Annotated in this window: 193 protein-coding genes and 3 pseudogenes (2 of these 196 cut by a window edge); 109 read left to right on the top strand and 87 right to left on the bottom strand. The window is 70.7% G+C overall.

Going from position 1 to position 230686, the window contains the following annotated elements; translation table 11 throughout:
- On the bottom strand, positions 1 to 9 hold the beginning of the coding sequence (gene sepH, locus OHU34_RS11235; protein ID WP_142266551.1) for a septation protein SepH. It extends 1029 nt beyond the left edge of the window; the window shows 9 of its 1038 coding nt (coding positions 1-9); the start codon lies at positions 7 to 9; its stop codon lies beyond the left edge, outside the window.
- A 471-nt stretch (positions 10 to 480) separates the two neighbouring features.
- Here sepH and OHU34_RS11230 point away from each other — a divergent pair, with 471 nt between their 5' ends.
- Entirely contained in the window at positions 481 to 1311 is an 831-nt protein-coding gene (locus OHU34_RS11230) for a hypothetical protein (protein WP_142266552.1), read from the top strand.
- Here OHU34_RS11230 and OHU34_RS11225 read toward each other — a convergent pair.
- The gene (locus OHU34_RS11225; protein ID WP_142266553.1) at positions 1235 to 2563 is read right to left on the bottom strand and encodes a D-arabinono-1,4-lactone oxidase; all 1329 of its coding nucleotides are present in this window, start codon (positions 2561 to 2563) and stop codon (positions 1235 to 1237) included. The two genes, OHU34_RS11230 and OHU34_RS11225, sit on opposite strands and share 77 nt — an antisense overlap.
- Positions 2523 to 3761, bottom strand: coding sequence for an MFS transporter (locus OHU34_RS11220; protein WP_142266554.1), 1239 nt, complete (start codon positions 3759 to 3761; stop codon positions 2523 to 2525). The genes OHU34_RS11225 and OHU34_RS11220 overlap by 41 nt, the downstream gene beginning before the upstream one ends.
- A gap of 233 nt (positions 3762 to 3994) precedes the next feature.
- On the opposite strand from OHU34_RS11220, the gene OHU34_RS11215 reads away from it, so the two are divergent.
- A complete protein-coding gene (locus OHU34_RS11215) occupies positions 3995 to 5122 on the top strand; it encodes a ferrochelatase (RefSeq protein WP_142266555.1) in 1128 nt (375 codons plus the stop codon).
- Positions 5123 to 5130: 8 nt separating this feature from the next.
- Positions 5131 to 5946, top strand: a complete 816-nt coding sequence (locus tag OHU34_RS11210) for an inositol monophosphatase family protein (RefSeq protein WP_142266556.1) — start codon at positions 5131 to 5133, stop codon at positions 5944 to 5946.
- A gap of 75 nt (positions 5947 to 6021) precedes the next feature.
- Here the strand turns inward: OHU34_RS11210 and OHU34_RS11205 are convergent, their stop codons facing one another.
- Entirely contained in the window at positions 6022 to 6195 is a 174-nt protein-coding gene (locus OHU34_RS11205) for a hypothetical protein (protein WP_020125131.1), read from the bottom strand.
- Between the two features lie 416 nt (positions 6196 to 6611).
- Between OHU34_RS11205 and OHU34_RS11200 the strand changes: the two genes are divergently transcribed.
- The 4 genes from OHU34_RS11200 to OHU34_RS11185 all read left to right on the top strand — a co-directional run bounded on the left by OHU34_RS11200 (position 6612) and on the right by OHU34_RS11185 (position 10215).
- Positions 6612 to 7265, top strand: coding sequence for a response regulator transcription factor (locus tag OHU34_RS11200; RefSeq protein ID WP_020125132.1), 654 nt, complete (start codon positions 6612 to 6614; stop codon positions 7263 to 7265).
- A 6-nt stretch (positions 7266 to 7271) separates the two neighbouring features.
- Positions 7272 to 8516, top strand: a complete 1245-nt coding sequence (locus tag OHU34_RS11195; RefSeq protein ID WP_142266557.1) for a HAMP domain-containing sensor histidine kinase — start codon at positions 7272 to 7274, stop codon at positions 8514 to 8516.
- 396 nt (positions 8517 to 8912) lie between these two features.
- A complete protein-coding gene (locus OHU34_RS11190; protein WP_003993510.1) occupies positions 8913 to 9209 on the top strand; it encodes a DUF4193 domain-containing protein in 297 nt (98 codons plus the stop codon).
- A gap of 13 nt (positions 9210 to 9222) precedes the next feature.
- Entirely contained in the window at positions 9223 to 10215 is a 993-nt protein-coding gene (locus tag OHU34_RS11185) for a hypothetical protein (RefSeq protein WP_142266558.1), read from the top strand.
- 9 nt (positions 10216 to 10224) lie between these two features.
- Here OHU34_RS11185 and OHU34_RS11180 read toward each other — a convergent pair whose 3' ends face one another.
- The gene (locus tag OHU34_RS11180) at positions 10225 to 10689 is read right to left on the bottom strand and encodes a DUF3093 domain-containing protein (protein WP_142266559.1); all 465 of its coding nucleotides are present in this window, start codon (positions 10687 to 10689) and stop codon (positions 10225 to 10227) included.
- Between the two features lie 58 nt (positions 10690 to 10747).
- Between OHU34_RS11180 and OHU34_RS11175 the strand changes: the two genes are divergently transcribed.
- The 8 genes from OHU34_RS11175 (at position 10748) to OHU34_RS11140 (ending at position 18702) form a co-directional block, all read left to right on the top strand.
- Positions 10748 to 11332 (top strand): PaaI family thioesterase, encoded by a 585-nt coding sequence (locus OHU34_RS11175; protein WP_142266560.1) that lies wholly within the window; start codon positions 10748 to 10750, stop codon positions 11330 to 11332.
- Positions 11329 to 11880 (top strand): dUTP diphosphatase, encoded by a 552-nt coding sequence (gene dut / locus OHU34_RS11170; RefSeq protein ID WP_054243626.1) that lies wholly within the window; start codon positions 11329 to 11331, stop codon positions 11878 to 11880. Before OHU34_RS11175 ends, dut begins: the two co-directional genes overlap by 4 nt.
- A gap of 1 nt (position 11881) precedes the next feature.
- Positions 11882 to 12646 carry a DUF3710 domain-containing protein gene (locus OHU34_RS11165; RefSeq protein WP_054243625.1) on the top strand — a complete coding sequence of 255 codons (765 nt, stop codon included), beginning with the start codon at positions 11882 to 11884 and terminating at the stop codon, positions 12644 to 12646.
- A 208-nt stretch (positions 12647 to 12854) separates the two neighbouring features.
- Entirely contained in the window at positions 12855 to 14033 is a 1179-nt protein-coding gene (locus OHU34_RS11160; protein WP_372481693.1) for an alginate lyase family protein, read from the top strand.
- Positions 14034 to 14218: 185 nt separating this feature from the next.
- Positions 14219 to 16777, top strand: a complete 2559-nt coding sequence (locus OHU34_RS11155; RefSeq protein WP_142266561.1) for an ATP-binding protein — start codon at positions 14219 to 14221, stop codon at positions 16775 to 16777.
- Positions 16771 to 17487 carry a response regulator gene (locus tag OHU34_RS11150; protein ID WP_057605715.1) on the top strand — a complete coding sequence of 239 codons (717 nt, stop codon included), beginning with the start codon at positions 16771 to 16773 and terminating at the stop codon, positions 17485 to 17487. The genes OHU34_RS11155 and OHU34_RS11150 overlap by 7 nt, the downstream gene beginning before the upstream one ends.
- Positions 17488 to 17544: 57 nt before the next feature.
- Positions 17545 to 17943, top strand: coding sequence for an OB-fold nucleic acid binding domain-containing protein (locus tag OHU34_RS11145; RefSeq protein ID WP_078615454.1), 399 nt, complete (start codon positions 17545 to 17547; stop codon positions 17941 to 17943).
- Positions 17944 to 17946: 3 nt separating this feature from the next.
- A complete protein-coding gene (locus tag OHU34_RS11140; protein ID WP_142266562.1) occupies positions 17947 to 18702 on the top strand; it encodes a DUF3159 domain-containing protein in 756 nt (251 codons plus the stop codon).
- A 204-nt stretch (positions 18703 to 18906) separates the two neighbouring features.
- Here the strand turns inward: OHU34_RS11140 and OHU34_RS11135 are convergent, their stop codons facing one another.
- A complete protein-coding gene (locus OHU34_RS11135; RefSeq protein WP_020125145.1) occupies positions 18907 to 19584 on the bottom strand; it encodes a TrkA family potassium uptake protein in 678 nt (225 codons plus the stop codon).
- A complete protein-coding gene (locus OHU34_RS11130) occupies positions 19584 to 20252 on the bottom strand; it encodes a potassium channel family protein (protein ID WP_405766125.1) in 669 nt (222 codons plus the stop codon). Before OHU34_RS11130 ends, OHU34_RS11135 begins: the two co-directional genes overlap by 1 nt.
- A gap of 413 nt (positions 20253 to 20665) precedes the next feature.
- On the opposite strand from OHU34_RS11130, the gene OHU34_RS11125 reads away from it, so the two are divergent.
- Positions 20666 to 22759 carry an APC family permease gene (locus tag OHU34_RS11125; RefSeq protein ID WP_142266563.1) on the top strand — a complete coding sequence of 698 codons (2094 nt, stop codon included), beginning with the start codon at positions 20666 to 20668 and terminating at the stop codon, positions 22757 to 22759.
- Positions 22760 to 22897: 138 nt separating this feature from the next.
- Positions 22898 to 24238: a class I SAM-dependent RNA methyltransferase gene (locus OHU34_RS11120; RefSeq protein WP_230194426.1), complete on the top strand. Its 1341-nt coding sequence runs from the start codon at positions 22898 to 22900 to the stop codon at positions 24236 to 24238.
- A gap of 470 nt (positions 24239 to 24708) precedes the next feature.
- On the opposite strand, the gene OHU34_RS11115 is transcribed toward OHU34_RS11120, so the two are convergent.
- Positions 24709 to 25722, bottom strand: a complete 1014-nt coding sequence (locus OHU34_RS11115; RefSeq protein ID WP_405766121.1) for an MGMT family protein — start codon at positions 25720 to 25722, stop codon at positions 24709 to 24711.
- 63 nt (positions 25723 to 25785) lie between these two features.
- Here OHU34_RS11115 and OHU34_RS11110 point away from each other — a divergent pair, with 63 nt between their 5' ends.
- The 5 genes from OHU34_RS11110 to OHU34_RS11090 all read left to right on the top strand — a co-directional run bounded on the left by OHU34_RS11110 (position 25786) and on the right by OHU34_RS11090 (position 37605).
- Positions 25786 to 30405 carry a TIGR02680 family protein gene (locus OHU34_RS11110; RefSeq protein WP_405766118.1) on the top strand — a complete coding sequence of 1540 codons (4620 nt, stop codon included), beginning with the start codon at positions 25786 to 25788 and terminating at the stop codon, positions 30403 to 30405.
- Positions 30402 to 31694, top strand: a complete 1293-nt coding sequence (locus OHU34_RS11105) for a TIGR02679 family protein (RefSeq protein ID WP_405766115.1) — start codon at positions 30402 to 30404, stop codon at positions 31692 to 31694. Before OHU34_RS11110 ends, OHU34_RS11105 begins: the two co-directional genes overlap by 4 nt.
- A 98-nt stretch (positions 31695 to 31792) precedes the next feature.
- A complete protein-coding gene (locus OHU34_RS11100) occupies positions 31793 to 32200 on the top strand; it encodes a hypothetical protein (RefSeq protein WP_200839834.1) in 408 nt (135 codons plus the stop codon).
- Positions 32201 to 32449: 249 nt separating this feature from the next.
- Positions 32450 to 35341 (top strand): glycosyl hydrolase, encoded by a 2892-nt coding sequence (locus OHU34_RS11095; RefSeq protein WP_405766112.1) that lies wholly within the window; start codon positions 32450 to 32452, stop codon positions 35339 to 35341.
- A 746-nt stretch (positions 35342 to 36087) separates the two neighbouring features.
- Positions 36088 to 37605, top strand: coding sequence for an FGGY-family carbohydrate kinase (locus tag OHU34_RS11090; protein WP_405766109.1), 1518 nt, complete (start codon positions 36088 to 36090; stop codon positions 37603 to 37605).
- 58 nt (positions 37606 to 37663) lie between these two features.
- On the opposite strand, the gene OHU34_RS11085 is transcribed toward OHU34_RS11090, so the two are convergent.
- A complete protein-coding gene (locus tag OHU34_RS11085; RefSeq protein ID WP_142266568.1) occupies positions 37664 to 38650 on the bottom strand; it encodes a carbohydrate kinase in 987 nt (328 codons plus the stop codon).
- 273 nt (positions 38651 to 38923) lie between these two features.
- On the opposite strand from OHU34_RS11085, the gene OHU34_RS11080 reads away from it, so the two are divergent.
- The 8 genes and pseudogenes from OHU34_RS11080 to OHU34_RS11045 form a co-directional block, all read left to right on the top strand.
- Positions 38924 to 40276 carry a sugar ABC transporter substrate-binding protein gene (locus OHU34_RS11080; RefSeq protein WP_142266569.1) on the top strand — a complete coding sequence of 451 codons (1353 nt, stop codon included), beginning with the start codon at positions 38924 to 38926 and terminating at the stop codon, positions 40274 to 40276.
- Between the two features lie 80 nt (positions 40277 to 40356).
- Positions 40357 to 41319: a carbohydrate ABC transporter permease gene (locus OHU34_RS11075; protein WP_142266570.1), complete on the top strand. Its 963-nt coding sequence runs from the start codon at positions 40357 to 40359 to the stop codon at positions 41317 to 41319.
- A complete protein-coding gene (locus tag OHU34_RS11070; RefSeq protein WP_142266571.1) occupies positions 41316 to 42200 on the top strand; it encodes a carbohydrate ABC transporter permease in 885 nt (294 codons plus the stop codon). The genes OHU34_RS11075 and OHU34_RS11070 overlap by 4 nt, the downstream gene beginning before the upstream one ends.
- Positions 42197 to 43204, top strand: coding sequence for a zinc-dependent alcohol dehydrogenase family protein (locus OHU34_RS11065; protein WP_405766106.1), 1008 nt, complete (start codon positions 42197 to 42199; stop codon positions 43202 to 43204). The genes OHU34_RS11070 and OHU34_RS11065 overlap by 4 nt, the downstream gene beginning before the upstream one ends.
- A 26-nt stretch (positions 43205 to 43230) precedes the next feature.
- Positions 43231 to 44265, top strand: a complete 1035-nt coding sequence (locus OHU34_RS11060) for a zinc-binding dehydrogenase (protein WP_405766104.1) — start codon at positions 43231 to 43233, stop codon at positions 44263 to 44265.
- Positions 44266 to 44421: 156 nt separating this feature from the next.
- Entirely contained in the window at positions 44422 to 45231 is an 810-nt protein-coding gene (locus OHU34_RS11055; protein WP_230194419.1) for a DeoR/GlpR family DNA-binding transcription regulator, read from the top strand.
- Entirely contained in the window at positions 45228 to 45965 is a 738-nt protein-coding gene (locus tag OHU34_RS11050; protein WP_142266575.1) for an HAD family hydrolase, read from the top strand. Before OHU34_RS11055 ends, OHU34_RS11050 begins: the two co-directional genes overlap by 4 nt.
- A gap of 220 nt (positions 45966 to 46185) precedes the next feature.
- A pseudogene (locus OHU34_RS11045) lies at positions 46186 to 46269 on the top strand (IS5/IS1182 family transposase); the annotation flags it as partial.
- Between the two features lie 60 nt (positions 46270 to 46329).
- On the opposite strand, the gene OHU34_RS11040 reads toward OHU34_RS11045, so the two are convergent.
- From OHU34_RS11040 to OHU34_RS11020, 5 genes are all read right to left on the bottom strand, one after another.
- Positions 46330 to 46767, bottom strand: coding sequence for a hypothetical protein (locus OHU34_RS11040; RefSeq protein ID WP_142266576.1), 438 nt, complete (start codon positions 46765 to 46767; stop codon positions 46330 to 46332).
- A gap of 32 nt (positions 46768 to 46799) precedes the next feature.
- Positions 46800 to 51575 (bottom strand): putative T7SS-secreted protein, encoded by a 4776-nt coding sequence (locus tag OHU34_RS11035; RefSeq protein WP_405766100.1) that lies wholly within the window; start codon positions 51573 to 51575, stop codon positions 46800 to 46802.
- 2 nt (positions 51576 to 51577) lie between these two features.
- Positions 51578 to 52234, bottom strand: coding sequence for a hypothetical protein (locus OHU34_RS11030; protein ID WP_142266578.1), 657 nt, complete (start codon positions 52232 to 52234; stop codon positions 51578 to 51580).
- Positions 52231 to 52647, bottom strand: coding sequence for a hypothetical protein (locus OHU34_RS11025; RefSeq protein ID WP_230194416.1), 417 nt, complete (start codon positions 52645 to 52647; stop codon positions 52231 to 52233). The genes OHU34_RS11030 and OHU34_RS11025 overlap by 4 nt, the downstream gene beginning before the upstream one ends.
- Positions 52648 to 52824: 177 nt before the next feature.
- The gene (locus OHU34_RS11020; RefSeq protein ID WP_235034574.1) at positions 52825 to 53250 is read right to left on the bottom strand and encodes a MarR family winged helix-turn-helix transcriptional regulator; all 426 of its coding nucleotides are present in this window, start codon (positions 53248 to 53250) and stop codon (positions 52825 to 52827) included.
- Between the two features lie 7 nt (positions 53251 to 53257).
- Here OHU34_RS11020 and OHU34_RS11015 point away from each other — a divergent pair, with 7 nt between their 5' ends.
- On the top strand, positions 53258 to 54214 hold the full coding sequence (locus tag OHU34_RS11015; RefSeq protein ID WP_405766095.1) for an MFS transporter: 957 nt from the start codon (positions 53258 to 53260) through the stop codon (positions 54212 to 54214).
- Positions 54215 to 54395: 181 nt separating this feature from the next.
- Positions 54396 to 55052 (top strand): TetR/AcrR family transcriptional regulator, encoded by a 657-nt coding sequence (locus tag OHU34_RS11010; protein WP_142266580.1) that lies wholly within the window; start codon positions 54396 to 54398, stop codon positions 55050 to 55052.
- A gap of 111 nt (positions 55053 to 55163) precedes the next feature.
- On the opposite strand, the gene OHU34_RS11005 is transcribed toward OHU34_RS11010, so the two are convergent.
- Positions 55164 to 55418 carry a hypothetical protein gene (locus OHU34_RS11005; protein WP_405766092.1) on the bottom strand — a complete coding sequence of 85 codons (255 nt, stop codon included), beginning with the start codon at positions 55416 to 55418 and terminating at the stop codon, positions 55164 to 55166.
- A gap of 421 nt (positions 55419 to 55839) precedes the next feature.
- Here OHU34_RS11005 and OHU34_RS11000 point away from each other — a divergent pair, with 421 nt between their 5' ends.
- Positions 55840 to 57468 (top strand): MFS transporter, encoded by a 1629-nt coding sequence (locus OHU34_RS11000; protein WP_230194413.1) that lies wholly within the window; start codon positions 55840 to 55842, stop codon positions 57466 to 57468.
- Positions 57469 to 57574: 106 nt separating this feature from the next.
- Here the strand turns inward: OHU34_RS11000 and OHU34_RS10995 are convergent, their stop codons facing one another.
- Entirely contained in the window at positions 57575 to 58144 is a 570-nt protein-coding gene (locus OHU34_RS10995) for a MarR family winged helix-turn-helix transcriptional regulator (protein ID WP_230194412.1), read from the bottom strand.
- Positions 58145 to 58260: 116 nt separating this feature from the next.
- Here OHU34_RS10995 and OHU34_RS10990 point away from each other — a divergent pair, with 116 nt between their 5' ends.
- The 5 genes from OHU34_RS10990 (at position 58261) to OHU34_RS10970 (ending at position 62536) form a co-directional block, all read left to right on the top strand.
- Positions 58261 to 58776: a YceI family protein gene (locus OHU34_RS10990; protein ID WP_142266585.1), complete on the top strand. Its 516-nt coding sequence runs from the start codon at positions 58261 to 58263 to the stop codon at positions 58774 to 58776.
- A 695-nt stretch (positions 58777 to 59471) separates the two neighbouring features.
- A complete protein-coding gene (locus tag OHU34_RS10985; protein WP_028806047.1) occupies positions 59472 to 59861 on the top strand; it encodes a cell division protein SepF in 390 nt (129 codons plus the stop codon).
- 289 nt (positions 59862 to 60150) lie between these two features.
- Positions 60151 to 61467, top strand: coding sequence for an ATP-binding protein (locus OHU34_RS10980; protein WP_235034576.1), 1317 nt, complete (start codon positions 60151 to 60153; stop codon positions 61465 to 61467).
- Positions 61464 to 61793 carry a nucleotide pyrophosphohydrolase gene (locus OHU34_RS10975; protein WP_405766089.1) on the top strand — a complete coding sequence of 110 codons (330 nt, stop codon included), beginning with the start codon at positions 61464 to 61466 and terminating at the stop codon, positions 61791 to 61793. Before OHU34_RS10980 ends, OHU34_RS10975 begins: the two co-directional genes overlap by 4 nt.
- A gap of 263 nt (positions 61794 to 62056) precedes the next feature.
- Positions 62057 to 62536 (top strand): DUF6099 family protein, encoded by a 480-nt coding sequence (locus OHU34_RS10970; RefSeq protein WP_142266586.1) that lies wholly within the window; start codon positions 62057 to 62059, stop codon positions 62534 to 62536.
- A 135-nt stretch (positions 62537 to 62671) separates the two neighbouring features.
- On the opposite strand, the gene OHU34_RS10965 is transcribed toward OHU34_RS10970, so the two are convergent.
- Positions 62672 to 62857, bottom strand: coding sequence for a hypothetical protein (locus OHU34_RS10965; protein ID WP_142266587.1), 186 nt, complete (start codon positions 62855 to 62857; stop codon positions 62672 to 62674).
- A 242-nt stretch (positions 62858 to 63099) separates the two neighbouring features.
- On the opposite strand from OHU34_RS10965, the gene OHU34_RS10960 reads away from it, so the two are divergent.
- The 4 genes from OHU34_RS10960 to OHU34_RS10945 all read left to right on the top strand — a co-directional run bounded on the left by OHU34_RS10960 (position 63100) and on the right by OHU34_RS10945 (position 69459).
- Positions 63100 to 64029: an LLM class F420-dependent oxidoreductase gene (locus OHU34_RS10960; RefSeq protein ID WP_142266588.1), complete on the top strand. Its 930-nt coding sequence runs from the start codon at positions 63100 to 63102 to the stop codon at positions 64027 to 64029.
- Positions 64030 to 64219: 190 nt separating this feature from the next.
- On the top strand, positions 64220 to 65161 hold the full coding sequence (locus OHU34_RS10955; RefSeq protein ID WP_405766085.1) for a DUF4232 domain-containing protein: 942 nt from the start codon (positions 64220 to 64222) through the stop codon (positions 65159 to 65161).
- Positions 65162 to 65410: 249 nt separating this feature from the next.
- Positions 65411 to 66880 (top strand): 3' terminal RNA ribose 2'-O-methyltransferase Hen1, encoded by a 1470-nt coding sequence (locus OHU34_RS10950; protein WP_230194407.1) that lies wholly within the window; start codon positions 65411 to 65413, stop codon positions 66878 to 66880.
- A complete protein-coding gene (locus OHU34_RS10945; protein WP_142266591.1) occupies positions 66877 to 69459 on the top strand; it encodes a polynucleotide kinase-phosphatase in 2583 nt (860 codons plus the stop codon). The genes OHU34_RS10950 and OHU34_RS10945 overlap by 4 nt, the downstream gene beginning before the upstream one ends.
- A gap of 329 nt (positions 69460 to 69788) precedes the next feature.
- Here OHU34_RS10945 and OHU34_RS10940 read toward each other — a convergent pair whose 3' ends face one another.
- The gene (locus OHU34_RS10940; protein WP_020125170.1) at positions 69789 to 70700 is read right to left on the bottom strand and encodes an NAD(+)/NADH kinase; all 912 of its coding nucleotides are present in this window, start codon (positions 70698 to 70700) and stop codon (positions 69789 to 69791) included.
- Positions 70697 to 71866 (bottom strand): SPFH domain-containing protein, encoded by a 1170-nt coding sequence (locus OHU34_RS10935; protein ID WP_142266593.1) that lies wholly within the window; start codon positions 71864 to 71866, stop codon positions 70697 to 70699. Before OHU34_RS10935 ends, OHU34_RS10940 begins: the two co-directional genes overlap by 4 nt.
- A gap of 186 nt (positions 71867 to 72052) precedes the next feature.
- On the opposite strand from OHU34_RS10935, the gene OHU34_RS10930 reads away from it, so the two are divergent.
- Positions 72053 to 73276, top strand: coding sequence for an arginine deiminase (locus OHU34_RS10930; protein ID WP_142266594.1), 1224 nt, complete (start codon positions 72053 to 72055; stop codon positions 73274 to 73276).
- A gap of 247 nt (positions 73277 to 73523) precedes the next feature.
- On the top strand, positions 73524 to 74537 hold the full coding sequence (gene argF / locus OHU34_RS10925; RefSeq protein ID WP_142266595.1) for an ornithine carbamoyltransferase: 1014 nt from the start codon (positions 73524 to 73526) through the stop codon (positions 74535 to 74537).
- Between the two features lie 138 nt (positions 74538 to 74675).
- On the opposite strand, the gene OHU34_RS10920 is transcribed toward argF, so the two are convergent.
- Positions 74676 to 75137, bottom strand: coding sequence for an ATP-binding protein (locus tag OHU34_RS10920; protein WP_142268103.1), 462 nt, complete (start codon positions 75135 to 75137; stop codon positions 74676 to 74678).
- A 313-nt stretch (positions 75138 to 75450) separates the two neighbouring features.
- Between OHU34_RS10920 and OHU34_RS10915 the strand changes: the two genes are divergently transcribed.
- Both OHU34_RS10915 and OHU34_RS10910 read left to right on the top strand, forming a co-directional pair.
- Positions 75451 to 76278, top strand: a complete 828-nt coding sequence (locus OHU34_RS10915) for an enoyl-CoA hydratase family protein (protein ID WP_405766081.1) — start codon at positions 75451 to 75453, stop codon at positions 76276 to 76278.
- Positions 76279 to 76280: 2 nt separating this feature from the next.
- On the top strand, positions 76281 to 78668 hold the full coding sequence (locus OHU34_RS10910) for a bifunctional salicylyl-CoA 5-hydroxylase/oxidoreductase (RefSeq protein WP_405766079.1): 2388 nt from the start codon (positions 76281 to 76283) through the stop codon (positions 78666 to 78668).
- 100 nt (positions 78669 to 78768) lie between these two features.
- Here the strand turns inward: OHU34_RS10910 and cysC are convergent, their stop codons facing one another.
- The 3 genes from cysC to OHU34_RS10895 form a co-directional block, all read right to left on the bottom strand.
- Positions 78769 to 79320 (bottom strand): adenylyl-sulfate kinase, encoded by a 552-nt coding sequence (gene cysC / locus OHU34_RS10905; RefSeq protein ID WP_142266598.1) that lies wholly within the window; start codon positions 79318 to 79320, stop codon positions 78769 to 78771.
- Positions 79321 to 79417: 97 nt separating this feature from the next.
- Positions 79418 to 80245 carry a PaaX family transcriptional regulator C-terminal domain-containing protein gene (locus OHU34_RS10900; protein WP_405766077.1) on the bottom strand — a complete coding sequence of 276 codons (828 nt, stop codon included), beginning with the start codon at positions 80243 to 80245 and terminating at the stop codon, positions 79418 to 79420.
- A 15-nt stretch (positions 80246 to 80260) separates the two neighbouring features.
- Positions 80261 to 81952 (bottom strand): AMP-binding protein, encoded by a 1692-nt coding sequence (locus OHU34_RS10895; RefSeq protein ID WP_405766075.1) that lies wholly within the window; start codon positions 81950 to 81952, stop codon positions 80261 to 80263.
- A gap of 320 nt (positions 81953 to 82272) precedes the next feature.
- On the opposite strand from OHU34_RS10895, the gene OHU34_RS10890 reads away from it, so the two are divergent.
- Together OHU34_RS10890 and OHU34_RS10885 are read left to right on the top strand one after the other, a co-directional pair.
- Positions 82273 to 83409, top strand: a complete 1137-nt coding sequence (locus OHU34_RS10890) for an acyl-CoA dehydrogenase family protein (RefSeq protein WP_405766073.1) — start codon at positions 82273 to 82275, stop codon at positions 83407 to 83409.
- Positions 83406 to 83804: a RidA family protein gene (locus OHU34_RS10885; protein WP_142266602.1), complete on the top strand. Its 399-nt coding sequence runs from the start codon at positions 83406 to 83408 to the stop codon at positions 83802 to 83804. Before OHU34_RS10890 ends, OHU34_RS10885 begins: the two co-directional genes overlap by 4 nt.
- Positions 83805 to 84006: 202 nt before the next feature.
- On the opposite strand, the gene OHU34_RS10880 is transcribed toward OHU34_RS10885, so the two are convergent.
- Positions 84007 to 84210, bottom strand: a complete 204-nt coding sequence (locus OHU34_RS10880) for a DUF5999 family protein (protein ID WP_230194401.1) — start codon at positions 84208 to 84210, stop codon at positions 84007 to 84009.
- A gap of 230 nt (positions 84211 to 84440) precedes the next feature.
- Between OHU34_RS10880 and OHU34_RS10875 the strand changes: the two genes are divergently transcribed.
- On the top strand, positions 84441 to 84869 hold the full coding sequence (locus tag OHU34_RS10875) for a DUF6299 family protein (protein ID WP_142266604.1): 429 nt from the start codon (positions 84441 to 84443) through the stop codon (positions 84867 to 84869).
- Positions 84870 to 85270: 401 nt separating this feature from the next.
- Here OHU34_RS10875 and OHU34_RS10870 read toward each other — a convergent pair whose 3' ends face one another.
- Genes OHU34_RS10870 through OHU34_RS10855 form a run of 4 tightly spaced genes read right to left on the bottom strand, consistent with a single transcriptional unit; the run spans position 85271 to position 88558 of the window.
- Positions 85271 to 86431, bottom strand: coding sequence for an ABC transporter ATP-binding protein (locus OHU34_RS10870; RefSeq protein WP_230194400.1), 1161 nt, complete (start codon positions 86429 to 86431; stop codon positions 85271 to 85273).
- A complete protein-coding gene (gene modB / locus OHU34_RS10865; RefSeq protein ID WP_142266606.1) occupies positions 86428 to 87288 on the bottom strand; it encodes a molybdate ABC transporter permease subunit in 861 nt (286 codons plus the stop codon). Before modB ends, OHU34_RS10870 begins: the two co-directional genes overlap by 4 nt.
- Positions 87285 to 88112 carry a molybdate ABC transporter substrate-binding protein gene (gene modA, locus OHU34_RS10860; RefSeq protein ID WP_142266607.1) on the bottom strand — a complete coding sequence of 276 codons (828 nt, stop codon included), beginning with the start codon at positions 88110 to 88112 and terminating at the stop codon, positions 87285 to 87287. Before modA ends, modB begins: the two co-directional genes overlap by 4 nt.
- 59 nt (positions 88113 to 88171) lie before the next feature.
- Positions 88172 to 88558: a molybdopterin-binding protein gene (locus OHU34_RS10855; protein ID WP_405772229.1), complete on the bottom strand. Its 387-nt coding sequence runs from the start codon at positions 88556 to 88558 to the stop codon at positions 88172 to 88174.
- A gap of 279 nt (positions 88559 to 88837) precedes the next feature.
- Here OHU34_RS10855 and OHU34_RS10850 point away from each other — a divergent pair.
- Positions 88838 to 89080: pseudogene (locus tag OHU34_RS10850) on the top strand (hypothetical protein); the annotation flags it as partial.
- Between the two features lie 101 nt (positions 89081 to 89181).
- On the opposite strand, the gene OHU34_RS10845 reads toward OHU34_RS10850, so the two are convergent.
- From OHU34_RS10845 to OHU34_RS10830, 4 genes are all read right to left on the bottom strand, one after another.
- Positions 89182 to 89577 carry a molybdopterin-binding protein gene (locus OHU34_RS10845; RefSeq protein ID WP_054243411.1) on the bottom strand — a complete coding sequence of 132 codons (396 nt, stop codon included), beginning with the start codon at positions 89575 to 89577 and terminating at the stop codon, positions 89182 to 89184.
- A gap of 233 nt (positions 89578 to 89810) precedes the next feature.
- Positions 89811 to 91340, bottom strand: coding sequence for a UDP-N-acetylglucosamine 1-carboxyvinyltransferase (locus tag OHU34_RS10840; protein WP_142266608.1), 1530 nt, complete (start codon positions 91338 to 91340; stop codon positions 89811 to 89813).
- Between the two features lie 64 nt (positions 91341 to 91404).
- Positions 91405 to 91605, bottom strand: a complete 201-nt coding sequence (locus tag OHU34_RS10835; RefSeq protein WP_078615456.1) for a DUF4236 domain-containing protein — start codon at positions 91603 to 91605, stop codon at positions 91405 to 91407.
- A 100-nt stretch (positions 91606 to 91705) separates the two neighbouring features.
- Complete coding sequence (locus OHU34_RS10830; RefSeq protein ID WP_405766068.1) at positions 91706 to 92482, bottom strand: class I SAM-dependent methyltransferase; 777 nt, start codon at positions 92480 to 92482, stop codon at positions 91706 to 91708.
- 232 nt (positions 92483 to 92714) lie between these two features.
- Between OHU34_RS10830 and OHU34_RS10825 the strand changes: the two genes are divergently transcribed.
- From OHU34_RS10825 to OHU34_RS10795, 7 genes are all read left to right on the top strand, one after another.
- Positions 92715 to 93314, top strand: coding sequence for a TetR/AcrR family transcriptional regulator (locus OHU34_RS10825; RefSeq protein WP_405766066.1), 600 nt, complete (start codon positions 92715 to 92717; stop codon positions 93312 to 93314).
- A 6-nt stretch (positions 93315 to 93320) separates the two neighbouring features.
- A complete protein-coding gene (locus tag OHU34_RS10820; RefSeq protein WP_405766064.1) occupies positions 93321 to 93674 on the top strand; it encodes a hypothetical protein in 354 nt (117 codons plus the stop codon).
- Between the two features lie 219 nt (positions 93675 to 93893).
- Positions 93894 to 96611, top strand: a complete 2718-nt coding sequence (acnA, locus tag OHU34_RS10815; RefSeq protein WP_272493537.1) for an aconitate hydratase AcnA — start codon at positions 93894 to 93896, stop codon at positions 96609 to 96611.
- 376 nt (positions 96612 to 96987) lie between these two features.
- Positions 96988 to 97713 carry a response regulator transcription factor gene (locus OHU34_RS10810; RefSeq protein WP_142266613.1) on the top strand — a complete coding sequence of 242 codons (726 nt, stop codon included), beginning with the start codon at positions 96988 to 96990 and terminating at the stop codon, positions 97711 to 97713.
- A gap of 245 nt (positions 97714 to 97958) precedes the next feature.
- Positions 97959 to 99386: an ATP-binding protein gene (locus tag OHU34_RS10805; protein ID WP_405766061.1), complete on the top strand. Its 1428-nt coding sequence runs from the start codon at positions 97959 to 97961 to the stop codon at positions 99384 to 99386.
- A 405-nt stretch (positions 99387 to 99791) separates the two neighbouring features.
- Complete coding sequence (locus OHU34_RS10800; RefSeq protein WP_405766058.1) at positions 99792 to 100265, top strand: DUF3500 domain-containing protein; 474 nt, start codon at positions 99792 to 99794, stop codon at positions 100263 to 100265.
- Between the two features lie 162 nt (positions 100266 to 100427).
- Positions 100428 to 101492, top strand: coding sequence for a lytic polysaccharide monooxygenase (locus OHU34_RS10795; protein WP_230194392.1), 1065 nt, complete (start codon positions 100428 to 100430; stop codon positions 101490 to 101492).
- A 411-nt stretch (positions 101493 to 101903) separates the two neighbouring features.
- Here the strand turns inward: OHU34_RS10795 and OHU34_RS10790 are convergent, their stop codons facing one another.
- Positions 101904 to 102908, bottom strand: a complete 1005-nt coding sequence (locus tag OHU34_RS10790; protein ID WP_405766055.1) for an acetylxylan esterase — start codon at positions 102906 to 102908, stop codon at positions 101904 to 101906.
- Positions 102909 to 103180: 272 nt separating this feature from the next.
- Between OHU34_RS10790 and OHU34_RS10785 the strand changes: the two genes are divergently transcribed.
- The 6 genes from OHU34_RS10785 to OHU34_RS10760 all read left to right on the top strand — a co-directional run bounded on the left by OHU34_RS10785 (position 103181) and on the right by OHU34_RS10760 (position 111236).
- Positions 103181 to 104173 carry a sugar ABC transporter permease gene (locus OHU34_RS10785; RefSeq protein WP_230194391.1) on the top strand — a complete coding sequence of 331 codons (993 nt, stop codon included), beginning with the start codon at positions 103181 to 103183 and terminating at the stop codon, positions 104171 to 104173.
- Positions 104170 to 105084: a carbohydrate ABC transporter permease gene (locus OHU34_RS10780; RefSeq protein WP_372481692.1), complete on the top strand. Its 915-nt coding sequence runs from the start codon at positions 104170 to 104172 to the stop codon at positions 105082 to 105084. Before OHU34_RS10785 ends, OHU34_RS10780 begins: the two co-directional genes overlap by 4 nt.
- A 33-nt stretch (positions 105085 to 105117) precedes the next feature.
- Positions 105118 to 106773 (top strand): extracellular solute-binding protein, encoded by a 1656-nt coding sequence (locus OHU34_RS10775; protein WP_405766052.1) that lies wholly within the window; start codon positions 105118 to 105120, stop codon positions 106771 to 106773.
- Positions 106770 to 108278, top strand: a complete 1509-nt coding sequence (locus OHU34_RS10770) for a GH39 family glycosyl hydrolase (RefSeq protein ID WP_405766049.1) — start codon at positions 106770 to 106772, stop codon at positions 108276 to 108278. Before OHU34_RS10775 ends, OHU34_RS10770 begins: the two co-directional genes overlap by 4 nt.
- Before the next feature lie 205 nt (positions 108279 to 108483).
- On the top strand, positions 108484 to 109170 hold the full coding sequence (locus OHU34_RS10765) for a hypothetical protein (RefSeq protein ID WP_405766047.1): 687 nt from the start codon (positions 108484 to 108486) through the stop codon (positions 109168 to 109170).
- Entirely contained in the window at positions 109167 to 111236 is a 2070-nt protein-coding gene (locus OHU34_RS10760) for a beta-galactosidase (RefSeq protein ID WP_405766045.1), read from the top strand. The genes OHU34_RS10765 and OHU34_RS10760 overlap by 4 nt, the downstream gene beginning before the upstream one ends.
- Here OHU34_RS10760 and OHU34_RS10755 read toward each other — a convergent pair.
- The 3 genes from OHU34_RS10755 to OHU34_RS10745 form a co-directional block, all read right to left on the bottom strand.
- Positions 111230 to 113299 (bottom strand): alpha-glucuronidase, encoded by a 2070-nt coding sequence (locus OHU34_RS10755; protein ID WP_405766042.1) that lies wholly within the window; start codon positions 113297 to 113299, stop codon positions 111230 to 111232. The genes OHU34_RS10760 and OHU34_RS10755 overlap by 7 nt on opposite strands.
- Positions 113300 to 113325: 26 nt before the next feature.
- Positions 113326 to 113850 (bottom strand): hypothetical protein, encoded by a 525-nt coding sequence (locus OHU34_RS10750; RefSeq protein ID WP_020125207.1) that lies wholly within the window; start codon positions 113848 to 113850, stop codon positions 113326 to 113328.
- Positions 113851 to 113959: 109 nt separating this feature from the next.
- Positions 113960 to 117841: a GH92 family glycosyl hydrolase gene (locus OHU34_RS10745; RefSeq protein WP_405766040.1), complete on the bottom strand. Its 3882-nt coding sequence runs from the start codon at positions 117839 to 117841 to the stop codon at positions 113960 to 113962.
- A gap of 382 nt (positions 117842 to 118223) precedes the next feature.
- On the opposite strand from OHU34_RS10745, the gene ngcE reads away from it, so the two are divergent.
- From ngcE to OHU34_RS10700, 9 genes are all read left to right on the top strand, one after another.
- A complete protein-coding gene (ngcE, locus tag OHU34_RS10740) occupies positions 118224 to 119687 on the top strand; it encodes an N-acetylglucosamine/diacetylchitobiose ABC transporter substrate-binding protein (RefSeq protein ID WP_405766037.1) in 1464 nt (487 codons plus the stop codon).
- Between the two features lie 45 nt (positions 119688 to 119732).
- On the top strand, positions 119733 to 120659 hold the full coding sequence (locus OHU34_RS10735; protein ID WP_054243397.1) for a carbohydrate ABC transporter permease: 927 nt from the start codon (positions 119733 to 119735) through the stop codon (positions 120657 to 120659).
- A 2-nt stretch (positions 120660 to 120661) separates the two neighbouring features.
- The gene (locus tag OHU34_RS10730; RefSeq protein ID WP_405766035.1) at positions 120662 to 121594 is read left to right on the top strand and encodes a carbohydrate ABC transporter permease; all 933 of its coding nucleotides are present in this window, start codon (positions 120662 to 120664) and stop codon (positions 121592 to 121594) included.
- Between the two features lie 874 nt (positions 121595 to 122468).
- On the top strand, positions 122469 to 123668 hold the full coding sequence (locus tag OHU34_RS10725; RefSeq protein WP_020125212.1) for an ROK family transcriptional regulator: 1200 nt from the start codon (positions 122469 to 122471) through the stop codon (positions 123666 to 123668).
- Between the two features lie 134 nt (positions 123669 to 123802).
- Positions 123803 to 124891 carry a sugar ABC transporter substrate-binding protein gene (locus OHU34_RS10720; protein WP_028806056.1) on the top strand — a complete coding sequence of 363 codons (1089 nt, stop codon included), beginning with the start codon at positions 123803 to 123805 and terminating at the stop codon, positions 124889 to 124891.
- A gap of 299 nt (positions 124892 to 125190) precedes the next feature.
- Positions 125191 to 125982 carry an ATP-binding cassette domain-containing protein gene (locus OHU34_RS10715; protein ID WP_078615460.1) on the top strand — a complete coding sequence of 264 codons (792 nt, stop codon included), beginning with the start codon at positions 125191 to 125193 and terminating at the stop codon, positions 125980 to 125982.
- Positions 125979 to 127334, top strand: coding sequence for a sugar ABC transporter permease (locus OHU34_RS10710; RefSeq protein WP_372481691.1), 1356 nt, complete (start codon positions 125979 to 125981; stop codon positions 127332 to 127334). Before OHU34_RS10715 ends, OHU34_RS10710 begins: the two co-directional genes overlap by 4 nt.
- A 193-nt stretch (positions 127335 to 127527) precedes the next feature.
- Complete coding sequence (gene dxs, locus OHU34_RS10705; RefSeq protein WP_142268109.1) at positions 127528 to 129453, top strand: 1-deoxy-D-xylulose-5-phosphate synthase; 1926 nt, start codon at positions 127528 to 127530, stop codon at positions 129451 to 129453.
- A 167-nt stretch (positions 129454 to 129620) separates the two neighbouring features.
- A complete protein-coding gene (locus tag OHU34_RS10700; RefSeq protein WP_142266624.1) occupies positions 129621 to 131144 on the top strand; it encodes an amino acid permease in 1524 nt (507 codons plus the stop codon).
- A gap of 58 nt (positions 131145 to 131202) precedes the next feature.
- Here the strand turns inward: OHU34_RS10700 and OHU34_RS10695 are convergent, their stop codons facing one another.
- Entirely contained in the window at positions 131203 to 131574 is a 372-nt protein-coding gene (locus tag OHU34_RS10695; RefSeq protein WP_142266625.1) for an NYN domain-containing protein, read from the bottom strand.
- A gap of 79 nt (positions 131575 to 131653) precedes the next feature.
- Here OHU34_RS10695 and OHU34_RS10690 point away from each other — a divergent pair, with 79 nt between their 5' ends.
- Complete coding sequence (locus tag OHU34_RS10690; RefSeq protein ID WP_142266626.1) at positions 131654 to 132670, top strand: hypothetical protein; 1017 nt, start codon at positions 131654 to 131656, stop codon at positions 132668 to 132670.
- A 186-nt stretch (positions 132671 to 132856) separates the two neighbouring features.
- On the opposite strand, the gene OHU34_RS10685 is transcribed toward OHU34_RS10690, so the two are convergent.
- The 4 genes from OHU34_RS10685 to OHU34_RS10670 all read right to left on the bottom strand — a co-directional run bounded on the left by OHU34_RS10685 (position 132857) and on the right by OHU34_RS10670 (position 139807).
- Positions 132857 to 134983 carry a 3-hydroxyacyl-CoA dehydrogenase NAD-binding domain-containing protein gene (locus OHU34_RS10685; protein ID WP_142266627.1) on the bottom strand — a complete coding sequence of 709 codons (2127 nt, stop codon included), beginning with the start codon at positions 134981 to 134983 and terminating at the stop codon, positions 132857 to 132859.
- Positions 134980 to 136206, bottom strand: coding sequence for an acetyl-CoA C-acyltransferase (locus tag OHU34_RS10680; RefSeq protein ID WP_054243388.1), 1227 nt, complete (start codon positions 136204 to 136206; stop codon positions 134980 to 134982). Before OHU34_RS10680 ends, OHU34_RS10685 begins: the two co-directional genes overlap by 4 nt.
- A 158-nt stretch (positions 136207 to 136364) precedes the next feature.
- The gene (locus OHU34_RS10675) at positions 136365 to 137402 is read right to left on the bottom strand and encodes a LacI family DNA-binding transcriptional regulator (RefSeq protein WP_142266628.1); all 1038 of its coding nucleotides are present in this window, start codon (positions 137400 to 137402) and stop codon (positions 136365 to 136367) included.
- Complete coding sequence (locus OHU34_RS10670; protein WP_405766030.1) at positions 137399 to 139807, bottom strand: glycoside hydrolase family 2 protein; 2409 nt, start codon at positions 139805 to 139807, stop codon at positions 137399 to 137401. Before OHU34_RS10670 ends, OHU34_RS10675 begins: the two co-directional genes overlap by 4 nt.
- Before the next feature lie 201 nt (positions 139808 to 140008).
- Between OHU34_RS10670 and OHU34_RS10665 the strand changes: the two genes are divergently transcribed.
- The 3 genes from OHU34_RS10665 to OHU34_RS10655 are packed head-to-tail and all read left to right on the top strand — an operon-like array spanning position 140009 to position 143129.
- Positions 140009 to 141328, top strand: a complete 1320-nt coding sequence (locus tag OHU34_RS10665; protein WP_142266630.1) for an ABC transporter substrate-binding protein — start codon at positions 140009 to 140011, stop codon at positions 141326 to 141328.
- Entirely contained in the window at positions 141328 to 142302 is a 975-nt protein-coding gene (locus OHU34_RS10660; RefSeq protein WP_142266631.1) for a carbohydrate ABC transporter permease, read from the top strand. The genes OHU34_RS10665 and OHU34_RS10660 overlap by 1 nt, the downstream gene beginning before the upstream one ends.
- Positions 142299 to 143129, top strand: a complete 831-nt coding sequence (locus tag OHU34_RS10655; RefSeq protein ID WP_020125226.1) for a carbohydrate ABC transporter permease — start codon at positions 142299 to 142301, stop codon at positions 143127 to 143129. Before OHU34_RS10660 ends, OHU34_RS10655 begins: the two co-directional genes overlap by 4 nt.
- A gap of 87 nt (positions 143130 to 143216) precedes the next feature.
- On the opposite strand, the gene OHU34_RS10650 is transcribed toward OHU34_RS10655, so the two are convergent.
- The 3 genes from OHU34_RS10650 to OHU34_RS10640 all read right to left on the bottom strand — a co-directional run bounded on the left by OHU34_RS10650 (position 143217) and on the right by OHU34_RS10640 (position 146223).
- Entirely contained in the window at positions 143217 to 144503 is a 1287-nt protein-coding gene (locus OHU34_RS10650) for a ribonuclease D (RefSeq protein ID WP_142266632.1), read from the bottom strand.
- 191 nt (positions 144504 to 144694) lie between these two features.
- The gene (locus OHU34_RS10645; protein ID WP_020125228.1) at positions 144695 to 145354 is read right to left on the bottom strand and encodes a response regulator transcription factor; all 660 of its coding nucleotides are present in this window, start codon (positions 145352 to 145354) and stop codon (positions 144695 to 144697) included.
- A 242-nt stretch (positions 145355 to 145596) separates the two neighbouring features.
- Entirely contained in the window at positions 145597 to 146223 is a 627-nt protein-coding gene (locus OHU34_RS10640; RefSeq protein ID WP_020125229.1) for a DUF3000 domain-containing protein, read from the bottom strand.
- A gap of 239 nt (positions 146224 to 146462) precedes the next feature.
- On the opposite strand from OHU34_RS10640, the gene hemE reads away from it, so the two are divergent.
- Positions 146463 to 147530: a uroporphyrinogen decarboxylase gene (hemE, locus tag OHU34_RS10635; RefSeq protein ID WP_142266633.1), complete on the top strand. Its 1068-nt coding sequence runs from the start codon at positions 146463 to 146465 to the stop codon at positions 147528 to 147530.
- 6 nt (positions 147531 to 147536) lie between these two features.
- On the opposite strand, the gene OHU34_RS10630 is transcribed toward hemE, so the two are convergent.
- Entirely contained in the window at positions 147537 to 148349 is an 813-nt protein-coding gene (locus tag OHU34_RS10630; protein WP_142266634.1) for a rhomboid family intramembrane serine protease, read from the bottom strand.
- A 125-nt stretch (positions 148350 to 148474) separates the two neighbouring features.
- On the opposite strand from OHU34_RS10630, the gene OHU34_RS10625 reads away from it, so the two are divergent.
- Positions 148475 to 148744 (top strand): hypothetical protein, encoded by a 270-nt coding sequence (locus OHU34_RS10625; RefSeq protein WP_028806059.1) that lies wholly within the window; start codon positions 148475 to 148477, stop codon positions 148742 to 148744.
- A 123-nt stretch (positions 148745 to 148867) separates the two neighbouring features.
- On the opposite strand, the gene OHU34_RS10620 is transcribed toward OHU34_RS10625, so the two are convergent.
- Together OHU34_RS10620 and OHU34_RS10615 are read right to left on the bottom strand one after the other, a co-directional pair.
- Complete coding sequence (locus OHU34_RS10620; RefSeq protein ID WP_230194379.1) at positions 148868 to 150250, bottom strand: FAD-dependent oxidoreductase; 1383 nt, start codon at positions 150248 to 150250, stop codon at positions 148868 to 148870.
- A gap of 27 nt (positions 150251 to 150277) precedes the next feature.
- Positions 150278 to 151324 carry a DUF4349 domain-containing protein gene (locus OHU34_RS10615; RefSeq protein ID WP_405766024.1) on the bottom strand — a complete coding sequence of 349 codons (1047 nt, stop codon included), beginning with the start codon at positions 151322 to 151324 and terminating at the stop codon, positions 150278 to 150280.
- Between the two features lie 160 nt (positions 151325 to 151484).
- Here OHU34_RS10615 and hemG point away from each other — a divergent pair, with 160 nt between their 5' ends.
- Both hemG and hemQ read left to right on the top strand, forming a co-directional pair.
- Positions 151485 to 152948: a protoporphyrinogen oxidase gene (gene hemG, locus OHU34_RS10610; RefSeq protein WP_405766021.1), complete on the top strand. Its 1464-nt coding sequence runs from the start codon at positions 151485 to 151487 to the stop codon at positions 152946 to 152948.
- 5 nt (positions 152949 to 152953) lie between these two features.
- Entirely contained in the window at positions 152954 to 153685 is a 732-nt protein-coding gene (hemQ, locus tag OHU34_RS10605; protein ID WP_405766019.1) for a hydrogen peroxide-dependent heme synthase, read from the top strand.
- On the opposite strand, the gene OHU34_RS10600 is transcribed toward hemQ, so the two are convergent.
- From OHU34_RS10600 to OHU34_RS10580, 5 genes are all read right to left on the bottom strand, one after another.
- On the bottom strand, positions 153686 to 155296 hold the full coding sequence (locus OHU34_RS10600; protein WP_142266639.1) for an alpha/beta hydrolase: 1611 nt from the start codon (positions 155294 to 155296) through the stop codon (positions 153686 to 153688).
- Positions 155297 to 155427: 131 nt separating this feature from the next.
- The gene (locus tag OHU34_RS10595; protein ID WP_142266640.1) at positions 155428 to 156204 is read right to left on the bottom strand and encodes a TIGR04222 domain-containing membrane protein; all 777 of its coding nucleotides are present in this window, start codon (positions 156202 to 156204) and stop codon (positions 155428 to 155430) included.
- A gap of 126 nt (positions 156205 to 156330) precedes the next feature.
- The gene (locus OHU34_RS10590; protein ID WP_142266641.1) at positions 156331 to 157107 is read right to left on the bottom strand and encodes a DUF4142 domain-containing protein; all 777 of its coding nucleotides are present in this window, start codon (positions 157105 to 157107) and stop codon (positions 156331 to 156333) included.
- A 271-nt stretch (positions 157108 to 157378) separates the two neighbouring features.
- Positions 157379 to 158788, bottom strand: coding sequence for a DUF692 domain-containing protein (locus tag OHU34_RS10585; RefSeq protein WP_405766015.1), 1410 nt, complete (start codon positions 158786 to 158788; stop codon positions 157379 to 157381).
- Between the two features lie 248 nt (positions 158789 to 159036).
- Positions 159037 to 159789, bottom strand: a complete 753-nt coding sequence (locus tag OHU34_RS10580) for a peptidyl-tRNA hydrolase (protein WP_142266643.1) — start codon at positions 159787 to 159789, stop codon at positions 159037 to 159039.
- A gap of 27 nt (positions 159790 to 159816) precedes the next feature.
- Here OHU34_RS10580 and OHU34_RS10575 point away from each other — a divergent pair, with 27 nt between their 5' ends.
- Positions 159817 to 160677: an ATP-binding cassette domain-containing protein gene (locus OHU34_RS10575; RefSeq protein ID WP_405766013.1), complete on the top strand. Its 861-nt coding sequence runs from the start codon at positions 159817 to 159819 to the stop codon at positions 160675 to 160677.
- A complete protein-coding gene (locus tag OHU34_RS10570) occupies positions 160674 to 161345 on the top strand; it encodes an ABC transporter (protein ID WP_230194374.1) in 672 nt (223 codons plus the stop codon). Before OHU34_RS10575 ends, OHU34_RS10570 begins: the two co-directional genes overlap by 4 nt.
- 320 nt (positions 161346 to 161665) lie before the next feature.
- On the opposite strand, the gene OHU34_RS10565 is transcribed toward OHU34_RS10570, so the two are convergent.
- From OHU34_RS10565 to zapE, 8 genes are all read right to left on the bottom strand, one after another.
- A complete protein-coding gene (locus tag OHU34_RS10565; RefSeq protein ID WP_020125244.1) occupies positions 161666 to 161854 on the bottom strand; it encodes a hypothetical protein in 189 nt (62 codons plus the stop codon).
- 110 nt (positions 161855 to 161964) lie between these two features.
- Positions 161965 to 162819, bottom strand: a complete 855-nt coding sequence (locus OHU34_RS10560) for a polysaccharide deacetylase family protein (protein ID WP_142266645.1) — start codon at positions 162817 to 162819, stop codon at positions 161965 to 161967.
- 290 nt (positions 162820 to 163109) lie between these two features.
- Complete coding sequence (locus OHU34_RS10555) at positions 163110 to 164483, bottom strand: PhoX family protein (RefSeq protein ID WP_054243369.1); 1374 nt, start codon at positions 164481 to 164483, stop codon at positions 163110 to 163112.
- A gap of 90 nt (positions 164484 to 164573) precedes the next feature.
- Entirely contained in the window at positions 164574 to 165455 is an 882-nt protein-coding gene (locus OHU34_RS10550; protein ID WP_405766010.1) for a slipin family protein, read from the bottom strand.
- Between the two features lie 127 nt (positions 165456 to 165582).
- Entirely contained in the window at positions 165583 to 167085 is a 1503-nt protein-coding gene (locus OHU34_RS10545; protein ID WP_405766008.1) for a SulP family inorganic anion transporter, read from the bottom strand.
- Complete coding sequence (locus OHU34_RS10540) at positions 167082 to 167663, bottom strand: carbonic anhydrase (RefSeq protein WP_020125249.1); 582 nt, start codon at positions 167661 to 167663, stop codon at positions 167082 to 167084. The genes OHU34_RS10545 and OHU34_RS10540 overlap by 4 nt, the downstream gene beginning before the upstream one ends.
- Before the next feature lie 90 nt (positions 167664 to 167753).
- On the bottom strand, positions 167754 to 168167 hold the full coding sequence (locus OHU34_RS10535) for a hypothetical protein (RefSeq protein ID WP_230194371.1): 414 nt from the start codon (positions 168165 to 168167) through the stop codon (positions 167754 to 167756).
- A gap of 183 nt (positions 168168 to 168350) precedes the next feature.
- Positions 168351 to 169457: a cell division protein ZapE gene (zapE, locus tag OHU34_RS10530; RefSeq protein ID WP_405766005.1), complete on the bottom strand. Its 1107-nt coding sequence runs from the start codon at positions 169455 to 169457 to the stop codon at positions 168351 to 168353.
- Positions 169458 to 169494: 37 nt separating this feature from the next.
- Here zapE and OHU34_RS10525 point away from each other — a divergent pair, with 37 nt between their 5' ends.
- The 4 genes from OHU34_RS10525 (at position 169495) to msrB (ending at position 173024) form a co-directional block, all read left to right on the top strand.
- Positions 169495 to 170334, top strand: a complete 840-nt coding sequence (locus OHU34_RS10525) for a pyrimidine reductase family protein (RefSeq protein ID WP_200839838.1) — start codon at positions 169495 to 169497, stop codon at positions 170332 to 170334.
- A 190-nt stretch (positions 170335 to 170524) separates the two neighbouring features.
- Positions 170525 to 170998: an indole-3-glycerol phosphate synthase gene (locus OHU34_RS10520; RefSeq protein WP_230194370.1), complete on the top strand. Its 474-nt coding sequence runs from the start codon at positions 170525 to 170527 to the stop codon at positions 170996 to 170998.
- A gap of 216 nt (positions 170999 to 171214) precedes the next feature.
- On the top strand, positions 171215 to 172600 hold the full coding sequence (murC, locus tag OHU34_RS10515) for a UDP-N-acetylmuramate--L-alanine ligase (RefSeq protein ID WP_142266650.1): 1386 nt from the start codon (positions 171215 to 171217) through the stop codon (positions 172598 to 172600).
- 13 nt (positions 172601 to 172613) lie between these two features.
- A complete protein-coding gene (gene msrB / locus OHU34_RS10510; protein WP_142266651.1) occupies positions 172614 to 173024 on the top strand; it encodes a peptide-methionine (R)-S-oxide reductase MsrB in 411 nt (136 codons plus the stop codon).
- A 77-nt stretch (positions 173025 to 173101) separates the two neighbouring features.
- Here msrB and OHU34_RS10505 read toward each other — a convergent pair whose 3' ends face one another.
- The 3 genes from OHU34_RS10505 to OHU34_RS10495 all read right to left on the bottom strand — a co-directional run bounded on the left by OHU34_RS10505 (position 173102) and on the right by OHU34_RS10495 (position 176920).
- Positions 173102 to 174115 carry a lysylphosphatidylglycerol synthase domain-containing protein gene (locus OHU34_RS10505; protein ID WP_142266652.1) on the bottom strand — a complete coding sequence of 338 codons (1014 nt, stop codon included), beginning with the start codon at positions 174113 to 174115 and terminating at the stop codon, positions 173102 to 173104.
- 655 nt (positions 174116 to 174770) lie between these two features.
- Positions 174771 to 176231 carry a cell wall metabolism sensor histidine kinase WalK gene (locus tag OHU34_RS10500; protein WP_142266653.1) on the bottom strand — a complete coding sequence of 487 codons (1461 nt, stop codon included), beginning with the start codon at positions 176229 to 176231 and terminating at the stop codon, positions 174771 to 174773.
- Entirely contained in the window at positions 176228 to 176920 is a 693-nt protein-coding gene (locus OHU34_RS10495; protein WP_142266654.1) for a response regulator transcription factor, read from the bottom strand. Before OHU34_RS10495 ends, OHU34_RS10500 begins: the two co-directional genes overlap by 4 nt.
- 152 nt (positions 176921 to 177072) lie before the next feature.
- Between OHU34_RS10495 and OHU34_RS10490 the strand changes: the two genes are divergently transcribed.
- The 3 genes from OHU34_RS10490 (at position 177073) to OHU34_RS10480 (ending at position 179565) form a co-directional block, all read left to right on the top strand.
- Complete coding sequence (locus OHU34_RS10490) at positions 177073 to 178410, top strand: ferric reductase-like transmembrane domain-containing protein (protein WP_405766000.1); 1338 nt, start codon at positions 177073 to 177075, stop codon at positions 178408 to 178410.
- A gap of 182 nt (positions 178411 to 178592) precedes the next feature.
- On the top strand, positions 178593 to 178829 hold the full coding sequence (locus OHU34_RS10485; RefSeq protein ID WP_235034581.1) for an FMN-binding protein: 237 nt from the start codon (positions 178593 to 178595) through the stop codon (positions 178827 to 178829).
- Between the two features lie 22 nt (positions 178830 to 178851).
- Positions 178852 to 179565, top strand: a complete 714-nt coding sequence (locus OHU34_RS10480; RefSeq protein ID WP_405772226.1) for an FAD:protein FMN transferase — start codon at positions 178852 to 178854, stop codon at positions 179563 to 179565.
- 259 nt (positions 179566 to 179824) lie between these two features.
- Here the strand turns inward: OHU34_RS10480 and OHU34_RS10475 are convergent, their stop codons facing one another.
- Together OHU34_RS10475 and OHU34_RS10470 are read right to left on the bottom strand one after the other, a co-directional pair.
- On the bottom strand, positions 179825 to 182011 hold the full coding sequence (locus tag OHU34_RS10475; RefSeq protein WP_405765997.1) for a glycosyltransferase family 39 protein: 2187 nt from the start codon (positions 182009 to 182011) through the stop codon (positions 179825 to 179827).
- Positions 182008 to 182868, bottom strand: coding sequence for a dolichyl-phosphate beta-glucosyltransferase (locus OHU34_RS10470; protein WP_142266658.1), 861 nt, complete (start codon positions 182866 to 182868; stop codon positions 182008 to 182010). The genes OHU34_RS10475 and OHU34_RS10470 overlap by 4 nt, the downstream gene beginning before the upstream one ends.
- 136 nt (positions 182869 to 183004) lie before the next feature.
- Here OHU34_RS10470 and OHU34_RS10465 point away from each other — a divergent pair, with 136 nt between their 5' ends.
- The 4 genes from OHU34_RS10465 (at position 183005) to OHU34_RS10450 (ending at position 186018) form a co-directional block, all read left to right on the top strand.
- Positions 183005 to 183403, top strand: a complete 399-nt coding sequence (locus OHU34_RS10465) for a hypothetical protein (protein ID WP_142266659.1) — start codon at positions 183005 to 183007, stop codon at positions 183401 to 183403.
- A gap of 82 nt (positions 183404 to 183485) precedes the next feature.
- Positions 183486 to 184640: an ABC transporter ATP-binding protein gene (locus OHU34_RS10460; RefSeq protein ID WP_142266660.1), complete on the top strand. Its 1155-nt coding sequence runs from the start codon at positions 183486 to 183488 to the stop codon at positions 184638 to 184640.
- On the top strand, positions 184637 to 185353 hold the full coding sequence (locus OHU34_RS10455) for an ABC transporter permease (protein WP_142266661.1): 717 nt from the start codon (positions 184637 to 184639) through the stop codon (positions 185351 to 185353). The genes OHU34_RS10460 and OHU34_RS10455 overlap by 4 nt, the downstream gene beginning before the upstream one ends.
- The gene (locus tag OHU34_RS10450) at positions 185350 to 186018 is read left to right on the top strand and encodes an ABC transporter permease (RefSeq protein WP_142266662.1); all 669 of its coding nucleotides are present in this window, start codon (positions 185350 to 185352) and stop codon (positions 186016 to 186018) included. Before OHU34_RS10455 ends, OHU34_RS10450 begins: the two co-directional genes overlap by 4 nt.
- Here the strand turns inward: OHU34_RS10450 and OHU34_RS10445 are convergent.
- The 5 genes from OHU34_RS10445 to OHU34_RS10425 all read right to left on the bottom strand — a co-directional run bounded on the left by OHU34_RS10445 (position 186015) and on the right by OHU34_RS10425 (position 191523).
- Positions 186015 to 186470, bottom strand: coding sequence for a RidA family protein (locus tag OHU34_RS10445; RefSeq protein WP_405765995.1), 456 nt, complete (start codon positions 186468 to 186470; stop codon positions 186015 to 186017). The genes OHU34_RS10450 and OHU34_RS10445 overlap by 4 nt on opposite strands.
- A 213-nt stretch (positions 186471 to 186683) precedes the next feature.
- Positions 186684 to 187283: an ATP/GTP-binding protein gene (locus tag OHU34_RS10440; RefSeq protein WP_020125271.1), complete on the bottom strand. Its 600-nt coding sequence runs from the start codon at positions 187281 to 187283 to the stop codon at positions 186684 to 186686.
- The gene (locus OHU34_RS10435) at positions 187270 to 187713 is read right to left on the bottom strand and encodes a DUF742 domain-containing protein (RefSeq protein ID WP_142266664.1); all 444 of its coding nucleotides are present in this window, start codon (positions 187711 to 187713) and stop codon (positions 187270 to 187272) included. The genes OHU34_RS10440 and OHU34_RS10435 overlap by 14 nt, the downstream gene beginning before the upstream one ends.
- A 31-nt stretch (positions 187714 to 187744) precedes the next feature.
- A complete protein-coding gene (locus OHU34_RS10430) occupies positions 187745 to 188221 on the bottom strand; it encodes a roadblock/LC7 domain-containing protein (protein WP_020125273.1) in 477 nt (158 codons plus the stop codon).
- Complete coding sequence (locus OHU34_RS10425; protein ID WP_405765993.1) at positions 188218 to 191523, bottom strand: ATP-binding protein; 3306 nt, start codon at positions 191521 to 191523, stop codon at positions 188218 to 188220. The genes OHU34_RS10430 and OHU34_RS10425 overlap by 4 nt, the downstream gene beginning before the upstream one ends.
- A gap of 402 nt (positions 191524 to 191925) precedes the next feature.
- On the opposite strand from OHU34_RS10425, the gene OHU34_RS10420 reads away from it, so the two are divergent.
- Positions 191926 to 192882 carry an ABC transporter substrate-binding protein gene (locus tag OHU34_RS10420; protein ID WP_020125275.1) on the top strand — a complete coding sequence of 319 codons (957 nt, stop codon included), beginning with the start codon at positions 191926 to 191928 and terminating at the stop codon, positions 192880 to 192882.
- Between the two features lie 24 nt (positions 192883 to 192906).
- Positions 192907 to 195090: an aromatic amino acid lyase gene (locus OHU34_RS10415; RefSeq protein ID WP_405765989.1), complete on the top strand. Its 2184-nt coding sequence runs from the start codon at positions 192907 to 192909 to the stop codon at positions 195088 to 195090.
- Positions 195091 to 195133: 43 nt separating this feature from the next.
- Here OHU34_RS10415 and OHU34_RS10410 read toward each other — a convergent pair whose 3' ends face one another.
- Positions 195134 to 196504, bottom strand: coding sequence for a glycoside hydrolase family 43 protein (locus OHU34_RS10410; RefSeq protein WP_142266666.1), 1371 nt, complete (start codon positions 196502 to 196504; stop codon positions 195134 to 195136).
- A 205-nt stretch (positions 196505 to 196709) separates the two neighbouring features.
- Between OHU34_RS10410 and OHU34_RS10405 the strand changes: the two genes are divergently transcribed.
- Entirely contained in the window at positions 196710 to 197126 is a 417-nt protein-coding gene (locus tag OHU34_RS10405) for an ankyrin repeat domain-containing protein (RefSeq protein ID WP_142266667.1), read from the top strand.
- Between the two features lie 114 nt (positions 197127 to 197240).
- Here OHU34_RS10405 and OHU34_RS10400 read toward each other — a convergent pair whose 3' ends face one another.
- From OHU34_RS10400 to OHU34_RS10375, 6 genes and pseudogenes are all read right to left on the bottom strand, one after another.
- Positions 197241 to 197858, bottom strand: coding sequence for an ATP/GTP-binding protein (locus OHU34_RS10400; RefSeq protein ID WP_142266668.1), 618 nt, complete (start codon positions 197856 to 197858; stop codon positions 197241 to 197243).
- A complete protein-coding gene (locus tag OHU34_RS10395) occupies positions 197845 to 198201 on the bottom strand; it encodes a DUF742 domain-containing protein (RefSeq protein ID WP_142266669.1) in 357 nt (118 codons plus the stop codon). Before OHU34_RS10395 ends, OHU34_RS10400 begins: the two co-directional genes overlap by 14 nt.
- A gap of 1 nt (position 198202) precedes the next feature.
- Complete coding sequence (locus tag OHU34_RS10390; protein WP_142266670.1) at positions 198203 to 198637, bottom strand: roadblock/LC7 domain-containing protein; 435 nt, start codon at positions 198635 to 198637, stop codon at positions 198203 to 198205.
- A gap of 11 nt (positions 198638 to 198648) precedes the next feature.
- Positions 198649 to 201378 carry a nitrate- and nitrite sensing domain-containing protein gene (locus tag OHU34_RS10385; RefSeq protein ID WP_405765985.1) on the bottom strand — a complete coding sequence of 910 codons (2730 nt, stop codon included), beginning with the start codon at positions 201376 to 201378 and terminating at the stop codon, positions 198649 to 198651.
- Positions 201379 to 201443: 65 nt separating this feature from the next.
- Positions 201444 to 202460: a substrate-binding domain-containing protein gene (locus OHU34_RS10380; protein ID WP_405765982.1), complete on the bottom strand. Its 1017-nt coding sequence runs from the start codon at positions 202458 to 202460 to the stop codon at positions 201444 to 201446.
- Between the two features lie 228 nt (positions 202461 to 202688).
- A pseudogene (locus tag OHU34_RS10375) lies at positions 202689 to 202976 on the bottom strand (SAM-dependent methyltransferase); the annotation flags it as partial.
- A gap of 22 nt (positions 202977 to 202998) precedes the next feature.
- Here OHU34_RS10375 and OHU34_RS10370 point away from each other — a divergent pair.
- On the top strand, positions 202999 to 203172 hold the full coding sequence (locus tag OHU34_RS10370) for a twin-arginine translocase TatA/TatE family subunit (RefSeq protein ID WP_405765979.1): 174 nt from the start codon (positions 202999 to 203001) through the stop codon (positions 203170 to 203172).
- Between the two features lie 351 nt (positions 203173 to 203523).
- Here the strand turns inward: OHU34_RS10370 and OHU34_RS10365 are convergent, their stop codons facing one another.
- From OHU34_RS10365 to OHU34_RS10355, 3 genes are all read right to left on the bottom strand, one after another.
- The gene (locus OHU34_RS10365; protein WP_142266674.1) at positions 203524 to 204513 is read right to left on the bottom strand and encodes a sporulation protein; all 990 of its coding nucleotides are present in this window, start codon (positions 204511 to 204513) and stop codon (positions 203524 to 203526) included.
- Positions 204514 to 204756: 243 nt separating this feature from the next.
- Positions 204757 to 205218 carry a DUF6114 domain-containing protein gene (locus tag OHU34_RS10360; protein ID WP_142266675.1) on the bottom strand — a complete coding sequence of 154 codons (462 nt, stop codon included), beginning with the start codon at positions 205216 to 205218 and terminating at the stop codon, positions 204757 to 204759.
- Complete coding sequence (locus OHU34_RS10355; protein WP_020125291.1) at positions 205218 to 205883, bottom strand: DUF6230 family protein; 666 nt, start codon at positions 205881 to 205883, stop codon at positions 205218 to 205220. The genes OHU34_RS10360 and OHU34_RS10355 overlap by 1 nt, the downstream gene beginning before the upstream one ends.
- Positions 205884 to 206566: 683 nt before the next feature.
- Here OHU34_RS10355 and OHU34_RS10350 point away from each other — a divergent pair.
- A complete protein-coding gene (locus OHU34_RS10350) occupies positions 206567 to 207202 on the top strand; it encodes a Tat pathway signal sequence domain protein (protein ID WP_142268114.1) in 636 nt (211 codons plus the stop codon).
- Between the two features lie 76 nt (positions 207203 to 207278).
- On the opposite strand, the gene OHU34_RS10345 is transcribed toward OHU34_RS10350, so the two are convergent.
- Positions 207279 to 208214 carry a lytic polysaccharide monooxygenase gene (locus tag OHU34_RS10345; RefSeq protein WP_405765976.1) on the bottom strand — a complete coding sequence of 312 codons (936 nt, stop codon included), beginning with the start codon at positions 208212 to 208214 and terminating at the stop codon, positions 207279 to 207281.
- Between the two features lie 367 nt (positions 208215 to 208581).
- On the opposite strand from OHU34_RS10345, the gene OHU34_RS10340 reads away from it, so the two are divergent.
- The 4 genes from OHU34_RS10340 to cyc2 all read left to right on the top strand — a co-directional run bounded on the left by OHU34_RS10340 (position 208582) and on the right by cyc2 (position 215489).
- Entirely contained in the window at positions 208582 to 210390 is a 1809-nt protein-coding gene (locus OHU34_RS10340) for a S8 family peptidase (RefSeq protein WP_405765973.1), read from the top strand.
- 573 nt (positions 210391 to 210963) lie between these two features.
- The gene (locus OHU34_RS10335; protein WP_020125295.1) at positions 210964 to 211614 is read left to right on the top strand and encodes a ScbR family autoregulator-binding transcription factor; all 651 of its coding nucleotides are present in this window, start codon (positions 210964 to 210966) and stop codon (positions 211612 to 211614) included.
- Between the two features lie 75 nt (positions 211615 to 211689).
- The gene (locus OHU34_RS10330) at positions 211690 to 213018 is read left to right on the top strand and encodes a damage-control phosphatase ARMT1 family protein (RefSeq protein ID WP_142266678.1); all 1329 of its coding nucleotides are present in this window, start codon (positions 211690 to 211692) and stop codon (positions 213016 to 213018) included.
- A 284-nt stretch (positions 213019 to 213302) separates the two neighbouring features.
- Positions 213303 to 215489 carry a germacradienol/geosmin synthase Cyc2 gene (gene cyc2 / locus OHU34_RS10325; protein ID WP_142266679.1) on the top strand — a complete coding sequence of 729 codons (2187 nt, stop codon included), beginning with the start codon at positions 213303 to 213305 and terminating at the stop codon, positions 215487 to 215489.
- Here cyc2 and OHU34_RS10320 read toward each other — a convergent pair.
- Positions 215480 to 216229 carry a glutamine amidotransferase-related protein gene (locus OHU34_RS10320; RefSeq protein WP_405765968.1) on the bottom strand — a complete coding sequence of 250 codons (750 nt, stop codon included), beginning with the start codon at positions 216227 to 216229 and terminating at the stop codon, positions 215480 to 215482. The genes cyc2 and OHU34_RS10320 overlap by 10 nt on opposite strands.
- Positions 216230 to 216323: 94 nt before the next feature.
- Here OHU34_RS10320 and OHU34_RS10315 point away from each other — a divergent pair, with 94 nt between their 5' ends.
- From OHU34_RS10315 to OHU34_RS10300, 4 genes are all read left to right on the top strand, one after another.
- Entirely contained in the window at positions 216324 to 217190 is an 867-nt protein-coding gene (locus OHU34_RS10315; protein WP_405765966.1) for a LysR family transcriptional regulator, read from the top strand.
- 107 nt (positions 217191 to 217297) lie between these two features.
- Entirely contained in the window at positions 217298 to 217909 is a 612-nt protein-coding gene (locus OHU34_RS10310; protein WP_200839839.1) for a PDZ domain-containing protein, read from the top strand.
- Between the two features lie 366 nt (positions 217910 to 218275).
- The gene (locus OHU34_RS10305; RefSeq protein WP_142266682.1) at positions 218276 to 219403 is read left to right on the top strand and encodes an aminopeptidase P family protein; all 1128 of its coding nucleotides are present in this window, start codon (positions 218276 to 218278) and stop codon (positions 219401 to 219403) included.
- Between the two features lie 49 nt (positions 219404 to 219452).
- Positions 219453 to 220424 (top strand): aminoglycoside phosphotransferase family protein, encoded by a 972-nt coding sequence (locus OHU34_RS10300; protein ID WP_142266683.1) that lies wholly within the window; start codon positions 219453 to 219455, stop codon positions 220422 to 220424.
- A gap of 95 nt (positions 220425 to 220519) precedes the next feature.
- Here the strand turns inward: OHU34_RS10300 and treZ are convergent, their stop codons facing one another.
- The gene (gene treZ / locus OHU34_RS10295) at positions 220520 to 222265 is read right to left on the bottom strand and encodes a malto-oligosyltrehalose trehalohydrolase (protein ID WP_142266684.1); all 1746 of its coding nucleotides are present in this window, start codon (positions 222263 to 222265) and stop codon (positions 220520 to 220522) included.
- A 165-nt stretch (positions 222266 to 222430) separates the two neighbouring features.
- On the opposite strand from treZ, the gene OHU34_RS10290 reads away from it, so the two are divergent.
- From OHU34_RS10290 to OHU34_RS10280, 3 genes are all read left to right on the top strand, one after another.
- The gene (locus OHU34_RS10290; RefSeq protein WP_020125305.1) at positions 222431 to 222982 is read left to right on the top strand and encodes a DUF1707 and FHA domain-containing protein; all 552 of its coding nucleotides are present in this window, start codon (positions 222431 to 222433) and stop codon (positions 222980 to 222982) included.
- Positions 222983 to 223512: 530 nt separating this feature from the next.
- A complete protein-coding gene (locus OHU34_RS10285) occupies positions 223513 to 224841 on the top strand; it encodes a M14 family zinc carboxypeptidase (protein ID WP_230194351.1) in 1329 nt (442 codons plus the stop codon).
- A complete protein-coding gene (locus OHU34_RS10280; RefSeq protein WP_142266686.1) occupies positions 224838 to 225293 on the top strand; it encodes a subtilase-type protease inhibitor in 456 nt (151 codons plus the stop codon). The genes OHU34_RS10285 and OHU34_RS10280 overlap by 4 nt, the downstream gene beginning before the upstream one ends.
- Before the next feature lie 67 nt (positions 225294 to 225360).
- Here OHU34_RS10280 and OHU34_RS10275 read toward each other — a convergent pair whose 3' ends face one another.
- The 4 genes from OHU34_RS10275 to glgX form a co-directional block, all read right to left on the bottom strand.
- The gene (locus OHU34_RS10275) at positions 225361 to 226611 is read right to left on the bottom strand and encodes a M14 family zinc carboxypeptidase (protein WP_142266687.1); all 1251 of its coding nucleotides are present in this window, start codon (positions 226609 to 226611) and stop codon (positions 225361 to 225363) included.
- A gap of 131 nt (positions 226612 to 226742) precedes the next feature.
- Complete coding sequence (locus OHU34_RS10270) at positions 226743 to 227693, bottom strand: nitroreductase/quinone reductase family protein (protein ID WP_405765960.1); 951 nt, start codon at positions 227691 to 227693, stop codon at positions 226743 to 226745.
- Between the two features lie 374 nt (positions 227694 to 228067).
- Positions 228068 to 230419, bottom strand: a complete 2352-nt coding sequence (treY, locus tag OHU34_RS10265) for a malto-oligosyltrehalose synthase (RefSeq protein WP_405765958.1) — start codon at positions 230417 to 230419, stop codon at positions 228068 to 228070.
- A gap of 80 nt (positions 230420 to 230499) precedes the next feature.
- Positions 230500 to 230686: the final stretch of a glycogen debranching protein GlgX gene (gene glgX, locus OHU34_RS10260; protein ID WP_142266690.1), read on the bottom strand. Its footprint extends 1922 nt past the window's final position; only the last 187 of its 2109 coding nucleotides appear in the window; its start codon lies beyond the right edge, outside the window; the stop codon is at positions 230500 to 230502.

Below are 230686 nucleotides of genomic sequence, written 5' to 3'. Positions count from 1 at the left end.
TTCGGGCATGGGGACCTCCCGGGTGGTGCCTGCCGACGTCACGTGCGTCGCTGCTTCCGCTAGTCGAGTGTGGCCTGCCCGGGTGCAGCCTGCCACAACCTTGCCGAGTTGCCCGGCGTGTCGGGCACAGGCCCTGCGCCGCCGTTATGGCACGGTTACCTATTCGCCACGCTAAGTGACCAACACCGTCACCCTGTGCAACTAGCCCCCCTCAAGCGGTCCAGCGAGGCCCCGGACATCCTGGAGGGAGACCGGGCCCAGGGCTCGCAACAGTACTCCATTTGGGCCACGTGCGTGGATTGGCGCGCCATCCAACTTCGGTGGAGAGGCGGGACTTGACCGTCCGTCGCGGGCGTTTATCGATCTTGGACGTGGCGTAGTTCACGCAATCTCCCGAAAAGGAACTATCGGTTTCGTCCGTACGTCCCCTTCTCGTGCAGTTGATTGATCAAGTGCGGGAAAGGAAGGCAAGCTCCCGGTATGCGTGAAAGGCCCGAAGTCGTTGGTGAGCCGACCGCCGGGGAGGAGGTGAAAGGGAAACGGATCGACCTGAACGTGCCTCAGGTCGCCGGCAGCGCCGTGGCCGCGGTGGTGGCCGCGAAACTCGCCTCGTACTTCGGGGTCTACGGCACGATCCTCGGCGCGGGTCTGGTCAGTGTCGTCGCCACCTGTGGCGGATCGCTCTTCCAGCACTTCTTCAGGCGTACCGGCGAGCAGTTCCGCGACACGCAGGTTCGCGACCCGCAGGTGGCTGCGAAACCGAGGGTTCGCACACCGCCCGCGCCGGGTGAGTTCACCGAGGGCACCGTCCACCGCTCCCGGAACGGACGCCGCAGGCGGCCGGTGGTGGCGGCCGCGCTCGTCTTCGGGGTCGCGATGGCCGGGATCACGACGTACGAGCTGGTGTCGGGCGACAGCTTCAGCGGCGACCGGGGCACGACCGTCACCGAGGCGGTCTCGGGCGGCGGTTCCTCGTCCGGTTCCTCGTCCGGTTCCTCCGACGAGGACTCGGGCACCACCTCGCCGTCGCCTTCCGCGTCCTCCTCGCCCTCCTCCCCCTCGACCGGGGAGTCGCCTTCCTCGGACGGGACCTCCGCCCCGGACAGCGACAGCGGGGAGGACTCGGGCGACGACGCCGGAGGCGGTACGACGGCCGGGACGGCGCCGACTCCCACGACCCCGGAGGACGGCACGGGGGCCGACGACTCGGCGACCCCCGCACCCACGGAGCCCGCTACGGCCCCAGAACCCTCCGCAAGTAGTCGTTCTGGAACAGGCGATCAGGATCCAGCCGATCCCGCAGCGCCGTGAACTCGCCGAAGCGCGGATAGACACCGGCGAAGTACTCCGCGTCCCGCGTGTGCACCTTGCCCCAGTGCGGCCGTCCCTCGTGGGCGGTGAAGATACGTTCGGCGGCGGTGAAGTACCCCTGGTAGGGCGTGCCCTTGACCATGTGGACGGCGATGTAGGCGCTGTCGCGGCCGGAGGCGGTGGACAGGGCGATGTCGTCGGCCGGTGCGGTGCGCACCTCGACGGGGAAGCTGACCCGCAGGCCCGAGCGGTCGAGCATCGCCTTCAGCTCGCGCAGTGTCTCGGTCACCGCCTCGCGCGGGACGGCGTACTCCATCTCCAGGAAGCGCACCCGGCGCGGAGACGTGAAGACTTTGTAGGGGATGTCCGTGTAGGTGCGTGCGGACAGGGCCTTGCTGGACACCTGCGCGATCGTCGGGATCGTGGCGGGCACCGCCTGGCCCACCCACTGGGCCACCTGGAACACGCCGTTGGAGAGGAACTCGTCCTCGATCCAGCTCGAGACCTGGCTCACCGGCTTGCGGGGGCCCGCGCTGCGGTTGTTGCGCTTGGTGTTGGTGCTGCCGGTGTGCGGGAACCAGTAGAACTCGAAGTGCTCGTTCTCGGCCCACAGTTCGTCGAAGTCGGCGAGGACCTTGTCGAAGGGCATCGGTTCCTCCCGCGCGGTGAGCAGGAAGATCGGTTCCACGGCGAAGGTGATCGCGGTGACGATGCCGAGGGCGCCCAGGCCGATCCGGGCGGCGGCGAAGAGCGCGCGCTCCTCCTCGGTCCCCTTCTCCGAGCAGGTGAGGACCGAGCCGTCCGCCGTGACGAGTTCCAGGCCCTTGATCTGGGCGGCGATCGAGGCGGACTCACGGCCGGTGCCGTGTGTGCCGGTGCTCGTGGCCCCGGACACCGTCTGTTCCATGATGTCGCCCATGTTGGTGAGCGACAGGCCTTCGCGCGCGAGCGCCAGGTTGAGTCTCTTGAGCGGGGTGCCGGCCTCGACCGTGACGGTCATGTTGTCGCGATCAATGTTGCGGATGCCGGTCAAGAGTTGCGGGCGGATCAACACACCGTCGGTCGCCGCGATGGACGTGAAGGAGTGGCCGGTGCCGACCGCCTTCACCGTCAGCCCGTCCTCGGCGGCCCGGCGCACGGCCACGGCCAGTTCGTCGACGGAGGCGGGCGTGACCTCCCGCACGGGGCGTGCGGCGACATTGCCGCCCCAGTTACGCCACGTGCCGTTCTTCCCGCTCGCTGTCCTGCTCAACGGTGCCTCCCCGACCCGGCGCCGGCCTGCTCAGCCGGCGGTACCCCAGGAAACCGACCGCGACCGCGACGGCTCCGGACACGGCCGGAACCCCGTACCCGGCCCGTGCGCCCGCCGCGTCGATGACCCAGCCGGCGATGGAGGAGCCGAGCGCGACGCCGACCGCGAGCCCGGTGCTGATCCAGGTCATGCCCTCGGTCAGTTGTGCGCGTGGTACGTGCTCTTCGATGAGGGACATCGTGGTGATCATCGTGGGAGCGATGGCCAGACCCGCAAAGAACAGCGCCACGGCCAGAAACGGCAAGTTTCCGACCAGTAGGAGGGGGATCATACTCACGCCCATCATGAACACGCCCAGCAGCCAGCGTCGTTCCGGTGCCCCCTTGAGGTGCAACAGGCCGAAGACGAGCCCGGCCACGCAGGAACCGGCCGCGTAGAGCGCCAGGACGACACTCGCGGCGCCCTTGTGGCCCTGCTCGTCGGCGAAGGCGACGGTGACCACGTCGACCGCCCCGAAGATCGTTCCGGTCGCCACGAAGGTGGCCACCAGAACCTGGAGTCCGGGCGAGCGCAGGGCCGAACCGCCACCGCGCTGCTCGCGCGGATGCGGCGCGGGTTCGGTGGCCCGCTGGGCGGTCAGCCAGAAGACGCCGACGGCGAGGAAGCAGGCCGCCAGCAGAGGCCCCGCCTCCGGGAACCAGGCCGTGGACAGACCGATGGAGATGATCGGCCCGAAGATGAAGCAGACCTCGTCCACCACGGACTCGAAGGAGTACGCGGTGTGCAGTTGCGGCGTACCCCGGTACAGGGCCGCCCAGCGGGCCCGGATCATCGCGCCGAGGCTGGGCACGGAACCGATCCCTGCGGCGCACACGAACAGCACCCAGTCCGGCCATTCGAAGTGCGCGGCCAGCAGCAGCCCGGTCGCGGCGGCGAGCGCGACCAGCGTCGCGGGGCGCAGCACCCGGCGCTGACCGTGCACATCCACCAGCCGCGAGATCTGCGGCCCGAAGGCGGCGGCCGCCAGCGCGATGGTCGCCGACAGCGCGCCCGCCAGCCCGTAGCGCCCCGTGAGCTGGGAGACCATCGTGACCACGCCGATGCCCATCATCGACAGCGGCATCCTGCCGACGAACCCCGCGGCGGAGAAACGCTTGGAGCCGGGGGCGGCGAACAGAGCGCGGTAGGGGCTGGGCACGGGGTCTCCGGTGGGTCCGGGCACGCGCGCGTGAGGGCTCGGCGCGGCGTGAGGGAAGGCGGTTCGGCGGGGACTCGGTAAGGCATGCGGTGAGCCCGGCGAAACCGGTAAGGCGTGAATGCAGCTCATACAGCTTACGAAGTTAGGCAACCCTAACGCATCAGGGTACGGGCGACGCCCGGCCGGCACCCCGCCGTTTTCCGCCTGTCGGAGGGGGGTGGCAGGATCGACTCATGCGAGACGCGCTCGATGCCACCCCCTACGACGCCCTGCTCCTGCTCTCCTTCGGCGGCCCGGAAGGCCCGGACGACGTGGTTCCGTTCCTGGAGAACGTGACGCGCGGGCGCGGCATCCCCAAGGAACGCCTCAAGGAAGTGGGCCGGCACTACTTCCTGTTCGGCGGGGTCAGCCCCATCAACGACCAGAACCGCGCCCTGCTGGACGCCCTGCGCAAGGACTTCGCCGACCACGGCCTGGACCTGCCGATCTACTGGGGCAACCGCAACTGGGCGCCGTACCTCACGGACACCCTGCGCGAGATGGTCACCGACGGCCGTCGCCGCATCCTCGTCCTCGCCACCAGCGCCTACGCCTCGTACTCCGGCTGCCGCCAGTACCGCGAGAACCTCGCCGACGCGCTGGCCGCGCTGGAGGCCGAGGGGCTCGAGCTGCCGAAGGTCGACAAACTGCGGCACTACTTCAACCACCCCGGCTTCCTGGAGCCGATGATCGAGGGTGTGCTGCGGTCGCTGGCCGATCTCCCCGAGGACGTCAGGGACGGCGCGCACCTCGCCTTCTCGACCCACTCCATCCCGAACGCCTCCGCGGACACCTCAGGCCCGGTAGAGGACCACGGTGACGGCGGCGCGTACGTGAAGCAGCACCTGGACACCGCGCGGCTCATCGCCGACGCCGTCCGCGAGCGCACCGGCGTGGACCACCCCTGGCAGCTCGTCTACCAGTCCCGCTCCGGCGCGCCGCACATCCCCTGGCTGGAGCCCGACATCTGCGACCACCTGGAGGAGCGGCACGCGGCCGCCGTCCCGGCCGTCGTGATGGCCCCCATCGGCTTCGTCTCCGACCACATGGAGGTCCTCTACGACCTCGACACGGAGGCCACGGCCAAGGCCGCGGAGCTGGGCCTGCCGGTGCGCCGCTCGGCCACCGTCGGCGCCGACCCGCGCTTCGCCGCCGCGATCCGAGAGCTCGTCCTGGAGCGCGCCGCGGCGGAGAGCGGCATCGAGGTCACCCCGTGCGCCCTGGGGGCGCTCGGCGCGAGCCACAACCTGTGCCCGGTCGGCTGCTGCCCCGCCCGCGCCCCCAAGCCCGCCGCCGCGGGCGTCGACAGCCCCTACGCGTGAGGAGCGGCGTGACCGACCCCTTGCACACCGAACTGCTCGAGCTCGCCGAGGAGGCCGCCCGCCGGGCCGGCGAGCTGCTGCGGGACGGCCGCCCGGCCGACCTCGCGGTCGCCGCCACCAAGTCGAGCCCGATCGACGTGGTCACCGAGATGGACATCGCGGCCGAGAAACTGATCACGGGCCTCATCTCCGAACACCGGCCCGACGACGGCTTCCTCGGTGAGGAGGGCGCCTCCAGCGAGGGCAGCAGCGGCATCCGCTGGGTGATCGACCCCCTCGACGGCACGGTCAACTACCTCTACGGACTGCCCACCTGGGCCGTCTCCATCGCCGCCGAGCAGGACGGCGAGACCGTCGTCGGGGTCGTCGAGATCCCGATGCGCGGCGAGACGTACCACGCGGTGCGCGGCGGCGGGGCGTGGGGGAGCGGCGCCCGGGAGGGCGAGCGCGCCCTGTCCTGCCGTGCCGCGGCGCCCCTCGAGCAGGCCCTGGTCTCCACCGGCTTCAACTACGTCACCGAGGTCCGCGCCCACCAGGCCGACGTGGCGCAGCGGCTGATCCCGCTGCTGCGGGACATCCGGCGCAGTGGCTCGGCCGCGGTCGACCTGTGCGACGTGGCCGCGGGCCGCCTCGACGGCTACTACGAACGCGGGCTGCACCCCTGGGACCTCGCCGCGGGCGACCTGATCGCCCGGGAAGCGGGCGCGCTGACCGGTGGGCGGCCCGGAGAGCGCCCCGCACGCGACCTGACGGTCGCTGCCACCCCCGGCGTCTTCGAGCCCCTCCAGCGACTCCTGGAGGAGTTCGGCGCCTGGCACGACTGAGCCGCTCCCGCGCGCACGCGCGAAGGGGCCCCGGCGCTGGATTCGCCGGGGCCCCTCCGTGTACCTGCGAACTGCTCAGACGCTCGTCGCGCCGACCTCGACACCGTGCTCGGCGGCGAGGCGGCGCAGGTCGTCGAGCTCGGCCTGTTCCACCTCGGCGAGGAAGTCGTCGCCCTCGTCGCGAGCCCGCGTCAGGTCGGACTCGGTCGTCCTTATGCGGTGCAGAAGTCCTGCGGTGAATGCGTCCATGCTGCGCCCCCTCGTCCTGGGTCGTGGGTCGGTGGCACGGGGGTGTGCCGGTTGGGAAGGGGCGATCACGTCTGCCATAGGTGCCCAGCGCTGCCCTGCCGGGCGGCGACGGTGCCGGACACCCACGCCCGCTCTGCGGCAAACGGACCGCGGAGTACCGCATGGTGCTGCGGCACATGCAGAGCGTGATCGCGGGGTGTAAAGCCGTCCTCCCCCCGCCCTCTTCCGTGGAAACCTCAACCTCACGAGAAAATCTCGCATTCCCGGGCTTCACACCCGGCCTTCATCTTCCGCGCACCCGCCTTACCGCCGACTTATGGCCGAAAAGGGCAGGATGGAAGCCCACACTCACCGAATCCCCTGCCCGCGTGCGCTCACTGGGCGCTACGCGGGTGGACACAGGAAGGACAAGCGACGTGCGCGTACTCGTCGTCGAGGACGAGCAACTGCTCGCCGATGCGGTGGCCACCGGACTGCGCCGGGAGGCCATGGCCGTCGACGTCGTGTACGACGGTGCGGCCGCCCTGGAGCGCATCGGCGTCAACGACTACGACGTGGTCGTTCTCGACCGGGACCTTCCCCTCGTCCACGGCGACGACGTCTGCCGCAAGATCGTCGAACTCGGCATGCCCACGCGCGTGCTGATGCTCACGGCCTCCGGTGACGTCAGCGACCGCGTCGAGGGTCTGGAGATCGGCGCCGACGACTATCTCCCCAAGCCCTTCGCCTTCAGCGAGCTGATCGCACGCGTGCGTGCCCTCGGCCGGCGCACCAGCCTGCCGCTGCCGCCCGTCCTGGAGCGGGCCGGCATCAAGCTCGACCCCAACCGCCGGGAGGTCTTCCGCGACGGCAAGGAGGTCCAGCTCGCGCCCAAGGAGTTCGCCGTCCTGGAGGTGCTGATGCGCAGCGAGGGCGCGGTGGTCTCCGCGGAGCAGCTCCTCGAGAAGGCCTGGGACGAGAACACCGACCCGTTCACCAACGTCGTACGCGTGACCGTCATGACGCTCCGCCGCAAGCTGGGCGAACCTCCGGTGATCGTCACCGTCCCCGGTTCCGGCTACCGGATCTGATCCGCCGTGGCATCGACACCCGCGCCTCCCCAGGCGCCCCCGAAGCCCACCTGGGCCCCCAGGAGTCCGCAGTCCCCCTTCCCTTGGCTGCGCCCGACCATCCGCATACGGCTCACGCTGCTCTACGGCGGCATGTTCCTGATCGCCGGCATCCTGTTGCTGTCGATCATCTATCTGCTGGCCGCGCAGGCCCTGCACACCGGCAACCAGCCGTTGTTCAAGATCATCGACGTCGGGGACCTGAAAGTCTCCAGCACCGACTGTCCCGGGCTCGCGAGCGGTCAGACACTGAGCGAGTTCAACGACGCGATCAGCCAGTGCATGAACCACCAGCGCCAGGCGGCTCTGGACAACCTTCTCAGCCGCTCCCTGCTGGCCCTCCTCGGCCTCGCGGTGATCGCCTTCGCCTTCGGTTACGCCATGGCCGGCCGGGTGCTGTCCCCGCTCGGCCGGATCACCCGCACCGCACGCGCGGTGGCGGGCTCGGACCTGTCCCGCCGTATCGAGCTGGACGGGCCGGACGACGAGCTGAAGGAGCTGGCCGACACCTTCGACGACATGCTGGAGCGCCTCCAGCGGGCCTTCACGGCCCAGCAGCGCTTCGTGGGCAACGCCTCGCACGAGCTGAGGACTCCGCTGGCGATCAACCGCACGCTGCTCGAAGTGCACCTCTCCGATCCGGACGCGCCGGTGGAGCTGCAGCAGCTCGGCAAGACGCTGCTGGCCACCAACGAGCGCAGCGAGCAACTCGTCGAGGGCCTGCTGCTGCTCGCCCGCAGCGACAACCAGATCGTCGAGCGCAAGCCGGTGGACCTCGCGGAGGTCGCCGGGCAGGCCATCGATCAGGTGCACGGGGAGGCGGCGGCCAAGGGTGTGGTGATCCGCGGGGAGCAGAAACCCGCCGTCGTCCAGGGCAACGGTGTCCTGTTGGAGCGGATCGCGCTGAATCTCGTGCAGAACGCCGTACGGTACAACGTGTCCGAGGGCGGCTGGGTCGAGGTGACCACCGAGGTCCAGCACGGGCAGGCGGTCCTCGTCGTGTCGAACACCGGGCCGGTCGTGCCCGCATATGAGATCGACAATCTGTTCGAGCCCTTCCGTCGCCTGCGCACGGAGCGGACCGGCAGTGACAAGGGGGTCGGGTTGGGCCTGTCCATCGTGCGGTCCGTCGCCCGGGCGCACGGCGGCCATATCGCGGCCCAGCCGCGCGAGGGGGGTGGGCTCGTGATGCGGGTCACCTTCCCCGTCTGAGATCATGTCGCCGACACACGCGGGGATGTTCGCTTTGCGCGGAATTTTCTGGATCCCGACCTGGCTATCCCGTGTGTGATCGATCACAAGGGCGAATTTCTGGCCATCTACTCTCCGTGATCATGAATGCCGTCGTAAAGCCCGGAAAATCCGGGTTTTCGGGGGTCCTGATCACGGGAAGTACACGGTGAGACGCCTTTGAAGTGCGGCATTCGGACCGTGTACGGTCCCGATCGCCATCCAAGCCGATCACTCGTGAGGAGTTCGGTTGGGTGTCGATTGAGTAACAGACCTTGATGTGAGGCAAAATCTCCGCCTCGAGGCGGGCACAAGTCCGGCCTCTCACGCGTTACGTGCGCTGGAGACACCGCAGACACCCAGAGGGGGAGAGGCGAAATGGCTACCGATTACGACACCCCACGCAAGACCGATGACGACGTCGACTCAGACAGTCTCGAAGAGCTGAAGGCCAGGCGGAACGACAAGTCCGCTTCGGCGGTCGACGTCGACGAATTCGAGGCCGCGGAGGGGCTCGAGCTGCCCGGCGCGGACCTCTCGAACGAGGAACTGGCCGTCCGGGTGCTGCCGAAGCAGCAGGACGAGTTCACTTGCATGAGCTGCTTCCTGGTGCACCACCGCAGCCAGCTGGCCCGGGAGAAGAACGGCCAGCCGATCTGCCGCGACTGCGACTGAGGCGGGGTCGGCCGTGACTGGCTCGACCCCACCTCGGAAGCGCCGCTTCCCCCTGCGGGGAACGGACAAGGGGCCTTCCCAAGGCCCTCACGGCGTGCGTGACGACGAGCGAGGCTCATCCGGTACGGGAGCGGTCCCGGCGGGATCGGCCTCGCTCGAACCCGCGGCCGACCGGACTGACCTCCCGGTGCCGACGCGGAACGCCGCCCCCGTCGCCAAGCGACGGGCGGCGGTCATCCGGGACAAGGCGAAGGACCTGGCCCTGGAAGGCGTCCGCAAGGGCGGCAACCGCGCCAGGGCGGGGCTGGGGCACCTCGCCGACCGGATCATCGACCTTGCCCCTAGGGTCCCCGTACGGGACCTCCAGACGCTGCGCAGGCAGTTCCCCGGCCTCGGGCCCGAGCAGCTCGCGGACAAGCTCGTGTCGGGCGCGGCGAACGCCACGTCCACCGTCGGCGCGGGCATCGGGGCGGCGGCGATGCTTCCCGTGCCGCCCGCCATGCCGACAGAAATCGCCGCGGAGATCACCGGGGTCGCGGCCATCGAGCTGAAACTGATCGCCGAACTCCACGAGGTCTACGGAGTGCGGCCGGCGGGCAATCTCAAGGACCGCAGTACCGCGTACCTGAGCTCGTGGTCGGGCGAACGCGGCGTCGATGTCATGAAGCCGTCCTCGATCAACTCGGCGCTCGGCGGTCAGATGAAGCGCGAGCTGCGCCAGCAGATCATGAAGCGCATGGTCCGTGACCTGCCGAACCTGATGCCCTTCATGGTGGGCGCCGCCGTCGGCGCGGTCATGAACCGGCGGGACACCAGGAGGGTGGCCGCGAAGGTCCGGGCCGACCTGCGGAAGATGCAGGTGCCGTGGGACGCGCTGCCGGAACTGCCGCCGCTGGAGAGGCCGGCGGATCCCCTGGTCATGGGTGAGATCTCTCAGCACCCCTTGAACCCCCTGGGTCCCGACGACCCCCACGACGCCGGGAACCCCAGAGAAAACGGGCGCTGAGGACTCCGGTTACGCCGTCGCCTCCCGCGCCGCCTTCAGTGCCTCTGCCAGGCGCTCCGGCTCTCGCGTCGACAGGTAGAGGTAGGGCGTCGGGTCGTCCGGGTCGGTGACCTCAACCCGCAGGGCCGTGGGGATGTAGGAGCGCAGCAGCAGGAAGGCCCGGGTGTCGGCCTTGTACGTGCGCCAGGCGCGCGCCCCGTCCGCGTCCAGGATCTCCGCCTCGCCCAGGGCCGCGACCGGGATCTTCGCCTCGCCCGCGATCAGCGAGTCGCCCACGACGCGGATGCGGAGGGAACCGTAGGAGCTGGCCACGACCGCGGCGGCCGCGGTGCCGCCGACCAGACCGCCGAGCAACGGCAGGGTGCCGAAGGGCAGCAGGATCAGGGCCATGGAGACACCCACGAGGAACGAGACGAACCACCACGATCGTGGGGCGGTGAGGCGTTCTTCGTACGGGGTGGTCGAGAGCTGCATGGAGCCAAGCTTGGCACGGTGTCCTGATATGGCGGACGCGCGGGTAAGGTCTGCGGCTGTGAGTGGTACTTCCGCAGCTCTTGAGCCTCCGGCCGATGCCGTGAAACCCGTTCGGCACCCCGACGCTCCCGTGCCCGGTGAGCTTCTCGGTGCCCACTACGAACACTGTTTCGGATGTGGCGGCGAGCAGACCCACGGGCTGCATCTGGAGGCGCGGGCCGGCGAGGGCGTGACCGTCACCGCCGAGTTCACCGTGCAGCCCGCGCACCAGGGTGCGCCCGGCCTCGCGCACGGCGGAATCCTGGCCACCGCCCTCGACGAGACGCTCGGCTCGCTGAACTGGCTGCTGCGGACGATCGCCGTGACCGGACGGCTGGAGACCGACTTCGTGCGCCCCGTGCCCGTCGGTACCACGCTGTACCTGGAGGCCGAGGTCACGGCGGTGGCCCGGCGCAAGATCTACTCGAGCGCCACCGGGCGGATCGGCGGCCCCGACGGGCCGCTCGCCGTCCGCGCCGACGCGCTCTTCATCGAGGTCGCGGTCGAGCACTTCGTGAGCCACGGCCGTCAGGCGGAGATCCAGGCCGCCATGAGCGACCCGGACCAGATCCGGCGCACCCGCGCCTTCGAGGTGAACCCGTGAGCCGCGACCCCCTGAACGTCCTGATCCGGCGCGTCGACCCTGACGTACCGCTTCCGACGTACGAGCACCCGGGTGACGCCGGGGCCGATCTGCGCACCACGCGCAGCCACGAACTCGCGCCGGGGGAGCGGGCCGTACTGCCCACGGGGGTGTCCATCGCCCTGCCCGAGGGGTACGCGGCCTTCGTGCACCCGCGCTCGGGGCTGGCCGCCCGGTGCGGAGTAGCCCTCGTGAATGCCCCGGGGACGGTTGATGCCGGGTACCGTGGGGAGATCAAGGTGATCGTGGTGAATCTCGACCCGCGCGAGTCCGTGCGGTTCGAGCGCTTCGACCGGATTGCCCAACTGGTCGTCCAGCAGGTCGAGAGGGTCCGCTTCCAGGAGGTGGCGGAGCTTCCCGAATCGGCGCGGGCCGCAGGGGGCTTCGGGTCCACCGGCGGGCATGCCGCCGTGGGCGGTGAAAGCGGTACAAGCGCCTCGGCCGCCGAGGGCGGCGCGACGGGTGGGAATCGATACGCTTCGGTCGTATCCGACCGGGAAGGACAGTGACGTGTTCGGACGTCGCAAGAAGAAGGGTGCCGCCGAGGACGCGGCCGGCGAGGCCGAGCAGGTCGTCGACAATGTCGACGCTGAGGCGGACGACGTAGAAGGCGAGCGCGAGCGTGTGCGGCTCGAGCCCGAGCCGCGGCCCGACGGGCCCTGGGACGACTCGGAGGTGCGCGACCCGGCCGAGGGCCGTGTGGACCTCGGCGGGATCTTCGTGCCCGGGGTCGACGGCATGGAGTTGCGGGTCGAGGTCGCCGGTGACGCGATCGTCGCGGCGACCGTCGTGCTGCGCGACAGCGCCATCCAGCTCCAGGCCTTCGCCGCTCCCAAGCGCGAGGGCATCTGGGGCGAGGTGCGCGAGGAGATCGGCTCCGGCATCACTCAGCAGGGTGGCATCGTCGACGAGGTCGAAGGCCCGCTGGGCTGGGAGCTGCGGGCCCAGGTGCCGGTGCAGCTGCCGGACGGCACGGGTGGCTTCCACGTCGTGCGGTTCGTCGGTGTGGACGGTCCCCGCTGGTTCCTGCGCGGGGTGATCTCGGGCCAGGGCGCGGTGCAGCCGCAGGCGGCCGGTCTGCTCGAGCAGATCTTCCGGGACACCGTCGTGGTCCGCGGTGAGGGCCCGATGGCGCCCCGCGACCCGATCGTCCTCAAGCTGCCGAACGACGCGCAGATGGTCCCCGAGGGCGTTCAGCAGCAGGACGAGGGCTCCCGCTTCTCCGGCGGCATGGGTCAGCTCCAGCGCGGACCGGAGATCACCGAGGTCCGCTAGTCCGCGCCGGCGGACCGTAACGGCTGAAAGGGCCGCACCCCGCACGGGGTGCGGCCCTTTGCCGTGTTCGCGTCTCTTGCTCGCGTCTCGCGTTCCTCCCGTGTGTGAACCCTTGACGGTGCATTGGTCTGGACCTACGGTCTCCGCTCAACGCCTGAGTTCATAAGGGCGCTCTGTGTTCACATACACGAACAAGAACGGAGCTGCTGTGCGTCGAACCGCATTCCTTGTGACCGTCACCGCCCTGGTCCTGGGCGCTCTCGCGTCACCGAACGTCCCCCCGGCTCAAGCCGCCCCCACCACCTTCGCCCACCCCGGGGTCACCGTCTCCCGGGCGCAACTGGACTTCGTCCGGGGCAAGGTCGACTCCGCGGCCCAGCCCTGGAAGGGCGCCTTCGATCAGCTATTGGCCAGTAAGTACGCCAGTCTGAGCCGCACCCCCAAGCCCCGCGCCGTGGTCGAGTGCGGGTCCTACTCCAACCCGAACTACGGCTGCACGGACGAGCGGGAGGACGCCCTCGCGGCGTACACCGACGCCCTCGCCTGGTACGTCACGCGGGACGAGCGGTACGCGAAGAAGGCCATCGAGCTGATGGACGCCTGGTCGGCCGTCGTCAAGGACCACACGAACAGCAACGCGCCCCTCCAGACCGGCTGGGCCGGCTCGTCCTGGCCGAGGGCCGCCGAGATCATCAAGTACACGTACACCGGCAGCTGGGCCGACTCCGGCCGCTTCGCGACCATGCTGCGGGACGTCTACCTGCCCGAGGTCATCAACGGCTCCAACTCCAACGGGAACTGGGAGCTGTCCATGACGGAGGCCGCGATCGGCATCTCCGTCTTCCTCGAGGACAGAACCTCGTACGACAAGGCCATGGCGAAATTCCGCACCCGCACGGCGGCCTACGTCTACCTGGCCTCCGACGGAGAGCTGCCGAAGACCGTGCCGAGCCAGAACCTGAACACCCGGGACAAGATCGTCGCCTACTGGCAGGGACAGGGCACCTTCGTCACCGGCCTGACCCAGGAGACCTGCCGCGACCTCACCCACACCGGGTACGGCATCTCCGCGATCTCACACGTCGCCGAGACCGGCCGGATCCAGGGGCAGGACCTGTACGGCACCGACGTCGGCGAGCGGCTGCGGCAGGCCCTCGGCTTCCAGGCCAAGTACGAGCTCGGCGCGGCCGTCCCGAGCTGGCTGTGCGGCGGCTCGCTGAACCAGGCGCTCGGCCCGGTCACCGAGGTCGGTTACAACGCGCTGCACAACCGTCTGGGCATCGCGATGACCAACACCGGGACGCTCACCCTGCGGAACCGCCCGGCCGGCAGCAACAACCTCTTCGTCGCCTGGGAGACGCTCACCCACGGGGACAATCCCGCGTGACCCGGTGTGCGTGAACCGATTCGGGGGGCTCGTCCGATGAAGGGGTGAGGGGCGCCGGTGGTCGTCCGGCCGCGTCAGGGTTGCGTCAAAGGCGCCCCTCACCCTTCAGCTCGTCCCTTATGTCGGAACTGTTGGCCGTAAGGTCGACGCTGCGTACGCAGGAGTCACAGGAAGACAATGAGGCCATGGCACGCGGAAAGCTTCGGATCTACCTCGGTGCGGCACCGGGCGTGGGCAAGACGTACGCGATGCTCTCCGAGGCGCACCGCCGGGTGGAGCGCGGCACGGACTGCGTGGTGGCGTTCGTCGAGCACCACGGGCGCCAGCGCACCGAGGTGATGCTGCACGGCCTCGAGCAGGTGCCGCGCCGGGAACTGGAGTACCGGGGCGGCGTCTTCACCGAGATGGACGTGGACGAGGTCCTCGCCCGCGCCCCGCGGGTCGCCCTGGTGGACGAACTCGCGCACACCAACGTCCCGGGCTCGCGCAACGCCAAGCGCTGGCAGGACGTGCAGGAACTGCTCGCCGCCGGCGTCGACGTGGTCTCGACCGTGAACATCCAGCACCTGGAGTCCCTCGGCGACGTCGTGGAGTCGATCACGGGGGTGCGGCAGCAGGAGACGGTGCCCGACGAGTTCGTCCGGCGCGCCGACCAGATCGAGCTGGTGGACATGTCACCGCAGGCCCTGCGGCGGCGGATGGCGCACGGGAACATCTACAAGCCGGACAAGGTCGACGCCGCCCTGTCCAACTACTTCCGGCCCGGAAACCTCACCGCCCTGCGGGAGCTGGCCCTGCTGTGGGTGGCCGACCGGGTCGACGAGTACCTGAAGCAGTACCGCAGCGAGCACCGGGTGTCGGCGATCTGGGGTTCGCGCGAGCGGATCGTGGTCGGGCTGACCGGCGGTCCGGAGGGACGCACCCTGATCCGGCGGGCGGCGCGGCTGGCGGAGAAGGGCGCCGGCGGCGAGGTGCTGGCCGTGTACATCGCGCGCAGCGACGGGCTGACCTCCGCCTCGCCCAAGGAGCTGGCGGTCCAGCGCACCCTCGTGGAGGACCTGGGCGGCACCTTCCACCACGTGGTCGGCGACGACATCCCGGCCGCGCTGCTCGACTTCGCCCGCGGGGTCAACGCCACGCAGATCGTGCTCGGCTCCTCGCGGCGCAAGGCCTGGCAGTACGTCTTCGGGCCCGGGGTCGGGGCGACGGTCGCCCGGGAGTCGGGGTCCGACCTCGACGTGCACATCGTCACCCACGACGAGGTCGCCAAGGGGCGTGGACTGCCGGTGGCCCGGGGAGCCCGGCTAGGGCGGGCCCGGATCATCTGGGGCTGGCTGGTCGGTGTGGTGGGCCCGGCGCTGCTGGCGCTGCTGCTGAACACCGTCCACCTCGGCCTCGCCAACGACATGCTGCTGTTCCTGGCCGTGACGGTGGCGGCGGCGCTGCTCGGCGGGCTGCTGCCGGCGCTGGCCTCGGCGGCGGTGGGCTCGCTGCTGCTGAACTACTTCTACACACCGCCCCTGCACCGATGGACGGTCGCCGACCCGAAGAACATCGTCGCCATCGTGATCTTCGTCGGAGTGGGGGTGTCGGTGGCCTCGGTGGTGGACCTGGCGGCCCGGCGTACGCACCAGGCGGCCCGGCTGCGGGCCGAGTCGGAGATCCTGTCCTACCTGGCGGGCAACGTACTGCGGGGCGAGACCAGCCTGGAGGCACTGCTGGAGCGGGTGCGCGAGACCTTCGGGATGGAGTCGGCGGCCCTGCTGGAGCGGGCGGACGACAGGGCGCCGTGGACCCGCGCGGGCCACGTCGGGTTCGGACGACCGGTCGAGCGGCCCGAGGACGCGGACGTGGAGGTCCCGGTCGGCGACCACCTGGCGTTGGCGCTCACCGGCCGGCTGCTGCCCGCGGAGGACCGGCGGGTGCTGGCCGCGTTCGCCGCGCAGGCGGTCGTCGTACTGGACCGGCGGCGCCTCCAGGAGGAGGCCGACCAGGCCCGCGCGCTGGCCGAGGGCAACCGCATCCGCACGGCCCTGCTGGCCGCCGTGAGCCACGACCTGCGGACCCCGCTGGCCGGGATCAAGGCGGCCGTGTCGAGCCTCAGATCCGACGACGTGGCCTGGTCCGAGGAGGACCGGGCGGAGCTGCTGGAGGGCATCGAGGAGGGTGCGGACCGCCTCGACCACCTGGTGGGCAACCTGCTGGACATGTCCCGCCTCCAGACCGGTACGGTCACGCCGATCATCCGGGAGATCGACCTGGACGAGGTGGTGCCGATGGCGCTCGGCGGGGTGCCCGATCCGGCGGCGAGCGTGGAACTGGACATCCCGGAGTCGCTGCCCATGGTCGCCGTGGACGCCGGGCTGCTGGAGCGGTCGGTCGCCAACCTCGTGGAGAACGCGGTCAAGTACAGTCCGGGCGGCGAGCCCGTGCTGGTCTCGGCGAGCGCGATGTCCGACCGCGTCGAGGTACGGGTCGTGGACCGCGGGCCGGGCGTTCCCGACGAGGCCAAGGAGCGGATATTCGCCCCCTTCCAGCGCTACGGTGACGCTCCGCGCGGGGCCGGGGTGGGGCTGGGTCTCGCGGTCGCGCGTGGCTTCGCCGAGGCCATGGGCGGCACCCTCAACGCCGAGGACACCCCCGGCGGCGGCCTCACCATGGTCCTCACCGTCCGCGCGGCGGGGCCGCGCCTCGAGCCGCAGGCCGCGCAACCCGCACAACCCGAAAGGCGTGCCTCATGCTGAGCCCGGCCGAGGGGACGCCCCAGGCCCCCACGAGAGTGCTCGTGATCGACGACGAGCCGCAGATCGTCCGCGCCCTCGTGATCAACCTCAAGGCCCGCAGGTACGAGGTCGACGCGGCCCACGACGGCGCCACCGCCCTGCGGCTCGCCGCCGCCCGCCACCCGGACGTGATCGTCCTCGACCTGGGGCTGCCGGACATGGACGGCGTCGAGGTGATCAAGGGACTGCGCGGCTGGACCAGGGTGCCGATCCTGGTCCTGTCCGCCCGGCACTCCTCGGACGAGAAGGTCGAGGCGCTGGACGCGGGCGCCGACGACTACGTCACCAAGCCGTTCGGCATGGACGAGCTGCTGGCCCGGCTGCGAGCCGCGGTCCGCCGGGCGGAACCCGCCGGAGGCGGCGAGGACGAGGTCCTGGTGGAGACCGACGGGTTCACCGTCGACCTGGCCGCGAAGAAGGTCAACCGGGCCGGGAAGGACGTACGGCTGACCCCCACGGAGTGGCATCTGCTGGAGGTGCTGGTGCGCAACACCGGCCGGCTGGTCAGCCAGAAGCAGCTGCTCCAGGAGGTGTGGGGGCCGTCGTACGGAACGGAGACCAACTACCTGCGGGTGTACATGGCGCAGCTGAGACGCAAGCTCGAGGCGGATCCCTCGCATCCCCGGCACTTCGTCACCGAACCCGGGATGGGATACCGGTTCGAGCGCTAGTGCGACGGGTGGGGCGGCGGCTACGGCTCGGTGGGTGTGCCCCGGTACCCTTCAGACATGAGTGCTGTCCCTCGTTCCGAAAAGCCGGTGGGCCGGTTCCGGCGCATGCTCGACCGGCTCTCCTCGTCGCAGGAGGACCTGGAGTCCGAGGAGCTGCGAGAGGACGCCGAGACGGCCGGATGCACGCGGATCGGAGACTGTCAGGACCGCCAGATCGTCACGGTTACTGGTACCTTGCGCACGGTCACTCTGCGGCCACGCGCCGGAGTCCCGGCCCTGGAGGCCGAGCTGTTCGACGGCACCGCGGCGCTGGACGTGGTGTGGCTGGGCAGGCGCTCCATAGTGGGCATAGAGCCGGGACGCAGACTCATCGCATCGGGGCGGGTCTCCATGAGCCGGGGCCGCCGGGTGCTGTTCAACCCCAAGTACGAACTGAGACCCCTGGGTAGGGAGTAGCCGGTGACGTCGCTCGACAAGCCGACCGAAGACACGACCGCGGACGACACGACCGCGGCCGAGGCCCGGGCGGTGACCGAGGCCGCGCTGTTCGAGGCGTTCGGCGGGGTGCGGGGCATGGTCGAGACGGTCGTGCCCGGCCTGCTCTTCGTCACGATCTTCACGATCAACAAGGATCTGCACATGTCCGCGATCGCCGCGCTCGCGGTGTCGCTGATCCTGGTCGTGGTCCGCCTGGCGATGAAGGACACGGTCAAGCACGCCTTCAGCGGGGTCTTCGGCGTCGCCTTCGGCGTCGTCTTCGCGATGATGACCGGCAACGCCAAGGACTTCTATCTGCCGGGCATGCTCTACACGCTCGGCCTCGCCCTCGCCTACATCGTCACCACGCTGTGCGGGGTGCCGCTGATCGGCCTGATCCTGGGCCCGGTCTTCAAGGAGAACCTCTCCTGGCGGACCCGTAACCCGGGCCGCAAGAAGGCGTACGCGAAGGCCAGCTGGGCGTGGGGGCTGATCCTGCTCGCCAAGTGCGCGATCCTGTTCCCGCTGTACTGGTGGGCCAACACCGCGCAGCTGGGCTGGGTGCTGATCGCACTGAAGATCCCGCCGTTCCTGCTCGCCGTCTGGCTGACGTGGGTCTTCCTCGCGAAGGCGCCCGCGCCGATCGATGTGTTCGCGGAGATGGAGGCGGAGGAGAAGGCCGCGGCCGCTGCCGCGGAGGCGTCGGAGGCTGGTGGGCGGCACCGTCGGGAGGGTTAGCTCCCGGTGTCGGGGTGACCGTCCCCGGGGGCTGTGCCCCCAGACCGCCCTTCGGCCCTGAACGGGCCTCGTCCTCAACCGCCGGACGGGCTGACAGGGACTCGTAGGGGCCCGCCCTCAAACGCCGGACGGGCCGAAAGACACACGCGCGATGGGGGCGCCCGGAGATCTCCGGGCGCCCCCATCGCGCGTGTGCCTTTCGGCTCAGCTGCCGGTGTCCTCCTTGCGGACCGACAGGAGGTCCTCCAGCTGTTCCTCCCTCGCCTGGGCGGCCACGAAGAGCAGCTCGTCGCCCGGTTCGAGGGAGTCCTCGCGGGTCGGGGTCAGGACCCGGGTGCCGCGGATGATGGTGACCAGCGAGGTGTCCTCCGGCCACTCCACGTCGCCGACCTGGGTGCCGGCCAGGGCCGACTCCTCGGGGAGGGTCAGTTCGACGAGGTTGGCGTCGCCGTGGCTGAAGCGGAGCAGTCGCACCAGGTCGCCGACGCTCACCGCCTCCTCGACCAGGGCCGACATCAGACGCGGGGTGGAGACGGCCACGTCCACGCCCCAGGACTCGTTGAACAGCCACTCGTTCTTCGGGTTGTTCACCCGGGCGACGACGCGCGGGACGCCGTACTCCGTCTTGGCCAGCAACGACACGACCAGGTTGACCTTGTCGTCGCCGGTCGCGGCGATCACGACGTTGCAACGCTGGAGGGCCGCCTCGTCGAGGGAGGTGATCTCGCAGGCGTCGGCCAGCAGCCACTCCGCCTGCGGGACGCGCTCGACCGAGATGGCGGTCGGCGCCTTGTCCACGAGCAGGACCTCGTGGCCGTTCTCCAGCAGCTCGCCCGCGATCGAGCGGCCGACGGCGCCGGCTCCGGCAATGGCGACCCTCATCAGTGACCGTCCTCCTTGGGACCCTCGGCGAACGAGGCCTCGACCTTCTCGACCTCGTCGCTCCGCAGCATCACGTGCACCAGGTCGCCCTCCTGGAGCACCGTCTGGGAGGTGGGCAGGATCGCCTCGCCGAGGCGGGTGAGGAACGCGACGCGGACGCCCGTCTCCTCCTGAAGCTTGCTGATCTTGTGGCCGACCCAGGACGGGGCGGCGTGCACCTCGGCGAGCTCGATGCCCCCGGTGGGGTCGCGCCACAGCGGCTCGGCACCCGAGGGGAGCAGCCTGCGCAGCATCTGGTCGGCCGTCCAGCGGACGGTGGCGACGGTCGGGATGCCGAGGCGCTGGTAGACCTCGGCGCGGCGGGGGTCGTAGATGCGCGCGGCGACGTTCTCGATGCCGAACATCTCCCGGGCCACCCGGGCGGCGATGATGTTGGAGTTGTCGCCGCTGGACACGGCGGCGAAGGCGCCGGCCTCCTCGATGCCCGCCTCGCGCAGGGTGTCCTGGTCGAAGCCGACTCCGGTGACCCGCCGGCCACCGAAACCGGAGCCCAGTCGTCGGAAGGCGGTGGGGTCCTGGTCGATCACGGCGACCGTGTGCCCCTGTTGCTCCAGGGTCTGCGCGAGGGCGGAACCCACCCTGCCGCAGCCCATGATGACGATGTGCACGACCGTCCTTCCGAGGTCAAGAAGTCAAGAAGTCAATAAAAATTCTGGCTTGGCTTTGAACAGGGTCTCAGACCGTCGCCCAAGCTACACACGTGCGGTCGGCGCAGGGCACCCCCGTGCACGCTTTACGCGATCAGCGGCGGCTGATGCTCCAGAGACTGAGGAAGGTAAGGATTCCGAGGCCGACGAGGGTGCCGACGGCGCCGATGATCTCCGCGGTCGTGTGCATGGACCCTCCAAGGGGGCGGCAGCGGGCGGGGATTGTCATATAGACATGGGGATCGGCGCGGTCGCGGAATCCGCAGCACGGGCATGGCCGAATTCACCCGGGAGGCAGACGCGGCACGCCATCACCCGGCCGACGCCGGGGGAGGGTGGGCGGTCCCGTGTTCGAAGGCCTACGATCCTCTGTTGTGTCCAAACTGACCGACGTGCCCAAACGGATTCTGATCGGGCGCGCACTGCGCAGTGATCGGCTCGGAGAAACGCTCCTGCCGAAGCGCATCGCCCTGCCCGTCTTCGCTTCCGACCCGCTGTCCTCCGTGGCCTACGCGCCCGGGGAGGTATTGCTGGTCCTGTCCATCGCGGGCGTGTCGGCCTACCACTTCAGCCCCTGGATCGCGCTCGCGGTCGTCGTGCTGATGTTCACGGTGGTCGCCTCCTACCGGCAGAACGTCCACGCCTACCCCAGTGGTGGCGGCGACTACGAGGTGGCCACCACCAACCTCGGCCCCAAGGCCGGCCTGACCGTCGCGAGCGCGCTGCTCGTCGACTACGTCCTGACCGTCGCGGTCTCCATCGCCTCCGGCATCGAGAACCTCGGCTCCGCGATCCCGTTCGTGGTCGAGCACAAGGTGGCCTGCGCGGTCGCCGTGATCGTGCTGCTGACGCTGATGAACCTGCGGGGCGTCAAGGAGTCCGGCAAGCTCTTCGCGATCCCGACCTACGTCTTCGTCGCGGGCGTCTTCATCATGATCGCCTGGGGTGCCTTCCGCGGGCTGGTGCTCGACGACACCATGCGGGCCCCGACGGCCGAGTACACGATCAAGGCCGAGCACCAGGGCCTGGCCGGGTTCGCCCTGGTCTTCCTGCTGCTGCGCGCCTTCTCCTCCGGCTGTGCCGCGCTCACCGGCGTGGAGGCGATCTCCAACGGCGTCCCCGCCTTCCGCAAGCCCAAGTCGAAGAACGCGGCGAGCACGCTCGCGGCGATGGGCCTGCTGGCCGTCACCATGTTCTGCGGCATCATCGTGCTGGCCCTGTTCACCAAGGTCCGGATGGCCGAGAACCCGGCCGTCGACCTGCTGCACGACGGGGTCGCGGTCGGCGCCGACTACGTCCAGAACCCGGTGATCACCCAGGTCGCCGAGGCCGTCTTCGGCAAGGGCAGCTTCCTGTTCATCGTCCTCGCCGCGGCCACCGCCCTGGTGCTGTTCCTCGCGGCGAACACCGCCTACAACGGCTTCCCGGTGCTCGGCTCGATCCTGGCCCAGGACCGCTATCTGCCCCGCCAGCTGCACACCCGCGGCGACCGCCTCGCCTTCTCCAACGGCATCGTGCTGCTCGCCGGCGCGGCCATGCTGCTGGTCATCATCTACGGCGCCGACTCCACGCGGCTGATCCAGCTGTACATCGTCGGCGTGTTCGTGTCGTTCACCCTCAGCCAGATCGGCATGGTCCGGCACTGGAACCGCCTCCTGGCGACCGAGACCGACCAGGCCAAGCGCCGTCACATGGTCCGCTCCCGCGCGATCAACACCTTCGGCGCCTTCTTCACCGGCCTGGTCCTGATCGTCGTCCTGGTCACCAAGTTCACGCACGGCGCCTGGGTCGCCCTGCTCGGCATGGTGATCTTCTACGGGACGATGAGCGCGATCCGCCGCCACTACGACGGTGTCTCCGAGGAGATCGCCGCTCCCGAGGGCCCCAGCGACGACACCGTCCGACCCTCGCGCGTCCACTCGGTGCTGCTGATCTCCAAGATCCACCGCCCGACGCTGCGCGCCCTCGCCTACGCCAAGCTGATGCGCTCCGACACCCTCGAGGCGCTCACCGTCAACGTCGACCCGGCCGAGACGAAGACGCTGCGCGACGAGTGGGAACGGCGCGGGATCGACGTACCGCTGAAGGTCCTGGACTCGCCCTACCGCGAGGTCACCCGGCCGGTCATCGAGTACGTCAAGAGCCTGCGCCAGGAGTCGCCGCGCGACGCGGTGTCGGTGATCATCCCGGAGTACGTGGTCGGTCACTGGTACGAGCATCTGCTGCACAACCAGAGCGCACTCCGGCTCAAGGGCCGGCTGCTGTTCACACCGGGCGTCATGGTCACGTCCGTCCCGTACCAGCTCCAGTCGTCCGAGGCGGCGAAGAAGCGGGCCCGCAGGCGCTCGGAGTGGAACGCTCCGGGCTCGGTACGACGGGGTCCCGCGCAGCAGGGTCACCCGAAGGAGCCGTCGGGCACCGGTTCCGGCAGCGCCCCGGGCTCCCCGGGGCCGAACCCGAAGAAGTGACCCTCGCGCCGGGCGGGCCCACGACCCTCGCCCCTTGACCCTGGTCCCGGCGCATGGTGAACGGCCGGACGACAGCCACGTAGACTGGTGGGCTGTTGTCCGGCCGTTCCTCGTTCGACGTTGTGGAGTCACCCCGCCATGCAGGCAGAACCGAAGAAGTCGCAGGCGGTGTCGCTCGTGGGGCAGGAATACGAGGTCGAGATCGGCCCCGTCGCCCACGGCGGCCACTGCATCGCCCGGACGGAAGCCGGCCAGGTGCTGTTCGTCCGGCACACGCTGCCCGGCGAGCGGGTCGTGGCCCGGGTGACCGAGGGCGAGGAGGGGGCCCGGTACCTGCGCGCGGACGCCGTACAGGTGCTGGAGGCGTCCAAGGACCGCGTCGAGGCCCCCTGCCCGTACGCCGGCCCCGGCCGCTGCGGCGGCTGCGACTGGCAGCACGCCAAGCCGGGCGCCCAGCGGCGCCTCAAGGGCGAGGTGATCGCCGAGCAGCTGCTGCGGCTCGCGGGCCTCACGCCCGAGGAGGCCGGCTGGGACGGCACCGTGATGCCGGCCGAGGGCGACAAACTGCCGGCCGGCGAGGTGCCCGCATGGCGCACCCGCGTCCAGTACGCGGTCGACGCCGACGGCAACGCCGGGCTGCGGCGCCACCGCTCGCACGAGGTCGAGCCGATCGAGCACTGCATGATCGCGGCGCCGGGCGTCAGCGAGCTGGGCATCGAGGACCGCGACTGGTCCGGGATGGCGTCCGTCGACGCGATCGCCGCGACGGGCTCCCAGGACCGCATGGTGATCCTCGAACCCCGCCCCGGCGCCCGTCTGCCCCTCGTCGAGCTGGACCGGCCCGTCTCCGTCATGCGGGTCGAGGAGCACGACGGCGGCATCCACCGCGTCCACGGCCGGGCCTTCGTCCGCGAGCGTGCCGACGGCCGGACGTACCGTGTCGGCAGCGGCGGCTTCTGGCAGGTCCATCCGCAGGCCGCCGACACCCTCGTCAAGGCGGTCATGCAGGGCCTGCTGCCGCGCAAGGGCGACATGGCGCTCGACCTCTACTGCGGCGTCGGCCTCTTCGCGGGCGCCCTCGCCGACCGCCTCGGCGACAAGGGCGCGGTGCTGGGCATCGAGTCCGGCAAGCGCGCCGTGGAGGACGCCCGGCACAACCTCGCCGGGTTCGAGCGGGTGCGGATCGAGCAGGGCAAGGTCGAGGCGGTGCTGCCGCGCACCGGGATCACCGAGGTCGACCTGATCGTCCTCGACCCGCCGCGCGCGGGCGCGGGCAAGAAGACGGTCGAGCACCTGGCTTCGCTGGGGGCGCGGAAGATCGCGTACGTGGCGTGCGACCCGGCGGCACTGGCACGCGACCTGGCGTACTTCCGGGACGGGGGCTACAAGGTGCGGATGCTGCGGGCTTTCGATCTGTTTCCGATGACGCATCACGTGGAGTGCGTGGCGATTCTTGAGCCGGTCACGAAGGGCGCCTGACCTGCGGATTGCGGTCTGGATGGTTCGCTCGACCTGTTTTGCTGCCTGCACCGGGTCGAGCCAACGATGTCTTCGTGCTAGGCATTCTGACCTGCGGTTATGCGACAGCGCACGGGCCTGACGACATGAGTTGCTTTGTGGTGCCGAGGATTCTTGACGCTCGAATGACGCCCACTCCGAATGCGCCGCCGCATCGCCTGCGCGTAGTGGCCGAAGCGCAGCGGCGGAGCCCGATCGCTCGGTAGCCAGGCGCCACCGGACTCGACTGCCGGTATGCCCCCGTAGCCTGACTCCGGAACCGGGGAGCTTGGATTCACCCGTCGAGTGTGCGATCGCGCCGGTCCGGATGTCAGGGAGGGTGGCGGACCACGAGGGACCGCCGACGTTGAGGAGCGACGGTCCCGTCATCGCGACCACGTACCGAGTGGGCTGTCAGGCCCCCTGTTCATCGAAGCCCGCGCGGCACCGCCTCAGGCCGCATCCCGGGCGTCCCAGCAGCCACGGAACCACGCGAGTGTCTCGGCCAGCAGTTCGCGGTTGTGGTTCGCTTCCAGAAGGGAGAGACGGAAGCTGGGACGCAGTTCCAGCTTTCCCTCGGGGATGTCGACACCCTTCAGCTCGTTGAGCCGCCGCAGCAGTTCGACGCGCAGCCTGCGGTCGGTGAATGGCTCACGCGCGGCGAGGTGCTGGAACACCACCTCCGCGGTGCCACCGCGTCCGCCGCCCGGGTAGAACGTCAGCGGCCAGATACCGCGGCCCGGTGCCCCGGCCTCTCCGAGCATGAGGAACGCGCTGGTGATGGCCTGCCCGGCTCCGTGTCCGACCCATCCGCCGAGTTCCTCCCAACGGGTGAGAAGGGCACGGACCGCGTCGACCGTTGCAGGGGAGTCGTCTGCCGCGAGCTGACGGAAGAACCGGTCGGCGCGCGTCTCCTCGCTCTGGCCTTGCACCGTGCGCTGTGCCGTGTCGCCGTCCGCCTGGGTGTCGTCGACGCCGGTGAGCAGGAGGGCGAGATCGTCGGCAGTGATGCGTTGGGCCGGATCGGCGGCGCCGTTGACCGTGAAGCGGAGGCCGTCCGCGGTCAACCGGGCGCGGACGTCGCCGCCCTCGCCCGGGGACGTCCAGCGGAACCCGTCGGAGACCTTGCCGTCGGAGGTGAGCACGCGATGGGCGTTGGCCACGCCCGGGGTGGAGGCCAAATGGTTCCCCACGGCCTGCGCGCCCGAACCGAGGAATGCGGCGAGGTCACCGTAGGACGTCCAGGTGCCGTGAGGCAGCGCCGCGAGTACCTGATGGGCCAGCTGCCAGTCGCGGCTGCGCTCTGCCCGGCCGATTCCGCGCAGTGGGGCCGGCCACAGTGAGATCGCCCGCTCCGCGAGATCGTCGGCGCGGGCCAGAATCTCCTGCGCGCCCCACCGGTCGGTGGCGGCGATGCGTCGGTTCATCTCCAGGTGGCTGCCCTTGAGCAGGTCCTGCTTGCTCATCACAGCGGCCGGCGGAGCGAGCGCCCTCCCACGGCCGGGCGTCGCGCGGCGGGAGGCAGCCGGATGAGCACCCTCGCCAACCAACTCGCCGCCGCGGAACGGGAGCAGGTCGCCCGTGCCATCCGTCTCCTGCTGGCCCGGCCCCTGCTGACCGAGGCCACCGACCCGGCCGGCTTCGAACTCGTACGCCGCCGTCGCGAGCCGCTGGCCCAGTGGTTCGACTACACCTGCGGCTGGAGCCTGGTGGTGGAACCGCGCCGCGGCTACGCCCGCCTCACCAAGGTCCGCGCCGACCCGGACGGCTCCCGGCCGGCCCGCAGGGCGCGCTCCAGCCGGGCCCCGTTCGACCGCCGGCGTTACGTGCTGCTGTGCATGACCGCCGCCGAGCTGCTGTCCATGCCGATGACGACCATCGGCATGCTCGCCGACCGTGTCGTGCAGGCCACGTCGGCCGACCGGGCGCTGGCCCCGTTCGACCCGGTGCACAAACCGGAGCGCATGGCGTTCGTCGACGTCCTGAAGCTGCTGGAGTCGTACGACGTGCTGCGCGCGGTCGACGGGACCACCGAGGCGTACGTCGAGTCCGCCGAGGCGAAGGTCCTCTACCGGGTGGACACCACGCTGCTGATGCGGCTGCCCGCCGCGCCCGTCGGCGCCTCCCGGCTCGCCGTACCCCCGGACGAAGTGCCCGCGCGGTTCGCGGAACTCCTCACCGGTCTGGTGCGGGAGCGCCGCTACGGCGGCGCGGTCGCCGACGGCACGACGGACGAGGCGCACGGCGAGAGAGCCGCCACGGACGCGCAACGCAACCTGAGGCTGCGCCACTCGGTGCTGCGCCGTCTCTTCGACGACCCCGTGCTGTACCGGACGGACCTGACCGACGACGAGCTGGCGTACGTCACCTCCCTGACCGGACGCCAGATCCTGCGCCGCTCGGTCGAGCAGGCCGGTCTCCTGCTGGAGGAACGAGCCGAGGGCTTCCTGCTCGTGGACCCGGACGGGCTGGCCACCGACGTCCGCTTCCCCGACGACACGTCCACCGCCCGGGTCGCCGCGCTGCTCCTCCTGGAGCCGCTGTGCGCCGCGCCCGCCGGACTGCTGCCCGAGCAGCTCGCCGAGGCCGGAGCGGATCTGCTGCGGCGCTTCCCGCGGTGGGCCAGGGCGTACCAGTCCGAGGACGGCGCGGCCCGGCTGTCCGACGACGCCGTACGCGTCCTGCGTGACGTCGGCCTGGCCCGTCGGGCCGGGGACCGTGTCGTCGCCCTGTTGTCCCGTGCCCTGCCCCCGCTGGGCGAGGGGGAGATCGCCGAACTCGCCGAGGGCTTCGCGCGGCTCGACCGGCAGCGCGAACACCTCAAGCGGCTCGACGACGAGGTGACGGCCGCCGAGACCGTCGCGTCCCGGCAGCGTGCCTACGCGCGGCGGGTCCTGCGTGCGAGTTCCGCCGCGCTCATCTCGGCCACGACCGAGATGGACAACCTCACCCGCGTCGCCCGCCAGAGCGCCGAGGAGCTCGAACAGGCCTTGGCGGAGCGGGAGTCGGCTCAGGGTCGGCGCGAGGAGCAGGAGCTGCGCGCGTACGCGCTGGAGGAGACCGTCGAGGGCCTGCGCGAGAGTGACGCGTACCAGCAGGGCGAGGAACTCGACCGGCTCCGCCGCCGCACCGAAGACGTGGCAGCCGCCGCCGAAAGGCAGCGAGCCGCCGCCCAGACCGCTCAGGCCCGGTCGGAGGAGGACCAGCGGCACGCCGACGAGGCGGCGGACCAGGCCCGCACACTCGGCGAGCACGCGCGCGAAGCCGCCGGGGAAGCACACCGGGCGGCTCGGGCGGCAGGGCTGGAGTCCATCCACCACGAGGTGAGGGCCGTCCTCGACGCGGAACGCGCGCCGGCCCTCCCCCACATGACGGGACGCGACCAGGGCGGCGGCCCGCGCACGACGGGCGAGAACGGCGCGCGACAAGCCCGTCGACTGCTGCGCGGCGCGGACACCGCCCGACGGCAGCAGGTCACCCTCGTCACCGAGGCGATCGACGAGCATGATCGCGCCGTACGCGACCGAGGCGCCGCCGAGGAACTGCTGGACGAGGCCCGCACCCGACTCGCGGAGGCGATCGCCCGGCGGGACGAGACGTCCGCCGGCTGGGACGACGCCCTTGCCGCACAGGTGGAACGCCTGCTCGCCTGGGCCGAGGACTGCACGGAACTGCGCATTACCGACCTCGACGAACTCGCTGCCGCAGCAGCGGCGGAGGCCGAGGTGACGGCCCTGGCCGAAGCCGCCGCGCGCCCGCTGGAACAGGAGATCGCCACGGCGGAGGCCACCACCCGAGCCGCACGTCAGGGACTGCGGGACGAGCGAAGCCTCCTGGAGGAGAAGCTACGACGGCTGAGCGGTGAGACCGACCTGCCGCCTGTGCCCCCGCCCACCCGCACCGCCGTCCGTACGGCGACGGCGGGAGCACCCCTGTGGCGAGTGGTCGCCTTCCGTGAAGGCGTCCCGCTCCCCGTTCAGTCCGCGGTGGAGGCCGCACTGGAGGCGTCGGGTCTCCTGGACGCCTGGGTCAGTCCCTACGACGGACTCACGCTGCCGGGTCACGACACCCGAGCCGAGGCCGCCCTCGCCGCGACCGCCCCGGGGCCCAGCCTGCTGGAGGTGCTGAGGCCCGAGGAGGACATCCCCGTCCCGGCCGACACCGTGACCCGCATCCTCGCAGGCATCGCTTACGGCCCCACCCTGCCCGGCGGGCACCCCGCGGCCGTCTCCGCCGACGGCGCCTGGCGTCTCGCGCTCGCCACCGGGACCTGGAGCAAGCCGGAACCGGCCCACATCGGTGCCCTGGCACGTCAACGTGCCCGGCAGCGCATGATCGGCGAACTGACCGACCGCATCGGCGAGACGAACGCCTCCCTCGCCGCACTCGACGACCGACTGCGCGGCCTGGCCGCTCGCCGCGCCCGGCTGGACGCCGACCGCGCCGCCCGCCCCGACCACCGGGAACCCGACGCCCGGCGGCGTGACCGGGACCGCGCGGAGGACACCGTGGCGGCTCGGGACGACGCCGTGCGTGACGTCGCCGGACGTCTGGCGCGGTGCGAGAGGGAGGTGGCGGGCGCTCTGCGCACGCTCGACCGCAGGGCCGCCGAACACGGACTGCCCACCGACCGCGCCCGGTTGCGTACGCTCTCCGACGCCATCGACAGGTTCCGGGACACCGCCGACAGCTGGGTGGACGCCCGGCTCGCGGCGACCGCCGCCGCCGACCGGGCCCGCCAGCGGGCCGCCCAGGCAGACCGATCGCGCCGGACCGCCGAGGAACGCGCCGAGGACGCGGCCGCCGCCGAAGCGGAGGCAACGGGGCTGAAAGCGCGCCTGGAGGCAGTGGAAGCCACCGTCGGCGCGGACTACCGGCAGATCGTCGCACGCGTCGCCGAGGCGCGCACCGAGCTGCGTCGCTGCCGTGAGGAGGCCGGCCGGGCCGCCGAACTCCTGCTGCGGCTGGAAGGACAGGTCGGAGAACTGCGGGCCACCAGCGGCCAGGACGCCGAACGACGGGAACAGGCCGTCACGGCCCGGGACGCAGCGGCGCACCGGTTCCGGCACCTGTGCCTGGCCGGGCTGGCCGAGGACGCCGGCATCACAACGGCACTCGACGCCGGAGACGGCACCAAGGCCACCCTGGAGGCCGCCCGCGCCACGGCGGCGAAGTGGCCGGACATCCCGCACGCCCCCCGCAACCTGGGCGACGCCGCGACCCGCCTCTCCGAAGCGGTCCACGAGGCCCGCCGGCATCTCGGCACCCGCGCCGACCTGGACCTGGAACCGGACGACGACATCCAGCTCTTCACCGCCACCCTGGACGGCGTACGCGTGGGAGCGACGGGCCTGCTCACCACGCTCACCCAGGAACGCGACCGTAGCCGGGACGACATCACGGCGGCCGAGCGGCGCCTGTTCGACCAGATCCTCACCGGCGACATCCGCCGCCACCTCGCGGCCCGCATCCGCCAGGCCGGCGAACTCGTAGACCGTATGAACGGGCACCTGGAGCGGGTCCGCACCGCCTCCAACGTCGCCGTCCAACTCGTCTGGGACGTCCGCCCGGACCTTCCGGACAGCACCCGCACCGCCCGTCAGCTGCTGCTCAAGGACCCCGGCCGGGTCACCGAGAGCGACCGGGAGGCCCTGCACGTCTTCTTCCGCGCCCGCATCGAGGAGGCCAAGGGCAGCGAGACGGCCGCGAGCTGGGAGGAACAGCTCGGTGAGGTGCTCGACTACACCGCCTGGCACCGCTTCACCGTCCGCCTCGACCGGGCGAACGGGCTTGGCTGGCAGCCGCTGACGAAGAAGCTGCACGGCGCGCTCTCCGGCGGGGAGAAGGCCATCGCACTGCACCTGCCCCTCTTCGCCGCCGTCGCCGCCCACTACGAGGCCGTGCCCCTGGCGCCCCGGCCGATCCTGCTGGACGAGGTCTTCGTCGGTGTCGACACGGTCAACCGCGGACAGGTCTTCGCGCTGCTCACCGCACTCGACCTGGACCTCATGGTCACCTCCGACCACGAGTGGTGCACCTACGGCGAACTGCCCGGCATCGCCGTCCACCAACTCCTCGCCGACGGGGACGACGACGCGGTCACCAGTGCCCGCTTCGTCTGGAACGGCGTCGACCTGGAGGCGGGATGACCGGCACCGAAGCGACGATCCCCACGGAACCGGCCCCGGGCGAGGCCACCCTGCGCCGCCCCGAACTCCGCCCCCTCTGGGACACGCTCCACAGCCGCCTCTCCTCCGGCCGCCCCGCCACACGGGTGCGCCTCGGGCCGCTCGACGACACCCAGCGCGAGGCGCTCGCCGACCTCCTCGGCCTCGACCGTCTGCCGGACGCGCGTCCCTCCGTCCCGCTGACCCGCCTGGAAGCCGCCGTCACCGAAGTCTCCGGCCGCACCGTACGAGAAGTCGTCACCGAGCTGGTCGGCCCTCTCGGCGACAGAGCCGGCGAGCGGCGCCGCCAGAAGGACGAGCGGGCCGAGCTGTGGACCTGGCTGACCGAGCACGAGACGGTGAGGGCCCAGCCGGTGCTCTCCGACTGGGCCGCCACCTGCCGGGCAGCCGGCGTGGTCGCCGGCTCGGCGGAGCACACCCGCACGCTGCTCACGGACGCGCTCAAGGTGCTCGCCGAACTGCCCGGCCAGGCCGAACCCCTGCCGGTCTTCGCCGCCCGGGTCCTGAGCGGCCGAGCGCACGCACTCGACGACGGCACACCCCTGTCCGCACTCGTCCTGCGTGCCCTGGCGACCCTGTACGACACCGTGCCTCCGCAGTCCGCCGCGGAACGGCGTGCCCTGTGGACCCGCGCGGGTGTCGCCGACGACGAGCTGTCCGCCACCGTCCTCGTCGGCGGACTGCGCCCGGTCGGCGACGGCCTGCTCGCCCGGGTGGCCACAGCGTGCACAGAGGCCGGTCAGGCCGCCAGTCTGACCCTCGCCCACGTCCGGTACCCGGGCGAGTTCATCCTTTCCGAGGCCCCTGTACCCGTCGTCCACGTCGTGGAGAACCCCAGCATCCTGGCACTGGCCCTACGCCGCCTCGGCCCCTGCTGCCCACCGCTCGTCTGTACGTCCGGCTGGCCCAACAGCGCCGCGATCCAGCTCCTGCGCATGCTCGTGGACCACGGCGCGGCTCTTCGTTACCACGGCGACTTCGACGGCGAAGGCATCCGCATCGCCGCGTACGTCCTGGACAAGACGTCGGCGCGCCCCTGGCGCATGACGGCCGCGGACTATCGTGCCGCGGTCGCCCGCAACCCGCGCGGTCCTCAGCCGGGGCGCATCACCGAGGCACCCTGGGACCTTGAGCTGGCCGAGGTCATGGCACAGCACGATACGGCCGTGGTCGAGGAACTGGTGGCTGAAGTGTTGTTGAAAGACCTCGCTGATGTGGCTCAGCAGAGGCGTCTGCCTGGCTGGCCGTGACGCTCCTTTGACGCTGCGGGCGGCCGGGGTCGTCGGTGAGCGGTGCGCCGGTGAAGGTGAGCGCGTCGGGGCGCTCTTCCAGCTTGCGGAGCACCGGCGTGCGCCGGTACTACTCGAGCAGAGAAGAGCTGTTGCTCGAGCTCGCAGAGCGTGGCTGGAGCCAGTGGCGGGCTGCGATCGCCGAGGCGGTGGCCCAGCGAACCGGCCTCGGCCCGGAGGACGTCGCCGGCGTCGTCACGGACACGATCACCACGCTGCCGGTGTTCTGTGACCTCCTCACCCACGTCACGTTGACGCTGGAGGGCGACGTCGACATGGAGCGCGCACGCCGGTACAAGGTGTCGCCGCACCGCAAGTGTGCGCGCGAGCAGGGCTTGACGGTCGGCCGCCGGACACGCCAGGGCCCATGGGGACCGGGCGGGCGGCCCGTCTTGCGGCTGAGCGTGCCATCCACGAGGAGATCGTTCAGTGACGGTCGGTTGAATGATCATTGCAGATTGTATTGACGGTCTCGCGAAGCATCCCTAGCGTCCCAGGATTGAGAGCGCTCTCAAGTAACAAAATCTGAGCTCTCTACCCCTGCAGCCTGGGATGTGAAAGTAAGGCTGCCCCATCCGTTCATGCGACCCGCCGAACCATGGGTGCGGGCCGTTCGTACTTCGCCTCTGCTGAAGGGTGTCCTCATGCCAAGAGACAGTGCTCGGCAATCAAGGGCGGTGCCGTGGTCCGCGCCCCGGCGTCGAGCGGCGGTCTTCGTGGCCGTCGCCGCCCTCATCTGCGCCGTCCTCACGGTGCTCGACTCCGCGGCGGCCGGGGCCGACACGGTGGGCGCGGGAAGTTACACCACCTCCGCTCCCGGTCCGCTGCCGTCGGGTTGCGCAGACCTGTCCACCAATCCACGCCACTGGGTGACGGCCAACGCCCCGTCGGGTGCTGTTCCCACCAACGACTGGTGGTCGTCGGTCCTGTGGAAGCGCACCAACTGTGCCTACGGGGAACCTCTGTTCGCGCAGCCGCTCGGTTTCCGGGCCCAGGCGGGCGGACTGGGCGTCTCCTACAGCAACAAGCCGACGATCTCCGGCAGCGCCAAGGGTGTGGGCGAGTATCACTTCGAGTACAGGGAGGATTTCGTCGCGGGTGTCTCCGGTCTGGTAGCCCCCGAGGTGAAGGTCGACGACTGGAGCGACTGGACGGTCAGTCCTTACCTCAGCGACGGAGCGCACACCCTGCGGGCGACCATCGGCTCCGGTCTGCCGTTCGCCTACTTCCGCGCCACGGGCGGTGACGCGCAGATCAGAGCCGCGTCCGACGCGACGGTGGACGTCTGGTCCCACTCCGGCCCGATGATCGGCTACACGGTCAGGGGACACGACTACGTCGCCTTCGCCCCCACGGGTGCCACCTGGTCGGTCAGCGGGTCCACCTTCACCTCCTCGCTCACGGGCAAGGACTACTTCTCGGTCGCCGTGCTGCCGACCACGCCGTCCACCCCGGCCGCCGACCGGGCCGCGCTCGCGACGGAGTACGCCTCCTACGCCTACGACCACGTCACGGGCACGGCCGTGTCCTACCGGTACGACGAGGCGGACAGCACCGTGACCGCCGCCTACCGCTTCACCACCACCGCCCTCGAGGGGACCGCGACCGGCACGGTCGCGGCCCTCCTGCCTCACCAGTGGCGCCACCTGGCCGAGGGCAGCCCGCTGCCGCAGACGTACGTCTCCTCACGCGGCCCGCTGAAGGTGCTCACCGGCATCACGTCCTTCACGACGTCGATGGTCTTCCACGGAGTACTGCCCGAGATACCGGCGGTCGCCGACAGCTCCGGCGCCGACGCCGCGACACTGCAGGGCTACCTCAACGCCGAGAAGGCCGACCCGGCCCGCCAGCAGAGCGACGACACCTACTGGACCGGCAAGGGCCTCGGGCGCGCCGCGCGTCTGGCGGAGATCGCCGATCAGACGGGCAACACCGATGTGCGCGATGCCGCCCTGTCCGTGATCAGGTCCAAGCTCACGGACTGGTTCACCGCGTCGCCGGGCAAGACGGGCCACCTGTTCTACTACGACGGCAAGTGGGGCACCCTGATCGGTTATCCGGCCTCCTACGGGTCCGATCAGGAGCTGAACGACCATCACTTCCACTACGGGTACTACGTCGCCGCCGCCGCGACCCTCGCCAGATTCGACCCGGCCTGGGCCGCCGCCGATCACTACGGCGGGATGGTCGACCTGCTCATCCGGGACGCCAACAACTACGACCGCACCGACAGGCGCTTCCCCTACCTGCGGGACTTCGACGTCTACGCCGGCCACGACTGGGCCTCCGGTCACGGCTCGTTCGCCGCGGGCAACAACCAGGAGTCCTCCTCCGAGGGGATGAACTTCGACAACGCGCTCATCCAGTGGGGCACCGCCACCGGGAACAAGGCCGTCCGGGATGCCGGAATTTTCATGTACACGACGCAGGCCGCCGCCGTCGAGGACTACTGGCTCGACATCCACCAGCAGGTCTACCCCAGCGACTTCCCGCACAAGGAGGTCGGGATGGTGTGGAGCAACGGCGGCGCGTACTCGACCTGGTTCTCCAGCGCCCCCGAGCAGATCCAGGGCATCAACCTGCTGCCGGTGACCGGCGGACACCTCTATCTCGGTGACGACCCGGCCTATGTCAGAGCCAACTATCAGGAGATGCTCGACCAGGCCGCCAAGAACCAGCCCGGCATATGGCCCGACATCTGGTACGAGTACCTGGCCCTGGGCGACGGCGACGCGGCACTGGCCGAATTCCGCGCCAACAGCTCCTTCACCTCCGAGGAGGGCGAGAGCAAGGCCCACACCTTCCACTGGATCCGCGACCTCGCCGCACTCGGCACCGTGGACACCACCGTCACCGCCGACAACCCGCTGACCGCGGTCTTCGTCAAGAACGGCGAACGCACCTACGCCGCCGCCAACACCACCGGCACCGACACCACCGTGCACTTCTCCGACGGAACCACCGTGCAGGTACCCGCCGGGAAGACGGTCACGGCGGGCGCCCACACCTGGAGCGGCGGCAGCGCGCCCGGCGGTGCCGGGCCCACCCCGACGCCGACCCCGACGCCGACGCCGACCTCGACCCCGACGCCGACGCCGACCTCGACCCCCACCCCGACCCCGACCGGTGGCACGGGTTCGTCGCCCACGTTGCATCCGAGCGATGACGGGACGCTGGGTGGCACGGCCGGGAGTGCGGGCAGTGTGACGGTGGCGTCGGCCGATGGCGTCAACCACGACGGCAGTCCGTACAAGCCGCTGACGTTCACCGCTTCCGGGCTGGACCTCACGTACGCGGGCGGCACCACTCGGTTCGATCTGGCCGTGGACGCGAAGGAGGCCGTGGGCAACGGAGTTCAGATGCAGGTGTCGTACGACTGCAGCGGCAGCGGAAGGTGGGACCGCGTGGAGATCTACCGGTACTTCGCCACCGACCCGCTCCCCGGCTGGGAGCACTACACCGACGAAGCCGGACCGGCCTCGGTCAGCGGCGCCCCTTGCGACCTGAGGAACGGAACCGTTCAGCTCAAGGTCTGGGACGCCCTGGGCAGCGCCCCCAGCATCCTGGGCACCGGAGACCGGTCGACCCTCCGACTGCCCTACACCTGATCCGACGACGTCAGCGACGAGCAAGCGGCCCACCGGTGTCCCAGGGCCACAGGCGGGCTTAAGGAGCCCCAGGGGAGGCCGGTGCTCGCGTCGGCCTCCCCGAGGGGGCCGGTGCTCGCGCCGGTCGTGACGCTCGTTCGACGCTCTGACATCCCCCTGTTCCCGATGGCGCATCACGTGGAGTGCGTGGCGATTCTGGAACCTGCGGCGAAGGGCGTCTGACCTGGCGTTTCCTGACTCCGGCGTCGGTTCGACCTGTTTTCCTTCACGCAGCGGGTCGAGCGGACGGTTCGCGCATCATGCGTGCGCTGGTCCGAGGTCTTGTGGCCGGGCGCGGTCTGAGTCGCCCGAGCGCCGTGGCATCGAATCAAGACTCTTGACGCTCAGACGACGCCCATTCAAGGCGCATCGAAGGAAGAAGAGCGACGCCGTCGGACAGATGACGGTCGGGGCGCGCCGACCGGCTACGTGGGACGATCGGCCCGGTGGATGGTGGCTTCGGCACGCGAGGAGACCGGGGTGTGCGTTCTGGGCATCGGTGATCGATGGATCTCTGCCGGGTACATCGACGCTCTGGCAGAGGTGTGCGGCCCGTTTCCGACCGGGGCGCGGCGTTGACCGAGCGGCAGCCAAAGGGCTCCGGCGCGACCACGACGCCGCGTTCGGCGCGGCTCGTCGCCGGACTCGCGGGGACCGGCCGGTGCGCCGCGACGGACACTGCCTGTGGTCCGGGGCGGGTGTGAGCTGTGACGCGTGATCTGGTGCTCGGTGTCGACGCGGGCCATACCGTGACCAAGGCCGTGCTGTTCGACGCCACCGGCCGAGCGGTGGCGCGGGGCAGCGGCACAGTGCCCCTGGAAACCCCCCGACCCCATTGGGTCGAGCGCGACATGGACGAGGTGTGGCAGACGGCGTTTCAGGCCATCGCCGCCTGTCTCGCCGAGGTGGGACCGGACGCGGGGCGAGCCGTCGCCGCGGTGGGACTGGCCGGGCACGGCGACGGCCTGTACGCCGTCGACGAGCTCGGCCGGCCGGTGCGCGCCGGGATCGTGGCGATGGACACGCGCGCCGAACCGGTGCTGGAGGAGTGGCGGGGCACCCCCGTCTGGTCGCGCACCCTGGAGTTGTCGGGCACTGTGCCGTTCGCTGGTTCCCCGGCCGCCCTGCTGGCCTGGCTCGCCCGCCACGAGCCGGGAGCGCTTGCGCAGGCCCGTTGGCTGTTGTCCTGCAAGGACTGGCTGCGCCTGAGACTGACGGGTGCGGTGGACACCGATCCGACGGACGCCAGTGCCTCGTTCACCGACATGCGGCGGGGAGGCTACTCGCCGGAGCTGCTCGACCTGTACGGCCTCGGCACGCTCGCCCGCCTGCTGCCGCCCGTGCTGGCCTGCGACGCGGTGAGCGGAACCGTCACCCACGAGGCCGCGGCGCTCACCGGGCTCATCGCCGGCACGCCCGTGGTCACGGGCGCCCATGACGTCGATGCCGCCGCGCTCGGGATCGGCGGCACGACGCCGGGAGAGCTGTGCCTGATCGCCGGGTCGTTCAGCATCAACCAGGTGGTCAGCGAGCGTCCGGTAGTCGATCCGCGGTGGCAGGTCCGGCACTTCGTCCGGCCGGGGCAGTGGATGACCATGTCCACCTCACCCGCGTCGGTGGCGAACCTGGAGTGGTTCCTGCGGGTCACGGGCGCACCGGCCGACCAGCGGTACGGCGTCCACGAGGCGATCGGCCGAGAGGTCGAGGCATGCCTGGACGGTCCGTCGGAGGTGTTGTTCCACCCGTTCGTCTACGGCTCCCCGCACCCGCATCCCGCGTCCGGGACGTTCCTCGGACTGCGCGGCTGGCACGGCCGCGGCCACCTGCTGCGGGCCCTGATGGAAGGCGTGGTCCTCAACCACCGCTGGCACGTCGACGCGCTCTGCTCGAAACTGCCGGTCACCGGGGCGGCGGCCCGGCTGACCGGCGGCGCCGCACACAGCGCGGTATGGAGCCAGATGTTCGCCGACGCCCTACGGCGGCCGGTCGTGGTGAGCGACGTGGCGGAGAGCGCCGCCCGGGGAGCGGCTCTCCTCGCCGCCATCGCCGTCGGACTGCTCGACGACATGACGGACCCGCGCGCCACCCCCGCCGTACTCAGACGCCACGAACCCCGCCCCGACCGGGTCGCCGTACTCGACGAGGCTTATGCGGTGTACCGGGAGGCGTTGGAGGCTCTCGGACCGGTCTGGGCTCGTCTGGACGTGCCCGAGGCTCCGGAGTGAGTGCCGGACAGGCCGGCGACATGAGGGATCGACAGGCATTCAGGCACGACCACTGCTGCTACCCGGGGGTCGGCACACCGTCGTGGCGGTACGGCGGCTGCGCGCCCGCGCGGGTGCAGGTGTCAGCAGCGATCTCCACGGCGTAGGACAGCAGCCGGGCGAGGTCACCGGCCCCGAGGGCGTCGACGCCTTCGCGGCTGAGCCGGCCGGTGTGGTGCAGATGGGCGAGCACTCCGGCGGTGAAGGCGTCGCCCGCTCCGACCGTGTCGACGACCTCGACCGCCGGAGCGGGCACACGCACGTCGGCGTCGCGGCCGACGGCCCAGGCGCCCCGCGAGCCGAACGTGATCAGGACGAGTCCCGCCCCGGACGCGAGCCACCGTTCGGCCACCGCCTCGTACGACTCACCGGGGTGGAGCCAGGCCAGGTCCTCGTCGCTCGCCTTCACCACGTCGGCGAGCGCCACCCACTCGGCGATCCGCCGGAGATAGGCGGCGCGGTCGGTGATCAGGCCCGGCCGCACGTTCGGGTCGAGGGACACCAGCCGCCGGCCCGCCTCCCGGCGAATCAGTCCGTCGAGCGTGGAGGCCATGGGTTCGAGCAGCAGCCCCAGCGACCCGAGGTGCAGGGCCGTCCCCGCGGACAGCGCGCCGCCGTCAGGGAGAGCAGCGAGGTGTTCAGGACGCAGGCCGCGGTCGGCGGTGCCGTTGGCGTGGAAGGAGTAGGCGGCCGACCCGTCCTCGCGCAGATGCACGGCGGCGAGAGTGGTGGGGTCGGACGCGGGCAGCGCGTGGGTGAGCCGGGTGCCGGATGCCGCGAGGTGCGCGCGCAGGAGATCGCCGAAGTGGTCGTCGGAGATGCGAGCGAGCAGTGCCGTGGGGACTCGGAGTCGGCCGAGACCGGCGGCGACGTTGAGGCAGGAGCCGCCCGGGCGCGGCTGGAAGGCCGCGGCACCATCGGCCGTGCGGGCGGGGGTGAGGTCCACCAGCGCGTCTCCGGCGACGACGACGGCAGGCTGGTCTGAGGGTTCCGGTCTGGCGCTCATGTGTGTTCCTCGGGGACGGCGGCGGCAAGGTCGAGGGCTTGGGCTGGGCTGGAGAGCTGGACTGTTCGGTGGACTACCGAAGCCCTAAGAGACTGCTTGACGATAAGTCTGAAGAGTTTTTCTCGCAAGATGTGTTAACAACGGCCCAGTCTCCTGCTAATAATTCGGCCATCGAAACGCGCCCGACTCCCCAAGGACGCAGCCACACCCCTGCTCGACCAGCCGTGCCTCAGTCGAGGTCCCGGCGAACCTGCACGAGAGGTCCCCCGTCACATGGCATCGACCAGATACGCCCTCATAGCCGGCGCCGCCGCCACCGCCCTGCTCGCCACCGCCTGTTCCGGAGCCGGAGCCGGCGGGGCCTCGGGTGGCGGGAAGAGCATCAACGTCCTGATGGTCGGCAACCCGCAGATGGAGGACATCGCGAAGCTGACCAAGGACAACTTCACCAAGGACACCGGGATCAAGGTCAACTTCACGGTCCTTCCCGAGAACGAGCTGCGCGACAAGGTCACCCAGGACATCGCCACCCAGGCCGGCCAGTACGACGTCGCCACCATCGGCGCCTACGAGGTGCCCATCTGGGAGAAGAACGGCTGGCTGCACGACCTGGGCTCCTACGCCGACAAGGACCAGACCTTCGACAAGGCCGACCTGCTCAAGCCGATGGTCCAGTCGCTCACCGGCTCGGACGGCAAGCTCTACGCCCTGCCGTTCTACGGCGAGTCTTCGATGCTCATGTACAACAAGGACGTCATGAAGGCCAAGGGCGTCACGGTGCCCGAGCACCCGACCTGGCAGCAGATCGCCGACATCGCGGCCAAGGTCGACGGCGCCGAGCCGGGGATGAAGGGCATCTGCCTGCGTGGTCTGGCCGGCTGGGGTGAGCTGGGTGCGCCGCTGACGTCCATGGTCAACACCTTCGGCGGCACCTGGTTCACCAAGGACTGGAAGGCCCAGGTCAACAGCGGCGGCTTCAAGGAGGCCACGAAGTTCTACGTCGACCTGGTCCGCGAGCACGGTGAGGCCGGCGCCCCGCAAGCCGGGTTCACCGAGTGCCTGAACGCGCTGAGCCAGAAGAAGGTCGCCATGTGGTACGACGCGACCAGCGCGGCCGGATCGCTGGAGGACCCCGCCTCCAGCAAGATCGCCGGCAACGTCGGCTACGCCTACGCCCCGACCGTCAGGACGGACAGCAGCGGCTGGCTGTGGGCCTGGTCGTGGGCCATGCCCAAGACCACGAAGAACGCCGACGCCGCCTCGAAGTTCATGCTGTGGGCCTCCAGCAAGAAGTACGAGAACCTCGTCGGCGAGAAGCTCGGCTGGGCACGTGTCCCGGCCGGCAAGCGGGCCAGCACGTACGAGATCCCTCAGTACGAGAAGGCCGCCGCCTCCTTCGGTGACATCACCCTGAAGTCGATCGAGGGCGCCGACCCGGCCGACCCGGGCGTCCAGCCCCGGCCGACCGTGGGCATCCAGTACGTGGCCATCCCCGAGTTCCAGGACCTGGGCACCAAGGTCACCCAGGAGATCTCCGCCGCCATCGCCGGAAAGACCAGCGTGGACAAGGCGCTCGACGACGGCCAGAAGCTGGCCGAGGACGTCGCCAAGACCTACCAGAAGTGACCTTCAGCGCCCGGCCGGCCTCAGCGCCGGCCGGGCGCCGCTCCCCGCGATCCCGGCCTTCACGGGCGGAGGAACCATTCATGACCACGCTCACCGCACCCCCCGAGGCAGCGCCCCCACCCGTCCGTACCCGGAAGTCCTCGGGCGCGGCGGCCAAGTGGAAGCGCCGCATCCCGCTGCTTCCCGCGCTGGTCTTCACCATCGTCGTCACGCAGCTGCCCTTCGTGGCCACGCTGATCATCTCCACCTTCCAGTGGAACATCCTCAAGCCGGGCGAGAGGCACTTCGTCGGTCTGTCCAACTTCTCGTTCGTCTTCACCGACGAGCGGCTGCGCACAGCCGTGCTCAACACCGTCGTGCTCACCGCGTCGGTGGTGATCATCAGCGTGATCCTCGGACTCGGCCTGGCCATGCTGCTCGACCGCCGGTTCGCCGGCCGCGGGCTGGCGCGCACCCTGCTCATCGCCCCGTTCCTGGTCATGCCGGTCGCGGCGGCGCTGTTGTGGAAGCACGCCATCTACAACCCCGACTACGGACTGCTCAACGGAACCCTCAACGCCGTCTACCGGTTGTTCGGCGCGGACAACGGCCCCACGGTCGACTGGATCTCCTCCTACCCGATGCCCGCCGTCGTGGTGTCGCTGGTCTGGCAGTGGACCCCGTTCATGATGCTGATCCTCCTGGCCGGCCTCCAGGCGCAGCCCGGCGACGTCCTGGAGGCGGCTCGCATGGACGGCGCCTCCGCACTGCAGACCTTCCGCCACATCACGCTGCCGCACCTGCGCCAGTACATCGAACTGGGCGTCCTGCTCGGCACGATCTACGTCGTGCAGACCTTCGACGCGGTCTTCACCATCACCCAGGGCGGCCCCGGCTCCCAGACCACCAACCTGCCCTACGAGATCTACCTGACCATGTTCCGCAAGTACGAGTACGGCGAGGCAGCCGCCGCCGGTGTCGTCGTCGTCCTCGGCGCGTTCGTCATCGCGACCTTCGCGCTGCGCACCATCGCGTCGCTGTTCCGCGAGGAGGTTTCCCGATGACCCGTGCAGCAGCCGCCGCGCCCGGGGCGAGGTTCAAGAAACTCCTTGGCCGTAAGGACGACCACGGCGGTGCGCCCAAGCTGTCGCCGCTGTGGACGTTCGTCGCCTGGCTCGCCACGCTGGCGTTCTTCGCGCCCGTGGCGTGGATGGTGCTCACCTCCTTCCACCAGGAGGCCGACGCGGCCACCAACCCGCCCACCCCCTTCGCCGCCGTCACCTTCGACCAGTACAAACTCCTGTTCAGCCGGGACATCACCCCCTTCCTCCTCAACTCGGCGATGGCCAGCATCCTTTCCACGATCCTGGTCCTCGCCCTGGCGGTGCCGGCGGCCTACGCGCTGTCCATCAAGCCGGTCGAGAAGTGGACCGACGTGATGTTCTTCTTCCTGTCCACCAAGTTCCTCCCCGCCATCGCCGCCCTCCTGCCGGTGTACCTGATCGTCAAGGACGCCGGGATGCTGGACAACGTATGGACGCTGGTCATCCTCTACACCGCCATGAACCTGCCGATCGCGGTATGGATGATGCGCTCCTTCCTCGCCGAGGTCCCCAAGGAGATCCTGGAGGCGGCCGAGGTCGACGGCGCCGGCCTGCTCACCGTGCTGTGGCGGGTCGTCGCGCCGGTCGCCATGCCCGGACTCGCCGCCACCTCGCTGATCTGCTTCATCTTCAGCTGGAACGAGTTCATGTTCGCCGTGAACCTCACCGCCACGCAGGCGTCCACCGCGCCGGTGTTCCTGGTCGGCTTCATCACCAACGAGGGCCTGTTCCTGGCCCGGCTGTGCGCGGCGGCCACCCTGGTGTCGCTGCCGGTCCTCATCGCCGGTTTCGCCGCCCAGGACAAACTGGTCCGCGGCCTCTCCCTGGGAGCCGTCAAGTGAAGGCAGCCGTCATCACGCAGCCCGGCAGCGTAGAACTCGCCACCGTGGAGGACCCCGCTCCCGGCCCCCGCGAGGTCGTCGTCGAGGTCGCGGCCACCGGGCTGTGCGGCACAGATCTGCACATCCTCCAGGGGGAGTTCGCCCCGAAGCTGCCCATCATCCCCGGCCACGAGTTCGCCGGGGAGGTCGTGGCCCTCGGCAGCGAGGTCACCGACCTCGCGCTCGGCGACCAGGTCGCCGTCGACCCGTCGCTGTACTGCTTCGAGTGCCACTACTGCCGCGTCGGCCGCAACAACCTCTGCGAACGCTGGGCCGCCATCGGCGTCACCCACCCGGGCGCCGCCGCCGAGTACGCCGTGGCGCCCGTCGCCAACTGCGTACGACTGCCCGACCACGTGGACGTCCGGGACGCGGCCCTGATCGAGCCGCTGTCCTGCGCGGTGCGCGGCTACGACGTCCTGCGCAGCCGACTCGCCTCCCGCGTGCTCGTCTACGGCGCCGGAACCATGGGCCTGATGATGCTCCAGCTTGCCAAGGCCACCGGCGCCGCGAGTGTCGACGTCATCGACATCAACGCCGAACGCCTGGCCACGGCATGGCAGTTGGGGTGCTCCGCCGGTGCCGTGTCCGCCGACGAGCTTGACCGGCCGCCCTACGGATGGGATCTGGTCGTCGACGCCACCGGCAACGCGAAAGCCATCCAGGACGCCCTCGGTCGGGTGGGCAAGGGCGGTGCGTACCTGCAGTTCGGGGTCGCCGACCATGCCGCCAGGGCCACCATCGAGCCGTACAGGATCTACCACCAGGAGATCACGATCACCGGCTCCATGGCCGTGCTGCACAGCTTCGAACGCGCCGCGGACCTCTTCGCCACCGGTGTCATCGACCCGCGCGTCTTCATCAGTGACCGCCTCCCGCTGGCGGCGTTCCCGGACGCGGTCGCCCGCTTCCAGGCGGGCCTCGGCCGCAAGATCCAGATCCAGCCCGGCCTCGCCACCGCGTGAACGCCCGAACCGAACGGAATCCCCCCATGACCGAGCAGATCCGCCGCGTTCTCGTCCGCTCCCTCGACGACATCACCATCGAGCAGGTGCCCGCCCCCGTCCCCGGGGACGATGAACTCCTGGTGCGCACCACCGTCGTCGGTGTGTGCGGCTCCGACACCCATGCGGCGGCCGGCCATCACCCCTTCATCGACCTGCCCTACCGCCCCGGGCACGAGGCGGTCGGTGTCGTCGTCGCGGCCGGGAAGGGCGCCGAGGACTTCGCGCCCGGCGACCGGGTGATCATCGAGCCCAACCTGTACTGCGGCCGCTGCCCCCAGTGCTTCTCCGGCCGCTACAACATCTGCCAGGAACTGAAGGTCTTCGGCTGCCAGACGCCCGGCGCCATGGCCGACCTGTTCACCATCGCGGCCGACCGCGTCCACCGCGTTCCCGGCAGCATGACCGACCTCGAGGCCGCCCTCGTCGAGCCGCTGGCCACCCCCGTCCACGCTGTGGCGAAGGCCGGGGACCTCACCGGACGCACGGTCGTCGTGCTCGGCGCCGGGCCCATCGGGCTGCTCGTCCTCGCCGCCGCCCGGCACGCCGGCGCCGCGAAGATCGCCGTCACCGACCTGCTGCCGGGCAAGCGGGACCGCGCCCTGCGTCTCGGAGCCGACACGGCCCTGCCCGCCGACGCCCCCGACCTCGCCGACCAGGCCCACGCGGAACTCGGTGGACCGGCCGACGTGGTCTTCGACTGCGTGGCGCGCGAACAGTCCATCGCCCAGGCCACCGACCTGGTCACCAAGGGCGGCACGATCATCGTCGTCGGCGTCGGCGCCGCCGGCACCACCCCGGTCCGCCTCGACCTGATCCAGGACCGCGAAATCCGCATCGAGGGCACCCTGATGTACACCGGCGACGACTACCGCACCGCCATGTCCCTGATCTCGTCCGGCGCCATCGACACCGCCGAGATCGTCACCGCCACCTACCCGCTCCAGGACGCCGCCAAGGCTTTCGCCGCATCCGTCGACCCCGAGCAGGTCAAGGTACTGGTGACGGTGGACGGACCGTAGCCCACGGCCACGCACGGGGACGCGGACATGGACACGCAGTTCGTACGGAGCGGCCGCCGCACGGGTGGCCCCGGGGCCGCGAGCCGGACGGGCCCCGACCCGCACCGGCCCGTGTGGGAAACTGCGATACCGGAGCGACCGGGAAGGAGGGGCGCCGTGACCGCCCGTACGCGACTGTCACAGGCGGCCGTCGAGGAGCGGCGTCAGGCCGTGCTGCGGTATGTCGCCGAACACGGCGAGACCCGCATCGACGACCTCGCCCGGCACTTCGACGTCAGCCTGATGACCATGCACCGGGACCTCGACGACCTCACCGGGCGTCATCTGCTGCGCAAGGAGCGCGGGCGGGCCGTCGCGTTCCCCGCCCTCACCATGGAGACGGCCACCCGCTTCCGCGAGAACAGCGCCCTCGCGGCCAAGAACGCGCTGTGTGCGGCAGTCGCCGGCCGGATCAGGCCGGGCAGCACGGTGCTCATGGAGGACTCGACCACCCTGTTCCCCCTGGTGCCGGCCCTGGCCGAGGTGGATCAGCTGCACGTCGTCACCAACTCCGTCGGCCTCGCACAGAGCCTCGGGTCCGCCGCCCCCGGAGTGAACGTCACCCTGCTGGGCGGCCACTACCGCGGCGACTTCAACTCCTGCACCGGCCCCACCGTCACCCGGACCCTGTCCCGGATCCGGGCCGACCTCGCGCTGCTGTCCGCCACCGCTGTCCTGGAAGGGCGCCTCTTCCACCCCCTGAACGACTACGTCGAGGTGAAGCTGGCCATGCTCGGCTCAGCCGAACAGGCGCTGCTCCTGGTGGACCACTCGAAGTTCGGCAAAACCGCCACGTACGCGTACGGCACCGCGGCCGACTACCACACCGTCATCACCGACACCGGAACCCCCGACACGGAACTCGCGGCCATACGCGACCTCGGAGTCCACGTCGAGACGGTCGAACCCGAAGAGCCTTCCTCGTGATCCGCACCCTTTTCGAAACACCGAGCGCCTACCGCCCCAGCGACGCCGAGATGGCCGTGCCGGTGCCCCCGGTCCAGGCCGTCCTGTTCGACTTCAGCAACACCCTCTTCCAGATGATCGACCTGGAGACGTGGCTGCGCCGGGTCGGCTCCGCCGCCGGCCGCCTCGCCGTGCTCGACGAGCCCGGCGCAGTGGCCGAGATCTCCGACCAGTTGCGCGCCGCCTTCCGGCTGCCCTCCGTCGCAGCCCTCCAGGAAGGCCGTGATCTCTCTTCCGCACAGCACCGCCGCGCCATGTGGGGGTGGTGGGAGCAGGTGGACTTCCTGCGCGGCGCGGCGGAGACGGCCTACCGGGAGCTCACGGCCCCGGACGCCTGGGTTCCGTATCCCGACACCGAACCGGTCCTGCGTGCCCTGCGCCGGCGCGGACTGCGTATCGGTGTCGTCAGCGACTTCGCCTGGGACCTGCGCACCCACCTCGTCCATCACGGGCTGGACGCCTTGATCGACACCTGCGTGATCTCCTACGAGCAGGGCCGGGAAAAGCCCGACCCGCAGCTGTTCCTCAAAGCCTGCGCCGATCTCGGCGCGGACCCCCGCGCCACCCTGATGGTCGGCGACAACCCGGCCCGCGACGGTGGCGCGGCTGCCTGCGGTCTGCGCACGTACATCCTGCCGGCGGAACACCGCACGGGAGAGCGCGGCTTGATGGACGTGCAGCGGCTCGTGATCTGATCGTGGTTGTCCACGGGCATACAGGAATCCGCCCCGACGGATCGTTCGACGCCGTCGATGAAGGCGTGGCTCATCTCCTCCTCGCGGCGCACCCCGAGCGGTAGTACGGGCCGTGGAGCCGTCTCCTCAAGGCGTGCCAGGAACCTGCCAGTCGCGCGGGGCCGGGCTCCGGGCAGCCGCTGCACAGGACAGCACCGTCAGCGTTCGGAACGACTCTTCCAGCCACGACCTGACCGCGGCCCGCGCCCACCGGATCATCCGGATCTGCGAACGCCAAGGCGTTCCCGTCCCAGCTGACCGCGCGTTGTCCGAGTCTCCCGGCCGTGCCGTCGGTCGACTCGCCCCGGCCGGGGTTTCGAGGACCTCAGAACTCGTGGACCACCACCCAGTAGTCGGATTCTTCGACCGAGGCGGCACACAGGTGGTGGCCGTCGACCGAAACGGCCACGAACTCGGGTGAACCCGTCACTCCGGAGATGCGTGACGGGAGGTTCTTGCCCACCGGGTCTTTTACCCGCACCCAGCCGATCGCGCTCCCGCCGGGTACGGGCGGGAGGATGAGGAACTCCCCGTTCTCCCCGTAGAGCGAGGCTTGCGAGGCATGGCGGTGCCATGCCTCGTCCAGTTCGTCGGCGGCGCCGGGGGCGGCGGCGGGGACTGTGGCGACCGGTTCCACCTCGAATCCGCTGACCGCATGGATGGCGGCGTTCACGGGTGGGCCGTCAGGGGCGGCTTCTCCCGTCACCTCGAGCCCGCAGCGCCCGAGGGCGTCCAGCCACTGCGGTGCCTGCCGGTCCGTCATGATCCCTGGCCTTTCATCGGTCCCCAGGACATTCAGCCGCCTCCGTAGAACAGGTGATGGTCGCCACCCGATTTGTTTATCTTGCCGTATCTCTCCATGGACTCCGGATAGCCGAGGCTGCCGTCGGGACGCTGCACCCGTGCGTTGTCCCAGCCGAAGTTGACCAGGCTCCGGGTGTCGTCGATCTTCGGCTTGCCGGCATGGAAGTGTGGGCCTGCCGGATCATTGGTGTGCTCGACGACCACACGCGAGCCACTGTCCGTCTCGAATTGCCGGAAATTTCCCCAGTGTGCCGGATCGGGCGAATAGATGTAACCCGGCATGTGCTTCAGTTGCTTGTCCCCGGTGACCACCCACTCGGCGATGGGTTCTTCGCCGTAACGCACACCGGCGAGCTCGAACGCGGCCTTCTCCGCGTCCGCACGGTTCTCGAACGGGTTGCCCTTCTCACCACGCGGATACGGGCTGAGTCCGAGGGGGTCGGACCAGGTGTGAGGGTTGTGGACGTAGGTGACGGGGTTGGGGGCGGGCGCGAGCCCGAGGGGGTCCGGAGTGAGGTAGCGCGCGGTCTCGGGGTCGTAGTGCCGGAACAGGTTGTAGTGCAGGCCGGTTTCCGGGTCGTAGTACTGACCGGGGAAGCGGAGCGGGGTGTAGGCCGTGCTGGAACTGCTCCAGGCGGTGGTGCCCCAGAGGGTGGCGCGGGTGCGCCAGGCGATGTCGCCGTCCTGGCCGATCAACTCGGTGGGGGTGCCGACGAGGTCGGTGGCGATGGCGAAGAAACGCCGGTCCACCTCGTCCTGATGGGCATCCGCCGTGAGGATGCGCTCGGTCTGCGAGAGGGGAACGCCGGACCGGTGGTCCCAGGTGAGGGCGACGGCGTTCGGGAGATCCGGCTGGTGAAGGGTCTGTTCGCAGAGGGTCATGCCGTCCCAGGCGAACCGGGTCTCCTCCACCACGCTCTCGTCGTCCGCCAGCCGCTGCTTGGCGATGCGGCGGCCCAGGGGGTCGTAGCGGTAGCGCCAACGGGTTCCGTCCGGGGTGACCACCGAGGTGAGCCGGTTCTCGGCGTCCCATTCGTAGCGCCAGGTGTCGGGTTTGCGGGACAGACGGGTCTTCTGCCGCAGGGTGATGCGGCCGAGGGCGTCGTGCTCGAAGCGGACGGCTCCGGCGCGGGTGATCGCCGTGCCGGCGTAGGTCCGCGGGCCGGTGGCCTCGTTGCCGGGGTGGGCGGCGGGCCAGGACGCCTCGGTCAGGTTGCCGCCGGCGTCGTAGGCGTACCGCTCGGTCCAACCCCGCGCGTGGACGGCGGTGACGTGGCCGACCGTGTCCAGGTCGAAGGTGCGGGTGCCCGACAGGAAGTCGCCGACCGAGCTGAGGTGGCCGTCCGGGCGGTAGGAGTAGGTACGGCTGTTGACCGTACGGCCGTCGACGGTCAGGTGGCTGGCGGAGAGCCGCCCGGCCTCGTCCCAGGCCGAGGTGACGGTGAGCGCGTCGGCGAAGTCTCCGAAGACACGAGCCGTTTCACGGCCCGCGACATCGTGGGCGAAGACGACCGGGGACCCCCCGGTGGTCAGGCGCTCGGGACGGCCACCGGCGTCGTACGCGTAGGTGGTCACGTGGCCGGTGGGAGTGACACGGCGGGTGCGGCGGCCCACGGCGTTGTACGCGTAGCTCATGGCGCGGCCGTCGACGAGCTCGGACTTGACCCGTCCCCGGCGGTCGTACACGTAGAGGAGTTCGCTGTCCGGGCCGGACGCCTGGAGCAGCCGTCCGGCCCGGTCGTAGCCGTAGTCGGTGATCCGGCCGTCGGCGTCCTTCCGGATCACCCGGCCGAGTTCGTCCCGTTCGAAGGAGATGACGTGGCCGAGCGAGTCGGTCCGGGAGACGAGTTGTCCGGCGGAGTCGAGACGGTAGCCGAGCGTTCGGCCGTCGAAGTCGGTCTCCGAGACCATCCGACCGGCCGCGTCGTACTCGTAGGCCCAGCGTGCGCCCTGCGGATCGGTGACCTGGACGAGCCGCAGCGCGGCGTCGTACCCGAACTCGTACCGGGCCCCGTTCGGTTGGGTGCGGGCCGCCACCAGGTCGAAGTGGGTGTACTCGAAGCGGGACACCCCGCCGATCGGGTCGGTGTGGGTGAGGCGGTTGCCCTCGCCGTCGTAGGTCCACGACTCGGTGGCGCCGTCCGGAGCCTCCCGGCGGATCAGATTGCCGTCCGTGTCCCACTCGAGACAAGTGACGCCACCTGTGGGGTCGGTGACGCGGCCGGCACGTCCGAGGGCGTCGCGCTGAACGTGGGTGGTCCCGCCGGCCGGGCCGACGACCTGTACGGGCAGGCCCATGGCGTCGCAGCGGACCGTGGTGACGGTTCCCAGCGCGTCGGTGATCGACGTCGGGCATCCGCGAGCGTCGTAGGCGTACCGGGTGGTGTGGCCGGCCGGATCGGTGACCGTCACGCGATTGCCGCGCTCGTCGAAGCTTTGGAGCCAGCGGCTGCCGTCCGGGCCGTGGAGTTCCGTGTACCTCCCGAACGGCCCGGGTTTCATGGTGAGTCGGCTGCCGTCCGGCCGGAGCACGGCGACCAGGCGGTCGTGCTCGTCGTAGGTGTGGGCGGTGGTGCGGCCCAGTGGGTCGGTGCGGGTGAGGAGGTTCCCGCGGGCGTCGTAGGTGAAGGTGTTGAGGTGGCCGAGCGGGTCCGTGGTGGCCAGCACGCGACAACCGGGGCCGATGAGATGGCGAGTGGTGTGACCCTCGGCGGTGGTGAGGGTCGTGGTGCGGTGGCCGGTTCCGGCTTCGGGTTCGGAATAGGCGAGGGTGATCTGGATGTGGCCGGCTTCGCCGCCTTCGGCGATGACCCGGTCGCGATCGTCGTAGACGTAGTCGTACCGGCTTCCGTTGGAGTCGATCCAGGCGATGACCCGGCGGCGGTCGTCGTAGACGAAGGTGGTGGTGGCGCCGGAGGGTTTGGTGACGGTGGTGAGATTGCCGTCCTGATAGCCGTAGCTCGTCAGCGCCAGGTCCGCGCCGCTCTCGCCCGCGCCGGCCAGGGACAGCGCGGTGACCAGGCCGTCGGTGACGGACAGGTTCACCCGGGGGCCCGCCGAGTGGACGAGGGCCAGTGGCAGGCCGTCCTCGCCGCGGTCGACGGTGCTCGTGCGGCCGTTGCGTTCGGCGACGGTCGACAGCCAGGCCGTGCCGTCGTCGCCCGGCTCGGTGCCGGGCGGGGCGGTGAAGCGACGGGTCAGACCGGTGTCGGGGTCGGTGACCGTGTAGTCGCCGTCGGTTTCCCGGGTGAGAAGCGTTCGGGCCCGGCTCGATTCCGGTGTGGTGGGCGCGCCGGGGACCGGGTGCGGGTACGGGACGAGCAGCCCGTCGGCGGTGACGTGGACGACGCCGATCGCGTCGATCTCCAGACGCTCGTCGACGGTGGAAGTCCACGCCGGCCCCAGGAAGCGGCCGGTCGCGGTGCCGGACTCGGTGCGGCGGGTGAAGAGCAGCGGGAGGATGCCGGGGATCTCGAGGTCGGTCTGGGGCAGGAACATCCGGCCCGAGGCGAGGTCCACCGGGTCGGTGCCGTCGGTGGTGCGCTCGCCGTCCGGACGGCGGTGGGTGCCGTCCGGGGCGTCGTCGATCAGGCGGCGCAGCCGCGCGGCGTCGGCGGCCTCCTCGGCGATCCGCACGCCCTTCACCGCGGCACCGCCGCCCCCGGTGGCCACGGTCAGCGCGACGTCGGGCAGCAGCCGGCCGAAGCCCTCCGCCGGGTCCTTCATGAAGTCGCCGACCATCTGCTTGCCGGTGCCGACCGGATCGTTGGCGGCCACCACCAGACCGGCGGCCAGGCTGTTGAGGGACGTGGCGTACTCGGCCGGGTGCGTGATGTTGTACGGGTCCATGGGGTTGACACTGCGGACGAAGTTGAGCAGCCCCGCCGTGCCCTTGATGACGCCGCCGCCGACATGGTCGCCCATGAGCTGCAGCTCCTGCATCCCGTCGCCCAACTGCTCGGCGTAGGAAGGCTTCTGCGGAGCCATGTCGCGGGCGGCGCGGACCGCCGTGCGCGCGGTCTCCGCCGCCGAGTTGCGCTGCTTGCGGGCCTCGGCGAGGAGGTCCTGAGCGTCCTGCATCAGCTTCTTGCCGGGATCGTCGAACGTCGCCGCGGGCTTCGGCGGCAGCGAGGCCGGGTCGCGCTTTTCCGCGGGCTGGGCGTTGTAGCGATCGACGGCGGCGTTGTAGTCGTCGACCTTCTTGCGGTGGGCGTCGGCGGCGTCCTCGGAGGCCTTGACGCCCTCCTTCCACCTGTCGATCGCCGTCTGCGCCTGCCCCTGCGCCCAGGTGACGGTGCCGGCGAACGCGTCCAGCGCACCGACCGCCTTCGCGCAGGCGTCGGCGGCGGTGTACCACTTGGGCGGCTGGGTGCTCACCGCGGTGCGCAGCGCCTCGGCCGTCTCACCCTTGAGCCGGGACGAGTCGAGGCCCTTGAGCCCGTCGCCGGCGTTGTCGAAGGCCGACTGGAAGGCGCGGAGCTTCGTGGCGGTGGAGGTGATCTCGCTCGGGCTGCCGTAGATCAGCTTGGTCTTGTCCTCGGTCTGCCCGAGGTCCATCTCGTCGACCTCGGCGCCCATCCGGTTGGCGACCGAACGGGACTGTTCGCGCACCCAGTCCGCGCCGGACTCCCACCCGACGTCCTCCAACCGGTCGGCGGTCCAGTTGCCCGCGTCCTCGACCCGGTTGCCCACCCACTCGACGCCGTCCTCAACCGCGTCCTCGACCGAGTCGGGCGTGATGTCGCTGATGAAGTCGCCGATGCCCACCGTCAGTTCCCCCCGGACTCGCCCTGCTGCTGCTCCTGCTGGGCGCGCTCCTCCGGCGACGGGCCGAAGGTGTCGTCCAGCGCCTGGTTCCACTGGTCGTCGGAGATGCCGAGAGCGTCGTTGAGCACCTGCGACTGCTGGCCGCCGTGGCCCTCGGTGAGAACGGTGCGGCCGGTGTCCTTCCAGGTCTGCTCCATGTCCTGACCGGCCTTGTCGAACGACTCGGCGCTCCAGTCCGGGTCCAGGTAGTCCGGCGTGAAGATGTCGCCCCAGTTCTGCTGGGCGATCTCCTCCTCACTGGCGTGCGGGTTCCCGCCGAACAGGGAATTGGCGCCCACCTTGAGCGTCGCCGCGACGTACTGGTCGTGCTCCCACTGGGTGCCCGCCGCCAGACCGAGGCGGTTCGCGAGCGCACTTGCGTCGTGCACCAGGGCGCGCACGCCCCACTCCCAACGTTCGCAGAAGTCCTCGAAGTCGACCGCGAGGCCGTGGTGCCCGGCCTCCATCCCGGTCATCGCCAGCTCCGAGAAACCCTTTCCCATCACCGACCCGGTGGCGCCGCCGAGTTCACCGAGCTGGTCGATGGTCGCGCCCACCCCCTGGGTGAACTTGACGACGGACGCCTTGTCGAGCCGCAGGTCCGGTCCGTCACCGCTCATGACCGCGACCCCTCTCCCGCCGCACCGGCGTCCACGGCGACCGCGTCCGGCACGATGCCGACGACCGGCGGGAAGAACATCGAACCGTCCTCGGTGGCGATGTCGACGGCGAGACCAGCGGGCTCGCCCAGGGCGGGCACGAGCTCGTCGACGATGCGCGCGCCCAGCAGCGCCGCGTAGTCCATGGGCTGGTCACCCCGCGCGTGACGCAGGGCGAACCGGGCCAGTGCGGCCTCGTCGGTGAACCCGCAGATCCACCGCACCCCGCCCGAACGCACCGACCACAGACCTCCGTCGGCCATCGGCACGAGGAGGACCGAGCGTCGCATCTCGCCGATCAGAGCACGCGGGTCGTCGCCTCCGCCTCTCCGCTCGGCGATGCGTTCGGCGAGAGCCGCCTTCGGCTGCTGCACGGTTCCTCCCCGGTCGTAGGTGACTGATGGCACCGTAGAGCAGGACGCGCGCGAGGAAGCGGGCGGTTCTGGTGAGCCCCGCCCGTCCGACAGACTCCCCCCGGGCACGGGATCCCGCCGGACCTCCGTCCTCCCCCGTCAGCCCGGCCCGGCCAACCACTCGGGCCGGACCCGGGTTCAGCCGTGGCGGCCCCGCCCCTCCATCGTCTCCACCAGCCGGCCCAACGCCCTGAGGACCCAGTCCCGGTCGTCTCCCAGACCTGACAACAGGTCTACCTCCGCCGCGAGTTGGCGGGGGAAGAGGTCGTCGACGGCCTTGGCGCCCGACTCGGTGATGGTGAGCAGGGCGGCGCGGCGGTCGGCGGGGTTGGGGGTGCGGGTGATGAAGCCGCGCTTCTCCAGTTTGGCGAGCGTCCTGCTGACGCCCGCGCGGGAGAGGCCGAGGCGTTCGGCGAGGCTGCGGGCGATGACCGGCTCGGTGGCGTGGCGCAGGGGGATGAGCGTGTCGACCTCGGGGGCGGTGAGCGGGGCGCCCGCGTAGAGGGGTTCGACGGCACGGTCCAGCAGGCCGGTGGCGCGCTTGAGCAGGCCGACCACTTCCATGGGAGAGGTGTCGAGGCCCGGATGGTGCGCGGCCTTCTCCCTGGTGTGCGCCGTCGCCCCCAACGTCGGTCTGCTGACCGGCGCCCGCTTCCTCCAGGGCGTGGCCGGCGCGGCGGGCATGGTGCTGGCCCGGGCCGTACTCACCGACCGCTTCCACGGCGCCGAACTGCCGCGCCACTTCGCGATCGCCGCGCCGGTGCTCGGCGGGGTGGTCCTGAGCGTGTCCACCTGGCGTGCGGTGTTCGCCGTGCTGGCCGTGCTGGGCGGACTGCTGCTGTTCGCCGTGGTGCGCCGGGTGCCGGAGTCCCTGCCGCCCGAGCGGCGTCGGAGCGGCGGGTTCGTGAACACGTTCCGTGCCATGGGAACGCTGCTCGGCCGCCGGGCGTTCATGGGATACGTCCTGGTCGTCGCCTTCGTCGCGGCGGCCCTGTTCACCAATATCAGCGGTTCCAGCTTCGTTTTCGAGAACCTCCACGGCGTCTCCTCGACGACGTACTCCCTCATCTTCGCCACCAACGCGGTCGGCATGCTGCTCGCCGGCGCGGTGTTCTCCCGGCTCGCCGGACGGGGCGTGCGGCTGAACACCCTGCTCGCTGCCGGTGTCGGCGTGGTGCTGGTGGGCGCGCTGGCGCAGGTTCTGCTGGTCCTGTCCGTGGGCGAGAGCCTCGTGGGCACGTGGGTCACGCTGTTCGTGACCGCGAGCGGCATCGGGCTGGTCTTCCCGGGCGGCATGAGCATCGGACAGGCGGTGGGTCGGATGGCACCGGGAGCGGCGTCCGCGCTGCTGGGCGGCCTCCAGTTCCTCTTCGGAGCGCTCGCCTCGCCGCTGGTGGGGCTGTTCGGGGAGGACAGCTCCCTGCCGATGGCCGTCATCATGCTGGTCGCCGCCGCGGGGGCGGGACTCGCCCTCGTCGCGCTGGCCCGGCCGTGGCAGGGCCACGGGGAACCGGCCGCCTCGGTCTGACGGGGGTGTCGGCGGCACGGGGCCGGCGCTGCGCTCGGTGATGCGCGGCCCTCGTTTCCCGGCGCAGCCGGGTCGTACCCACGTCAAGCCCGGGTCGCACCCGAGTCGCCCCCGCGGCGAAGATCGGCCACAATGGGCGCCCGTCGTCCGTTCGTCCGCACCGAACCACCTGAGGTTTCCCGTGACCCACTCCGTGGCCCGCGAGCCGCAGCGGCGTAATTCGCGGTCCAACCGGGCGCGCATTCTGGCCACGGCCCGGCAGGAGCTCGGCCGGAACCCGGACGTCACCCTGGAGGAGATCGCGCGGGCCTCCGGTGTCGTACGGCGTACGCTCTTCGGCCACTTCCCCGGGCGGGCGGCGCTGTTGGAGGCGCTCGCGGAGGAGGCGTCCGAGGCGTTGCGCGGCGCGCTGGCGGTCGCGACGGCGCCGCAGGAGCCGGCCGAGCGGGCGCTCGCGCACTTCGTGCACACGATCTGGCCGGTGGGTGACCGTTACCGGTTGCTCCTGGCGCTGGCCCGGCGTGATCTGGGCGACGAGCGCGTCGCAGAGATCCTCGCCCCCGCCCGCGACGAAGTCACCGCCATCCTGGCGCGCGGGCAGCGCGACGGTGTCTTCCACACGCAGCTGCCGCCCGCCGTGCTGAGCGCGGGGCTCGAGGCGATGCAGGTCGCGCTGCTGGAGGAGGTCAACACCGGGGCGCTGGAGGACGACGGCACCCGGACGGCCGTCGTGACGCTCGTCGCGGCGGGGGTGCCGGAGGAGCGGGCGCGGGCCGTGGTCGGCGAGGTCGTGTCGGCGGCGGCGGCAGCGGCCGGGGGTGCTGAGCCGGGGGCCTGAGGTCTCCGGATCGCCATAGTTCCCCAGATCCTCAGTCCCCGGTTCCTCAGTCCCCGGTTCCTCGGTTCCCGGTTCCTCGGTTCCCGGTTCCCCCGCCTCTCCGTTCTGCGCTCACAGGTCCTGGTCCGACGGTGCTTCGTCCGGTCGGAAGGTGACCGACCTTCCCGTGAACCGGGCGTCGAGGCCGGTGGCGGTGGTGGTCACGGAGCGCAGGTTCAGGCCGTCGGGGATGTTCCGCAGCCGGATCGGCTGCTCGAAGACCTGGTCGAGCACCGCTTCCCCGGCCGCGGGCAGCGCGCCGCCCTCGATCTGGAAGTCGTCGAACGCGATCCGGTTGCCGGATGCCGCCGAGACGGTCGTGGCCACCGTGACCCGCCCTCCGCCGAGAGGCAGCAGGATGTCCGCGCTGATCCGGCCCGGCCCGTCGCCCTGGGACAGCCCGATGGGTGGGCCCAGTGAACGAACACGATGAACGAGCCCGATGAACGAGCCCGATGACCGTGCGAGAGCGGTCGTTCACCGTGCACAAGGTGAGGACGGAGCGGGCCGGGGCACTCGTGGCCCCGGCGGCCCCGGCGGTCGCGGCGAGGCCGGCGATCCGGGTGTCGGAGCCACGGTTCGGTCCCGCCAGGCGCTGCGCTTCGCGCCGGTCACTTCGCCTCCTCGGGGATCAGGGCTCGTCGCTCGTGGGTCGGAGCAGTGGGTCAGCGGAATATTTGCACACCGGTGGGCAATAAACTAGTCTGCACATCAACGGGCAATTAACTCGTCCTCATAGGAGCCCCCCATGCCCTTCCCCGTCGACACACCCGTCGAGAAGATGACCGGGCCGTACGCCAAGCGCTGGTCGGCGCTGATCGTGCTCTGCCTGAGCCTGTTGATCGTGGTCATGGCGAACACCTCGCTGATCGTGGCCGCGCCGGACATGACCACGGACCTGGGCCTGAGCAGCAGTGACCTCCAGTGGGTCATCGACGGCTACACCGTCCCGTACGCGGCGCTGATGCTCGTGCTGGGGTCGATCGGCGACAAGTACAGCCGTCGTGGCGCCCTGGTCACCGGGCTGTTGGTCTTCGCGGGCGGTTCGGTGATGGGCAGCCTGGTGGACCAGACCGAGCTGGTCATCACGGCCCGCGCGATCATGGGTGTCGGTGCCGCGGTCGTCATGCCCGCCACGCTGTCGCTGCTGGTCGCGATCTTCCCGCGGCGTGAGCGGGCCAAGGCCATCACGGCGTGGACGGCCACCTCGGGGCTGGCCATCGCCGTCGGGCCGCTGGTCGCGGGCTGGCTGCTCCGGGACCATGCGTGGGGCTCGACCTTCCTGATCAACGTCCCCATCGCGGTCGTCGCCGTCGTCGGCGCGCTCGCGCTGGTCCCGCCGTCCAAGGCGGCGGGCATGGGTCGGATCGACTACGTCGGTGGACTGCTGTCGATCGTCTCCGTCGGCTCGCTGGTGTACGCGACCATCGAGGGCCCGCACTTCGGCTGGGGCACCGGCCCGATCGCCGCTGCCGTGGTCGCCGGGGCCGCTCTGGTGGGGTTCGTGGCCTGGGAGCTTCGTCATCCGCATCCGATGCTGGACGTCCGCAAGTTCCGGCTGCGGCCCTTCAGCGGTTCGATGCTGGCGGTGCTGTTCTTCTTCTTCGGTACCTTCGGCGCGATCTACTACTCCACCCAGTTCCTCCAGTTCGTGCTGGACTACGACGCGCTGGAGACCGGTGTACGACTGCTGCCGCTGGCCGGTGCAGTCTTCGTCGGCGCCGCGGTGACCGGGCGGCTGACCCCGAAGCTGGGCGTGCGGGCGATGGTCGTGTCCGGCATGGTGATCGGCACGGCGGGCGTCTTCCTGCTCACCAGGGTCGACACGGGCTCGACGTACGCGGACTTCCTCGCGCCGATGATGATGCTGGGCTTCGCGATCGGCCTGAGCGTGTCCCCGGCCACCGACACGATCATGGGGTCGTTCCCGGAGAGTGAGCTGGGTGTCGGCGGCGGCGCCAACGACACCGCGCTGGAGCTGGGCGGTTCGCTCGGCATCGCGATCCTCGGCTCGCTCCTCGGCACCGCGTACCGCGACGAGCTGACCGACCTGGTCGGCGGCAACCTCCCGGCCACCGCGCTGGAGACCGCCAAGGACTCGGTGGGCGGTGGCCTGGCGGTTGCCGAGCAGGTCGCGAAGGACCCCGCAGGCGGGGCGCAGCAGGCGCAGGCCCTGGTCGAGGCGGTGCACGAGGCCTTCGCGCACGGTGTCGCCCAGACCAGCCTGGTCGGCGGGATCATCATGGCCGCCGGCACGATGATCGTTTTCGCGGTCATGCCCGGCCGTAAGGCCTCAGTGGACACGGAGGGGGCGGAGGAGCCGGAGGGGCCGAAGGAGGCCGCGTCCGCGGAGGCATACTCCGACGCTTCCCGGTAGGACGATCCGCCCCGTTGCCCCGTTGCCCGCTCGCCTCGCCCTGCCGTGGTGTTCCTCGGAACCCCGCCGGTGGGGCGCGCGGCGTCCGGCGTCCAGCGTCCGGACGTCAGTCGGAGACGGTGGAGTGCTCCGGCTGAGGCTCCGGCTGAGGCTCCGGCTCTGGCGTCGGCTCCGAAGTCGTGGCTGTAGCCGTGGCGGTCTTCGGTATCAGCCCGCTCATCGCGGCGCACTGCTCGGGGCCCATGACATGGGCCAGCGCCCCCGTCACCGTCTGGGCCAATGCGCCGGACGCCTCCCGGAGCATGCGCCGGGCCTTGTCGGTGAGGGCCACCTCCACGCCGCGCTTGTCGCCGCAGACCGACTTGCGGGTCACGAGGCCGGCGTGCTGAAGACAGGCGATCTGATAGGTCAGCCGTGTCTTGGGTCGCCCCAGCAGCTCCGCGATGCGGGTCATGCGGAGGCCTTCCCGAGGCTGCTCCGCCAGCAGGCACAGGACCAGGAACTCGTCGTGCGATACGTCGAGCCGCTCCTTGACCACCGAGCGCAGCCGCTGTTCCACCGCCCCGGTCGCGGCCAGCAGGAGCATCCAGCCGCGCAGTTCGGCCGGCAGTAGGCCGTCGCCCTGAGCGGACGGGCATGAGGGCAGGTCGGTGGGGTGCTCAGCGGGGTCTGCCATAGCTACGAGTGTATCTGTGGTCCAAATTTGCACGACCATGTTGTTCAGATTTGGATTACCGGCTAGCGTGGGTCGTCCCAGCTTCATCCAAATTTGGACTATCAAGGAGAACGACCATGACCGTCGCCGTGGAAACCGGACTGTGGCAGCTCGACACGGGCGCCTCCACCGTCGCCCTGAAGCACAAGGCGATGTGGGGCCTGGTTGCCGCCAGAGGTGTCTTCGCCATCACCGGTGGCGGGGGTGAGGTGGCCGCCGACGGAACCGTCACCGGCACCCTGGTCCTGGACGCGGCCTCCATCGACACGAAGAACGCCAAGCGGGACGCACACCTGCGCAGTGCGGACTTCTTCGACGTCGAGAAGTACCCCGAGATCACCTTCGTGGTGCGCGCCGCCGAACTCGGCGCCGACGGGGCCGTGAAGGTGTCCGGCCGGCTGACGGTGCACGGCGTCAGCCGACCGCAGAACTTCACCGCCCGCCTGAGTCAGGCGGACGCCGACGCGGTCACCCTGGACGCCACATTCACCGTGGACCGGAACGAGTTCGGGATCACCCTGAACCAGCTCGGCATGATGGGCGGCCTGACGACGATCACCACCACGCTCCGCTTCACGCGCACGATCGCCTGAGCTATCGCCGAAGACATTTCTGACGTGGCGTCAACTCTTTTCCGCAGAGTTGGGTTTGCACGGAAAAGCGAACTGCCTTGCGGGTGACCGGAGTTCGCAGAGGGTGGCCGCAAGGTGGACCCGGCGGGGCCGGTCGGATCGGCCTCCGGTGCGCTCCCGGCGGCCGTCCGGCCGGGGCGCGACAGCCGGGCGCGGGCGCGATGCACTCCGGCGGGAGCGCGGTGACCGTGGCGGCCACCCGCAGCGGCGTCATCAACAGGCTGTAGCAGCCATGGGGTCGCATCGCCACGAAGAGGACCGACCGGGGCGGATCGGTAACCGTCGGACCAAGTGCCGCACGAACAGCGGGGCCGGCAGCACCGGCAGGGCCGGCGCGCCGCCGCTGCCAGAATGCTCGCGTGCCCATACCGCGAGCCGCCCGCTGCTGTCCGGTGGGCGCCGCAGGTTCTCGCTCTCTGCGGGTGTTACCAGCGCCGTTTCTGCCGAGCAAGCCGTTTCGCAACGTTATCGGGGCTGGTGAGCGGGTTGCGCCCGGCCCCGCGCCAGGACCTGAGGATTCCGGTGCGGACACGGTGGGAAGCCGTTGCGCGGCACCGGAGGCGGTGGCGGACCGTGTCGCTGTTGGGCTGAACGGGTGACTTGGCGTAAGAATGGCTGGTGCAGGCATTGAAGGCGAGTCAGTTCGGGGGGTGCCGGTGAACCGTTACGACGTCACCGATGAACAGTGGGAAGGGCTCGCTCAGGTTGTTCCGCTGCGGGGCCGGGACGCGTGGCCGTCGGCGGTGAGCCACCGCTCGCTCCCCGACGCGGAGACGGAGACCCGGCGCCGTTTCGTCGTGCTGCGGGTCAACGTCTTCGCGGACGCCCGCGAGGTCGCCGAGACGCTGATGGCGGGCATCCCGGTGCTGCTCGACCTGACGGGCGCGGAGACCGACACCGCCAAGCGTGTCCTGGACTTCTCCACCGGAGTCGTCTTCGGCCTGGCCAGCGGCATGCACCGGGTCGACCGGAACGTCTTCCTGCTGACCCCACCGGGCACCGAGGTCAGCGGGATCATGGAAGGGGCGGGGGTTCCCGGAGTCTGAGCGGTCCTCGGGCGTCGAGCGCCCGCACCCGGCGCGGCGCTCGGCGACCTCCAGACGCGTCGGCACGTCGGCTCGCCACACACGTCGCCTCCGCCGCTGTCGCACTCCGCGACGATCGCCGGAGTCGTCGCAGCCAGCGGGGCCGTACCGGATCCTCGGGGGCCTGCGGGTCGTCCGGGGCGTCGGGTCGTCCGGGTCGTCGGGTCGGCGTGGTCGTCGGGTCGCTCGATCGTAGGAAGCTGTCCGGGGCGGAACGGTTCGTCTGGTGGCGGAGTCCTACGGTCCGGATATGTCCTCGCCGTTTGCGTCCTCCGCCGCCTCTTCCGCCGCCTCCTCCACGCCCTTACCTCACCCGGCCGTACCGCAATCGGCGTCGGACCAGCCGCCGTCCGGGGACGTCTCCCGTACCGTGCCCGCGCAGGGGCCCTCGGCGGCGGAGCGACACGGTCCGTCCCCCGCGCCGGGTCTCCGTACGGCGTCCGCTCGGGTGCGGTACGTCCGGCCCTGTGTCACCGAACTGCGGCTCTCCGCCTTTGCGGGGCACCGGCGGGCCCGGTTTCCGCTGGGGCCGGTCACGCTGTTCGTCGGGGCCAGCGGGAGTGGCAAGAGCAGCGCGCTGCGGGCCTACGAGGCGCTGGCCCGGCTGGGTGGCGGGGCCCCGCTGGGCGAGGTGTTCGCCGACCCGGCCGCGTGTGTGCCGCAGGGGGCGCGGCCCGATGCCCAGCGTCGTCGCGGGTTCCGTATCGGATGCACGGCCGACGGCCCCGGCGGCCCGGTTCTGCTCGACGTCGCCGTGCAGGCCGAACCCGAGCTGCGCATCGTGGGGGAGCGGCTGAGCGCGGCGGGCGTCGTGCTGCTGGAGACGGCGCTGCGCGATCCCGGGCGCCGCGCGGTACAGGCGGCCTGGCACACCGGCGGCTCCGCACCGGTGACGCGCGCCCCCCTGCCCGACGACCGGCTCGGCACCGCACTGCTGCCGCTGCGCGTGGCCGGCAAGACCGACGGACAGCGGCAGGTGCTCGCCGCCGCGGAACAGATGGTCGTCGCCCTGCGGTCCGTCTTCGCCTGCGATCCGCAACCCGACTGGATGGGGGTTCCCGTCCCCATCGGCTCCGGCCGGCTGCTCGCCGGCTGCGACAACCTCGCCGACGTCCTCTGGCGCACCCGCGAGGAGTGCGGACGGCGGCACGCGCAACTGGTGGCCGCGCTGTCCGCCGGATCGACGGGACCGGTCGTGGACCTGCGCGCCGAACCGCTGGCCGACGGCACGGTCCGCGCACTGCTCCACCGCGCCGACGGCAGCCGCACGGAGCTCGCCCGGCTGGGATACGGCGAACTGCGCTACGTCGCCCTCGCGCTGGTGCTCCTCACCGGACCGGGCGTCCTCGACGTGGACCCGGCCGGCGAGGTGCCCGCCGCGATGCAGACCCTCACCCTGCTCGCGGACGGCCTCGACCGTGGCCTCGACGTACGACAGCGCGCCGAACTGCTGCGGCTGGCAGTGCGGATGGCCGAGCGCGGGCACATCCGCTGCGTCGGCGCGGTCGGCGACGAGTACGGCGCCACCCGGGCCGAGGGAGTGACGGTGGTACACCTGGGTCCGTGACAGAACAACACCTCGACGTGGCGAAGCTCCAGCGCAGACTCACCGAGTTCGCGGCCGCGCGGAACTGGCAGCCCTTCCACACCCCCAAGAACCTCGTCGCCGCGCTCAGCGTGGAGGCGTCCGAACTGGTCGAGATCTTCCAGTGGTTGACGCCGGAGGAGTCGGCGAACGTGATGGAGGACCCGGAGACCGCCCACCGGGTGACGGACGAGGTCGCCGACGTGCTCGCCTATCTGCTCCAGCTGTGCGAAGTGCTCGGTGTCGATCCGCTGGCGGCACTGAACGCGAAGATCGACCGCAACGAGCACAGGTTCCCGGCGCCGTAGCGCTGGCCCGGCGGTGACTTGGGGGCGGCCCGGCGATGACTCGGCAACGACGTAGTGGTGCCATGGCGGCTGGGCGGAGGGAGCCGAGCAGTCCGTTTTCACTCTCCGCAGTCGACGAGCGGACCGAAATCGATTTGTTGTCCACAGATTTCGGTCTTCCTCTGGCTTTTCGCCCCACACACCCTCACTCTGGGTAGTGGACTGGTGGACACGGGTGTTCGGGCGGACGTGCGGGCAGCACGTCGGGCAGACGGGGGCAGCGCATGGACGCGGTGCGGCTCATCCTGACGAGCAGGCGCGCGCTCGCGGGCGGCGGCGAGGGAGCGAGGATCCTCGAGGAGGTGTGGCAGGCACAGGCCCTGGCGCAGGCGATCGGCAGCCGCCTCGCCGTCTCGGGCCCGCCCGAACTGCGCGGCGAGGCACTGGGACTGACCGAGCTGGCGGGCAGAGGCTGCGGTGTGCTGGGCGCGCCGGACCTCGATCCCGGGGACCTGCTCGCCGCCCGGCTCACCGAACTGGACGACGCCCGTCGGGCGCTGCTCGACCTGAGCGGCCTGCTGGGCGAGGCCGGCATCGCCCTGGTCGGCCTCGCGAGTTCGGCGGACGACCAGGGCACGTACTGGAAGTGCATGGAGGCCATCGACGCGGCGGACGAGTCCAGGGACAGGGTCCTGGAGATGCTGCGCAAGCTGGCGGCGAGAGAGGAACGGGAGGAGAGAGAGGGCGCGTTGCCGGAGAGATGAGGAACCGACCTGTCCGGCGCTCGGTGCTCGGTGCCCCTTCGCTGGGCACCCGGCACCCGGCGAAGGGGCGGGAGTGGAGGAGGGGGCGGGAGCGGCGGGTGGGGGAGGGGAGGGGAGGGGAGGGGGCGGAGAGGCTCAGCCCCCCGTGCCACCTTCTTCTCTCGGCCCCCGCTGCGCACCCCCGGTCGACTGGAAATCCGCATCCAACGCGGAGAGATCCGCGTTCAGGGCCGCCATCAGCTCCTCCATCTGCTGCAACAGTCCCTTCGGCTGGGCTGCGGCGGGGGCCCCGCCCTGTTGCGGCACGGTCTCTTCGGACATGACGGCCTCCTCGGCCCTGGCCCCGTGAGGAGGGGCCGATGCGGATGACATCCCGGCGCTGACCAGCCGGGCACGGGCGCCGGGCGGTCCGGCTCCGCCCGCCCAACGATCACCGGAGGGGCGGGTCACCGGCCCGGGCAACCCCCCCACGCACAGCACGGACGATTTTCACCCGACCGGGGACGGCCGGGGGAGACGGGACCGGTGCGGTTGACGGGGAGGCCGGAGTGCAGGATGGAGGTATGGATCTGCGTATCTTCACCGAGCCCCAGCAGGGGGCGACGTACGACACCCTCCTCGCCGTGGCGAAGGCCACCGAGGACCTCGGGTTCGACGCCTTTTTCCGGTCCGACCACTATCTGAAGATGGGCGACGTGAGCGGCCTTCCGGGCCCCACGGACGCCTGGATCACCCTCGCCGGGCTCGCCCGCGAGACCAAGCGCATCCGCCTCGGCACGCTGATGACCGCCGGCACGTTCCGGCTGCCGGGCGTCCTCGCCATCCAGGTCGCGCAGGTGGACCAGATGTCCGGCGGACGGATCGAACTGGGCCTGGGCGCGGGCTGGTTCGAGGAGGAGCACACGGCATACGGGATCCCCTTCCCGAAGGAGAAGATCGGCCGGCTGGAGGAGCAGCTGGAGATCGTCACGGGCCTGTGGGCGACGGAGCTCGGCAAGACGTACGACTTCCACGGCACGTACTACGACCTCACCGACTCGCCCGCCCTGCCCAAGCCCGCACAGGCGAAGATCCCGGTGCTGATCGGCGGCACCGGCGCGACCCGCACGCCGCGGCTGGCCGCCCGGTTCGCCGACGAGTTCAACATGCCGTTCGGCTCGATCGAGGACTGTGAGCGCCAGTTCGGCCGGGTGCGGGCCGCCGCTCAGGAGGCAGGCCGCGCAGCCGATTCGATCACCTTCTCCAACGCCCTCGTCGTCTGCGTCGGCAAGGACGACCAGGAGCTCGCCCGGCGCGCCGCCGCGATCGGCCGCGAGGTCGACGAGCTGAAGGCCAACGGGCTGGCCGGTTCTCCGGCCGAGGTCGTCGACAAGATCGGCCGATACGCCGAGGCAGGCTCCCGGCGGTTCTACCTCCAGGTCCTCGACCTGCACGACCTGGACCACCTGGAGCTGATCTCCGCACAGGTGCAGGCGCAGCTGAACCAGTGCTGAACTAGTACGGCGATCGCGGACGTGCACGGCGGCGCGCCCGGCCAGGCTGGGACATCGTTGTCTCCGTTGTCCTCGTTGTCTTCAATGTCCGGACGGCCGGGACGCGCCGCCGATCATCTGTGACACGGCTGTGACCGGAGCTATGGCTTCCGTCACAGTCGGTATGGCCGGCCCCTGATGAGGTGGCCGGATGCGCAGACCCCTCCCACTCCTCCCGGCTCTCGCCGCCGCGCTGCTCCTCACGGCGTGCGGATCGGAACAGGCCGGCACCCAGAACGGCGGCGTCGGCGCGAGCGGCTCTACACCGCGGACACAGGTCACCCAACCCGCCGTGGACGGGGTCCGGATCACCTCGGTGACCATCCCCTCCGCCGCCGCGAGCCCCAGCCCATCCGACGGCGGACTCGTCAAGGCCGAACGCCTCCCGGCCGGGCTCGCCGCCGATTCCGGCATCTCGGCCGCGTACGAGGTCACCAACTCCGGTACCGAAGCGTTGACCTACACCGTCCGTTTCGACTTCACGACGAGCGCGGGCGAGGTCATGAGCAACGAGCGGGTGACCGTGCGCTCGGTGGGGGCCGGCCGGACGGTACGGGACACCGTACGACCGGGGGAGCTCGTGCCGGGGTCGTCGCCGGTGACGACGGTGAAGGTCGGGGAGGTGACCAAGGTCCCGGCGGACGAGGCGCCGACCGAGGCCGGGGTCTGCCCGCCCTCCGGGGTCCGCGTCTCCGCCGACGACGGCGACGCCGCGATGGGGCTGCGCGTCGTGGGACTCATCCTGGAGAACTGCGGCGATCGGGACTACACGGTGGACGGCTACCCGCAGGTGACCCTCCTGGACGAGGACCACAAGCCGGTCGACGGCGTCAAGATCTTCAAGGGCAGTGGCGGCATCTCCACCGTCACCGGGTTCGACGACCCACCCCGGCCCGTCACGCTGAAGCCCGGCGAACGCGCGAACGCCGGCCTGATGTGGCGCAACACCACCGGCTTCGGCACCGCGGTCGACGTCCCGTACGTCCGGGTGCGTGCCAGGTCCGACGCCGAGCCGGTGATGGTGACCCCCCACCTGGACCTCGGCACCACCGGAAAGCTCGGCGTCAGCCCGTGGCGAAGCACACCGGAGTAACAGAAGGACGGAGTAACAGGAAGACGGAGCAACAGACAGACGGAGGGAAACCTCCGGAAGGGCAAGCCGGGGATCCCGGCGGCGGTGAGCGTCTCCGCCCCCGGCGCCCGGTGCCTGACCAGCGCGGACGGCCGTCGGCCGGCTGGGAAAATCGCGAGTGGCGCGGAAGCGTTCTCTGTACGTTGTAGGGGTGCGCGAGCGCACGATCAGCGCTTCCGCTCCTTCTTCCGAACCCACCGAGGCACCCACGTGTTCCTGACGATCAGCACCACCGGCACCCCTGAACGTCCCGCCACCGATCTGGGCTTCCTGCTGCACAAGCATCCCGACAAGGCGCAGGCGTTCTCCACCTCCTACGGCAAGGCCCACGTCCTCTATCCCGAGGCCGATGCCGAGCGCTGCACGGCGGCGCTGCTGCTGGAGGTGGACGCCGTGGCGCTGGTCCGGCGCGGCAAGGGCAAGGGCCGGGGCGGTGCTCCGGACGCGGCCCTCGCCCAGTACGTCAACGACCGCCCCTACGCGGCCTCCTCGCTGCTCGCGGTCGCCCTGAGCGGGGTGTTCTCCAGCGCGATGCGCGGGGTGTGCGCGGCGAAGCCCGAACTCCCGGCGCAGCAGCGGCCGTTGCGTGTCGAGGTACCGGCACTGCCCGCCCGCGGCGGCGTCGACCTCGTACGCGGTCTCTTCGAGCCGCTCGGCTGGGCCGTGAGTGCCGAACCGGTGGCCCTCGACACGGAGTTCGAGGAGTGGGGAGACTCGCGATACGTGAGCCTGGTCCTGGAGGCGGAGACGCTCACCGTCGCCGAGGCCCTGCGTCACCTGTACGTCCTGCTGCCCGTCCTCGACGACGCCAAGCACTACTGGGTCTCCTCCGACGAGGTCGACAAGCTGCTGCGCGCCGGTGAGGGCTGGCTGTCGGATCACCCCCAGCAGAAACTGATCACCAGCCGTTACCTGTCCCGCCGCTGGTCGCTGACCCGCCAGGCGATGGAGCGGCTGGAGCTGGTCCGGCTCGCCGAAGCCGACGACAGCGAGGTCGAGGAGATCGACAACGCGGTCGAGGCAGAGGCCGAGACGGAGGAGCGCCCGACACCGCTGGCCGTGCTGCGCCGCGAGGCCATTGTCACGGCGCTGTCGGAGTCCGGGGCCGCCCGGGTCCTCGACCTCGGCTGCGGCCAGGGCCAGTTGGTGCAGGCGCTGCTGAAGGACCCGCGCTTCACCGAGATCGTCGGTGTCGACGTGTCGATGCGCGCGCTCACCATCGCCTCCCGGCGGCTGAAGCTGGACCGCATGGGCGAGCGGCAGGCCTCCCGCGTCCAGCTCCTCCAGAGCTCGCTCTCTTACACCGACACCCGCCTCAAGGGCTACGACGCCGCCGTGCTCAGCGAGGTGATCGAGCACCTCGACCTGCCCAGGCTGCCTGCCCTGGAGTACGCGGTGTTCGGTTCGGCCCGCCCGCGTACGGTCCTGGTGACCACCCCGAACGTCGAGTACAACGTCCGCTGGGAGAGCCTCCCGGCAGGACACGTCCGGCACGGCGACCACCGCTTCGAGTGGACCCGTGAGGAGTTCCGCGGCTGGGCGGCCACCGTCGCCGAACGGCACGGCTACGCCGTCGAGTTCGTCCCCGTAGGCCTGGACGACCCGGAGGTCGGCCCGCCCACCCAGATGGCCGTTTTCACCATGAGCAGCGTCAACGAGAAGGAGGCGAAGGCAGCATGACCGAGACTCAGGTTTCCGCGAAGCAGGGCCGTGTGCTGCCCGTCACCGACCTCTCCCTCGTCGTGCTGATCGGTGCGTCCGGGTCCGGCAAGTCCACGTTCGCCCACCGCAACTTCAAGCCCACCGAGGTCATCTCCTCCGACTTCTGCCGAGGTCTGGTCTCCGACGACGAGAACGACCAGAGCGCGACACGGGACGCCTTCGACGTCCTGCACTACATCGCGGGCAAGCGGCTCGCGGCCGGTCGTCGCACGGTGGTCGACGCCACCAGCGTGCAGCAGGACGCCCGCCGTCAGCTGATCGAGCTGGCGAAGCAGTACGACGTGCTGCCCATCGCCGTCGTGCTGGACGTGCCGGAGGAGGTGTGCGCCGAACGCAACGCGGCCCGCACCGACCGCGCCGACATGCCCCGCCGGGTCATCCAGCGCCACACCCGCGAACTCCGCCGCTCGCTGCGCCACCTGGAGCGCGAGGGCTTCCGCAAGGTGCACGTCCTGCGGGGCGTCGAGGACATCGAGAACGCCTCGGTCGTCACCGAGAAGCGCTACAACGACCTGACCCACCTCACCGGCCCGTTCGACATCATCGGCGACATTCACGGCTGCGCCTTCGAACTCGATGGACTTCTGGGCAAGTTGGGCTATGTGGACGGCGTCCACCCGGAGGGCCGGCAGGCCGTGTTCGTCGGTGACCTGGTCGACCGGGGCCCGGACAGCCCGGGCGTGCTGCGTCGCGTGATGGCGATGGTCAAGTCGGGCAACGCCCTCTGCGTGCCCGGCAACCACGAGAACAAGTACGGCCGTCACCTGCGCGGCCGCAAGGTCCAGCACACCCACGGCCTGGCCGAGACCATCGAGCAGATGGAGAGCGAGAGCGAGGAGTTCCGCACCGAGGTAAGGGAGTTCATCGACGGCCTCGTCAGCCACTACGTCCTCGACGGCGGCAGGCTCGTGGTCTGCCACGCGGGTCTGCCGGAGAAGTACCACGGACGCACGTCCGGGCGCGTCCGCTCGCACGCGCTGTACGGCGACACCACCGGCGAGACCGACGAGTTCGGCCTGCCGGTGCGCTACCCGTGGGCGGAGGACTACCGGGGCCGCGCGGCGGTGGTCTACGGGCACACGCCCGTCCCGGAGGCCACCTGGCTGAACAACACCATCTGCCTGGACACCGGCGCCGTGTTCGGCGGCAAGCTGACCGCGCTGCGCTGGCCGGAGCGCGAGCTGGTCGACGTACCGGCGGAGCAGGTCTGGTACGAGCCGACGAAGCCACTGCGCTCCGCGGCGCCCGGCGGGCACGACGGCCGCCCGCTGGACCTGGCGGACGTCCACGGCCGACGCATTGTCGAAACCCGTTACGAGGGTCAGAACCGTGTCTCGATCCGCGAGGAGAACGCGGCCGCGGCCCTGGAGGTCATGAGCCGTTTCGCGGTGGACCCGAGGCTGCTGCCGTACCTGCCGCCGACGATGGCCCCCACGGCCACCTCGCATGTCGAGGGCTACCTGGAGCACCCGGCGGAGGCGTTCGCGCAGTACGCGCAGGACGGTGTCGCACGGGTCGTGTGCGAGGAGAAGCACATGGGCTCGAGGGCGGTGGCCCTGGTGTGCCGGGACGCGGAAACGGCGCGCAAGCGTTTCGGCGTGGACGGCCCCACCGGGTCCCTCTACACCCGCACGGGCCGGCCGTTCTTCGACGACGAGAGCGTGACGGAGGAGATACTCGGCCGGATACGGACGGCGGTGGACGAGGCGGGCCTCTGGTCGGAGCTGGCCGCACCCGACAGCGCCACCGGCGAGGTGGACTGGCTGCTGCTGGACGCCGAGCTGATGCCCTGGTCGCTGAAGGCCTCGGGTCTGCTCCGCTCGCAGTACGCGGCCGTGGGTGCCGCGTCCCGTGCGGTCTTCCCGGGCACCCTGTCCGCCCTGGAAGGCGCGGCGGCACGCGGTGTCGACGTCGGGGACCTCCTCTCCCGCCAGCGCGAACGCGCCTCGGACGCGGCAGCGTTCACCGAGGCGTACCGCCGCTACTGCTGGACGACGGACGGTCTGGACGGCGTACGGCTGGCCCCGTTCCAGATCCTCGCGGTCCAGGGCCGCAGCCTGGCCGATCTGCCCCACGACGTACAGCTGTCGCTCCTCGACCGGCTGGTGGAACACGACAACACGGGTCTGCTCCAGACCACCCGGCGCCTCTACGTCGACACGGCCGACCCCGAGTCGGTCCAGTCGGGTGTCGACTGGTGGCTGGAGATGACGGGCCGAGGCGGCGAGGGCATGGTCGTCAAGCCGCTGGGCGCCCTGGTCCGCGGCAGTGAGGGCCGCCTGGTCCAGCCCGGCATCAAGTGCCGGGGCCGTGAGTACCTCCGGATCATCTACGGCCCGGAGTACACCCGTCCCGACAACCTCACCCGGCTGCGCGGGCGCTTCCTCAACCACAAACGGTCGTTGGCGATCCGCGAGTACGCCCTGGGCCTGGAGGCCCTGGCCCGCCTGGCCGAGGGCGAGCCCCTGTGGCGCGTCCACGAGGCGGTCTTCGGCGTGCTGGCCCTGGAGTCGGAGCCGGTCGACCCGCGGTTGTGAGCGGGGCGTCGGTCTCCGACGCGACAGGCGAGGAGCTGTGCTGCGCCGCGTTCGTCCGGCTGGACGGGGCGCAGCGGGCAATCGCCGCCCGGGCGGATCAACCCGGCATGGTCGGGCCGGAGTTGGCTAGGCGGTTCAACCCGTCACCTCCGGACGGTGGTTGGCGGCCTGAATGGCCAGAGCGTTCATGGGCGCGTCCGCTCCGGGGTACGGGCCGACCCGGAATCGCCGGGCGGGGGCCGACGGCGGGGCCCGACCCGCAATCGCAGGACGGGGTGTGGCGGAGCGGTCCAACCCGGCACCGGCCGGACGGTGGTCGGCGCTGTGGCTCACCCGACGAGCCGCAGTGCCGTCTCCGCTCGTCCCACCCGTACCCGCTGCCCCCACGTCAGTTCCACCGCGTCGCTCTCGATCCCGTCGCCGAAGGCGATGAGGCGTTCCGACTCGACGGTGAGCGTCAGCCGGCCGCCCGCCGCGAGTTCGCCCGCGACCAGCGAGGTGCCGGTCGCGGGGGACGGCCACGCCTCCCGCACGAACCACACCAACCTGTCCTCCGTCGGGGCCGGAAGGCGCAGGCCCCTGTCGCCCCCGGCGCCCCGCTCCTGCCACACCGACCGGATCCAGCCGGTCGCCCCGGTGCCGGTGCCCACCAGCACCCCTGAGGAGGCCTGGGCCTCGACGGCACCCCCGTCGTCGTCGAGGCCCAGGCGGTAGCGGGCGGTCTGGTGGCCCGCGGCGCCCAGATAGATCTCGTTGAGGGCCAGCAGCCGCTGGGTGTCGTCGGCCACCGCCTCGACCATGGTCAGCCCGTCCGTGCCGGTGCCCGCCGCGAGCACGGAGGGCAGGAGCAGCCGGGCGTCCGCCGGACGGTGGCGGACCAGGACGCCCGGGTTGCGGCCGGGGTCGGTGTCGATGCCCACCACCGGCTGACCGGACAGGTACTTGGCGACGTTCGCCACCAGTCCATCCTGGCCGACCACGACCACCACGTCCTCGGGGGCGAAGAGGAAGCGGTCCAAGTCCGTTCGCTCCACCCGTGTCTGACGCCAGGTCAGGGGAATCGCCGCCGTGACCTCCGCCATGGCCCGCCTGGTACGCCGGTGGCGTTCCGCGACCTCCTCGATGTCCCGCCCCCGCGAGGAGAGGAAGAAGGCGGCCTGGCCGTGGGTGCCGTGCCGGGCCACCAACTCCTCGTACTCCGTGGTGCGGTGGACCAGCACGGCCCGCGGGGCGAGACTCATTCCCGTTCCCCTGCGCCGAGCTTCGACAGGAGCCCGGTGAGGACGTCCGGCGAGATCGTCACGCTGTCGATGTGCGGCAGGTTCTCGGCCAGACGCGTCCCGGTGAGGGCGTGCAGGGTCGCCACGTCGACGTCCGCGTGCACGCGCAGCCAGGCCGCCTGCGCCTGGGCCCGCGCCTCGCCGACCTCGCGTGCCGCCTGGGCCTCGGCGTGGGCGAGCTGGACCGACCGCGCCGCCTCCGCCTCCGCGAGCCGGACCGTGCGCGTCGCCTCTGCCACGGTCAGCCGCTCCGAGCGCTGCGCCTCGGCGTCCGCCAGCCGCACCTGCTTGGAGGCCTCGGCCTCCGCCAGCTTGACCGACCGCGCGGCCTCCGCCTCCGCGAGCCGCACCGACCGGGAGGCTTCCGCCTCCGCCCGTACCTTGTCCGCCGCCGCGTTCTCCTCCGCCTCGCGACGGGTGTTCGTACCGCGCTGCTCGACCAACTGCTCCTCACGGCGGGCCAGTTCGATCTGGCTGGCCAGCTCGTTCTCGGCGATCGTCCGCTCCCGCTCGACGGCCACCGCCCGCCGCTCGTACGTCGCCCGGTCGGCCTCCTGCTGGATCTGCTCGCGTGCGGGGGTGCGCAGCGCCCGCTCCACCTCCGGTTCCGGACGCAGCGCGACGACCCGCACGGCCACGATCTCGATGCCCGTGGCCGGCAGTCGCGGCTCCGCCGCCAGCCCCGCCGCGACCCGCTCCCGTACCGACTTCACGCCGTCCACCAGCGCCGACGCCAGTGACGTACGCGCCAGGACGTCCAGTGCGTGCTGCTGCGCCGTCTCCGTCAGCAGGGTGCCGAGCTGCTCCAGGGGCGCACTGCGCCAGATCCCCGTGTCGGGGTCGATGGAGAAGTCGAGGCGGGCGGCGGCGACAGCCGGGTCGCTGATCCGGTAGGTCACGGTCGCCTGCACCGTCACGTCCTGGAAGTCGACCGTACGGGCGTGGAAGGTCATCGCCAACTCGCGGTCGTCCACCGGCACTTCGGAGAGCGCCGCGCTCAGCGAGCGGAACCAGAAGCTGAGCCCGGGACCGTCGTGCGCCAGCTTGCCGGAGCGGTGGTGGCGCACATGCGCCGTCGGCGCGCCGCGCAGATGGCGCCAGCCCAGGCGTCTGGTGATGTCGGCCATGAGAGACCCCCCTCGTTCCGTTTCTCGTCAGTGCGACGATAAGGGAAACGATAGTCGTGCGTTCCCCTTGTCGTCAAGGGGACGAGAATGGGCGGGGGCGGCGGAAGGCGACGAGGGCGGGAACAAGCTCGTGCGGAAACGGTCCAGTAGGGGGTGAAGGCGGTCCCTGATGGTCAGGATGGAGGCATGGGATTCCATGTCGACTCCGAGGCCGGGCGGCTGCGCCGCGTCATCCTTCACCGGCCGGATCTCGAGCTCAAAAGGCTCACCCCCAGCAACAAGGACGCACTTCTCTTCGACGACGTGCTGTGGGTGCGCCGGGCGCGCGCCGAGCACGACGGGTTCGCCGACGTACTGCGCGACCGCGGTGTCGCCGTACATCTCTTCGGCGACCTGCTCACCGAGGCCCTGGAGATCCCGGCGGCCCGAGCGCTCGTCCTGGACCGCGTCTTCGACGAGAAGGAGTACGGGGTGCTCGCCACCGACCACCTCCGCGCCGCCTTCGAGATGCTCCCCGCCCCGGAACTGGTGGAGGCCCTCGTCGGCGGTATGACCAAGAGGGAGTTTCTGGAAGCGCATCCCGAACCGACGTCCGTGCGCTTCCATGTCATGGACCTCGACGACTTCCTCCTCGACCCCCTCCCCAACCACCTCTTCACCCGGGACACCTCCGCCTGGATCTACGACGGTGTCGCGATCAACGCCATGCGCTGGCCGGCCCGGCAGCGCGAGACCGTCCACTTCGAGGCGATCTACCGGCACCACCCCCTGTTCCGCGGTGAAACGTTCCGCGTCTGGTCCGAGGGCCAGGCGGACTATCCGTCCACCATCGAGGGCGGTGACGTCCTCGTCATCGGCAACGGCGCCGTGCTGATCGGCATGAGCGAGCGCACCACTCCGCAGGCCGTCGAGATGCTCGCCCACAAGTTGTTCGCGGCGGGCTCGGCCGAGACCATCGTGGCCCTCGACATGCCGAAGCGGCGTGCCTTCATGCACCTCGACACCGTGATGACGATGGTCGACGGCGACACCTTCACCCAGTACGCGGGCCTCGGCATGCTCCGCTCGTACACCATCGAACCGGGCGTCGGCGAGAAGGAGCTGAAGGTGACCGACCATCCGCCGGAGCACATGCACCGCGCGATCGCCGCCGCCCTCGGTCTGAGCGAGATCCGGGTGCTCACCGCCACCCAGGACGTCCACGCGGCCGAGCGCGAGCAGTGGGACGACGGCTGCAACGTCCTCGCCGTGGAGCCGGGCGTGGTCGTCGCCTACGAGCGCAACGTCACCACCAACACCCATCTGCGCAAACGGGGCATCGAGGTGATCGAGATCCCCGGCAGCGAACTGGGCCGGGGGAGGGGCGGGCCGCGCTGTATGAGCTGCCCGGTCGAACGGAGTGCCGTATAGGCGTGCTGTGGGGGTGGGCGTGCCGGATGCGCGCCGTATGGCTCATGGCGGGATGGCGTATGGCGGGATGGTCTATGACCGTCTGGCCGTCTGGCCGTCTGGCCGTCTGGTCGTCTGGCTGTACGGGTGTACGGGTGTCGCTCGGGTGTCTGTATAAAAATGCTGGGTGTCGTATAGACTTCCGAGGGTCCTTTCCCGTCGCAGTCCGCGCACTGCATCTCTTCACCGCACTTCTGGAGCGACCCCCATGGCGACAGTCCCGACCGCCCTCGCCGGCCGCCACTTCCTCAAGGAGCTGGACTTCACCGAGGAGGAGTTCCGCGGCCTGATCGAGCTGGCCGCCGAGCTGAAGGCCGCCAAGAAGGCCGGGACCGAGGTCCAGCACCTGCGCGGCAAGAACATCGCCCTGATCTTCGAGAAGACCTCGACGCGCACCCGCTGCGCGTTCGAGGTCGCCGCCGCGGACCAGGGCGCCTCCACCACCTACCTCGACCCCTCCGGCTCCCAGATCGGCCACAAGGAGTCGGTGAAGGACACCGCCCGGGTGCTGGGCCGGATGTACGACGGCATCGAGTACCGCGGGTCCAGCCAGCGGAAGGTCGAGGAGCTCGCCGCCCACGCGGGCGTGCCCGTCTTCAACGGCCTCACCGACGACTGGCACCCCACCCAGATGCTCGCCGACGTGCTCACCATGACCGAGCACTGTGCCAAGAACCTCGGGGACGACCGTTTCGTCCTCGCCTACCTCGGTGACGCCCGCTTCAACATGGGCAACTCCTACCTGGTCACCGGCGCCCTGCTCGGCATGGACGTCCGTATCGTCGCGCCGAAGGAGTACTGGCCCGCCGACGAGGTGATCGCGCAGGCCCGCAAGCTGGCCGAGGACTCCGGGGCCGCGATCCTGCTCACCGAGGACCTCGCCGAGGGCGTCGCGGGCGCCGACTTCGTGGCCACCGACGTGTGGGTCTCCATGGGGGAACCCAAGGAGGTCTGGGGCGAGCGGATCGCCGCCCTCGGCCCGTACGCCGTGACCATGGACGTCCTGCGCGCCACCGGCAACCCGGACGTCAAGTTCCTGCACTGCCTCCCGGCCTTCCACGACCTCGGCACCAAGGTCGGCCGCGAGATCCACGAGACCCACGGCCTGGACTCCCTCGAGGTGACGGACGAGGTGTTCGAGTCGGCCCACTCGGTCGTCTTCGACGAGGCGGAGAACCGCCTGCACACGATCAAGGCCGTACTGGTCGCCACGCTCGCCTGAGCGGCCCGCCCGGACTCACGCGTCACGCCCGCCGCACGCGTCACGCCCGCCGCACGCGTCACGCCCGCCACGGGCGCCGCGACTCAGGGACGGCTCACGGCCGACGGCTGACGCGAGGCGCGCCCGTCGCGGCCGACGTCACGCCGGGTGCGGACGCCACTGCGCCGGAACGGCGGCCAGCCTGAACCACACCGCCTTGCCCTGATCGGTGGGCCGGTGTCCGCAGGACGAGCTGAGGGTGCGGATGAGCAGCAGCCCGCGCCCGTGCTCCTGCCAGGGGTCGGGCTCCTCCCCGGAAGGCCGGGTGAGATCGCCGGGCGGCACCGGGTCGGCGTCGTGCACCTCGACCTGGCAGCCGGTCGGCTGCAGCTCCACCACCAGCTCTATCGGGGCGTCCCCGGCGGTGTGCTCCACGGCGTTGGCCACCAGCTCGGCGGTGAGCAGCTCCGCGGTGTCGCTGTCCGCCCCGTGCTTCAGCTCGGCCAGCGCCGTTCGGACCAGAGCACGGGCCACCGGCACGGCCGCGGCGGAGTGCGGCAGCGCGATTCGCCAGGAGGCGGGCGGCTCGGAGGGGCGTTCGTACAAGGCGAGTCCGTTCATGGCGCAGGTTCCGATGGTCGACATCAGGTGGCCCTGCTTTCAACTTCAGGAATGGTACGGCGGCCTCCGGCAGAGGCGCTCGTCGGGCGCCGTACGGGACCGTCGGCCCCTGCCCGGCGACTTACCCGGGTCAACGGTCCCTCTCGCGCACCTGATCCCGTTGTTACCGCGTTATCGACGACCGGTGACGTGTGTGACGAGAACATGCCGTGCGGTGACACGGCGATTCTTCCCGGAGCTCCTATCGCGTACTCATGACGACAGTCACAAGAAGGTGATAACTTCGGAAGTGACTGTCGAGGAGGCCGCCCTCATGAGTCCCTTCACCGGCTCCGCCGCCCGCACCTCCGACTGGCACCACCTGCGCGTCGAACGCACCGACGGCGTCGTCACCGTCACCCTGGCCCGCCCCGAGAAACTCAACGCCCTCACCTTCGGCGCCTACGCCGACCTGCGCGATCTGCTCGCCGAGCTGTCCCGGGAGCGGTCGGTCCGCGCCCTGGTGCTGGCCGGCGAGGGCCGCGGCTTCTGCTCCGGCGGAGACGTCGACGAGATCATCGGCGCCACCCTCGGCATGGACACCGCCCGACTCCTCGACTTCAACCGGATGACCGGCCAGGTCGTGCGCGCCGTCCGGGAGTGCCCGTTCCCGGTCATCGCGGCCGTGCACGGCGTGGCGGCCGGCGCCGGCGCGGTCCTCGCCCTGGCCGCCGACTTCCGGATCGCCGACCCCAGCGCCCGCTTCGCGTTCCTCTTCACCCGCGTCGGCCTCTCCGGCGGCGACATGGGCGCCGCCTATCTGCTGCCCCGCGTCGTGGGCCTCGGCCACGCCACCCGGCTGCTCATGCTCGGAGAGCCGGTCCGCGCCCCCGAGGCCGAGCGCATCGGCCTGATCAGCGAACTGACGGACGAGGGCCGCTCCGACGAGGTCGCCCAGGCACTCGCCCGCCGCCTGGCCGACGGCCCCGCACTGGCGTACGCCCAGACCAAGGCGCTCCTCACCGCGGAACTGGACATGCCGCTCGCCGCGTCCGTCGAACTGGACGCCTCCACCCAGGCCCTGCTCATGAACGGCGAGGACTACGCCGAGTTCCACGAGGCGTTCACGCAGAAGCGACCGCCGAAGTGGCGGGGGCGGTGACCATGACGACCCACGCGCGGACACCGGCGTCCACGCCACCGGGCGGCGCCGACCCGCGGCTCCACGACGGGCAGCGACCGGCAGCAGGAGGCCCCCCGCCGCACGACGGCAACGGCCACCCCCGGCGCATCGCGGTCATCGGCGGCGGCCCCGGCGGTCTCTACGCCGCAGCCCTGCTGAAACGCCTCGACCCCGCCCGCGAGATCACCCTCTGGGAACGCAACGCCCCCGACGACACCTTCGGCTTCGGGGTCGTCCTCTCCGACGAGACCCTCGGCGGCATCGAACACGCCGACCCGCAGGTCTACGCCGCCCTCCAGCAGGGCTTCGTCCGCTGGGACGACATCGACATCGTGCGCCGCAACAGCCGGCACACCTCCACCGGACACGGCTTCGCCGCCCTCGGCCGGCGCAGGCTCCTGGAGATCCTGCACGAACGCTGCCGCTCCCTCGGCGTCGACCTGCGCTTCCGCGCCGAGGCGCCGGACCCGGCCCGGCTGGCCGAGGAGTACGACCTCGTCATCGCCGCCGACGGCGTGCACAGCACCACCCGCGACGCGTACGCCCAGGTGTTCCGCCCCCGGGTGACCGGTCACCACTGCCGTTACATCTGGCTCGCCGCGGACTTCGCCTTCGACGCCTTCCGCTTCGAGGTGGCCGAGACCCCGCACGGCGTGATGCAACTGCACGGATACCCCTACGCGCCCGAGTCCTCGACCGTGATCGTCGAGATGCGCGAGGAGGTATGGCGGGCAACCGGTTTCGACGAACTCGACGAACAGGAGTCGGTCGAGCGCTGCGCCAAGATCTTCGCGGACGCCCTCGGCGGACGCTCGCTCAAGTCCAACCACTCCACCTGGACCACGTTCCGGACGGTCGTCAACGAGCACTGGTCGCACGGCAACATCGTCCTGCTGGGCGACGCCGCCCACACCGCCCACTTCTCCATCGGCTCCGGCACCAAGCTCGCCGTCGAGGACGCCCTGGCGCTCGCGGCCTGTCTGCACGAACACCCCGATCTGCCCGCCGCGTTGACCGCCTACGAGGAGGAGCGCAGGCCAGTCGTCGCCTCCACCCAGCGGGCCGCCCGCGCCAGCCTGGAGTGGTTCGAGAACATCGGCCTCTACCTCGACCAGCAGCCCCGTCGATTCGCCTTCAACCTGCTCACCCGCAGCCGCCGCGTCACCCACGACAACCTGCGTCTGCGCGACCCCCACTTCACCGACGCCGTGGAGCGCGAGTTCGGCTGTCCGCCCGGCACGCCCCCGATGTTCACCCCGTTCCGACTGCGCGGCCTGACCCTGCGCAACCGGGTCGTCGTCTCCCCCATGGACATGTACTCGGCCACCGACGGCCTCCCCGGCGACTTCCACCTCGTCCACCTCGGCGCCCGCGCCCTCGGCGGAGCCGGACTGGTGATGACCGAGATGGTGTGCGTGTCCCCCGAGGGGCGCATCACGCCCGGCTGCACCGGCCTCTACACCGGCCGCCAGGCCGACGCATGGCGCCGCGTGACCGACTTCGTGCACGACCGGGCGCCCGGCACCGCGATCGGCGTCCAACTCGGCCACTCCGGGCGGAAGGGTTCGACGAGACGGATGTGGGAGGGGATGGACGAGCCACTGCCCGAAGGCAACTGGCCGCTCGTGGCCGCCTCCCCACTGCCCTACAAGCCGGCCGGTCAACTGCCCCGTGCCCTCACCCGAGCCCAACTCACCGACCTCCGCCAGGAGTTCGCCGCGGCTGCCGGTCGCGCCGCCCGGTCCGGCTTCGACCTGCTGGAGCTGCACTGCGCCCACGGCTACTTGCTGTCCGGCTTCCTCTCCCCGCTGACCAACCGCCGAACCGACGCCTACGGAGGCTCGCTCGCCGAGCGGCTGCGCTTCCCGCTGGAGGTCTTCGACGCGGTCCGCGCGGTATGGCCCGCGGAACGACCGATGACCGTCCGGATCTCCGCCACCGACTGGGCCGAGGGCGGCACTTCGGCCGACGACGCCGTCGAGATCGCCCGAGCCTTCGCCGCGCACGGCGTCGACGCGATCGATGTGTCGACCGGCCAGGTGGTGGCCGAGGAACGGCCCGAATTCGGCCGCTCGTACCAGACACCGTTCGCGGACCGGATCCGGCACGAGGTGCGGGTCCCCGTGATCGCGGTCGGAGCGATCTCCTCCTGGGACGACGTCAACTCGCTGATCCTCGCAGGCCGGACGGACCTCTGCGCCCTCGCCCGACCACACCTCTACGACCCGAACTGGACCCTGCACGCGGCCGCCGAACAGGGCTACGCCGGACCGGGCGCCGACTGGCCCGCCCCCTACCGCGCGGGCAGCAGGCCACCGCGTACCGGACGCACGGACGCGCCCAAACCCCGCCTGACGCTGACGAGTTGAGGCTTCTGGGAGGCCGACCCGGGAGCCGGCACGTGAGCTGACTCGGGAGTCGGCATGCCGGCCGGTCCGGGGCCGGGCAGGTGAGCTGGGACCGCCGCGCTCACACCAGCCCCCGACCTGCCAGCACCGCGTACACCGCGTCCGCCGAGTCCGGCGGTGTCCGGTCCTGCGTCGTGAGCACCAACTCGGGGTCGACCGGGGCCTCGTACGGGTCGTCGACGCCCGTCAGCCCGGTCAGCCCGCCCGCGGCCTGCCGGGCGTACAGCCCGTTCACATCCCGCTCCCGGCAGACCTCGACCGGGGTCGCGACATGGATCTCGACGTACGGTGTGCCGCTCTTCTCGTGCCGGAGCCGCACGGCCTCGCGGCTGTCGGCATAGGGCGCGATCACGGGGACGACGGACAGGACGCCGTTGCGGGCGAGGACCTCCGAGACAAGGCCGACGCGCTGCACGTTGATGTGCCGGTCGGCCCGCGAGAAGCCGAGGCCCGCGGAGAGGAAACGGCGTATCTCGTCACCGTCGAGGACCTCCACCCGATGGCCCTCCGCCCTCAGCCGATCGCTCAGGAAACGGGCGATCGTCGTCTTGCCCGCGCTCGGCAGCCCCGTGAGCCAGACCGTGGCTCCCTGCGTCCTCGGCTTGTCGGTCATGCGCAACAGTCCTCTTTCCTGCCGTCGTCCACCCGTGGAACGGTAGGTAAGGAATCTGAGAGGACCGGTCAAGGAAGCTGAGGTTTGACTGAATGACTCACGGCGCGTGCGGGGTCACTCCGGCGAACTGCGCCCCCGCGTCCCGCAGCCGCTCGTGCAGTCCCCGGAACACGGCCGCCGAACGGGTCCCCGGCCAGTCCTCGGGCAGCAGACGGGCGGGCAGGCCGGGGTCGGTGTAGGGCAGGTGCCGCCAGGAGTCCAGAGCGAGGAGATAGTCCCGGTAGGCCTCCTCCGGCGGCGTGTCCGGACGCTGCCGCCAGGCGTGCAGCACGCGCTCGTGGCCGTCGAGGAACGTCTCGTGCTCCTTGGCGATGGCCGCCAGGTCCCACCAGCGGGCGACGGATTCGACGGTCGGCGAGAAGCCGAGATGCTCGCCGCGGAAGAGGTCGACGTACGGATCGAGGTGCAGCCTTCGGAGGGTGTGCCGGGTCTCGTCGTACAGCCGCGCCGGCGCGATCCACACCCCCGGTGCGGCGGTACCGAACCCCAGGCCCGCGAGCCGCGATCGCAGCACGTGCCGCTTCTGCCGCTCCGACTCCGGCACGGAGAACACCGCCAGCACCCAGCCCTCGTCCGCCGGCGGGGCCGTGGCGTAGATGCGCCGGTCGCCGTCGTCGAGCAACTGTCTTGCCTCGTCGGACAGTTCGTATCCGGCCGCGCCCTGCGCCGTGCGGGCCGGCAGCAGCAGTCCGCGCCGCTTCAGCCGGGACACCGAGGAGCGTACGGAGGGCGCGTCGACACCGACCGCGGCCAGCAGCCGGATCAGCTCGGCGACGGGCACCGGGCCCGGTGCGAAGCGGCCGTACGCGCCGTAGAGCGTGACGATGAGAGACCGGGGTGCGGGCTGATCGGACACGTTGATCATCTTAGGTCTTCGGTATCAGTGCTGGTCACTATTGGTGTGATCACCGGCGTGATCTTCGCTGTGGCTGTCGCTGCCGATGTGGCCGTCGGTGCGCAGCCTGAATCTCTGGAGCTTCCCGGTCGCCGTGCGCGGCAGCGCGTCCAGGAAGAGGAACTCGCGCGGACACTTGTAGGGTGCCAACTCCTCCTTGAGGAAGGCGCGCAGTGCCTCCGCGTCGCGCCGGGCACCCGGCCGCAGGGCGGCGAACGCGACGACCACCTGCCCCCGATGCTCGTCGGGCCGTCCCACGACCGCGGCCTCTACCACGTCCGGGTGCCGCAGCAGCGCCTCCTCCACCTCGGGCCCCGCGATGTTGTACCCGGCCGAGATGATCATGTCGTCGGCGCGCGCGACGTACCGGAAGTAGCCGTCGGCCTCACGGACATAGGTGTCGCCGGTGATGTTCCAGCCGTCGTGTACGTACTGCCGCTGACGCGGGTCGGCGAGGTAGCGGCAGCCGACCGGGCCGCGCACGGCGAGCAGTCCGGCCTCGCCGTCGGGCACGGGCCCGCCGCCTGGATCCTGCACGCGCGCGTGCCAGCCGGGGACGGGGACACCGGTCGTGCCGGGCCGGATGTGTTCGTCGGCGGCCGAGATGAAGATGTGCAGCAGCTCGGTGGCGCCGATGCCGTTGATCAGCCGGAGTCCGGTCCGCTCGTGCCAGGCCTGCCAGGTGGCGGCGGGGAGGTTCTCACCGGCGGAGACACAACGGCGCAGCGAGGAGACGTCGTGCGCGTCGGGGCGGGCCGGGTCGTCGAGGCCGTTCAGGCCGTTCAGGCCGCTCAGGTCGTCGAGCATCGCGCGGTAGGCGGTGGGAGCTGTGAACAGCACGGTCACCCGATGTGCGGCGATCGCGGGCAACAGCTGCCGGGGACCCGCCTGTTCGAGCAGCAGCGAGCTGGCGCCGGCTCGCATCGGGAAGACGATCAGCCCGCCGAGGCCGAAGGTGAAACCGAGTGGGGGACTGCCGGCGAAGACATCGTCCGGAAGCGGTTTCAGTATGTGCCGCGAGAAGGTGTCGGCGATTGCCAGTACGTCCCGGTGAAAGTGCAGACAGCCCTTCGGGCGGCCGGTGGTGCCGGAGGTGAAGGCAATCAGTGCCACGTCGTCGGAAGCGGTTTCGACAGCCTGATACGGCTCTTGCGGCGCCGACCGGTTCAGCAGGTCGTCGGGGGCGTCACCGCCGTACGTCGTGAGCCGGAGCCCGGGTATTTCGGCCTTGGCGAGGTCGTCCACGGCTCTGATGTCGCAGAGCGCGTGCTCCACCCGCGCGATCTCGCACATGGTGCGCAGCTCGTTCGGCCGCTGCTGGGCCAGAACGGTGACCGCGATCGCGCCCGCCTTCAGCACCGCCAGCCAGCAGGCCGCGAGCCAGGGCGTGGTGGGACCGCGCAGCAGCACACGGTTGCCGGGGACGACTCCGAGATCGCCGCTGAGCAGATGCGCGATCCGGTCGACGCGGGCCCGCAGCTCGCCGTATGTCCAGGACGGTCCGGAGCCGGTGTGGAACACCGGCCGGTCCGGGGCGGCGTGGTCGAGCAGCTCGGCGGCGCAGTTCACCCGATCGGGGTAGACCAGTTCGGGCAGATCGAAACGGAGGTCGGGCCATTGGCCGGGCGGCGGAAGGTGGTCGCGCGCGAAGGTGTCGACGTGGGCCGAGACGTTCATGGGCGTTCGCCCCCTTGCCTGGATGGACTGTCCGGCTGGGCTGCCCGGGCGGGCGTCGTCTTGGGGTCGCGCAAGGAGCGTAGCGCGTTGGTGACGACAGTCAACGGTACGCGATACCGTCGGAGGGGGATGCAAGCAGAAACGGTTGCGGAAAGTCAGACGCAGCCGCGGCAAGTCAGGCACAGCGGAAACAGGCAAGCGGAAACAGCGACAACAACGGCAGGAACAGCAACGGCAGGAACAGCAACGGCAACGGCAACGGCCGAAACAGCAACGGCAGGTCACATACGGCAGGTCACATACGGCAGAGGGGACAGGCGATGCCCGCATTCTCGCTCGAACCGGCACAGTCCGCCTGGTGCGCCGAACTGCGCACTCTTGCCGCCGAACAGCTGCGCCCACTCGCCGAGAAGGGCGAGCAGGGTCGCGTCAACCGCCCGCTCGTCGCCGAACTCGGTCGGCTCGGCCTGCTGCCGCGACTGTTCACCTCCGGTGCCGTCGATCTCTGCCTGATGCGCGAGTCCCTCGCCTATGCCTGCACGGAGGCGGAGACCGCGCTTGCACTGCAAGGGCTGGGCGCGCATCCGGTCCACGCCCACGGCAGCCCCGCCCAGCGCCGGCACTGGCTGCCCCGCGTCACCGACGGCACCGCGATCGCCGCCTTCGCCCTGAGCGAGCCGGGCGCGGGATCGGACGCCGCGGTCCTGTCCCTGGCCGCCGAGCGGGACGGACCGGACGGCTGGCGGCTCACCGGGGAGAAGTGCTGGATCTCCAATGCTCCCGAGGCCGACTTCTACACCGTCTTCGCCCGCACCACCCCGGGAGCAGGAGCCCGCGGCGTAACGGCTTTCCTCGTTCCCGCCGACCGCGCCGGACTGACCGGCTCCGCCCTCGACATGCTCTCCCCGCACCCCATCGGCGCCCTCCGCTTCGATGCCGTCCCGGTCACGGCGGACGACGTGCTCGGCGAACCCGACCGCGGTTTCCGGGTCGCCATGGGCACCCTCAACCTGTTCCGCCCCAGCGTCGGCGCCTTCGCCGTCGGTATGGCGCAGGCCGCCCTCGACGCGACCCTGGACCACACCGCGCGGCGGGACGCCTTCGGCGGCAAGTTGAGCGACCTCCAGACGGTGGCGCACCAGGTCGCCGAGATGGCCCTGCGCACGGAGGCCGCGCGTCTGATGGTCCACGCCGCGGCGTCGGCGTACGACAGCGGAGCCCCGGACGTCCCGAAGCGTGCCGCGATGGCCAAGCTGTTCGCCACCGAGACCGCGCAGTACGTCGTCGACACGGCCGTCCAACTCCATGGAGCGCGGGCACTGCGCCGCGGCCACCTGCTCGAGCACCTCTACCGGGAGGTGCGTGCTCCGCGGATCTACGAGGGTGCCAGTGAGGTCCAACGCGGCATCATCGCCCGGGAGTTGTATGCCGAACTCGCCGACGTGGAGGCCAGGTGACCATCGAACGTGTCAATCCGCCCGAACTCTCCCCGCCCCTCGGCTTCTCCCATGCCGTCGTCGCCGCCGGTGAGCGGATCGTCTTCCTGGCCGGCCAGACGGCACTCGACGCCGACGGGAAGATCGTGGGGGAGTCGCTGCCGGAGCAGTTCACCCGGGCGCTGACGAATCTGCTGGCCGCGCTGACGGCAGCGGGCGGTGCGGCGGCGGACCTGGCGCGCGTCACCGTCTACGTCACGGATGTCGCCGCGTATCGCGACAAGGCTTCTGAACTGGGCGCTATTTGGCGGGAGCTGGCGGGCCGCGACTATCCGGCGATGGCGGTTGTGGGGATCGTACGACTCTGGGACGAGCAGGCGCTCGTCGAACTGGACGGGTTCGCGGTACTCGAGTGAACCGGACCGGTAACCGGTATCAGAGACCCGTTTCCGTGACTGGTGTCAGCGGCCCGTTTCCGTAACCCGCTTCCGTGACCGGTATCAGCGGCCCGTTTCCGTAACCGGTATCGGCAACCAGGCTCGGTAGCCCGCTTCCGTAACCGGTATCAGCGACCGGCTTCGGTGAAGGAGGTCGGCGGGCCCGCCCCGATGATCAAGATCAGGCGGCGACGGCCAGCGCTCCGGTGGTCACCCGGTGCGGGTCCACGACCCGGCCGTCGGGCAGCAGTTCGCCGGAGTCGTCGAAGACGATGGTGCCGTCGCACAGCAGGTTCCAGCCCTGCTCGGGGTGGGCGGCGACGACGTGCGCGAGGTGCAGCGGCCGGGCGGCGGCAGAGGCGCTGGGAAACTGGTGGGAACACATGGAGTACCTCCACGTCGGTGGGGTCGGCCGTCCGGTCGGCCCCCATGGACAGACCATGCGCCCGTCCCGCCCGCATCTCCAGAGGGTGCCCGCAAGCGTGACAGCACCAGGACAACTCCAGGACCGTTCGTCGACGACAGGTGCGGACTCGCCACCGAAGGAGTGACGATCACCGCCCCGGGCGCGCCCGCCCGGTACCTGTGGAGACCCCCACAACAGGAGGTTCTCCCATGTCGTTGCGTCCCGCCCTCTCCGCGGCCGCCGGTGCCGTACTGCTCCTGCTCGCCGCCCCGACGGTCACGGCCACCGCCGATCCGTCGGAGTCCGTGACCGTCGACCAGGTCGGCAGCATCGCCTCGGACGGCACCATCACCCTCTCGGGCACCTACCGCTGTCTCGGCAACACGGGTCCCGTCTTCGTCGGCTCCTCCGTCGGCCAGGGTTCGGGCAAGGCACGGCACGGCATCGGCGGCACCCGCGCCGTGTGTGACGGCGCCGAGCACGTCTGGAAGAACACCGGCAAGGCCGGTCCGACCGACCTCGAACCCGGTGCGGCCCACGTCGAGGCCACGCTGATGGAGCTCCGCCCCCAGGGCGGCCTGCCGCTGCCCCGCTTCCACGCGGCGCAGGAGCGGGACATCACGCTGACCGCCGGCTGAGCGGCCCGTCCTGGACGGCGGGCCCTTGACGGGCACCGCATCGCGAGCGGCGGGCCCGTCACAACGCCCGCCGCTTCCGGCGTCGTAGGCCCGCGCAGGTCGCCCGCCGAGGCGAGGCCGGAAAATTCAACGAGTTGGCCTGCGCGCCCAGCGCCACTGACCCACCCGGGGCCACCCGAACTCGCCCGGGACCACCCGAACCCGCCCGGGACCACCCGAACGCGCCCGGGACCACTCGGGAACACCTGGGACCACCCGGACCTACCTCCGGAACTCGACTCGGTCCGGACCGGTCCCGGCAGACCGGCCCCGACAGACCCGGCCTGGACCCGACCACAACCGACCGACACTGGCCGCTCCCGACCGTTCCGGCCCTGGACGGGCCTGCTCCCGGCGTCTTGTCAGACCGGGTAGGCGTGGGTCTGTGTGGCCTTCACCGCCGCCCAGACCCGTGCCCCCGGGTGCAGATCGAGTTCGGCCGCGGCGACCGTCGTGAGGTCCGCGGCGAGCGGGAGTTCGCCGGTGAGGTCGGCGCGGATCTGGTCGCCGTGGGTCTCCAGGCCGGCGACCTCGCAGTGCCAGAGGTTGCGGGCGCTGGCCCCGGTGGGGCGGTCGCGGTAGAGGGTGACCGCGCTCGGCGGGAACGCCACGAACACCGGGCCGGACAGGACCTCGGTGGTGGTGATGGGCGGGCCGGCGTCGAGGCGGACGGCGTGCCCGTCTGCCTCGCCCCGGTAGAGGTTCAGGCCGACCAGCTGGGCGATGTAGTCCGTACGGGGGTGGCGGGCGATGTCGGACGGCGCGCCCTCCTGGACGACCCGCCCGTGCTCGACGACGACGAGTCGGTCGGCGAGCACCATGGCGTCCAGCGGATCGTGCGTGACCAGGACGGCGACGGCCTCGAACTCGGACAGGTGGCGCCGGAGTTGGGCACGGACCTCCAGCCGGGTGCGGGCGTCCAGGGCCGCCAGCGGCTCGTCCAGGAGCAGCAGCCGTGGTCGGGTCGCCAGCGCACGGGCCAGGGCGACCCGCTGGGCCTGGCCCCCGGACAGTCTGCGCGGCTTGGCACCGGCGTGCGCCGCCAGTCCCAGCCGGTCCAGCCACGCGGCGGCCTGGGCGCGGGCCTCCGCCTTCGTCGCGCCCTGGCAGCGCGGCCCGAAGGCCACGTTGTCCAGGGCTGTCAGATGCGGGAAGAGCAGATAGTCCTGGAAGACGACACCGACCGGGCGGGACTCCGGCGGCGTACCGTCCAACGCGCTGCCGTCCAGCCGTAGCCGACCGTCGGTGAGCGGCGTCAGACCGGCGAGGGCGCGCAGCGCGGTGGTCTTCCCCGCGCCGTTCGGACCGAGCAGGGCGACCACCTCACCCGGTGCCACGTTCAGCGTCACGTCGAGCCGGAACGCGCCGCGCTGCACGACCAGGTGGGCGTCGAGTCCGTCAGCGGGGGCGTCGGCGCGGCGGACATCGAGCTCGTCCGCGAACGGGTCGGCGGGGCGGACGCCGTGTACGTCGCGGACGGTCCGTGAGTCGGCGGCGCCCTTCTTGGGCTCGGGCTCGGTCATCCCGCTGTCATCCAACGGTCGCGCAGGCCGGCCAGCACGGCGACGGACACGGCCAGCAGGACCAGGCTGAGGGCGATGGCGGCCTCCGGGTCACTCTGAAGGGCCAGATACACGGCCAACGGCATGGTCTGGGTGCGGCCGGGGAAGTTGCCGGCGAAGGTGATCGTCGCGCCGAACTCGCCGAGCGCCCGGGCCCACGCCAGGACCGCGCCGGCCGCGATGCCCGGCGCGATCAACGGCAGCGTGACCCGGCGGAACGCGGTGAAACGGGAGGCGCCGAGGGTGGCGGCCGCCTCCTCGTAGCGTGGGTCGGCGGCGCGCAGGGTGCCCTCGACGCTGATGACGAGGAACGGCATGGCGACGAACGCCTCGGCGACCACGACCCCGGCGGTGGTGAACGGCAGCGTGACGCCGAACCAGGAGTCCAGCACCTTGCCGACGATGCCGTTGCGGCCCAGCGCCATCAGCAGCGCCACACCGCCGACCACCGGCGGCAGGACGAGCGGCAGGGTGACGAGGGCCCGGACGAGGCCGCGGCCGGGGAACTCGACGCGGGCCAGCAACCAGGCCAGCGGCACTCCGACGACCAGGCTCACCGCGGTGGCGGCGGTGGCGCAGACCAGCGACAGCCGGAGCGCCTGCCACACCTCGGCGCTGGTCAGCAGTTCGGGCAGGCTGCGCCACGGGGCCCGTACCAGCAGGGCGATCAGCGGCACGACCAGAAACGCCACGCCGATCAGCGCGGGCACCAGCAGGGGCAGCGGCACGCCGCGGACCTGGGCCCGGACACGCCGGCGGCGTGGCCCACCCCGGACGGTGTCGGCCGCGGCACCGGATCTGTCGGTCGGGAGGGTCACGGCTGGAGGAACCCGGCCTCGGTCAGGACCTTCTGGCCCTCGGCGGACTGCACCAGCGCGATGAACGCCTTGGCCGCCGCGGTGTTCTGCGCGTCCTTGAGCCGGACGATCGGGTAGTCGTTGATGGCGTCTGACGATTCGGGGAACTCCACGCCCTCCACCTTGTCACCCGCGGCGTGCACATCCGTCTTGTAGACGACGGCCGCGTCGGCCTCCTTCAGCTCCACCTTGGTCAGGGCGGCCTTGACGTCCTGCTCGTAGGAGACGGGGGTGAGCTTCAGCTTGCTCGCTTCGAGGGCCTTCTGGGCGGCGGCGCCGCAGGGCACCGTCTTGTCGCAGAGTACGACCTTCAGGCTCGACTTGGTGAGGCTCTTGAGGGAGGCGATCTTGTCGGGGTTGCCCGGCAGGGTGGCGATCTCCAGCTGGTTGCGGACGAAGGTGGTGGGCGTCCCCGAGGCGTCCCCCGCGTCCGTCACGATCGCCATCGTCTTGGGGCTGGCGGACGCGAACACGTCCGCCGGGGCACCGCCGGTGATGCTCGCGGCGAGGGAGTCGCTGCCGCCGAAGCTGAAGGTGACCTTCGTGCCGGGGTGCGCCTTCTCGAACTCCTTGCCCAGCGTCGTGAAGCTCTCCTCGAGGGAGGCCGCGGCGAACACGGTGACCGTGCCGGACAACTGGTCCGACGCGGACGCGGCCGCTGAGGTGCCCGCGTTTGTCGACGAGGAGTCGTCGGACGAGGAGCAGGCGCTCAGGGCCAGCAGCGCGGTGACTCCCAGGGCGGCCACCTGCATCGGTCGGCCGGTCCGGCGCGCGGTACGGGTCATCACGGGTCCACTCCCTCTGGTCCTGACGGACACCATCACGTGTGGTCCTGACGGACCATTCACGGTCTCTCGACGACCACGTTGGTCGACTTGGTCACGGCAACCGCCGCAACAGCGGGCTCCAGCTCCCCCTCATCGGCTGACTCACGGCTGACCGGCGCCACCACCCGGAACGGTCCGGCCTGGATCTCGACCTGCGCCGACACGTCACCGAGGAGCACCTCGGTGACGATGCCGGAAAGGCGGTAGCGGGCCGAGGAGCCGGTGGGACCCCATCCCGCGCGGTGCACCTGCCGGACGTAGGCCGTTGGGGCCGGCCCCGGGATGATCCGGCGGCCCAGCTCGTCGCCTTCGGCGGTCAGTTTCCCGCCGTCGACCAGGCGCCTCACGGTGTCGGCACCGACACCGAGCAAGGCGGCAGCGTCCCCGATCCGGTAGGTGTGCATACGCTGATGATACTGCCGCAGATGCAAGGTAAAAGTATCCTGTCGCTTCGCATGAGCCGGAGCCTAGATCAGTCGGGGTGGCATGTGCGTTTGCACGGCAGGCGGGTCCGGCTACGGTCGTCCAGGAGGTGGTGGCGCGTGCCCCAGTCCCTCGCAGCCGCCGGTACGACCGCCCGTACAGCCGCTGAAACAACTACTGAAACAGTTGCTGTGACCGTCGCTGAAACAGCCGCCGGTACGGCTGTCGGTCCGGTCGCGGAACTCGTCCTCGCCGGCGATCTGACCCGGCCGGCCGGACTCACGGTGCCCGATCTGCGCGGCTGGCCGCAGCACCAGGCCGAGGTGACCTTCGAATGCGCCACCAGCGGCGTCCGGCACGACCGCTTCACCTGGCCACTGCTGCACGAGGTCCTCGCGGGCGCCGGCCCCGGCCTCGACCCGGCCCGGCGCAAGGACCGTCTGAGCTGCCTGATCGCGGTGTCCGGTGCGGACGGTCACCACGCCCTGCTGTGGAGCACGCTGCGACGGGCGGCACCGTGGTGCGCCGGGCAAGTGCCCGGCAGCCGACGTCCGTCCGGTCACCGCCACGCGCGAACGGTGGCGGCCATGGCTGCTTCGCGCTCTCAGGTCCGGTCGATGTGCACGTTCGTCGACTTCACCCGGGCGGTGGCCTCCACCCCGACCTCCAGCCCCAGTTCCTCCACGGCCTCCCGCGTCAGCAACGACACCAGCCGGTGCGGCCCGGCCTGGATCTCCACCTGGGCGGCGACATCACCGAGTTTCACGGCCGTGACGATGCCGGGAAAGGCGTTGCGGACCGAGGTGTACGAGGCACCCTCCTCGCCGCCACCGCCCTTGGCCAGTTCCACCGAGAAAGCAGCCAGATCCCTGCCGTCGATGAGGCGTCGCCCGCCCTCGTCCCGGTGTGTGGCCACCCGGCCCGCGTCCGCCCACCGCCGCGCGGTATCCGGACTCACCCCGAGCAGACGCGCCGCCTGGCCGATCGTGTAGGACTGCATAGGCGCCAAGATAGGCGATCAACGGCCACCCGACCGTGCGCAGGGGTGGGCATCCCCCCGATGCCGGGTGGAGCCGAGGCCCGGTCCCCCCGAGACTCAGAACCACCGAACCTCCGAACCAGCGAGGCTCTCAAGTTCAGAAGCACCCAGGCTCAGAAGCAGACCGCCGTGCCGCCGCGCCCTCTCGGACCCGTGCTCGTTCGGGTCGCGGAAGATGCGGCAGCACTCGCCGGTCAGATGTCCCGGAAGATCTCGATCTGCGCCCCGACGGAGTTCAGCCGCTCGGCGAGGTCCTCGTAGCCACGGTTGATGACGTACACGTTGCGCAGCACCGACGTGCCCTCCGCCGCCATCATCGCCAGCAGCACGACCACCGCGGGACGCAGGGCCGGCGGGCACATCATCTCGGCGGCCCGCCAGCGCGTCGGTCCCTCGACCAACACCCGGTGCGGGTCGAGGAGTTGGAGTCGTCCGCCGAGCCGGTTCAGGTCGGTCAGGTAGATCGCGCGGTTGTCGTAGACCCAGTCGTGGATGAGGGTCTTGCCCTGCGCGACGGCCGCGATGGCCGCGAAGAACGGGACGTTGTCGATGTTCAGCCCGGGGAACGGCATCGGGTGGATCTTGTCGATCGGTGCCTCCAGCTTGGAGGGCCGGACCGTGAGGTCGATCAGACGGGTGCGGCCGTTGTCGGCCGGGTACTCCGGCGTACGGTCGTGGTCGAGCCCCATCTCCTCCAGGACCGCGAGCTCGATCTCCAGGAACTCGATGGGTACCCGGCGCACCGTCAGCTCCGACTCGGTGACCACGGCGGCGGCCAGCAGGCTCATCGCCTCGACCGGGTCCTCGGACGGCGAGTAGTCGACGTCGACGTTGATGTTCGGCACGCCGTGCACGGTGAGCGTGGTGCTGCCGATGCCCTCGACCCGCACCCCGAGCGCCTCAAGGAAGAAACACAGGTCCTGGACCATGTAGTTGGAAGAGGCGTTGCGGATAACGGTTACACCGTCGTACCGGGAGGCGGCCAGCAGAGCGTTTTCGGTAACCGTGTCCCCGCGCTCGGTCAGCACGATCGGCCGGTCCGGGCGGACGGCACGGTCGACGACGGCGTGGTACTGCCCCTCCGTCGCCGCGACCTCCAGCCCGAACCGGCGCAGCGCGATCATGTGCGGCTCGATGGTCCGCGTCCCGAGGTCGCAGCCACCGGCGTACGGCAGCTTGAAGTGGCTCATCCGGTGCAGCAGCGGACCGAGGAACATGATGATGGAACGGGTGCGTACGGCGGCGTCGGCGTCGATCGCGGCCATGTCCAGCTCGGCCGGCGGCACGATCTCCAGGTCGACACCGTCGTTGATCCAACGGGTCCGTACGCCGATGGAGTTCAGGACCTCCAGGAGGCGGTAGACCTCCTCGATGCGGGCGACCCGGCGCAGCACCGTGCGTCCCTGGTTGAGCAGCGAGGCGCACAGCAAGGCCACGCAAGCGTTCTTGCTGGTTTTCACGTCGATCGCGCCGGACAGCCGACGGCCGCCCACCACCCGCAGGTGCATCGGTCCCGCGTAGCCCAGAGAGACGATTTCACTGTCCAGGGCTTCACCGATTCGAGCGATCATCTCAAGGCTGATGTTTTGGTTGCCTCGCTCGATGCGGTTGACGGCACTCTGGCTGGTTGCGAGCGCCTCGGCCAGCTGCGCTTGTGTCCAGCCCCGGTGCTGTCGGGCGTCACGGATGAGCTTGCCGATGCGTACGAGGTAGTCGTCTGCCATGGGGTTGAGGTTATCTCAGATATGAGATGGCGCCTCTCGGGGGGTCCGTTCGGGTGACGTCTCGTCAATGGTGGCTGCCCTTGCGGGTACGCCGCCACCCGAAAGGTCCGGGCAAATCAACCGATGTCGTACGACGTCCGGTACTGCTGTGTGTGTGGCGCGGTCCGTGCTTGCCGCCGCCGGTCGTGATCGACCAGGAATGGCGATTGATGTTCAGTCGCACCCCGGGGAGGATGCGGAAACTCTTGCGGAAGGTGAGGGGCATCGAGGCTCCTTCGTCGCGTGGCGTCCGTTCGCACACGTCTACCCCGACTCGGCGGGCCCATGACCGGCGCACCTCCAATACGCCTCACCCCGAAGCTCGTTCAGGCGTCGACGTCCCGCACCGCCGTCACCGCCACCGTCACGTACGCTGCGGTGAAGCTGCCACCCGTCGCGTCGATCGCGGCGCCGACCTCGGCCAGCACCTCTGTCACCTGGTCGAGGGGAAGGTGGGTGAGGATGCCGTGGGTGCGCATCTGGTCCAGCCAGGCGTCCCGGGTGTAGGTCCACTCCCAGTCGAATCGCCACTGCTCCGGCTCGCCGAACCCGACCGTCTGCCGGATGGCGTCGGCGGCCTTCGCGGCCAGTGCCTGATAGCCGTCCGTGCCGGGCCTGATGGCCGCCCCGAGGTCGACTGGCGAGTCGGGTGCCACTCGCCGGTAGGCGCTGGTCAGTGCCGTCGCCAGATCGTCGGGGAGCCGGTGTACGTTCCAGAACGCGGCGAGCCGTCCGCCCGCTCGCAGCGTCCGTGCGGCCTTCGCGGCCCCCGCGACCGGATCGATCCAGTGCCAGGACTGGCCGGCGACGACGGCATCGAAGGTGCGGCCCGCCGGCTCCCACGACTCGAACGTCGCGATCTCGGCCTCCACCCCGTGGGTGCGGGCCTCCTCGGCCATTCTCCCGTCGGGCTCGACCCCGAGCACCAGACAACCGGCCGCCAGGAGTTGCCGGGCGACGATCCCGGTACCGCAGCCGACGTCGAGGACGCGCAAGGGGTCAACGCCGGACCGGTCGGCGACGATCCGCTCGATCAGCGGGGCGGGGTATCGGGGACGGGTCCGGTCGTAGCGTCCGGCGTCGATGCCGAAGGACTCGGCCATCCGTCGGTGCGTGTGGGGCTGGGACCGGGACCGATCATGGGGCTGGTCGCCGGAGGGCGTGGGTAAAGTGGGCACATGCCCACTCTAGTGGGCATGTGCCCACTCGCCAATGGGGCGAGGTGCCGAGTAACCGCTTCAGCAACAGACCGCTCGACCGGCCAGCAGACCGCTCGACCGGCTGGCCGATCGCGTAACTGACCGACCGTGTAAGCGAAAAGGGAGACCACGACTCATGGCGCCGACCGGAGTGGCCATCCGCGATGTCCGCGAGCAACTGTTCATCGCTGCTGAACGCGTCCTGCTGCGGGACGGGGTCTCCGCGTTGACCAGCCGGGCCGTCACCACCGAGGCGGGCTGCGCCAAAGGCGTGCTGCACCGTCATTTCGCCGACTTCGACGCGTTCCTCGCCGAGTTGGTCCTCGACCGCATCGGCGGGCTCCGGCTCCGGGCGCAGGGCCTCCACGAGTCCGCCGGGGCCGGCGCGGTCGTCGCCAACCTCACCGCGACTTTGACCGATCTGTTCGGCCCGGTCGCCGTGGCGATCGTCGCCCTCGTCATCTCCCGCGACGAACTGCGCGCCCGCCTGCGCGCGGCCGGCTCGAAGGGCGTCCCGCTCCTCACCGAGGCGGTGGCCGTGATCGCCGCCTACCTCGCCGCCGAGCAGGCCCTCGGCCGCATCGCGCCGGACGCCGACGTCGACACCCTCGCCCCCACCCTGATCGGCGCGGCCCACCTGCTCTTCGCGAGCGCTGGGAACACCGAGCCGCCGGCGATGACGGAGGTCGCGAAGGTCGTGGCGGCGGTGGTGGGCGGGGTGGTAGGTGAGGGCTGAGGGCTGATGTGCCCGCGAACCCCGTCGGACGCCGTCCAGGGGCTGATCATGAACACCTGTCTCTCCCGGGTCGAGTGCGACCTGCTCGCCCTCCTGCCGACGGCGGTGCTGTCGAAGACGCGGTTCAGCGTGCCGCCCCTGGGTGACGACGTCTTCGAGGGTTCCCTGAACGGGCCGGTTCTCGCGGAGACGGAGTTCTCGGATGGCGGGGAGGCGCTGGTCTTCGTGCCGACCGCACGAAGAGGTGCTGGCCCTTGTGCCGCCCGCGTGGTGCGTGGCCGAGGTCACGGACGACGTGCGCTCCAGCGGCGGCATACTCGTCAGCGCTTCCCGGCGGGAGCTGTCGGCCTGGTCGGTTGAGTACGGCATCCGGTTTTCCCCGGGAGTGGACAGCGAGCCCGGGCATGACCATTCAGCCCCCATGTACTAGAGTTATCTCGACATCGAGATATCTGCCGAGGCGCCCCGCAGCCGCCACCCTGGTAAGGGTTACCTAACTTAGCCTGGCCTCAGCGGATCGGCCAAGTCTGCGTGGCGGCAGGATGCGGTGGTAAGCGCACATCAATGAAGGAGACTGTCGTGTCGGCGAACAGCTTCGACGCCCGCAGCACGCTGCAGGTGGGCGACGAGTCGTACGAGATCTTCCGGCTGGACAAGGTGGAAGGCTCGGCTCGCCTTCCGTACAGCCTGAAGGTGCTGCTGGAGAACCTGCTCCGCACCGAGGACGGCGCGAACATCACCGCCGACCACATCCGGGCCCTCGGCGGCTGGGACTCGCAGGCCCAGCCCAGCCAGGAGATCCAGTTCACGCCGGCCCGCGTGATCATGCAGGACTTCACCGGCGTGCCCTGTGTCGTCGACCTCGCCACCATGCGTGAGGCCGTCAAGGAGCTCGGCGGCGACCCGGCGAAGATCAACCCGCTGGCCCCGGCCGAGCTGGTCATCGACCACTCCGTCATCGCCGACAAGTTCGGCACCAACGACGCCTTCGCCCAGAACGTCGAGCTGGAGTACGGCCGCAACAAGGAGCGCTACCAGTTCCTGCGCTGGGGCCAGACCGCGTTCGACGAGTTCAAGGTCGTCCCGCCGGGCACCGGCATCGTCCACCAGGTGAACATCGAGCACCTCGCTCGCACGGTCATGGTCCGTAACGGCCAGGCCTACCCCGACACCCTGGTCGGCACCGACTCGCACACCACCATGGTCAACGGCCTCGGCGTCCTCGGCTGGGGCGTCGGCGGCATCGAGGCCGAGGCCGCGATGCTCGGGCAACCGGTTTCGATGCTGATCCCGCGCGTCGTGGGCTTCAAGCTCACCGGTGAGCTCACCCCCGGTACCACCGCCACCGACCTCGTGCTGACCATCACCGAGATGCTCCGCAAGCACGGTGTCGTCGGCAAGTTCGTCGAGTTCTACGGCGAGGGCGTCGCCGCCACCTCGCTCGCGAACCGCGCCACCATCGGCAACATGTCGCCGGAGTTCGGCTCCACCGCCGCGATCTTCCCGATCGACGACGAGACGCTGAAGTACCTCAAGCTCACCGGCCGCTCCGAGCAGCAGGTCGCGCTCGTCGAGGCGTACGCCAAGCAGCAGGGCCTCTGGCTGGACCCGCAGGCCGAGCCGGACTTCTCCGAGAAGCTCGAGCTGGACCTCTCCACGGTCGTCCCGTCCATCGCCGGCCCGAAGCGCCCGCAGGACCGCATCGTCCTCGCGAACGCCGCCGAGCAGTTCAAGTCGGACGTGCGCAACTACGTCGACTCCGCCGACGAGGCGGGCAAGGAGTCCTTCCCGGCCTCCGACGCCCCGGCCAACCACCCCAACGGCGCCCCGTCCAACCCGGTCCCCGTGACCGCCCCCGACGGCTCGACGTACGAGATCGACCACGGTGCGGTGACGGTCGCGGCCATCACCTCCTGCACCAACACCTCCAACCCGTACGTCATGGTCGCCGCCGCGCTCGTCGCGAAGAAGGCCGTGGAGAAGGGCCTGACCCGCAAGCCGTGGGTCAAGACCACGCTCGCCCCGGGTTCGAAGGTCGTAACCGATTACTTCGACAAGGCGGGCCTCACCCCGTACCTCGACAAGGTCGGCTTCAACCTCGTCGGCTACGGCTGCACCACCTGCATCGGCAACTCCGGCCCGCTGCCGGAGGAGGTCTCCAAGGCCGTCAACGACCACGACCTCGCGGTCACCTCGGTCCTCTCCGGCAACCGGAACTTCGAGGGCCGGATCAACCCCGACGTCAAGATGAACTACCTGGCCTCCCCGCCGCTGGTCGTCGCGTACGCCCTCGCGGGCTCCATGAAGGTGGACGTCACGCGCGACGCGCTCGGTGTCGACCAGGAGGGCAAGCCGGTCTTCCTGGCCGACATCTGGCCCTCCGAGGCCGAGGTCAACGACGTCGTGGCGAACGCCATCGGCGAGGACATGTTCAACAAGTCCTACCAGGACGTCTTCGCGGGCGACGCCCAGTGGCAGGCGCTGCCGATCCCGACCGGCAACACCTTCGAGTGGGACGCCGAGTCGACCTACGTCCGCAAGCCCCCCTACTTCGAGGGCATGACGATGGAGACCACCCCGGTCTCCGACATCGCCGACGCGCGCGTCCTGGCCAAGCTGGGCGACTCGGTCACCACCGACCACATCTCCCCGGCCGGCGCGATCAAGGCCGACACCCCGGCGGGCAAGTACCTCACCGAGCACGGCATCGAGCGACGTGACTTCAACTCCTACGGCTCGCGCCGAGGAAACCACGAGGTCATGATCCGCGGCACCTTCGCCAACATCCGCCTGCGCAACCAGGTCGCGCCGGGGACGGAAGGCGGTTACACCCGCGACTTCACCCAGGCCGACGCGCCGGTGTCGTTCATCTACGACGCCTCGCGCAACTACATCGAGCAGGGCATCCCGCTGGTCATCCTGGCCGGCAAGGAGTACGGCTCCGGCTCGTCCCGCGACTGGGCCGCCAAGGGAACCGCGCTGCTCGGCGTCAAGGCCGTCATCGCCGAGTCCTACGAGCGCATCCACCGCTCGAACCTCATCGGCATGGGCGTCATCCCGCTGCAGTACCCGGCGGGCCAGTCCGCCGAGACCCTCGGCCTGACCGGTGAGGAGGCCTTCTCCATCGCCGGCATCACCGAGCTCAACGACGGCACCACGCCCGCCACGGTCAAGGTCACCACCGACACCGGTGTGGAGTTCGACGCGGTCGTCCGCATCGACACCCCCGGTGAGGCGGACTACTACCGCAACGGCGGCATCCTGCAGTACGTGCTGCGCAGCCTGATCCGCAAGTAACCGATCGGGCAAGCGGTTCCGCAACCGATCCCGGCAAGCGGTTCCGCAACCGATCGAGCAGCGGTTCGGCAAGCAGTACGGCACGGCAAATGGAGGGCCGCATCCCCGTCAGCGGGGGTGCGGCCCTTCGCCGTGCCCCCGGGCGCCGGACCTCGTGGCCGACCAGTACCGATGCCCCTTCGGGCCCCGACAGTCGGCGGGCAGTCGGCGGGCAGTCGGCAGGCCCTGGGCAGGCCCTTGGCACGCCTGCCCGGGGCCTGGGACCGAAAGCCGTGCGCCGCAACGGGTCGGCACAGATGGAAAGAACCCCGGTTCACACGGCTTCGGCTCAGTCGGAGCACAGGGTTCCCCCAGCCAACCGGGACAGGATCAGGACATGGCTGGCATCTCCGGTACCCGAAGCGGACGGGTCCGCGTTCTGATCGTCGACGACGAGCCCGCGCTCACCGAAGTGCTCTCCGTGGCCGTCACCGAGGCGGGCTGGCGCCCCTACCCGGCCGCCGACGGGCACAGCGCGCTCCGGATCGCGCGCGGCTGCGCCCCGCACGCCGTCGTCCTCGACGGAATGCTGCCCGACCTCGACGGAATCCAGGTGCTGCGCCGTCTGCGCTACGAGAGCCCCGAGCTGCCCATCCTCATGCTCACCGCCCGCGACGCCCTGGAGTTCCGCATCGACGGGTTGGCGAACGGGGCCGACGACTACGTCACGAAACCGTTCTCACTGGAGGAGGTCGTGCTGCGCCTGCGCGGGCTGCTGCGCCGGTCCGGCGCCGAACGGACCCGCACCGACGACTCCGTACGCGTCCTCGGCGACCTGGTGCTGACCGGCGAGTCCCGCGAGGTGCACCGGGACGGTTCGCGGATCACCCTGACCGCCAAGGAGTTCGAACTGCTCAGCCTGCTGATGGAGCACCCGCGGCAGGTCCTGAGCAAGACACAGATCCTCGACCACGTCTGGACCAGCTCCTTCGACGGCGGCGGAAACCTCGTCGAGGTGTACATCTCGAGCCTGCGCCGCAAGCTCGACCGCGGCCGCCCACCCATGATCCACACCGTGCGCGGACTGGGGTACGCCATCAGGCCGGTGGAGGACGGAAGATGAGGACTCGTCCGAGTGACGTCCGCCCGCAGGGTGCCGGTCCGAGGGATGTCCGTCCTGCCGACGCCCGTTCGGCCGACGTCCGTCCGACCGACGTCGGTTCGGCAGATGCCGGCCCTGGGGGTGTCCGCCCTGGGAGGGACCGACGCTGGGATTTCCGCAGGGCGGATGCCCGTCCGCGGGGTGGTTCCCTGCGCACCCGTCTCCTGGTCTTCATCAGCGTCGTACTCGTCGCCGTGTGCGCGGTGATGGCACTCACCACAGTCTTCGCCCAGCGCGCCTACCTGCTCGGCAACTTGGACGATCGTGTCACCAACGCCGCGGAACGCAGCCTGGGCGGTGCCTCCCTCCACCCGGACCTGACGCAGGACCTCACCTTTCTCAACGAAAGCGGCCATCCGGCCGGGATGCTCGCCGCCCGTCTGGACGCGGACGGCAGCGTCCTGGCGGCGGCGACGGTGGGCCAGGACGCCCCGCCGCAGAACCTCACGGAAACACAGATCGCGGCCCTGAAAGGCATCGCGACCGACGGCGGCCTGCACACCAGGACGGTCCCCGGCCTGGGCACCTACCGCTTCACCGCGCTCGACAACAACGGTGTACGCGTTCTCACCGGACTCCCGATGGACGACGTCCAGGACATGATCGGCGGCTTGGTGGTCGTGGAAGCGGTCGTCGCCGCGGCGGGCCTGACGGTGGCCGGCTGTGTCTGCGCGGTGGTCATACGACGCCAGCTGCGCCCCCTCGGCAGGGTCGCCGCCACCGCCGTCGAGGTCTCGCACGCCCCGCTCTGCCGCGGCGAGGTAACCGGTCTCACCCGGGTTCCCGAACGGGACACCGACCCCGGCAGCGAGGCGGGTCAGGTGGGCGCAGCCCTGAACCGCATGATCGACCACGTGGAGTCCTCGCTCGCCGAACGCCAGCGCAGCGAGGAGCGGATGCGCCGCAGCGAGGAACGCATGCGCCGCTTCCTGGCCGACGCCAGCCACGAACTGCGCACCCCCCTCGCCTCCATCGCCGGATACGCGGAGCTGATGAACCGGGGCACGGACCGCATCGAACCGGGCCTGGCCTGGCGCCGGGTGACGGCCGAGTCGGCACGTATGACGGGTCTGGTGGAGGACCTGCTGCTGCTCGCCCGGCTGGACGAGGGCAGACCCCTGCAATCTGCCGAGGTGGACCTCGCGGCGCTCGTCGCCGAGACGGTGTGGGACGCCCGGGTCGCGGGCAGCGGTCACGACTGGCGACTGGAGCTGTGCCTCGACGAGGCGCCCCTGGTCCTCGGCGACGAGGCCCGCCTCCACCAGGTGGTCGCCAACCTGTTGGCCAACGCACGTGTGCACACACCCGTTGGCACGAGTGTCGTGGCGGTGGTGGAGGCACGACGGGGCATGTGCGCGGTGCGCGTCCGGGACGACGGCCCCGGCATCCCGCCCGACCTCCTCCCGACGGTCTTCGAACGCTTCACCCGCGCCGACGCGTCACGGGCCCGAGCCACCGCAGGCAGCGGCGCCGGCCTCGGCCTCGCCATCGTCGCGGCGATCACGTCGGCCCATGGCGGTCACATCGACGTGCACAGCGAACCGGGCCGCACGGAGTTCACGGTGGAGCTGCCGCTCGCGGGGGAGACCGGCGCGGACACCCTGACCTGGAGTCCACGGGTGTCGGTGCGATGAGCTGAAGCGCCGCCGAGGCGCTCGATTCCGCAGGCCCCGCCACACCACGCGGGACTTCCCTCAGCCCGATCTCCATGCTCAGCCGCCAGGAAGCCGCTCTCCACGACGACGATTCGACAACGTCGATCACGTCGCTCTCATCGATCACATCGATCACATCGACAACGCCGGCCACATCGATCGTCTCGGCGGGTCGGGCCACCACAGCGGGTCGTACAAGGAAACGGCAGGAACAGCCGATCGGCCCTGTTCCTGTGGCAACACTCCGACGAATTGCCGAGTTCCCGTGTATTCCTCGTGTTCCAAAAGCCACCTCTTCAGTTTTCCCTCAGAGTCCGTGCCCAAAGTCGTCCCCGGCCCGGCACTCCGTCACGGACGTGCCAACGACGAAGGGAGCCAGCGGAGATGACCGATTCCACCACCGGGGAACTGGAACCGCAGGCGGAACCGCAGCCCGAAACCGGTCGACGCGCTCACGCCGGCCGTTTTGTCGGCAAGGCCAGGGACGACATCGCCAAGGTCCAGAAGGCCGAGATCAGGAAGTATCTCGCCGAGACCTACTTCGCCTGGATGGGAGGAACGGCCGCCGAATCCGCTTTCTACTGCCGGATCCAGAGCCCGGTCATCTGGATCGAGGTCGACTGCCAGTCGCCGTTCGCGTTCGGCTCGCCGTACGGCGAGACCAATGGCGGGCCCCGACGCAGCGGCATCTGCACTGCGTGGTCCCCGCACACCCAACGGCAACGACTACGGCAAGGAGCTCCTGCGCCAGCACCTCCGGACGTCGCCGCACCACCACTGACAGCCGACGTTTCGCAGCAGCGCCGTACGCGCCCGTTTACAAGTGGGCCGTACGGCGCTACCTTCCGCCACAGGTGAAGTGGGAGCGCTCCCATATCTGCTCGTGCCCGGCGGACCGGAACCTGTCGGGCTCGGGTCCGTGAGGCTCCCACTTCACGCCCCCACACCCGCATCCGCAGTGCACTCCATGCACGCACGGTCCGTACACGGAAGGCGGACTCCATTGCCATGCAATCTGACATGATCACGCCAAACCCACGGTCGAGGTTACGCACCCGGGCCCTCCTCCTCGTCCTCCTCGCCCTGTTGGCCACCGTCCCCGCCCTGGGCCTGATCGTCACGGCCGGCGGCAAGGCCGAGGCTCACGGCACCCCCATGAAACCCGGCAGCCGCACGTTCCTGTGCTGGCAGGACGGGTTGACCGATACCGGTGAGATCAAGCCGGTCAACCCCGCCTGCAAGAACGCACAGCAGGTAAGCGGTACCACGCCGTTCTACAACTGGTTCTCGGTGCTGCGCTCCGACGGCGCCGGCCGCACCCGCGGTTTCGTGCCGGACGGCGAGTTGTGCAGCGGCGGCAACACCAACTTCACCGGTTTCAATGCGGCCCGCAGCGACTGGCCGCTCACCCACCTCACGTCGGGCGCGAGCGTCGACTTCTCCTACAACGCCTGGGCCGCGCACCCGGGTTGGTTCTACGTGTATGTCACCAAGGACGGCTTCGACCCGACCCAGACCCTCACCTGGGACGCGATGGAGAGCCAGCCCTTCCTCTCCGTCGACCACCCGCCGCTGAACGGCAGCCCGGGCACGGTGGAGGCCAACTACTCCTGGACCGGCCAACTCCCGGCGAACAAGTCCGGCCGGCACATCATCTACATGGTCTGGCAGCGCTCGGACAGTGCCGAGACCTTCTACTCCTGCTCCGACGTCGTCTTCGACGGCGGAAACGGCGAGGTAACCGGCATCCATGAACCGGGCAACCCGACCGAACCCGTTCCCGGTACCTGCACGGCCACTCGGCGGACCACCAACAGCTGGACCGGTGGCTACCAGTCCGAGGTGACCGTCACCAACTCCGGGGACGTTCCGATGCTCGGCTGGATGGTCGACTGGACGCTGCCCGGGGGTCAGTCGGTGGCCAGTCTGTGGAGCGGCAACGCCACGTACAACGGCCAGGCGGTGATGGTCCACAACGCCGACTGGAACGGCTCGTTGAGTCCGGGTCAGAGTGCGACGTTCGGATACGTCGTCTCCGGTTCGGGCGGCGACAGTGCGACGAGCCTTCCCTGCAGGGTCGGCTGAGAAAGAGCAGCTCAGGGCGGGCCCGGTGGGTGGTGAGCCGCACGCCCACCGGGCCCGCGAGCCGGGCCTGCCCCAGGGGGGAGCGGGGCGGTCCGGGGTGTCCCCGCCCGGACGGTGCCACGGACGGGGATCGCGATGCGACAACGTTGTCTGAACGTCGCTGGGACGACCTTACCGGGTCAACGCGTGTAGGAGCCAACCGAGTTGGCAACGGGCTGGCCGGGAAGCGCCTGCAGGTGCCCAGGTGCCCAGGTGCCCAGGTGCCCAGGTGCCCAGGTGCCCAGGTGCCTTCGTGCGTTCTCACGCAGGGGGCGCGTGATCGCCTCGGCCCGGCGTGTGGAGCGACCCACCGCGGCACCACCCGGATTCTGGCGTGACGCACCGCACGGCTGTCGCGAGAAGGTCCTGACGTCATGCGGACGTCAGCTGTTCAAACGTCGCCGCCAGCCAATGGAGTTGGCGTGCCACCTGCTCTCCCTCGCCGCCCTCGTGACCGTTGAACGGGTACGCGTGCATCTCCCTCCGAGGGTCGGCGCAGCCGCGCAGCTCCCCGTACCGGTTGAACGCGGCGTACGCCCCGCTCGGCGGGCAGACCGTGTCGCGCAGGCCGGTGCCGAAATGGGCGGGTGCCTGGGCGCGGCGGGCGAAGGAAACGCCTTCCATGTAGGAGAGCGTGCGGTAGGCGGCTTCTTCGGTGCCCCGGTGGACGGAGAGGTAGGCGGCGATCTCGCCGTACGGTCCTGTGTCGGTGAGGTCCAGGGCACGCCGGATCCCGCACAGAAGTGGGGCCGTGACCAGGAGGGCGGTCAGGTCGGGGACCAGGCCCGCGACAGCGAGGGCGAGTCCGCCGCCCTGGCTGTTGCCGGCGGCGACCGTGCGGGTGGGGTCGACGCCGGGCAGCGCCCGAGCCGCCGTCACCGCTCGTACCGCGTCCGTGATCAGACGGCGGTAGTGGTAGTCGTGCGGGGAGCGGAGGCCGCGAGCGGCCGGACCGGGGCCGCCGGGCGCGGAGGCGTGCGGGTCCGGGGTGGCGCCCCCGTTGCCGTACTGGTCGCCCTGGCCGCGGTTGTCCATCAGCAGGTGGGCGTAACCGGCGTTCACCCAGGTCAGGCGCTCATGGGGGAGGCCGCGGCCACGTCCGTAGCCGACGTACTCGACCACCGCCGGAAGGGGTTCCCGAGCGCCTGCCGGCAGGCTGAACCAGGCGCGCACCGGATCCCCCGCGAAGCCCCGGAACGTCACGTCCCAGGTGTTCGTGAGGCGGAGACCGGTTTCGACGGGCCGCACGGACACCAGCGGGGCCGGCTGTCCTGCCTCCTTCAGGGTGTCCCTCCAGAAGGCGTCGAAATCGTCGGGCTCGTCGGGCTCGGGGCGGTGTCGTTCCAGCTCCGGCAGTGGCAGGTCGAACGCGGGCACGGAAGGCACCTCGCAGGGGTTGTGGGCGATCGATCGTTGCGTAGGTCGGGCAGAAATTTGCGGTGGACCGTAGTAGTCAACTTCCCGGTTCTACCCTGCAGGTGACGGAATCCAACACCATGCGCCGTCCCACCAGTCCGCCGTGCAGCACCCATTGACAGCGCTTTCCGTGAGCCCTTACGTTGCCGCAGAGTTACCGGTAAGGGCACGAAAGTTTCGAGATCACGCGCTGCGAATCGAGCGTTTCGAAGAACGCCCCGGGAGGCCCGAGCATGAGCACCTCCACCACATCGGCCCCACCTCCAGGAACGCAGGACCCGCCGCCCAAGACCCGGCACGGTCCCGGGCGTCCGGTCACCGCGCGCCGCGGCTGGCGGAGGGCGCTGCGCCGGGACTGGCAGCTGTACTCGCTGGCCGTGCTGCCGCTGCTGTTCTTCCTGGTCTTCCGTTACCTGCCGATGATCGGAAACGTGATCGCGTTCCGCCGCTTCGAACCCGGTGGTTCGATCCTGGGGGAGCAGTGGGTGGGGCTGCGCTATGTGCGGATGTTCCTGACCGACCCCACGTTCTGGCAGGTCTTCCGCAACACCCTGTGGCTCGGCGGACTGACGCTCGTGTTCTGCTTCCCCATCCCGATCGTTCTGGCGCTGCTGCTCAACGAGGTGCGCCGACGCTCGCTGAAACGGTTCGTGCAATCGGTTTCGTACCTTCCGCACTTCCTGTCGGTCGTGATCGTCGCGGGCATCACCATGCAGATGCTGGCCACGGACGGCCCGGTCAACCATGTGCTGGACTGGTTCGGCCACGATCCGGTCCGGTTCATCCAGGAACCCGGCTGGTTCCGCACGATCTACGTCGGCTCGGAGATCTGGCAGACCGCGGGATGGGGCACGATCCTCTACCTCGCCGCGCTCACCACGATCGACGAAGACCTCTACGAGGCCGCCCGGATCGATGGTGCGAGCCGCTGGCGGCAGATCTGGCACGTCACCCTGCCCGGCATCCGCCCCACCATGATCACGTTGCTGATCCTGAACATCGGCACGTTCCTGGCGGTCGGCTTCGAGAAGGTCCTGCTGCTCTACAACCCGCTGACCTACCCGACGGCCGACGTGGTCTCGACCTACCTCTACCGGGCCGGCGTCGAGTCCAACAGTTTCAGCTACGCCGCCGCGATCGGTCTGTTCGAAGCGATCATCGGGCTGGTACTGGTCACCGGCGCGAACCAGTTGTCGCGTCGCACGGTGGGGACGAGCCTGTGGTGAGCCTCCTGACGTCCCGTGCTCCGCGCCCCCGCACCTCCGTGAACCAGCCCACGCGTGGCTACCGCGTCTTCCAAGGCGTGAACGGCGTGATCCTCACCCTGGTCGTGCTGGTGACCCTCTATCCCTTCGTCAACATCATCGCTCGGTCGTTCAGCGGCGAACGTCAGATCCGCGCCGGTGAGGTGACCCTGTGGCCCGAGGGGTTCAACCTCACCACTTACAGAATCGTTTTCCAGGACTCGATGTTCTGGCGAAACTACGGAAACACCGTGCTCTACACGGTCGTCTCCACCGTCATCGCCATGGCTCTGACGACCTGTTACGCCTATGTCCTGTCGAAGAGGAACCTCAAGGGGCGGGGCGTTCTCGTCGGCGTCGCCGTGTTCACCATGTTCTTCACCGGCGGGCTGATACCGAACTACGTCCTGGTCACCAGCCTCGGCCTGAAGAACTCCGTCTGGGCCATCGCGCTGCCCAACGCGATCAGCGTCTTCAACCTGCTGGTGATGAAGGCGTTCTTCGAGAGCCTGCCGACCGAACTGGAGGAAGCCGCGGAGATCGACGGTCTGAGCACCTACGGCATTCTGCTCAGGGTCGTGCTGCCGCTGTCCAAGGCGGTCATCGCCACGATGGTGCTCTTCTACTCCGTGTCCTTCTGGAACTCCTGGTTCTCCGCGTACCTCTACATGGACCGGACCGAACTCATGCCGGCCACCGTCTATCTGCGCAACCTCATCTCCGGTGCCACCACGGGTGGCAACGCGGGTGCCGGTACGGAGCAGCTCAGCCAGGTGGGGGCCAACATCCAGGCGGTCACGATCGTACTGACGTCGCTGCCCATCCTCTGCGTCTACCCGTTCGTCCAGCGCTATTTCGTCTCGGGCGTGATGCTCGGCGCGGTCAAGGGCTGAGAGTCGTCCCTCTTACGGAACAAGGGAGTATCCGTGAAGAACGCCGGTCAGCTGTCCCGACGTCAGATCCTCACCGCCGCAGGCTTCATCGGCCTCGCCACTCTCACCGGGTGCGGCAGCGGCGACGACGGAGAGGACTCCAAAGACCTCTCAAAGAAACAGAACGGCGCGATGAAGGAGTACCGGGCAGGCCAGCAGTTCAAGGCGTCGAAGCCGCTTTCCTTCTCGGTCCTGCACAACAACAACCCGGTCTACCCGTTGAAGGACAGCTGGCTGTTCTGGAAGGAACTCACCAAGCGCACCGGTATCACGCTGAAACCCGTTGCCGTCCCGCTGAGCGATTACGAGAAGAAGCGCAGCGTCCTCATCGGCGCGGGCGACGCCCCGTTCCTGATTCCCAAGACGTATCACCCCTCGGAGGTCGCCTTCGTCTCCTCGGGCGCGATCCTGCCGGTCAGCGAGTACGTGCACCTCATGCCCAACTTCCAGGACAAGGTCAGAAAATGGAAGCTGGAACCGGAACTCGACTCCATCAGGCAGTCCGACGGCAAGTACTACCTTCTTCCCGGCCTGCACGAGAAGGTCAAGTCCGGCTACTCGCTCTCCTTGCGCACGGACATCCTCGACAGGCTCGGCCTGAGTCTGCCCACCACCTGGGACGAGGTGTACGACGTCTTCAAGGCGATCAAGGCCGAGTACCCCGATCGCTATCCGTTCACCGATCGCTGGAGCACCAACACCCCTTTTTCCGCAGCCGCGTTGCTCAGCTACCTCGGGCAGGCGTACGGCGTGAGGGCGGGCTGGACCTACGACAACATCAGTTTCGACGCGAAGGCCGGGGAGTTCGTCTTCACCGGCGCCACGGACGGCTACCGCCAGATGATCGAGTACCTGAGGAAACTGGTCGCCGAGAAGCTGATGGATCCGGAGAGTTTCACCCAGACAGACGACGACGCCGTGCAGAAGCTGTTGGGCGAGAAATCCTTCGCGATCAGTGCCAATCCGCAGGAGCTGGTCCAGAACTACCGCTACAACCTGGAGAAACAGGTGAGCGGAGCGAAGATCGAGATGGTGCCGGTGCCGCTCGGCCCGGCCGGTCCGGTGGTGATCGGCGGCGCCCGGCTGGAAAACGGTGTCATGGTCTCCAGCAAGGCGCTCAAGAGCGACACCTTCGTCGCGATGATGCAGTTCGTCGACTGGCTGTGGTACTCGGACGAGGGCCAGCGGTTCGCCAAGTGGGGCGTCCAGGACGTCACCTACACCCGCGCCGGGGACCAGTACAAGCTCGAGCCGGGCATCACCCTCATGGGGTCTGACCCGGATGCCCCGAAGGACCTGCAAAAGGACTACGGCTTCTTCAACGGGGTCTTCACGTACGGCGGCAGCTGGGAACTGGTCTCCTCTTCCTTCAGCGCGGACGAGAGGAAGTTCCAGGACGCGATGGCCCAACGTGAGCAACTGCCGATCGGGCCTGCCCACCCGTTGCAGTCCGTGGAGCAGGAGCAGGCGTCCCTGTGGGACACGCCCCTGAGGGACCACGTCACCCAGAACACGCTCAAGTTCGTCATGGGCAAGCGCCCGTTGTCCGAATGGGACGACTACGTCACCGAGTTGAAGACCAAGAACATGGATCAGCTCGTCGGCCTGCACAACAAGGCGCGTGAACGCTTCAAGAAGGAGAACGGGTGAGTACTGTTCCCGCCGAGCCGACAGGACGACTCTCCGACGCCTGGCGTTTCTGTGTGGGCACCGGACGGATCGAACTCGCCCTGCGTCGTGACTACCAGGACTCCCTCGCTCTGATCCAGCGCGAAATCGGTTTCCGCTACATTCGCGGCCACGGCCTGCTCAGCGACGGTATGGGCGTGCACCGCCTGTACGACCACGAGGGAACCCGCCGCACCCACCACTCCTTCACCTACGTCGACCAGGTCGTCGACGCCTTTCTGTCGGTTGGCATCCGCCCTTTTCTCGAGCTCGGCTTCATGCCCGCGGAACTGGCCTCGGGAAGCCGGACGGTCTTCTGGTGGCGGGGCAATGTCACCCCGCCCCGCTCACACCGCGAGTGGGCCGACCTGGTGCTCTCCACCCTCGCTCACCTCGTCGACCGCTACGGCCTCGAGGAGGTTCGCACCTGGCCGATCGAGGTGTGGAACGAGCCGAACCTGCCCGACTTCTGGCAGGACGCGGACGAACAGGCTTATCACCGTCTGTACGAGGTCACCGCCCACGCGGTGAAGGAGGTGGACGCCGGCCTCCAGGTCGGGGGCCCGGCCATCTCCCCGGGCGCCGACGACTGGCTGGAGCGGTTCGCGGAGTTCGCAGAGCTTCGGGACGTGCCCGTCGACTTCGTGTCGAAGCACGCCTACACCTCCGGTCCCGCGCAGCACGTGCCGTTCGGCGTCCATCAGACCCTGGCCCCGGCCTCCGGCCTGCTCGACCAGTTCGCCACACCCCGCGCACTCCTCAAGGGAACGCGGCTGGCCGAGCTACCGGTGCACATCACGGAGTTCAACTCCTCCTACCGTCCGGACAACCCGATCCATGACACCGCTTTCCATGCCGCTTACCTGGCGCCGGTCCTCGCACACGGCGGTGACTTCGCCGAATCCTTCTCGTACTGGACGTTCAGCGACATGTTCGAGGAAACCGGTGTCCCCACGGCTCTCTTCCACGGCGGGTTCGGGCTGCTCACCCACCGGCAGATCAAGAAACCGACGTACCACCTGTACGCGTTCATGGCGCGGATGGGCCCCGACCTGCTCGCGCGCGGCGACGACCACCTGGTCACCCGCCACCCCGACGGCCGGATCGCACTCCTGGCCTGGGCGCCCGTCGACCCGACCGGCGAGACCCCCGGCCCCGGGCGCCATGCGCTGCGGCTGTCCCTCCCGGTCGTGGCGCGTGAGGTCTTCGTCCGCCGGTCCACCGTCGACGACGAGCACGGAAACGCCTACGCCGCCTGGCGGCACATGGGCAGCCCACGCTCACCACGGTCCGGGCAACTGGACATCCTGCACGAGGCCGCCGAACCCGTCCGCAGCCATCGGCGGCTGACCACCCCGGCGGGCCGCGCCGAACTGGACCTCACCCTGTCCCGCCACGAGATCACCCTCGTCGAACTCACCCCGCTCACCGACGAGACCCCTCCCTGGTGGGACGAACGACGACTGCTCGGCGGGGCGGCGGCATGAGCGCGGTAAGCGCTTCGACACCGCTTTCCGCCCCGCCGCGTATCCGGCGAAACGACCTCACGAACCGCCACACGAGGGGATTTCGATACCGGTTTCCCGACCCGCCGTCGTCGACCACTGCGCAGCTGGGCCGCCCGGGCCGCGGGCCGAATGATTCCGGAACCGATTACCCCCGCCGCAGCCCGCCGACGGCAAGGAACGCCTCATGAGCACCGCGACCACCGCGGGCGGATTCGGCACCGGACCCCTGTCCCGGGCCGCCGCCCTCCTGCACACCCTCCTCGCCGTCGAGGCCCTTCTCCTCGCGACGGCCGCCCCCGGACTGGTCGGCCTGCTCTTCCTGGGCCCCGAACCGGCGAACCTGCCCCTCGCCGCCTGCTGCCTGCTGCCGCTCGGCCCGGCCCTGTCCGCCGCGCTGTACGCCCTGCATCACCGCAGCCGCGACCTCACCGACCTCCATCCGGCCCGCTGCTACCTGCGTGCCTGGCGTCTCAACGCCGTCCCCGCGCTGAAGCTCTGGGCACCCCTGCTGGCCTGGCTCACCGTGATCGCGTTCACCCTCACCCACTTCGCCGCCACCGGCCTGCCCGACTGGTGGGCGGTGCTGCTCGGGGTGATCGGCGTGGCCGCGCTCCTCTGGGGCGCCCACGCGCTCGTCCTCACCTCGCTGTTCGCCTTCAGCGCCCGGGACACCGCCCGGCTCGCCGCGTACTTCCTGCTCCGGCGAGGCCGCGCCACCCTCGCCGCGGCCTCCCTGCTCGTCCTGGTCGGCGCTCTGACCGCCCTGCTCACGGAAGCCCTGCCCGCCCTGCTGGCCGCACCACTGCTGCTCTCCCTGCTGAGGTCGAGCGGCCCGGTGATCGTCGAGACCCAGGAGGACTTCACCGTATGACCGAACCCGACACCGGTCCCGACACCGGACCCGACACCGGAAACGACGGCCGTCTCCCGCGCACCGACAGGATCCCGTACGGCGGCGACTACAACCCCGAGCAGTGGCCGCAGGACGTAAGGGACGAGGACCACCGTCTGTTCACCCAGGCCGGAGTGGACACGCTCACCGTGGGCGTCTTCATCTGGTCGCTCACTCAACCTGACGAAAGCGCTTACGACTTCACGATCCTCGACGGCATCCTCGACCGCGCCGCCGCCGAGGGCCGGCAGGTCTGCCTCGCCACCGGGACCGCCGCCCTCCCGCCCTGGCTCGCGAAGAAGTACCCCGAGGTGAACCGCACCGACTTCGAGGGCCGCCGTCACCGCTACGGCCAACGGCACAACTTCTGCCCCAGTTCACCCGCGTACCGTCGACTCGCCACGGCTCTGGCCGGCCGCCTCGCCGAACGGTACGTCGACCACCCGGCGTTGCTGGCCTGGCACATCAACAACGAGTACGGCGGCGCCTGCTACTGCGACCTGTGCGCCGACGCCTTTCGCGGCTGGCTGCGTGAGCGGCACGGCACACTCGACGCGCTCAACGACGCATGGTGGACGACCTTTTGGTCGCACCGCTACACCGACTGGGATCAGATCGAGCCGCCGAGCGCCCTCACCGAACACTGGCGCGGCCCCGACCACACCGCCTTCCAGGGCATCACCCTGGACTACCTGCGCTTCATGACGGAGGCCCTGCTCTGCTGTTTCACCGGCGAGAAGGAGGCGATCCGCGCCCACGACCCCGACACGCCCGTCACCACCAACCTCATGGGCACCTACCGTCCGCTCGACTACCACCGTTGGGCGCCCCATCTCGACTTCGCCTCCTGGGACAACTACCCGCCCCTCGACGCCCCGCCCACCCGGCCTGCCCTCGCCCACGACCTGATGCGCGGTCTCAAGGACGGTGCCCCCTTCTGGCTGATGGAGCAGACCCCCTCCACCACCGCCTGCCGCGACGTCAACCCCCTGCGCCGCCCGGGCGAACTCCGCCTCGCCACCTGGCAGGCCATCGCCCACGGGGCGGATGCCGCCCTCTACTTCCAGATGCGCGCCTCACGCGGCGCCTGCGAGAGGTACCACGGCGCGGTGATCGGCCACGCGGGCCGCGACGACACCCGTGTGTTCCGTGAAGTCGCCGCCCTCGGCCGGGAACTGGGCGAGCTCGGAGCGGCCACCCTGGGTGCCCGGACCCCGGCCCGCACCGCGCTCCTCTTCGACTGGGACAGCTGGTGGGCGCTGGAGATCTCCGACGGCCCCTCGCGACTGGTTCGGTACCAGGACGTCGTACACGCTTACTACCGAGCCGCCCGCGAGGCTGGAGCCGACGTCGATGTCGTGGCGGTGACCGCCGATCTCACGCCGTACGACGTGGTCCTCGCCCCCGTGCTCCACCTCGTCAAGGGAGACCTGGCGGAACGCCTGGAGGCGGTGGCCCGACGAGGCGGAACCGTCCTCGCCACCTTCCTCACCGCCCGCTCCGACGAACACGACCGCGCCTTCCTCGCCGATGTCCCCGGTCCACTGGCCCCCCTCATGGGTATCCGCATCGATGAATGGGACGCCCGGCAGGGCGAGGTCGAACAGCCGGTGCAGCTGGGGGATCTGGTGGCGCAGGCCCGGCTCGTCTTCGAGCTCGTCCAGCTCCGCGGCGCCGAACCGGTCGCCACCTACGGCGCCGACTTCTACGCCGGCACCCCGGCCGTCACCCGGCACCGATTCGGCGCCGGCCAGGCCTGGTACGTGGCGACCGCCCTCGACCAGCCCGGCGTCGACCACGTCGTCCGACGGGTGCTCGCCCGCCACGACCTCATCGGCCCCTACGCCGACCACCACACCGTCGAGACCGCCACCCGCGTCACACCCGACGGAATCCGCCTCCTCTTTCTCCTCAACCACGCGACTGAGCCGGCCTCGTTGCCCGCCCACACAGCCGCGACCGACCTCCTCACCGGCAAACGGCTCGAGCAGGGCGACGTGCTCACCCTGGACCCGCTGGGCGTGGCCCTGCTCCGGCTTCAGTAGATCGTGCGTCCCCGAACGTCCGGGATCCCGGACTTCCGCAGGAAGTAGCTGTTCACCTGGTCCCGCCACTCGCGTGCGCCGCGCACCTGCTCCTCGTACCGTTCCGCCACGCGCGCGTGCCACGCCGGCGCCACCAGATCCGCGAGGCCCGCCCACACCCGGCGGGCCTCCTCGGCTTCCTCCACGCCCTCGAAGTGCGTGTCGTAGATATGCTGCACAACCGTTTTCCCGCTCCTCAGCACATGCCCGTACGGCACATGGTGGAAGAACAGCAGCAGCTCGTCCGGGCACGTGGCGGCGGACTCGTACAGCTCGGCCCAGGGCTTGGCGTACTGCGCCGCGTACCCCGTGCCGGTGGCCGCGCTCCGGTCGACGCCGATCCCGTCCCGGTCCGCGAAGTGATACGTCCCCCACGGGCTGTACTCGTAGCCGTCGACACTCGGCCCGTAGTGGTGGCCCGGCTGCACCATGAAGCCGACGCCGAGCGGCGCGGTGTACTTCTCGTACGTCCGCCAGGAGCCGTGCAGCACCGCCCGCAGCCCGGCGGCCAGCCGCTCCGAGGCCGAGGGGAAGGTGAGCGCGATCCACTCGTCCAGGATCCGATGCGGGTCGGCAGCCGGTTGCCACGCGAGCCGGCCGAAGGTGTAGAGGTTCGCCTGTGCCAGCGGATGCCCGGTCCAGAACGGGTCGTCACCGACATTGGCCACCGCCACCAGCCCGCCCCGCGTCAACTCCGCGACAGTCGGGCGCTGTTCACCCTCCGGCCGGAAGCACAGCGCCTCGCTCCACATGTGCCCCAGCCAACACACATGCCGTTGCTGCCCGGTGTACTCCTGAGTGGCCTGCAACTCCACAGCGACCTGGGTGCGCGGCAGGGCTCCCAGCACCGGCGAGACCGGCTCACGCACCTGGAAGTCCATCGGCCCGTGCTTCACCTGGAGAACGGCGTTGCCTGCGAACTTCCCGTCAAGCGGGGCGAAATGGTCGTACGCGGCCCGAGCCCGGTCCGTCGCATGGTCCCGCCAGTCCTGGTGGTGGTCGTACACGAACGCCCGCCAGTGGACGGTGCCGCCGTGTGGAGCGAGCGCCGCGGCCAGCATGTTCGCGCCGTCCGCGTGCGAGCGGCCGTAGGTGAACGGGCCCGGCTGGCCCTCCGAGTCGGCCTTCACCACGAACCCGCCGAAGTCGGGGATCGCGGAGTACACCCTTCGTACGGCCTTCGCCCACCAGCCGCGCACCGTCTCGTCCAGCGGGTCGGCGGTGACCAGTCCGTCGAGCACGACCGGCGCGGCGAAGGTCACGGACAGATGGGTGCGGATCCCGTACGGACGCAACGCCGCAGCTATGTACGCGACTTCGCCGATCCGGTCGGTGAGGAGGTGGGCCTCGGTCTCGTGCACGTTGACGTTGTTGACCGAGACGGCGTTGATCCCGCAGGCCGCGAGAAGTCTGGCGTACGCCCGCACCCGCTCCGACTCCTGCCGGGCTCGCCCGTTCTCCCAGAAGAGTGAGCCGCCCGCGTACCCGCGTTCCACCTGGCCCATCACCGGATGCACGGCCACGTTGTCCCAGTGGTCCAGCATCCGCAGTTCCGTCGACGGACGGTGTGCCTCACGCTCTCGCGTTCTCCGGAAGGCATCCTCACCGAGTCGTACGACATGGAACATGCCGTACAGCAAGCCGGGTTGACCGCTCGCCGTGACGACGGTGGTCCCGTCGGCGCGCTCAAGGACGAACCCCTCTGCGCCGAGTTCACCGACACCGGCCGGGCCACCGGAGCCACCGACACCTCCGAGACCCGGACCGGTATCGCCGGAGCGGCCTGCCTCCGCCACCCGCAGCACGAGGTCGTACGAGGACGCGCCGCTCGATTCACCTCGGTCCCGTACGGCCACCTCGCCGCCGAACTGAGCGCAGGCGTAAGCCAGTTCACCGTGCACCGTTTCGACCAGTGGGCCCACGCCGTCGACCAGCGTTCGCCGGCTGCCCACCGGCCGGAGGGCCTCAGGCGGCAGCCAGGCCGGGTCGATCCCCTCGGGCAGGACGGGCACGGTGAGCGGCATGGTCCCTCCGGGTGGTCCGGGCTTGCCTAGGCGATGGCCGAGCCGGTGCCGCGGGCGGCGCCGATGAGGTCGGTGAGAGCCGCGTCGTCGTAGACGGAGATGTCGACGTAGGCGCCTTCGGGCAGGTCGAAGTCGATGACCTGGTAGTCCAGCACCGCTGTGGTCCCGGGCGGGCTGAAGGTGCCGAGGTTGTGGCTCACGCCGCCGGAGGTGTAGCCGACCTTGACGTAGTACGTGTCACCGTCGTTCGCGGTGTCGTACACCCACAGCTTCTCGTCGTTGGGGTGGAACTCCACCTTGCCGACGAACGCCCCCGAGTTGGTCAGCTCCATCTTCACGGCTTGGCCGCCGGCGTCGTTCGCGAAGTACGTGTTGTCGAACGGGTCGGTGAGGTTGCCGCCGCTGCACGGGCAGTTGTCGGTGTCGTAGTAGTAGGCATGGAACACCGGGTTGGGGCTGTACGCCTGCGCCGGAGCCGCCGTCGCGAACAGGGCCCCCGCTCCCAGCGCCGCACCCGCGAGCAGTCCCGTGAACCGTCTGATGATGCTCATGTTCCGCTTTCCCCCTCCGTGACGGGCCGCCCGGTGTCCGCGGGCGGCCTGATCATTCTGGAAGACGGGTGACGCCCGGTACAGCATGCCATCGCTGTTGGTTACCAGATCAGGACAACAACTCCACTTCCGCGAGGCTGACTTGACCCGCGCGGGCTTCGGCAGACGCCTTGTTCGTCGCGCCCTGGGTGCCAAGCCTTCCCGGTTCGCCCTCGGTGCCCGCCCCTCCCGTGTCGCCGCCGAGCACCAGCCGGTAGTGCGTGTACGTGCCCGGCCGGTCGAGCGAGAAGGCACGTGTCTGCCGGTCCCATGGGAAGGACTCGCCGGCGCGGCGGTCCAGGTCGGTCCACGTCAGACCGTCTGCGGAGCCCTGGAGTACCCAACTCGTCGGTGCCTGAGTGTGCTCGGCCGATGTGAGGGTGTACTGCACCGCTCTGGTGCCGGTGGTGACCGGCAGGTCGAGCGCGCCCGACACCGCTTCCTGTGTTGCCGACGTGTCGTCGAACAGCGCGCCGGCTCCCTTCAGCACGTCGGTGCGCGGCGCCGGCAGCTTGTCGTCCTGCGTGATCGAAACCGGCCCCGCGTTCTTTCCGGACCCCCACGACGAGGGCCGCGGTCCCATGTCGAACTCCAGGACCCCTCCCTTGGCAAGCAGGGTGTGGGGGAGAGAAGTCGACGTCCAGGCACGGCCGTTGACCTTCAGGCCCTGTACGTACACGTTCTTGGCGTTGTTCTTCGGTGCCTTGACGACCAGGTCCTTGCCGTTCTCCAGGTGCACGGTCGCCTTGGTGAACAACGGGGACCCGACGGCGTATTCGCCGCTTCCCATCACCAGTGGGTAGAAGCCGAGCGCGGAGAACAGGTACCAGGCCGACTGCTCGCCGTTGTCCTCGTCACCGTGGTACCCCTGCCCGATCGAGCTGCCCGTGTACAGCCGTGCGAGCACCTCGCGGGCCTTCGCCTGCGCCTTCCACGGCTGCCCGGCCGCGTCGTACATGTAGATCGCGTGGTGGGCGACCTGGTTGGAGTGCCCGTACATGCCCATCCGCACGTCCCGCGCCTCGGTCATCTCATGGATGACGCCGCCGTACGAACCCACAAACTCTGGGGAAGCGGTTTCCGGGGTGGCGAAGTAGGTGTCGAGCTTCTTCGCCAGACCGTCCCGGCCGCCGTACAGGTTGGCCAGGCCGCGGCTGTCCTGCGGGGCGGTGAAGGCGTAGCCCCAGCCGTTGGTCTCGGTGTAGTCGTAGCCCCACACCCGCGGGTCGTAGGTCTGTGACGGCACCCGCCAGTCGCCCTTCTCGTCCTTCCCCTGGAAGAACCCGGCCTTCGTGTCGAAGAGGTGCACATAGCCCTGCGCGCGGTTGAGGAAGTAGTCGGCTTCCTCCTGGTAGCGCTTCTCGCCGGTCTGCCGGTACAGGGCCTGGCCCATGCGGGCGATGCCGTAGTCGTTGAGGTAACCCTCCAGCGCCCACGACAGACCCTCGTGCGTGGCCGTGCCGGTGTAGCCGAGGAAGGGTGAGGTGGACATGCCCTTGCGGCCCACTCCCGAAGCCGGGGGCACGACCGTCGCGTTCTTCAGGGCCGCCTCGTACGCCGACCTGGCGTCGAACCCGACTCCCTTGACGAACGCGTCCGCGAAGGCGACGTCGGACGAGGTGCCGGTCATCAGGTCGGCGTACCCGGGCGACGACCAGCGCGAGGTCCAGCCGCCGTCCTTGTACTGCTGGACGAACCCGTCGGTCAGCACACCGGCCTGAGTGGGTGTCAGCAGGGAGTAGGCCGGCCAGGTCGTCCGGTAGGTGTCCCAGAAACCGTTGTTCACGTACACCTTGCCGTCCACGATCTTCGCGCCGGTGTGCGTCGGGGTGTCCGGGCCCGGCATCGGGGAGAAGGGTGACGCGTAGCGGTACGTCGAACCGACCTTCTCGAAACCGGAGTTGGGGTACAGGTAGAGCCGGTACAGGCTGGAGTACAGCGTCGTGAGCTGGTCCTGGCTCGCGCCCTCGACCTCCACGGTGCCGAGGAGCTTGTCCCACTGCTGCTGTGCGCGCTGCTTGACCGTGTCGAAGCCGGTTCCCTGCGGGATCTCCTGTCGGAGGTTGTCGCGGGCCTGGTCGACGCTGATGAGGGAGGTCGCCAGACGCAGGGTGACCGTGCGGTCGGCGCCTGCGTCGAAACGCAGGTAACCCTTTACCCCGCTCGATGAACCCTCCGTCACCGGGGCGTCGAACTCGCCGTACACGAACAGCCGGGTCGCTCCCGTCGACAGTCCCGACTTCACGTCCGAGTAGCCGGTGACGACGCCTGCTTCCTTGTCCAGAGTCAACCCCGCCTGGTCGGTCACGTTGTCGAAGACGATGCTCGCGTCCGAGCCCGGGTAGGTGAAGCGCAGGGCCGCCGCGTGGTCGGTCGGCGCCATCTCCGTTGTGAGACCGTTCTCGAAACGGACTCCGTAGTAGTACGGGCGGGCGGTCTCGTTCTCATGCCGGAAGGGCAGGGCCCGTGCCGTCCGCCCGGTGTCCGGGACGCCTGCCGCGGCCGACGGCATCATCTGGAAGGTCTGCCGGTCGCCCATCCACGGACTCGGCTCGTGACTCGCACTGAACGCCTGGATCGTCGGCAGGTTGTCCGCGTTGTTGGCCCGCGCGTAGTCGTACAGCCAGCCGAGCGAGGACGCGTTGGTCACCGGCGTCCAGAAGTTGAAGCCGTGCGGCACGGCCGTGGCGGGAAACGTGTTTCCGCGCGAGAAGCTCCCGCTGGAGTTGGTGCCGCGGGTGGTCACCGCGTAGTCCGACTTATGCGCTTTTACCGGCTCAGGGGCAGGGGTGCGCAGCGCGATGTCGTCCACCCAGCCCCTGAACCGGGCCGGCCCGCCGGGGGAGTCGTAGGCGATGAGAATCCGGTCGACGGTCTTCCCGGCCGCGACCGTCCCGATCGCGGACTTCACGTCGTTCCACTGGTTGACATACAGCACCTTCGCGGCGCCCTGCCCGCGAGGCGACAACGGGAAGCCGTACTGATCGCCGGCCCCGAGCCCGCTCAGATAGGTGCCGTCCGTGAAAGCAAGATCCACGGAAACATTTGTCGCGGCGTAGTCGCGGTCGCCGTCCGCCATCCCGGGGAAGATCCGGTACGCCAGCTGGGTGCGGGTGCCGACCCGGACATTCACGTCGAAAACCTTGTTGTACGAGTAGGCCCGGCCGGAAGCGGTGTGCCGACCCGCGTAACGCAGCGCACGACGCCCGCTGAACCCGGCGCCCGCCTTCGCGGTCGGTGAGCCGCTCGGCCCCCGGTCGACGACGGTGAGCATGTCCGGCGGGACGGGCCCGTCGCTGCCGCCCGTGCCGAACCGCACGTCGGCGAGCTGGAGGATCCCGGCGCCGTGGTTACGGGTGACCTCCAGCCGGAAGTGCCGATACTCGGACGGGGCCGCGAGGGTGTACGTACGGGTCTGGAACCGTTCGGCGAAGGACTCCCCGGAGCGGGTGTCCAGGGGGGTCCATGCGGTGCCGTCCGCCGAGCCCGAGAGGGTCCAGTCGGCGGGGTCGCGCTCGGCGGAGTCATTGGCCGAGGTGAGGGCGTAAGCGTTTACCCGCGCGGGCTCGTCGAGGTCGAACTCGACCCACCCGGTGGACGCGAACGCCAGCCACTTGGTGCTCGCCTCGCCGTCGACGAGGTTCTCCTTCACCTCGCCGCCGGCCGTGTTCTCCGCGCTCGCCCGGACGTCCGTGACCCGTTCGGTCACATCGCCGGGGAGCCCGCCGCCGTAGCCGCCGTCCACCCCCGAGGCCCGCTTGCCGCCGCCCGGCGTGGTGTCGACGGTGCTCTGCCAGTCGGGGGCGTGTTCACCCGCCTCGAAGGACGAGGCGAACCCCCGGCTCGGTATCGGCACCGGGGAGGGCAGTGCGACCGCCGTCCCCTGTGCGCCGACCGTCATGACCAGAGCAGCCGTGATCACGACCGCCCGCAACCGCCCCAACCGCTGCATGCGTGAGCACCCTCCCCGCGCCGGACAACGCCCCGGACAACGTTGTCCTCCTGGTTGCGCAGGAATCAGTAGGTGGCCAAGTGGACAGTGATGTCAAGGATGTTGATTGCGCCAGGCGAGGCTCATGTCATGCAATTTTCCGGCAAGGCGCCCACCGGCCGGTCATATTTCCGGGAGGTCTCAACTCGGAAAAGACCAACGGCCAACCTTGCATTCGATCTTGCTCCGCCGGCAAGAAGTGGACTATACCTGTCGGCGATTCACCGTCGAATCCGGCGATGCCGTCCGACCGCATGATCCGTACGACCCTGCTTGACCTGACCGCGGTGCCGGGAAGGATCCGGTGCACCGCCTGAGTCCTGGAGAAGGCGAGGACTTGAGCATGGGATCCCACACCGAGAACATCGGCTCCGACAAGAACGGCTCCGTAGGGGTCGGCCGCCGAGACCTGATCAAGAGATCCGCGGCGCTCGGCCTGATCTCCGTCCCCACGATGAGCTTTCTGTCCGCCTGCGCCAGCAGCGGCGGGGGCGAGGAGGACAAGGCCAAGGCCGGCAAGAAGACCGCGAAGAATCCCCTCGCGGTCAACGAAACCGCCCAGATGGAATTCGTCCTGTTCGACGGCGGTTTCGGCAAGGAGTACGCCGAGGACGCGGTCAAGATCTACGAGAAGAGCTTCCCTGACGCGAAGGTGAAGTTCTCGGCCACCCAGAAGATCCAGTCGACCCTCCAGCCCCGCTTCAACCAGGGCACCCCGCCCGACCTCATCGACAACTCCGGGGCCGAGCAGATGGACATGGGCGTGCTGGTCGGCAAGAAACAGCTTGCCGATCTCACCCCGCTCCTGGACGCCGCGTCCTACGACGACCCGAACAAGAAGGTGCGTGACACCCTGCGGCCCGGCATCGTCGAGATGGGCCAGTTCGACGGCGCCCCGGTCTGGATCATGTACTACGCCTACACCGTCTACGGCGTCTGGTACTCGCAGAAGGCCCTGGACTCGCTCGACGCCACGTACCCGGAGACCTGGGACCAGATGCTCGCGGTCTGTGAGAAGGCCAAGAAGAAGGGCATCGCGGGCTGGACGTACGCGGGCAAATACCCGTACTACCTCCCCTTCTCGCTGTACCCGATGATCGGCAAGGTGGGTGGTCGAGAGGTCCTCGACGCCATCGACAACCTTGAGCCGAACGCCTGGAAACACCCGGCGGTAAAGGCTTGCTTCGACGCCTACTACGAGCTGTTCGCGAAGGGTTACGTCCTCAAGGGCACCCCGGGACTGGACCACATCCAGTCGCAGACCGCGTGGGCCAAGGGCAAGGCCCTGTTCATCCCCAACGGCTCCTGGGTGGAGAACGAGTCGGCGAACGTCATCCCCGCCGACTTCGACCTGGCCGTCTCCGCGCCCACCGGCATCGACGCCTCCGACAAGATGCCCTTCGGCACCATCTGGGCCTCGGGCGGCGAGCCGTTCGTCGTACCGGCCAAGGCGAAGAACACGGCGGGAGGCATGGAACAGCTGCGCATCATGCTCAGCGAGGCGTCCTCCAAGAACTTCACCTCGAAGGTCAAGTCGCTGACGGCGTACAACGGCGGCACCGACGGCATCACCCTCACCCCCGGCCTCAAGTCGGGCGTGGCGGCGCTGGACAAGGCCGGCGAGAACGTGGTGAATCCGCGACTTCAGGACTGGTATGTCCAGCTGCAGAAGGAGAAGATCGGGGTGTCCGGCCTCGGCGAGATGATGGCCGGTCGGCTCACTCCGGCAGAGGCGATCAAGAAGATCCAGGGCTACGCCGACGAGGCCGCGAAAGACACCTCGATCAAGCATTACAAGCACCAGTGACGGCGAGAATCACGGCGAAGTATCCATAAAAGCACCGGAGTGGCGATGCAGCACGGCAAGTACCGGTTCATCGTGGGGTTCCTGGCGCTCCCCCTGGGACTGTACGCGCTCTTCGTGGTGTGGCCGTTCATCCAGTCCATCTACTACTCGTTCACGGACTGGACCGGCCTGAGCCCCGAATTCAAGATGGTCGGCCTGGACAATTACCGGAGGATGCTGGACGACGAGATCTTCTGGAAGTCCTTGCAGCACAGCTTGATGTTCGCGGTCGTGCTGCCGCTGGTGACGATCAGCCTGGCGCTGTTCTTCGCCTTCATGATCAATGTCGGTGGACGGCGAAGGAAGGGCGGCCCGGTGATCTCCGGGGTCCGGGGCTCTTCCTTCTACAAGATCGTGTACTTCTTTCCGCAAGTGTTGTCGATCGCCATCGTGGCGCTGCTGTTCGCCTTCGCCTACAACCCGGACAGCGGTGCGATCAACTCCTTCTTCCGGGGGATCGGGCTCGACGGCCTCCAGCCGCTCTGGCTCGGCGACCCGGATCTCGCGCTGTGGTGCGTGATGGCGGTGCTGGTCTGGTCCACGGTCGGCTTCTTCGTGGTCCTGTTCTCGGCGGGCATGGCCTCCATCCCGGCGGACCTGTACGAGGCCGCTCTGCTCGACGGCGCGGGCCGGGCCGCGACGTTCTTCCGCATCACCCTGCCCCTCCTCTGGGACACCGTGCAGTCGGGGTGGGTCTACATGGGGATCCTCGCGCTCGGCGCCGAGTCGTTCGCGGTCGTGCAGATCATGACGACCGGGCCAGGCGGCCCCGACTACTCGACCACCGTCATGGTCCTGTACGTGTACCAGAAGGCCTTCCGTGACGGTCAGGCCGCCTACGCCACCACCATCGGCGTCGCCCTGCTCATCGTGACGCTGGCGTTCGCCGCGGTCGTGATGCGGCTGGGGCGGCGCGAGCGGCTGGAGTACTGACGATGAAGACGACCCGAACCCCCGCGCCTCCGCCGGCCGAGTCCGGCTCGGCTCTCCCTGTCACGAAGGTCGACCTGGCCGCCAAGAAACCGCCGTCGAAGAAGAAAACGGAAGGAAACGTTCTCAACGCCTTCTCTCACGGCATCCTGGTCATTTGGGCAATCATGGTCGTGCTGCCGTTGCTGTGGGCGGTGATGACCTCCTTCAAGGACGACAGCTCCATCTTCGGTTCACCCTGGTCGCTGCCGGACAAGCTGCACTTCGACAACTGGTCACGGGCCTGGACCGAGGCCAACATGAGCGACTACTTCCTCAACACCATCCTGGTGGTGGGCGGTTCACTCATCGGCACGCTGGTCCTCGGCTCCATGGCGGCCTACGTCCTCGCGCGTTTCGACTTCCCGGGCAACCGTTTCATCTACTACCTCTTCATCGGCGGCATGAGTTTCCCGATCATGCTGGCGCTGGTCCCGCTGTTCTACGTCGTGAACAACATGGGCCTGCTCAACTCCATCCACGGCCTGATCCTCGTCTACATCGCCTACTCGCTGCCGTTCACGGTGTTCTTCCTGACGGCCTTCTTCCGCACGCTGCCGACCTCGGTGGCGGAGGCGGCCTTCGTGGACGGCGCCTCGCACAGCCGTACGTTCTTCCAGATCATGGTGCCGATGGCGAAGCCGGGCCTGATCAGCGTCGGTATCTTCAACTTCCTGGGCCAGTGGAACCAGTACATGCTGCCCACGGTCCTCAACACCGATCCGGACAAACGCGTCCTCACCCAGGGCCTGGTCCAACTGGCCGTCAGCCAGGGCTACAAGGGTGACTGGTCGGGGCTCTTCGCGGGCCTCGTGATGGCGATGCTGCCGGTGCTCGCCGCGTACATCGTCTTCCAGCGGCAGGTGGTGCAGGGGCTGACCGCGGGGGCGCTCAAGTAGGAGCGCTGAAGCAGGAGCGCCCCCGGGGAACGATCGGCGCCCGCGTCGAGACACCCTTCAGGTCTGCGCGGGCGCCCGCCTCACGGAACCGCCCGCGCAGCCCTGGCGGGACCTGGCCGCTACGGTGCGCCCACTACGGTTTGCTGTTGCTGTTGCTGTTGCTGTTGCTGTTGCTGTTGCTGTTGCTGAGGCCGACGCCTGCCGTTGGCGTCATGCGGGGCCTCCCGGGCCCGACCTGTTGCCGCTCACGCCCTCCGCCGGCCTTCCCTCGTGGGCTGCCGTCATCGGGCCTCGGCCCCCCGCCCGGTCGCGCCTCCGTCGGCCTTCCTCGCCGTTCGTGACGTCGTCGGTCTCCGGCCGCGGTTTCGACGCACGCCCGCGCCGCCCGCACTCTTCGCCGGACCTCGGCTCCCGCTCCAACTCCGGGTTCCGGCCCGGCGCGCGAGCTCCCCTCTCGGTCGTGGCGGTGGGCCGCGCCATGCGGCCGGCGGCAAAAGATGGGCCGGCGGCAAAAGATGAGACAAAACCGGCTTCGCCTTCATTACCTGGCCCTCTGACGTCCACCCCTCGCGCCCACCGCCCGCACCTTCCCCAGCCGCTCACCGGGAGCCCACCCGGCGCTCATCCCACCCCGCCCCCTGTCACCACCTGTTCCCGAGCCACCCCCGCCCCGGTCCAGCCCCTGGTCGCAACGCCCCGCAGCCGCTCCGGTACGCCCCGCAACCCCGGCTTCGCCACCCTCCGTGTCTCTTCGCACGCATGCGGATACTGTTCAACCTCTTGACGGGAGGCGACCCGAACGGCTCAGCTTAGAGTTCACTAGTTGGACATACACGGGGCCTCATCGAAGCGGTCCCGCGCGCAGGAGGTCGTCGTGGAGACTCCGGGGTCGCAGTCGTCGCTGCACCGAGCCAACCTGGAGCGAGTCGTACGCGCCGTGCGTCTGGCCGGGTCCCTGACACAAGCGGAGATCGCCCGGAGCACGGGCCTGTCCGCCGCGACCGTCTCCAACATCGTGCGCGAGCTCAAGGACGGCGGAACCGTCGAGGTGACGCCCACCTCGGCCGGCGGACGCAGGGCCCGCAGTGTCAGTCTGAGCGGCGACGCGGGCATCGTCATCGGGGTGGATTTCGGGCATACCCACCTACGTGTCGCGGTGGGCAATCTGGCCCATCAGGTCCTGGCCGAGGAGTCCGAGCCGCTGGATGTGGACGCCTCCTCGACGCAGGGCTTCGACCGGGCGGAACAGCTGGTCACCCGGCTGATCGAGGCCACCGGGGTGGACCGTACGAAGGTCGCGGGGGTCGGTCTCGGCGTGCCCGGGCCGATCGATCTGGAGTCCGGATCGCTCGGTTCGTCCGCCATCCTGCCGGGCTGGATCGGCACCAGACCCGCCGAGGAGATGAAAGACCGGCTCGGCGTGCCCGTGCACGTGGACAACGACGCCAACCTGGGCGCCCTCGGCGAGATGGTCTGGGGCAGCGGCCGAGGCGTTCGTGATCTTGCCTACATCAAGGTCGCGAGCGGTGTCGGCGCCGGTCTGGTGATCGAGGGGAAGATCTACCGGGGCCCCGGCGGTACCGCCGGAGAAATCGGACATATTACACTTGACGAGTCCGGCCCCGTCTGCCGCTGCGGGAATCGCGGCTGCCTGGAGACTTTCGCGGCGGCGCGCTATGTGCTCCCGCTCCTCCAGTCCAGCCATGGCACGGATCTGACGATGGAAGGCGTCGTGCGGTTGGCGAGGGACGGCGATCCGGGCTGCCGTCGGGTGATCGCCGACGTCGGCCGACACATCGGCAGTGGAGTCGCCAATCTCTGCAACCTGCTGAACCCGAGCCGGGTGGTGCTGGGCGGTGATCTCGCCGAAGCCGGTGAACTGGTGCTCGGGCCGATCAGGGAGTCTGTCGGCCGCTATGCGATCCCGAGTGCGGCGCGTCAACTTTCCGTTCTCCCAGGGGCACTTGGGGGCCGCGCGGAGGTGCTCGGAGCGCTCGCTCTCGCGCTCAGCGAGATGGGTGATTCGACCCTTTTGGACGGCACGCTGACCGCAGCGACACCTGTCTTCACTTAGAGAACGAATGAGGCCGTTGCCATCTCGTTAAGTATTTACTTCTTGACGTCGAACTTGCGGCCGAGTTGACTTCGAGCCACCTCGGCCGCAGCGTTGCGGCCCTGTCAGGGAGGCACACCCCAATGAACGCAACGATGCGTAGAGTCGTGATCGGCGCCACCGCCGTGTCCATGGCGCTGTCGATTGCCGCGTGCGGCAAGGCCGGCGACGACAAGGACAGCGACTCCGGCAGCAGCAGCTCGGGCAACAAGTCCATCGGCCTGCTGCTCCCCGACAGCGTCACCGCGCGGTACGAGAAGTTCGACAAGCCGTACTTCGACGCCAAGGTCAAGGCGCTCTGCTCCGACTGCAAGCTCGAGTACGCGAACGCCGCGGCCGACTCGGCCAAGCAGGCCCAGCAGGTCAGCAGCATGGTGACCAAGGGTGTCAAGGTCATCGTGATCTCGGCCCAGGACTCCGCCGCGATCAAGTCCTCGATCCAGTCCGCGGTGGACAAGGGCGTCAAGGTCGTCGCGTACGACCGTCTCGCCCAGGGTCCGGTCTCGGCCTACGTCTCCTTCGACAACGTCAAGGTCGGCGAGCTCCAGGGTCAGGCCCTGCTCGACTCCCTCGGCGCCAAGGCGACCACCAAGTCGAAGGTCGTCATGATCAACGGTGACGACGCCGACCCGAACGCCGGCCAGTTCAAGGAAGGCGCCCACAAGGCCCTCGACGGCAAGGTCGACATCGCCTACGAGCAGTCCGGCCTCTGGAAGGACACGGTCGCCGCGCAGAAGATGTCCGCGGCCATCACCCAGCTCGGTGCCAAGAACATCGCGGGCGTCTACGCCGCCAACGACGGCATGGCCGGTGGCATCGCCAACACCCTCAAGGGTGCGAAGATCAGCGGCATCCCGCTGACGGGTCAGGACGCCGAGCTCGCGGGTATCCAGCGCATCGTCGCCGGCACCCAGTCCTCCACCGTCTACAAGGCCTTCAAGCCCGAGGCCGAGGCGGCCGCCCAGCTCGCCGTCGACCTGCTGGAGGGCAAGGACATCAAGTCCCTGGCCACCGAGACGCTGACCAGCGGCTCCGGCGACAAGGTCCCCTCGCAGCTGCTGACCCCGGTGTCGGTCACCAAGGCCAACATCAAGGACACGGTGGTCAAGGACGGTCTGTACACCATCGCGGACATCTGCGCCGGTGAGTACGCCGCCGCCTGCAAGACCGCCGGTCTCCAGTAGCCCAGCCGGTCCACCCGTAGGCACCCGGTCCCGAGGGCGCCTCTCGAGTCGCATCTCGAGAGCCGGCCCTCGGGTCCCGCCGACCGCCCAGCGGTCCCGTGAGACCTGTCCGACGCCCGCCCCACTTCACACCCCGCTGCCGGGGCGGGCGTCGGACGGAACCGTTGCCAAGCGCAGCGGATTCACGCATGTTCATCTTGTAAACCTCGTGCGTCGGCATCGCGTACCCCGCCTGCCGCGCACATCCCTCCGCGCCTGTCTATGAGCGCGGCATCCCCGCCGGTCAGGCGGCGAAGGAGATGGTTCACGTGTCCGCTACGCCCGTGCTGGCGTTGCGCGGAGTCTCCAAGCGATTCGGTGCGGTGCAGGCACTCACCGACGTCGAGCTGGAGGTCCACGCCGGAGAAGTGGTCGCCCTGGTGGGCGACAACGGCGCAGGAAAGTCCACCCTGGTCAAGACGATCGCGGGTGTCCACCCCATCGATGAGGGCGTCATCGAGTGGGAGGGAAAGCCGGTCAGCATCAACCGGCCGCACGACGCGCAGGGACTCGGCGTCGCGACCGTCTACCAGGACCTCGCCCTGTGCGACAACCTCGACGTGGTCGGCAATCTCTACCTCGGACGCGAGCTGCTGCACCGGGGCGTCATCGACGAGGTGACGATGGAGAAGAACGCGCGGGAACTGCTGTCCACGCTCTCCATCCGCATCCCGAGCGTGCGCATCCCGATCGCCAGCCTCTCCGGCGGTCAGCGCCAGGTCGTCGCCATCGCGCGCGCCCTGATCGGTGACCCGAAGGTCGTCATCCTCGACGAGCCCACCGCCGCCCTCGGCGTCGAGCAGACCGCGCAGGTCCTCGACCTGGTCGAGCGGCTGCGCGAGCGCAACCTCGGCGTCATCCTCATCAGCCACAACATGGCCGACGTCAAGGCGGTCGCGGACACCGTCGCCGTCCTGCGCCTGGGCAAGAACAACGGCTCCTTCCCCGTGAAGGACACCAGCCACGAAGAGATCATCGCCGCGATCACCGGGGCCACGGACAACGCCGTGACCCGTCGTGCGGGGCGTCGCACCGCGGAGGCGGCAAAGTGAGCGACACGTCCAAGACCGTGAAGAGCGACTCCTCGGAGCCCCAGAAGGTCGAGAAGACCGGGGGCGTCATCGAGGACCAGACCACCGTCGCCCCCGCCGACGACCCGACGGCCGCGCCGGTATCCGTCGTCGACCCGCGCCTGCTGGTGCGGGAAGAGGGCTTCAAGGGCTACATCACCGAGTTCAAGCGCAAGGTCAAGGGGGGCGAACTCGGTCAGATCCCGGTCGTCATCGGCCTGATCGTCATCTGGACGATCTTCCAGGCGAAGAACGACCTGTTCCTGAGCGCCGACAACCTCTCGAACATCAGCTACTTCATGTCGGCCACCGGCATGCTGGCCATCGGCCTGGTGTTCGTCCTGCTGCTCGGTGAGATCGACCTGTCGGTCGGTTCCGTCAGCGGTCTGGCGTCCACCCTGTTCGCCGTGTTCGTGGTGGACCACACCATGAACCCGTGGCTGTCGCTGGTCCTGACGATCCTCACCGGTGTCGGCATCGGCGCGCTGCACGGCTGGTTCTTCGCGAAGATCGGCGTACCGGCCTTCGTGGTCACCCTGGCCGGCTTCCTCGGCTGGAACGGTCTGATGCTGTGGCTGCTGGGCTCCAGCGGCACGATCAACATCCCGTCGGACGACGGCCCGGTGCACCTGCTCGGCCAGAACTCCTTCTTCATGGACCAGGCCATTGTCGGCGCCTACCTGCTGGCCGGTCTCGCGGTCGTGCTGACCGCCGTCGGCAACTTCGGTGAGCAGCGTCGCCGCCGGACCGCCGGTGTGCCGTTCCGGCCGACCACGGAGATCCTGCTGCGTGTCGGTGCGCTGGCCGTCGCGTCCTTCCTGGCGGCGAGCGTGCTGAACAACGCCTCCGGTGTCTCCAACGCGCTGGTGATCTTCCTGGCGGCGCTGGTGATCGTCGACTTCGTGCTCCGTCGCACCACGTACGGCCGCAAGGTCTTCGCGGTCGGTGGCGGCATCGAGGCGGCCCGTCGTGCCGGTATCAACGTGCCGATGGTCCGCATCACCGTGTTCGCCATCTCCGGTGGCTTCGCGGCGGTCGGCGGCATGTTCTTCGCGGGCCAGACGGCGTCCGCGACGCTGAACGCCGGTGGCGGCAACACCCTGATGCTCGCCATCGCGGCGGCCGTCATCGGTGGTACGAGCCTCTTCGGCGGCCGCGGCACGGTGTGGTCCGCCCTCCTGGGCATGCTGGTCATCCAGTCCATCCAGACCGGCCTCGACCTGCTGAACATGAACACCTCGATCCAGTACATGATCACCGGTGGTGTTCTGCTGGGCGCGGTCGTCATCGACTCCATCTCCCGCAAGAGCCAGAAGGCCGCCGGTCGCGGCTGACGCTCCAGGTGACCTGCTGTGCCCGGCATCCGTATCGATGCCGGGCACAGTCGTGTCATAGGAAAGGCTCATTCTGGGTACGGCCGTTCGCGTGACCTATGACGCATGGGCCGGAGTCGATCCGCCCGGGCGGAACATTAGACTCGACGAGCCCGGCAACAGCTCGATCAGCTTTTACTGCAAGGAGGCACGGGTGCCGCTGCTGACCCGCATCAGGGGACCGCGCGATCTGGACCGGCTCAGCCTGGAGGAGCTGGACCAGCTGGCAGGGGAGATCCGGACCTTCCTCGTCGACGCCGTGTCCAAGACCGGTGGCCACCTCGGCCCCAACCTCGGCGTGGTCGAGCTCACCATCGCCCTGCACCGGGTATTCGAGTCCCCGAAGGACAAGGTGCTCTGGGACACGGGCCACCAGTCCTATGTGCACAAGCTGCTCACGGGCCGGCAGGACTTCTCCCGGCTGAAGATGAAGGGCGGCCTGTCCGGCTACCCCTCGCAGGCCGAGTCCGAGCACGACGTCATCGAGAACAGCCACGCCTCCACGGTGCTCGGCTGGGCCGACGGCCTCGCGAAGGCCAACCAGATCCTCGACCGCGGCGACCACGTGGTCGCCGTCATCGGTGACGGCGCCCTCACCGGCGGCATGGCCTGGGAGGCGCTGAACAACATCGCCGACGGGGACCGCCCGCTGGTCATCGTCGTCAACGACAACGAGCGCTCGTACGCGCCGACCATCGGCGGTCTGGCCAACCATCTCGCCACCCTGCGCACGACGGACGGCTACGAGCGCTTCCTCGCCCGTACCAAGGAGGTGCTGGAGCGCACCCCCGTCGTCGGCAGACCCCTCTACGAGACGCTGCACGGCGCCAAGAAGGGCCTGAAGGACTTCATCGCCCCCCAGGGCATGTTCGAGGACCTCGGCCTGAAGTACGTCGGCCCGATCGACGGCCACGACATCGAGGCCCTGGAGTCCGCGCTGGCCCGCGCCAAGCGCTTCGGCGGCCCGGTCATCGTGCACTGCCTCACCGAGAAGGGCCGCGGCTACCAGCCCGCCCTCCAGGACGAGGCCGACCGCTTCCACGGCATCGGCCCCATCCACCCCGACACCGGTCTGCCGGTCAAGGCCTCGGGCGCCGACTGGACCTCGGTCTTCGGCGACGAGATGGTCGAGCTCGGCAAGGAGCGCGAGGACATCGTCGCGATCACGGCGGCGATGCTTCAGCCGGTCGGACTGAAGAAGTTCGCGGACACCTTCCCGAACCGCATCTACGACGTCGGCATCGCCGAGCAGCACGCCGCCGTCTCCGCCGCGGGCCTGGCGGCGGGCGGGGTGCATCCGGTGTTCGCGGTGTACGCCACATTCCTCAATCGTGCCTTCGACCAGGTCCTGATGGATGTCGCCCTCCACAAGTGCGGTGTGACCTTCGTACTGGACCGGGCCGGGGTCACCGGCACCGACGGCGCCTCCCACAACGGCATGTGGGACATGTCGATCCTCCAGGTCGTCCCGGGCCTGCGACTCGCGGCCCCGCGCGACGCCGACCAGGTCCGCGCCCAGCTGCGCGAGGCCGTCGAGGTCGAGGACGCGCCGACCGTCGTCCGCTTCTCCAAGGGCGCCGTGGGCCCCGCCGTACCCGCCGTGGGACGCGTCGGCGGCATGGACGTGCTGCGCGAGAGCGGCACCGAGAGCCCGGACGTGCTGCTGGTCTCCGTCGGCGCCCTCGCGCCGATGTGCCTGGAGATCGCGACCCTCCTCGACCGGCAGGGCATCACCACCACGGTCGTCGACCCCCGCTGGGTCAAGCCCGTCGACGAGGCCATGGCCCCGCTCGCCGAGCGGCACCGCGTGGTCGTCACCGTCGAGGACAACTCCCGCGTCGGAGGCGTCGGCTCGGCGATCGCGCAGGCCCTGCGCGACGCGGGCGTCGACGTCCCGCTGCGCGACTTCGGCATCCCGCCCCGCTTCCTCGACCACGCCTCCCGTGCCGAGGTCATGGCCGAGATCGGGCTCACCGCCCCCGACATCGCCCGTCAGGTCACCGGCCTGGTCTCCAGGCTCGACGGAAAGTACGGCAGCACGGCCGCCGAGGTCGACTCCGTGGAGTCCGCGCGCGACTGACGCCGGACCGACGCCGTCCCCGGCACGCCGACACACCCGGATGGGTCGGTTTCACCACTGTGAAGAGTGGTGAAACCGACCCATTCGCGTTAACGCGCCCGCGTCGGGGCATACGGTCTACGCCCCCTCTCGATCATGTCGAGGACGACACAGCGTGGGAGGTCCCCGTGAGCAGCACCCTCTTCCGGACGAAGAAGGTCGAGCAGTCCATCCTCGATACCGAGGAACCCGAGCACGCGCTCAAGAAATCCTTGTCCGCGCTGGATCTCACCGTCTTCGGTGTCGGCGTCATCATCGGCACCGGCATCTTCGTCCTGACCGGCACGGTGGCCAAGAACAATGCCGGTCCCGCCGTCGCCCTGGCCTTCGTCGCGGCCGGGGTGGCCTGCGCGCTCGCCGCGCTCTGCTACGCCGAGTTCGCCTCGACCGTGCCGGTGGCCGGCTCGGCGTACACCTTCTCGTACGCGTCCCTCGGGGAGCTTCCCGCCTGGATCATCGGCTGGGACCTGGTCCTGGAATTCGCGCTCGGCACGGCGGTGGTGGCCGTCGGCTGGTCGGGGTACATCGCCTCGCTGCTCGACAACGCGGGCTGGCACCTGCCGGCGGCGCTCAGCGGCAGGGAGGGAGCCGACGGCTTCGGCTTCGACATCCTCGCCGCCGCCCTCGTCCTGGTGCTGACCGCCATTCTCGTGGTCGGCACGAAGCTCTCCGCGCGGGTCACCTCGGTCGTGGTCGCCATCAAGGTGACCGTCGTCCTGACCGTGATCGTCGCGGGCGCCTTCCTCATCGACGGCAAGAACTACGACCCGTTCGTCCCGAAGGCGCAGCCCGTGCCGGCCGGCGACAGTCTGCAGTCCCCGCTCATCCAGCTGATGTTCGGCTGGGCGCCGTCCAACTTCGGCGTGATGGGCATCTTCACCGCAGCCTCCGTGGTCTTCTTCGCGTTCATCGGCTTCGACGTCGTGGCCACGGCCGCCGAGGAGACGAAGAACCCGCAGCGTGACATGCCCCGCGGCATCATCGGCTCCCTCATCATCTGCACCGTCCTGTACGTCGCCGTCTCGATCGTCGTCACCGGGATGCAGCACTACACCGAGCTGTCGGTCAGCGCCCCGCTCGCCGACGCCTTCAAGGCCACCGGGCACCCCTGGTTCGCCGGCTTCATCAGCTTCGGCGCCGCCGTCGGCCTGACGACCGTCTGCATGATCCTGCTCCTCGGCCAGACCCGGGTCTTCTTCGCGATGAGCCGCGACGGCCTGCTGCCGCGCTTCTTCTCCCACGTCCACCCGCGGTTCAAGACCCCGCACCGGCCGACCATCCTGCTCGGCGTCCTCATCGCGATCCTGGCCGGCTTCACCAGCCTCAGCGAACTCGCCGAGCTGGTGAACATCGGCACCCTGTTCGCCTTCGTGGTCGTCGCCATCGGCGTGATCATCCTGCGCAGGTCCCGCCCCGACCTGCCCCGGTCCTTCCGGACCCCGTGGGTGCCGTTCCTCCCGATCGTGTCGGTGTGCGCCTCGCTGTGGCTGATGCTCAACCTGCCCGCCGAGACCTGGCTGCGGTTCGGCATCTGGATGGTCATCGGGTTCGTCGTGTACTTCCTCTACGGCCGCTCGCACAGTCTCCTCGGACGGAGCCGGGCGGCATCCGCGGCCGAGGCCCACGGGCCGGGCCGCGGCGACACGGCGTAACGGCCGGGCAGCCGGCCCCGCGACCGACCGTACGGGGCCGGCTCCGGTGCCCTCCGCCTCAGTCCCGTACCGAGCGCGGGCCGGTCACGTCCGCGCCCAGTTCCGTCACCCGGCGGCGCAGCTCGCGGTCGGCCGTGACGACCAGGCGGGAGCGTCCCACCGACCCGGCCACCAGCTCGACGATACGGTCGTCCCCGCTGCCGGGCGCCGCCTCCACCCGTACGCCGGGTACCGGCTGCACCCCGCGGGCCGCGCCCTCCACGACGAGGACGATCTCCTGGGCCCCCTGGTGCCCCGGCAGCCCGGCGACGGCCAGCCGGTCGCGCAGCCGCTCCGCGGCCCCGCGCCGGTCCCGCCACCACCCGTCGGGCACCGACCCGACGACGTTCGCGGCGTCGACGATCACGAGCAGCGCGGCGTTGTCGTCCATGGGCCCAGAGTCGCACGGACGGCTTCCTGGGTGTGACCCTCGCGCGGGCGCCGTGAAGGGTCCGACATAAAGTGTTCGGGTGAACGGCGACTGGCTCATACGCGGCCGCGACGGGCGGCTCGGTGTCTATCTGATGTCGGACGACGCCGTCCTGTGCCGGGCGGAACGTACCCCGGGCGGGCCCTGGGAGGCCCCACGCAGGGTGGGCGGCGACCAGAAGGTGTATCCGGCCTCGGCCGTCGGCCAGGGCGCCGACGGTTACGCCCACCTGGCGTCCTGGCGGCCCACGGTGAAGGGGGAGGCGGGGCTGGTGCACTCCGCGCACTTCCGGCCGCACCTCGCCGCCCTGGACTGGACACCCATCGGCCATCCCAACAAGAAGGGCGACCGCACCGGCACGCCCGCCGTCGCGGTGGACGCCCAGGGACGTGCGCACGTCTTCGCCCGCAACATCGGCACGGGACTGTGCATGGTCGCCCAGAAGGAGAAGGGCGGCTGGGACCCGTGGCGCGACCTGAAGGGGCAGGGCGTCGAGGGGCCGCCGATCGCGGTGACGGGGGAGTCCGGCTGCGTCCAGGCGTACGCGGCCGTCTCCGGTGGGATCCTGCACTGGAGCCAGAAGGCGCCGGGCACCCAGCCGGTGCTCCAGGAGCCCCTCAAGACACCGGTCAGGCCCAGCACCCTCCGGGCCCTGGCCACCTCCCCGGAGCACACCACCCTCTTCTACACCGACGACTCCGGTGACGTGTGCGCGTGGCGTCCCGGCGCCGATCCCGTCCCCGTGCTCGCCGCCGCCGGACCCGGTCCGGTCGCCGCGATCCGTACCGAACTCGACGGTCACGACTGCACGTTGCTCGCCCAGCGTTCCGCGAGCGGCCGGGTCGCGTTCGCGGCGTATCCGACCGAACGGGAGTCGGCCGGCGCCTGGTGGGCCGAGTCGGGCCCCCAACTGCCCGCCGACGCCGTGGTGGCGCTCGCCAAGGACCACGAGGACCGGGTGGTCGCGGCGGCTCTGTCCCCGTCGACCGGCCTGCTCCAGCTCACCCGCCGCAAGGACGAGCCCGGCCTGGCCCTGATGGCCTGGCGGACGGTCTGACGCCGAGCAGTCGAACAAGTCGAACGACCCGCCGTGAAAGGCGACCGCCACGCCGAACGGAAGGCGCGGCGCTCCGGGGCCGGACAGGCCGGCGGAAACGCAGGAACGCAGCAAAGAGGGCCTCCGCCGGTGGCGGAGGCCCTCTTCATGTCCGCAGGCGCAGGACGGCTGCGGCGGTGACGACGGTTACGCCGGAACCGAGGCCACGCCCGGCGCCAGGAACTTCTTGCCGTTCACGCGCTCGGAGACACCCTCGCGGTCCAGGTACGGCGTGATGCCGCCCAGGTGGAAGGGCCAGCCCGCGCCCGTGATCAGGCAGAGGTCGATGTCCTGCGCCTCGGCGACGACACCCTCGTCGAGCATGAGCCCGATCTCCTGCGCCACCGCGTCCAGGACGCGCGCCCGCACCTGCTCCTCGGTCAGGACGGTGTCGCCCTGCCGCAGAAGCGCGGAGACCTCGGGGTCCAGCTCGGGCCTGCCGCTGTCGTAGACGTAGAAACCGCGCTTGCCCGCCTTGACGACGGCCGCGAGGTTCGCGGAGACCGTGAAACGGTCCGGGAACGCCCGGTTGAGCGTTTCCGAAACGTGCAGACCGATCGCCGGACCGACCAGCTCGAGGAGCACCAGCGGAGACATCGGCAGGCCGAGCGGTTCCACCGCCTTTTCCGCCACCGCGACCGGGGTGCCCTCGTCGATGACGTTCTGCACCTCGCCCATGAAACGGGTGAGAATGCGGTTCACGACGAACGCCGGGGCGTCCTTCACCAGAACGGCCGTCTTCTTCAGCTTCTTGGCGACGGCGAAGGCCGTGGCCAGCGAGGCGTCGTCGGTCTGCTCGCCCCGGACGATCTCCAGGAGCGGCAGGATCGCGACCGGGTTGAAGAAGTGGAAGCCCACGACCCGCTCGGGGTTCTTCAGCTTCGACGCCATCTCGGAGACCGACAGCGAGGAGGTGTTCGTGGCGAGGATCGCGTGCGCCGGGGCGACCGCCTCGACCTCCGCGAACACCTGCTGCTTGACGCCGATCTCCTCGAACACGGCCTCGATGATGAAGTCCGCGTCGGCGAAGCCCTCGGCCTTGTCCAGGACACCGGTCACCAGGGCCTTGAGGCGATTGGCCTTGTCCTGGTTGATGCGGCCCTTGCCGAGCAGCTTCTCGATCTCGGCGTGGACGTAGCCCACACCCTTGTCGACGCGCTCCTGGTCGATGTCGGTCAGCACGACCGGCACCTCGAGACGGCGCAGGAACAGCAGCGCGAGCTGCGAGGCCATCAGGCCCGCGCCCACCACGCCGACCTTGGTGACCGGACGCGCCAGGGACTTGTCCGGGGCGCCGGCCGGGCGCTTGCCACGCTTCTGCACCAGGTTGAACGCGTAGATACCGGCGCGCAGTTCGCCACCCATGATCAGGTCGGCGAGCGCGACGTCCTCGGCGTCGTAGCCCTGCTGAAGGTCGCCGTTCTTGGCGGCGGCGATGATGTCGAGGGCGCGGTAGGCGGCCGGGGCCGCGCCGTGCACCTTGCTGTCCGCGACGAACCGGCCGCGCGCGACGGCCTGGTCCCAGGCCTCACCGCGGTCGATCACCGGGCGGTCGACGACGATCTCGCCCTTGAGGACGGAGGCCGTCCAGAGCAGCGACTGCTCCAGGAAGTCCGCACCCTCGAACAGGGCGTCGGCGATGCCCAGTTCGTAGACCTGCACGCCCTTGAGCTGCTTGTTCTGGTTGAGCGAGTTCTCGATGATCACCGAGACGGCCTTGTCTGCGCCGACCAGGTTCGGCAGCAGCGTGCAGCCGCCCCAGCCGGGGACCAGACCGAGGAAGACCTCGGGCAGCGAGAAGGCGGGCAGCGCGGCGGACACCGTGCGGTACGAGCAGTGCAGGCCGACCTCGACGCCACCGCCCATCGCGGCGCCGTTGTAGTACGCGAAGGTCGGCACCGCGAGGCCCGACAGGCGCTTGAAGACCTCGTGGCCGCCCTTGCCGATGGCGAGCGCGTCCTTGTGCTCCTTGAGCAGCTCGACGCCCTTGAGGTCCGCGCCGACGGCGAAGATGAACGGCTTGCCGGTGACGCCGACACCGACGATCTCGCCGGCCGCCGCCTCCTTCTCGACCTGGTCGATCGCGGAGTCGAGGTTCGCGAGGGACTGCGGGCCGAAGGTGGTCGGCTTGGTGTGGTCGAAACCGTTGTCCAGCGTGATCAGGGCGAAGCGCCCGGCGCCGAACGGCAGGTCCAGGTGACGGACGTGCGCCTGGGTGACGACCTCGTCCGGGAACAGCTCGGCCGCGCCCTTCAGGAGTTCGGTGGTGCTCACTTGTCGCCTCCGGCGGACTCGAAGTGCGGGTTCTCCCAGATGACGGTGGCGCCCATGCCGAAGCCGACGCACATGGTGGTCAGGCCGTAGCGGACCTGCGGCTGCTCCTCGAACTGGCGGGCCAGCTGCGTCATCAGACGGACGCCGGAGGAGGCCAGCGGGTGACCGAAGGCGATCGCGCCGCCGTACTGGTTGACGCGCTCGTCGTCGTCCGCGATGCCGTAGTGGTCGAGGAAGGCCAGCACCTGGACGGCGAAGGCCTCGTTGATCTCGAACAGACCGATGTCGGAGATGGACAGGCCGGCCTGCGCCAGCGCCTTCTCCGTGGCCGGGATCGGGCCGTAGCCCATGACCTCCGGCTCGACACCCGCGAAGGAGTACGAGACGAGGCGCATCTTGACCGGCAGGTCGTGCTCGCGGGCGAAGTCCTCGGACGCGATGAGGGAAGCGGTCGCGCCGTCGTTCAGACCGGCCGCGTTGCCGGCCGTGACCCGGCCGTGGACACGGAACGGGGTCTTGAGGCCGGAAAGGTTTTCCAGCGTCGTTCCCGGGCGCATCGGCTCGTCGGCGGTGACCAGGCCCCAGCCCGTCTCACCGGCGTCCGGGTTGGTGCGGCGGACCGAGACCGGCACCAGGTCGGCCTGGATCTTGCCGTTCGCGTAGGCCTTGGCGGCCTTCTCCTGCGAGCGCACGGCGTACTCGTCGGCACGCTGCTTGGTGATCTGCGGGTAGCGGTCGTGCAGGTTCTCGGCGGTCATGCCCATGAACAGGGCGGACTCGTCGACCAGCTTCTCGCTGACGAACCGCGGGTTGGGGTCCACGCCCTCGCCCATCGGGTGGCGGCCCATGTGCTCGACACCGCCGGCGATGGCGATGTCGTAGGCGCCGAAGGCGACGGAGCCGGCGACCGCGGTGACGGCCGTCAGAGCGCCCGCGCACATGCGGTCGATGGAGTAGCCGGGTACGGAGGTCGGCAGACCGGCCAGGATGCCGGCGGTGCGGCCGAGGGTCAGGCCCTGGTCGCCGATCTGCGTGGTCGCGGCGATGGCGACCTCGTCGATCTTCTTCGGGTCGAGGCCGGGGTTGCGGCGCAGCAGCTCCCGGATCGCCTTCACGACGAGGTCGTCGGCCCGGGTCTCGTGGTAGATGCCCTTCGGGCCCGCCTTGCCGAACGGGGTACGGACGCCGTCGACGAAGACGACGTCCCTGACGGTACGAGGCACGATGGCTCTCCTCCAGGTGCGGGATGGCACTGCTGCGACACGCAAGCGCTGAGCGCGCGCTCAGGACCCATGCTACTTGTGGGTAACGTAGCTGCCCAGTCCCGGAGGGCCAAGCGGCGAACGTCACACCCCGGACGGGGCCGAAGTCACCCTCGCACTCAACCCCGCGGCGGCGCCGTCGAGCCCCGTGGTGTCAGCACGGGCGTCGGCACCGGATGCGATCCGGGGCCCGACCCGGTGATCACGCCGAACAGTGTCCGCGCCGCCTCCACTCCGAAACCGTGCACGTCGTGGCTCATCGCGGAGAGCGTCGGATGGGTGAGTCGGCACAACTGGGAGTCGTCCCAGGCGAGGAGCGAGACATCGCCCGGCACGCCGAGCCCCATCTCGGCCGCCACGGCCAGCCCGGCCACCGCCATGATGTCGTTGTCGTAAACGATTGCCGTGGGCCGGTCCGCCGGAGCGGCGGTCAGCATCGACCGCGTCGCCCGTGCCCCCGCCTCCCCGGAGTAGTCCGTGGCGACCTGCCACGCCCCGGCCAGGCCCAGCGTCCGCGCCGCCGCGTCGAAGGCCGCGGTCCGCATCACCGTGTGCCCGAGCGCCGCCGCGCCTCCCACCCGTGCGATCCGCCGGTGCCCGAGCGCCGCGAGATAGCGCACCGCCTCCGTCACCGCCGTCGCGTCGTCGGTCCACACGGACGTCAGGCTCCCGGTCAGCGTGGGGTGCCCGACCGCGACCACGGGCATCCCGAGCCGCTCGGCCGCCGCCACCCGGGGATCGTCGGCCCGGAAGTCGACCAGGATCGAGCCGCCGATCTGCCGCCCCCGCCACCAGGACTCCAGGAGCCCCGCCTCCTCCTCGACGGTGCGCACCAGCCTCAGCAGCAGCGAACAGGAGTGCTCGGTCAGCACGCTCTCCACCCCGGAGACGAACTCCATGTAGAACGGCTCCAGGCCCAGCATCCGGGCCGGCCGGCAGATCGCGAGCCCCACCACGTCCACGCGCGAACTCGACAGCGAGCGTGCCGTGAGGTTCGGTTCCCAGCCCAGCTCCCGCGCCGCCGCGAAGATCCGGTCCCGGGTCGCCTCCGACAGCCCCGGCTTGCGGTTGAAGGCGAGCGACACGGCACCCTTGGACACGCCGGCGCGCGCCGCCACGTCCTTTATGGTGACGCGGGACGACGGGGAGGCTGTCATCGAGCGGGCTCCTGGCAGTACAGCGCGGCCCGGGCGGCGGCGGCATCCGGAGTCTCCCAGCCCTCGACCCCGATGGTCACCCGTTCCCCGGGCAGCAGGGTCACGAGCCCCCGGTCGGCCCGAACCCCCGGTCCCAGCCGGTCGGCCTGGAGCAGCAGATCCCGTACGAGGGTGTGGGCCGTCACCGTGACGCTCCCCGGGGCCGCGGTCACCTCGAACTGCGGCTGCGGGTAAGGGATGTCACGGTCGGGGACCGGGAAGTGCGCCGCCCGCAGACCTCCTTCGCCCGCGGCCTCGCCCGACCCGGGAGAACCCTCTGCGTCGGCCACCAGGAACTCCTTCGCCCCGCCCGGCTCCAGGCCCGCCGGCACCCGTACCTCGCCCACCGCCCGTGCACCGACCGCCAGTTCCACGCTCGACGTGCCGAGCACCTCCCCCTCCACCGACATCCGCCGCAACGACAACGTCCCCGTCCACGGCTCACCCGACTGGTTCACGGCGGCCAACACCAGTTCGCCGCAGCGCACTTGGAAGGTGAGCAGCCGGTCCGCATAGAGCCGCCGCAACTCGTGGTACAGCGGTTTCTCCCGCCCGTCCCCGTCGATCGCCGCCCAGGACGTCACCGGCCAGCAGTCGTTGAGCTGCCAGACGATCGTGCCCGCGCACACCGGCCAGTGCGACCGCCAGTGCTCGATCCCGGTCGCCACGGCGCGCGCCTGGTTGACCTGCGTGAGGTAGTGCCAGCGGTCGAAATCGTCCTCCGGTACGGCGAAGTGGCGTGCGAGGCCGCGCTCCAGCTTGCCGTTGCCGTCCTCGGCCTTCTGGTGATGCAGCATGCCGGGGGAGTCCGCCGCGAGTTCCTCGCCGGGCAGCGCCCGCAGCACAGTCGCGTGGGCGGGCGGCGCCTGCCAGCCGAACTCGGCCACGAACCGCGGCACTTCGCTCCGGTACTCGGCGTAGTCCTGCCGGTTCCACACGTCCCACGAGTGGTGCGTGCCGTGCGCCGGGTCGTTGGGATGGTGCTCCCACGACCCCGACCACGGGCTTCCCGCCGTGTACGGCCGCGTCGGATCCAGCTCGGCCACGACACGCGGAAGCACACCCAGGTAGTACCCCTCGCCCCAGGAGTCCCCGCCGAGCCGCTCCTCCCATCCCCAGTCCCTGAACCCCCACAGGTTCTCGTTGTTGCCGTTCCACAACACGAGCGACGGATGCGGCATCAGCCGGACGACGTTCTCGCGGGCCTCCGCCTCCACCTCGCCCCGCAACGGCTGCTCCTCGGGGTAGGCCGCGCACGCGAAAGGGAAGTCCTGCCACACCAACAGCCCCAGTTCGTCGCAGGCGTCGTAGAAGTCCTCGCTCTCGTAGATTCCGCCGCCCCAGACCCGGACCAGGTCGACGCCGGCGTCGGCCGCCTGTCGCAACCGCTTCCGGTAACGCTCCCGGGTCACCCGGGACGGAAACACGTCGTCCGGGATCCAGTTCACGCCCCTGGCGAAGAGCCGCTCCCCGTTCACCACGAGAGTGAAGCCGGTTCCGTGAGCGTCCGCGGAGGTGTCCAGCACGACGCTGCGGAACCCGACGCGCCGCCGCCAGACATCGAGCGGCGCGCTCCCGTGATGCAGGGTCAACTCGACCTCGTACAGCGGTTGCCCGCCGTATCCACGCGGCCACCACAGCTCGGCGTCCGGCACCTCGACACGCACGACACCGCCGGTGCCCGTCACCTCGGCGCGCGCCGACCGTCCCGCCACCCGGGCCTCCAGCGTGAGCCCGGCCTCCACCCGGGTCCGCTCCACCTCCACCCGCAGCTCGACGATCCCGACGCCCTCTTCGACGGTCACCAGCGGGCGCACCCGGGCCAGCCGCGCCGTCGACCAGCGCTCCACCCGCACCGGCCGCCAGATCCCGGCCGTCACCAGGGTGGGCCCCCAGTCCCAGCCGAACGAGCACGCCATCTTGCGGAGGTACTGGTACGGCTCGGTGTAGGGGGACGGACGGTCACCGACCTTGCCGCGCACGGCCTCCGCCTCGACGTAGGCCGAGACGAACCGGACCGCCAGCGGCCCCTCGAGCCCCGTCACGTCGAAGCGGTACGAGCGGTGCATGTTCCGCACCCGGCCGAGGGGCTGACCGTTCAGGGTGATCTCCGCGACCGTGTCGAGTCCGTCGAAGACCAGGTCGGTCTGCTCGTGCCCGGACGGCCCGGCCGGCAACTCCCTCTCGTACGTCCACTCGCGCCGGCCCACCCACGCGACCTCCTTCTCTCCCAGGCCGATGAACGGGTCCGGGATCACCCCGGCGGCGAGCAGATCGGTGTGCACACAGCCCGGCACCACGGCCGGGAACGGCTTTCCCTCGTGCCGCAGGTGCCATCCGTCGTCGAGCGGTGAGGCCTCCAGCATGCGCACTCCCTAAACCGGTCAAGCCCACAACTGAGCGCCACTTCTTCATCGTTGGCGGGAATCGGACTTTACCGGTTGAGGGAAGCGCTGCCAGAGTGCCGAATCAGCCAACCCGCTCGTGTTCGACCAAACCACTCGTGTTCGACCAACCCGCACGTGCTCGTCCGTCCCGAGAACATCCCGAGAACGGAAGTGATGCACATGAACCGCCGTACAGTCACGGTCCTCGCCACGGTCGCCGGAGCCGCCCTGCTGCTCCAGGGCTGCACCGGCACCGGAGGCAGCGCGAAAGGCGCGGACGCCAAGGCGCCCGACGACCCTGCCGAGGTCAGCGGAACCATCACGGTCCTCACCGTGCGCACCGACCTCGTGCAGGACGGCACGATGAAGAAGTACGCCGCCGAGTTCAACAAGACCTATCCCAAGGTCAAGGTGGAGTTCCAGGCCCTCACCAACTACGAGGCCGAGATCAAGATCCGGATGAACACGGACGACTACGGTGATGTCCTGCTGATCCCCGCGGTCATCAAGAAGAACGACTATCCGAAGTTCTTCGCCTCCCTCGGCACCGCCGCCGAACGCGGCAAGAAGTACCGCTTCACCGACTTCACCACCGTCGACGGCAAGGTCTACGGCCAGAGCCCGGTCGGTGTGATGCCCGGCTTCGTCTACAACAAGCGGGTCTGGAAGGAGGCGGGGGTCGCCGAATGGCCCACCACCCCGGCCGAGTTCCTCGCCGACCTGAAGGCGATCAAGGCGAAGACCGACGCGATCCCCTACTACACCAACTTCGCCGCGCAGTGGCCCCTGACCTCGTGGACGTACGTCGACGGCTCCGTGCACTGCGACCCGCAGGCGACCACGAAACTCGCCGAGGACGACCCCTGGGCCGAGAACGCCGACCTGCGCGTCGGGGACACCCTGCTGCACGACATCGTCAAGCAGGGCCTCGCCGAGAAGGACCCGACGACCAGCAACTGGGAAGAGTCCAAACCCCGGACGGCCAAGGGCGAGATCGCCACCCAGTGGCTCGGCACCTGGGCGATCATCCAGTTCCAGGACGCCGCGAAGAAGGCCGGCGTGAACCCGGACGACATCGGTTTCATGCCGTTTCCCGCCCAGACGGACGGCACCTTCTGCGCGACGGTCGGCCCCGACTACAACCAGGCCGTGAACGTCCACTCCCCGCACAAGGAGGCGGCCCGCGCCTGGATCGACTGGTTCACCGACAAGTCCGGTTACGACAAGGACAACCTGGCGATCTCCCCGCTCAAGGACGCGCCCATGCCCGAGGTGCTGAAGCCGTACGAGGAGGCGGGCGTCAAGCTCATCGAGCTGGACGACGCGGCGGGCGCGAAGGTCAAGCTGATCGACGACGAGTCCGAGGTCGGCATCTACAAGCCCGAGTACCGCCAGGATCTGGTCGACCTGGCCCGCGGCGCCAAGAAGGGCAGCCTGGACGACTTCCTCGGCGGACTCGGCAAGAAGTGGACCGAGACGCAAGCGACCGTGAGCGACTGATGGCGCACGCGCACACGCACCTCCCGGCGCCCCGCGCCGAGCAGACGAACTCCGAGGCCGCGAAACCGGTTTCGAAACGCGGCGCTCCCGGCCCGGCCCCGCGCCGGGCGCGCACCTGGCGGCTGCTGACCCCCTGGCTGTTCCTGCTCGCCCCGCTCGTCCTGCTGATCACGTTCACCTACGCGCCGATCGCCAACATGGTCGCCTACAGCTTCACCGACTGGGACGGCGTGAGCCCCGAACTGCACTACACGGGCGCCGAGAACTACACGGAGATCTTCACCAGGGAGGACCTCTTCCAGGTCTTCTGGGTAAGCGGCTACTACCTGGTTGCCTCGGTGATCCAGATCGTCGCCGCGCTCTACTTCGCGACGATCCTGAGTTTCAGCATCCGCTTCCGGAACTTCTTCAAGGGCGTGCTCTTCTTCCCGTCCCTGGTGAACGGCGTGGCCATCGGTTTCGTCTTCCTCTACTTCTTCCAGGACGGCGGCACCTTCGACACGGTCCTCGGCCTCTTCGGCTATCACACCGACCACGCCTGGCTGGGCACCCCGGCGTCGGCGAACACCTCGCTGGCCGGAGTCTCGATCTGGCGCTACCTCGGTATGAACTTCGTCCTGTTCCTCGGCGCGATCCAGTCCATCCCGGGGGAGCTGTACGAGGCGGCCGAACTGGACGGCGCCGGCCGCTGGCACCAGTTCCGCTACATCATCCTGCCCGGCATCAAGCCGGTGCTGACCCTGACGGTGATCCTGTCCGTCTCCGGTTCCCTCTCGGCCTTCGAGATCCCGTACATCATGACCGGCGGGGCGACCGGTACCGAGACCTTCGTGATCCAGACCGTGAAGCTGGCCTTCCAGTTCAACAAGACGGGGCTCGCCTCGGCGGCGGCGGTCGTGCTGCTGCTGATCATCCTGCTGGTGACCTGGGTGCAGCGACGTCTCGTCCCCGACGACAGGGTGGACCTCGTATGACACGCCGTGCCGTGGCCCGTGCCCTCGTGTACCTGTCGCTGATCGCCGCGACGCTGGTCGTCCTGCTCCCGCTGGGCGTCGTACTGCTGACCTCGCTCAAGACCGAGAACGAGACGGCGAACGGCAGCGGGGCGCTCACACTGCCGCGCGACCCGCTCAACTTCCACAACTACGTGACGGCGTTCCAGGACGGCGGAATGCTCACGGCGTTCGGCAACACCGCCTTCATCCTCGTCGTCTCGGTCGGCGGAACCGTTCTCATCGGGTCGATGACGGCGTACGCGATCGACAGGTTCACCTTCCGTTTCCGGAAACTGGTGATCGCCCTGTTCCTGATCGCCGCGCTGGTCCCCGGGGTGACCACCCAGGTGGCCACCTTCCAGATCGTCCACAGCCTCGGCATGTTCGACACCCGCTGGGCCCCGATAGCCCTCTACATGGGTACGGACATCGTCTCGATCTACATTTTCCTGCAGTTCGTGCGCTCGATCCCGATCTCCCTGGACGAGGCCGCCCGCCTCGACGGCGCCAACGCGTTCACGATCTACCGGAAAATCATCTTTCCGCTGCTGAAACCGGCGATCGCGACGGTCGTGATCGTGAAGGGGATCGCCGTCTACAACGACTTCTACATCCCCTTCCTCTACATGCCCTCACAAGATCTTGGCGTGATCTCGACGTCCCTGTTCCGCTTCAAGGGCCCCTACGCCGCCCACTGGGAAACGATCTCGGCAGGAGCGGTGCTGGTCATCCTGCCGACCCTGATCGTCTTCCTCGCGCTCCAGAAATACATCTACAACGGTTTCATGAGAGGAGCGACGAGGTAACCGCGTGCGCCGCGCACGCCGCGCACCCTCGTGCGGCTGCTGTGCCTCTGCGGTTGTGCTCAGGCACCCCGGGCGGGTCCGCGGCGGTCAGGCACTCTGCCCGGCCAGCGCCGCAGCGAGCACCGGAGCGACCTGCTCCACCTGCCACGGCCGCGCCCCGTACGACGCGAGCGCGTCGGCAACCGCTGCCTCGTCGGCCGCCGGAGGCTCCCAGCAGACCCGGCGCACCGCGTCCGGGGCGATCAGGTTCTCCTGCGGCATGTTCAGCTCCTCGGCCAGCGCGGAGACAGCGGCCCGCGCCGCGGACAGCCGCGCCGCGGCCACGGGGTCCTTGTCGGCCCAGGCCCGCGGCGGTGGCGGGCCCGCCACCGGTTGCCCCGGCTGCGGCAGCTGCGCCTCGCTCAGCGCCCTCGCCCGGTCGACCGCCGCCTGCCACTGCTCCAGCTGTCGTCGGCCCATCCGGTGCCCGAACCCGTTCAGCGCGGCCAGCGCCTGCACGTCCACCGGGAGCGACAGCGCCGCCTCCACGATGGCCGCGTCCGACAGCACCTTGCCCGGCGACACGTCCCGCCGCTGCGCGATCCGGTCCCGCGTCTGCCACAGCTCCCGCACCACACCCAGCTGCCGCCGCCGGCGCACCTTGTGCATGCCGGACGTACGACGCCACGGGTCCTTGCGGGGCTCGGCGGGCGGGGCGGACGCGATGGCGTCGAACTCCTGGCGGGCCCAGTCCAGCTTGCCCTGCCGGTCCAGCTCCTTCTCCAGCGCGTCGCGCAGGTCGACCAGGAGCTCGACGTCGAGAGCGGCGTACCGAAGCCAGGGGTCGGGCAGCGGCCGGGTGGACCAGTCCACCGCGGAGTGACCCTTCTCGAGGACGAAGCCCAGTACTCCTTCGACCATCGCGCCGAGGCCGACCCGCGGGAATCCGGCGAGCCGTCCGGCCAGCTCGGTGTCGAACAGCCGCGTCGGCACCATGCCTATCTCGCGCAGACACGGCAGGTCCTGGGTGGCCGCGTGCAGTACCCATTCCACGCCGGACAGGGCCTCGCCGAGCGCGGAGAGGTCGGGGCAGCCCACGGGGTCGATCAGCGCGGTGCCGGCGCCCTCGCGACGCAGCTGCACCAGATAGGCGCGCTGTCCGTAGCGGTAGCCGGAGGCGCGCTCGGCGTCCACGGCCACGGGGCCGGTACCGGCGGCGAAGGCGGCGATCACCTCGGCGAGGGCGGCCTCGTCGGCGATCACGGGAGGAATGCCCTCGCGCGGTTCGAGCAAAGGTGTCGGCGCCCCGGAATCAGCTGATCCGCCGTCGTCCGGAGGGGCGCCTCCGGTGGTTCGCAGTGAACTGGCTGCTGCGGTTTCTTGGGCGTCGGTCACCTGTCAAGGGTATCTGTGTATCGACGGCGCCCGCCGACGGAACGTTCCGTCGGCGGGCGCCGGAGGGTCGTAAACCAGTCAGGACGGTGAACGAAGGGGAAGGGGTCGGGAAGAAACCGGGCAGAGACGGGAGAAGCCGGGCCGGGGGTCACGGGCGTTCCCGGGGGAGACCCCGGGTGCCGGGTGGGGTCTCAGTGGATGATGCCGGTCCGCAGGGCCACCGCGACCATCCCGGCACGGTCGCCCGTGCCGAGCTTGCGGGCGATGCGGGCGAGGTGGCTCTTGACGGTCAGCGCGGACAGTCCCATCGAGACGCCGATCGCCTTGTTGGACTGGCCTTCCGCGACCAGTCGCAGCACCTCGACCTCGCGGCCGGAGAGCTCGCGGTAGCCGCCCGGGTGACTCGGGGCACCCGGGGGGCGGCGGTGCAGACGGGCGGCGGAGCCCATGGGGGCGGCACCGGGTCGGCTGGGGAGGCCGAGGTTGGTGCGGGTGCCGGTGACGACGTAGCCCTTCACACCGCCCGCGAGGGCGTTGCGCACGGCGCCGATGTCGTCGGCGGCGGAGAGGGCGAGCCCGTTGGGCCAGCCCGCGGCGCGGGTCTCCGACAGCAGGGTGAGGCCGGAGCCGTCGGGCAGGTGGACGTCGGCGACACAGATGTCGCGGGGGTTGCCGATGCGGGGACGAGCCTCCGCGATGGACGAGGCCTCGATGACGTCGCGCACACCGAGCGCCCACAGATGGCGGGTGACGGTGGAGCGGACGCGCGGGTCGGCCACGACCACCATGGCGGTGGGCTTGTTCGGGCGGTAGGCGACCAGGCTTGCGGGCTGCTCGAGGAGAACGGACACCAGGCCTCCTGGGTGGGGGACGGGAGCCGGCTCGCGGGGCTTGTGGGGAGGAAGCCGGGACGAACCGTGCTTTCAAGGTCACAGTCGTCTTCGGCAGCGAACCCGGGGTCCTTTAGAGAATGATCACGATCTAGTGAGTAACAATACGTGCAATTCGGACACGCGATCGATCATCCGAAGATCGAGTCGGTTTAAGTGGGTGTCTTACGGGATCGAAAATGGCCGTATCGACAAAGAGATGGTCAACGTGACTGAGGCCCCCTGCGCTGCGGCAGCGTCACCACCGACGCGTCCCCCGGACCGGCCGGCGGCAGCCCCGCCACCTGCGCCAGCAGATCGCACCAGGCCGCCAGGTGCGCCCCCGCCTCCGGGACCCCGCCCAGCCCCTCGCGCGGTGTCCAGGAGGCCCTGATCTCGATCTGCGAGGTCGCCGGGCGCTCCGCCAGCCCGCCGAAGTAGTGCGAACTCGCCCGCGTGACGGTCCCGCTCGGCTCGCCGTACGTCAGCCCGCGTGCCTGGAGCGCGCCGGTCAGCCACGACCAGCACACCTCCGGCAGCAGCGGGTCCGCGGCCATCTCCGGCTCCAGTTCGGCCCGGACCAGGGTCACCAGCCGAAACGTTCCGCGCCAGGCGTCGTGCCCGGCCGGGTCGTGCAGCAGCACCAGCCGGCCGTCGGCCAGGTCCTGGTCGCCGTCCACGACCGTCGCCTCCAGCGCGTAGGCGAACGGGGCGAGCCGCTTCGGGGCCGGTGTCGGCTCCGCCTCGATCTGCGGCCGCAGCCGGGCCGCCCTCAGCTGGTCGACGGCCGCCCGGAACGGCGGTGGAGCCGACCTGGTCCCATCCGGGTCCCCCTCGTTCGTGTCATCCATCCCGCCAGCGCCGTCCGACAGTCGTCCCTGAGCCGCAGCCATGCGGGGAAGATTAAGGGGAACGGGGCCTTCGCGCAGGGCAAGACACCCGTGCGGGGCTCGCGGACGGGTGCGCGCTGGGCGAACAGGCGCACGGACCGCGCACGGCCGAGGCACGCGGCAGAGGCGGGGGACGGGCAGGGCGTGGGCGCGGCAGGGGGCGGCCTCACGGCCTCCGGCGCCGTGCGAGACTTGCCGTCGTGAGTGCGAACGAGAGCCCGGCGGGCCGCAAGCCGACAGCGACCTACGACAGTGCCTTCCTGAAGGCGTGCCGGCGTGAACCGGTGCCGCACACGCCCGTGTGGTTCATGCGGCAGGCCGGGCGGTCGCTGCCGGAGTACCGCAAGGTCCGCGAGGGCGTTGCCATGCTCGACTCCTGCATGCGGCCCGACCTGGTCACCGAGATCACCCTCCAGCCGGTGCGCCGGCACGACGTGGACGCGGCGATCTACTTCAGCGACATCGTCGTCCCGCTCAAGGCCATCGGTATCGACCTCGACATCAAGCCGGGCGTCGGCCCGGTCGTCGAGCGCCCGATCCGCACCCGCGCCGACCTCGCCCAGCTGCGCGACCTCACCCCCGAGGACGTCTCCTACGTCACCGAGGCCATCGGTCTGCTGACCGCCGAACTCGGCGCCACCCCCCTCATCGGTTTCGCGGGCGCTCCTTTCACCCTCGCGAGCTACCTCGTCGAGGGCGGTCCGTCCCGCACGTACGAGAACGCCAAGGCGATGATGTACGGCGACCCCGAGCTCTGGGCCGACCTGCTCGACCGCCTCGCGGACATCACCGCCGCCTTCCTGAAGGTGCAGATCGAGGCCGGCGCCAGCGCCGTCCAGCTCTTCGACTCCTGGGCCGGCGCGCTCGCCCCGACCGACTACCGCCGCTCGGTGCTGCCCGCCTCCGCGAAGGTCTTCCGCGCGGTCGAGGGGTACGGCGTCCCGCGCATCCACTTCGGAGTGGGCACCGGCGAGCTGCTCCAGCTGATGGGCGAGGCCGGGGCGGACGTCGTCGGCGTCGACTGGCGTGTCCCGCTCGACGAGGCCGCCCGCCGGGTCGGCCCCGGCAAGGCGCTCCAGGGCAACCTCGACCCGACCGTCCTGTTCGCCGGCACCGAGGCCGTCGAGGCCAAGACCCGCGAGGTCCTCGACACGGCCGCCGGCCTCGAGGGCCACGTCTTCAACCTCGGCCACGGCGTCATGCCGTCCACCGACCCGGACGCGCTCACCCGCCTCGTCGAGTACGTCCACACGCAGACCGCCCGCTGACCCCTCTCACCAGGTGTGCCGGGGGCGCGCCCGTCTGCCGAACAGCAGACCGCGCGGCTCCGGCGGCGGGGGCGTGCCCGGCTTGAGCGGCCAGGCCAGCACCATGCCGGCGAGGAAGCCGACGACGTGCGCCGCGTACGCCACGGTGCCGGCGCCGGAGACGCCCTCCCCGGAGGAGTACACCGCCTGGAGCACGAACCAGAAGCCCAGTACCAGCCAGGCCGGCAGCCGCAACGGCAGAAACACCAGAAACGGCACGAGCACCCACACCCTGGCCTTCGGGTACAGCACCAGATAGGCGCCCAGCACCCCGGCGATCGCCCCCGAAGCGCCGATCAGCGGATCGGTCGAGTCGGCGTTGAGCAGGGCGAAACCGTACGACGCCGCGTACCCGCACGCGACGTAGAAGAGCGCGAAGCGGACGTGCCCCATGCGGTCCTCGATGTTGTTGCCGAAGATCAGCAGGAACAGCATGTTGCCCAACAGGTGCAGCCAGCCGCCGTGCAGGAACATCGCGCTCAGCACGCTCAGCGCGGGCGACTTCTCGTAGCCCGGCGGGGCCAGCACACAGCCCGCGCCCCGCACGTCGCCGGTGGGGACGAGCTGGGGGAGCTGATGGTGGATCAACTCCCTGGGTACGGCGGCGTAGTGCTCCAGAAAGGCGTGCAGATGACACGTCTGGGCCAGGCTGCTGTCGCCGGCCGTGGAGCCGGACAGGCCGGGCATGAACAGGAAGACGAAGACGTTCGCCGCGATGAGGGCGTACGTCACCACCGGCGTGCGGCGTACGGGATTCACGTCATGGACGGGGATGACCACAAGGAAGTTCTGCCCCCGATCCGTTCGGCGAACCGGTGAACGGGGATCCCCACGGGCGCGTATGAACCGTCAACTGCTCGCGGCACGAGGAAGGCGGGCCGCGGGGACGACGTGAGGAACAGGCGATGAACGACCGAGTAACTCCCCCCATGCATGCCACTCCCGACGGCGAGGCGGAGATCTCCCTGGTGATCCGGTTGCCCTGGGAGGACGTGGCACGGCTCGGCCAGGAGGCCGGGCGGCTTGCCGCGCAGATGCAGCGGCCGGTGACGCTGGACGAGGCTGTCAGCAGCCGTCTGCGGTCGCGGCCTGCACCCGCGGCACACGCGAAGCCCGCGGAGCAGCCGGCCGCGGCGGCGGTCTCCGCGCTGCCGCGACTGAGTGGAACCGCTTGAACAGCGTTGCGGGATCCGGTTGAGCAACGTTGCGGGGTCCGGGTGCGCGAGATCCGGGTGCGCGGGGGCCGGTGGCGCGGCTCCCCGCGCCGCTCGGGCCGGTCGCCCCGACGCCGGGCCCGGCTAGAGGCCGCGAACCTTCGCCGAGGCCTTCCTCGCCGCCACCAGTACGGGATCCCACACCGGTGAGAACGGCGGCGCGTACCCGAGGTCCAGGGCCGTCATCTGTTCCACCGTCATCCCGGCCGTCAACGCCACCGCCGCGATGTCGACGCGTTTGCCCGCGCCCTCCCGCCCGACGATCTGCAGGCCCAGCAGACGGCCCGTCCTTCGCTCGGCGAGCATCTTGACCGTCATGGGGGAGGCCCCGGGGTAGTAGCCGGCCCGGCTGGTCGACTCGATGGTGACCGCTTCGAACCGGAGGCCGACGCGACGGGCGTCCTTCTCACGGAGCCCCGTGCGGGCGATCTCCAGATCGCACACCTTGCTGACGGCCGTGCCGACCACGCCGGGGAACGTGGCGTACCCGCCCCCGACGTTGGTGCCGATGACCTGGCCGTGCTTGTTCGCATGGGTGCCCAGGGCGATGTGGCGCTCCTGGCCGGAGACGAGGTCCAGGACCTCGACGCAGTCACCGCCGGCCCAGACGGTCCCGTCGGCGAGGGGCCCGCGCACCCGCATCGCCAGGTCCGTGAGGAGCCCGCCGTGCGTGCCCAGGGGCAGGCCCGCGGCCTTCGCGAGACCGGTCTCCGGGCGGACCCCGATGCCCAGCACCACCACGTCCGCCGGATACTCGGCGTCCTCGGTGACCACCGCCCGTACGCGACCGTCCTCGGCGGTGCGCAGCGCGGTGACCTCGGAGTCGTTCACCATGGTGATGCCGAGGCCCTCCATGGCCCGCCGCACCAGCCGCCCCATGTCCGGGTCCAGGGTCGACATCGGCTCGCTGCCCCGGTTGACGACCGTCACCTCGTAGCCGCGCTTGATGAGCGCCTCGGCCATCTCCACGCCGATGTAGCCCGCCCCCACGACCACCGCCCGCTTCCCCCGCGCGCGTGCCAGCGTGTCGATCAGCGCCTGCCCGTCGTCCAGGGTCTGCACCCCGTGCACGCCCTCCGCGTCCATGCCCGGCAGGTCCGGACGGATAGGGCGGGCCCCGGTCGCGATGACGAGCTTGTCGTACGACGTCCAGGACCGGGCCCCGGAATCCAGCGCACGCGCGCGTACCCGCCGCCCCGCGACGTCGATCTCCGTGACCTCCGTGCGCAGCCGCAGGTCGATCCCCCGCGCGCGGTGTTCCTCGGGCGTGCGGGCGATCAGGTCGTCCCGCCCGGTGACGTCACCGCCCACCCAGTACGGGATGCCGCACGCCGAGAAGGACGTGAAGTGGCCGCGCTCGAAGGCCACGATCTCCAGCTCCCCGGGGCCCTTCAGACGGCGGGCCTGGGACGCCGCGGACATGCCCGCGGCGTCCCCGCCGATCACCACCAGTCGCTCGATGCTCATACGAACACGCTACGGGGGACTCGCAGTTCAGCGCTGCTCGGGCTCGCCCGTCCCGGCCTCCGCCTGCCTGGCCTCCGCCTGCGCGGCTCCCGTCTGCCCGGCCTCCGCCTGGGCGGCCCCGGTCTGTCCGGGCACGCCCAACCGGGCCCAGCTCGCCTCCGCCGCCCTCCGGCGCGGTCGCACCAGCCGCAGCCACGCCAGCAGGAGCAGGACACCCACCGCGAGGAACGGCAGCGCCGCGCCGAACACGACGGCGATCCAGCGCAGCATCGTCACGAACGCGTCCCAGCCGCCCGCCAGCGCGTCCACGAAGCCGGGATCGTCGTCCTCGGCGGCCGGGACGACCGGCTTCTCCGACAGGGTCAGCGTGACGGTCGCCAGGCTCGTGCGGTCCTTCAGGGACGCCTGCTGGGCGAGCAGCGCCTCCAGGTCGGACTCCCGGCTGCTCAACTCGCCCTCCAGGGTGACCACGTCGCTCAGCTTGGTGGCCCGGTCCATCAGCTCGCGGACCCGGGCGACGCTGGCGCGCTGCGAGGTGATGCGGCTCTCGACGTCGACGACCTGGTCGGTGACGTCCTGGGCCTTCGCCGTGCGCTCCAGGAGCTTGCCCGCGCCCTGCAGAGCGGCGAGGACGTCGTCGTACTTCTCGACGGGCACGCGCAGCACCACGCGGGTCCGCTCGGCGCCGTCCTCGTCCCGGACGGTCGTCTCGTCGCCGATGTAGCCGCCCGCGTTCTCGGTGGTCGCGCGAGCCTCGTCCAGGGCCTTCGGCACGTCCTTGACCTGCACGGTAAGGGAGGCGGTGCGGATGATGCGGTTGGCGGTGAGATCGGGTGCGGAGGTGGCCTTCGAGCCGCTCGCGCCCGCCCCCTCCTTCGCGTCCTGCGCGGCGTCCACGTCACCGGCGCCGGCCTCCCCGACGGCGGCCTTGTCGGCCGTGCTGTTCGAGCCCGAGTCGGCGGCGCCGCTGCATCCGGTGAGTGCGAGGGCCGCGGCCAGCAGGATCCCGGCCAGGGCGTGGGAGGGCCGAGCGGAACGCCGTACGGAGCGTCCTGCGGAATGTCGAGTGCGCATGTGGGTGTACCCCCGAGACGGTGACGACTTTTGACGCTCCTTCGACGCCCGGGCGGGCCGGAACGTTGGCGCGGATCGGTTCCGAACAGGTCACGGTCGGGACGCGGGGAGGACACCGGGCCGCGACGGGGCTGTCAGTGGGGTCTGAGAGAGTGGACGCATGAGCTCAACGGGTACGGGCACGGGGCAGCACGTCGTCGTCGTCGGAGCCGGGATCGCCGGGCTGGCCGCCGCCCACCGGCTGCTGCGGCGCGGGGCGCGGGTCACCGTCCTCGAGGCCTCCGACCGGGTGGGAGGCAAGCTGCTGCCCGGCGGGATCGCGGGCGTGCGCGTGGACTTCGGCGCCGAGTCGATGCTGGCCCGCCGGCCCGAGGCGGTCGCCCTCGCGCGCGAGGTGGGCCTCTCCGACCGCCTCCGGCCGCCGGCCACCGCGACGGCCTCGATCTGGACCCGCGGCGCGCTGCGCCCCATGCCCAAGGGCCACGTCATGGGCGTGCCCGGCACGGCGACCGCCCTCGCCGGAGTCCTCTCCGACGAGGGGCTCGCCCGGATCGAGCGCGACGCCGACCTGCCCCGCACCGAGGTCGGGGACGACGTGGCCGTCGGAGAGTACGTCGCGGCGCGCCTGGGCCGCGAGGTCGTCGACCGCATCGTCGAACCGCTCCTCGGCGGGGTGTACGCCGGTGACGCCTACCGGATCTCGATGCGCTCCGCCGTCCCGCAGCTCTACCAGGCGGCACTCACCCACACCTCGCTGACGGAGGCCGTCCGCGAGATCCAGGCCAAAGCCGCCGCCGGCCAGCAGACCGGCCCGGTGTTCATGGGCCTCGAAGGTGGTGTGGGCTCCCTGCCGCTCGCGGTCGCCGAGTCCGTTCGGGCGCGCGGCGGCGAGATCCACACGCGCGTACCCGTGACCGGACTGCGCCGCGCGTCCGGCGGGGGCTGGCAGGTCACCGCGGGGGAGCGGGTGCTGCACGCCGACGCCGTGGTCGTCGCCGTGCCCGCGCCGGCCGCCGCCGCGCTGCTGGCCGCCGAGTCCCCCGGGGCCGCCGCCGCACTGCGCACGGTGGAGTACGCCTCCATGGCCCTGGTCACCCTCGCCTACCGGCGCGCCGACACCGCCGACGCCCTGCCCGACGGCAGCGGTTTCCTCGTCCCGCCGGTCGACGGACGCACCATCAAGGCGTCCACCTTCTCCTCCCGGAAGTGGGGCTGGATCGCCGACGAGGACCCGGACACGGTCGTGCTGCGCACCTCCGTGGGGCGCTACGGCGAGACGGAGATCCTGGGCCGCGAGGACGCCGACCTCGTCGACGTCTCCCGGCACGACCTGCGCGCGGCCACGGGCCTGGACGCCAAGCCCCTCGAAACCCGCGTCACCCGCTGGACGGACGGCCTGCCGCAGTACCCGGTCGGCCACTACGCGCGCGTGGCCCGCATCCGCGAGCACGTCGCCGAACTCCCCGGCCTCGCGGTCTGCGGTGCACCGTACGACGGCGTGGGCATCCCGGCCTGCATCGCGAGCGCGTACGCGGCGGTCGACCAGCTCGGCGGCGACCTGAGCGCCGCACGGGAGCTCGCGGCACACCCGGTGCAGAGTCTGCACGGCGGAGCGGGAGAATGAGAGCCATGAGTGACGACGCCCCCACCACCGAGTCCGGCAGGGTCCCGAACAAGGGCAAGCTGGCCAAGGACCTCAACGAGGTCATCCGCTACACGCTGTGGTCCGTCTTCAAGCTGAAGGACGTGCTGCCCGAGGACCGCGCGGGTTACGCCGAAGAGGTCCAGGAGCTGTTCGACCAGCTCGCCGCCAAGGACGTGACGATCCGCGGCACCTACGACGTGTCCGGCCTGCGCGCCGACGCCGACGTCATGATCTGGTGGCACGCCGAGACCGCCGACCAGCTCCAGGAGGCGTACAACCTCTTCCGCCGTACGAAGCTGGGTCGCGCCCTGGAGCCGGTCTGGTCGAACATGGCGCTGCACCGCCCCGCCGAGTTCAACCGCTCGCACATCCCGGCGTTCCTCGCCGACGAGACGCCCTGCAACTACGTGAGCGTCTACCCCTTCGTGCGCTCCTACGACTGGTACCTGCTGCCCGACGAGGACCGTCGCCGTATGCTCGCCGACCACGGCAAGATGGCCCGCGGCTACCCGGACGTCCGCGCCAACACCGTCGCCTCGTTCTCGCTGGGCGACTACGAGTGGCTCCTGGCCTTCGAGGCCGACGAGCTGTACCGCATCGTCGACCTCATGCGCCACCTGCGCGCCTCGGAGGCCCGTATGCACGTCCGCGAGGAGGTCCCGTTCTACACGGGCCGCCGCAAGGACCTCACGGAGCTCGTCGCGGGCCTCGCCTGATCAGCGCCCCGGCCGGGCGGTGCGCTCCGCGGGAGCGACCGCCGGCTCGGGTTCCGGGTGCGGTGCGCAGGCCGCGCGCCGCACCGGGAGCCTGCCCTCCAGCAGGTACGCGTCCAGGTGGCCGTTGACGCACCGGTTCGGGCCGCCCGCGATGCCGTGCGTGCCGGCGTCCCGCTCGGTCACCAGCACCGAGCCCGTCAGCCGCCGGTGCATCTCCAGCGCCCCGGCATAGGGCGCCGCCGCGTCCCGCTCGGCGGCCAGGATCAGCGTCGGCGGCAGCTCGCCCGGACCGGTTCGCACGTCGACCGGCCGCTGCCGGGGCGCCGGCCAGTACGCGCACGGCAGGTTCGCCCACACGTTGTCCCACGTCTCGAACGGCGCGACGCGCGCCAGCCGCGTGTTGTCGCGGTCCCAGACCCTCCAGTCCGTCGGCCAGGACGCGTCGTTGCACTCCACGGCCGTGTACACGGCATTGGCGTTCTCCGCCTCCGCGACCGCCTCCCGCACCGGCCCGGCCTGCGCGATCAACTGCTTGGGATCACCCTTCAGGTACTCCGACAGGGCCTGCGCCCGGGCGGGCCAGTAGTCGTCGTAGTACCCGGCCTGCAGGAACGCGCCCTGGAGCTGTCCCGGCCCCACCTTCCCGCCGGCCGGCTCCGCGGCCAGCCGGGCGCGCGCCCGCTCGTAGCTGGTCAGCACCGCCTCCGCCGTGCCGCCCAGGCCGTACACGTCGTCGTGCCTCGCGATCCACTCCCGGAAGTCCGTCCAGCGGCTCTCGAACGCCGCCGACTGGTCGAGGTTGTTGCGGTACCAGATCTGCGCCGGGTCCGGGTTCACGGCCGCGTCGAACACCATCCGCCGCACGTGGGAGGGGAACAGCGTCGCGTAGACCGCACCGAAGTAGGTGCCGTACGACGCCCCCATGAACGTGAGCCGCTCCTCGCCGAGCGCGGCGCGCAGCACGTCCAGGTCGCGGGCGTTGTTGAGCGAGTTGTAGTGCCGCAGGGCGCTGCCCGACCGCTTCGCGCAGCCTTGTGCGTACGCCTTCGCCTGCGCGATGCGCTCCCGCTTGTACGACTCCGAAGGGTGGTCAGGGGCGGGCGCGGGGCCCTTGAAGAAGCGCTTGGGATCCTGGCAGGACAGCGGCGCCGACCGGCCGACCCCGCGCGGCTCGTAGCCGACGAGGTCGTAGGCCGCCCCGATGCGCTTCCACTCCGGCAGCAGCCCGATCAGCGGGAAGTACAGGCCCGAGCCGCCGGGACCGCCCGGGTTGAAGACGAGCGCGCCCTGCCGGGGCACCCGGCGCTTGCTGTTGTGCGGGTCCCGGTGGGTGGCCCGCACCCGGCTGACGGTGAGCTCGATCTGCTTGCCGTTCGGGGCCGCGTAGTCGAGCGGGACGGAGACCGTGCCGCACTGCATGCTGCCGGGCAGGTCCTGCGCCTTGGAGCACTTCCCGAAGTCGACACCCTTCGCCGCGGCCCGCGCGGCGGTCAGCGCGACACCGGGCGAGCCGGACAGGCCGCCGGTCTTCGGGGCGCCGCCCGCCGGGACGGCGGAGAGGACGGTCAGCAGGAGGGCTCCTGCGGCCGAGTGGAGGGCGGCGGCTCTCATCGGGTGTCCCTTCGGTGCACGGCGGCGACAAAAGGGATGGTTGGTTCGACCGTGGGGGAAGGCAAGCACCATCGGCGGGTGTCGGCGCCAATGCCCCTTGTGCGCCCCCCGGTGGTCGAGCGCGCCCCGCCTCAGTCCCGCCCGTACCGCTCACGATGAGCGAAGGCCGCCCGCAGGTCCGGCTCGCCCACCGCGCGGATCCCGCGTACGGCGACGGAGGTCAGACAGGTACGGTCGTCCCCCGGGCCGCCGGTGCGCCGCGCCAGCGCGCCCAGCAGCCGCTGCCCGGCCGGGGAGGCCCAGCGCGAGTACGGATGCACCTCCACCCGCGCTATGGCGAGGCAGCTCAGCGTGAGCGCCAGGGGCAGCGCGAACCAGAGCGCGACGAGGTCGCGGGGCATGTCCGGGGTGGCGGGCATCAGCAGTGCGGTGGCGCCCAGCGCGAGGACGACCACGGCGGCGGCCCGCACCTGCCGCACCCCGGCCGCGACCGTCGTACGGACCCCGTCGGGCACCGCGAGACCGGCGCGGACCAACCGGTCGGCGAGGCCGCCCACCGCGTCCGCGGCGGCCGCAGCCGCCCGCGCCGGGGCGATACGGGACTGCCCGCCGGGCCCGATGGCCCCTATGACCGACCGCTCCATCTCGTCCCGCCCGCGCGGGTCCACCACGGTCGCCCAGCCCGTGTGGGCGAGCACCAGCCGCCGCTGCCGCGCCATGGAGACCATGGTCAGGTCGGCGACCCTGCCCGGACCACCGGACAGGAAGGCCGCCTCGTAGAGCGTCAGGTCATGTCCCTGGCCCGCGTGCTCGTCGACGGCCGCCGCCCGTACGGCGGCCAGGCACAGCCGTGTGCACGCCGCACCCGCGACGGCCCATGCCAGCAGCAGGAGAAGCACCCAGACCATGCCGCGTTTCTATGCCATGTGCACCGAGAAACACCATGCCCTGTTCACCATCCGGACCGAGCGTTGTGGGGATGTGACGTTCCGCTTGCCCCGCCCGGCTCTCGGAAGACGGTTTCGCAACCGGTGTCAGTCGCCGGGCGGCGGGCTGGCCGCGGCCGGCGGCAGCGTGTAGGTGGGGTGCGCCGACGGGGCCACCGGCACGGCCGACCTGGGGTCGGCCGTCGGGCCCGGCGGGCCGGGGGAGCGGGTGATCGGCGGCGTGCTGCCGGCGGCCATGTCCCGGGCGAGGGCGTCGAAGTCGACGAACCCGGTGGCCTCCAGGATCTTGATGTGGTCCAGCACAGTGGTGTTGGCGTCGTCGGCGAGCTCGCGCACCAGCGAGTTGCGGGTACTGGCCCGCACCTGGGCGACGACGGAGAACACCCGTCCGTGCGCGAGACGCAGAATGTTGGCGAACTTCCAGTCGTACTGCTCGCCCTGCGCCGCGTCGAGCTCGCTCAGCCAGCCCTGCTGCTGCTCGTTGGGCTCGTTCGGCAGCGCCAGGCCCAGCTGGGAGGCGACGGTGCGCACCCGCTCGTCCAGGAAGGTGTGCCCCTCGACCAGGTGCCGGCCCGCCGTCCGTACGGCCTCGGTCGTGCCCTTCGTCTGTGCCTGCTGACCGGCGGGCAGCTCCCACAGCCCCGCCAGCCGGACCTTGGTGACGAACTCCCGGTCCAGCGCGGACAACGGCCCGTACTGCGTCGACACGGTCTGCGCGTTCAGTACGTCCACTCCGGTGCCCGACCGGTCGGCGTACGACCAGATCGGGAAGACCAGCGCCGCCAGGGTCGCCGCCAGGCCCGTGATGATGAGCCCGGTTCCGCTGAAGATGCCTCTGCCCTGGATGGGGGGTCGCGGCCGCATGGGTGCCTCCTGCTCGCGGCACTGCACGCTAGTGCGCTTCGGTTGCGGGACTGGCTGGCATATTACTGCGCCTGCGCTGCCAACTGCCGTACGGGGGCAAACGGTTGCAACGGGAGCATGACGGGCAAAACGGTAGGAACCGACCGGGCTCCAAAACAGGAGAAACACTGTGGAAACGGTGCAGGAACGGTACGGGAACGGTTGTAGTGCGCGTCGTGGGTCGTGGGGTGTTAACCCCGGCACATTCGGGCCGCCCGCGGCACCGGCTCCCTCATCGTCGAATCAATGTCCGCCCCACTCGTCCCACCTGCCCCAGCCGTGACTTCGGCCTGGGTGCGGGGCCCGAGCGGTCCAGCCACCAGCGCCGCAGTTCGCGGCGGGCCCGGCCCTCCGTCAGCCGTCCTCCCAGGAGCGTCTCCTCGGCGAAGTCGAGGGCGTCCTGCCGGTAGCCGCCGTGCATCGGGTGGCCTTGGGCGTATGCGATGAACGCGGTGCGGTAACCGCTGCCGAGGATCAGCGGCAGTTCCGGAGCCACCTTCGCCACCACGTCCGCCCGCTTCGCCGCCAGCGCCCGTGCCTGTACACCGAGTCGCACCCGGTCGAAACCCTCGGGGACCGGCGTCCCGGCGACCAGCGCGGACAACAACGCCGCCTGCGCGAGGCCGAGACGCTGACGAGTGGCCTCGTCGAGCGCGGTCGGGGCCGGCTCGGAGGCGTCCGGGGCGGATTCGTCAACGGTCGCGGTCCTGGTCTTGGTCCCGGTTGCGGTCCTGGTCCCGATCCCCGTTCCCGTCACCGTCTCCGTCGTGTCGTGTTCCCCCGTGGTCGCAGAAGCTCGCGCGAGGGAACCCTCCCGCTCGCCGGCTTCGACGGCCGCCCTGATCGTGCCCAACTCCCGTTCCAGCTCAGTCGGTTCGGGGAAGTTCTCGTCCCGCTCCAACAGCACCCCCGGTGGCGACACCCGGGACGCGAGGTCGGTGAGGATGTCGAGGACCGGCCGGGGCACCGGGTGGGCGTGGCTGTCGTGCCAGACGCCGTCCCGCTCGAAACCGCCTGCTACATGGACGTAGGCGATGGCCTCCAGGGGCAGTTCGGCGAGCGCCTTGGCAGGGTCCTCGCCGCGGTTGAGGTGGTTGGTGTGCAGGTTGGCCACGTCGATGAGCAGCCGTACGCCCGTGCGGTCGGCCAGCTCGTACAGGAACTGTCCCTCGGTCATCTCCTCGCAGGGCCACGCGATGAGCGCGGCGATGTTCTCGACGGCGAGCGGCACGGGCAACGCGTCCTGCGCGATGCGCACGTTCTCGCACAGCACGTCGAGGGCGTCGCGGGTGCGCGGCACCGGCAGCAGATGCCCGGCCTCGAGCCGTGGGGACGCCGTCAGGGGACCGCCCGCGCGGACGAACGCGATGTGCTCGGTGACCAGCGGCGAACCCAGTGCCTCGGCCCGCTCGGCGAGCGCGGCCAGCCGTCCCGCGTCGGGCCGCTCCGCATCGCCCAGCCCGAGCGAGACGCCGTGCGGGATCACGCTGACCCCGCGCTCGCGCAGCCGGAGCAGCGAGTCGGGCAGGTGCCCGGGGCACACGTTCTCGGCGACGACCTCGACCCAGTCGATGCCCGGCATGTGCTCCACCGCGTCCGCGATCTCCGGCCGCCAGCCGATGCCCGTCCCCAGTCGCCTCATGGTCCCCGCCTCCTTCGTGCCCCCTGCGTGCTGACGGTGGTATGGCCCCGCCGCCGACTCCCGAACCGCCCGTCACCCTCCTTCAGAGCAACATTTGAGGTTCGGTCCGGAGGCCCGGAGAGTCGGGGAGCCGCGGGGTGTCGGCCGGGTCGGCCGGCGTGGCGGGGCGGTGGGCTGCGGTGAGCTCCGGGACTGCGGACGACGGACTGATCGGGACTACGGGACTACGGGGCTGTGGCGCTACGGGTCTAGCGGGCCCGCAGGGCCGGGTGGTCGGCGACCACCGTGCAACTGCCCGGCGCGATCTCGGTGAACCCGGCGTCCCGCACCAACGGCAGCCCGCTCTCCGTCAGCTCACGCCACCGTCGCGGATCCGCGGTCCGCACGGCGAGCGGAAAACCCGCCTCGCGCCAGGCGGTCCGCTCCGTGTCCGACAGCTCCCACCAGGCCAGCTGCGCGCCGTGGCCGGCCTGCGCCATCGCCTTGCCCGCTGACATGCCGACCTCCGGATTCTGCCAGATCACCGGAGCCGTCGGGTCGATGTCGACCGGCGGCTCCGGATCCTCGAGATCGGTTCCGGAAACCTGGAGCTTCGCCAGGTCCTTGGGCCAGCCGTCCAGCGGAACAGGCGGGAAAACCCTTACTTCCGCCGCCTTGCCCGTGACCGTGATGCCGGGCAGCGCCTCCGCCCGGCGCCACTCGGCGCCCCGCGCCCGCCGCACCACCTTGCGGATCCTGGCGTCCTGCCAGTCACGCACATCCGCCGCCCACTCGCCCTCGCCCAGCGCCCGCTCGTCGGCGAGGAGGGTCAGCACGGCGCGCGCCGCAGTCTCCAGCGCGTCCGTGCGCGCCGGCGGGTCGGCACGCTCGATACGGACCACCAGAGGCAGGACGAACTGCGGAGCCTCGTCCCGTGTCGAACGCTCGGAACGGAAGGGGCTGTCGCCGGGAACGGCCGGATCACTGGTCACGTCCTCCAGTCTGCCAGGTGGAAGATCCATGCAACCGCGAGTGAAAGGACGGTCCGCATGCCACGTGAGCTACGGCTGGAGGCCGTGGGCCGCCGCTACGGCGTGCGCGGCCCCTGGGTGTTCCGCGACGTGCACCTGAACCCGGCGCCCGCCACTCTCACCCGCATCGAGGGCCCCAACGGCACCGGGAAGTCCACCCTGCTCCGCCTGCTCGCCCGCATCGACGCCCCGACCGAGGGCAAGGTCACCGGCGCCCCGAGAACCGCGTACGTCCCCGAACGTTTCCCCGTCGCCCTCCCCTTCACCGCCCTCGGCTACCTCACCCACCTCGGCGCGGTCCACGGCCTGTCCCGTACGGCGGCCGAGCGTGCCGCGGGCGACTGGCTGGACCGTTTCGGGGCCACCGCGCACGCCCACACCTCGATGAGCCGTCTCTCCAAGGGCAGCAGCCAGAAGGTCGCCGTGGCACAAGCGCTCCTCGCCGAACCGGAGTTGCTGATCCTGGACGAGGCCTGGACCGGACTCGACGACGACGCGCGCGCCGAACTCGAACGTGCCGTCGCCGAGCGGACCGCCGCCGGATCGGCCGTCGTCTTCGTGGACCACGACCCCCGCCGCCTCGCCGGCCGGGCGGACGCCGAGTACACGGTCCGCGACGGCACCCTCCACCGCCGTACCGTGGCGGAACCCACCGCCGCCCCCGAGGGCCCGCACATGACCATCGAGGTGCACGGTCCGACCGCCCCCCTCCCACCGGAAGCGCTCCGCCTGGCCACCGCCACCGAGGAGACGGCCGACCGCACCCACCGGCTCACCGTCCCCGCCTCGCACTCCGACGTCCTGCTCCGCGCCCTGCTGACCGCCCGCCCGCCGTGGCACGTGGTGTGCGTCCGTCGAGACGGGAGCCGCCACCGATGAGCGCCCTCCTGCGCTATCAGACCGCCCTGCTCCTGCGCTCGCAGCGCTGGCTGCCGCCGTTCCTCCTCTACGCCGTCTTCCTGGGCGTCGGCGTGCAGGGAGGCCAGCCGCTGCTGGACTCGCTCGGCTACACGGCGGCGTTCCTGCTGCCCGTCGCCGCCTGGCTGGTGCGGATCTGCGTCGGCAACGAGCCCCCGGCCGCCCGCACCGTCGTCGCGGCGGCGGTCGGACCGGGGCGGGCGCACCTGGCCTGTGTCCTGGTCGCGCTGACCACGGCCGTCGTGCTCGGTACGACGGCGACGGCGATGGTCACGCTCATCAGCGACCCGGTCGGCAGCGACCACGACAAGCGCGTACCGGTCCTGGAAGCCGCCGGCGCCGGACTGCTCGCCGTCCTGACCTGCGCCCTGCTCGGCACGGCCGTGGGCGCGCTCACCGCCTGGCCCGTGCTGCGCTCGCCCGGTCGCGCGGTCCCCGCACTGCTGCTGGCGGCCCTGCTGGCGCTGGTGGTGAGCGGTTCCCCGGCGCAGGCGGCGGTGAGCGGCCTGGTCAGCGGCTCCCAGTCGGCGACCGTCCACGTGCCGCTCCTGCCCATGGCCGCGGCAGCCCTACTGAGCGCGACAGCGACAGCCGTGGCGTGCACGCTCACGTCACGTCGATCGCCCTGAGGAGGTCGGCGTGAGGAGAGCGGTTACGCGGCTTTCGCAGCAGCAATGAACGGGCGTCGGTGATGTGCCCACGTAACCGATTACGGGGTTCGGTGAGTGAACGCCCGTCGGTAACCGATTACGTGTCGACGAGACGACCACGCGCCGGTAACCGATTTCGCGTCCATGCGGCGATCACGCGCCAGCAACCGGTTACCGGCGGCCGGGCAACCGGTTGTCCGCCCGGAAAGCATCCAGTTGTGGGGAGTGAACGATCTCGTGAGCGAACGGAAACCGCGAGTGAGGGGGCACTCCGAGGAACGCGCACTCCGAGCGACCTGTCACCCCGAGCACGCAGTCCGCTGCGCCTCCTGCCATTCGCACACCGGGCACAGCGTGATCCCCTTGTACGACTCCGGATACTCCGTCGTCTTCCGGCACAGCACGCACTCCGCGTAGGGCGGCCCGTCGGCCTTCGGCGGCGTGGTCGCGTCGATCAGGCAGTACTCCCGGTCACTGTCGTCGCTCATTCCTCCAGCGTACGTAAGCGATGACGACGTACGAGTCGCAGGCCGACCGACGTGCGAGGCGCGCGGTGTCCAGGTGGCCTGCGGGGTCGGGTCGGTTGGGCGTACGGGGCTCACCGTCGTCCGCTTGCCGCCCCGATCAGTTCGGACACCTTCACGAACCGGTACCCCTGACGGCGCAGCTCCGGGACGATCGTCCGCACCGCCCGCTCGGTGGTCGGGGCGGCGCTGCGCGTGCAGTGCATGACGACGACGGAGCCGGGCCGGACCCCCTCCAGCACCTGCCGGGCCACGGCGTCCGCGTCGGTCGCGAACGCGTCCCCGCTCACCACGTCCCACTGCACCGCGGTCACCCCCATGCCGCTCACCGCGCGGAGCGCCCGCCGGTCGTAGCAGCCACCGGGGAAACGGAAGTAAGGCATCGCGTCCGGCACCCCGGCCTTGCGGAAGGCCGTGAACGCCCGCTCCACGTCCGCGCGCATCCTGTCCTCGGGGACGGTAGGCAGGCCGTAGCAGTCGTCGGTGAAGGCGTAGTGGCTGTAGGAGTGGTTGGCGACCTCGAAGCCGGGATCGTGACCGAGGGAGCGGGCCTGGTCCGGGTACTCCTCGGCCCAGCGGCCGGTCATGAACACGGTGGCGGGCACCTTCAGCGCGCGCAGTGCCGCGATCAGCCCCGGGTTGTCGAAGTGCTCGCCGGCCGCCGCGCGGGCCCCTTGGTCGGCGGTCATGTCGGCGTCGAAGGTGAGAGCGACTCTTTTGTCGGCGGTGCGGGGCGCGTTGCTGAACACGGGGGTGAGACCGGCCGGACCGGGGGCCAGCGTGGGGGGCCGGGTGGGGGCGACGGAAGCGTGCGCGGGGGTGGCCGGACGTGCGGCGCGTGGTGTGTGGGGGGTGCCGCAGGCGGTGAGGGGGGCGAGCGCGGCCCCGAGAACGCAGAGGGCGGCGAGGCGGCGTACGGGAAGGATCATCGTATGAAGTTATGAGGACTTTGCCAGCATTTGTTGCGTTATATGACCGAGCCTCTGGTCGTTCACCCGCCCGGGCTCTCTGTCACCGGGAAGCGTCCGGGCAGGCGGGGGCACGGGTTGTTCGCCTCGCCGGTGTTCCCCGTGACGTCACGCCGGAACCGGACCGTGCCGGGAGTGCCCCGCCGGGGGCCGGACGCCGGACGCGGGACGCCGCAGGCCGGACGCCGCAGGCCGCCGGACACGCCGGTGGGGGCCCCGCCCCGGCGGGGCCCCCACCTCGCGGCTCCGGACTAGCGCCGCCAGGGCCCCGTGACGGCGAAGGTCGTCCCCGGGGTGTAGCAGTTGACGTACATCGTGTCGCCGTCGGGGGAGAAGGTGACGCCGGCGAACTCGCCCCACTCGGGGGCCTGCGGCGTTCCGATGTTCTGACGGCCCCGTGCCATCGCGTACACCTCGCCGCCCCTGGTCACGCCGAAGACGTGCTGGGCGCCGTTGCCGTCCTCACAGACCATCAGGCCGCCGCTGGGCGCCAGACAGATGTTGTCCGGGGACTCGCCCGGAAGCTGGATGTCCGTGTCCGGGCCGAAGACGATGACGAGGGTGAGGCGGCGGAGCTTGGGGTCGTACCGCCAGATCTGGCCGAAGTGGTCGGCCGCCGAGCCGTCGGCGCCGCGCGCGAACGACGACACGAAGTACACGCACCGCCCGCCCCAGTAACAGCCCTCGAGCTTCTGGGCGTGGGTGATGCCTTTCGGGCCGAAGTCCTGGAGGCGGACCGGGGTTTCGACGGCGAGGGGGTCCGGCACGTCGACCCACTCGATGCCGTCGAAGGTGGCGCCCGTCTCCTGGATCGAGGACAGGTCCGGCACGCCGGGAACGCGCATCGCCTGGAGGCGGCCGCCCGCGCGCAGCGAGCCCGCCCCGCCCAGCGGTTTCTTGGGGAGGAAGCGGTAGAAAAGGCCGAACGGCTCCAGAAACGCGTCCTCGGTTTCGTAAACGATTCCGAGGCGCGGGTCGACGGCGATCGCCTCGTGCTGGAAACGGCCCATCGCGGTCAGCGGGACGGCCCCGCTGCGGCGCGGGTCGGACGGGTCGACCTCGAAGATGAAGCCGTGATCCTTTGTGTAACCGTTTGTGCCGGCTTTGTCCTCGGTCTCCTCGCAGGTCAGCCAGGTGTGCCACGGAGTGGGTCCGCCCGCGCAGTTGACGGCCGTACCGGCGATGGCCACCCGCTCGGCGAGCACGTTGTTCCGTGAGTCCAGCGTCAGGGCGGTACAGCCGCCCTTGCCCGCCGGGTCGTAGGTCAGACCTTCGACCGTGGGGACGGGGAACTTCGCCGTGGGGCGGTTCTCGTGGTTGCGGACCAGGTGGACGCGACCGCCCCGGCCGGGCAGGGCCGTCATGCCGTCATGGTTCGAGGGCACCGGGCCCTCGCCGGAGCGCAGCGGGTCGCCCTCGCGGGACAGGACCCGGTAGCGGAAGTGCGCGGGAAGGTCGAGCAGGCCGTCCTTGTCGGGCACGAGAGGGCCGTAGCCGTCGTGGCCGAGGCTCTGCGCGGCGGCGGTGCCCGCGAAGAGGTCGGAGAGGGCGCCGGTGAACGCGATGCTCGCGCCCACTCCCAAGGCACCGGTACCGGCGAGGATCTGACGTCGTGTCGCAGACATGGGGAAACCTTCCTGCTGGCGGACAGGAACTGTGATCCCGCTGTGTCTATCACCCGGAGTGCGCCCCGGGAACCACGCGAGTAGCTCGTGTCACTCCTCCCCATCCTTCGGGGAGGGCGGCGGCGCAGGCGGCAGCGGCGGTTGTTGCTGCGGTTGCTGTGGCTCTTGCCGTGGCTGTTGCGGTGATTCTTGCCGTGGCTGTTGTGGGAGCGGTTGCTGGGCCTTTTCCAGGAAGCGCAGCAGCTCCACCGGGAACGGCAGCACCAGCGTGGAGTTCTTCTCGGCGGCGACCGCCACCACCGTCTGGAGCAGCCGCAGCTGGAGCGCGGCGGGCTGCTCGGACATCTCCTTCGCCGCCTCGGCGAGCTTCTTCGACGCCTGGAGCTCGGCGTCGGCGTTGATGATCCGGGCCCGCCGCTCACGGTCGGCCTCGGCCTGCCGGGCCATCGACCGCTTCATCGTGTCCGGCAGGGAGACGTCCTTGATCTCCACCCGGTCGATCTGCACGCCCCAGCCGATGGCGGGGCTGTCGATCATCAGCTCCAGGCCCTCGTTCAGCTTCTCCCGGTTCGACAGCAGGTCGTCCAGCTCACTCTTGCCGATGATCGAACGCAGCGAGGTCTGTGCCATCTGCGAGACGGCGAAACGGTAGTCCTCGACGTTGATGACCGCGGCGGCGGCGTCCACCACCCGGAAGTACACCACCGCGTCGACCCGCACGGTCACGTTGTCGCGGGTGATGCCCTCCTGGGCGGGGATGGGCATCGTCACGATCTGCATGTTGACCTTGCGCAGCCGGTCCACGGCCGGGACGACCAGGGTGAACCCCGGCGGGCGGACCTCGCCGCGCAGCCGGCCGAGCCGGAGGACGACCCCGCGTTCGTACTGCTTGACGACCCGCGCCGCCGCCCCGACGTACACGAGGCCTCCGGCGACGACCGCCGCGGCCGCGCCCAGCAGCTCCTGGAGCATGACGACCTCCTCGGGAAGAGGCCCGCAAGAGTGTTTCCGTCTGCTTCTGTCTGTCCTGTAACGATATGCCCGCTGTCCGGCCCGGGGCCACGCCCCGGGTCCCGGGCCGGACAGCGCGTGGGTCGGGCTACACGGTCGTCACCGGTTCCGTGACCTTCACCGGCTCCGTGCCGACCGCGCTGTGCCGTTCGGCCCAGGTCTCCAGCGCCGTACGGCAGGCGTGGTCGAGGTGGTGCAGACCGGAGAGGTCCAACTCGACGGGGCGGTCCTGCGGGAGGGCCTCCAGGTTGTCGAGGATCTTCGGCAGCCGCAGGAACGTCGCGTTGCCCGACAGATACGCCTGGACGGGGCCGGCGCCCTTGTCGACGACCTCCAGCCTGATGTGCGAGGCCTCCCAGGCCGTCTTGGCGACGGCCAGCGCGAGACCGATCAGAACACCCTCGAACATGCTGACCGCCACGATCGACACGGCCGTGACGACCAGGATCAGCGCCTCGCCGCGGTGCTCGCGCCACAGACCCACGAGCCCCCGCACGGGCACGAGCTTGGCGCCCGCGTGCACGAGGACGCCGGCCAGCGCCGGGATGGGTATGTACGCCAGCACGTTCGGCAGCAGGGCCGCGAACAGCAGCAGCCACACGCCGTGCAGGACGCGCGACGCCTTGGTCCGCGCGCCCGCCTGCACGTTGGCCGCGCTGCGCACGATCACCGCGGTCATCGGCAGCGCCCCGAGCGCTCCGCAGATCGCGTTGCCCGCGCCCTGTGCCATCAGTTCCTTGTCGTACTCGGTGCGCGGACCGTCGTGCAACCGGTCCACCGCGGCCGCGCTGAACAGCGACTCGGCGGACGCGATCAGGGTGAACGCGACGATCGTGCCGAGCAGGCCGACGTGTGCCAGCTCGCCGAAGGAGCTCAGCGACGGCGGCTGGACGGAACCGAGCAGGCCCTGCACCTCGACCGTGGCCACGGGCAGGTCCAGCAGCAGGGCGGCGAGTGTGGCCAGGCCCACCGCGGCGAGCGGTCCGGGCACCGTACGCACCTTCGCCGGCAACCGCTTCCACAACACGAGCACCGCGATGGTGCCGGCGCCGATCGCGAGCGAGGCCAGCGCGAACGTGCTGCCGACCGCGTCCACGACGGCCCCGGGCAGTCCGGCGATCTTCCCGAGTCCGGACGACGGCGCCTTGGCGCCCGCCATCGCGTACAGCTGACCGGCGATCAGCACCAGGCCGATTCCGGCCAGCATGCCCTCGACGACCGAGACCGAGATGGCCCGGAAGTAGCGGCCCAGTTTCAGGGCGCCCATGGCGAGCTGGAGGACGCCAGCGGCGAGGACGATCACTCCGAGGGCGGGCAGGCCGAACTCCTGCACCGCCTCGAAGACCAGCACGGTCAGTCCGGCCGCCGGACCGGACACCTGGAGGGAGCTGCCTCGCAGCAGACCGGTGACGAGGCCGCCGACGATGCCGGTGACGAGCCCCAGCTCGGCCGGCACGCCGGAGGCCACGGCCACGCCCACGCACAGCGGCAGCGCGACCAGGAAGACGACGAGCGAGGCGGCGAAGTCCTGCTTGAGGTGGGGGAACCGGGATATTCGCCCGGCGGGCTGCTGGTCCGTCGCGGCGCTCACAGGGCCTCGAAACCGTCGGTGTCGACACGGTGCTCGCGTACGGCACCGGTGTGCACCTCGTAGTACCAGCCGCGCACCCGCAGCCGGCCGTCGGCCAGCCGCTTCTCCACGCAGGGGTAGGAGCGCAGTCGCAGCAACTGGGCGAGTACATGGTTCTGCACCGCCCGCATGACCGTGGGGTCGTCGGGGTCGGCGGTCCCCGGTTCGTCCGCGGCGTGCGCGAGCCAGTCGCGAACGGCGGGGACGCCGTCGAGGTCGTCGCCGCGCACCAGCGCGCCGACGGCACCGCAGTGCGAGTGGCCGCAGACGACGACGTCCTGGACGCCGAGCACCTCCACGGCGTACTCGATGGTGGCCGCCTCGCCGGTGGGGCGGTCGGAGCCGTAGGGGGGAACGATGTTGCCCGCGGTGCGCAGCTCGAAGAGCTCGCCGGGGCGGGCGCCCGTGATCAGGGCGGGAACGACCCGCGAGTCGGAGCAGGTGATGAACAGGACCTGGGGGGACTGGCCGGCTGCGAGTTTGGCGAACTCCTCAGGGCGCTGTCCGAACGTACGGGCGTTGTCGATGAGGGGCTGCATGACGTGGTGACTCCTCCTGGCGCGCCGTGGGGGCGCGTCGGATGTGCAGGACACAGGACAGGTGGGGGACTGCTGTTCTGCTCTGCTCTCTCAGCAGCGGAAGACCTGGAGTGCCGCCGGAGAGTGGGCCGCCGAGGATCTCGACGAGCGGTGGTAGGGGTCGCCGGGCCGGGGCGGCTGATGCGCGGCCGCGGGATCCTGCGCCAGCAGCGCGCGCTCGGGCTCCTGGGGTGTGGAGGTGGCCGGCGCGGAGGTGGTGGCGCGGTGGCGATCGCGGGTGCGCAGCGGGTCGGCGGGGCCGCCGGAGCGGTCGCAGTCGCGGAACGTGACGACCTCGTCGCGCATTGCTTTGCCGGAGAGTTTGATTCCGGGCTGGGTCTTGGCCTCGACCTGACGCACCGTGTGCGCGTGTGCGAAGGATGACGTGGGCGCGAAGAACGGGAGCGCGAGCAGGACGGCGGCGAGGACCGAAAGGACGGTCCGGGTCGTCACACCTCGGAACATGCGCCCCCCTTCGGTCGGTTCGCGTTTCTAGTCCAGGCCAACGGTTGGTCAACCACTGGTCAAGAAACACGTTAACCCTGCAAGGTTGTTTGCAGGGTTAACTCGACGTTGCGAGATGAAGTGCGCCTCAAAAGGGAGGGATTCTTGGCGTGAACCGACTCTTGACCAGGCGGCCAAGATCGTTTATTGGGGCTCGACGAGCCGTTTGGCGTCGCGGGCCAGCGCGGTGAGCCGGGAGATCGCGCGGAAGTACTTCTTGCGGTAGCCGCCGTTCAGCATCTCCTCGCTGAACAGCCGGTCGAAGGGGAGCCCGGAGGCCAGGACCGGGACCTCGCGGTCGTAGAGCCGGTCGGCCAGGACCACCAGGCGCAGAGCCGTGGACTGGTCGGGCACCGCCCCCACGTCCGTGAGGCAGACCGCCTTCAGGCCATCCGTCAGCGCGCCGTAGCGGCTCGGGTGGACCTTGGCGAGGTGCTCCAGCAGATGCGGGAAGTCGTCGAGCGAGGCGCCCTCGGTGGCGTAGGCCGCCTTCGTCACCTGCTCGTCGGAGTACGGCGCCGGCGCGTCGGGCAGGCCGCGGTGGCGGTAGTCCTCGCCGTCGATGCGCAGCGCGCGGAAGTGCGCCGACAGGCCCTGGATCTCGCGCAGGAAGTCGGCGGACGCGAACCGGCCCTCGCCGAGCTTGCCCGGAAGCGTGTTGGAGGTGGCGGCGAGCGCGACGCCCGCCTCGACCAGTTTGCCGAGCAGCGTCGAGACGAGGACGGTGTCGCCCGGGTCGTCCAGCTCGAACTCGTCGATGCACAGCAGTCGGTGCCCGGAAAGGGTCCGCACCGTCTCCTGGAAGCCGAGGGCGCCGACCAGGTTGGTCAGCTCGACGAAGGTGCCGAAGGCCTTGAGGGCGGGCTCCGCCGGGGTGGCGTGCCACAGGGACGCCAGCAGGTGCGTCTTGCCGACGCCGTAGCCGCCGTCCAGGTAGACGCCGCGCGGCCCGGCGGGGACCTTGGGCGCCTTGGACCTGCCGAAGCCGAGGAATCCCCGCCTGGCGCCGTCGATGGCGTGCGCTCCGCCGAGTCCGGTCGCGAACCCCTCCAGGACGCCGACCGCCTCGGTCTGGCTGGGCTGGTTCGGATCCGGGATGTAGGTGCTGAAACGGACCGAGTCGAAGCGTGGCGGCGGCACCATCTCGGCGACCAGCCGGTCCGCGGGGACGTGCGGCTGGCGGGTGCAGAGGGACACCGGGGCCGCGTCGGCTATCGGGCTGAGGCCGGGGGCTGAGGAGGAGGACGACACGGTTCCCCATGCTACGGGGCGTGCCAGACTGCCTGGCATGCGACGGCTGTTCCCTGTGACCGACCAGACAGTGACGACCGACTCCGGCGGCAGGCCGCTCGGGGCCCCCGGCGAGGGCGGCGGCGAAGGGGGTGGAGCGGCCCAGGATCGCGAGTGGAGCCTCGACGAGCTCGCCGACGCCTACGCGTACCCCGAGCCCGGACCCGGTGAGCCGGGGCCCTGGCTGCGGGCCAACATGGTGTCCACGCTCGACGGCGCCGCCCAGCACGACGGGCGCTCCCAGCCCATCTCCACCGCCACCGACATGCGGATCTTCGGCACGCTGCGCGGGCTCGCGGACGTGGTGGTCGTGGGTGCGGAAACGGTACGTCTGGAGGGGTACCGTCCCGCACGCGCGCGTGCCGAGTTCGCGGCGCGGCGCGAGGCGGCCGGGCAGGGTCCCGCGCCGGCCGTCGCGGTGGTCACCGCGAGCCTCGACCTCGACTTCTCGCTCCCGCTCTTCACCTCGCCGCTGGTCCCCACCCTGATCCTGACCGGCGCCGCGGCGGCCCCCGACAGGGTCGCGGCCGCGGAGAAGGCGGGCGCGCGCGTGGTGATCGCCGGTGACGGCATGGGCGTCGAGCCGGACCGGGCCGTACGGGCGCTCGCCGAGCTCGGGCACACCCGGCTGCTGACGGAGGGCGGGCCCCGGCTGCTGGGCCAGTTCGTGGCCGCCGGAGTGCTCGACGAGCTCTGTCTGACCGTCTCCCCGATGCTCGCCGTCGGCGACGCGCAGCGGATCGCGGGCGGGCCGTCGGTCGCCGTTCCGCGGCGATTCGCACTGGTCTCCCTCCTGGAGGAGGAAGGTTTCCTGTTCAGTAGGTATCGACGGCCTTGATGCGGATAGGAGTTCGATGGTCACCGTCGGCCCGGAAAGGACGGAATCAACCGTTCCGTTTGGCGTCCGGCGGGCACACTGAATCTCGCAGTCCCCGTGCGCTCACGGGGAAGGATGGTTTCCGCAGGGCCGCCAACGGCCCACGGAGGAGAGAGGGCCACGGGGGTCCTCGAAGGAGAATGGGGCGCTGGTGTTCACAAGCGTTTTGATGATCGAGAAGGCCCTGACGTCCGCCGACGTGGAGTTCGTCAGCACCTTGCACGGGGACGAGCCGGTCACCTTCCAGGTGCTGCTCCAGCCGCGCGGCGACCAGGCGGACCGCTTGCTGCGGGCCATCGACGACGTGGCTCTCGGTGAACTGGACGAGGCCGCGCGGGAGGGCGACACGCCCGAGGGCGACGAGGCGAAGGGGTTCGGCGTACGGGCCCTGGAGGTGTCCTTGCAGGCTCTGCACGCGGCGGGCCACGACGCGGTCGGACGCCTCGTCGAGGATCATCCGCTGGACGCGCTGAAGTCCCTGGTGGCGGAGACGGGGGCGGACGAGGTGATCGTGCTGACCGACCCCCACTACGTCGAGGAGTTCTTCCACCGGGACTGGGCCTCCCGGGCGCGGCACAAGGTGGGAGTCCCGGTGCTGAAACTCTTCTCCCACAGCAAGGCCTGAGCAGACTCCGGCGAGGGGACTCCGGCGAGGGGCTCTTGTGATGGGACTCCTGTGATGGGTCGGTGCGGGTGCGGGTGCGGGTGCGCCGTGTCCGCTCGTGTCCGTGCCGCGTGGTCGTCCGTCGATACGGCCCGCGCCCCTGGGTGGGTGCGGTGAGCCTCGCGCAATAGGGTGGGGGCGCACCGAACCGTCGTAGCGCACCCTGGGAGAACACGCATGGCACCCGGCCTTCCTACCGCCATGGACCGACCGCACTTCATCGGCATCGGTGGGGCGGGGATGTCGGGGATCGCGAAGATCCTGGCTCAGCGCGGCGCGAAGGTGGCCGGCAGCGACGCCAAGGAGTCCGAGACCGCGGCGGCGCTGCGGGCGCTCGGGGCGACCGTGCACATCGGCCATGCCGCCGACCACCTGGCCGACGACGCCAGCTGTGTCGTCGTGTCGTCGGCGATCCGCGCGGACAACCCGGAGCTGGCCCGCGCGGCCGAGCTGGGGATCCCGGTGGTCCACCGCTCGGACGCGCTCGCCCGGCTGATGGACGGGACGCGCCCGATCGCCGTCGCGGGCACCCACGGCAAGACGACCACCACGTCGATGCTCGCGGTGTCGCTGTCCGAGCTGGGCCTCGACCCCTCGTACGCGATCGGCGGCGACCTGGACGCGCCCGGTTCCAACGCGCTGCACGGAGAAGGCGAGATCTTCGTCGCCGAGGCGGACGAATCGGACCGCAGCTTCCACAAGTACGCGCCCGAGGTCGCCATCGTCCTCAACGTCGAGCTGGACCACCACGCGAACTACGCCTCGATGGACGAGATCTACGCGTCCTTCGAGACCTTCGCCCAGAAGATCGTGCCCGGCGGCACCCTGGTGATCGCCGCCGACCACGAGGGCGCGCGGGAGCTGACCCGACGGGTCGAGGGCGTGCGGGTGGTGACGTACGGGGAGGCCGAGGACGCCGACGTGCGGGTGCTGTCCGTCGTCCCGCAGGGGCTGAAGAGCGAGGTGACCGTGCTGCTCGACGGGCAGCAGCTCACCTTCACGGTCTCCGTGCCCGGCCGCCACTACGCGCACAACGCCGTCGCCGCGCTGGCCGCGGGCGTCGCCCTGGGCGTCCCGGCCGCGGACCTGGCACCCGCCCTGGCCGCGTACACGGGCGTCAAGCGCCGGCTCCAGCTCAAGGGCGAGGAGGCGGGCGTCCAGGTCATCGACTCCTACGCCCACCACCCGACGGAGATGACGGCCGACCTGGAGGCGATGCGCGCGGCGGTCGGCGACGCACGCATCCTCGTCCTCTTCCAGCCGCACCTGTTCTCCAGGACCCAGGAACTCGGCACGGAGATGGGGCAGGCGCTGGCCCTCGCGGACGCGTCCGTCGTTCTCGACATCTACCCCGCGCGCGAGGACCCGATCCCGGGCGTGACGAGCGAGCTGATCATCGACGCGGCCCGGGCGGCGGGCGCGGACGTGACCGCCGTGCACGACAAGGAACTGGCACCGGGGGTCGTGGCGGGAATGGCGAAGGCGGGTGATCTCGTTCTCACCATGGGCGCGGGCGACGTGACGGACCTGGGCCCGCGCATTCTGGACCGTCTTTCCCAGTAAGGGGCTGAGGCTCATGTCGTACGACGTCGAAAAGCCGGACGAGCAGTGGCGGACGGAGCTGACCCCGGCCGAGTACGCCGTACTGCGGCAGGCCGCGACCGAGCCCGCGTTCACGGGTGAGTACACCGACACCAAGGCCGAGGGCGTCTACTCCTGTCGCGCCTGCGGTGCCGAACTGTTCACCTCGGAGACCAAGTTCGACTCCCACTGCGGCTGGCCGTCCTTCTTCGACCCGAAGGACACCGACGCCGTCGAGCTGATCGAGGACCGCTCGCACGGAATGCTGCGCACCGAGGTGCGGTGCGCCCGGTGCGGTTCGCACCTCGGACACGTGTTCGCGGGCGAGGGGTATGCGACTCCGACCGACCAGCGGTACTGCATCAACAGCATCTCGCTGCGGCTGGCGACGGACGGCGAGGGCTGACGGCAGGGGCTGACGGCGAGGGCTGACGGGGGCTGACGGCGAGGCGCCCGGACAGGGCGGCCGGGACAGGCGACGGGTCACAGCTGCTTCCGCTGGACCAGCGCCGAGAGCACCAGCATCCCGGGCAGCAGCGGCAGCCACACCGTCAGCACCCGGTAGCCGATGACCGTCGCGGTGGCGAGGGGCAGCGGGGTGCCGTAGCCGGCCAGGGTGAGGACCAGGGCCGCGTCGACCGGGCCGATACCGCCGGGTGCGGGGACGGCGCCTGCCGCGGTGCTCGCCGCGAGGAACGCGAAGAGCAACTGCGGCCAGGACAGGGGCAGGCCCAGCGCCGTTCCCACCGAGGCCACCACGCTCGCCTGGATCAGCGGAGCCGCGACCGCTCCGCCCCACAGGGGGAGGAAGCGGGCGGGGCGGGTGTGCAGATGCCGGGCATCGGTGAGGGCCGTACGGACGAAGTTCAGGGCGGGGCCGCGCAGCGGCCGGACGAGAACGAGCAGAGCCGCGGTCGCCGCGGGGGCCAGCAGAAGGCCCGCGGCGGCCAGGAGCAGCGTCCGTCCTTCCGGGAGAAGCCTGGCGGGGGGTATGGCGCTGGGCGCGGCGAGCAGGAAAATCAGCACAACGGGTGTCTTGGCCACGGCTCTGACCAGGGAGTACAGGGCGATCGAGGCGGTGGCACGGGGGAGGGCGACGCCCTGGCGTTGCAGGAAGCGGACCGTGACCGCGTGGGCGCCGATGCTCGCCGGCAGTATGTGGTTCGCGGCGCCCGCGGCGATCTGGGAGGCCACCAGCAGACCCGGTGGCAGCCGGTCCGGGATCGCGCCCTGGCGGACGCAGGCCGCGGCGACCGAGCCCAGATAGGTGAAGAGGAGCCCGACCAGCAGCCACCAGGGGTCGGCGGTGGCGAGCAGGGCGGTGCCGTCTCGCACGGCGTGCCAGTCGACCACCGCCCACACCGCGAGCAGCAGGATCGGCGACAGGGTGAGGGCCCGGCGGGTGGCGGTGGCGGCCCGGGGGCGGCGGCGGTCTTCCGCGAGCGGGGGCTGGGGCGGTGGCGGGGACGCGGGGTCGTCGAGGGGCAGCAGGGACACGGCGCACGTCGTCCTTCCGCGTCGTGACCGCGCGCGGCGGCGCGACGGATCGGGCCTGGGGAGGGGACGGGGAAGTCGTTCCCCTCCGGTGTGACGGTGCGGTGTCCGTAAGCCGACGGAGCGCGGGCCGAAGGGCGACCGCAGTGCGGTGATACGGGGTGCCGTGCGGCTGGTGCCGTGAGGCGAGGTGCTGTGAGGCGAGGTGCTGTGAAGTGCCGTGAGGCGGGGGGAGATGCGGTGAGACTGTGGGATTTCTGCCCGTACCCCCCGGGGTTCATCCCGGGCACGCCCTGAGGTTCACCGGCCCGCAGTACGGGCGGCCCTCTCGGCGCGTGCCGGCCGGTCGCCTACGGGGGTGGGAGAAGTTGTTTCCGCGGCACCGAAAGAGCAGCTCAGCTCAACTCTGCGGAAACCAGCCGACTCCCGCGCCAGACCTCTCCACAACGGGTGATCGTTGCGGTTGCGGTTGCGGTTGCGGTTGCGGTTGCGGTTGCGGTTGCGGTTGCGGTTGCGGTTGCGGTTGCGGTTGCGGTTGCGGTTGCCGCTGACGCGGCGCCGTGCCGTGCCGTGCCGTGCGCAGAGCCTCCCGGATCACCGATCCTTCGCGTTACCGCGTTACCGCGTTACCGCGTTACCGCGTTACCGCGTTACCGCGTCACCGGTCTACGGCGCCCCGCCCGGCCGTGACCGGCCCTCTCGGCAGCGTCACCGTGAACACCGTGACCCCCTCCACGTCGCCCAGCTCCAGCGTGCCCCCGTGCGCCCGGCTCAGGGACCGGGCGACCGACAGGCCGAGGCCGCTGCCGCCGCGGTCGCGGCTGCGGGCCTTGTCGACGCGGTAGAACCGGTCGAAGACGCGGTCGCGGTCGCCCGGCGGGATACCGGGGCCCTTGTCGGTGACGTGGACGCGTGCCGTGTCCGCTGAGACGGCGATCTCGACGCGGACCGCGGTGCCGGCCGGGGTGTGCACGGCCGCGTTGGTGAGGAGGTTGTCCAGGACCTGGCGGATGCGGTGCGGGTCCATCCGCAGGGGTACGGCGACCGGGCCGGGGGACACCGTCAGCGGATGGCCGGGGTGGCTCGCGCGGAACGCGTCGGCCGCCTGCTCGACCAGCTCCACCAGGTCGGCGCTTTCCATCCGCAGGGGCGTCTCCACCTCGGCCGCGTCCAGGCGGGCGAGCAGCAGGAGATCGTCGAGGAGGAAGCCCATCCGGGCGGCCTCGGCACGCAGCCGGGCCAGGTGCTTGTCACGTTCCTCGGGCGCGTTGGCGGGTGCGTACTGGAAAAGGTCCGCGTAACCGCGTACCGACATCAGGGGCGTGCGCAGTTCGTGCGAGGCGTCGGCGACGAAGCGGCGCAGGCGCTGTTCGGCTTCCGCCCGCACGGCGAGGGAGTCGTCGATGTGCTGCAACATCGTGTTGAAGGCGGTGCGCAGCTCCTCGACCTCCGGACCGCCGCCGGGGGCGTCCGCGCGCAGATGCAGCCGGGACGCCGACTCGGTCAGGTCGTGCGAGGCGATGCCGTGCGCGGTGTGCGCCATGTCGCTCAACGGTTTCAGACCGTGTTTCAGCATCCGCCGGCCGAACACCACGAGCGCCAGCAGGGCGAGGCCGAAGGCGACCGCCTGCATCGTGATCAGCTGGCGTACGGTGCCGTCGATGTCCTCCGTCGGCGCGGCACTGACCAGCACGACCCCGGGCGAGACCTCGCAGGCGCGCAGCAGGTAGGTGCCCTCGCCGTCGATCCGTACCGTGCGGGTGGCGTCGGCGTCGACGTCCTCCATCCGCCGGGCCAGGGCGGTGAGTGCCGTGGTGTCCGAGGGCACGTCCGCGGGCCTGCGCAGCACGGCCGACCCCGCAGTGACGTCGTACACGGCCGTGTACCAGCCGTAGTACGGCTTGCGTTCCACGATGCCGTGCGCCTTGGCGTCCTTGGACTGCACGACCTGGACCAGCTTGATCTGGTCGCGCAGCTGATGATTGAGGTAGTCCCGCATGTACATGGTCAGCGTGGTGCCGACCGCCGCGAACACGACCAGCGACAGCGCGCCCAGGCCGAGCGCCAGCCGGGTGCCGAGCCGTAGTCTGCGATACGCGTGCCGGAAGCGGCCGATCACTCGGCCGCCTGCCGTATCACGTACCCGAAACCGCGTACCGTCTGGATCAGCGGGTCGTCGCCCGTCGTGTCGAGTTTGCGGCGCAGTCGGCTGACGACCAGTTCGACGACGTTGGAACGGCCGCCGAAACCGTATTCCCACACATGGTCGAGGATCTGCGCCTTGGTGAGCACGGTCGGCGACTTCCGCATCAGGTAGCGCAGCACCTCGTACTCGGTGGGGGTGAGCGTCAGCAGTTTTCCGCCGCGCCGGACCTCCCGGGTGTCCTCGTCCATGGTGAGGTCCGACACCCGCAGCACGGAGCGCTGGACACCGGGACCGGCGCTGCGCCGCAGCACGGTCCGCAGCCGGGCCATCAGCTCCTCCACGGCAAACGGTTTCACCAGATAGTCGTCCCCGCCCCGGGTCAGCCCCGCGACCCGGTCGGCGACCCCGTCGCGTGCCGTCAGGAACACCACCGGCACCATCGTCCCGCTGTGCCGCAGCCGGTCGAGCACGCCGAAGCCGTCGATGTCGGGCAGCATCAGGTCGAGCACCACGATGTCGGGGTGGAAGTCGGCGGCGCGGCGAAGCGCCTCCGCACCCGAGTTCGCGGTGACCGCGTCCCAGCCTTCGTAGCGGGCGACCGTCGCCACGAGATCGGCGATCGGCGGGTCGTCGTCCACGACGAGGAGTCGTACTTTGTCCACCTGCTCATAGTGCGCCACACACCCCGCAGCGCCAGACCCGCGTCTCCTGTGTGCGTGAATCGATAAGATCTTGAAAGTTGTACGACAGGAAAACGACAGCGAAGCACGGACAAGCTCTGTGTTCTGAGGACCCGATCTAGGAGTTTCCGTCCGTGACGACCGTCCAATCGCCTCCCGTACCCCCCACGGCGATACGTCCCAAAGTAGTGGCCCGCACCGGCCTGTACGCCGTGCTTGCCGCGAACGCGGCCGTCGTGACCCTCTTCGCCGTCCAGGCGGGCTTCGCCTCCAACGCACTCGTCGTGATCGGCCGATTCGCCGGCCTGTACAGCGCCCTGCTGATGGCTTTCCAGCTGCTGCTGGTGGCCCGGCTGCCCTGGCTCGACCGCCGCATCGGCATGGACCGGCTGACCAACTGGCACCGCTGGACCGGTTTCAGCCTGTTGTGGACGCTGGTCGGTCATGTGGTGTTCATCACCTTCGGCTACGCCGAATCCTCGTTGATGAACCCGGTGAGCCAGCTCGTCGACCTGGCCGAGACCGTCGATGGCGTGCTGCGCGCCGCCGTCGCGATGGTGCTGATCCTGGTCGTCGGAGGCGTCTCCGGCCGCTGGGCCCGGCGGCGCCTCGCCTACGAGACCTGGCACTTCACCCACCTGTACACGTACGTCGCCGTGGTGCTGGCCTTCACGCACCAGGTCGCGGTCGGGACGACCTTCACCGCGTCGTCCGCCGCCACGGCGTACTGGTACGCGGTGTGGGGCGTCGCTCTCGGCTCGGTGCTGCTCGGCCGGGTGGTCCTGCCGCTGTGGCGGAACTGGCGCCACCAGCTGCGCGTCGAGGCCGTCGTTCCCGAGGCCGACAACGTCGTAAGCGTTTACATCACCGGTCGTGACCTGGACCGGCTGCCCGCCCGGGCCGGTCAGTTCTTCCTGTGGCGGTTCCTGACCAAGGACCGCTGGTGGCAGGCGAACCCCTTCTCCCTGTCTGCCGCCCCCGACGGCACCAGGTTGCGCCTCACCGCGAAGGCGGCCGGCGACGGCTCCGCCGGACTGCGCCATCTCAAGCCCGGCACCCGTGTCTTCGCCGAGGGCCCCTACGGCGCCTTCACCGCCATGCACCGCACCCGGCCCGAGGCCCTGCTCATCGCCGGCGGTGTCGGCGTCACCCCGATCCGGGCGCTCCTCGAGGAGATCGAAGGGCACGCGGTGGTCATCTACCGCGTGGCCGGCGAGCGGGACGCCGTGCTCTACGACGAGCTGCACGAACTCGCCGTGGCCAAGGGGGCCGAGCTGCACCTGGTCACCGGGCCGCCGGTGCCGGACCGACTGGCGTCGCGTGAACTCGCCGCGCTCGTACCGGACATCGCGGAGCGGGACGTCTTCCTGTGCGGGCCGCCGCCGATGATGAACGCGGTCCTCGGCACCCTGCGCGAGCTGGACGTGCCCAAGCCGCAGATCCACTTCGAACGCTTCAGCCTGGCGGGATGAGAGACATCGTGAAGCGAGTAATCCCTGTTCTGGTCCTGTCCGTGGCGGGTCTGATCCCGGTCTGGCGCTACGAGCCGTCGACCGGTACGACATCCACCACCGAGGCCGCCTCGACGCCCTCCGGGTCCTCCTCCACGTCGTCCTCGGGCTCCTCGGGATCGACCACCTTCACCGGTACGACCGTGGCCACGGAGAAGGGCGACGTCCAGGTCCGGATCACCTACGACGGCGACAGGATCACGGCTGTGAAGATGCTGAAGCAGCCGAATCATCCGCAGACGACCGCGGCGGTGCCGAAGCTGATTGCGGAAACGCTTGCCGCGCAGAGTGCGGACATCGACACCGTTTCCGGCGCGACCCTCACGAGCGACGGCTACAAGGAGTCGCTCCAGGCCGCGATCGATGCGAAGGGCGCCTGACGTGCACCGCGTCGAACACGTCATGGGCCTTCCGGTCTCGCTGCGGGTCGATGACACCGGCGTCCCCGACGGGACCGGGGACGCCGTGTTCGCGTGGCTGCGCGAGGTCGACGCACGGTTCAGCCCGTTCAAGGCCGACAGCGAGGTCTCCCGGTACGGCCGGGGCGAGCTGTCGGCGGACGAGCTGAGCACCGACCTCGTGGAGGTGCTCGACATCTGCGAGCGGTACCGGGTGGCCACCGGCGGCGCCTTCGACGTCCGGCTGCCCGGCCGCGGCCTGGACCCCTGCGCGGTGGTCAAGGGCTGGTCCGTGCAGCGGGCGGCGGAACTGCTGACCGGGGCCGGACTGAGCCGGTTCTGCCTCAACGCCGGGGGCGACGTGGTCGTTGCCGGCGGTCCCTGGCGGGTCGGCGTACGGCATCCTGAGATCGCCGACCGGCTGTGCACCGTCCTCGACCTCACCGACGGAGCCGTCGCGACCTCCGCTCGCTACGAGCGCGGCGACCACATCCTCGACGGCCGCACCGGCCGGCCGGTGACCGGCCTCGACAGTCTCACCGTCGTGGCCCCGACCCTGACCGAGGCGGACACCGTCGCCACGGCCGCCTTCGCCTTGGGCGCGGACGGCGTCGAGTGGGCGGCCGCTCGGGACGGCTGCGAGGTGTACGCCGTTCTGCCCGGCGGACGCGTGTTGCGCACCGGCGGGTTCCCGACGGCGGGGGCGGCCGCCGCGTGAGCGTCGAGGCGGCGGCCCTGGGAGCGGCCCTGTGGCTGCTCGGCTGGGGTGCGACGGTCCTCGCCTGGACGTCGGGGCGGGGACGTCGGCCGCAGACGCGTCGTCAACGTCGCTGTCGCTGACCGGGTTGCTCCGGTTGCAGCTCGGCTTCGATGACAGCGCGCTCTGAAGCGGTTTCCCGAACGTTTCTGGGCATGCGGAAGGCGGGCCGCCGGTGGAACCGGCGGCCCGCCTCTTGGGTTCTGTTGTTCCGTGGTTCTCAGCCGACGTCCGACGCGTCCAGGCGGTAGAGACCGCTGTAGTCGGACACGGCTGTTCCGTTCGCCTTGACCCAGGTGGAGATCTCGGAGTTCGAGGAGCCCTGGCCGCTGTCGCCGACGACGATGTAGTGCAGCTTGCCCGCCTTCACGAGGCTCTTCAGCTTGGCCAGCGTCATCGCGTTGTCGCTGCCGGACCAGCCGCCCATCGAGATGACCGGCTCACCGGACTCCAGAATGATCGAGGAGGCCGTCTGGTCGGTGGCCACCGCGACCAGCCAGCTGGCGCCGTCCTGGTTCTTCTTCAGATACGTGATCATCGCGGACGACACCTGGGTACCGCCGCCCATGCCCCCGCCGGTGAGACCGTCGGTGCTGCCGGACTCGGTCGTACCCGACTCGGTCGAGCCGGACTCCGCGGTGCCGGACTCGGTCGTACCCGACTCCGTGGAGCCGCCGTCGTCCGTGGAGTCGCCGCTGTTCGACGGAGGTTGGCCCACTTCCTGACCGTCGCCCGAACCGCTGGGCGCGTCACCGGAGTTGGTTCCCGGTCCGCTGCCGGCCCCGCTGGGCCGCTGGCCGCCGCCACGGCTCATGCCCCCCATACCGCCGGTGCTCGGCCCGGCCGTCGGGTTGGTGCCGTTGGTGCTGGAGGTCGCGGCCGAGGCCGAGTAGGCGGCCGGGCCGGCGAGCAGCGCCACCACCGCCGCCAGTGCGGCGACGCCCATGAGCCGCTGCCGCTTCGTGAACCGGGCGACGAGCAGCCCGATCACCGAGGCCGCCCCGGCCACACCGGCGACGACCTCGGCGACCGTGTACAGCGTTCCGGAGCCGGAGACCCGCTGGAGGAGGACGACCGCCCACACCGAGCTCGCCGCCACCGCGGTCGGCAGCGCCCAGCCCATCCCCCGGTCTCGGCTTCGTTCGGCCGAGGGGACCTCCAGCGCCGTGGAGCCGTTGCGGAATGCGTTGTAGAGCATGACGCCACCCGCGCCGGTCAGGGCCGCGATACCGGGAGCCATGGCGGTGACGTAGTACGGGTGGAAGGTGCCCTCGGCGAGGGCGAAGGTCAGGTAATGCAGGACGAACCAGCCGCCCCACAGCATCAGCGCGGCACGCCTGGCGTCCGTACGGGGCGCCCGGCCGCGCAGGACGAGACCCGCCACCAGCGCGATCGCCGCGAAGGGGATCAGCCAGGAGATCTGGCCGCCCATGGTGTCGTTGAACATCCGGTACAGGCCCGCCTCGCCGCCGAAGCTGGCGCCGTTGCCCTGCGAGCCCACCGACGAACTCGCCCCGAAGATACGGCCGAAACCGTTGTAGCCGATGACGAGATCCCAGACCGTGTTGTCCGTGGAGCCGCCGATGTAGGGGCGGGACGAGGCCGGGATCAGATCGACGACCACCATCCACCAGGCACTGGAGACGATCAGTGCGACCGTGCCGACGGCAAGGTTGCGTATGCGCTTGCCCAGCGGGGCGTTCGCCGCCCACAGATACACCAGGAAGAACGCGGGCAGGACCACGTACGCCTGCATCATCTTCGTGTTGAACGCGAAACCGATGGCGACGCCCGACCACACCAGGGGCATCAGCCGGCCGGTGCGCACGGACTTCAGCAGTGCGGCCGCGCCCAGCAGCATCAGGAAGACGAGGATCGGGTCGGGGTTGGTGTCCCGGGTGATGGCGACCGTGATCGGGGTGAGCGTCAGCGCCAGCGCGGAGATCGTCCCCGCCACCGCGCCGAAGTCCCGCTTGACGAGCCGGTACAGAAGCGCGACGGAACCGGTTCCCACGGCGACCATCGGCAGCATCAACTGCCAGGTGCCGTACCCGAAGGCACGGGCGGACAGGCCCATCACCCACAGGGCGAACGGCGGTTTGTCGACCGTGATGAAGCTGCCCGCGTCCAGGGCGCCGAAGAAGAACGCCTTCCAGCTCTTGGTGCCGCTGTAGACGGCCGCGTCGTAGAAGGTGTTGCCGGTGATCGAGGAGAGGTTCCAGGCGTAGAGGGCGGTGGCCAGGACGAGGATCGCCCAGAGCGCCGGGCGGGCCCAGCGCGGGTCCTCGGGTGCGCCGGTGAACAGACGCCGGGCGCGGGAGGCGAGTCCGCCGTCGGCGGGCGGGGCCGGCCGGTGGCGGGCGCCGTCCGCACGGACGGGGGCGGGCGGCGGGGCGAGTGTCGTCATGACGCGTACTCCAGGTGGGTGTTCGCCCCGGTGGGCAGGACGGCGGCGGGGGTGGTCGTGCGCGCCGCCGGCACCTGGGGGGTACTCGTGCGGCGGGGTACGGCGGGGACGCGGGTACGGCCGTTGAGGGTGGAGCGGAGCATCCGGCCCATGCCCAAGAGGTCGTCGACGGCGGTGCGGACGATGTCGACCCGGCTGTCGGGGTCGTCGGTCCAGTCGACCGGCACCTCGTGGACGCGGAGCCCGTTGCGCTGGGCCAGGACCAGCAGTTCGGTGTCGAAGAACCAGGCGGTGTCCTCGATGTGCGGGGCGAGCGCGCGGAAGACGTCGGCGCGGACCGCCTTGAAGCCGCACTGCGCGTCCGAGAACCGGGCGCCGAGGCCGGCCTTGAGCAGGAGGTTGTAGGAGCGGGAGACGAACTCCCGCTTGGCGCCCCGGACCACGGCCGCCTGGCGGTGCAGCCGGCTGCCGACCGCGAGGTCGCTGTGACCGGACAGCAGCGGCGCGACCAGGGGGAGGAACGCCTCCAGGCCCGTCGACAGGTCCACGTCCATGTAGGCGACGACGTCCGCGCTGGAGCGGTTCCACACATGTTTCAGGGCGCGGCCCCGGCCCTTCTCCTCCAGGCGCATGGCGTGCACGTGCGGGAGCCGGAGCGTCAGGTCGGTCGCCGCGTACCAGGTGGCGTCCGTGCTGGCGTTGTCCGCGATCGTGATGCGGAACGGGAACGGGAAGGACTCTTCGAGGTGTGCGTGGAGACGGCCGATGCTGTCGGCGAGGACGTGTGCCTCGTTGTACACCGGCACCACGATCTCGACCGACCGCTGCCGGACGCCTCCCGCGTTCGTTTCGTTCATGGGCATGACGATCGGGGCCATGTCTGGGGGATCCCTGAGCCGGTCCTGAGGGAAGAGTGAGAATCAGCGAACTCACAGGTTGCGCACAGTGGAAACCCCTTTCACCCAGGTGCGGGTGGCGTGATCCACTGGCGGTATGAGCCTGACGAGCGAGGTCTTCCTGCTGGGGTACGACGGCGACCTCGACATCCTGACCGGGGAGCGGGACGGTCGGCCCGCCGGCATGGACCTGGCCGGGCCGGAGTCGTGGCGCAGGACGGTCTGGGGATCACGGGCCATCCGCCGGATCGGCGCCCGGTTCCTGCCGGCGATGGTGAGCGTGCACAACGGCGATGTGGTCGCTCCGGACGAGATACCCGCCTTCCTGGCGGAAATCGCTCTGGTACGCGCTTGCTCGGAGCGTCTCGCCGCCGAGACCCGCCCGCCCGACCGGACGGTCGAGAGCCACCGTCACCACATCTCCGGCCGGCTGGACGGCATCGAGGCGAGCGCGCGGTATGCGCAGGGGGCCGGTGGCGGGCTGCTGATCTGGTAAGCGGTCTAGACTCTCCCCGCAACGGCCCGAACTCGTATCGAGAGCGGGCAGAAATTGCCAGACCCGAAGGGTATTCGGCGCTTTGATACGGATAGATTCAGTCACCAAGCGATACCCGGACGGCACGGTGGCGGTCGACCGGCTCTCCCTCGACATCCCGGACCGTGCGATCACCGTCCTCGTCGGCCCCTCTGGCTGTGGCAAGACGACCACCCTGCGGATGATCAACCGGATGGTCGAGCCCAGCGAGGGCACGATCCTCATCGACGGCGTCGACAGCCGTCAGCAACCGGTCAACACACTGCGCCGGTCCATGGGTTACGTCATCCAGAACGCCGGGCTCTTCCAGCACCGGACGATCGTCGACAACATCGCCACCGTGCCCCGGATGCTCGGCTGGAGCAAGGACAAGGCCCGCGCGAGGGCACGCGAGCTGATGGAACGGGTCGGGCTCGACGCCTCGTTCGCCAAGCGCTATCCCTACCAGCTCTCCGGCGGCCAGCAGCAGCGCGTCGGCGTGGCCCGCGCACTCGCCGCCGATCCGCCGGTACTGCTCATGGACGAGCCGTTCTCCGCCGTCGACCCCGTGGTCCGCAAGGGCCTTCAGGACGAACTGCTGCGCATCCAGGCGGAGTTGGGCAAGACCATCGTCTTCGTCACGCATGACATCGACGAGGCCGTGAAGCTCGGCACGATGGTCGCGGTGCTGCGTACCGGCGGTCGGCTCGCCCAGTTCGCGCCGCCGGCCGAGCTGCTGTCCGACCCCGCCGACGCGTTCGTCGAGGACTTCCTCGGCGCCGACCGGGGCATCCGGCGCCTGTCGTTCTTCTCCTCCGCCGGACTGGAGCTGCTCACCACGCCGATCGTCGCGATCGACTCCACGGCCGAGCAGATCGCCGCACGGGGCGCGACCGACGCCCCCTACCTCCTCGTCACCGGCCTGGACGGCCGTCCGCTCGGCTGGAGCGAGCCCGGCGCGCTGACGGCCGGACGGGTCGACGCCGACCGACTGCTGCCGTACGGGCGGCCGTTCGTCGTCGAGCGGGACTCGCTGCGCGCGGCCCTCGACTGTGCGGTCCTGTCGCCCACCGGCTGGGCGGTCGCCGTGGACGCCGAGGGCCGGGCCGCCGGAGTCGTCTCCCAGGCCGCCATCGGCGAGGCCATCCGCGGCGCCCACGCGGCAGGCCGTGCGGAGCAGCCGTCGCCCGAGGAGACCGCCCAGAAGGTCATCCGGTGAACCGCTTCTTCGACATCCCCAGCGACCTCCAGCACGACTGGTTCGGCCTCATCGGGCTCCATCTGCGCGAGGCCCTGCTGCCGGTGCTGGGCGGGCTGTTGCTCGCGCTCCCGCTGGCCCAGCTGTGTGTGCGGCTGCGCTGGCTGTACCCGCCCGTGCTGTGGGTGACGACCGTGCTCTACGCCATCCCGTCCCTGGCCTTCTTCGTCGTCCTCATCGACTACACCGGGCAGACCGAACTGACGGTGATGATCCCGCTCACCATCTACAGCCTGGTGGTGCTCGTCCCGGCGATCGTCGACGGCGTCCGTTCGGTCCCGCAGGAGACCCTCGCCGCCGCGACCGCCATGGGCTTCGGACCCGTACGCCGTTACATCCAGGTCCAGTTGCCGATCGCGGTGCCGGCCATCATCGCCGGACTTCGGGTGGCCACCGTGTCCAGCATCAGCCTCGTCAGCGTCGGCATGCTGATCGGCAACCAGGGCGCGCTCGGCAACCTGCTGCACGACGCGCAGATCTACAACCGGCCCGAACTCGCCTGGAACTCCGTGATCACCAGTGCGGCTCTGGCGGTGCTCGCGGACGCCCTGCTGGTCGTCGTACGCATCCTGCTCACCCCCTGGATGCCGAGCGGCGCGCGCGGCGGAAAGTCCAGGACCGCCGGGGTCCGGCCCGATCCGGCCGTGCCCGCCCTGGAGGACGCAGCCCGGTGAACGTCATCAATTTCGTCAACGCCTTCTTCGGCGACAGCGCACACTGGCACGGTTACGACGGAATCCCCACCCGTGTGTGGGAACACGTCCAGTACTCCCTGGAAGCCCTTGCTCTCGCCGCCGCGATCGGGCTGCCGATCGGCCTGATAACCGGTCACTACGGGCGGGGCGGAAACGTCCTTTCTCTTGTTGCCACCGCCGGCCGGGCGCTGCCCACCTTCGGCCTGCTGGTGGTGACGACCATCGTGCTCGGGTTCGGCATGCTGCCCGTGATGATCCCGCTGGTCGTCCTCGCCGTCCCGCCGATCCTGGTCACCACCTACGAGGCGGTGCGCTCCGTCGATCCGTCCCCCGTGGACGCCGCGCGGGGCATGGGCATGGGGGAGGCCGGCATCCTGTTGCGCGTCGAACTGCCCGTCGCGCTCCCGCTGATCTTCGGAGGTCTGCGTTCGGCGGCCATCCAGATCGTCTCGACGGCCACCATCGCCGCGTACGTCAGCCTCGGTGGCCTAGGCCGCTACATCGTCGACGGTCTCTACCAGCACGACTACGAGAAGGTGGTGGGCGGCGCCACCCTGGTCGCGGGCATGGCACTCGCGACGCTCGCGGTGTTCTGGGCGGCGGCGAAGGTGACGGTCTCGCCGGGCGTGCGCAGGAGCAACTAGGACAGGTCCTCGCCCCGGGGTGGCCGTACGGCGATCGCGTCGACCTCGAACAGCATGCCCGGCAGGGCGAGCGAGGCCACCCCGCTCAGGGTCTGCGCAGGCAGCCGCTCGCCGAAGCGGGCGTGCAGGGCCTTGCCCAGGACCTCGAGCCTGCCGGGGTCGTGGTCGACGATGAACGTGCCCAACCGCACGACGTGGCGGAGCCCGAGACCCACCCCGGCCAGCGCCGCCTCCAGCCGGTCGAAGGCCAGTTCCACCTGAGCGGCGAAGTCGCCGGGCACGGGAGCCCCCGACGCGTCCGAGGCGTACTGGCCCGCGAGGAAGACCGGTTCGCCGGCCGCCGACACGGCATGGCTGTAGCCGAAGGGTGCGGGGTCGTGCAGGGCGGGCGGGTTGGTGATCGTACGGTCGTCGCGGCTGTGGCTCTGGCTGTTGCTGACGCTCTGGCTCATGACGGAAACAACTGCGGTGCGGGGGAAGGTCATTCCCTCGCACCGCAGTTCTGGCCCGGTCGCCCCGCCTTCGCTGTTTCCGAAGGTTCCGGTTGTCTCCAACCGGTTCCAGCCGTTCCAGCCGATCCCACCATTTCTGGCTGTTTCTGGCTGCTCCTGGCTGTTTCTGGCTGTTTCCAGTCGATTCCGGCGTTCCGGCCGCCCAGTGTGCCGTCAGCCGCCCGACCGGGCCAGCGCCTGTTCCAGCACGACCAGCAGGGCGTCGCGTACCGAGCCGCGCTCGCGCGCGTCGAACACGAGCAGCGGGACGCCTTCGGACACGTCGAGGGCCCAGCGGACCTCGTCCAGCGTGTGCGCGATCTGGCCGTCGAAAGCGTTTACGGCAACGGCGAACGGGATCTGCTTGTGTTCGAAGTAGTCGACTGCGGCGTAACAGTCGTCGAGACGGCGGGTGTCCACGATGACGAGCCCGCCGACCGCGCCCTCCACGATGTCGTCCCACATGAACCCGAACCGCTCCTGCCCGGGAGTGCCGAACAGATACAGCTTCAGCGTCGGGTCGATGGTGATGCAGCCGAAGTCCATCGCGACCGTGGTGGTGGTCTTGCGCGGGGTGTGGCTGAGGTCGTCCACCCCCGCCGCGACCTCGGTGATGGCCGCCTCGGTGGTCAGCGGCTCGATCTCGGAGATCGAGCCGACGGCGGTGGTCTTGCCCACGCCGAAGCCGCCCGCGATCACCAGTTTCACCGGCAGCGGCGGCCGTACGGCGGCCTGGCCGGCCGAGGTGCGGACCAGCGGTTCAGTCGGTGTCACGGAGTACCCCCCGGGAGTCGGGGATGGCCCGCAGGCCATCGATAACCCTGCGCAGAACGGATGCGTCGTGGGTGACGCCGGAGTCGGGCACGTGCACCGACAACTGCCCCGCCGTCCGGAGGTCCTCGGCGAGGACCCGCACCACGTTCAGGTGCAGCCGCAGCCTGGCCGCGATCTCCGCGATGGACTGCGGGACGCGGCAGGCGGCGACGATGTCGTGCTGTTCGAAGGAGAGCCGGTCGAGCGCGTCGAGCCCGCCGGTGGTGGCCACCAGCTGGGTCTCCACGGGCATCGTCCGGCCGGACGACGCCTCGCCCGCGCCGCCCGCGACCCGGCCGGCGGTGACCAGGAAGGGCCGGACGGCGGGTGCGGGGCCGACGGGGGCGACGCCGTCCTCGCCGGCCCCGCGCGGTGTGCGGCCGTCCGCCATCGGTGTTCGCTCTCTCTACGGTGGCACGCGCTCAGCGCGTACGCGTGGCGCCGACGCTGTTCTTCAGTTCCAGGACGAGCTGTGGGCTGAGCGCCGTGCCGGCGCGGTTGGCGAACACCGTCATCTCGTAGGCGATGTTGCCCAACTTGGCCTCCTTGTCGGTGACCACGCCGAGCACGGCGCCGCTGCCGATCGCGGAGACCAGGACATGGCCGCCCTCCAGGTCGATGATGACCTTGTTCAGGCCGCCCAGGCCGTAGTTGCCGGAGGCGCCCGCGGCCAGGCTGGTGATGCCCGAGACGATCGCGGCCAGCCGTTCGGAGTCGGCGTGCTCGCGCAGCTCCGACACCGCGATCAGCAGTCCGTCGGAGGACACCGCGATGGCGTCCACGACCCCCGCGGTCTCGGTGGCGAAACGGTTGAGCAGCCAGGTGAAGTCGGCTGCGGCGGCCCGCAGGTCGGTCGGCTTGGCGTCTCCGGCGGGAGTCTCACCTGTCGACGTGCTCACTGCTCGGCTCCTTCCGGAAGGTGGTTCTGGTGGTGCGTGGTGTCCCGGCCGGTGATCGGGTCATCGATCGGCTCGGTCCGGCCGGACGCGTCGGACGGCTCTGTCCGGTCGGTCGGGTCGGTCGAAACGTCGGGACGGTGGTCGTGCCGGCGGTCGTTCCGGCGGTCCATCGGGTCTTCGGTGGTAGGGGTGAGGGGGCGGGGGTCGGCGGGGCGAGGGTGTTCGCCGGTGTCCCGGTGGGCGCGGGCCACGGCCGCCTCGAACTCCTCCAGTGAATCGCGCACGGCGTCCGCGTCGGCGGGGCGGGCGGCCTGCCGCGCGGCCTGTTGGGCGGCGGCCTCGGCGGTCGTCCGCAGCGTCGCCCCGCGCACCCGTCGACGGAGCGGACGGGAGCCGTCGGGACCGACGGCGAACGCGTCGGCGCCGGCCAGGGGGGAAGCGGGGAGGGGACCGGCGGGGCCGGCGGCGCGGTCGAGCGGGGAAGGTTCGGCGCCACGGTCGGCGGCGACGTGCTCCGTCCTGCGGCCGGAGTCGCCGGGGCCGTCCGTGCCGCGGGCGGGGCCGCTCCCGGGGCCGGACGGATGGGCGTGCGGCGCGGGCTCCGCCGTACGGGCGGCGGTCCGGGACTCGGTCGCGTGGCCGTGGGACGACTCCGCCGGGCCGGCGGGGGTCGTGCGCTCCGCCGTACGGGCGTGGTCCCCGGGTCCGTCCTGCGCGCGGGCGTGCAGCGTCGCCTCGGCCGTGCGGGGCGCCGGGATCCCGATGCCGGCCGGGTAGGCGCGGGTCGTGGGCTCGGCCGTGGTGTCCGGCTCGGCCCCGGTGGTGGCCGGAGCCTCGGACGGTGCGGGATCGGCGAGGGGTGCCGGCTTCGCCGTACGGGCGGAGACGCCGGTTCCCACGGCACGGTCGGAGGAAGCGGTTACGTCGGCGTTCCGGGGGGAAGCGGACCCGGTTCCGGTCGCAAGGCTGGAGGAACCGGTTTCCGCCGGACCGGTCGCGACAGCGGTTTCGTCGGTTTCGGCGGAAGTGCCTGTCACCGTCGAGGCGGTGGCGACGGCGGCGTCGGTGTCGCGCGTCGGGTCGTCGGTGCCGGCCACCGGAGTGAGCGGGGCCTCGTCCTCTCGTTCGCCCGGGGACGGGTCACGGCGGGGGACCCGGCGCGGGAGCGCGGTCGGATCGTCCTCGTTCGTGGCCCAGGACGGAACCGTGGACGGGATCGAGGACGACGGCGAGGGTCCGGCCGCGGGGGCCGACGGGGCGGCGAGCGCCGCAGTGGCCGGGGAAGTGCCGGTGTGCGCGGGCCTGCCCACCGGGCCCAGTTCGCTCATCGTCAGGAGCAGCGTCGACGGGATCATCACCTCGGCCGTCACGCCGCCGCCCGGGGTGCGGGAGAGGGTGACGTCGACGTCCCAGCGGCGGGCCAGCGCGCCGACCACGAACAGACCGAGCACCTTCGTCGGGACGACGTCGAGGCGTTCGCGGCGCACGAGGCGGGAGTTCTCCTCGGCGAGGCGTTCGGCGCTCATGCCCAGGCCGTGGTCGGCGACGGTGATCGAGGCGCCGTCGGCGTCGGAGCCGACCACCACCTCGACGGGGCTGCCCTCGGGTGAGAACGACACGGCGTTCTCCAGGAGTTCGGCGATCATCAGAGTGAGGTCGCCGATGATGTCGGGCTTCACCAGGGCCTCGGTCGCGGCACGCAGCTGAACCCGCTGGAAGCCCTCGATCTGGCCCAGCGCGGCGCGTACGACGTTGGTGAGCTCGGTCGGTCCGGCGTCCAGGACGGTCTCGCGGATGCCGGCCAGCAGCATCAGGCTGTCGGCGTTGCGGCGCAGTCGGACCGCGATGTGGTCGATGGAGTAGAGGCGTTCGAGCAGCGCCGGGTCGGTCTCACCACGCTCCACCGCGTCGATCAGTGCAAGTTGACGGGTCGTCAGGTTGCTGACGCGGCGCCCGACGTTGCCGAACATCTCGGCGACGTTGCGTCGGCTGAGCACCTGGCGTTCCAGCAGCGCGGCCGCGGTGGTCTGCACGTTGTTGAAGGCCTCGGCGAGTTCGCCGATCTCGTCGTCCGCGGTGACCGGCAGCTCACGCAGCCGCGGGGGTCCGGATTCCTCGGCGTCGTCGTCGGCGACGCGGGCGAGTTCGCGGCCCGCGACGTCGGCGACCTCCTGGGCGGCTCCCGTGAGCGCAAGCACCGGGCGGACCACGGAGCGGCGTACCAGGATGGAGAAGGTGATCCACAGGGCGAAGCTGAGCAGCGCCAGGCTCAGCAGCAGGCCCGCGCGCCACTGGGCGCTGGAGGCGGTGTCGTCGGCCCGGTCGGCGATCTGGTCGATGAGCGAGGCGGTGATCTTCAGCCGGGTGCGTGCCTGGGCGCTGTAGTCGGGGTAGGAGGCGATGGCCGCCCGGAACGCCGTACGGATGTCGGCCTTGGACTCCGCCTGCAACGCGCTGGGGTCCACGGCGAGTTCGGCGTAGTGCTGGCCGATCGAAGCCTGCGAGGAGTTGTGCTCGATGCCGCCGAACTCTTCGTTCTGCGTCTCGCTGGCGAATCGCTCGAACCGCTCGGCCTGGTAGGTGAACAGCTCGTAGGAGCCGACCGCGCCGGTGAACTCGATGAGCGCGTTGCTGTCACCGGTCCGGGCGGAGAACACGCCCGTCTCGAAGGCGCCGTGCGCGGCGTCGGCGCGCAGCAGCGAGTCGAGGAGGTTGCCGGTGAAGGTCGTCGCGAGGTCGGAGTTGCGGTCCAGGCCCAGGCCGTCGATGAGGCCGTCGGCCGCACCCGAGTACGCCGGGTCGATGTTGTCGGCGGGCAGGTAGCCCTGCTCGATGGTGGCCCGCAGGCCGGCCAGGCCCTGGACCTCCTTCAGCGCCTGCACCTCGGTGTCCGGCAGCCGGTCGCCGAAGGCGTCGACCACCTTGTGCACCTGCGCGTCCACCGCGGCCTGGGCCTGCCGGTAGCCGTCGGTGGAGGGAGTGCCGCCGTCGAACGACGCCTCGTGCCGCACGGAGAGCAGGATCGCCTGCTGGTGCTCGTCCTGCAGATCGGCGACGAGCTGGGCGACCTGGGCACTGTCACGCACCAGTTGGGCGGCGTCCTCGGCGCGGTTGGACTCCTGCACCAGGTCGACGATGAGGTATGTCAGCAGCAGCGCGATCACCGTCAGCGGGATACCGACGAGTACGTTCAGCTTGCGCTGGAAGGGCCACCGATCGGCGAATCCCCGCAGACCCCGGCGTGCGGACGTGGGTGCCGAGGATGCCGACCGGGCGGACGCGTCCACCTCTTTCGTGGACACCGGGCCTCCTTCAAGGGGGTGCTGCTCGCGTGCAAGGGGCGTGTGCGTGCGTGCCGACTTTCTGCACACACGTGTCCGAATATGAATGATACGGAAGCGGCCCCCGTACACCGCTGTGGCCGACGCCGACTGCTGTGGCGGACGCCAACTCCGGCGAGACTATCGCCTATTCGAACGGTCGAGCGCGTCGCCCTACGTCAAGAATCGATTACGAAGCGGTGAACCGGAGCCGTTCAGGGGCCTTCAAAGGGGTACACAGGTGATCTACCGATCCGGTCGCAAGTGATCACGGATCGAAGCCAATCGGTAACCCGGCTGCTCTTGACTGATCAAGAAGCGGGTGGATTGGATCAGGCCAGAGTGTGTGAGTTCTCATCAACCCCCCAGCTCGGAACGGGAACCGTGACTACCAACGCCCACAGCAGCAGGTCCCTCAGGAACCACCCAGGTGCGGCGGCCGTCGCCCTCGCGGCGGCGACGGTCCTGCTGGCGGGATGCTCCTCGTCCGACGACACCTCCGACCCGCTCGCCGGCGACAAGGCGGCCGGCGACACCGTGGTCGTCGGCTCCAACAACTTCGCCGAGAGCATCCTGATCGCCGACATCTACGGCGAGGCCCTGAAGGCCAAGGGCATCAAGGTGTCCTACAAGCCCAACATCGGCAGCCGTGAGACCACGTACGGTCTGCTCAAGAACGGTTCCATCACGGTCCTGCCGGAGTACAACGGCTCGCTGCTGGCCTACCTGGACGCGAAGGCCGAGCAGACCTCGCTCGCGACCGTGAACGCCGCGGCGAAGGCCAAGCTCGACTCCAAGCTGACGCTGCTGGAGTCGTCGCCGGCCGAGGACAAGGACTCCGTCACGGTCAACGCGGCGACCGCGAAGAAGTACAACCTCACCGCGACCTCCACGCTCGCCGACCTCAAGGACATCGCGCCGGACCTGGTCCTCGGCGGCTCGCCCGAGTTCCAGACCCGCCAGCAGGGCATCCTCGGCCTGGAGTCGGTGTACGGGCTGAAGTTCAAGTCCTTCAAGGCCCTCGACGCGGGCGGTCCGCTGACCCAGGCCGCGCTGAAGAAGAACACCGTGCAGGCCGCGGACATCTTCACCACGGACCCGACCATCACCAAGGAGAAGTTCGTCGTCCTCCAGGACCCGGAGAACCTCTTCGGATTCGCGAACGTGACCCCGCTGGTCTACAAGAGCGGGCTCTCCCAGGAGGGCATCGACGCGCTCAACGCCGTCTCCGCCAAGCTCGACACGAAGGCCCTGCTCGACCTGGACTCCCAGGTGCAGCTGGAGAGCAAGGACCCGCTGGACGTCGCCAAGGCCTGGCTGAAGTCGGCCGGTCTCGGCTGAGGTTCCACCGGATCACGTGAACCGTTGGAAACAACAGCAAACGGACAGGCCCGGGTTTCTCCGCACCGCGGGGGCGCCCGGACCGTCCTGGACGGAACCGCCCTCACCGTCGGCGAGCTGATCGCGCTCGTCGACGGTGCGGCCGTGCCCACGGTGGCTCCCGAGGCCCGTGAGCGAGCCGCCCTCGCCTGGCGCACGGCGCAGGCGCTCGCCGCCGCCGGACGGCTGTACGGCCGCGGCACCGGCGTCGGCGCACAGCGCTCGGTGCCGGTCGACGAGGGCGACGAGGCCGCGCACGGCCTGCGCCTGCTGCGCAGCCACGCGGGCGGAGCGGGTGCTCTGCTCCCCGCTCGCCAGGTCCGCGCCATGCTCGCGGTGCGGGCCAACCAACTCCTGGCCGGCGGCTCCGGTATCCAGCCCGCACTCATCGATGCCCTCGTCGACGCCCTCCGTCTCGGCGTCCACCCGGCGATCAACGAGTACGGCGGTGTCGGCACCGGTGACTTGACCGCGCTCGCCCAGACCGGCTTGACGCTGATCGGTGAACGGCCTTGGTTGTGCGACGAGTTGGCCGAGTCGGAGAAATCCCTTGGGTCGGACGACGAGCCGACCGGCCGGACGGAGGGCGCCGACCCGGGCGGCGAGTCCACCGCCGCGGCGACGAAGCTTGCACCCGACGACCCGCCGGACGCGGTCGCGGGACCCGCACCAGGTGAGATGTCGGCCGCGGGGGCGCAACGCGCACCGGGTGGGGTGTCGGCCGCGGGTGCGGAACGTGCACCGGGTGGGGTGTCGGTCGCAGGGCCACAACGCGCATCGGGCGTGGTGGCGGGTGCGGGCGCGGGCGCGGAACGTGAATCGGGTGGTGTGTCGGCCCGTCCGGCGAAGGTGCGGCCATCGCGGGCCGGTCTGGGCATCCCGTCGAGCGGGCCTGGGCCCGGGGCCGAGCCGGAGTCCGGGCCGGAGTCCGGGCCGGAGCCCGGGCCGGAGCCCGGGGCCGGGCCGAACACGGAGTGGGCCGGCCCGTCACCGAGGGCGGGATCGGTCCCAGCCGCAGCCTCAGCCCCAGCAGTTGGCGGTGCCGGTGCCGGTGGCGAGCTCGCCGCAGCTGCTCGGTGCGCCGTCGCGCCCGCAGTTCAGCTCGTCACTCTGCCCGGACCTGCCGCCGAAACCGTCTACGTCCCCGTTTCCGCCTCGGTGACGACAGTCGCCCCCGTCCCCGCTGCCACCACCACCAGCTCCACCGGGCTCCCGGCCCCGGTCGTCCTTCAGCCCGGTGACGCGCTTGCCCTGCTCAGCAGCAACGCCCTCGCGTTGGGACAGGCCGCGCTCGCCCAGCGCGAGCTGGACGTGTTGCTGCGGGCCACGCATGCCGTCGCCGCCCTTTCCCTCGCCGCGGTGTCCGGGTCGCCGGAGGCGTACGCCGCGCCCGTGCACGCCCTGCGGCCCTATCCCGGCGCGGCCCGTGCTGCCGGTGAGGTGCGGCGGCTGCTCGGTCTGCCCGACCGGCCGCCGCGCCGCCAGGGCCGGCGTATCCAGGACCCCTTCGGGTTCCGCGCCTTCCCGCAGGCGCACGGCTGCGCCCTGGACGCCTCCGAGCGACTTCGGGAAGTCATCGAGGTGGAGCTCAACTGCCCCTCGGAGAACCCCCTCATGGATCCTGACGGCACCACGGCCTACCACCACGGTGGCTTCTTCGCCGCGCCCCTGGGCCTCGCCCTGGACGCCGCGAACCTCGCCCTGCTGCAGACCGCACAGCTCTCCGCCGCTCGCCTGACGGCGCTCGGCGATTCCGGGCTCACCGGCCTGCCCCCCTTCCTCGGCGGGGGACCCGCGACCAGCTCGGGCACGATGATCCTGGAGTACACCGCCAACTCCGCTCTGGCAGAACTGCGTTCGAGCACGACTCCCGCATCGGCCGGCCACGCCGTCCTGTCGCGAGGTCTGGAGGAGGCCGCCAGCTTCGCCGGACAGGCCGCCCGCCAGACCTCGCGGGCAACGGACGCCTACACCACCGTCCTCGCGTGTGAACTGGTCGTCTCCGTAAGGGCTTTGAGGATGCGCCCGGTCCAGGCCGAGTCGCTTCCGGCGCCGGTCGCGGTTCTCGCCGCGGCGACGGGCGTTCTGCCCGCGGGCACGGAAGACCGTCCGCTGACCGGTGATGTGGCGGCGGCGGCCGAACTGCTGCCCCAGCTGGCCGAGTTGTGAGCCGGTCGACCAGGAGACGGCCGGCTCCGGTGACGGTCCTTGTTCAGTAACCCACGTAGAACGTCGCGTCCTGCTTTTCGGTGGCCGTCGAGACCGGGTCGATGCGCAGTACGTAGTTCGCGTGCCGGATGTAGCGCGTCGGGTTGTTGTAGGAGCGGAACGACGCCCATCCGGAGTCCGCCAGGCCCGCCGTACGGTAGAAGGTCGCGTCACCGGCGAACGCCGATGTGCCGTCGTTGACGTCGAGTTGGAGCTGGTAGTTGTAGTGCCGCAGGTACCGGGTCGGGTAGTTCACCGATTGGAAGGAGACCCCGGTGCTGTCGGCCAGGCCGGGGACGAGTTTCCACTGCGAATCGGTGTACAGGTCGAAGGGGTACGTGTCGATGCGGCCGACGTAGTTGGCGTGCCGGACGTAACGGTCCGGGTAGTTGTAGGACTTGAGCCGGTTCCAGGCCGGGGCGCCCCACTTGGCGACGAGGTTGCTGTACTGCGTGCTGGTGATCGTTGTGACGCCGCAGTGCTTGGAGTTCACCGGCTGGGTGTACGTCTTCTGGTCAAGCGCGTTCCAGGTGCCCGCCGAGAGGTCGGTGGACTGCCAGGCGTAGAAGACGCCGTTGGGCGTGTAGGTGTCCCCCCAGAGCCACCAGGTGCTGGAGGTAAGCGACTTGACGAGGGTCGGCGCCTCGGTGCCGCCGTGGGCCACCCCGGTGTTGAAGACCGTGAAGCTGCCGGGGTCGAGGGAGCTGGACCGTGCGCCGACCAGCGTCTGGTCCTTCTTGAAGTAGAGGTAGTTGACGCCGTTCACCCCTACGGCCATGTCGCCGTCGATCACGTCGTAGCCGGGGTCGAAGAAGACCTGGGGGGCGGAGGCGGTGACGAAGTCGGTGGTGTAGTTGACCATGATCACGTTGTGGCCGCTGCTGTTCACGGCGGAGTAGATGAGCGCGTACTGTCCCCGGCCCGCGTCCCAGAACGCCTCCGGGGCCCAGCTGTGGGTGTTCATGTCGTGCAGCTTCAGCCGGTGGTAGCCGGTGAAGGTGCGCAGGTCGGTCGAGTTCCACACGTGCACGTACTGGCTGACGTAACTCCAGTCGGTGCCCTTGAGGTCGGTGGCGATCACCACGTAGGTGCCGTCCTGCTTGCGCAGGATGAACGGGTCGCGCAGCCCCAGCGCTCCCTCGGTGGGGGTGACCACGGGGTTGTTCTGGTTCAGCGGCATCCACTGCAGCCCGTCCGTACTGACGGCGAGGTGGAGGCCGTAGTCGGTGCCGGCGCCGAGGCTGGTCGATTCGGTGAAGTAGCTCATCACGTAGGCCGAGTCGGCCGCGTGGGCGGACGGTACGCCGAGGGTGAGAGCCAGCGGGACGGAGGCGGCCGCGCCCAGGACGAGGCGGCGGGAGGGGTTGGGGGTCATATGCGCTCCAGGGATGCGGGGTGCCCTTTGATGCCGACCTGGTTCGAAATGTCGAACAAGGTTCGGTGAGTCGGTCAGAAAGTAGGGGTGTGCGGGGAACAGGTCAATCACTGGGACACGCTTGGCGGTTTCCCGCCTTCTACCTGTGGGTGGCCCACGGAAAATGCGGCGATCTTGTCGCCGGTCCGGGCTACTCTCGGCGACCGTGAACAGGAGACGGCAGAAGAAACTGACGAAGCGTCTGTTGTCGGCGGTGATGTTCGAGGGCGGTGCTCAGGTCGACCTGCTGCTGCGGGCCGGCGCGGACCCCTCGGCCGCCGATGTCGACGGAACAACTCCGTTGTACGCGGCTTGCGTTCAGGGAAACGCCGACGTCGCGCGCCGGCTGCTCGGGGCCGGTGCGCCGCCCGACGCCGAGAGCGCGGGCCTGGGGGCCGAGGGAACCCCGTTGTGTGCGGCGGCCTGTTGGGGCCACCTCGACGCGGTCCGCACCCTGCTCGCCCACGGCGCCGACCCCAACCGGCGCGAGGACCACGGCACCGGCCTGACCCCACTCGAGTGGGCGACCGCGGGACCGCATCCGGAAACGGTTGCCGTACTGCGCGCCGCGGGAGCCCACTGACGGACGGAGTCCCGGATACCCGCAGGCCTGGCGGCCCAGCGGTCGCGAATTGGGCGGCTGAGGCAGCTCGGGTGTCTCGGGCGTCTCTGGAGTCTTGGGAGTCTTGGGAGTCGATCAGTGTGCCGGGCTCGGCTGGAGCGTGACGTCCTCGATCAGCCGGTCGATCAGAGCGATCAGCACGTCCCGGCACGAGTCACGCTCCCGCGCGTCGCACAGCAACACGGGAACATGTGCCGGCAACGCCAGCGACTCCTTGATCTCCTCCGTCGGATACGGGTGCAACCCGTGGAAACCGTTTACCGCAACGACGAACGGGATGCCCCGGCGCTCGAAGAAGTCGATCGCGGCGAAGCTGGACTCCGGCCTCCGCACATCGATGAGCACCACCGCCCCCAGGGCACCGATGGCCAGGTCGTTCCACATGAACCAGAACCGCTGCTGCCCGGGCGTGCCGAACAGGTACAGCACCAGGTCGTCGCCGATGGTGATCCGCCCGAAGTCCAGGGCCACGGTGGTGGACCGCTTCTCCTCGATGCCCTTGAGATCGTCCACCTCCAGCCCGGCTACGGTCAGCGGCTCCTCCGTGCGCAACGGCGTGATCTCGCTGACCGCCCCGACCATGGTGGTCTTTCCGACGCCGAAACCCCCGGCGATGAGGATCTTCACCGTGTCGGGTGCCGCGGCCGCCTTGGGGCTGAGGGCGGTGGGAGCGGTGGAATCAGATCCGGCCAAGGCCGTCCCTCACTTTCTCCAGCAGATCGAGATCCGGGGTGCCGGTGACGGAACGGGGCGGCCGGGCCGTGATCAGGCCCGCCTCCAGCAGGTCGCAGAGCATGATGACGACCACGCTCACCGGCAGGTCGAGATGGGCCGCGAGTTCCGCCACGGCGAGCGGCCGGGCGCACAGCCGCAGGATCCGGGTGTGTTCCGGCTGCGGCCGCGTGGCCCGCTCGGGCGGCGGGTCGACCGCGGTCACCGTCGTGATGAGGGTGAAGTCGGCACGGCTGGGCCGGGTCCGGCCACCGGTGAGGGTGAACGGCCTGACGAGTCTGCCCGCTTCGTCGCCTCCGCTCACCTCACCCGCCGTTGGTGCGCACGGCGGGACCGACATGGGCCCGCGGCGCCGCGCTGAGGTGCTCGCCGATCTTCTTCACCAGCATGTTCATCTGGTACGCCACCACGCCCACGTCCGCGTTCTTGCCCGCGAGTACGACGAGATGGGCTCCCGGGCCGGCCGAGGTCAGGATCAGGTAGCTGTTGGCCATCTCGATGAGTGCCTGGCGCACCGGACCGCCCCGGAAATCCATGCTGACGCCCTTGCTGAGACTCATCAGGCCGGACGCGGTGGCCGCGAGCCGTTCGGCGTCCTCGCGCGGGAAACCGGTGGACTTGCTCACCACCAGCCCGTCCTCGGAGAGCACGACGGCCTGGTTCACGTCGGCGACCCGGTCCACGAGACCGGTGAGGAGCTGGTCGAGCTGGGTGTTCGTGCCGGGGATGGAGCGTGTCATCGCGAAGTCCTTCATGAGCGGTCGGCGGGCGGTGTCGGGGTCTGGGAGGTGCTCGCGGCGGTGACCGGCGGGCCGGGGGCCTCCTCGGTGGATGTTTCCTGCGGTTCGTCGGACCACAGGTCGGCGTCGGCGTGTGCTCGCAGCGTGCCTCGCTGGAAACCGGCGAGGGAAGAGGCCGCGCGCTCCGCGGTGAAGTCGTCCGGGTAATCGTCTTCCTCGACGGCCGCGGCGGACGTGGAGTCCTCGCGCAACTCGGTGGCGAGGCTGGTCTGCGGGACCCTGCGGGGCAACGGGGTGAGACCTTCGGGCCGCGCCGCCGCACCCGGCGTCCGGGCCGTGGTGGGCGCCACCCCGCCCGCCCGGAGGCCCCCACGCCCCGCGACGTCCGGGGCACCGGGCCCGGAGGTGGACGCGCCGGCCGGAGCCGTCACGCCCTCCGTCGTCAGGGGCGAGTGGTCTGTCGAGGACGAGTGGTCTGTCGGGGACGCCGTGCCCGTCGGGGACGCGACGTCCGTCGAGGACGGGGAGTCGGTCGGGTCGGGCGAGTCCGGCGCAGGGCCCGCCGAGGCCGGTCGGCTCAGTGCCGGGTCCCACCCACTGGCCGACGAGGCCGACGAGCCGGCAGTCGCGACGGGGGCGCCCCTTGTCGGGAGGGCCGACGAGGCCGGTGCGGTGCCCGGCCGGCTGTGCTCCCGCGCCGCGTCCCGGGTGGCCCGCGCAGGTGACGGGAGTTCCGTGTCCGGGGCGGGGGATCCGGCGGTCGCCGGCTCGCTCGATTCCTCCGCGGCCGGGGCCGACGGACCGGGAGCCTCGCGGACCACGATGTCGTGCGGGACCAGCACGATCGCCGTGGTCCCGCCGTACGGTGACGAGCGCAGGGTGACGGCGATCCCGTGCCGGGTCGCCAGCTGGGCGACCACGAACATGCCCAGCCGCAGGTCGTCGGCGAGCGCCACCACGTCGAACTGGGGCGGGACCGCCAACTGCGCGTTGAACGAGGCGTAGTCCTCCTCCGACATGCCGAGGCCGCGGTCCTCGACCTCGATCGCCAAGCCCCTGGCCACCAGCGCGGCCCGTACGCCGACGGGGCTGGGGGCCGGCGAGTAGGACGTCGCGTTGTCGATCAGCTCGGCGAGCAGATGGATCACGTCCGCCACGGCGGGTGGCGCGATGTACACGTCCTCCTCGGTGTGCACCTCGGCCCGCCGGTACTCGGCGACCTCCCCGACGGCGCTGCGCAGGATGTCGATCAGCGCCACCGGCTCCGTCCAGCTGCGCCCCGGCCGGCCGCCGCTGATGATGACGAGGTTCTCCTCGTAGCGTCGCAACTGGCTCGCGGTGGAGTCCAGTTCGTAGAGCCCGTTGAGGACGTCCGGGTCCTGGTGCCGCCGCTCCAGTGCGTCGAGTTTGCTGAGCTGGAGGTTGACCAGGTTCTGGCTCTGCCGGGCGATCCCCAGGATGACCTTCTGGAAACCGCGCCGGGTGTCGGCGAGTTCGACCGCGGTGTGCACGGCGGTGCGCTGCGCGGTGTTGAACGCCGCGGCCACCTGGCCGAGTTCGTCGCCGCCGTAGTCCAGCGGAGGGGTCGCCGAGTCCACGTCGACCGTCTCGCCCCGGTCCAGCCGGGCCACGACGTCCGGGAGCCGTTCGTGCGCGAGGCTCAGCGTGGCCATCCGCAGCCCGTGCAGCCGCCGGGACAGCGAGCGGGTGATACGCCAGGACATGCCGACGCACAGCAGCAGGGCGACGAGACCGCCGGCGCTGAGCGAGGCGGCCGTGATGAGCAGCTCGCGCGCCTCGTCCGCACTGTGCTGGAGCAGTGCCGTGGTCTGCAGCCGGATCAGCCCCGAGTACTGGTCGGAGACCTCGATGAGCGCGGCACGCCATTGCTTCTGCACGTCCGGCAACGCGATGTCACCGTTTTCGCCCTGTTTCGCGCGGGCCGCGAGCACCTTGTCCTCCACGGACTCCAGGATCTGCCACTGGTAGCTCGTCAGGATCTTCTCGGTCTGCGCCTTCGCGGTGCCGGTGAGCGAGGGGACGATCTGGTCCTGCACGAGCCAGCGCCGGGTGTTCACCAACTGGGCGAACTCCGCCCACGTCTTGTCGTCCATCCGCTGTCGGGGCCCGGCGAGCGTGAGCTGGAGGTCCTCCTCGGAGACCAGTTCGGCCGCGTGCTCCAGGGCGATGAGCGGTCCGGCCTGCGAGGTGAGGTCGCCGTCGTCGACCCGGGACAGCTCCTGGAAGGCGTGGATCTGGTCGTCGATGATCGACGTGTACTGGTCCAGTGCCTGGGCGGCGGTGATGTCGACGGGATCGTCCACCTGACCCCGGTAGTACTCCAGGCTGCCCACGGAGGCGACGACCGAGTACATCCGGTCCCTGACGCGGTCGGACGCCTGCTGGATGTCGTCCGACCGGGCGACGAGCTTGGCGACCGCCGCGTCCGTCTTCTCGCGCTGCGCCTCCAGCGCGGCCCGGGAGCCGGCGGGCCGCGAGGCCAGCCACACGGCGGACAGGCTGCGCTCCTGCTGGAGCATGAGCGTCGCCTCGGTGCCCATGGCTCCGGTCGACCGGCTCAGTTCGGTCTGCGCGCGCAGTCGCAGCCCCTCCGCGAACATCTGGGTCGTCGTCACACCCCACATGGCGGCGAGGGTGACGCTGGGCACCAGGGCCAGCAGGATCAGCGAGAGACGTATGGAGCCGAGACGTCGGCGCCGGGCACCTGTCCGTGGAGACATAGTCGTCCTAGAGCGATCAGCGGGGGGAGGGGGAGGAGAGCCGGGGGAAAGGGGGAACGGTCCGGTCAGCGGGTGCCGGCGGCGGCGAAACGGGCGACTTCGGCGACGTTGGTCTTCGTGACGAAGGCCGGGCCCGTCAGTACGGGCGAGACGCCGCCGCCGCTGAGGTTGCCGTTGGTCTTGTAGAGCCAGAGCCCGTCGACAGCCAAGTAACCCTGGAGGTAGGGCTGTTGGTCCACCGCGAACTGAACGCTGCCGTCGCGGACGGCCGTGACGAGGTCCTTGTTGAGGTCGAAGGTGGCGACCTTTGCCTTGCTGCCGGCCTTCCCGGTCGCCTGCACCGCTGCAAGGGCGAACTGCGCACCGTTGGCGATGACTTCGTCGATGTCGGGTTCCTGCCGCAGTCGTGCCGCCACGGAGGCGGTCATGGCGTCCATGTCCGTTCCGTCGACGTAGAGCATCTCGGTCTCGCCGGTGAACGTCTTCTTCACGCCCGCGCAGCGCGCCTCCAGGGCGACGTTGCCCCGCTCGTGGATGACGCAGAGGGCGTGCTTGGCGCCGAGGCCGTCGAGTTTGTCGCCGACGGCGCGGCCCGCGACGCTCTCGTCCTGGCCGAAGTACTCCAGAAGTCCCGCGGAACGCCAGGCGTCGATCCCCGAGTTGAGTCCTACCACGGGTATGCCGGCCGCCTTGGCCCGGGCCACCGGACTCTTCATGGCCTGCGGTTTGGCGAGGGTCACCGCGATGCCGTCGACCCGGTCGCTGATCGCGTCCCGCACCAGCTCGGCCTGTCCGGCGGCGTCGGGGTCGCTGGCGTAGGTCAGGTCGACGCCGTCCTTGGCGGCCGCGGCTTCGGCGCCCTTGCGTACCAGCTCCCAGAAGTCGTCGCCCTCGGCGCCGTGGGTGACCAGGGTGATCTTGATGCGGTCGGCCGAGCCGCCGGCCGCGTCCGTGTCCGAACCGGACGACGTGGTGCCGGAGCAGCCGGTCAGCAGGAGGAGGCAGCAGGCCGCGGCCAGCGCGGTGAGGCGTACGGATCCGAGGGGAACGGGAGCGGAGGGAGCGGGGAGGGGAGTGTTCATGGGGGGCTGCACCTCGCTGTGCGGCAGAGCAGGGAGGACGGGGCGAGCGCCGCCGGAGCGAGGGGGTGTGCACCGGCGAGAGGCATTCGTTGGCTCGGAGCCAACCGTGTGTGACCGCTGGCAGTCAAGTGAGCAACCACATGGGGTGAGGCGCTGCTGCCGCATTGTGATCCGGAACGGTGCGGCGAGGACCGAAGGGAGCATATCCGCAGCTGAATTGACTGATCGTCAATCAGCGGTCGTGGCTGAGGGCTTGTGGGCCACCGCCCCGTACATCGCGATGTCCGCGTCGCGGACGACCTCCGTGCCGCTGCCGTCGGGACGCCAGTGGTGGACCTGGACGATCCCCGGGTCGACCAGGTCGAGGCCGCTGAAGAACTCCGCCGCCTCCGCCCCGGTACGCAGCCGCATCGGCATACCGCGGGCCGCGTATTCGCGGGCGACGCGGCCGACCTCCTCGGGCGCGAAGTCAGCGGTACCGATGGACATCGCCAGGTAACTGCCCGGGGGCAACGGGTTGGCCGTCGTCGTCCTCGTGATGTTCGGCTCGAAGAAGCTGCCGGACCCGGCACGGGCGCTCGGTCGGTCGATGCGGATCCTCAAGGCCGAGGCGACGAAGGACGATGCGGGGCGGCCGGAGCGCGGCACGGCACCGCCGTCGCGAACGGCACGGCGCACACCACGGGAACCGCCGTCGCGAACGGCACGGTGAACGCACGGCGGACCCGGCGCAGACGGTGACCGCCCCGGCAGGGCCTTCCGCGACGGCAAGCTGAAGGCCTCGAAGGGCCTGAAGTCCCCGAACGCTCCGAAGGCCGCAGGGCCGCAGGGCCGCAGGGCCGCAGGGCCGCAGGGCCGCAGGGCCGCAGGGCCGCAAGCCCGCTGGGTCGCAGGGCCCGCGAAGGCCGCTCAGGCCGCGAAGGTCGGTCCAGCCCTCGTGGGCTGGCGCAGGCACTGACGGACGCGCGCACGGACGCCGCCCCCCGGGGTCCTCCTCCGGTCCTCCTGGCGCCTCTCCCCGCTCTCCTGGTCGCCTCGTGCGCCTGGATCCTCCTCGCCTCTCCTAGTCCTCCTCGCTCTCCTCCGCTTCTTCTTCCTCTCCCTCGAAGAAGTCATCGATCTCGTCGACCACTTCGGCCGCCACCATGCCGCCGACGAACCCTGTGCCCAGTCCTGCCGCGCCCGCGGCGACCGCCGTGCCCAGGCCGGGGCCGGAGCCGTGGACGGCGAGGTGCTCGGCGTGCGGTGCGGAGTGGACGTAAGCCTGCGCGCCGTACGCCTCCCGGTGCTCGGTCAGTCTGCGGATCCAGCCGTCGACCTCGCTGTTCCAGTCGAGGACGGGTACGTCCTCGTGGCGCACGGTGAAGCGGGTCAGCGCGTCATGGCCGGGGGTGAGCGGGCCGCCTCGCTTGTCGGCCTCCAGCACGACCTCCAGGCCGGACGTGGTGGTGAGGAAGGTCAGCTCGATCTCGGTCACCGCGTGCGCGTACCGCGGGGGCGGGGTGAGCTCGATCTCCTGGTGGAACGGCAGCCGTTGACCCGTGCCCCCGATGCGGCCGTGCTCCAGGTCGGCGGAGCGGAAGCCGAAGCCGAGTCGTCCGAGCGCTTCGAGGACCGCCTCCTGCACGGGGAGGGGACGGACGACGAGGGGGTCGAGATCGCCCCGGTCGCGGGCGTCGGCCACCGCGAGCTCGGTGCGCACGCCCAGGAGGACGCCCAGCGGCTGCCCGTACAGCTCGGTCACCGGCGTCTCCCAGGGCACCGTGACCGAGAACGGCACACTGCGTTCCTCGTCCGCAGCGAGCCGGAAGCCCCCGCCGACGACATACCGTTCGAAGGCGACGGTGCCCTCGCTCTCGCCTTCCTCGCGCTCATCCTCGACGCGTGCCAGCAGCTCCAGGCCGATCTCCTCGATCTCCACGGCCGCGCCGCCGCCCCGCAGCCGGACCTGACCCGACAGTGCCCCACCGGGCAGTACCGCCTCGCCGTCGAGCACCGTGTCCACCGAGGGGCCGCCTACGCCGATCGCCCCGAGCAGCCGTTTGAACACCATGCCGCTGTCGCTCCTTCACGCCGAACCCATTGCCTCGAACCCATTGCAGTGATCTTCCGCTGAACTCGTCGCGACGGCAAAGAAGTTCCCAAGTCACCTGTTCGAATGACGTGCGGTGGCGGGGTGACGAAACCGGCGAGGCCGGGCGCGGCCTGCTGTGCGCAGGTCGTCCCGGCCTCGCCGGTTGAAGTGACGTACGGCCGTGAGTCACGTCCGCGCGTCAGGTCCGCGAAGGTCCGTGGGTCAGGCGGGCTTCCCCGCTCCGGGCAGCGGGCCGTCCTGCCGGACCGACTCGGCCGTCCGTTCCGCCTGCGTCTCCTTGCGCCGCTGCCGGCGGCTCTGGCGCGGTTCCTGGTCGGGCAGCCAGCCGAAGGACAGGCTGCTGCCCACGGCACCCATCAGAAGGCCGACGACGAAGCCGCCGATGTTGGAGGTGAGCCAGGTGCCCAGGGAGAGCAGGATGGCGATGATCGAGTAGAACAGCCGCTGGGTCGGGTTGAAGAGGATCAGCAGACCGCAGACCACCATCAGGGTGGGCAGGAGGTAACCCGCCAGGCCCTGCATACCCACATGAAGGATCACCGGGAGCGGCGCCTTCATGGTCACGAGTATCTCGGCGCCGCCCAGGACGAGCAGCACGCCGCCCGCGAAGGGCCGGTGGCCTCTCCACTCCCGGAAGCGGTCCCGCCACTGGGTGAAGGTCATTACTTGCAGCCCTCGCTGGAGAAGCTCATCTTCAGGCCGGGAAGCTTGAAGACGGCCGCGGTGGCCGCGTAGTTGTGCTGGTACAGGTTCTTGATGACGACCGTGTCGGCCTGCTGGCCGTAGACCCCCGCGGGCCCCTGGATCGGGACCTTGTCGAAGGTGCTGGAGTCGCGGCCGATCTCGATGTTGTTGAACTCGGCGTCGCCCGAGATCTCGTCGGAGTCGATGGCCAGGTTCTTCACGCTCACCGGGGTGGATCCGCCGCCGGCCCTGAGGATGAGCTGGATGCCGCCCAGGTCGACGCTCTGGCACATGTTGGTGATCTTGCCGTTCTTCACGACCGAGGTGACGACCAGGACCTGGCCGCCGGTGTCGCCCTGGTTGGGGCTGTTCTCGATCATGTTGTCCAGGCCGCCGAACTGGGCGAAGCCTTCACCGTCGAGCCGGTCGGCGGTGACGACGAAGGGCATCCCGGAGATCGCGAACTGGACGCCCAGGGCGCCCTGCGCGGTGAGGACCGCGAGCCCCGCGGCGATGAAGGTGGCGGGCACCGCCATGACGGCGGCCCGGCGCAGCCGGACCCGGCCGCGTCTCGCTGCGGAACCGCTTTCGGGGTTCTCGGGGGTGTGGTCGGCGGACGAATTGACGTCCGGGGACGAGGCCATGTCTGCTCCCATGCACTTGGTCATGCGGGTTGGGCTTCAGTGGCACGTTGTCCTGGCGCGGACAGCGGCTGCCGCGCACGCCCCCTCGCGACTCCCGGAAACCGCAAGGGCTTTCTGGTTACGCAGCAGTAGCCGACGAGGAAGTTACCGATGGTTACACCGGCCGGTCAAGGGAGATGTGGAAAAAGAGTGTTCATTATGTGCCGCCCGCGGACCGCATGCCGCGAGGGTCTTCCGCATATATCTGTCGGGCCATCAACTTTGTTTCAGGGTATTGACGTTGACTGACCATCAGGTCTACAACTCTCCCTGGCTCAGCCGGGATCCGTGGCGCCGGATCCGCAGCGCGGCGACACCGCCGCGCTCCCGGACGCTTTCAGCCAGTACGGGCCACTCGGTCCCGAGCTCGATCCCTTCACGGCACCGGTACGGCCGCTTCCCCCCGGCGGGCCGCGACCGGTCGCCCCTCCCCGCCCGGCCCGGCCGGAGTCACTCGCCAGTGCCTCCGACCGGTCACCGGCCGGCCGCCGTTGCCGGTCCGTCACGTACGGAGAAGGCGTCACGGGCCGGCGGCGGACGCCGATCGGCGTCTCCCTTCTGTTGCGACCAGCGACGCGCCGGTTCACCCCCCACCAGCCAGTCCCCCCCAATGAAGCCCCACTTGAGAAAGAGGCACCCGCATGCTGCGCTCCCGCTCCCTCCTCGCCCTCGCAGGTACTGTCGCCGCCCTCTCGCTCACCGCCGTCACCCCGGCCTCCGCGGCCGGCGCGGTGCTGACGACCGCCAACGGCGACGTCGCCGTCGGTGACGTCCTCAACGCCTCGCTCGCCAGCGGCACGACCGCCACGCTGTACTCCAGCGCGACCGGCACCAGCGGCGTCTCCTGTGCCACGTCCGGGTTCAGCGCCACCGTCACCGACAACCCCACCGCGCCCGGCACCGCAACCGAGTCGCTCACCGCGCACACCTTCGGCAACTGCACCGCGAACGTCGTCGGCGTGCTCGGCGTCACCAGCATCACGGTCAACAACCTGTCCTACACCACGAGCGTCTCCTCCGACGGCACCGTCACCGTGACCCCGCCGAGCGGCTCCACCATCCAGACCACGGTCGTGCTGCGCACCCTGCTGGGCAGCATCAACTGCGTCTACCAGGCGCCCAGCCTGACCGGCGCGGCGAGCAACGCCGACAACAGCATCACCTTCACCAGCCAGCAGTTCACCAAGTCGTCCGGCTCGTCGCTCTGCTTCGCCAACGGCTACTTCACCGCCAAGTACGCCCCGGTGACCGACGCGGGCGCGGCCGTCACCGTCAACTGAACAGCGTCACCCACAACTGAACACCGTCCGCGCGACTGATCGGCCGACGCGCAACCTGGCTCCGTGCAAACGGGGTTCAGCGTCGACGCAGACGCACGACGAGGGCGGCGCCGCCGGTGAGCACCAACACCGCCGCGGCGCCGCCCGCCAGCATGGGTGCGGACGGCCCGGAGCCGGCCCCGGTCGTGGACGCCACCGGGGTGCTCTCGGGACTGGCCGCGGCGGCCTGCGCGGGTGCGGCGCCGGTCGCGGTCGCCACCGACGGAGCGGCGGACGGTGAACTCGGGGCCGTGCCGGCGGACGCCGAGGGCGTGGCCGAAGCGGACGCCCTCGTCGTCGGGCTGCTCTCCGGCTTGGTTTGTGAAACCGCTTCCGGGAACACCACGTCCGAGCACGAGTAGTAGGTGTCCGGCGTGCTGCTGTTCTGCCAGATCGTGTAGAGCATCTGGCGACCCGTCCGGTCGGCGGGCAGCTTCGCGGTGAGGTGGTAGGCGCCGTCCGTCAGCGCCGGATCCTTGACCTCGGCGAAGGGCTTCGTCGGCAGGTCGGACCAGGTGAGCGGCTTCGAGGGGTCGTACCCCGGCTTCGTCAGATACAGCCTGAACGTGCCGGTGTGCGCGATCGTCGAGGCGTACGTCATGCGCAGCGTCCCGCCCGGCGTGAGCCGGGTCGACGGCCAGTCGGCGCGGGCGAGGTCGAGCCCCCTGTACGCGGACAGGCCGCCGCTGCACAACTGCCCGTCGGGAATGGTCTGCCGGTCTCGGCCGTTCACGTTCGCCACCCGCAGGTTGTCCCACGCGGCGAAAGAGGTGCCGCCTGCGTCGACGGCAGCCCGGCAGGCCGCGGTCCTCGCGTCGGCTCCGCCTTCGGGGGAGCAGGCGAACACCCGGCTGACCGGATTCGTGGGGGCGCCGTGCGCCTGAGCCGGTCCGGCGGCCCACAGGCCCAGCAGGAGCGGGCTCACGGCGGCGGTCGCCAGGGCTGCGGTGCGATGTGCGGTCGTGCGGGGCATCGGGGACGTCTCCTCGGCCGGCGCGGGAACGGTCTGCTGTCAGTACGGGAATCCGGTCCGGCGCGTTCAGTGCGTCGTCCGGTGGCTGTCGTGCCGTACGGACACGATCAAATCGGGCGCTCGTTGACCGATCTGGCTTGACGAGGGTTGGTTTTTGGCCGGATCGAGGGTTTCCCCTGTATCCGGATGACTGATCCTTTGCCTATCGTTCCTGCACAGCCGACCCACAGGTAACCCCGACGGGGTCGGTTCCCGCGCCTGGCCGGCCTTTCGCGCTGCTCTTCGATGCACCCCCCGCCGCTTCCCCCGCCGAAGCGAATCGACCGCCGCTCCGCCCTGCCCGGAGTCGGTTACGAAAGGCACGCCCTTGCGCACCTCACCCGCCCTGAGACGGAAGCTGATATCCGTCGCCGCGACCTCTGCGGCCCTGCTCACCGCCGCATCGACGGCGTCGGCCGTCGCCGCCCAGGAAACCGTTTCCCAGGGTTCCGCCGTCCCCGCCGCCCAGACCGAGGCCGCGCCCGGCACCCCGGCCGAGCGCCTCATCGTCGGTTACAAGTCCGGTACCGCCGAGGCCAGGTCGAACCCGGCCGCCGAGGCCGACGCCGCCGCCAAGGGTGAGAAGACCGGCGAGGACGTCGACTTCCAGCGCCGTCTCGGCACCGGCGCCGCCCTGGTCGACCTGGGTGACGACCTCACGAAGGCGGATGTCGCCGACGTGGTCGCCCAGTACCGGGCGGACCCGCAGGTGGCCTATGTCGTCCCGGACCGGCTGAACAAGCCGAAGGCCGACCCGAACGACACCGAGTACACCAAGCAGTGGGACCTCTTCGAGTCCACCGCCGGTATGAACGTACCGGGCGGCTGGGCCACTTCGACGGGTACCGGTGTCACCGTCGCCGTCATCGACACCGGTTACGTCGCGCACACCGACCTCGCCGCGAACATCGTCGGCGGCTACGACTTCATCGCCGACACCGCGGTCTCCGTCGACGGCGACGGCCGTGACGGCAACCCGGCCGACCCGGGCGACTACTACGCCGCCAACGAGTGCGGCTCCGGCGTCCCGGCGAGCGACTCCTCCTGGCACGGCACCCACGTGGCCGGCACCATCGCCGCCGTCACGAACAACAACAAGGGTGTCGCGGGTATCGCGTACGGCGCGAAGATCTCGCCGGTCCGGGTGCTCGGCAAGTGCGGCGGTTACGACTCCGACATCATCGACGCGATCACCTGGGCGTCCGGCGGTACCGTTTCCGGTGTTCCCGCCAACTCCAACGTCGCCAAGGTCATCAACATGAGCCTGGGCGGCGACGGGGCCTGCACCTCGGCGACCCAGAGCGCCATCACCGCCGCAGTGAACCGGGGCACGACCGTCGTGGTGGCCGCCGGCAACGAGAGCGACAACGTCGCGAACCACTCGCCGGGCAACTGCAACAACGTCATCTCGGTCGCGGCGACCAACCGCACCGGCGCCAAGGCGTCCTACTCCAACTACGGCTCCCTCGTGGACATCTCGGCGCCCGGCGGCCAGACCAGCACCGGCACCGCGAACGGCATCCTGTCCACCCTGAACTCCGGGACCAAGACGCCGTCGAGCGAGTCGTACGCCTACTACCAGGGCACCAGCATGGCCACCCCGCACATCGCGGGCCTGGTCGCGCTGGTCAAGTCGGCGAACTCCGCGCTGACCCCGGCGCAGATCGAGACGGCCATCAAGAACAACGCCCGTGCGCTGCCCGGCGCCTGCTCCGGTGGCTGCGGCGCGGGTCTGGCGGACGCGGCCAGGACGGTGCAGGCGGTGAGCGGCTCCGGCGGCTCCACGGGGGGCACCACCTTCACCAACACGACCGCGGTCCCGATCCCGGACAACGGTTCCGCCATCGAGTCCTCGATCGCTGTCAGCGGCCGCTCCGGCAATGCCCCGACCGCCCTCAAGGTCGGTGTCGACATCACCCACACCTACCGCGGCGACCTGGTGATCGACCTCGTCGCGCCCGACGGCACCGCCTACCGGCTGAAGGCGGCCAGTTCCTCGGACTCCGCCGACAACGTCAGCACCACCTACTCGGTGAACGCTTCCGGTGAGACCGCCAACGGCACCTGGAAGCTGCGTGTCCAGGACACCGCCGCGCAGGACACCGGCAAGCTCAACAGCTGGCAGTTGACGTTCTGAGGCAACTCGCTTCTCGCCGCTCGCGACGACAGGGCGGGCCGGCCGGTGTGGATGGACACCGGCCGGCCCGCCCTCGTCTGTTTCGGCCTGTTTCCGGCGAAGCCTGTTTCGACCTGTTTCCGTGCGGCGCCGTGGGATGGCCCCGGTGCCCTCGGCAAGTACCCGTCAGCGGCAACGAGTTGCCTGTGTGTTTTCAGCCGTCTCCGCGGAAAACAAACCGGTCGCCTCGCACAGGAACACGGCCCGAAAGGTGTGCTCTGCAGGGTGTGGTGGGAACCTCGGTATGCGGTTACACGTGTCGCTCGGATGTTCCGGCATCCTGTACGCAAGGTGCTCACAAGCGGAAACCGCGCACCCCGTCTCTTTTCACCGAGCCTCGACTATGCCCCCGGTACGTTCCCTGTGGGAGGCTTCCGTGGCAGGCCAGCGGTGGCGCACAAGTCGGGTGGGCGCAGGGGGCGTCGGCGGTCTGTACTCCCATGGCCAATACAGTCGTACCGTGAGCTATTGTGTACGGGGGGTAAGAAAAAACGGCATGACCCGTTCGTTACCGGCCCGGGAGAGTACCAGTCGATGGCGAGGCAGTTACGCGCCGAACAGACCCGCACGACGATCATCACGGCCGCCGCCGACCTGTTCGACCGGCACGGCTACGAGTCGACAAGCCTCAGTGACATCGTCGAGCACGCCCATGTCACCAAGGGCGCCCTCTACTTCCACTTCGCGGCGAAGGAGGATCTGGCGCACGCCATCATGGAGTTGCAGTCCTCGGCCTCCCGCCGGATCGCCGGCGAGATCGACGACCGCGGCTACGCCTCGCTCGAAGCCCTGATGCGCCTGACGTTCGCCCTGACGCGGCTGTCGGTGGAAGGCCCGATCACCCGGGCCGGCCTACGGCTGGCCACGGGGGGAGTGGCGGTCCGGCCGCCCTTGTCGCATCCCTTCGTGGAGTTGCTGGACCTGATCTCCCGGCGGCTCGGCGGCGCGCTCAAGGAGTCCGACATCCATCCGGACGTCGACGTCGACGCCGTGGCGCACTCCCTGGTCTGCTTCTTCGTCGGCACCCGAGTCGTAGGGCGCTCCCGAGAACCCGCCGGCCGACTGCCCCGCCGGATGGCCGAGATGTGGCACGTCCTCATCCGCGGCCTGGTACCGGTACCGCGCCGACCGCGCTATCTCAGCCTCGCGGCACGGCTGGAGCGGGAGATCATGGCGGTGGTGTGAGGGGCTCGGGGCGCGCGGCCGCGGTGCGGGTGACGGTCGGCCCGAGCGGTGCGCCTCCGGGATACGGTGAGCCGCATGTCCGACACCCCCGCGCCGCCCGTGATCCTCGGCGACGAACCCGGCTCGTTCCCCCACGGCGTCCTGGCCGAACGGCATCCGGCGATCATCCGGCAGGTGCGGGAGGCGTTCCCCTACGGTCCCGAGATCCACCGGAGCCTGGACGCGCTGCTGGACAACTGCACCAAGGGCGTGATCGAACCGCTCTCCGCCGGCGCGCCCGATCGTGACCGGTGGCGGACCTGGGGTCTCGACGAGTACGCCGGCCGATCCTGGTTCGACGTGCCCTGGCTGTGGTCGGAGAGTTACTTCTACCGTCAACTGCTCGACGCTGTCGGATACTTCGGTCCCGGGCCCTGGCGGGGCATCGACCCGTTCCGCCCCTTCAAGCTCGCCGAGCTCGACGCGCCCGAGACCGACGAGGAACTGGCCGCGCTCGACACCCTCGAGGGGCGCCCGGTCGACGAACGGGCCCGCGCGCTCCTGCACGGGTCCCTCTGGGGCAACCGTGCCGACCTCGGTTTCCGGCTGTCCGACGTCGAGGCGGAGAAGAGGGCGGCGGTGACGGGGCTGGTCGCCGACGACAGCGAGACGCTGTGGTCGCTGCTGCCGGTCACGAACGCGGCCGCGGATACGTACACAGATTCAGGTTCGGAAACCGGTTCCCGAACCGGCACCGAGACCGGCACCGAATCCGGCACGAGTGCCGATGCAGGCGCAGGCGCAGGCCCCGGTACAGGCACCGCTACGGGTACAGGTACAGGTACAGGCACCGGCACCCTGTGCCTGGTCGCCGACAACGCGGGTCGAGAGCTGATCCCCGATCTCCTCCTGGCCGCCCACCTCCTCGCGCACGGGCGGTGCGACCGCGTCGTCCTGCACGTCAAGCCGTACCCGTACTACGTCTCCGACGCCACCACGGCCGACGTCGTCGACGCGCTCAGGAAGCTGACGGCCGCGCGGGGAGCGGCCGCCGATTTCGGCCGGCGGCTCTGGGCGGCCATGGAGGACGGCACCCTCACGGTGCGGGCCCATCCCTTCTCCGCCGCCCCGTTGCCCTACGCCGCGATGCCGGACGACCTGCGGGCCGAGTTCGCCGCGGCCTCGCTGACCATCGTGAAGGGCGACCTCAACTACCGTCGCCTGGTGGGCGACAGCCGGTGGCGCCCGACCACCCCGTTCGCCGATGTCACCGCCTACTTCCCCGGCCCGGTCGCGGCGCTGCGCACCCTGAAGTCCGACGTGATCACCGGCCTGGACGCCGGCACCGAGGCCGCCCTGGTCGCCGCCGAGGGGCAGCGCTGGCGCACCGGAGGAACGCACGCGCTGATCCAGGTACGGGAGTGACATCCGCGGAGCAGCCGGGCGAAGAGGTCGTCCGGGTTGCCGGGCCGGGTTCGGAGCGGGCACCGAACTGCCGGGCGAACGCGGCCGGAGCGCCCGCCGCGGTCCGCCCGCGTCACCGGCGCCGATCGAGGACGATCGACGACGATCGGGCAGGTGGCGTGCGGGCCCCGGCGACGGATACGCCAAGTCCCCCACGGTTCACGGCTTCCCGCCCGATTCACGCGATGGTGTGATCATGTGTCGCCCCGCGGATGGCGGCACGGACCCCCGGGTAGGGCCCGGCCATGACGCAACCGTTCGAACTCCCGCACTTCTACATGCCGCACCCCGCGCGCCTGAACCCGCACGTCGAGGAGGCGCGGGCCCACTCGACGCAGTGGGCGCGCGACATGGGCATGCTGGAGGGGTCCGGGATCTGGGAGCAGGCCGACCTGGAGGCGCACGACTACGGCCTGCTCTGCGCCTACACCCACCCCGACTGCGACGGTCCCGCGCTGTCGCTGATCACCGACTGGTACGTGTGGGTGTTCTTCTTCGACGACCACTTCCTCGACATGTTCAAACGCACCCCGGACCGGGCCGCCGGCAAGGCGCACCTGGACCGGCTGCCGCTGTTCATGCCGCTGGACCTGTCGACGCCCGTGCCCGAGCCGCGCAACCCGGTCGAGGCGGGCCTCGCCGACCTGTGGACGCGCACGGTGCCCGACATGTCGCAGGACTGGCGGCGCCGTTTCGCCGTGGCGACCGAGCACCTGCTCAACGAGTCGATGTGGGAGCTGTCCAACATCAACGAGGGGCGGATCGCCAACCCCGTCGAGTACATCGAGATGCGGCGCAAGGTGGGCGGCGCGCCCTGGTCGGCGGGGCTCGTGGAGTACGCGACCGCCGAAGTGCCGTCCGCCGTCGCCGGGTCGAGGCCGCTCAGGGTGCTGATGGAGACCTTCTCCGACGCCGTGCACCTGCGCAACGACCTGTTCTCCTACCAGCGCGAGGTGGAGGACGAGGGCGAGAACAGCAACGGCGTGCTCGTCCTGGAGACGTTCTTCGGCTGCACCACCCAGGAGGCCGCCGACACCGTCAACGACATCCTCACCTCCCGCCTCCACCAGTTCGAGCACACCGCGTTCACCGAAGTGCCCGCGGTGGCTCTGGAGAAGGGCCTCACGCCCGACGAGGTCCTGGCGGTCGCCGCGTACACCAAGGGCCTGCAGGACTGGCAGTCCGGCGGCCACGAGTGGCACATGCGCTCCAGCCGCTACATGAACAAGGGCGCCACCTCCGACGCTCCCTGGCAGAGGCTGACCGGTCCCGGCACCTCCGCCGCCGACATCGGCGCGCTGCTCGCCTCGGCCGCCGCCGAACGCCTGCGGGCGTACGCGCACGTGCCGCACCAGAAGGTCGGCCCGTCGCTGCTGCCCGACTTCCACATGCCCTTCCCGGTGGAGCTGAGCCCGCACCTGGAGGCGTGCCGCCCGCGCCTGACGGCCTGGACGCACCGGATGGGCATCCTGGAGGAGGGCGTCTGGGACGAGGACAAACTCGCCGCCTACGACCTCCCGCTGTGTTCGGCCGGCCTCGACCCGGACGCCACCGCGGAGGAACTCGACCTCAGCGCCCAGTGGCTCGCCTGGGGCACCTACGGCGACGACTACTACCCGCTCGTGTTCGGCAACCGCCGCGACCTGGCCGCCGCGCGCCTGACCACGGCCCGGCTGTCCGCCTGCATGCCCGTCGACGGTGGGACGGCGCCCGTCGTCCCCGCCAACGCCATGGAGCGCGGCCTGATCGACCTGTGGGCGCGCACCACCGCGGGCATGACCCCCGACCAGCGGCGTACCCTGCGCGACGCGGTCGACGTCATGACCGAGAGCTGGGTGTGGGAGCTGTCCAACCAGCTCCAGAACCGTGTCCCCGACCCGGTCGACTACCTGGAGATGCGCCGCGCCACCTTCGGCTCCGACCTCACGCTGAGCCTGTGCCGTATGGGCCAGGGCCCCGCCGTGCCTGCGGAGGTCTACCGCAGCGGTGTCGTCCGCTCGCTGGAGAACGCCGCCGTCGACTACGCGTGCCTCACCAACGACGTCTTCTCGTACCAGAAGGAGATCGAGTACGAGGGCGAGATGCACAACGCGATCCTCGTCGTGCAGAACTTCTTCGGCTGCGACTACCCGACCGCGCTCGGCATCGTCCACGACCTGATGACCCAGCGCATGCAGCAGTTCGAGCATGTTGTCGCGCACGAACTGCCGATCCTCTACGACGACTTCGGCCTCTCGTCCGAGGCGCGCGAGGCGATGGGGCACTACGTCGCCGACCTGCAGAACTGGCTGGCCGGCATTCTGAACTGGCACCGCGAGGTCGACCGCTACAAGTCCGCGTACCTGGCCCGCCGCACCCACGGCTTCCTGCCGGACCTCGCGCCGCCGGTGCCCGTCCCGCACCTGTCGGTCCTGGCGCCCTCCTACGGCTGACGCTCCTTGCGGGAGGCGTGCTCGACCGCGGCTCGCGCCAGTGCCCGGACGATCGGGTGCGGGCGCGAGCCGTCGCCGGACAGCTCCGGCTGGAAGAGGGAGGCCAGGAAGAAGGGGTGGTCCGGCAGTTCGGCGATCCGCACCTGGCCGTCCTCGTCGTGGCCGGAGAAACGCAGGCCCCGGGCGCGCAGGGTGTCGAGGTGGCGGGAGGGGCCGTACGCGCAGAAGTAGCGCTCGACCGTGCGCTCCGAGCCGATCACGGACTGGGCGAGCGACCCCGGCTCGATCGTCACGACGCCCTCGTGGCCGACGAGCGAACAGGCCAGGGGCTCGATGAGCAGATCGTCCGCGTCGGGGTCGTTCTCGGCGTGCGCCGCCCGCGACAGTCCGCAGACGTTGCGGGCGTACTCCAGGAGCGCGTGCTGGAAGCCGCCGCAGGTGCCGAGGAAGGGGATGCCCTCCTCGCGCGCCGTGCGGATCGCGGACAGGACGCCCGCCTCGCTGCGGTAGGGGCTGCCCGGCACCACCCAGACCGCGTCGAAGCCGCGCACCGCGCCCTCGGCCTGCGCCTCCTCGGACGGGATCCAGTAGGCGTCCAGGAGCAGCCGGTCCCGGGCGGCGAGAGCGTCCACCAGGAGCGGGACGCGGGTGTGCGAGACGACGTTCGGGGAGCGGTCGCCGACCAGGGCGACCTTGGCGATCCGGGCTGTGGTGTCGATCCGGGCTGTGGTGTCGGTCATGCCGTTCATCCTGGTGGCGGCGAGGACTTCACGTCCAACGATGATTCGTGCACCCTCGATAAGCAGAACTGATGCGGCCTGCGACCCTGGGCGCATGGACCCGCATCTGCTGCGCACCTACGTCACCGTCGCGCGCCTCGCCTCCTTCTCCGAAGCCGCCCGGGAACTCGGCTACACCCAGTCCGCCGTCTCCCAGCACATCGCGGCCCTCGAACAGGACCTCGGCGCCCCGCTGCTCACCCGCCGGCCCGTCCTGCCCACCACGGCCGGTGAGCGGCTGCTCGAACACGCGGGACCGCTGCTGCTGCGCCTGGACGCGGCCCGCGCGGACGTCGTCCGGATCGCCTCGGCGCCCTCGCACGGGCTGACCCTGGCCGGCTCGCCGACCGCCCTCGGCCCGGCGGCCCTCGCCGCGCTCCCGCCCGCCGGGGTGACGCTGCGGGTGCTGGGCCGTGAGGACGTCTGCGCCGCCGTCGCCGACGGCACGGCCGACGTGGGCCTCGTCGACGGCCTGGCCGCGCCCAGCGACCCGCTCCGGCTTCCCGACGTCGCGCCGCTGACCACGTACGGCGTCGGCGAGGAGCCGGTCCGTGTCCTGCTGCCCGCCGGCCACCCGCTGGCCCGGCGCAGCGGTCTGCGCCTCGGCGACCTCGCCGACGCGCGCTGGCTGGACGCCCCCGACGCCGGGCTGCCGCTGCCCCAGCTGCGGGCCGCGAACGGCGGCCACGGCTTCCGCCCCGCCCTGCGCTACGACGGCACCGACCTCCGTGTCCTGACCGCCCTGGTGGCCGCCGGCCACGGCCTCACCCTGCTGCCCCGCTCGGCTGCGGCCGGTGTGCCGGGCACGGCCGCCGTCCCGGTCACCGGGCCGCGGGTCGTCCACCGGATCGAACTCGTGTACGCGGGTATGCCGTCGGGTGCGGCGCGGACGCTGGTGGAGGCGCTGTCCACCCGTCCGTGACCTGTGGTGCGGCCGACCCGTACCGCTCCTGACCCTGGGTCAGTCTCACTCGTTCGTGGCTCGTGGTGCGCCGATGCGCCGGGTAGAGCACCAGCCGGAGGCGATCCATGGAACAGACAGCGTTGCGTCCCAAGCCCATGCCCGGATCCGAGCCCGGCGGCGGTGCCGGGCCGGGCGGCCAGGGTCGGCGCCCGCATGCCGCGCGCCGCCGCGGCCGACGGCTGACGACCCTCCTGCTCGGCCTGTTCGCCGGCACCGTCCTGGTCCTGTCCGGCGTCGGACTCGGCACCGTGGGGGCGACCGTGATCGGCATGAGCAGACTGGCCGAGCTCCAGAAGCAGACCGGGCCCGGCGCGCCGGGCGCCGCGTCCACGTCGGGCCGACCGGGTCCGGCCACCCCGGGCGGCGGGTCGTCGGGGTCGTCCGGGGCGGCCACCGCGTCCTCGCGCCCGCCGGACGCCGCCCTGGGCCTGGAGGCCGTGGACGCGGAGAGGACGGGCGCCCAGATCGTCGCCGTCCACGTCCCCGGCCCCGGCTACACCGCGGGCCTGGTCCGCGGAGACGTCCTGCTGAAGTTCGGCCGCACCAGGATCGACTCGGCGACGGACCTCGCCCGGGCGGTCGACGAGGCCCGTCCCGGCAAGGAGGTCGTACTGACGGTGCGTCATCGCGGCGGTGGCTACGGGAGGTTGACGGTGCTGCCCGGCGTCGTCACGTGAGCGGGTCCCGACGCGGTCGTCCGCACCGCGGGGCCGCCGAAGCCCGGCCCCCGGCACCGCCGGGCAAACCACTGGCCGGCACGGACCCCGCCGCGTCACCATGAGCGCCATGCTGACCTTCCTGAAGGCCGTCCTGTCCCGGGCCGGGGCACGTCGTCGACTGGAGCAGGTCTCCGGCGTTGTCCTGCTGCTTCTCGGCCTGCGAATGACCGTGGACGGCTGACCCGGGCCGGTCGGCCGCCCGAAACCCGCGCCGACCGGCTCGCGCGACCCCCGCCGTACGGGCAGGATGCTGCCCGTGGCCATCACGTCAGCGTCACCCCGTCCGTCACATGTCACTCGCCACGTCCTGTCTGGGAGGCCCGGATGACCGGCACCGCCACCGCGCCCTTCACCGCCGACGACTACCGGGCCCGTATGGAGCGGGCCGCGCGCGAGGCCGCCGACGCCGGCCTCGCCGGACTCCTCGTGGCGCCCGGCCCCGACCTCGTATGGCTGACCGGCTACGCGCCCACCGCCGCCACCGAACGGCTCACCCTGCTCGTCCTCGCCCCCGGCCGGGACCCGGTCCTGGTCGTGCCCACGCTGGAGGCTCCCGACGCCGCGAAGGCGGCCGGCGCCCCGGCGCTCACCCTGCGGGACTGGACCGACGGCAAGGACCCCTACGCCGCCACCGCCGCCCTCCTCGATGCGGGCGGCCGTTTCGGGATCAGCGACAACGCCTGGGCGATGCACCTGCTGGGCCTGCAGAAGACCCTGCCCGCCACCTCCTACGCCTCGCTCACCGAGGCCCTGCCGATGCTGCGCGCCGTCAAGGACGCGGCGGAACTGGAGCTGATGGCGGCCGCGGGAGCCGCCGCGGACCGGGCGTTCGAGGAGATCAGGAAGGTTCCCTTCGCCGGGCGCCGGGAGAGGGAGGTCGGCGCCGACCTCGCCGACCTGCTGCGACGGTACGGGCACTCCCAGGTCGACTTCACGATCGTCGCCTCCGGGCCGAACGGTGCCAACCCGCACCACGAGGTCGGCGACCGGGTCATCGAAGGCGGCGACATGGTCGTCCTGGACTTCGGCGGCCTGAAGGACGGCTACGGCTCCGACACCTCCCGCACCGTGCACGTCGGCGAACCCACCGAGGAGGAGCGCCGGGTCCACGACCTCGTGCGCGAGGCCCAGGAGGCGGGTTTCCGGGCGGTCCGGCCGGGCGTCGCCTGCCAGGAGGTCGACCGGGCCGCCCGCGCGGTCATCACGGACGCCGGCTACGGCGAGTACTTCATCCACCGCACCGGCCACGGCATCGGCGTCACCACCCACGAGCCGCCGTACATGATCGAGGGCGAGGAGCGGCCGCTCGTGCCCGGCATGTGCTTCTCCGTGGAGCCCGGGGTGTATCTGCCGGGCCGGTTCGGCGTGCGCATCGAGGACATCGTCACCGTCACCGAGGACGGCGGCCGCCGTCTCAACGACACCACCCGCGAGCTGGTCATGGTGGACTGACCCGCCTCCAGGAGTCCCCGGCACCCATCCGAACGGCAACGGCGCGACCATGAACCAGGCACCGACACCCACCGCGGACACCGTCCGCCGACTGGTCCGCGCGCTCCTCGACGAGGGCGGCGCGAGCGGCTCCGGGCCCGAGGTACGGCCCGTCGTCGAGGGCGGCTCGCCCGCCACCTGGTGGGTCGGCACCCGCCATGTGCTGCGTCTCGCGACCGACCGTGAGACGACCCTGCGGCGCCGCCGCGAACTGCGGCTGCGCGACCTCGTCCGCCCGCACCTCCCGGTCGCCGTACCCACCAGCGTCGCGCACGGCGAGTGGTCGCCCGGGCTGGTGTACACCCTCGACACCAAGCTGCCCGGCGGCACCGCCGAGGACCACGACGTGTCGGCCGTCGGCGAGGCAGACCTCGCCGGACTGCTCCGGGGGCTGCGCGAGGTGCCGCCCCGGCAGGCCGAGGCGCTCGGTGTGCCGCGTACCGCCCCGCGCTCGCTGGAGGCGCTGCGGCGGATGGCGGTGACCGCCGCCGAACGCCTCGCCCGCGCCGACGAGTTCGATCCGGCCCGCCTCCACCAGCTCACCTCGCCCGGCGCGGCCCAGCTCGCCGCCCAGCCCGGCACCGCCGTCCTCGTCCACCACGCGCTGCGTGGCGAGCACCTCGTGGTGAGCGCCGACGGCCGGGTGCGCGGTGTCCTCGACTGGACCGGCGCGGTCCTCGGGGATCCCGCCGAGGACATCGCCGGGCTCGCCCTCGCCGTCGGCTCCGGCGCCGCCGTCCGCGCCGCCACCCTCGCCGGTTACGGAGCCCGCCCCTGCCTGCGTGGCCTGTGGCTGGCCCGCTGCGACACCGTCGTCCGCCTCGCGGAACGCCTCGACCGCCGCACCACCGGCCCGCACGACGCCGAAGCGCTCACCCTCCCGCGGATCCGGCTGGGCCGCGCCTGGGAGGCGATCCTGCTGGAGCGGGTGACGGAGTTCCGCGAGGAGGGGGAGGACGGCGGGGCCGACGCGGGCGGATGAGCGGACGGTGGAAGGGCGGGGGACGGCCGTGCGGAGGAGGTGGCGGCCCCTCCACCGGGTCGGTTGCCCCACCGGGTTGGTCCACCGGCCCTCGCTCAGTCCTGCTCCAGCACCACGCACGACTCGCCGGGCACATGCAGCAGCCCGTCCCGGCCGGGTACGTCCACCGGATCCCAGGTGGCGAGGACGCGGGCCGGACGAGGCCCCAGCGGGATCGCGGCCGCCTCCTTGCCGAGGTTGACGGCCACCCGGACGTCACCGCGCCGGAACGCAAGCCAGCGCGCCTGCGCGTCGTAGGCGACCTTGATGTCGGCCAGATCCGGATCGGTGAGGTCCGCGGTCGCGTGCCGCAGTGCGATCAGCTCGCGGTACCAGGCCAGCACGCGCGCGTGGGGCTCGCGTTCCGGCTCGGACCAGTCCAGGCACGAGCGCTCGCGCGTCGCCGGGTCCTGCGGGTCGGGCACGTCCTCCTCGGCCCAGCCGTGCGCCGCGAACTCCCGCCGCCTGCCCCGCCGTACGGCCTCGGCGAGTTCCGGGTCGGTGTGGTCGGTGAAGTACTGCCAGGGCGTGCCCGCCGCCCACTCCTCGCCCATGAAGAGCATCGGCGTGAACGGCGCGGTCAACGTCAACGCGGCCGCGCAGGCCAGCAGGCCGGGGGAGAGGGAGGCGGAGAGGCGGTCTCCCTGGGCGCGGTTGCCGATCTGGTCGTGGGTCTGGGTGTACCCGAGGAGCCGGTGCGCGGGCAGGCGGGTGCGGTCCAGCGGGCGGCCGTGGTGCCGGCCACGGAAGCCGGAGTAGGTGCCGTCGTGGAAGAAGCCGCCGGTGAGGGTCTTGGCGAGCGCGGCGAACGGGGCGCGCGCGAAGTCGGCGTAGTAGCCCTGGGACTCGCCGGTGAGCGCCGTGTGCAGGGCATGGTGGAAGTCGTCGTTCCACTGTGCGTGCAGGCCCAGACCGCCCACCCGGCGGGGTGTGATCAGCCGCGGGTCGTTCAGGTCGGACTCGGCGATCAGGAACAGCGGCCGGCCGGTCTCCGCCGCGAGGGCGTCCACCGCTGTCGACAACTCCTCCAGGAAGTGGCACGCGCGCGTGTCCGCCAGCGCGTGCACCGCGTCCAGCCGCAGCCCGTCGAGCCGGTAGTCGCGCAGCCAGGCCAGCGCGCTGCCCACCAGATAGGCGCGCACCTCGTCCGAGCCGGGCGCGTCCAGGTTGATGGCGGCGCCCCACGGCGTGTGGTGCGTCTCGGTGAAGTACGGGCCGAACACCGGCAGGTAGTTGCCGGACGGGCCGAGGTGGTTGTGCACCACGTCCAGGACGACGCCCAGACCGAGCGCGTGGGCCCGGTCGACGAACCGCTTCAGCGCCTCGGGACCTCCGTACGGCTCGTGCACCGCCCACGGCGACACCCCGTCGTACCCCCAGCCGTGCCGGCCGGGAAACGCACACAACGGCATCAACTCGACGTGTGTGATGCCGAGTTCGGCAAGATGGCTCAGGCGCTGCGAGGCCGCGTCCAGCGTCCCCTCGGGGGTGTACGTGCCCACGTGCAGCTCGTACAGGACCGCGCCCGGCAGCGGTCGGCCGGACCACTGCGTTCGCCACTCGTGGCGGGCCTGGTCGACGACCGCGCTCAGCCCGTCCGGGCCGTCCGGCTGACGGCGCGAGCGGGGGTCCGGGCGGACGGGCCCGTCGTCCACCGCGAACCCGTACCGCGTGCCGTCCGCGGCCTCCGCCTCACCGGTCCACCACCCCGCCCGCTCCGGATCGCGCTCCAACGCGCGGGTGACGCCGTCGCACTGGAGCGTCACACGTTCGGCCTGCGGTGCCCACACCTCGAACTGCACGGACGGTTCCCCTTCGTCTGCTCACCGTGATGTAGCCCGTCGCCTCCATCGTGCTCCACTCGAGATCAATCCGCTTTTGGAACACTCCCATTGGCGGCATGCGGGCGGGCCGGGCGTTTTCGCGTCTTCTGGACACCCGGGGCCCGCTGACCGAGAATCAGCACTGTGACGTCGTCTTTCGAGTTCAACACGTACCCCGCGCGGTTGTCGGACGCGGAGCGCGACCGGGCGCTGAAGGTGCTGCGTGACGGCGTCGCCATGGGGCGACTGTCGCACGACACGTTCATCCGGCGCATGGAGCTGGCTCTCGTCGCCCGCCGCTCCGACGAGCTCGCCGTCCTCACCGCCGACCTGCCCAGGGAGAGCCGTCTCTCGCGGGCCGTCTTCGGCACCGTCGGGGCGGTCTCCGGCTTCTCGGTCCGGCTGCGCAGGGCCTGGCAGGCCGAGCGGCTGCCCAAACTGCTGCTGCCGCACCCCGGTACCGAGAGCGCGCTGCGCATCGGCCGCGACCCCGCGAGCGGCCTCAGGCTGACCCACGAGAGCGTCTCGCGGGTGCACGCCGAACTCAGCCGTCAGAGCGGGATGTGGGTGCTGCGCGACCTCGGCTCCACCAACGGCACCACGGTCAACGGACGTCGTGTCATCGGCGCGGCCGTGGTCCGCGAGGGCGACCAGGTCGCCTTCGGCCGCATGGCGTTCCGCCTCTCGGTGAACTGACCCACCGATCCGATCCGATCCGATCCGAACCGAACTACCGAACCGACCCGCCGACCGGCTTGCTCCCCGAGCGGTCTGTTCCGCCGACGGGCCGGACGGTCCGGATCGTCTGCCGACCAGGCCGACCAGGCCGACCAGGCCGACCAGGCCGACCAGGCCGACCCGGACCGACCGGACCGGCCCCGGTCGGCGCTCTGCCGGACCGGCGCGGTCTGCCGGGACACTGGATCGGCAGGTCCCCGACCTCCCGACACGTGGGTCGGCCGCCGACCGGACCGGGCTGCCGCCGCCCCCGGGTGCCGTCGGTCCGTCGGCCCGGAGGCGGCCCGTCGAACCACGGCGTCCCGGTGGGCCGACAGGACCCGCCAGCTCGCCCGAGTCGCCACCGTCCGCTCAAGTCCCCACCCCCAACGCGGTGTTGACGTACCCCCGGCCCATGACTCACTGTGCGTACACCAGACACACCAGGTGAACCGACGGCGCCGCCCTGTGGGAGGTGTGCCCTGCCGCCCCTCCTCCGCTACCCGACCGTGGACGAACTCGCGGCCCGTGCGGCCGCGCTCGCCGTCCGTGGTTCCGGGGACGTCCGGCTGCGCCGCGTCGGGGTCTCGCGCGCGGGCTCGCCGCTGTGGCTGCTCTCCGTCGGCCGGGGCGCCCGCCAGGTCCTCGTCGTCGCCGGACCGCACGCCAACGAGCCCGTCGGCGGCGCCACCGTCCTGCGGCTGGCCGAACGGGTCCTCGCCGACCCACGGTTCACCGTCGGCGCCGACGCCACCTGGAACCTGCTGCTCTGCCTCGACCCCGACGGCCTGCGCCGCAACGAGGGCTGGCTGACCGGCCCCTACAGCCTCGGCCGTTACTTCCGCAACTTCTTCCGGCCGGGCTTCCTGGAACAGCCCGAGTGGCTGCCCGACGGCGCGGGCGCCGCCGCGCTCCCGGAGACCCGTGCGCTGCTCCGGCTCCAGGACGAACTGAAACCCTTCCTCCAGTGCTCGCTGCACGGCGTCGACGTCGGCGGCGCCTTCGTGGAACTCACCCGTGACCTGCCCGGACTCTCCCGGCGGGTCGCCCACGCCGCCGCCCGGCTCGGCATCCCCCGCGAACTCGGGCCCTACGACACCCTGTACTGGCCGCGCCTGGGACCCGCCGTCTACCGGATCCCGCCACCGCGCCCGCGTGACCTGGCCGCCGCCATCACCGAGGCCGCCGTCGAGTCGACCTGGTATCACCCCCACCGCCACGGCACGGTCACCGCGGTCGTCGAGGCGCCCATGTGGGGCGTCGCCGCCGTCGAGGACGGCTCCCCGCCCGCCGACCGGGACGCGGTACTGCGGACGGTGAGCTCTGCCCTGCGCCATGACGCACAGTTGCTGGAACGTATCCTCGCGCGGGTGCGGCCCCACCTCGCCGGCGCCCCCGACGCGGCCCGTCTGCTCGCCCCGGTCGACGACTATTTACTGGTCTGCCCCGGTCTCGCGGACGCCTGGGACCCCGCCACCGCCGACTCCGCCCGCCCGCTGCCCTCGCTCAGCACCGCCCATCTGACGGCCCTGCGCATCGCAGGCCGCCGGATCGCCGTCCGGACGGCGGGCCTGCTGCACCAGCTCGTCACCGGCGCCGGAAGGGACCCCGTCGGCGCGCTGCCGGAGCTGGACGCACTCATCGACGCGTGGTGCGCCGACTACCAGGAGGAGTGCGGGGCGCGCTGGATTCCCGTCGCGCGCCAGGCGGAGTACCAGGCACGGGTCGTGTTCGCCGCGTTCGAGCTGGCCGACCGCCGTGCCGCCGAGCTCGCCGGTGCCCGTTCGGGTGAGTCGGACTGGGGTACACGGCCGGCCGTGCCGATGCATCGGGAATGACGTACTTCCTCACCTGTCTCCGGCCGGCGAAAGCCGTCCGACGCGCGCTCCCGGCCGCGGCCGCCCTTCTGCTCGCGGTCGGCGCCGCCCCGGCCCTCGCGGCCTCCCACGACGCCGTTTCCGGCAACTGGCTCCAGCTCACCGTCACCCGGGGCGACTCCCGCTCCAGCGACACCCGAGGCACCCTGCTGCTGTGCGACCCGCCCCAGGGTCACTCCCGCGCCGCGGAGGCCTGCGACGTCCTGGCGCGGGCCGACGGCGACGTCGACGCCCTCGCCGCGGACGGCAGCCGCATCTGCCCGCTCATGTACGCGCCGGTGACGGTCCGCGCGCAGGGGCAGTGGAACGGGCGCCCGGTCGACTACGAGCGCACCTTCGGCAACGACTGCGAGCGGGAGGCCCTGACGGGGGCCGTGTTCGCCCTGGACGACCAGGAGGTGCCCGAGGTCTGACCCGGCCACGGCGGCCGCGGGCACACGCGCGTGCCCGCGGCCGCCGCCCTGTCCGTCGTCCCGCCCGTCACGCCGCCCGTTCGCGCGCGTGCAGGGCCGCCGCGACGACCGTGCGGGACTGGTGCTCGACCTGGTGCTCCAAGGGCACCCAGCGGGCACGGAAGCGACAGGCGAAGGCGTCGCTCCAGGTCTCGACGAGCTGTTCCAGACGCGGGGCGGCGTGGTCGTCGCTCTCCTGGAGGACCCGCCACAGCATCGCGGCCGCCCGCAGGGGCAGCCGACGGGCGAAGGCGTCCACGCTGCCGACGTACGCCATCGTCGTGTCGGCGGGCGGAGTGTCCGTCCAGTCCGCGGCCAGCCCGGGCACCAGCTCCAGCGCCCACTTCGCCGCCCGCAGCAAGGGCCCGTCGACGCCCTCCAGACGCGGCAGCGCCTCGACGAGCACCCGCTCCACCTCCGTGGTGTCGCGCAGCAGCCGTCGCGCCAGCCGCCGTATCGCCGCGGCCGGGGCGGGATGCGGGGCGGGGTCGTCCACCATGTCGCTCGCCCACATCGGCACCTCCACCACCGCGGTCAGACCGCCGTAGCGATGGGCGTGGTACCAGGTGCTGTGCCGTGCGTCGTCGGGCATGCTCGGGTACGCCGCCTCCGTCCCGGCGGCCGGCATCACGTGGACGCCGGGCCCGGACGCGGGCCAGCCCGCCGCGTCGGACGCGCCCGTCTCCACCGGGATGTGCAACTGGGCCGCGGACTTGACGAACGGCTCGGCGAGACCCGGGATGTCCTTGGTCAGCTGCACCCAGCTGCCGCCCAGATCGGTGCCGTGCAGCGTCACCTGCAGGTAGGGCCGCAGCTCGTCGATGACCCGGGTCAGCGCGCGGGTCTCGGGAGGCAGCCGGTCCGGCGGCAGCACGGCGGGGGACCACTCCGGCTGCTCCGGACCGGCGGGCCGGAAGAAGCCGAGGTGGTACTCCAGCAGGCTGCGCGGCGCCGGGGTCACATGCAGGCTCGCCCCGTCGGGGTCCGCGCACAGCAGGAAGTGCCAGGACGTTCCGTCCCGCAACTCCCTTTCCTGTACGACCCGTTCGGCGAGTGCCAGTAGCGTCGAGCCCCCGGTCGGCTCGTTGGCGTGGGCACCCGCGACGACGAGCACGGCCCGCCGGGCGTGTCCCACGGACAGCAGATGCAGGGGTCGGCCCGCGCGGGAGACCCCTACCTGCCGCAGCGCGCACATTCCGGGCTGGAACGCGGCCAGCGCCCGCACGGAAAAAGTCAGTTCGGTCACAGTGGGGTAGCGCAGCTCCGGCAGGAGACTCACCCCCGTATTGGTCCGCCCGGCCTTCGCATCCGCAGTACCCCATGGTCTCTGTGAACTGTCAAGAACGCCTGGGGGGAGGCTCCAGGGGCGCTCGGATGTGCGCTCCGGCGGAGGGTACGACCGTCCGGCTTTCACTCCTCGTGCTCCCTCCCGGCGCCGGCCGGCCGGGCGGGTGGGGCCGGCGGCCAGGGAACCTCGGCGAGCAGAGGGACGATCGTCTCCTCCTCGAAGTCGAGGTGGGCGTTCAACTCCCTTGTCATGGCCTCCAGTTCGGCACGGAAGCGCTCGGGGCCGGCGATCGGGACGCCCGCCAGCAGGGTCACCAGTTCGTCCTGGATGCGCGCGACCGTGCGGTGTTCCTCGGTGAGCCGGGCGAAGGTGTCGGCCAGGTCGGGGTGGTGGCGGGCCATCGTGGGGAACACGTGTGCGTCCTCGCTGACGTGGTGGAACCGCAGCGCCTGACAGAACGCCAGGCAGCGCTGCCGGATCTGCAGTCCGAGGCCCGGAGCGGGCGGTTCACCGGGCCCCTCATGGGCCGCCAGGGCGGCGAAGTGGGCATCGGCCTGCGCCGCCACCTGACGCAACTGACCGCGCAGCCAGGTGTGTACCTCCATGATCTTGTCGGCGAGGGTACGGACCTCCCGCGGGCCTTCCCAGCCGTCGGGCTCGGCGGGCTCCAGCACGACGACGGGCAGCGAGCGGGCGGCGCGGGCCTGATGGTCGCCGTATCCGGGCGCGGTCCGTACGGCGTGTCCGAAGAGTTCCTCGCGCCGGACCCCCTCCGCGGGGACCGCGAGCGCCTGGAAGGTCTCGGTGCCGAGTTCCACCCGCACCACGGGGTGGGCGAGCAGGTCGCGGTACCAGTCGGGACGGTCGGGATGGTTCGGGGCCCCTGGATCGGACCCGACGACCAGGAGCGCGTCGCCGTGGCGGACGTAGCCGAGCGGAGTGGTCCGAGCGGTCCCCGACTCGGCGCCGGTGGTCGTCAGCAGGAGCAGGTTCCCCCCTTCGAAGGGGCCGCCGGCCTTCCCGCCGTTGGCGCGGAACTGCTCGATGACGGATTCATTGAACGACGTGGGCATACGGGTGGGTCTCTCCGGAAGTCATGGTGAGCGTGCGCACGGCGCCAGGCGCACGGCACGCGGCACAGGGCACACAGGAAGGTGCCGGGAAAGGTGAGGGAAGGGCGTAAAGGAGGAAACGCACGGAGAAGACGCACAGAGGAAACGCACGGAGGGCGCGAAGAGCCGGCGCAGAAAGGACAAGCGCGCGGCGCTGTGCGTCAGCGCTGGGTCAGCTGCGGGGCGCGGAGTGTGAACTCATGGCGTGTCCCTCGAAGAAGGGTGTTCGCCCGACCGCCGGCCGGCCCACTGCTCTTTGACCGGCGTCATGCGACACCGTCTCCATTACATGCACCCGACCCTCACCTGTCAACGCCGAAGATCACCCCGCGGCCTCACTCCGCCCGCTCCAGCAGGGCCACCGGCAGCCGCTCGAACAGTTCCGCCACGCGCGCGTGGCCCGTGAACTCCCGCTCGGGAGCGAGGACGTCGACCCACGTCCCCGGGGGCAGCGCCAGCCGGGTCTCGCGCCAGCCGCCCGCCTCCGCCAGCCGCAGCGACAGCCGCGTCACGGCCGTGACGACCCGGCCGGAGCGCGCGAACGCCAGACAGTGGGCCGCGGCCGCTCCCTCGGCGGGCAACGGTTCGTACCCCGCGGCGTCCCCGAAGACCTCCGGCCGCCGCCGGCGCAGCCGCAGCGCGGCCGCGGTCACCGTGCCCTTGGCGCCCGGATCCTCCGGCGGGAACCGCACCGGGCGCCGGTTGTCCGGGTCCACCAGCGCCAGGTACTCGCTCTCCGTGCCCTGGTAGACGTCCGGCACCCCGGGCATCGTGAGATGCACCAGTGCCGTACCGAGCGCGTTGGCGCGGATGTACGGCTCCAGCGCGCCGCGCAGAGCGGTCACCCGCTCGCCCGGCGCCCCGCACGGCCCCGCCGCCACGAACGCGGCCACCGCCTTCTCGTAGGCCGGCTCCTGCTCGGTCCAGCTGGTGTACAGGCCCGCCTCGCGCGCGTGCTTGAGCAGCGCCTCCTGGACGCGCTCCGGGGCCGCCGGGCCGAGTCCGAAGACCGTCTGCCAGGCCGCCCACGCCAGCTGCCCGTCCGGTACGCCCTCCGCCGCGCGGGTGGCCTCCTCCAGGACGTCCGCCCAGCGCCCCGGGCACTCGGTGAGCACGGCGAGCGCGGCGCGCACGTCGGCGCTGCGCTTGGTGTCGTGCGTCGACACGACCGTCCCGGTGGCCGGCCAGTCGCGCTGCACGCGCGCGCAATAGGCGTGGAAGCCGGCCGGGGACACCCCCGGGGCGCCCGGGTCGCCACCCACCTCGTTCGCCGCCGACAGCGGCACGTACCGGTAGAACGCCGTGTCCTCCACCGACTTGGCGCGCAGCGCCGACGCCGTCTGCGCGAACCGCGCCCGGAAGTCCGCCCCGGCCTGCCCCTCCCCGCCGAGCAGCAGTTTCCGCACCACGTCGACGGCGCCCGCCTCCTCCGGCACGACGAACGCCTGCCGCGCCTCGGCGGCCGCCTTCTCGGTGACGACGGCGGCCGGGTCGCCCGAGGTGTACGGCCGGTACACCTCCATGCGCACGAGCAGCTCCTCCAGTGCCGTGCGCAGCGCCCAGGGCGCCCGGTCGCGCAGTCCGGGATCGGCTGACGCGGCGCACACCCGGGACGCCGCCCGCGTCAGCCGCTCCGTCTCGGCCGCCAGCTCGTGCGTGAGCACCTTGTACGCCGCCCGGCGTACCGTGGCCGCCCACTCGCCGCCCCGGTCCGTCTGCGGGGCCGCGAAGCGCCGGTAGTGGGTCAGCAGCTCCCCGGCCCCCTCGGGGTCCGCGAAGAGGCCGTCGACGTGGCGCAGGGCGTCGTAGCCGGTGGTGCCGGCCACGGGCCAGGAGTCCGGCAGCCGCTCCCCGTCGGCCAGGATCTTCTCGACGACCGTCCAGCGGCCGCCGCTCGCCGTGTGCAGCCGCTCCAGGTAGGCGTCGGGGTCGGCGAGGCCGTCGGGGTGGTCCACGCGCAGCCCGTCGACGACGCCCTCGTGCAGCAGCCGCAGGATCGTGCCGTGGGTGGCCTCGAACACCTCCGGGTCCTCCACCCGCACCCCGATCAGCTCGGAGATGCTGAAGAAGCGCCGGTAGTTCAGTTCCGTGCGGGCCAGCCGCCACCACACCGGCCGGTACCACTGGGCGTCCAGCAGCCGAGGCAGCGGCAGCCCCTCGGTGCCCTCGCGCAGCGGCAGGACATGGTCGTAGTAGCGCAGGACGTCGCCGTCCACCCGCAGCTGCGCCAGCTCCGACCCGACGGGGCCGCCGAGCACCGGGACCAGCACCTGGCCGCCCTGCGCCTCCCAGTCGATGTCGAACCAGCGCGCGTACGGCGATTTCGGCCCCTCGCGCAGCACCTCCCACAGGGCGTGGTTGTGACGCGGGGCCATCGCCATGTGGTTCGGCACGATGTCCACCACCAGGCCGAGCCCGTGCTCCCGCGCGGTGCCCGCCAGCGCTCGCAGCCCCTCCTCCCCGCCCAGCTCCGCACGCACGCGCGTGGGGTCCACGACGTCGTAGCCGTGCGGGGAGCCCGGCACGGCCTCCAGGACGGGGGACAGGTGCAGATGCGAGACGCCGAGCGAGGCCAGGTACGGCACGGCCGCCGTCGCCGCCTCGAACGGGAACGCGGGCTGGAGCTGCAACCGGTAGGTCGCCGTGGGCGGCACGGGAACGGAGGCGTCACGTCGCTCAGGGGTCATGACAACCTACGTACCCGTCCCGCCGCGTTTCGTGTCACATCCCCCCTCCCGGCGGGTCGCTCCCGTGGCGCACGGATCGGCTAGGTCGGCCGCTGGAGCACCGTCATGCTCCGGTCGACCAGCGTCAGCCGGGCCCCGGCCTGCACCTTCGGGCCCGTGCCCGGCGCCGGCGCCTCCGGGTTCCCGGTGTCCACCACCACCTGCCACTGCCGCCCGTGGTCGACCGGCACCACGAACTCCATCGGCTTGGCGGAGGCGTTGAACATC

The sequence above is a fragment of the Streptomyces sp. NBC_00080 genome, from assembly GCF_045041255.1.
In the GTDB taxonomy this organism is placed as follows: Bacteria; Actinomycetota; Actinomycetes; order Streptomycetales; family Streptomycetaceae; genus Streptomyces; species Streptomyces coriariae.
This window is presented reverse-complemented; position numbering and strand designations above follow the sequence as displayed.

What these genes read in the sequence shown, in the direction of transcription:
- OHU34_RS11215 (WP_142266555.1), top strand. Translation starts at nt 3,995, where the DNA reads ATGCGAGACGCGCTCGATGCCACCCCCTACGACGCCCTGCTCCTGCTC.
- OHU34_RS10310 (WP_200839839.1), top strand. Translation starts at nt 217,298, where the DNA reads ATGGAACAGACAGCGTTGCGTCCCAAGCCCATGCCCGGATCCGAGCCC.
- OHU34_RS11080 (WP_142266569.1), top strand. Translation starts at nt 38,924, where the DNA reads ATGGCATCGACCAGATACGCCCTCATAGCCGGCGCCGCCGCCACCGCC.
- OHU34_RS10785 (WP_230194391.1), top strand. Translation starts at nt 103,181, where the DNA reads ATGAGCACCTCCACCACATCGGCCCCACCTCCAGGAACGCAGGACCCG.
- hemG (WP_405766021.1), top strand. Translation starts at nt 151,485, where the DNA reads ATGAGCTCAACGGGTACGGGCACGGGGCAGCACGTCGTCGTCGTCGGA.
- msrB (WP_142266651.1), top strand. Translation starts at nt 172,614, where the DNA reads ATGTCGTACGACGTCGAAAAGCCGGACGAGCAGTGGCGGACGGAGCTG.
- OHU34_RS10890 (WP_405766073.1), top strand. Translation starts at nt 82,273, where the DNA reads ATGCCCGCATTCTCGCTCGAACCGGCACAGTCCGCCTGGTGCGCCGAA.
- OHU34_RS10640 (WP_020125229.1), bottom strand. Translation starts at nt 146,223, where the DNA reads ATGGATGACACGAACGAGGGGGACCCGGATGGGACCAGGTCGGCTCCA.
- OHU34_RS10365 (WP_142266674.1), bottom strand. Translation starts at nt 204,513, where the DNA reads ATGGTGTTCAAACGGCTGCTCGGGGCGATCGGCGTAGGCGGCCCCTCG.
- OHU34_RS10550 (WP_405766010.1), bottom strand. Translation starts at nt 165,455, where the DNA reads ATGCTCCAGGAGCTGCTGGGCGCGGCCGCGGCGGTCGTCGCCGGAGGC.
- treY (WP_405765958.1), bottom strand. Translation starts at nt 230,419, where the DNA reads ATGACCCCTGAGCGACGTGACGCCTCCGTTCCCGTGCCGCCCACGGCG.
- hemQ (WP_405766019.1), top strand. Translation starts at nt 152,954, where the DNA reads ATGAGTGACGACGCCCCCACCACCGAGTCCGGCAGGGTCCCGAACAAG.
- OHU34_RS10665 (WP_142266630.1), top strand. Translation starts at nt 140,009, where the DNA reads ATGAACCGCCGTACAGTCACGGTCCTCGCCACGGTCGCCGGAGCCGCC.
- OHU34_RS10730 (WP_405766035.1), top strand. Translation starts at nt 120,662, where the DNA reads ATGAAGACGACCCGAACCCCCGCGCCTCCGCCGGCCGAGTCCGGCTCG.
- OHU34_RS10470 (WP_142266658.1), bottom strand. Translation starts at nt 182,868, where the DNA reads ATGAACGAAACGAACGCGGGAGGCGTCCGGCAGCGGTCGGTCGAGATC.
- OHU34_RS10540 (WP_020125249.1), bottom strand. Translation starts at nt 167,663, where the DNA reads ATGCAGCCCCTCATCGACAACGCCCGTACGTTCGGACAGCGCCCTGAG.
- OHU34_RS10995 (WP_230194412.1), bottom strand. Translation starts at nt 58,144, where the DNA reads ATGGCAGACCCCGCTGAGCACCCCACCGACCTGCCCTCATGCCCGTCC.
- OHU34_RS10845 (WP_054243411.1), bottom strand. Translation starts at nt 89,577, where the DNA reads ATGCAGTCCTACACGATCGGCCAGGCGGCGCGTCTGCTCGGGGTGAGT.
- OHU34_RS10965 (WP_142266587.1), bottom strand. Translation starts at nt 62,857, where the DNA reads ATGTCCGAAGAGACCGTGCCGCAACAGGGCGGGGCCCCCGCCGCAGCC.
- OHU34_RS10825 (WP_405766066.1), top strand. Translation starts at nt 92,715, where the DNA reads ATGGCGCCGACCGGAGTGGCCATCCGCGATGTCCGCGAGCAACTGTTC.
- OHU34_RS10320 (WP_405765968.1), bottom strand. Translation starts at nt 216,229, where the DNA reads ATGACCGACACCACAGCCCGGATCGACACCACAGCCCGGATCGCCAAG.
- OHU34_RS10475 (WP_405765997.1), bottom strand. Translation starts at nt 182,011, where the DNA reads ATGACGACACTCGCCCCGCCGCCCGCCCCCGTCCGTGCGGACGGCGCC.
- OHU34_RS10970 (WP_142266586.1), top strand. Translation starts at nt 62,057, where the DNA reads ATGGACGCGGTGCGGCTCATCCTGACGAGCAGGCGCGCGCTCGCGGGC.
- modA (WP_142266607.1), bottom strand. Translation starts at nt 88,112, where the DNA reads ATGACCCGTACCGCGCGCCGGACCGGCCGACCGATGCAGGTGGCCGCC.
- OHU34_RS10735 (WP_054243397.1), top strand. Translation starts at nt 119,733, where the DNA reads ATGCAGCACGGCAAGTACCGGTTCATCGTGGGGTTCCTGGCGCTCCCC.
- cysC (WP_142266598.1), bottom strand. Translation starts at nt 79,320, where the DNA reads ATGACCGACAAGCCGAGGACGCAGGGAGCCACGGTCTGGCTCACGGGG.
- OHU34_RS11040 (WP_142266576.1), bottom strand. Translation starts at nt 46,767, where the DNA reads ATGACGGACCGGCAGGCACCGCAGTGGCTGGACGCCCTCGGGCGCTGC.
- OHU34_RS10945 (WP_142266591.1), top strand. Translation starts at nt 66,877, where the DNA reads ATGACCGAGACTCAGGTTTCCGCGAAGCAGGGCCGTGTGCTGCCCGTC.
- OHU34_RS11030 (WP_142266578.1), bottom strand. Translation starts at nt 52,234, where the DNA reads ATGAGCGGTGACGGACCGGACCTGCGGCTCGACAAGGCGTCCGTCGTC.
- OHU34_RS10935 (WP_142266593.1), bottom strand. Translation starts at nt 71,866, where the DNA reads ATGGCCGACATCACCAGACGCCTGGGCTGGCGCCATCTGCGCGGCGCG.
- OHU34_RS10565 (WP_020125244.1), bottom strand. Translation starts at nt 161,854, where the DNA reads ATGAGCGACGACAGTGACCGGGAGTACTGCCTGATCGACGCGACCACG.
- OHU34_RS10675 (WP_142266628.1), bottom strand. Translation starts at nt 137,402, where the DNA reads ATGACAGCCTCCCCGTCGTCCCGCGTCACCATAAAGGACGTGGCGGCG.
- OHU34_RS11060 (WP_405766104.1), top strand. Translation starts at nt 43,231, where the DNA reads ATGACCGAGCAGATCCGCCGCGTTCTCGTCCGCTCCCTCGACGACATC.
- OHU34_RS10805 (WP_405766061.1), top strand. Translation starts at nt 97,959, where the DNA reads ATGGCACTCACCACAGTCTTCGCCCAGCGCGCCTACCTGCTCGGCAAC.
- OHU34_RS10625 (WP_028806059.1), top strand. Translation starts at nt 148,475, where the DNA reads ATGAACGACCGAGTAACTCCCCCCATGCATGCCACTCCCGACGGCGAG.
- OHU34_RS11115 (WP_405766121.1), bottom strand. Translation starts at nt 25,722, where the DNA reads ATGAGCAAGCAGGACCTGCTCAAGGGCAGCCACCTGGAGATGAACCGA.
- OHU34_RS11110 (WP_405766118.1), top strand. Translation starts at nt 25,786, where the DNA reads ATGAGCACCCTCGCCAACCAACTCGCCGCCGCGGAACGGGAGCAGGTC.
- OHU34_RS11070 (WP_142266571.1), top strand. Translation starts at nt 41,316, where the DNA reads ATGACCCGTGCAGCAGCCGCCGCGCCCGGGGCGAGGTTCAAGAAACTC.
- OHU34_RS10720 (WP_028806056.1), top strand. Translation starts at nt 123,803, where the DNA reads ATGCGTAGAGTCGTGATCGGCGCCACCGCCGTGTCCATGGCGCTGTCG.
- OHU34_RS10800 (WP_405766058.1), top strand. Translation starts at nt 99,792, where the DNA reads ATGACCGATTCCACCACCGGGGAACTGGAACCGCAGGCGGAACCGCAG.
- OHU34_RS10940 (WP_020125170.1), bottom strand. Translation starts at nt 70,700, where the DNA reads ATGAGTCTCGCCCCGCGGGCCGTGCTGGTCCACCGCACCACGGAGTAC.
- OHU34_RS10895 (WP_405766075.1), bottom strand. Translation starts at nt 81,952, where the DNA reads ATGAACGTCTCGGCCCACGTCGACACCTTCGCGCGCGACCACCTTCCG.
- OHU34_RS10525 (WP_200839838.1), top strand. Translation starts at nt 169,495, where the DNA reads ATGCGACGGCTGTTCCCTGTGACCGACCAGACAGTGACGACCGACTCC.
- OHU34_RS10385 (WP_405765985.1), bottom strand. Translation starts at nt 201,378, where the DNA reads ATGTCTCCACGGACAGGTGCCCGGCGCCGACGTCTCGGCTCCATACGT.
- ngcE (WP_405766037.1), top strand. Translation starts at nt 118,224, where the DNA reads ATGGGATCCCACACCGAGAACATCGGCTCCGACAAGAACGGCTCCGTA.
- OHU34_RS10370 (WP_405765979.1), top strand. Translation starts at nt 202,999, where the DNA reads ATGTTCGGCTCGAAGAAGCTGCCGGACCCGGCACGGGCGCTCGGTCGG.
- OHU34_RS11075 (WP_142266570.1), top strand. Translation starts at nt 40,357, where the DNA reads ATGACCACGCTCACCGCACCCCCCGAGGCAGCGCCCCCACCCGTCCGT.
- OHU34_RS11230 (WP_142266552.1), top strand. Translation starts at nt 481, where the DNA reads ATGCGTGAAAGGCCCGAAGTCGTTGGTGAGCCGACCGCCGGGGAGGAG.
- OHU34_RS10360 (WP_142266675.1), bottom strand. Translation starts at nt 205,218, where the DNA reads ATGACCTTCACCCAGTGGCGGGACCGCTTCCGGGAGTGGAGAGGCCAC.
- OHU34_RS10960 (WP_142266588.1), top strand. Translation starts at nt 63,100, where the DNA reads ATGGATCTGCGTATCTTCACCGAGCCCCAGCAGGGGGCGACGTACGAC.
- OHU34_RS10715 (WP_078615460.1), top strand. Translation starts at nt 125,191, where the DNA reads ATGGTTCACGTGTCCGCTACGCCCGTGCTGGCGTTGCGCGGAGTCTCC.
- OHU34_RS10570 (WP_230194374.1), top strand. Translation starts at nt 160,674, where the DNA reads ATGAGCGCCCTCCTGCGCTATCAGACCGCCCTGCTCCTGCGCTCGCAG.
- cyc2 (WP_142266679.1), top strand. Translation starts at nt 213,303, where the DNA reads ATGACGCAACCGTTCGAACTCCCGCACTTCTACATGCCGCACCCCGCG.
- OHU34_RS10575 (WP_405766013.1), top strand. Translation starts at nt 159,817, where the DNA reads ATGCCACGTGAGCTACGGCTGGAGGCCGTGGGCCGCCGCTACGGCGTG.
- OHU34_RS10755 (WP_405766042.1), bottom strand. Translation starts at nt 113,299, where the DNA reads ATGCCGCTCACCGTGCCCGTCCTGCCCGAGGGGATCGACCCGGCCTGG.
- OHU34_RS10305 (WP_142266682.1), top strand. Translation starts at nt 218,276, where the DNA reads ATGACCGGCACCGCCACCGCGCCCTTCACCGCCGACGACTACCGGGCC.
- OHU34_RS11135 (WP_020125145.1), bottom strand. Translation starts at nt 19,584, where the DNA reads ATGAGGGTCGCCATTGCCGGAGCCGGCGCCGTCGGCCGCTCGATCGCG.
- OHU34_RS11105 (WP_405766115.1), top strand. Translation starts at nt 30,402, where the DNA reads ATGACCGGCACCGAAGCGACGATCCCCACGGAACCGGCCCCGGGCGAG.
- OHU34_RS10560 (WP_142266645.1), bottom strand. Translation starts at nt 162,819, where the DNA reads ATGATCCTTCCCGTACGCCGCCTCGCCGCCCTCTGCGTTCTCGGGGCC.
- OHU34_RS10875 (WP_142266604.1), top strand. Translation starts at nt 84,441, where the DNA reads ATGTCGTTGCGTCCCGCCCTCTCCGCGGCCGCCGGTGCCGTACTGCTC.
- OHU34_RS10990 (WP_142266585.1), top strand. Translation starts at nt 58,261, where the DNA reads ATGACCGTCGCCGTGGAAACCGGACTGTGGCAGCTCGACACGGGCGCC.
- OHU34_RS11205 (WP_020125131.1), bottom strand. Translation starts at nt 6,195, where the DNA reads ATGGACGCATTCACCGCAGGACTTCTGCACCGCATAAGGACGACCGAG.
- OHU34_RS10980 (WP_235034576.1), top strand. Translation starts at nt 60,151, where the DNA reads ATGTCCTCGCCGTTTGCGTCCTCCGCCGCCTCTTCCGCCGCCTCCTCC.
- OHU34_RS10830 (WP_405766068.1), bottom strand. Translation starts at nt 92,482, where the DNA reads ATGGCCGAGTCCTTCGGCATCGACGCCGGACGCTACGACCGGACCCGT.
- OHU34_RS10390 (WP_142266670.1), bottom strand. Translation starts at nt 198,637, where the DNA reads ATGACACGCTCCATCCCCGGCACGAACACCCAGCTCGACCAGCTCCTC.
- OHU34_RS10900 (WP_405766077.1), bottom strand. Translation starts at nt 80,245, where the DNA reads ATGATCAACGTGTCCGATCAGCCCGCACCCCGGTCTCTCATCGTCACG.
- OHU34_RS11120 (WP_230194426.1), top strand. Translation starts at nt 22,898, where the DNA reads ATGCAGGCAGAACCGAAGAAGTCGCAGGCGGTGTCGCTCGTGGGGCAG.
- OHU34_RS10465 (WP_142266659.1), top strand. Translation starts at nt 183,005, where the DNA reads ATGAGCCTGACGAGCGAGGTCTTCCTGCTGGGGTACGACGGCGACCTC.
- OHU34_RS10920 (WP_142268103.1), bottom strand. Translation starts at nt 75,137, where the DNA reads ATGAACGGACTCGCCTTGTACGAACGCCCCTCCGAGCCGCCCGCCTCC.
- OHU34_RS10300 (WP_142266683.1), top strand. Translation starts at nt 219,453, where the DNA reads ATGAACCAGGCACCGACACCCACCGCGGACACCGTCCGCCGACTGGTC.
- OHU34_RS10480 (WP_405772226.1), top strand. Translation starts at nt 178,852, where the DNA reads ATGGGCCTTCCGGTCTCGCTGCGGGTCGATGACACCGGCGTCCCCGAC.
- OHU34_RS10585 (WP_405766015.1), bottom strand. Translation starts at nt 158,788, where the DNA reads ATGAGGCGACTGGGGACGGGCATCGGCTGGCGGCCGGAGATCGCGGAC.
- OHU34_RS10760 (WP_405766045.1), top strand. Translation starts at nt 109,167, where the DNA reads ATGACCGAACCCGACACCGGTCCCGACACCGGACCCGACACCGGAAAC.
- OHU34_RS10280 (WP_142266686.1), top strand. Translation starts at nt 224,838, where the DNA reads ATGACGTACTTCCTCACCTGTCTCCGGCCGGCGAAAGCCGTCCGACGC.
- OHU34_RS10330 (WP_142266678.1), top strand. Translation starts at nt 211,690, where the DNA reads ATGTCCGACACCCCCGCGCCGCCCGTGATCCTCGGCGACGAACCCGGC.
- OHU34_RS10955 (WP_405766085.1), top strand. Translation starts at nt 64,220, where the DNA reads ATGCGCAGACCCCTCCCACTCCTCCCGGCTCTCGCCGCCGCGCTGCTC.
- OHU34_RS10590 (WP_142266641.1), bottom strand. Translation starts at nt 157,107, where the DNA reads ATGCGGCCGCGACCCCCCATCCAGGGCAGAGGCATCTTCAGCGGAACC.
- OHU34_RS10910 (WP_405766079.1), top strand. Translation starts at nt 76,281, where the DNA reads ATGACGACCCACGCGCGGACACCGGCGTCCACGCCACCGGGCGGCGCC.
- OHU34_RS10810 (WP_142266613.1), top strand. Translation starts at nt 96,988, where the DNA reads ATGGCTGGCATCTCCGGTACCCGAAGCGGACGGGTCCGCGTTCTGATC.
- OHU34_RS11180 (WP_142266559.1), bottom strand. Translation starts at nt 10,689, where the DNA reads ATGCAGCTCTCGACCACCCCGTACGAAGAACGCCTCACCGCCCCACGA.
- OHU34_RS10855 (WP_405772229.1), bottom strand. Translation starts at nt 88,558, where the DNA reads ATGCACACCTACCGGATCGGGGACGCTGCCGCCTTGCTCGGTGTCGGT.
- OHU34_RS10655 (WP_020125226.1), top strand. Translation starts at nt 142,299, where the DNA reads ATGACACGCCGTGCCGTGGCCCGTGCCCTCGTGTACCTGTCGCTGATC.
- OHU34_RS10315 (WP_405765966.1), top strand. Translation starts at nt 216,324, where the DNA reads ATGGACCCGCATCTGCTGCGCACCTACGTCACCGTCGCGCGCCTCGCC.
- OHU34_RS11155 (WP_142266561.1), top strand. Translation starts at nt 14,219, where the DNA reads ATGGCACGCGGAAAGCTTCGGATCTACCTCGGTGCGGCACCGGGCGTG.
- OHU34_RS10695 (WP_142266625.1), bottom strand. Translation starts at nt 131,574, where the DNA reads ATGGACGACAACGCCGCGCTGCTCGTGATCGTCGACGCCGCGAACGTC.
- OHU34_RS10355 (WP_020125291.1), bottom strand. Translation starts at nt 205,883, where the DNA reads ATGGCCTCGTCCCCGGACGTCAATTCGTCCGCCGACCACACCCCCGAG.
- OHU34_RS10555 (WP_054243369.1), bottom strand. Translation starts at nt 164,483, where the DNA reads ATGTCTGCGACACGACGTCAGATCCTCGCCGGTACCGGTGCCTTGGGA.
- OHU34_RS10445 (WP_405765995.1), bottom strand. Translation starts at nt 186,470, where the DNA reads ATGAGCCAGAGCGTCAGCAACAGCCAGAGCCACAGCCGCGACGACCGT.
- OHU34_RS10660 (WP_142266631.1), top strand. Translation starts at nt 141,328, where the DNA reads ATGGCGCACGCGCACACGCACCTCCCGGCGCCCCGCGCCGAGCAGACG.
- OHU34_RS10535 (WP_230194371.1), bottom strand. Translation starts at nt 168,167, where the DNA reads ATGTTCCGAGGTGTGACGACCCGGACCGTCCTTTCGGTCCTCGCCGCC.
- OHU34_RS10670 (WP_405766030.1), bottom strand. Translation starts at nt 139,807, where the DNA reads ATGCTGGAGGCCTCACCGCTCGACGACGGATGGCACCTGCGGCACGAG.
- OHU34_RS10615 (WP_405766024.1), bottom strand. Translation starts at nt 151,324, where the DNA reads ATGCGCACTCGACATTCCGCAGGACGCTCCGTACGGCGTTCCGCTCGG.
- OHU34_RS10870 (WP_230194400.1), bottom strand. Translation starts at nt 86,431, where the DNA reads ATGACCGAGCCCGAGCCCAAGAAGGGCGCCGCCGACTCACGGACCGTC.
- OHU34_RS10820 (WP_405766064.1), top strand. Translation starts at nt 93,321, where the DNA reads ATGTGCCCGCGAACCCCGTCGGACGCCGTCCAGGGGCTGATCATGAAC.
- murC (WP_142266650.1), top strand. Translation starts at nt 171,215, where the DNA reads ATGGCACCCGGCCTTCCTACCGCCATGGACCGACCGCACTTCATCGGC.
- OHU34_RS10410 (WP_142266666.1), bottom strand. Translation starts at nt 196,504, where the DNA reads ATGACCCCCAACCCCTCCCGCCGCCTCGTCCTGGGCGCGGCCGCCTCC.
- OHU34_RS10270 (WP_405765960.1), bottom strand. Translation starts at nt 227,693, where the DNA reads ATGCCCACGTCGTTCAATGAATCCGTCATCGAGCAGTTCCGCGCCAAC.
- OHU34_RS10600 (WP_142266639.1), bottom strand. Translation starts at nt 155,296, where the DNA reads ATGAGAGCCGCCGCCCTCCACTCGGCCGCAGGAGCCCTCCTGCTGACC.
- OHU34_RS11085 (WP_142266568.1), bottom strand. Translation starts at nt 38,650, where the DNA reads ATGAGCGCCAGACCGGAACCCTCAGACCAGCCTGCCGTCGTCGTCGCC.
- OHU34_RS10795 (WP_230194392.1), top strand. Translation starts at nt 100,428, where the DNA reads ATGATCACGCCAAACCCACGGTCGAGGTTACGCACCCGGGCCCTCCTC.
- OHU34_RS10745 (WP_405766040.1), bottom strand. Translation starts at nt 117,841, where the DNA reads ATGCAGCGGTTGGGGCGGTTGCGGGCGGTCGTGATCACGGCTGCTCTG.
- OHU34_RS10620 (WP_230194379.1), bottom strand. Translation starts at nt 150,250, where the DNA reads ATGAGCATCGAGCGACTGGTGGTGATCGGCGGGGACGCCGCGGGCATG.
- OHU34_RS10750 (WP_020125207.1), bottom strand. Translation starts at nt 113,850, where the DNA reads ATGAGCATCATCAGACGGTTCACGGGACTGCTCGCGGGTGCGGCGCTG.
- OHU34_RS10345 (WP_405765976.1), bottom strand. Translation starts at nt 208,214, where the DNA reads ATGCCCCGCACGACCGCACATCGCACCGCAGCCCTGGCGACCGCCGCC.
- OHU34_RS10930 (WP_142266594.1), top strand. Translation starts at nt 72,053, where the DNA reads ATGGGATTCCATGTCGACTCCGAGGCCGGGCGGCTGCGCCGCGTCATC.
- OHU34_RS11145 (WP_078615454.1), top strand. Translation starts at nt 17,545, where the DNA reads ATGAGTGCTGTCCCTCGTTCCGAAAAGCCGGTGGGCCGGTTCCGGCGC.
- OHU34_RS11190 (WP_003993510.1), top strand. Translation starts at nt 8,913, where the DNA reads ATGGCTACCGATTACGACACCCCACGCAAGACCGATGACGACGTCGAC.
- OHU34_RS10915 (WP_405766081.1), top strand. Translation starts at nt 75,451, where the DNA reads ATGAGTCCCTTCACCGGCTCCGCCGCCCGCACCTCCGACTGGCACCAC.
- OHU34_RS10380 (WP_405765982.1), bottom strand. Translation starts at nt 202,460, where the DNA reads ATGAACACTCCCCTCCCCGCTCCCTCCGCTCCCGTTCCCCTCGGATCC.
- OHU34_RS10835 (WP_078615456.1), bottom strand. Translation starts at nt 91,605, where the DNA reads ATGCCCCTCACCTTCCGCAAGAGTTTCCGCATCCTCCCCGGGGTGCGA.
- OHU34_RS10580 (WP_142266643.1), bottom strand. Translation starts at nt 159,789, where the DNA reads ATGGATCTTCCACCTGGCAGACTGGAGGACGTGACCAGTGATCCGGCC.
- OHU34_RS10765 (WP_405766047.1), top strand. Translation starts at nt 108,484, where the DNA reads ATGAGCACCGCGACCACCGCGGGCGGATTCGGCACCGGACCCCTGTCC.
- OHU34_RS10595 (WP_142266640.1), bottom strand. Translation starts at nt 156,204, where the DNA reads ATGGTCTGGGTGCTTCTCCTGCTGCTGGCATGGGCCGTCGCGGGTGCG.
- OHU34_RS10335 (WP_020125295.1), top strand. Translation starts at nt 210,964, where the DNA reads ATGGCGAGGCAGTTACGCGCCGAACAGACCCGCACGACGATCATCACG.
- argF (WP_142266595.1), top strand. Translation starts at nt 73,524, where the DNA reads ATGGCGACAGTCCCGACCGCCCTCGCCGGCCGCCACTTCCTCAAGGAG.
- OHU34_RS11020 (WP_235034574.1), bottom strand. Translation starts at nt 53,250, where the DNA reads ATGGAAGTGGTCGGCCTGCTCAAGCGCGCCACCGGCCTGCTGGACCGT.
- OHU34_RS11000 (WP_230194413.1), top strand. Translation starts at nt 55,840, where the DNA reads ATGCCCTTCCCCGTCGACACACCCGTCGAGAAGATGACCGGGCCGTAC.
- OHU34_RS10435 (WP_142266664.1), bottom strand. Translation starts at nt 187,713, where the DNA reads ATGGCGGACGGCCGCACACCGCGCGGGGCCGGCGAGGACGGCGTCGCC.
- OHU34_RS10840 (WP_142266608.1), bottom strand. Translation starts at nt 91,340, where the DNA reads ATGGCAGACGACTACCTCGTACGCATCGGCAAGCTCATCCGTGACGCC.
- OHU34_RS11150 (WP_057605715.1), top strand. Translation starts at nt 16,771, where the DNA reads ATGCTGAGCCCGGCCGAGGGGACGCCCCAGGCCCCCACGAGAGTGCTC.
- OHU34_RS10880 (WP_230194401.1), bottom strand. Translation starts at nt 84,210, where the DNA reads ATGTGTTCCCACCAGTTTCCCAGCGCCTCTGCCGCCGCCCGGCCGCTG.